We start from the raw sequence: 172,210 nt of genomic DNA, 5'->3' as shown, positions 1-172,210 counted from the left end.
GGCGCGATCGAATAGCGGTCCCGAAGTAGACTCTTGCTTTTCGGGTCCCTATCTCTGGTGCATGTGCGGACGAGTTTTCGTGAAAACCACAATCCCTGACATGGTTCGTCGGTTCGAATTCGCCCATCCTGGCGAGGTCGAACGGCTGGGCAACAGCTTTCCTCTCTGGAACGGCGCGCCAAGCCTGACCTATCCGATCATCATCCGAGAAGAGCTGTCGACCAGCATGGCCGGCTTTGTTTCGGCTCGCTGGGGCTTGGTCCCCGGTTGGGCTCGGGAAGGTGGCGGCCGCCCGCCAGCTGTCAACGCCCGCTGCGAGACGATCGCCAGTAATGGCTTGTTCCGCAAGGCTTACAACGCGCGCCGCTGCCTGGGTGCCCGTCGACGGCTATTTCGAATGGCAGAAGCTCGACGCGTCGGGAAAGAAAAAACAGCCCTACGCCATCGCGATGAAATCTGACGAGCCTTTCGCCATGGCCGGGATCTGGGAAGAGTATACCGACAAGGTAACCGGCGAACTTGTGCGGACCTTCGCCATCGCCACTTGCGAGCCGAACGAGCTGATGGCGACCATCCACGACCGCATGCCGGTGATCCTGGCGCCGGCCGACTACAGGCGCTGGCTGGGGCCGGAGCAGGACCCTCGCGACCTGATGAAGCCCTTTCGGTCCGATCTGATGAAGATGTGGCCGATCGACAGCAAGGTGGGTTCGCCGCGCAACAACACGCCCGATATCATCGAGGAGATTGGTCGCGGGCCTACTGATCTGTTTGACGTCTAGGTTCTGGGCTTTGTAGGCCGCTGCCACGACACATAGGGCATCTGATCGTAGACCCTTTGCACCCGGCTCGGTGCACTCCGCGCGGGCAACAAGTGCCGTTTGAGCTCAGCCACTTTGCGCATTGAAAAACCTTGCCGGCGCCCAGACATTGCCGGCACCCGAACTTCCTAAATGCTGCCAAGCACCACCTGCCCACCTACCTGAGACGGCAAGAACGTCAGGGGCATAAATTAGTTTCACCGAAGCTAATCCACGTCCGAGATTTTGCCATTCGTTAGGTGCGTCTCGATTTTGCTGAGCGCCTTGCGAATGACGTCGACCGCCTGCAAATTGACTGCGAAGTCGAAATTACCTTCCGCCGTCTCGAAAATTAGGACGCCGATCTTCGTTTCGTCGTCCCTCAGCATGCCGATGCCAATTCCTGTGGGCATATACGGTGGTCTATCTACCATGGGTTTCCTCCTTCAGAGATAGCGCTCCCCGTCGCCTCGGTGCTCGAAACAGAACCAATGCGGCTCTTGGCGAGGCCGAGCAAAGCCGAACCCTCCGTGCTTCGCGCAACCCGTGTGCTCGCACATGTGCCCTAGCGGATGTTCGGCCTTCAGGACTTGGGCCAGCGCCGCTTAGGTTCTTGAGCCGCGAGAGAGATAGTATTCTCATCCCGCTCATCGATGTCGATGACGTGACGGGCCGCGAATGGCAGTTCGACGCCGCTCCAGAACACCTCGTTTTGCTCTATCGCGCCTGGATCATTGTCCAGAATGCCGAGATAGCCGCCGGGGATACGCTCGCGAACAAGCACCCACATGCGTTCCACCGCAACGGACACGTCCGGATCACCGATGCGCATACGGAAGATCAGCTTGGCCAAGTCGCCCGGCTGCAGTCCTTCCCGGGCCTCACGAGGAGGACACCAAAAAGTATCGGGTGCCGCCCGATGGTATTCCTCCCCATCATCCAAGCACCAACCATCAACGTCGAAATCAGGTTCTCTCATAGGGAAGAGCTACCGCATCGGTGGAAGGTCTGCAAACCACCCCAGCTCGGTCATCCGCATTTATGAGTTCACGGCCTAGCACTCTGGCGCGCTCGCGTGGCGCTGGCGTTATGCCGTCGGGAAGCCTGATTGGTTCGTCGCTCATCTGCGGAAAGATTCCATAAGACCGCTTGACGGGCAAGGAATTTGTTCCTTTTCTGTTCTCAGGGCGCACGAACCGATCGACACCCTGGGGAAGGCGACCCGGCACAATATGATTGTGAAGGTGGAATGCAGTTGCGGCAATGTCCGCTACTGCAGATCGGCCGATCTCATGATGGTCTATGGCGGCGGCGCTGATCCGTTGAAGCTGAAATTCGACTGCAACCGGTGCAAGCCATCGGTCAAGATCACGCTCCTCGAGGTCCATCCCGAACACCTCCCCAAGAGGCTGATGATCCACAAGCCGATGAAGGTGGACGGCAAGATCACCTGGTACATCGAAAGCTTTCGGGGATGATCGTAGCGAGCGGCCGTGGGCGTCCTTACAGCAATCGCGATATAACGTGGATCAGGTGGGCAACTCGCGTACCAAGGCCAATGGTGAATTCGCCTTCGTTGAAGGCTAAGTCCAAACCGAGGAATCCTGCCCAGCAAAAAAGCAAAGGCGAGAAGCGCACTCACAAACGAAACATTGAATATACCTCAGCGTAGGTTGTGCGGTGATGGCGACCTCGTCGCCAAACCTTGGTGCGGGGCCTTCACAAGATCAGCGGGAACCTAATATGCGCCGGTTGCTATTGAAAAATGACCACACGCGCGCCAATTTCCTCGACAGGTGGATGGCAGAGCATCTGCCGGATGCGGTGACCGACGACCCGGGCGCGATAAACGATCTAGCCGACCACGTCATGGAAGCTGCGGACCGAGAGGGCATCGCGGTAAGCAAGATCTATGAGGAAGTCGACAGCGCCTTCGAAGTGATCGCAAAGGCGATGCAGCACCGCGATGGCAGCTTGGCCATTGCGGACCGCCGCGGACGGGGACAGTCGGTCCCGCGTCCCGTCCTGCGGCCGGCGCTATGCTGACGCTCCTACGGCTGTCCCGTTCACCGCCCGCGGCGGGGGCGAATTTCCTCCGTCCAACGCGCGACAATCGTCCGCTGTTGCGGAAGCGCGCAGGACTGCGGTTTGCACGCCCTTGCTCCCGCTCTCGCTCCACAAGCCGATCTTGAAGGGATAAGGAGCTTTTCGTAGTGACGAACTATGTCGCGGAGGTAGTCTTGACCGAATCCATACTTTCAGCTCCTGTTAGGGCGAAAGCATGAGGGTCACTTCCAAACGTCCGATGCCGGTAAAATGTCACGGACGACGAGACACTGTACGCCATATGGGGACAGATAACGAATGCAGAGCCATCACATGGCGGGCGACAATCATTCTGGCCTGTTAGCGACCGGCGGACCTGCAGGTCTGGCCGGCGCGGTAGCTCTCGAGGCAGTGCGTCGGCCAACTTCATTCCAATCGTCGAGGCGTTGCTTTCGAAGAACGGCCTGCACTTTGCTGCGGCCAGGAGCATGCTGTCCGGGATCGGTTCGGGAGGTTCGGCCTTTTCCATCTATAAACAAAATGTTAATCCGGTTCCGAGCAGGCGTGCCTTCGGGATCACCCGGGGCGCCAGGAAGAAGACTTCTTTCCCGATCTTTTTCCCACCGGGAGTTTGTCATTGTCGGCTAGGTTGCTGAGGAAGCCGACGAGCGTCTTCGCCTGCTCGGACGTGCAGGAATATAACCGCCGTTGGGCTTGGGTTCGGGATTTGACAATTCCGAGTTTGGCCATATCGGTCAAATGCTGTGAGAGGGCGGATTGTGTCCCGCCGATTAAAGAGACCAGCTCCGATACCGATCTCTCACCATCCATCAGATGAACCAGGATCAGCAACCGCTTGCGGAAGCCCAGCGTTGCGAGTAGCCGCGAGGCAGCGGAGAGCTGCCTTAGGGAAGGCCGGCCCTTAGCTCGCGTGCGCCTGCGAAGGTTGGGATCATCTTTGATTTCAGCCATACGCTGTCTCACGTAGGTACTCAAATCCACCTCGCGCGGCTAAACACGTAAAGCCCGCCACTGAGGGAACGGTGGCGGGCTTCGTTTGAAAGCTGTCCGAACAACTCTCGGGCGCCTCTGTCCGGGGGCGCTGGGAAGTCAACTAGAGCCGCTACAATCGGTTCCCGCCGCAAGGAAAAAAGTCAGTAGCGGGGCAAGTGCAGGCGTGCGCTGGAATCAACCAGCATGGGTCAACGGGTGGACGCCTGGGTGGTTGCGCGCAGGCCTGGCAGCCAACTTAGGGTCGGCGCTGTAACGCTGCGCCAGGCTCGATAACGCCACAGCTATATGACTCCAACCGTAAGTTCCGCACACGACGGGCTGGAATGGCCTGCTGCCGGTTTCGTGGACACGGAGATAAGGTGTTTAACGGAACTGGAGAGTTGGAATGCAAAGAAGGAAGTTCAACCGCGAGTTCAAGCTTGAGGCGGTGAGATTGATCAAGGATCGGGGCGTTGCGGTTGCCCAGGGTGCCCGCGACCTCGATCTCCACGAGAATGTGCTGCGCAAATGGGTGCGCGAGCTGTCGACCGATCCGCAGCATGCGTTTCCCGGTCATGGGCAGATGAAGCCGGAGCAGCAGGAGATCGACCGGCTGCGCAAGGAAGTGGCCAAGCTGAAGGCGGAGCGCGACATCCTAAAAAAGGCCGCAGCCTACTTCGCGAGGGAAGTGACATGAGGTTCGCTTTCATCGCGAGGCACCGGAACATATGGCCGGTGGCATGGCTGTGCAGTGCGCTGGATGTATCCCGGTCGGGCTTCCATGCCTGGCTCAACCGCAGTCCCAGCGCCCGCTCCCGGCACGACGAGATCCTCGTCTCCAGGATCGACCGCAGCTTCAAGAGCAGCGATCGCACCTATGGTTCCCGTCGCGTCTGGCACGATGTTCTGGCCGAGGGTCTCTCCTGCGGCCTGCATCGCATCGAGCGGCTCATGCGGGAGAACGGTTTGCGGGCCCGGCCTCGGCGTCGCGGACTGCCGAAGGATACGGGCGAGCGAGCGGCAGTGTCGGACAACCTCCTCGACCGCACCTTCGAGGCATCGGCACCGAACCTGTCGTCGGCTGGGCGATGAAGGCCGACATGACAGCCCAACTCGTCACCGATGCGCTCATCATGGCGATCTGGCGCCGAGGCAAGCCCGACAGCCTGCTTCATCATTCCGACCAAGGATCGCAATACACGAGCGAGCAGTTCCAGCACCTGATGGCCGACCACGGCATTACGTGTTCGATGAGCCGGTCGGGCAATGTCTGGGACAATGCGGCCATGGAGAGCTTCTTCTCGTCGTTGAAAACCGAACGCACAGCCCGCAAGGTCTACAGGACAAGAGATGCCGCCAGGGCGGATGTGTTCGACTACATCGAGCGCTTCTACAACGCTCGGCGGAGGCACTCGACACTGGGCTATCTGAGCCCCGTGGAGTTCGAGGAAAAAGCTATGTTAGCTTAACCGCGTGTCCGAAAAACCGGCAGCAGGCCAATTGGCGATTCTGGTCGTGGGGTGATCCTGGTCGTAGTTCGAGCTTGCCAGCGCGTCTAGGCGCATGAAGCCTTCTATGTTTTGAAAGGGCTAGAGGGTGGCTCAGCAAGGGTGATGCGATTTCCGTCCGGGTCCGCAAACTGGGCAATCCGTCCGTAGTCACCCTCGGACTCGCCGGTGAGTTTCACCCCAGTTTCCTCGAGCGATCTACGGGCATCATCCATTCTTGGGACAACAACGGTCAGTCTACCGGATCCTGCATTGTCCCTGTCCTGGAAGATTTGAATATTCGCCCCTGCGATGCCGCGCCATTGGATCAATCCGTCCATGGGACGATCGTCAGGCTCCCGGGCGAAAAGTTCGGTATAGAACTTCTCGGCACGATCCATGCTTGCTGTGGCGAGGGTGGCGTAGATGCCTTGGATTTCCATTAGATACCTCCGAAATGCCAGCACCTGTAACGAATAAGGCTTGGCTCGGTTCCGAACTCATTTCTAGGCGGCGGCAGAGGCAGAGGTCACTGGGGCGAGCCGCGCACGTGTCTGCTCTTAAGCCTCTCCCAAGCATCACTCAGGGGGGTGAGTCAAACGCCGAGTCGTTTTTGCTTTGCGTCGAATCTCCGAGTGAGATTAGTTTCGCGTTGCAGTGAGGGAAGGGCCATGCCGATCTATCAAAAAGTTACAGAAGCTGGCGTGTTCGATTCATCCGAAGTGGCCTTGATAGGCCGTGTGTTCGAGAAGTTGAAAACCGGGGGTCAGTCACCAGAGCATCGTGAAGCGCTCGCTTCTCGTATTATAGCAAACTATCAGGCTGGGATCAGAGACGAGGAAGAACTGGTAGCCGTATCTAAACTGCCGCTGGGGCGGTGAAGTCGAGACGTGCACGTTTCATGTCCCGGTTCTAGGCCAGACATTTGGAAGTCAGGGGCAAGTGGCAAGGCGCTGTCAGGCTTGCGCAGGATACGCCATCGATCGCTTCTTGCCTTCATCGCAGGTGGCGTTTTGTTTGCCAGTGTGATGTCGACAAGAGGTGGGGGTGGGGTCGACGATGCTCGACAAAAACGGATGTCGACAAAACTGGATAGCTGAAGGAACAAAGTTGGCGCGAGTACGTTCGCAGGGCCGGTGGGTTGCCGGGAGGAATAGGAATGTTGCTTCCCTTGGAGAACGCGATTTCGTCGGCTGTTCTGGCTCGCAGGAGTGGGCGTGCGGAAATTTACGGCGTCGTCGACCTCATCACTTGGAGACAGCAGACCTGCAGTCAGCGGCAGGCGTGCTGGCAACGCTGAAATAGGTGTGAGCTTTCGGGAGATTGTCCGTTCGGACCAGACCCAGGAGACTGTCGAGGAAGGCCAATGTCCGGCTCCTTCAAACGGAAAGCGACGCTTGGCCAGCCATAGTCGGGCGTTCCTTCGGAGCTACGATCCGGTGTGGGCTATTCTGTAGACAGTGACTTTCCCGAGCATATGGATTTCAGACTGCGGGCGAACAATGAAACGTTCCCAAAGTAATTCGGGTATATGTCGACAAGCTGTTCCACCTTATCCACCTCGACCAACGAAACCGTCCAATCAATTCCCCTTAGCGCGATTTTCTTCTCTATTTCTTCCAATTTCCGCGCCCCCATGATGAGAGTTCGGAATGATTGAATCGTAACGTTCTGATCCGCTCTATATTGCACCAAATGATGCCGAAAATGTCGCGCTGGCTGTACGAGGCTCTCTGAGCGGAGGGTAAGATTCGTGATATCTGCCAGTATACTTGTTGCACCTATACGCCTGTTGATATCCCGCAGTTCCCGCACTCGGTCATCGCGATCCGGACCACCGACACGAATTGGACACTGCTCAACCTGGGCGAATTCCGCCGACATAAGCTGGAAAAGACGTAGCCAATCCTGCTCCCCGTTTCCGTGCTTCAAATCCTGGCGCTGGAACAGCCCGACGGCCTCAACTGCAGTTGCCCATGAGTGCTGAAGTGTGGTCCGAACTTGCAATTCGATGCGTCGTCCCTCGAAAGCCTGGGTGTGGGCAGCTCTGGGTCGGTACTGGAAAACAATATGGTGACTTCGATAGCCGTCCGGCTTCGGCTCATCGATATAGTTAAATTCCCGACAGTGCATCTCATGGGGGAACTTGTCTCGCAGCGATTCTAGAAGCAAGCGGACGCTATCGATATCGGGCATGATCGCTCGGCAGCCGCCGATATCGTTCATGGTGTCCAAATTGGTGGTGGACTCTCGAAGCTTCCGACAAATGGATGCCAGACGCTTTGGACGCGATGCCATGTCGCCCTTCAATCGCAGGGCTTTGATGTGGTGACCGACAGAGAATCGAACGCTCCGCATGGGCAGAAAGTGCGAGTCGCGCCAGCTATTGGCGATTGAGAAGATTCGCATCGTGTCCACGTACTGGCCGGCAGTGGTGTCTTGTCCGAGCTGCATAGGTTTTGCCAGCCGATCACCTGCCTTGCGAACGGCTTGCATACTGTATTTGAGGCGCGGGTACTCAGTCATTGGACCACAAAGTCAAGGTAGGCCGCTTCATTCTGAACTGGGCGGGACGACCGCAGGAGAATCGGATCTCATGTATCGTACCGCTTTGTATCCCTCGAGTCCGCTCAGGGCGGCTGGATCGAAGCCACAAGACCAGGACGGTGCCTCCTTGAGTTGCCTCTGCGGTGACTCACCGGCCCCGGTAGCTTGGGCGCACGCAACTTCGCAACCATGCAGTTGCCGTCGCGTACTAAATGCGGCTCTCGAGTGTCCTTCCTGCCGCTTGTGGTGCCGCACATGTTTTGGGTAGCGGGCGAAGGGCGGGAGGGAACCTCATGCAGGCGGATCGGAGCGCTCTTCTTGGGTGTCGCCGCCGTCACCCTGGCCATTGCCGACATGCCGCCGTCTTCGAGCCGGGCATGTCTACGGCCTTGAACTCGTCGGCCCGGCTCCTTCGAACGGTTCAAACCTATTGCAACTGCCCGGATGGGCCATTCTCGGTTGCGGCCTGTCGGTTCACGTTCAGGCCATCTGAGTTCACGTCGTGATGAACATCCCAGCGAAAGCGCCACCTTTGCGCTTGCCCTGAAGGCATCCTATTCTGGAGGAATAGCATCCGCTCGTGGGGACAGAATGTCGGTCCTGCCTTTCTTGAGAATTCACGCACCGCTAAACGCGGTGCTAGCTGCGCCTGGGCTGCTGGCGGTGGCCGCGCTCACCATGCCGGACATGTCCGCACGAAGCAGGCTGGCTCTGACTGCCGTGCTGGCGGTCATTTGGGGCGCTTATCTCCTACAGATGGCCGAGACTCTGATCAAGCACTGGGCGGGAGACCTTCGGGACAGGACGCCTGCAATCGCCATTGATATGCTCGCGGTTTTGGTTCCACTCGCTGCATTTCTGCTCGAAGGCACGCCCGACCGGAGCCTCTACTGTGCTGTCTGGCTGCTCAAACCGCTGCGCGACTCGACCTTCTTCCCGGTACTGGGCAGGGTGCTGGCCAACGAAGCGCGTAACCTGATCGGCGTCACCACGCTTTTCGGCGTCGTTCTGTTCGGTGTCGCGCTCGCGGCCTATGTCATCGAGCGCCACATCCAACCGGAAAAGTTCGGCAGCATCCCTCAGGCAATGTGGTGGGCGGTGGTCACGCTGTCCACCACCGGTTATGGCGACGCCATTCCGCAAAGTTTCGCCGGCCGCGTCCTGGCTGGGGCGGTCATGATGTGTGGCATCGGCGTCTTCGCGCTGTGGGCCGGCATTCTTGCCTCCGGCTTCTATCAAGAAATCCGTCGCGAGGATTTCGTCCGCAATTGGCAGTTGGTCGCCGCCGTGCCGTTGTTTCAGAAGCTCGGCCCGGCCGCGCTGGTCGAGATCGTGCGCGCCTTACGGCCTCGTAGTTTGCCGGCCGGCGCCGTGATCTGCCGAAGGGGCGAGACCGGGGATCGAATGTTCTTTGTTGTGGAGGGGCGGGTGAGCGTCGTGATGTCGAACCCAGTGGAGCTTGGCCCTGGCGCCTTCTTCGGCGAGATGGCGCTGATGAGCGGCGAACCGCGTACGGCGACCGTCAGCGCCGCAACGGCTGTCTCACTCCTGTCGCTGCACGCGGCGGATTTCCAGATGCTATGCAGCAGCAGCCCGGAAATCGCGGAAATCATCCGCAAGACCGCGCGCGAGCGGCACGGCACGGCGCCGACGGCTTGACCGTACCAAAGTCTTCGTCAGGAGGAGGGCGCAATGGCTAGGCTGTCCAACTGCTTGTCGAGAATGGCTGGCTGGAAGGGTCGCCATTGAGACGACGGGCCGCGGGCAGCCGCCTGGGGTAATGTCGCGTTGCGCCAAATTGTCAACTGAACGACCGCCACCAAACGGCGGGGCTAAACATCAGGTGCCTCCTCCAAGGTTAGGCGCGCGGCAGCAACAACATTCGCGAGCTTGCCAGCTAGCAGAGTATCTATCGGCGAGTTCCCGCCAAGCTTGTCCGTCGGCGCCATCAACCATCTCCAGGCAAGCCGATGGTCGCCAAACATGGCGATCAATTCGGCTATCCCATCTGCAGGGCGAGCATCGACAAACTGCTTCAATGGAAAAACAAACCTGCTGCTTCCAGATTTAAGTGCGATCACCTCATCGCGTTTCTGCCACCGAAAGAGCGTCGACCTCGGTATCCCAAAATGCCTTTCTATCACTGTTGGCCCAGCTACCGGCCCCGCCCAATCACTCGCCGCACTGAGAGGCGCTTGGGGGACCGCCGGTGGCGGTACCGCTTTGAAACGCTGCAGTCGTGGATCAAATCGGCCTTGTGCCTCTGCCACTATATGCCCGATAAATATCTGAGCGAGGTTTTCAACATCATCCTCGATAGTTGGGAGGGCTCGCTGAACAGCCTGAGTTTGAACACCGATTGCTGAAGATATATACCCTGCCAATCTCGCGGCAATTCTAAGGGCCGGCTTGCCGATTGTCGGATCGTGCTCAAGAAGAATTTTCGACACGGCGGCAGCCACCGTATTTTCCAGTCTTGGTCGGCTGGCTTGCTTAACAAGGTTTCCACCTCGTGAGAATCGCCGCCTAGTGACCATGCAGATTACCTCTTCAAATGCTACCTAAGTTGCGTGACCCCTGTTTAGCCGAGGAGACGTAGTACCTCAGTGCGTTGCGGAAGTCATAGACGGCAAACACAATGCACAATTGGCACCGTTCTGTCCAGTGGAGATGGTGACGTTGCTTGGAGTAATGCTTGGCCTACATTGTGTTCGAGCACCACCAAACCTAAACTCCGCGAAAAGACGTGGGGTCGCTGGCGCTTTTGCGCGCAGCCCTGACGAGATTTTCGTCATGGCCCGGTTTCGTTCTTGATCTCCAGCGCTGCCGGTAGCCCTTCGAGCACAGTGACGCAGCCATCGAGATCGTTGGTGGCCAGATGCGCGTAGCGCATCGTCATCGACATCGTCTGATGACCCAGCCACATCTGCACGCGCCTGATGTCGATGCCACCCTGGACGAGGCGCGCAGCACAGGTGTGACGCAGGATATGGGGTACGACCTGGTGGTCGGCGCCAAGTCCAACCTCGGCTTTCGCCTCGTTCCATATGGCACTGAACTGTGCCCGGCTCAACTTGGTGAACGGGCCTTTCGGCCGAGGGCGTCCGTCCGGAGGCATCCTGATCACCTCCTTGACCCGCTCGGTCATCGGGATGGTGCGGCTGCGGCCGGATATGATGGTTTGGAAACTGACGCGATGTTCCTTGATGTCGTTCCAGGTCAGCCCGAGCGCCTCGCCGAGACGGCAGCCGCTATCGACCAGGAAGACGGAAAGCCTGTAAGCATCCTCGCTGCGGCTCTTAATGGCGGCGAACAGCCGCGCTTCTTCATCCCTCTCGAGAAAACGAATCCGTCCCGCCCGCTCTTTCTGGCGGCGGAACTCGTGCAGGCTCTCGAGATCTCCCATGTTGTAAGCCTTGCGGAAGTGGTCGGGAGTTTCGGATCAACCAAAAGATTGAGCCTCCCCTAGCAGGGCAGCGCCTTCGACCACTCGGCCGCCTCTGCGTTGCGCCGCTGGATAAAGAAAAGCGCCGGCACAATCAACAAGGCCGTGTCATAATATGGAGAAGGTGAGCGCGCCGAACATTTCAGCCTTCCTCGGGTGCGGCAGTTCCGCGGCAATTCCTGGGCAGATGAGCCCCAGGCCTTGCATGATCCGGTCGGCCGATCGCCGGATTCGGCCGAGACAGGCGGTCGTGAGGGGACCAATGGTTAACGAGAGCTTTCCAAGTGAGGCCAAATCGTGACGTTTCTGCAACACAGGTCGGGGATAGCGGCCGAACTGTCCATGCGCCGGTACGATCGTGGTTGAACGCCGCCGGCTCATGGGTAATGTCAATTTCGAAGGAGCGGCGCGGTGCGCATCTTTTTCGGTAGTGGGGATGGGGCAGGGAACGCTGTCCTTCAGCAAAGAATACCCAGACCCGTTTTTTAACTTTTGACTGGAGGTCAGAAAATGAACATCAAGAGCCTTCTTCTCGGCTCCGCTGCGGCCCTGATCGCAGTTTCCGGTGCGCGCGCCGCCGACGCCGTCGTCGTCGCCGAGCCGGAGCCCGCTGAATACGTCAAGATTTGCGACGTCTACGGCGCTGGTTACTTCTACATCCCCGGCACCGAAACCTGCCTGCGCATCGGCGGCTATATCCGTTACGACATCGGCGTCGGCGACGTGGGTTCGTTCGACGGTGCGACAAGCGCCGATCACGAGACCCCCGGCGACAGCAACGACACCTTCTACAAGCATGCCCGTTTCGCGCTGAAGACCTGGACCGGTCAGGAAACCGAACTCGGCACCTTGAAGACCTATACCGAGACCCGCTTCAACTTCCAGAACAACAACCGTGACTCGGGCAGGTTCGGAACGCTCAATACTGCTGGCAACGGCGATACCGTCTCGCTGAACTTTGCCTGGATCCAGCTCGGTGGTCTCCGCGTCGGTAAGGATGAATCAGCCTTCGACACGTTCATCGGCTACGCCGGCAACGTGATCCAGGATACGCTGGTTCCGTATGGCGGCTTCGACACAAACGTCGTGCAGTACTACTTCGACGCTGGCAACGGCTTCTCGGCTGTGGTCTCTCTCGAAGAAGGCTCGGGCACCGACACGATCGACAGCTATGTTCCGCATGTCGTCGGTGGCGTGAAGTGGACGCAGGGCTGGGGCGCGGTTACTGGCGTCATCGCTTACGACAGCAACTATGAAGAAGTCTCCGGCAAGGTTCGCTTGGACGTGAACGCCACCGACCAGATTTCGCTGTTCATCATGGGCGGCTACGGCTCCGATGATAACCTCACCGACGGCACCTGGGCGTTCCCGGCTGGCGGTCGCGGCTTCTACAAGCCGTGGAGCGGCAATTGGGCAGTCTGGGGCGGCGGCACCTACAAGTTCAACGAAAAGACCTCGTTCAACCTCCAGGCGTCGTATGACGAAGGCAAGAACATTGGCATCGCCGCGAACGTTGCCTATGACATCGTTCCCGGCTTCACGATCACGGCCGAAGTCGACTACTCGCATCTCGGCGACGACTCCGTGTCGAACTGGACGGGTATTACTCCTGGCGATGACGACGCAATCGGCGGCATGCTCCGCTTCCAGCGCTCCTTCTAACAGGCGCTGCCTTATTGAAATCGAAAACCCGGCGGGCAACCGCCGGGTTTTTTCATGCCGTCTGTATGGAACTTCGGACAGCCGATGGCATGGCCGCCCGCCTGCTGCCACGCTTGCAGACGTGGAAGAACAACCCTAGCAGCGAAAAGGAAAGGAGGAAGCCAAACTGCTTGGCGAGCGACGCGCGAAACGGCGGGAGGCTCTGTGGCCAGGATACGCCGGCGGGACAGGTGAAGGAACGCGGCGGTCAGCCTGAGGAGACCCTGTTAGACTGGTCTATCGGCGGAAAGCGTACGCCGGCGGGATTGGATGCAAGCAAACTGCGCGCAGCATCAGGCACTACCGGTCAAATCTCAGCAAGATCGCCCAAGGCTTCAATCAACGGCTGAATCTCGCTTTCGTAATTCTTCCAACGCTTGACGGACGACGTATAGATCGGCTGGCGGACCTGCCAATTGCTGTAGGTGTTTACGGAGCCGCCTTTGTCAAAAAAGCGCAGGCAGGCATCGTCCCACGGCAATCCGAGATAATCCATGAGCCGGCGCGACTGCTCCTCCTGATTTTCGATCAACGTCTCGTAGCGATTTTCGAAAATACGACCCGGGAAAACCTTGTCCCAATGCCGCATCAAGCGATCATACTCCCGGTAGTAAAGCCCCAGCGTCTCAAGATCGGCACTGTAGCTGTGGGCTTTATTGAACTGCAGGACGAAACAGGAGATGCAATTGTCGATAGCGTCGCGACGACAATGAATGATACGCGCTTTGGGGAAAAGAAGGCCAACCAGGCCAATCAGCTCGAAATTGTGAGGCATCTTGTCAACGATTCGCAGCGAGTCGGGAGCCCGCTCGCGCAGATAAGCAAGGTGCTCTTCGGCCAAAGTCCTGGTCAGATCGGGAGTAATCATCGCGATGGATTGGCCGAAGTTCACGCTGGAGCGGTCTGCGACACCGAGTCCATTGGCTGTTCGCCTAAGTTTGCTGAGCTCGCCGGCGCCATGAACATCGGGGTGAGTGGCACAGATCTGCTCTGTCAATGTCGTGCCCGAACGAGGCATGCCCACGACGAATACAGGCGCCTCCGAGGGATTGCCGTACGCGGCTCTTGAAGCCACCAGTTCCGGCGCGAAGGTTGCGATCATGCCGTCGACCCAGCGGCGGTAAGACTGCAGATCGAATGTATGGCCCCCGGCTTCATTCCCCTTCTTAAAGTGATCCATCGCCTCCTTATAGCGACGGAGGTCGTTGAGAACCTTTCCTGCGGCGTGATGGAGCGCTGCCGCTCCCTCCGGCCCATGGCCCGGGTCTTGAAGCTCCGTCAGGATTGCCCCGAGTTCTGGCGGCTCTTCAGCGAATTTGCGCGTGCGTACAAGCGCGTTGTGGGCAGCCGGTACCGCGATGCGCCGTTCTATTGCCTCTTTCAGATGAACCGCGGCTTCGGCCATACGGCCGAGGCTTGCGAGCGCGCGGGGCAACCCCAACCGGGCTACGGGATGATCTCGGTCGATCCTGAGCGCCTTCTCAAAGAGCGGCAGCGCCATCTCCCCCTTGTCAAACGCATTGTAGGCATCGCCCAAGGCGCAAAGCGCTTCCACCAGATCCGGCTTCAAGTCCAGGGCGTACCGAAAGTGCTTGATCGCCGGCGTAAATTCGCTGACCTTCAAATAGGTCTCGCCGAGGCTAAGATGGTAGTAGGGATTCTGCGGATCCTCTGCCACCGCCCGAGCGAAATACCGCAGTGACTTTTCGTTATCGAAATCGAGCCCGAGCGTTCCCAGGATATATAGGGCCAGCGGATGGTTGGGCGTGCGAGCAAGGACCCTGTGGCACAGTTCCTCAGCCTCGGATAGACGTTCGGCCTGCTGCAACTCGAGCGCCTGCCGTAAAAGCAAGTCGTCGGCGTGGCTGCGGTGGGGGCCTGCCTTGAACTGCGCTTTGGATGACGCAGCCTTCGGTGATGCCGCCTTCGGCGAGGGTGGGGTGCGGAGGTGCTTTGCCCATGCGGGCGGCAATCGGTTGCTCATCCTTGGTTCGCTAGCAAAAGGGGCTTGGAGAATCCAGCCTCAACAGCCGTTTTGCGCAGAGCGCTGGTGTCGCCCCATCGATTTGCCCATTCTTCCGGATCGACCCTTATCGGATTTCCGTTCCGCGCTATGAGGTAGTAACCTAGCTCCCTCCGCACTGCCAAGACAATCCGGTGATCACAAGTTTGGCGCGTCTCAAACCATTCATGGGATGCGATATAAGCAACCACCTGCAAACCTCGCCGCGATGTCTCGGCCAGGTCACGGCGCTCCTTCGACCGAACTCGTGGACGCCATGGCGTCGGCGCCGGCGGCGCTGTGGAGACAGGATTGCCGGTTGCCCGAGGCGCGCACGAACCCTGCCGCCTAGTGGCGATCCCCGACGTCGCTCCGGTGACGGCGCTCTTTCCTATTCCGTCGTGCTGGCTTTTTTTCTGCGACGAATGGTGTGCGATTGCGCGACGGCCATTTTCACCGCGGGTGTAATCGCCAAAGATCCGTTCTCTGCCTCATGCGGATTCTGCAGCCCTTGGACGTGGACGGTCGGAAATGGGAGTTCGATGCCCTGCTCCTTGAAGACCTGGCGGAGGCGTACGTAGAATTTGCGTTTCATACCAAAGGCGCCTCCCGGCCTGGTTGTGGCCTTGACCCTCAATACAATGCCGTATTCGCCAAACTCCTGTACGCCCTGCATCTTGATCGGGTCGAGCACCCAGTGCTTGAACTCAGGATCTTCCGCCAATTCGAGGCCGATCCGCTTGATCAGCTTGCGAGCGAATTCGATATCGGTGTCATAGCCGACGGTGATGTTGAATTTGTCGATAACCCAGTCACGGCTCTGGTTCTGGACGGCCCCGAGTTCACCGAAAGGTATGGTGAACAGCGGACCCCGATGGTGGCGCAGCTTCACCGAGCGCAGGGAAAAGCTTTCCACGGTACCCTTGTAATTGCCCGAGGAAATATATTCGCCGACACGAAACGCGTCGTCGAGCAGAAAAAAAACGCCCGAAATGATGTCCTTGACGATAGTTTGTGCGCCAAAGCCCACCGCGACGCCGACAACGCCGGCGCCAGCGATCAGTGGGCCAATCTGGATACCCAGCGAGGCGAGCATCATAAGCGCTGCCATCACGATGATCGATGCGAGCAGGATGTTCTGGAGGATCGGCAACAGCGTGTGCAGCCGCGCCTGCTGCGGATCTAGCATCGGGACCTCTTCGTCGCCGATCACAGGGTGTGCCGTTTCGATGCCCAGCTTTCGTTCGATCAAGGCTTTGATGATCGACCAGCCGAAATCGGCTGCGAGGGCAATGACCACGACATTGATCAGGCCGCGCAATATGAAGGTCGTCGTCGTATCGCTGCCGCGCATGGATTGCATGTCCAGGCCCCAGACACGCGCTAGAAAGTAAGCCGCCGCCAGGATGAAAATCATTCGGATTCCGCGATCGATGACAGCGATCGCCACCGCCGGGATCGTAGGCCGGCCAAGATCTACCGAACCTGGTCGCAGGACGAAGTTAACCCCGCGCTGCGTCGTCACGATTGCCCAAGGCAGGAAGAGTGCGGCGAAGGTAAACCAGAAGTATACATAAAGGCCCGCGATGCGCTGCAGAAACAGGACGAGGAAATAAGCTGTCAACAGCCATGTCGCTTCCGTGTGAACGCTGTGGCGCGCACCGTCTCGCTGCGTTCTTGGCCGACGCCAAATGGCCAGCAGCACGAGCAACAGCAGCACGAAATCGGCGCCAAGCGACAGGACCATCATTCCGTCCTGATCGATGCCGAGACCTGGCAAGAGGATGAACGCGGCGGCGACGAAGTCGAAGACGCCAACGATCCGGGGCAGCCAATAGGACCAATGGTCAGCCGCTTCGTTGGTGATTGGCAAAGCACGAACCTCGACGGCGTTGTCGACGTTCATGAAGGAAGGGACGAGCATGGCCATGACGTACATGCGCACCCCCCATGTAACGACTGCCGCCATCAAGAATGTCAGTACAATCTCGCGGATAAGCATTGGCCAGTCGAACAGCATGAACGCGCCGGCGCTGCCCAGTGCGAACGAGACGATCAGCATGCTGGAATAAAGCGTGCGGCCACCAATCTTCTTGGCCCGCCCAACGGGCGTATCCTTCGGTTGCGCGATAATCCAGAGACGAAATGGACGGCTCAACTTGTACGTTGCCCAAGTAAGCGCCAGGCCGGCAGCGATGAACATCGCAATCAGCAAGAGTACCCCGGCAGATCCCTTGCTGGACATATCCTCCATGGTCTCTGCCCGAACGCGCGCGAACTGACCCGGCAGCAGGGGCAAAGTTCGCACGATTCTTCCGATATGATCCCTGATCATATCGAGCGTCGAGGATGCCATCGTATTCATCTGGCCTGATGCGGCCGCGGCGCCGGACGATGCGTCGGCCGGAGAAGCGCCTGCCCCGGCAGGCGCTCTCGTTGACGCGGCGTCCTGATTTCGCTGTTCGGCCATCCAGGCCTTCACTGACGCATCGTCGAGCAGTTCGAATAGCTGTTTGACCCTTTCAGGCGGGACGGTCGCCGGCGCCTGCGCCTGCGCTGGACCAGCCAACAAGAGGGCGGTTCCAAAGATGAGCTGCCTGGCAACCAGGACGAACATCGCGCCAAGGTGTCGGAGAGGTTGTGTCGGGCGCGCCAGGTTCCTGGTTCCCAATCGTCGAATGATGAGACGCATCGTGCTGTTAACCTTCCGGTCAGATCGGCAAGCAACGACATCTATGCCCGCCATTGCTCCTAGGTTGAAGGAGCCGATGTTGTGGTACAAGAGTCCACCGTTCAAGCTAGACAATTGCGTAGGGTGTGGTCACGCAAATCAGTCATGTGATCCGCAATTCAAAGACGCTGGGCGTTACGGCGGCTTCCGATAGAGCAAAACGCGCGTATGCCGCGTTGCGCATCGCCGGCCGAGGCTATGTGATGGAAATCTGGGACCCTCACACAGGCTATACACATCAGGGCAGCCAAAAGCATCACCGTGTGCGTCTATCCCCGCATAACGCGATAGACAGTTGCATCGCCCTTTACACCTCGAAGAGGCGCATCGAAAGCGACAATGCGTGGCCCGGCAAGGGGTCGCTCACGCCTGGTGCGGAATAGAGCGCTTGGGAGATGCTGACATTGTCTACCGTTCAAACGAGCACGGCCTCGATGGTAGCAACAAAGTCGTCGAGCGAGCGATCCCCGCGAATCTCGATGCGCGGAAGGTCGATGGGGTCGCTATTAAGGTCCGCCGGTCCGTGTCTGCCGCCGAAGCCGATCCGGTAGCCGCACTCCTTGGCCAGCCTGCCGAGCCGTTGGTCGGTGACAGAGAAGGGTGCCGCGAAGGCCGTGGTTGGCCGGCCGGTCCACCGTTCGACGAACATACGAGAGCGCAGGAGCTCGGCGGCCAAATCAGAGCTCGACAGACCATCGATGGCGCGGTGCGTCGCCAGATGGCTTCCGAAGAACGCACCCTCGGCGGCGAGACGTCGCACCGTTCCGGCGTCCATAAGCCGCGTCGGCGGACCGCTGACGGCGTCCCACTTTGCACTTTCCCCCACCAGGTCCGTCACCAGGAACACTTCCGCGGTCAGGTCGTGCGCACGCAAGATCGGCCAGGCATGGTCGGCAAAGTTCTGGAATCCGTCATCGAAGGTGATGAGCACCGGGCGGCCAGTGAAAGGCTGACGGTTGGCGATGGACAATTCCAGTTGCTCGGACATGATCGCGTGAAAGCCATTGGCGCGCAGCCATGCCATCTGGCTCGCGAATGCGGCGGGCGTGAGTCGGAAACGGGCGAGCGCGGCCGGACCTTCATCGGCGACGCTGTGATACATGAGGACAGGGATACGTTGCCGCCGCTCGCTACGAGCGACGGCGCGGCGCAAGACCCGTGCCCCGCCCCAGACAATGTTTCGCGCGACCCCGATGCCGATGGGTGCGCGGACCGGCACATGATCAATCACCGGCTCCGTCGCCACGTAATCCGGCGACAGGCGGCAGAAGCGATCTATTCGATAGAGTTCGGTCTGGATCGATTGCGCAAGGACGAGACCTTCGGTCTCTGCGAAGGTTTGCGAGATCGTTTGTGCGCCGAAAGTGTTCCAGTCGAAGCCCGTCCTTTCAATATTGTCGCGTAGCACGAATGCGTGTGCATTGATGAAACTGCCGCCAGGCGCCAGTGCCTCAACGAATTTTTTGGCGATGCGCCGCAACCCGGCGAGATCTTCTAGGTAGTAGAGCACTTCCGAACAGACGATCAGTTCCATCTCATTGGGCAGCGTGTCCGCAAAAAAATCCAGTACACTGAATTCGACATTCGGCTGGTCCGAGCAGCGCGCGCGCGCCCGTTCGATGGCTACGGCGGAAATGTCTGTGGCGGTCAAATGGCCCACTCGGGGTGCCAGTTGTCGCGTGAAATGGCCTTCCGCACAGGCCAGCTCAAGCGCCCGTCCTATGGGACCGGCCGGCAGAATTTCGAGCTGCCGCTCATATTTTTCCTGCTCGTAGGCCGAGCTGTAGCTCCAGGGATCCTCGGTCGCGAAATACCGGTTCCAGAACGACTTACGATCCTTGTCGTGGCCACTCGAGGCGGGTGCACGGCGCGGCGCTGGAAGCGGCTGCGTAGCGTCAGCGCTTGACCGAACCAGTTCCCGCGCTTCCGACATCAATTGCGCGAGTTTACCGAAGTGGCTGTCCGGATCAGGCCGGCGTTCCGTTGTCGTCGACAGTGCCTCGGCTGCCAGCGTGCTTGATGTGTCGGCGCCGTCGTCCTTTTGTGGTAGGAAATTCAGGATCAGTTCAATCCAATGGCGCCTTGTCACTTTCCCGAGTACGCCGAACTGTACGATAGCCCCGATCTGCCCATCCATCATCAGGTAGGCATAGATTTGATCGATTTCTTCCGAAAGCTCGGTCGACGTTGGATTTCGAGCGTCGACGCGAATTCCGAAAGTGCGCGCCAGCCTGCGAGGAGCGGCAAGATCGTCGGCGTCGAGCAGCATTTGCTCGAGATGATACTGGACGCGACGACCCGCAACCGGGTCGCCCCAGACCTTGCCGAGTTCGATGATCAACTGTGTGATGGCGCCGCCAAACCTGTCCCACCGGGCAGCCATATGGGCTGGCACCGATAGGCTTCCTACCATCAGGCCGTCGAAGGTCACCTTGGCGATCTCGCGCGCCCACTTACGCCTTGCCGGCAGCGCGCGCAGGGATTGCGGGTTGATCGAGCCGCCGCCGCTGCCGCAATCCGACGCAGCGTTCCACAGGGCGAACCACGCCAGTGCTTCGGAAGCGGTGCGGCCGCCCGCCGAGATCGCGCCATTGGCATGCGCCGGCGCTGGGTGCTTGACCCTGGGGTCGGTGGCAAAGCCGCGGGCGATAATGATTTCCGCGTCTGCCAGCGTCTGCCTCGAATTGCGGGTGAGCGCGTTGGGGCTGGCTCGACAAAAGGCGAGCGGCTCGTCGACCATCACCCAATTTGTGCCCTGACGTGCGACGCGCTGCCATAGATCCCAATCCTCGCAGCTGCGCAGCGACACGTCAAAACCGCCCAATTCGACTATTGTTTCCCGGTCGACCAGCAGCGCGTGAGTGGCGATGGCACATCGGCGGGCGAACGTTTCGAAGGGCTGGCCTGCGACCTCGGGCGCGATGCTCGCCGGGGTGAGCGCTCCATCGGGCATCACGCGCCGCGAACCGCAATAGGCGGCGACTGCATCGGGAGCGGTTTTCAGCGCAGCCAGCATTTTTGTAAGAAAGCTGGCATCCAGCCAGTCATCGGCATCCAGGAACATCAGCCAGTGGCCGCGCGCCGTCGAAATCCCGTTGTTACGTGCGCCGGCGGGGCAATTGGCGCAAGAACTCAAGGTGCGAAATCGGGCATCCTGTTCCACATAAGCGGCGATGATCGCGGGGGTGCGGTCCGTGGAGGCGTCGTCGACGATGATCGCCTCCCAATCCGCGGTTTCCTGATCGACAAGGCAATCGAGTGCCCGCGTCAGCGTTACCTCCGCGTTGTGCGCAGGAACAACGATCGAAACCAATGGATTATGCGCCACGTGTCTCACCCGCGCCTTGTTCGTTCAGATAGAACAAATGCGTTGATCTTTGTCGGCGCAAGCCGTCGCGATCAACCCCGGTCCATTCGAGCCCATCGTCGACCATAACTATATCAATATCCGGTAGGTCTGCCGGCGGATGCCGGCATGCATTGTGCCGAATGTTTTGCTCGACATTGAACATCGATACCACACCGCCTTGCGGTAGCATTATTCTGGATCATCGAGCTTTCGTATTCTTCGGAGAGTCACCGAATGTCAAAACCGGATAACGGCATCGGATGGCCGCACTGCCCTGTCAAGATCGGGGCTGATTAGGTAGCAAAAAAAGACCTGAAGACAGGCTTGAATGGCAAGCGCTCATGCCCGTGCCTTAGTTGCTGCGCCGCCCGGCAACAAAAGATGATCGCGTGCGAAGACGCGAGGGCAAGCTGATCCTGATCGAACTAATCGGAACCGCGGCCGAACTGCGAGCGCGCCGCAGTTGTTGATCATGGATCCATGGCGCCGCCAATCTACGCGCATGATGACGCAAAAGGGTCTGTTCGCTGGACAGATTGTGGAGCTCGAGCCGCATGTCAAATTTACGCGTGACCCGCTTAGGCGGAGAAGATTCCGGCTTGCGAGCCGGGTATTTTGCTGACATCTTTACTAGTTGCTAAATTAGCACGCTGTAGCTGTTTAAATGAAGGGTATAGGGATGGCCAAGGAATCTTCGAGTACCGCTTCTCCGGCAAATAAAGCGGACGGAAATCTGACAAGTAATGCAGACGCCAACGGGCTCGCCTTCATGGCGGGCCAGGCTCGCGAGAGCGGGACCCCCGGCGACGCTGTAGGTGTCGACAAGATACGTGATCTGCTGTTCGGCAACCAGATGCAGGACTATGACCGCCGCTTTTCCAAGCTTGAAGAACGGGTCTTGCAGCGGTTCAAGGATGTCGAATCGGAGGCCAAGCGCAATCTTGAAATGTACGAGTCAAATGCGAAAAAGCAGATCGACTCGCTTGCGGCGCAGTTGCGGAACGAAAAAGACGCGCGAGCCGACGCCGACAAGGAGATTGACCGAAATCTTCGCGAACAAAATCAGGCGCTTGAAAAGCAGGTGCGCGCATTGTCGGATCAATTGAATGAGCTTGAGCGCGAAATTGCCGACCGGATAAATCGAAACGACCATTTGCTGCGTGAGGAAATCAAGCAAAAGAATGAAGCCATTCAGATGCTGATGGAAAAAATGTTTTCCGATCTCGGCAACGTCAAGACCGACCGAAATCTTTTGGCCGGCCTGTTTGTCGAGGTTGCAAAATGTCTGAATCAGGATCCCGTCGGCAGCAAGAGCAACTCGGACCGTAGCTGGAAAGTGAGTTGATCGGATTTGACGTCGACCGTCGACCCAATCAGCCTTCCGCATAGAACAGCCTCGAACGATACAGAGATTGATCGCGAGGCTCTGGCCCGTCTTTTGATCGAAATTGCCCGGAACGTTGATCCGGACTACCGTGCGCGACTCGACGGAGTTCCATCCGCCGATCCTCGCATGGAAACGCTGCGCCAGTTGCTGGTCAGCCGCGAAATTTCAGAGCTTTCACGAGTTACGCATCTGCTCGACGAACCGGAGCAGCTTGCCGCAGCAGTGGGCGACGTGCTTCCCAGTGCGGCCGCCCGAGCCCCTCATGCGCAACTCGGCGAGGCCCTTGCGCCGGCTGTCGAAAGGGCTGTGCAACGGTCGATCCAGAAGAGCCCGCGCACGCTGACCGATATATTATACCCCGTGTTTCTTCCGGCAATTCGCAAGTCAATCGGGGAAAAAATCGACCAGACATTTCAGTCGCTTAATGAAACTCTACGACATATATTTACCTGGCACGGGCTCAAATGGAGAATTGAGGCGTGGCGAACCGGAGCCAGCTTCTCGGAAGTTGTTCTTAAGCACTCTCTTCTTTATCGTGTTGAACATGTCTTTCTCATTAACCGAACTTCTGGGCTATTGATAGCGCATGTAGCTGCCGACAATGCGACGAGCGAAGATCCTCAACTGATCTCTTCTATGCTGAGTGCAATCCAAGACTTTGTGAAGGACTCATTCAACGAGAAGGAGCAGAGCGGCCTGGACACTATTCGTTTTGGCGACCTTCGTCTCTGGTCAGAAGTAGGACCGTTCGCGACCCTGGTGTCGGTGATCCGAGGAAACCCCCCAGAAGGATTGCATGACATAGTTCGCGACGTGTTGCTCCGTGTCCATGAGGACTACTCGCAGGCTTTAATGGAGTTTGACGGCGACGGATCGCAGTTGGCCGGCATAGAGGCGCAGCTGCAGACTTGCGTCGAGCTGAAGCAGGAGGAATCAAACCAGGGATTTCCGTGGCTGGTGGTGGGCCTGGGCCTGCTGCTGTTGGTTCTGGCAGGCGGTTGGTTCTTTCTTTCATGGCAATCCGGGCAGCGCTGGCAGGCTTATGTGTCACGACTGGGGACCCAGCCGGGCATCATCGTTGCCGAACAAAAGATACGCGATGGCCAATTCTATATTGCCGGCCTGCGAGACCCGCTTGCCGTCGACCCGCAAGCCCTGCTGTCTGGAACGCAGGTCGATCCCGGCAGGGTCCATTCACAGTGGCAATTTTACCAGAGCCTCGAACCGGAGTTCGTGTTGAAGCGGCTGACGGCATCGCTGGCCCCGCCGGAGTCAGTACGGCTTGCCATCGTCGATGGGCGCATCGTTGCCGAGGGTGAGGCTCCCGACACCTGGATAGATCGGGCGCGCGCAGCGGCCCGACAGCTTTCGGCAGGCGGCCCGGTATTCGATATCTCAAGGGTCCGCGATGTAAGCCCCGAAGCACGCGCGGCAGAGCACTGGCAGGCCTATGTGTCGCGACTGGAGACCCAGCCGGGCATCATCGTTGCCGAACAAAAAATACGCGATGGCGAATTCTATATTGCCGGCCTGCGGGACCCGCTTGCCGTCGACCCGCAAGCCCTGCTGTCGGGAACGCAGCTCGATCCTGTCCGGGTCCATTCGCAGTGGCAATCCTATCAGAGCCTTGGACCGGAGTTCGTGCTGAAGCGGCTGACGGCGTCGCTGGCTCCGCCGGCGTCAGTACGGCTTGCCATCGTCGATGGGCGCATCGTTGCCCAGGGTGAGGCTCCCGACACCTGGATAGATCGGGCGCGCGCCGCCGCCCGACAGCTTTCGGCAGGCGGACCGGTATTCGATATCTCAAGGGTCCGCGATGTAAGCCCCGAAGCACGCGCGGCCGAGCACTGGCAGGCCTATGTGTCGCGCTTGGAGACCCAGCCGGGCATCATCGTTGCCGAACAAGATATACGCGATGGCCAATTCTATATTGCCGGCCTGCGGGACCCGCTTGCCGCCGACCCGCAAGCCCTGCTGTCGGGAACGCAGGTCGATCCCGGCAAGGTCCATTCGCAATGGCAATCCTATCAGAGCCTTGAACCGGAGTTCGTGTTGAAGCGGCTGACGGCGTCGCTTTATCCGCTGAAATCGGTTCGGCTTTCGATCGTCGACAATCGCATTGTTGCCGAGGGTGAGGCTCCCGACACTTGGATAGATCGGGCGCGCGCCGCGGCCCGACAGCTTTCGGTAGGCGGACCGGAATTCGACATCTCCAGGGTTCGTGATGTGAGCCCCGAAGCACGCGAGGCCGAGCACTGGCAGTATTATGTGTCGCGACTTGAGGCCCAACCGGGGATCATCGTCGCCCAGCAGACGGTTAGAGGCGGCCAATTCTACATTTCCGGCCTGAGAGACCCGCTTGCCGCCGACCCGCAAGCTCTGCTGTCCGGAACGCAGGTTGATCCTGCCCGCGTTCATTCACAGTGGCAATTCTTTCAAAGCCTTGATCCAAAGTTCGTGGTGAAGCGGCTGACGGCGTCGCTGTCCCCGCCGAAATCGGTTCAGCTTTCGATCATCCAAGGTCGCATCCTAGTCGTGGGGGAGGCGCCTGCCGCGTGGATCAACCGGGCGCAGGCCGCCGCTGAACAGCTTTCGGCCGACGGAGTGGTTCTGGATGTCTCACAGCTGCGCGAGCTGAACCTTGCAGAACTTAATTATTTGAGAGAGGCCATCCAGACGACCGATATTTTCTTCTCTTCCGGCAAAGTTGTGCCGGGACCAGAGCAGCTGCCGGTTCTCGACAGGCTGGCGGATCAGATAAAGGAATTCGCCCAAAATGCCCGCAAGTCAGGCGTAGCTGCGCGCTTCATGCTGACCGGGCATTCGGACGCCACTGGCCGTGAGACGGCCAACGCGTCGATCAGTGCAGCCCGCGCCGAGACCGTTCGTGCGCTTCTCAACAAACGCGGCGTCGCTCCGGAACTGCTGCTGGTTCGAGGCGCGGGCACTTTTGAGCCGCTGGTGCCTGAAAACAGTCAAGCCGGGAGCTCCACCAATCGCCGGGTTTCGATTACGGTAAACCTGGACTAGGGGAGCCCAAGATGGTGCAAAGAAAGATCTGCATGCTGGGCGGGTTCGCCGTCGGAAAGACGAGCCTGGTTCGCAGGTTTGTGCAAAGCATTTTTTCAGAAACCTACCTGACCACGGTGGGAGTGAAAATCGACAAGAAGAATGTCGCACTCCCGGATAAAACCGTCGATCTGATTTTGTGGGACTTGGCCGGCGAAGACGACATCGGCTCATTCCGCGTCAGCTATGTTCGAGGTGCAACCGGGCTTGTGCTAGTCGTCGATGGAACCCGCGCTGCGACACTTGCCGTGGCGCTCACGCTGCGGGAACGGGCCGAGGCCGAATTCGGCGCAATGCCGTTCGTAGTGCTGATCAACAAATCCGACCTGGCCGATCGGTGGGCAATATCGGATGGTGATATCAACGAACTCAGGCAGCGTGGATGGCAAATCTATCTCACGAGTGCACTCTCGGGTGAGAATGTCGATGATGCGTTTCGTCAACTTGCCTTGATGGTAACCAAGTAGACCATGCACGGATTGCCCAAAGAAGTTAGCAGTTGGATTTTCAACTTCTTCTACAATGGGAACTCCGTCGCGTATCTGAAAATCGACCCTCAGCTTTGCGTGGCTGCGAAGGGCGGTAATGTTGAGCATTACGGGCTCTCCTCGCTTCGCATTGGCGAGCCTGTTGCCGAGCAGCTTGAATTCATGGAAGGTTTGCTGCCTTGCCCGGAGCTTCCGTTTCACATTGCCATGGTCGAACTGCCCAGCGGGCGTGTCGCTGACCTTCATTTTTTTGCTGACAATGCCTGCGTGTGGCTGCTCTTTCTTGACGCGACTGCCGAACGCGACAATAGGCAGCGGCTTCAACAAAAGGCTTATGAAATGACCCTCCTGCAAGAGAGGGAGCGTCAACTCAACAAGGAATTACAATCGACGAACGAGGCGTTGAGGAAGAGCCAGGAGGGGTTGGCGCGTGAATACCATCGCGCCGAAACCCTGCTCCTCAACATTCTTCCTGCGTCCATCGCGGAGCGGCTAAAGGCGCACAAAAAAATTGCTGACAACCATGCAGAAGTGAGTGTGCTTTTTGCCGACATAGTCGGTTTCACAGAACGAGCGCGGAGCGTCGGAGCCGTAACGACACTCGCAATTTTGAATTACTTCTTCAAGGCGGCGGATCGGCTCTCGGAACGATACGGCTGCGAAAAGATCAAGACAATCGGCGATTGTGTGATGGTGGTCGCTGGCCTGCCCACCGCGCGTGCCGATCATGCGAAGGCACTCGCGCGCTATGCACTTGAGCTGCGTAAGGCGGTCAAGCGCGAACGCTTCGCAGGAGAACCGCTGAGACTCAGAATTGGAATTCACTCAGGGCCCATCGTCGCCGGCGTCATAGGCAAGAGGCGGTTCGCCTATGACCTGTGGGGCGAGACGGTTAATCTCGCCTCGCGTATTCAAACCTCCGCGGAGCCCGATGAAATCCGCATTTCGGATGCAACTCGCCAAATGCTTGGACCAAATTTTGCTTGCGACCCACTCGAGGAAACGGAATTGCGTGGTACCGGTCGTGTGCGAATGTGGCGGCTCCCGGCCTGATTGCCGCGCAGCAGTGCCGATCCTAGGCCCATTCATCTCAAGCCCCAAGCTGTAACGCGAAGTTTTGACCGATAGTGGCCTTCTTGTCCGCATTGCAGATGGCTGCAATGCAGTCTTCCGAAAAACTTATTGGGCGACTTGGGACACGGCTGACATCAGCTCTTGCGGGTTGGGCGCCCCAAACATGTATCGCCCACCTTCTGGCACCTCCGTGAAGCTCCAGCGGACAATCCCTTGCCGGTCCAGTAGGAACTGGCCTATCAGTTGTCCGTGTCCCGTCGCCATCATCTGCTCGTCGGCTTCGGTCACTTCATAATTATCGCTCTTGTTGAGGATTTCGGTGGCCGCAAAAGGATCCATTGGACCGGGCAACTCGCTTGGCATGTCGACCAGCATATCCTTTGCGGCTGCGATCGAAACCTTGTACGGCCAGTTCGTCTCGTTTTGGGTGAATTCGAGATTGGGCAGCCCAAAAGCACGATGCGAAGCGCGTTCAGGATCCGAGGCCGCAAGCAGAGTCGGCATCGGGTGGTAGCGGAAATAAAGACGAGCCCGTTCGATCGGTGTGTTGACCACGGTCAGGCTCTCCACGCCCTTTTCGCGCAGCTCCGGATCAAGCCGCGCCTGAGCGGCGATATGGCGCCGGCAAAACGCACAATGCAGACCTCGAAACAGACCAACCAGCACCGGTTTTTGTCCGCGAAAGTCGTCAAGCGCGATCTTGCCATCCTGGGTAATGGCGTCGAGGACCAAGTTCGGCGCACGGTCGCCCAGTTGAAGCGGTACCAAGTCACTACGCGCGGACATTTCCAACCTCCAACCCCGGCTAATCGAGAAAGGGCAGCACCACAAGCGCTTCCGGGTCGAGCCCGTGCTGGGCGCATATACCCTGCGCCAAGGAAAAGTAGCGTTCTGCCTCGGCAAGATTGTCGAGGTCGAGATTAAGCGTTGCCAGACCATCATAGCACGGAAACAGCAGTTGGGGTTCGCCCGTTTCGCGCGCTACCTCCAGTGCCTCGTGGAACAAGCCAAGGGCCAGTTCCGGACGGCCGTTGCACTGGTGGATTTGCCCAAGCACAAGCAACGGCACCGGCAGGTGCTCTCGCTGGTCGAGTGCGCGGTCGATCTCGATAGCTTTCTCGGCAGCAGGCACGCCCTCTGTTGGACAGCGATCCGTGAAAGTACAACAAGCGACCGCCAGATTGGCGAGAAGGCGCGCCTGGAAGCCCAAATCCCCAATATGGCGCGCGACTTCAAGACCGCGCCGACAGACCTCCATCGCATGTGCGGGATCGATGGTCGTGTAAAGCACGCCTAGATTGGTGTAGCCGCGACAGGCCGCGCCCAGCAGACCGGCGGCTTCGGCCAATTCAATGCTATGCTCGACCTGACGCACGGCTTCACGGTTTCGTCCAAGGCGAGCCAGTGCGACAGCCTTGGTATTGAGTGCCTCGGCGGTCACAAGAGTGGCATCACGCCCCACCTCGGAGACATGCTCCGTGGTGCGAGTGCGTACGCAATCCAACGCCGCGTCTGCCCATTTTGCCGCGAGAGCGTGATCTCCGCTACGGAACGCCTGTCGGCCACGTTCTTGCCAGAGATGCGCCTGCTCGACCGGAGCATCCGCTCCTTCGAGGAGCGCTGCCGCTTCAGCGTAGCGGAATTCTGCTTTGTCCCGCTTGCCGACGTCCCAGAGCAGCCGACCGATTTTACGCAAAACGCGCGCAGAGGCTACGCGATCAGCCGACTCACGGTATGCCTGCAAGGCCGCCTCGTAGTGGTGGTGCGCGATCTCGCGGCGGCCCGCCGAGCCGCTCAAATCGGCAATGCGCTCGGCAATTTTCAGTTTGAGCGGTGTTTGCCCGGTCGCCTCCAACGCAGTCAGTGCTCGCTCGTAGAAACGAAGGGCGTCGTCGTTGGCGTAAATCATGCGGGCGCGATCGCCGGCCGCCTGCAGGTAATGCGCGCCCTTCTCCCGCTCGGCGCTTTGTGCGAACTGGTGACCGAGCACGGTCAAGTCCTCGAGCCGTTCCGGATTATCGCCGCACAGTTGCTCCAAGGCAGCACCTATCCGCCCGTGGATTTCGGTCCGGCGTTGCCGGAGCAGATTCTGGTAGATCACGTCCTGCAACAAGCTTTGCGTAAAGCGGTAGCTTTGCGACGAGATGGAGCCTGATCCGGCAACTTCCTCGATGATTTCCGCATCGCAAAGCAGTTCGCAGCCTGCTTCTAGCCGGGCGGGGTCGGCTGTCACGGTCTTCAGAAGGGTGGCATCGAAGCGCGCGCCGATTACCGCGGCTTCCTGGGCCAACCGGCGCACCTCTTGTGGCAGCCGGTCGACGCGAGCAAGCAACATTGCCTGGATAGTGGCGGGAATGTCGGTTGCGACTTCGCCTGCTACGGTCCGCCATCGTTGCCCCTCGCGCACCAGTACACCGCGATCAACAAGGCCGCGAACAATCTCCTCTACAAAAAGAGGGTTGCCACCCGCTCGGTCGAGGATCTGATCGACGAGCCCTGCTGCGGAGCTTACCCAGCTCTCGCCGAAAAGCGCCACCAGCAGGCTGCGCCCTTCATCGCCGTTGAGCGGCGAAAGCCTGAGCGCCGTTTGACTGACCCGACCTGAGTCGAGCTGGCCGCTCTCCGGTGCCGAGCGATGCGTGACCAGCACCATTAACCGCGTGCGTTCCAACCTGTCCATCACGAAACGTAGTGCCTCGAGCGAAACGGCGTCGGCCCAGTGCAGATCTTCGACGACAATCAACAGCGGCGACAACGCAAGCCGCCGTTCGATGATGGTGCGGACCGCGTAGAAGATTTGCCGCCGTAGCTGCTCGGGTTCGACATGCTGCAAGGTGGCATCCGGGTCGCCAAGCCCAACCACATGGTAGAGCAAAGGCATCAGCCGCTTCGCCTCCTCGCCCTGCAGGCCGAGATCGGCAAGCAAGCCTGAGAGCTTCCCCCGCATATCGTTCCCATCGTTGTTTTGCATCATCCCGGCAGCACTGCGCACCACTGCCCCCAGGGCGCCAAATGATTGTTCGCCCAGTGGTGAGCACGTGGTCTGTCGCACGGCGACGTTGCGAAAACGGTCCTCGTCGCCGACACGGGCGACGAACTCCTTCACCAGCCGCGATTTCCCGATACCGGCTTCTCCGACGAGGCGGACAAGTTGGGCCGTGCCGCCGCACGCCTGGTCAAGGCTCGCCAGCGTTCTGTTGAGCTCCGCACCGCGACCTATCATCGGCGCGCTGAGGCCGAGCGCCTCGAGCCCACGCGCTGCACGCGGCTCCGCAAGCGGTGCATCCAATCGATGAACGAGCACACTGCCAGCCTTGCCGCGAAGCACGACATCACCCATCGACTCGTAAGAGAAGGCATGCCGGGTCAGCCTGTGAGTGAGTTCGCCTACCAGCACTTCTCCCGGTGCAGCCAGCGATTGCAGGCGTTGTGCTGTATTCACCGTGTCGCCGGTCACGGAATAGGATTTGGCGGTGCCGATGCCTAATCGTCCAGTAACGACGGGGCCAGTGTTTATGCCGATATGAAGTAATAGAGGCGAGCCGGAGTGGGGGGTGCTTTCGCCGAGCCGCGCCGTCCGGGCGATCATGTCGAGAGCGGCGCGAAGCGCGCGTTCCGGATCGTCCTCATGCGCGACCGGCGCACCGAACAAAGCGAGCAGTGCATCGCCGATGAATTTGTCGACGAACCCACCAAAATTTTGCACCGCCGCCGTCAATTCCTTGAACAGCTCGTTCTGTAGCGTTTGCATGACCTCAGGGTCGAGCTGCTCGCTGAGTGTCGTGAAGCCGCAAAGGTCGGCAAAGAGGACGGTTACCGTCCGGCGATCGGCGTCAGAGATGGGCTGCAGCCCTTCGTCGTTGTCAATGTTCGCAAGCAGCGACGGAGTTCGAGAGGGCGGCACAATGGTTCGGCTTGGTGTCGGAGCAAGCCGTTCGACGGCTTTTGCCGGCGCACCGACGCTTGCCCCACATTTCGGACAGAACCCGAAATCAGATGCGCAGGGATAACCGCAACTGGCGCATGGCACGGGCTGGCGCTTGCCACACCTCGGACAGAAAGCGTAACCGCCCTCAACCTCAAAACCGCAGCCTGCGCAGTCCATCGAGCCAGACCTCACTAGGGGCCGCGACGGCGTGTTCTCCCTACGCATTTCCCGGCCGGTGTATTCACAAGCATGAACCCATAGCGGTGGATGGGCAAGTGGCAGCGCAAATGGGCATCGGGCGATCGGGTGGGCCTGTGACAGCGCGCGCAGCCAATTCGGTTCTGCGTGGCTGTCGGTTGCAAAAGTTCCCTCTTGGTTCGGTCTTCCTGCTATCGTGAAGATAAGGAGACGGACCCTTGAGCGAGAATCGTAAGCTAGCCGCAATTCTAGCTGCGGATGTGGTCGGATATAGCCGGCTCGCGAGCGCGGACGAAGATCGTACATTGGCGAGGTTGCGGGCACTGCGCAGCGACCTGATCGATCCGATCATCGCAGTGCACCACGGCCGGGTGATCAAGCGCACTGGCGATGGGGCCCTGGTTGAGTTCCGCAGTGTGGTGGATGCCGTGCGCTGCGCCATAGAGGTTCAGAATGGTATGGTTGAGCGCAATGCCGGCGTGCCGCAAGACCGCCGTATTGAGTTCAGGATCGGCATCCATCTGGGAGATGTGGTCGAAGAAAGCGACGGCGACCTGATGGGCGACGGCGTCAACATCGCGTCGCGTTTGGAGGGACTCGCGGCGGCCGGCGCCATCTGCCTGTCCGAGGATGCCTATCGCCAGGTCAAGGCCAGGCTCGACCTCTCCGTCAGCGATCTCGGCAGCACACAGCTCAAGAACATCGCCGAGCCGATCCGGGTCTATTCGCTACAAGTTGGCAGCGCTGGGACCGCGATCCCGGAAAGCGCAACTAGCCGGCCGGCTACGGCAGTGCCGCCGAAGCTGTCGATCGCCGTGCTGCCGTTCGCCAACATGAGCGGTGACGCCGAACAGGACTACTTCGCCGACGGCATCTCCGAGGATATCATCACTGCCCTGTCCAAACTGTCGCAGCTCTTCGTCATCGCACGCAATTCGTCGTTCACCTTCAAGGGCCAGAACGTCCATGTGCAGGAGGTGGGCACGAAACTCGGCGTGCGGTATGTTCTTGAGGGTAGCGTACGCAAGTCAGGGAACCGGGTGCGCATCACCGCGCAGCTCATCGACGCAACTTCGGGCGGCCATCTTTGGGCGGAGCGGTTCGATCGCGACCTGACCGACATATTCGCCGTGCAGGACGACGTGACGCAACAGATCGTCGGCGCGCTGTCGCTTAATCTGACCGCGGGCGATCGGCAGCGGCTGGCGCCCGAGTACCCGCGCAATACGGAGGCGTATGACTATTTCCTGCGGGGCAGGGAGCTGTGGCACCGGCTGACGAGGGAGACGAACGTCGCGGCTCGCGACCTCTTGCAACGTGCCATCGAACTGGACCCGAAATTTGCCTCTGCCCACGCATTCCTGGCCCTTACCCACGGCATCGATTACCTGAACCGCTGGGGTGCGTCGCCGCCCGAATCGATGGCGCAAGCGGACGAGGCCGCAACGCGAGCGGTAATGCTGGATGGCAGCGATCCCTGGGCGCACTGGGCGCTTGCTATTGTCAAGCTGTACACACGGCGACACGATGGGGCCGTCGACGAGGCCGAGCGCGCGCTCGTCCTCAATCCGAACTTCGCCGAAGCGCACGTTGCCCTCGGCGAGGCGTTGTACTATTCGGGCAGATCCGAAGACGCCCTCGAGAGTTTTGCCCGGGGGAAATTCTTGAATCCATATTTCCCGGATGTGCTTCTCCACTTTCAAGCTTTGGCCTTGTTTCAACTTGGAAGGTACGAAGAGGCCGCTGACCTCTTGCTGCAACGGCTGGCTCGCAACGCTGTCACCGACGTATCGCGGGCGCTTCTGGCCGCCAGCTACGGCCAGCTGGGCCGTTTCGCCGAGGCCCAAGCGGCATGGCGGGACGTGCTTCGCGTCAATCCCGACTATTCGCTGGAATACCGTCGCAAAATCCTGCCCTACAAGAACCCTGCCGATTTCGAACTCATGGTGGAGGGGCTCCGCAAGGCCGGTATTGAGCAATAACAAGTGAGGCCAGGCGTCCGGATCAGACGCTGTAGGCTTGGCCGATCTTGCGCCATCGCGCGTTTTCGCGGACGAGCTTCAGGTTGTCGGTGGCCTCGGCAAATGTCCGCGAACGGTATTGCCGGAGCAGGTCCGCGAAGAGCGCCCCTTCCGGTAGGCCGGCAAGCTGCTCGCGGACCGAAATCTTTTCATCGATGACCCGGGTGCCCCAAGCATTTTCCCTTACCTGCAGCTCCGCAGCCAGATCACGCTCTTCCGGTGCGGTTTCGTCCAACGCAGCTAGGAGGATCGAGTGGAAAAGCGCTACATAGCCAATCTGTCTCAGGCCGCCGACAACCCGCACCCGCGGCAAGATGGCGAGAACCAGGAACGTCAGGAACAAGTTCGGCAGCAGCACGCCGTCAAGCAGCGCCTGCTTCAGATGCGGCCGCTCGAAGGGGATGGACAGACCATGCGGCTTATCAAGCTCGATCAGGGTCCCGTCCTCAAGAACGAGCTTGCGCACGCGCTCCTCGCGGATGCCCCAGAAATAGTCCGTGGCATTGGGGAGGAACCTGCCGAATGGGCCCGATGCGGCCTCTTGCAAGGCATGTTCGAGACGCCGGCGTCTTGCGGGTTCGATGAGCAGCCTGGAAAGAAGACCGCCGTCATATTGTAGATGCCGCGCCATGGCAGCCGCGGCGAGGCGATCATCGATGAAAACCGGCAGGGCCATGCCGGAGCGATCCCAGTTGGCGACCAGATCCTCGTTCAGCGCTGTCATGGCATCGGCGGCGGTTCCAAAGACCTTATCCTGGCGGGCAAGCAGTGTACCTAGCCAGCGGCTGGCATCCGTCTCATCGCCCACCGCTTCGAGCGCGCGCTTGTTGAGGGAGACGGGACCGGCTGCGCAGGCGCTTTTGCGGCACAGCTTGTGGCGCCCCATGCCAAACAGGTTGACCTTGTCGTCACCGACATCGAGCCACCCGGGCCCCTCCCGGCCAATTGTCTCCATGGTCATCGTCGTTCCCATGAAGCCGACGAAGGCTGACAGCCCGTTTTCGACCGCGCCGAGCCAGGCAAACAGGAGGGCATCGAAGGTGGTCCGGTCCATCAGAAGCAGGCAGTGCAGACCGGACTGAATCACCGGTCTGTACTCAAACTCATCGAGGGCGTTGCCGATCTGCTGAGGCTGCATAATTACACCGAGGCGCTGATGCAAGACTTCGCGCAGGATCGAGCGGGCAGCGATCGCCGGGCTTGATACTGGCCTTGCCACCGGCCGCCACAGATGGCGGGCGTAGTCGGAAACGGGAGCATTCCAGTTCTGCTCGATGTCACGCACGACTTCCGGGCAGAGCAGCGACAGTACAGCCAGAATTTCCGCCGGAGGCGCAGGGGTTGGATCAAAGCCGTCGGTCATCGGTCCCGTCTAGCCGCTTGCGGGGCAAACGCCAAGTGAGAGCGGATCCGGGTAGTGGGTCAGTTTGAAATCAACCGCCAGATCGTCCAATAGTAGACTGCTACATGCGTCGCTTCGACCATTGCCAGTGTAGCTGCAAAGACTCCGACCAAAGTGACGGAAGGATGCCGGTCGAGCCATGACGGTGGCTGGTCGCAGTCGCCTTTGATAGCAGCGAAAATCGGTTTCCAAGTAGCGATGGCGCGAGCCCCGTCCAAATAGCGGCCCACACCAAAACGAATTCAACGGTTAGGCCCGTAAAGCGGCGCATGTGCATCCGCACGGTGAGGTTCTGGCGTTCGGCAAATGACGTGCTGACATACTTGAATTTCAAACTGACCCACTACCCGGATCCGGCACGAATTGTCTACGTCAACGCCATAAACTAGGCTGTCGGGGACGATGCAATGAGCCTCAGATTGCGTGTTGTCGCGGTCCCGGCACTCCGAGGATACCTGCTGTCGACCGCGCTCGTGTCGCCAGCAGCGTTGATAAAAGCGGATCTTAGAACCGCAGCCGGGCCATACTCAGGAGGTCGCGGTACTGGCCGTCGGTAAAACCGGCCTTCACATGCCGGCCTTCGACCTCGAAGCCGTGGCTGGTGTAGAGGTGGATGGCCGGTTCGTTGTCGGCATAGACGCTCAATTCGACCCGCTTCAGGGCGCGCCAGTTGTCGGCCACGTCAAGCAGCGCGCCAAGGATGGCAGAGCCGATACCTTTGCCGACAAAGCCGTCGTCTAGGCCGATATTGATTTCGCCGATATGTGAACGGCGCGGCGAGCTTTGCACGACCAGGCTGCCATGGCCGACGACCTTGCCGTCCAATTCGGCGACGATCCAGGTGTCTTCCTGGCCGGACTTGGCGATGCGCCGCTCAACCTGGTCCACCGTCTCGAAGGGCATCCTGAACGTGCCCCAGCGGAAGCCCGGCATGTTGAAGATCGCGCAAAGCGCCTCCGCATCGCTTCGCCGGACGGCCCGGAGCTGCGGCTGGATCTTCTCGGATGGCGAGGTCGTGCTGGTCATGGCTTCCTGGCGAAATGTATCGGCCCCTCACGATGCACCGGACGTCACCTGAAAATCCAGCCGTCTCTGCCGCCTATGCTGTCGAATGCAAACCAAAATACCGAAAGCCGGTGTAGAGTTTTAAGGCGCCGCTGATGCCGATCCAGCCGAAAAGGGCGAGCCAGCTCAATGTAGCGGCCGCCGTCCAGTCGATCCGGTGCACCGCGCCGTCGGTGATGACGAGGCCAAGGATGGAAAGCAGGCCGACCAGAAATTGCGCCAGGCCTAGCACCAGCAATTCTTCGCGCGGCGCGCTTTTCCAAATAAGGTAGGTGCCGCCAGCGCCGGCGAGGAAGATGGCGCTGTAGACCTGGGCGTGGAAGGGATCGACCGTCCATGGCCAGGTGCTGCTGACCATAGCGGGAAACAGCAACATGCCCAAGCCATAGAGGCAAAGGACCGCCGTTTCCGCCAACATGTAGCTGCGCCATGCCGGGCTTGGGGTCACGCCACTTGCTGGCTGACGGGCCCTGGCCCGCCACAGGAACAGCCCCGATACGGCGACCGAACCAAGATAGACCAGAAACCAGAGCCAGGCCGCTTTTCGCTCGAAGTCGAAATAGCCGAGATTGATCAACGAAACCACCGACACTATGAGGGTGAAGATGAACGCCATGACCAGCACGAGCCTGCCCGGCGACCAGCGATTCCAGAATAAGAGCGCCGCCATCACTGCCATTTCGGCGGTGTAGAAGCCGCCGAGAAAGCGGGCACTGAACGGCGTGACGGGCCAGGGCCAGCGCGGCTTGACCAGCGCAGGCGCGAAAAACAGGCCGGCGCCGACGATGAGGACAATAATGACCCCAGCCGAGAAAAGCCGTAGCGACGCGGGAAGTGGCGGGTTGTTGGATGTCGGCACGGGAGAAAGCCCCACAGATGAATGCCCCATGCACCCATCATAGTGCCGCTTGCGGCCGGTGAAAATCCGCCGCATGCAAATTGAGCTGTCATCAGATCTATCCATTCGAATGGCCGTTCGATCCCTTTCGACGTAAGATGGGGTGCGCGGACCGAAGCCCGGTCCGGCCAATACGCCTCGGGGCGCAATTTTCCGGAGCCTGCACCATGACCGAAGCTCAGGATCTGTTCTCACTTTTGCGGCAATCGACCGATGTCGAACCGCAGGCAATCGATGCGATCCGGCGAACCATCGCCGAGGGCAAGGACCGCGAGCTTTGCCGCATCAATGGGCTGGCCTTCGCCAGCAAGAATGGCCTCGACGAGGAACGCACCATCAGCGCCTTTCTCCATGCGGCGCGGGTGGGCATCTTCGACATTTCCTGGAATGTTCTATGCCCGGGCTGCGGCGGCGTGCTCGACACCAACGCCACGCTGAAAACCATGCAAAAGGACGAATACACCTGCGCGCTTTGCTCCGAGGGCTATTCGCCAACCCTCGACGAGATGGTCGAGGTGACATTCACCGTCAGTCCACGCATACGCAAGATTGCCGCCCACACTCCACACGAACTGCCGTTGGTGGAATATTTCCGCCAGATCTACTTGGCGTCCGGCGCCGACCTGCCGGAAGAAGATTTGGCGGAGAAGATGGAAGCGTTCTCGCTGGAGGATATCGAGCTTGCGCCCGGTGAAAAGGCGGTGTTGCCCATACAGCTTCCGCCTGAATTCGTCATCGTGTTCGAGCCGGTCACGCATTCAGCGCAGTTCATCGACGCTAAGGGCGAACCAACAAAAGAGCGCCGAAGCCTCTCCTTGGTTTTCGACCGCGACCATGTCCAGAACCAGACGTTGGAGATGCAACCAGGCCCTTTGCGCATTTCCCTGGAAAACAGGACCGAAACCCGCGTGCTGCCGACGGTCTTCATCGCCGGCCACGCATTGCACGATTTCCTGGGCAAGCGCCGGCCCTTCCTGACCGCCAAGCGCTTGCTCACCAACCAGACGTTTCGCGATCTCTATCGCACGGACACGCTCGATATCAACCAGCGGCTGAAGATCACCAGCCTGACCTTCCTGTTCACCGACCTGCGCGGATCGACCGAGCTTTACGAGCGGGTCGGCGATCTGTCAGCCTTCGATCTGGTGCGCGAGCATTTCCAGGTGCTGCACGAGATCGTCGCGGCGGAGGCGGGCGCGGTGGTGAAGACGATCGGTGATGCGGTGATGGCGACCTTCGCGACGCCTGATCGTGCGGTGGCCGCGGCCCTCAGGATGCGCGATGCCATGCGTGAGCTCAACGGAAAAAGCGGCCGCGAGGACCTGCTGCTCAAGATCGGAGTCCATGCCGGCCCTTGCATCGCCGTGTCCATGAACGAGCGGCAGGACTATTTCGGCCAGACGGTCAACATTGCTTCACGGGTCCAGAACCTGGCCAACGCACAGGCGATCTTCGCCACCCGCGCGGTGGTTGACGACAATCTCACCGCCGACCTGTTGCACAGGAACGCGCTGACCCCCGTGCCTCACGAAGTCTCGCTGCGCGGCATCGAGCGGGAGATCGCGGTGTATACAATCCCCTGAGGAATTGCAGGATGAGCGTGAAACGTTTCCCGGGGAAAGCGCGTAGCGCTCTCGCTTGGGAACTGCGTTAAAACAAAGAGCTGGAGCAGCGTTATGGTAGAGCGCTCTCGGCCGCTCACAAGCGCTTGCAGAGGAAATAACGATCGGCAGGCTCCGACGTCGGCGCCGGAAGGCGTTGCAGCAGCGGGTGATCGAGCGGCGTGCCGCTGACGGCGAAGCCGCCAACGCGAAGCAGGCTCGCAACCAGATCGGGAAGCCAGGTAGCGGTCACTGCATCGCGATCATCATAGCCGGTCCCGATGTCGGCATGAACAAGGGCGGCCTCGATGCCAATGAACTTGCGGCCGGTTTCGCGTATTTCGCCGAGCACGAGGTTTTCAGCTTCGGGAATTGAGCTGGCGTGTGCGCCGACTTCGCGGTCGAACACCACGATCCGGCGCCCGGGCAGGCGCTCGCGCAGATGGTGGAACGTCCGGCCATTGCCGAGGCCGAGCTCGAGCACCAGCCCTTCCATCTTCGCCACCTCGGGGCAGACGTGATCGAGAATGTCACGCTGTGCTGTCATCCTGCTGATGAAATTCTCGAGACGACTCATATGCTTTTTGTATCCTGAACCAGATCAAGAGATCGGCTATGCCCGCGACACGACCTGTTCACGAGTGCATCCCCAAGGCGACGCGCTAAGCTCGATTGAGTGTCGGCACATATAAGGGCGGACGATGAACACTGCAACAAGTACGGCCGCAGGGATCATAACGGGTGGAACAGGCGGCACAGCGTGCCGCCTGAATAGCGATCTCACTTGTAGGGGTCTGCGGCGTCCCGCAGGCCGTCGCCGAGGAAGTTGAACGCCAAGATGACGAGAACGACCGGGAGCATCGGCAAAAGTAGCCATGGATAGAACGCGATCACGCTGACGCTGCGCGCCTCGGTTAGCAGGATGCCCCAGCTGGTTGTCGGTGGCCTCAAGCCCAGCCCAAGGAAGCTCAGCGCCGTCTCGCCCAGGATCATGCCGGGTATGGAGATCGTGGCGGTCGCGATCAGATGCGACATGAAGCCGGGGATGAGGTGCCGCCGGATAATGCGGCTGCTGCTGGCGCCCATCAATTGTGCCGCCAGAACGTAATCCTCCTCGCGCAAGGCCAGAAGCTTTGAACGCACGGCCCGCGCCAGTCCGGTCCAGTGGAGCAGCCCGAGGATGACGGTGATGCCGAAATAGATCAGGATTGGGCTCCAAGTTATCGGCATGATCGCCGCCAGAGCCAGCCATAGCGGAATGCTGGGGATCGATTGCAGAACTTCGATTATCCGTTGAACGATCAGGTCGAAGATACCGCCGTGATACCCAGCCAGTCCGCCTATGACAATGCCAAGCAGGAAGCTGAAACTGATGCCGACCAGGCCGATTGTTAGTGAAATGCGTGCGCCATAGATGATACGCGAGAGCACGTCGCGCCCCAGCCTGTCCGTGCCGGCCAGAAAGAGCTGGCCATTTTCGGCAGGACAGAAGAAATGCCTGTCACCTTCGAGGAGGCCCCAGAACCGGTACCTGTCGCCTTTGCAGAAGAAGCGAATCCGCTGAACGTCATCCTGTTCGTCGATGTAGTTGCGCTTGAGTGTGTCCATATCCAGCGTCATCTGGCGACCATAGACGAAGGGCCCGACAAGCTGGCCGTTGTGGAACAGGTGTACCCGCTGCGGCGGCGAATAAATGTAGTCCATGTTGCGCGTGTGCAGATTGTAGGGCGCTATGAATTCGCAGATCAGTATCCCGAAATAGAGCGCTGCCAGAAATATGCCGGATACAAGAGCAAGCCGGTGCCGTCGGAATTTCCACCACATCAGCCGCAACTGCGACGCCTGAAAGACCTTCGACTGCTCGGCCGTCATCGCCTCGACCGATTGCAGGTCAAAGGGCGCGATGGAAACATAGTGTTGCAGTGGGGCACCCGGAGCGGGCAGGGGCGATTGCTTGTTCATTTGGTGCTGCCGCCCTGCAAACGGATTCGTGGATCAAGCAGCGCCAGCGCCAGGTCGGAAATCAGGACACCGATCACGGTCAGAAAGGCAAGGAACATCAGGAAAGACCCTGCCAGATACATGTCCTGGCTTTGCAGCGCTCTGATCAGCATCGGCCCCGTCGTTTCCAAAGACAGCACTATCGCGGTGATTTCGGCACCGGAGATGATGGCCGGCAAGATAGAGCCGATGTCGGAAATGAAGAAATTTAGTGCCATGCGCAGCGGATATTTGACGAGCGCCCTGAAGGGATGAAGGCCTTTGGCGCGCGCGGTCACGACATATTGCTTGTGAAGCTCATCGAGCAGATTGGCGCGCAGGCGCCGGATCATGCTTGCCGTGCCGCCGGTGCCGATGATCAAGACCGGGATCCACAGATGGGCGAGGATCGACTTCGCCTTGGCCCAGCTCATTGGCTCACTGAGATATTGCGGGTCCATGAGATGACCGATGGAGGTGCCGAACCAGATATTGGCGAAATACATCAGGATCAGCGCCAGCATGAAATTCGGAATGGCCAGGCCGAGAAGCCCGAACAGAGTAAGGCCGTAGTCGCCCCAACTGTATTGATGAGTGGCGGAGTACATGCCGATCGGAAAGGCGATGAGCCAGGTGAAGATGATCGTGACGAAGGAAACCAGCACGGTCAGCCACATTCGGTCCCCGACGACGTCGCGAACCGGCAGCTCATATTCGAAGGAATAGCCGAAATCGCCGTGCAGCATCCCGCCCACCCAGTAGAAGTAGCGAATGACCGGCGGCTGGTCGAAACCATATTCCTTCCGCATCATTTGGATGCGGTCGGAATCTACCGCTTCGCCCTGGGCCCGAAGCTCGGAAACATAGCTATCGAAATAGTCGCCTGGGGGGAGCTCGATGATCGTGAACACCAGGGCCGATATGATCAGCAGCGTTGGAACCATCACAGCAATGCGCCAGACAATATATCGAAACACGCTCAGGACTCTCCAAGCCAGAATGTATCGGGCATGTAGACACCGAAATAGGCGGTCGGGTCATAGCCGTAGAGGGCCTTGTCAGGCAGATTGCGCAGCCGTGAGGACGCCAGAACCGGCTGATGCGTTCCGTTCACCGTGCCGATCGAAAACACCTGATCGGTATAGATCGACAGCATTGAATTCCAGATCTCGGCGCGCTCCGCGGCCTCGGTCGATGCGTTCCAGCGCTTGAGCAGAGCCATCAACTCGACCACAGGCGGAAGATCGGGCGCCTCACCGAGCGTGCCACGAGACAGGTAGTGAGCGCCCCACAGCGGCCATTGCAGCTGGTCGTCGATGGTGGGGGCCAACTGGTACGGATTCATGTCGGAGGTCGGCACGCCATTGTCGATGCCCGACCACATCGACATCATGATCTGGCCGCCAAGCGCGCGGCTGCGGAAGATGTCGCGCTGCGAAGTGCGGACGAACAGGGCGATGCCGATCTGACGCCAGTGATCGGTGATGAGTTCGAGCGCGTCGGTTTCCAGCGTGCTTTCGCCGGCCGTTTCCACTATGATCTGCGCCGGGCGTCCATCCGGAAGTACACGCAGGCCATCATCGTCGCGTTTTTGAAGCCCGACCTCGTCGAGCAGCGCGTTGGCTTGGTCGGGATCATGGGCGACCCAGGCCTTCGCGAATTCCGGCCGGTAGAGCGGGCTCTCCGGCAGGACCGTATCGGCACTTTCCCGCGCTAATCCGTAGAATACTGCCAAATTGATCTCGCGCCTGTCCACAGCGAGGGAAAGGGCGCGGCGCACGCGCACGTCACGAAAAAGGCTGCGCCATACCTTGTCGGCACAATTCAGATTGGGCAGCAGCGCCAGCCGGGAACCCTGTGTGCGTCTCCACAGATGCATCTTCACCGGGTAACGCTTCTCCGTATCCTTCAGGAAAGAGTAATCGGCGAAGTCGATGCCCATGCATTGCAGGTCGCTCTCACCCGCACCGGTCTTGGCGGAAATGATCGCCGATGAGCTGACATTCAAGACAAACCGGTCAACATAGGGTAACTGCCTGCCATTCTCGTCTATTCTATGAAAGAACGGATTTCGCTCGAAGATGAACTGCTCAGCCGGCGGCTTGGTCCGGTTCTGCCAGGGATCGAGCGTCGGCAACTCCGGGTTCTCCGGGCGATACTGCCGCGACATGCGGATATGCAGGAGCGTCCATTTCTGGACCCGGTTCTCCGTCATTAGGCCGGCGAGCCGGAACGGATCTTGGTATTTCTTGTGGAACTGCTTGAGATAGGCGGCCGGCAGAACAAGCGATAGCGGCGAGGCAGCAGCGAGCTTGGGCAGGAAGTCGGGATTTGGCGCCTCCCAACTGTAGCGGACCGTCAACGGGTCGACGATCTCGAAGCGTGGCGGCTTGCCATCTGCCACCAGGCCCGGAGCAAGCCCGCCTGGCGACAGCTCATCGTTCAGCCAGACATCTTCCCAGCAATAGCGGAAATCTTCCGACGTCAACAGGCTGCCGTCAGACCATTTATGTCCTACCCGCAGCTTGAATGTGAAGACACGATCATGCGCGACGTCGAAACTTTCGAGGATGTCGGGTTGCATGTTAAGCTTTTCGTCATAGCCGACCAGGCGAGCATACCCATAGATCGTCATTATCCGGATATCTTTCTGGCTGCCGATGATCGTGCGCAGCGTGCCGCCATACTGGCCGGGTTGCCGGCCCATCGCAGCCAGATTCAATACGCGCGGGCTCTTGGGCAGGCGTTCGGCGAGTGCCGGCAGCGCCCTGGCCGTGAGCTGCGGCTGAAGAAACTCCGGCTCCAGATCGCCTGCGCGTAACGTGCCCGGCACAAATGCCGAAGCCATGAGCCCAAGGGCAGTGCGCCGGCTGATCAAGATCGTAGCTCGCTGACATTGGCCGAACGTCGGGCCAGCACGAGGTGGCCGCCGCCAAGGTCGAGCGGCGACAGCACATCCTCGTCGCCCTCGTCGCGGAATTGCGGTCCCCATGCGCTCTTGTCGGAAGCACCGCTGAGCTTCAGCGTCTTGAAATCCATTGGCCTGTCGAGATCGGGAAAGGGTACTGCGGCGACCAGTGAGCGCGTGTAGGGATGGACCGGTTTCCTAAGCAGAATTTCGCGCGGCGCAAGCTCGACGATACGCCCCCCGCACATCACCGCGATGCGGTCTGCCATGTAGTCCACCACCGCTAGGTTGTGGGATATGAATAGGTAAGTCAGGCCCAGTTCCTTCTGCAGGTCCTTCAGGAGGTTCAGAATCTGCGCCTGGACAGAGACATCGAGCGCCGAAACCGGCTCGTCGCAAATCAGCAGTTCAGGCCCCAGCGCCAACGCGCGCGCGATGCCGATACGCTGACGCTGCCCACCGGAGAAACTGTGCGGATAGCGCTTGATGAAGCGCGGATCGAGCCCGATTGCCTGCATAAGGCTCTTCACCGTGGCTAGTCGGGACGCGGCATTACCTCGTTGATGGATTTCCAACGGCTCGCTCAAGATGTTCTCCACCGTCATGCGAGGTGAAAGCGATGAAACCGGATCCTGAAATACCATCTGGATCTTCGCGCGCAGCAGGCGCAGGGCGGCTCTGTCGCCTCCCAACACATCGATCGGTCCATCGCGGCCATTGAAAAGCACAGAGCCGCCGCTAGGTGTGACAGCTCGCATGAGCATCTTGCTGACGGTGGTTTTGCCGGAGCCGCTTTCGCCGACCAGACCCAGGCACTCACCCCGGATGATATCGAAGCTCACGCCGTCCACGGCGCGAACTGAGGTTTGATGATCGCCGCCGAACCATCCCGACTTGCGGATGGTGAAGGTTTTTGTCAGGTCCCTGACCGATAGCAGGATGTCGTGCGGCCCCTTCGATGCCGGCGCCGTCTGTTTGCCAAGCAGGTTCTCGACATTCACCGGCACCTCGCGCAGCGCCTTTAGCCGTTCACCAGGCTTCAGGTCGAAATGCGGAACGGCTGCCATCAGGCCCTTCAGGTAAGGGTGACCTGGCCGGCGGAATATCGCCTCGACAGGTCCCGCTTCCATGATCTCGCCATGGTAAATGACGACCACCTCGTCGGCGACATTGGCGACCACGCCCAGATCGTGGGTGATCAGCAGCATCGCCATATTCAGCTTGCTCTGAAGCTCGCGCAGCAGTTGCAGGATTTGCGCCTGGATGGTGACGTCCAACGCCGTCGTCGGCTCGTCGGCGATCAACAGGGCGGGCCGGCAGATAAGCGCCATGGCGATCATGGCGCGCTGACGCAATCCTCCCGAAAGTTCAAATGGATACATGTCATAGGCGCGCTTGGGATTGGGAAAGCCGACAAGGCTGAGCATTTCCTCGGTCCGCGCCTTGCGCTCTGCCCGAGCCATGGGCGTATGGATCTGCAGCGATTCGCTGACCTGGTTGCCGATCGTGTGCAGCGGCGAAAGCGATGTCATCGGCTCCTGAAAGATCTTGCCGATGCGGCTGCCTCTCAACGCCCGGATTTCGGGTCCATCGCGCGGCATCTGCAGGATATCCTGTGTCGTGCCGGGCTTTTCAGGATCGGAAAACAGGATACGGCCACGAACATGGGCTGTGTTCGGCAAAATGCCCATCACTGCCTGGCTGAGAACTGATTTTCCGGAACCGGACTCGCCGACAAGCGCGGTAACCTTGCCGGGAAGGACGCGAAGATTTGCCCGCCTGACTGCATGCAAGGGTCCCCCGATAATGGCAAAAGAGATGCCAACATCTTCGACCCGCAGCAGATCAACGCCCGAATTCATTCTCACCAGCCCACTTTGCCGGCCTGCCGGGCGGCAAACCAGAAAGTGAGACTAGCGTATTGCAGGCTTAGAGCAACTTGGATTCGAAAGGGTTGCCAGCGGCGAACCGGGCGACCGACATAACAAGGTGTTCGGATCAGATTGGGCCGGGCTACTGGAGCTTCCTCGGGTCGCCCGGCGACAGCCGTGCGGCATCGCGATGAAGCAGCATGACCTGCTCTGCCTCCGATCTCCGGTCGGAGATCGCCTCCAGCGCACTCTCTTCATCGAGCGCGAGAGCGCCCGACAGATCTGGTGAAAGCACCGTCAGCTTCTGCTTGAGCCCCGCCAGTTCCTCGCTGCCGAGCGTCAGCCAGCTGTTGGCGCCGCAATAGCTGGCGAAGTCCTTGCTGGCGAGAACGCGGTGCGGGTATTTCTTGGTCAGGGTCTGGAGACGCTGGACCTCGTTTACAGCCGAGCCAAACACGGAGAATGTGAGCCGGTCGGTAAGCCCGACATTGCCGAACATCACGTTGCCGACATGCAGGCCGATGCCAAATTTTATGTCGGACAACCCTTTTTCCTTTCTTCGCAGATTGAGCTCCATCATGCGCGCAGTGGCCTTGTGCGCTGCCGCCAGAGCAGCCTGGCAGGCGATCTCGGACTGCGAGCGATGCCTTTCGCAAGGATAGACGGCAATGAAGCCATCACCTATGAAACTCATGATCTGCCCGCCTTTGCGATTGAAAGGTGCGGCAATGGCGTCGAAAAATTGGTTCAGCGTATCGATGTAGATTTCGCGGCCCGACGTTTCGGCAAGCCGTGTCGACCCGCGCATGTCGGCCATGACCAGTGCGGCCCGGATTGTATCGCCCTCGCCGCGCTTGATCTGGCCGTCCAGCACGCGTCTGCCGGCGTCGCCGCCGAGATAAGTGGTCATCATGTTGTCGGCCAGCTTGGTGAGCACCGCCATTTTGGTTGCGATGGCGAGATGGTTTTGGATACGCAGCAGCGCCGAAATCATGCTGTCGCTGAAACCTGAAGCACTGTCGGTCGACCAGGACCCGATCATGCCCTGACTGGTATTGCCGTTGAAGGGATGGACGAAAGCCATGTAGTCGGTGACGCCCATAAGCCTGAGTTCATCGAAGACAGGAAATTCCGACGGGACCGACGGGTCGAGACGACGCCGCAGATGGTCGAGCTTGTTGCTGAGCAGATGGTAGTATGGGCTGGTCAGGAACGTGTCGGAATGAACGCCGTCCTTTTTGCGGAAGCCTTCCACTTCCATGCCTTGGCCGCGAAGCCAGGTGAAGCCGAGCGCGTCATAGAGCGGATGAAGCATCGAAAAGCTCAAATGCACCCGCTTCAACGGCAGGCCGGCAGCAGCCAGCCGCTCGCAAAACCCCTTTACCAGTGTTTCCAGCTCGTTGCCTGCCAGCGCCGACTGAGTAAGCCAGTCGGCAACCTTATCCATGAGAATTGTGGAAATTTCTGCTCGCGCCATGCTCATACCACCTCGAAACCCGTCGACTGCGATCCGCCATAACACAGTCCGCCAGCGACCCAAAGATACCCCAAGTCAACGGTCGCGTGCGGCGGCAAAGGCGAAGGAATTCCCGAATGACTGTCGTTGCAACCAAGGTACAGGCTTAACTGCATTCATGCCTTGCGGCCTTATGTGGCGAAGCTGCGGCCGGAGTGCAATCACGTTCCTGACATCGGCAAAGTCGCCACCGGGGCGCTTGTCAGGCCTTCACCACCGTCTCTCGGAGCAGCCCAAGACGGCCAAAAACATTGCGTGTGTCGACGATCAGAAGGGCGTGATCAGCGACAGCCTTATAGTCGATCGCGTCATGGTCGGTTGCAACGACGACAGCATCGAAATCCTTCACCACCGCCTCGGTCAACTCGAGCGAGCGGCGCCCCCTGAGGGCCATATGCTCCCGTGTGGTCGGGATCTCGGGAACATGCGGATCGTGGAATTCCGCCTTGCCGCCCCATTCCTCGATAAGTTCGATGAGCCGCAATGAGGGGCTTTCGCGGATGTCGGGCACATTCTTCTTGTAGGCGAGCCCGATGATGAGAATGCGCGAGCGGCTGAGCGCCTTGCCGCAGCGGCGGTCCAGTGCTTTGGCCAGTTCATCGACCACGTGACGCGGCATAGCAGTGTTGATCTCTGCCGCCAGCTCGATGAAGCGGGTCGGCAGTTCGTATTCGCGCGCCTTCCACGTCAGGTAGAAGGGATCGATTGGAACACAGTGCCCGCCCAATCCGGGGCCTGGATAAAAAGGCATGTAGCCGAAGGGCTTGCTCTTGGCCGCCTCGACCACCTCCCAGATGTCGATGCCCATCGCGCCGAGCACGACCTTCAATTCGTTGACGAGGGCTATGTTGACTGACCGGAATATGTTTTCCGTCAGCTTGACTGCCTCTGCGGTTGCCGTGCTGGAAACCGGAACGACGGTTTTGACGACCCCTTGGTAGAAAGCCTGCACGAGCGTCGCCGCTTCAATGCCGTCACCTGCCACGACCTTTGGGATCGTCGCGACTTCAAAGTTGCGGTTGCCGGGATCCTCGCGTTCGGGCGAGAAGCCGAGGAAGAAGTCTAACTTCGACTGCAAGCCGGTTTCTTCCAGTATGGGCTTGATCACATCGTCGGTGGTGCCGGGATAGGTGGTAGATTCCAGCACGACGAGGTGGCCGAGACGCAGATGCTTTGCGATGATGCCAGTCGTGTTCCTGACAAAGGAGAGGTCCGGCTCACGGTTTTTTGTCAGCGGTGTCGGAACGCAGATGATGATGATGTCGCAGGTCGACAGTTCGGCAAAATCCGCTGTGGCGCGGAACCGTCCACTCGCCACGTGGCCGGCGAGGGCTGTCGACGTCACCGCCTCAATGTAGGATTGGCCGTTGTTCAGGCTCTCGACCTTCTGGGCTTCAATGTCGAAGCCGAAAACCGGGAAGCCGGCGCGTGCGACCGCAATCGCGAGCGGCAACCCGACATAGCCCAATCCGATCACGCCGACATGCGCGGTGTGCGCCGAGATACGGTTCAGCAGACGGTCATATGCCGAAGATCGTGAAGCGTCCAAATCTGCTTTCCCGTTAGTTGGGACAGGATGGCCGGTGTCAGGCGCGGCTTACCAGTCCCACAGAACCATGGCCGAGGCATATTGCGGAAAGTGGATTCTCGCAAGCCGTCATCCGACCGGCAACTTTGCATTCAGGTCTGCAGCAGCCATCGCATAGCCGCCAGCCGCACCGTCTATGAAATGAACATGATCGCGGTGCAGCGGCGAGGCGACGAGGCATGTCATCAAGGCCGATTTCTGGCGATGCAGGCCATAATTGCAGATGCCGGCCTCTTCCGCCTGTTTCAGCCGGTTCTCTATCCGTTGCAACACATCAGCATCAACGTCGATGGTCATCTTCAAGCCGTCGTCGAATTTCCGGAAATCCGAATTGCTGGCCACGTCGCGTTTGTAGATCTTCGGATCGAAACCGCCGACGGTCCAGCCATATCTATCCGCGACGGCCGTAAGCGCCATCAGGAACACTATCCACAGCTTCGACAGCCATCGCCGTCCCACCGGCGCCGTGGCTCGCGCCTCGATATCGAGGCCGGCGGGCAGCAAGCTGTAACTCGGCCCATTCACCGGCACCGGGTGGCCATCGCGTTCCTGTCTGCCGGCAATGGCGATGATATCGGACGCCAGAAACTGAAAACCGCGCACATCGCGCGACGACCCCGGAGTGGCTATGATCGAGACGATTTCGCCATGACGGGTTTCGATCGGGTTCCAGCGGCAGGACAGGCCGGTCAGGTCCGGCCGTGCGCCGGCCGGAGCAGGATCGATACGGAAGCGCCCTGCTTTCATCTCGGCTTCCGCCCAACTGCCGCCACCGCCGGCGAACATGGTATAGAAGACGGCATCGGATGCTTGGAACCTTGCCACGCGAACGTCGAGGCCTTGCGCTCGAATATCCTTTATCGGCACGATTGCGGCACGCAGGCTTAGGTCCAGTTCGTCCGCCACCCATCTCTGGACAGCCGCCAGCGCCTTGCGGGTGGGCTCCATCGCCGAGCCGGGAAAGGCGACGAGCGCCCCATCGCCGCCGAAGACAAAGGGAAGGTCTTGCCGACCCAGCGCGTTGAGGAGGGCCGAAATGACACTGGCGCCGGCCATATTGACCGTTTTATAGCGTCCCGTCTCGATCGCCTTGGTCGAGCCGACAATGTCGGCGGTGGCCAGCGCCCAACCATCGGGGAGGGGCCGATAGTTGTCGATGTCGGCAACGCTTTCGAATTTTGCGAAGACCGGCAGAGAAGCGACAAACGGGTCCGAGGCGGCAGCTGTTTCCATGAGTATCAGATAGCACATTCCACTGCTTGGAGGTGCAGTCGATGGTGCTTGAATTTGACTTGCGCATGCTTTCCGATGATAGGGTCGCGCAATGCGAATTGCCTTCTACGCGCCGCTGAAGTCACCCAATCATTCCGTTGCCTCCGGCGACCGCCAGATGGCACGCACGCTGGTCAAGGCGCTGGAGCATGGAGGACACAGCGTCGAACTGGCATCCGAATTGCGCTTCTATCTACGCGAACCGGAGCCGGAACGTTTCGATGCGCTCAAGATAGAGGCCAAAGAGGAAGCCGCGCGGCTGACGCGGCTTTGGGATCGTGATGGCAAGCCCGATCTATGGTTCTGCTATCATCCTTATTACAAGGCGCCCGACCTGATCGGGCCCGGGCTGGCGTCGACCTTTGCTGTCCCATATGTGACAGCCGAAGCTTCCTATTCGAGGCGCCGCAATGCCGGTTTGTGGGCTGATACACAAGCGCTGGTCGTCCAAGCGGTCCAACAGGCGGCGCTGAACATCTGCTTCACGCAAAGAGATCGTCAGGGACTGGCAGATGCGATACCTGAGGTCGCGGTTGATATGCTGTCACCCTTCATCGACACATCGGTCTTCCATAAACTGCCGGCACGAGGTTGCCCGACGCGCCTCGTTGCTGTTGCCATGATGCGCCAGGGCGACAAAGTCGAAAGCTATCGCATGCTGGCGCAAGCGCTGGGTCAGATTGGCCATTTGCCCTGGACGATGTCGGTCGTCGGCGACGGGCCTGCCCGTGACGAGGTCAAGGCGCAATTCGCCGGCTTCGCCGCCGAGCGTATCGAATGGCTCGGCGCGATCGATCCAGCCGCCGTGCCGGATGTCCTCTATGGGGGAGGAATTTACGTCTGGCCGGGTTACGGGGAGGCCTATGGCGTTGCCTATCTTGAAGCACAAGCCGCCGGTCTTCCGGTGGTGGCTCAGGACATCGCCGGCGTGCCGGAAGTCGTGCGAGACGGCCAGACCGGGTTTCTCACCCCGCCGCGAGATGTGGCCGCCTTCGCTTCTGCCATTGAAAGGCTTCTGGCCCGTAAAGACGAGAGAACCATCATGGCTGCAGAAGCCAGACGTTTCATCCTTGAAGAACGTTCCCTCGGCATTGCAGCGGCGCGCCTGGTCGAACTTCTTTCGAAGGTCTCGGTTTCATGACATCCTGCGATCGAGTCTGGCAGCCCTTGGTGGAAGAATTGGCGGGCCGGCAACGGGCCGGTCGCAAGGCAGAGTTCTGGCTGCGCGACGATGATGCCGTGGATCCGACGCCGGCGCTTGATCGGCTGCTCGACCTCACGGGTGAGTTCACCGTTCCGGTCACTCTGGCCGTCATTCCGGCCCTTACGGATGAGAAGCTTGCTGCCCGGCTAGACGAGGCGCCGCATGCCACAGTGGCCATGCATGGCTGGGTGCATCGAAATCATGCTCCCGAGGGTCACAAAAAGCAGGAGCTCGGCGCCCATCGGCCAGGCGAGGCCGTTCTTGAAGAACTGGCTGGCGGGCTGTCGCACCTAACGGGCCTGCACGGCGCGCGAACCGTCCCGATGCTCGTGCCCCCCTGGAACAGGATCGACGCCGGCCTGGTATCCGACCTTGGATCGATAGGATTTGCGGCATTGTCGGTCTTCGGGCCCCCGGACCCGGCTTCACTGGCGGTCATCAACTGCAATGTCGACATCATGGATTGGCATGGCACGCGCGGCTGCCGCGACCACGGTCTATTGATCCAGGCAATCGTCGCGCGCTTGCAGGATGCATTCGACGACGAACCGGTCGGCCTGCTCACTCATCATCTCGTACACGATGAATCGGCCTGGCTTTTCCTTGAACGGCTGTTCACGGTCACTGCACAGATTGACTCCTGCGTATGGCTTCCAATCAGGACATTGATCGGGCGCTGCGCAGGTAAGGGAAGATAGCTCGCTCACCGCTTTTTGGGCAAGGAGACTGGAAATTCGAGGGTCTGCCCATCCCGCGCCGCAAATGCGCCGGTAAACCTGTCTTTGGCCAGTTTCTCGATCTCATCCAGTTCCTCGTCGGTGCGTGTCGCATCGTGATGAAACAGCGCAAGCCCTCGCGCACCGGCGGCGCCACAGAGTTTGATCCCCTGTTGCCATGTCGAGTGCCCGTTACCGCGGCGGCGTTCCATTTCCTCATCGGTGTAGGTGCAATCGTAGATGACGAGGTCGGCATCTTGGATCAGGCCGAGCACTGCGGGATCGAGTTTGTCGGGCTCGTGCTCAGTGTCGGTGATCACCGACACCACACGGCCACCCCATTCGACCCGGTAGCCGATGCAGCCGCCTGGGTGAACAAGACTGCCCGTCCGGACCACCACCCCTTCGCGGGGCCGAAGCGCGTCTCCGGCCACGAAGTCGCGGCAGTCGAGGCTTGCCTTGCAGGCCTCCAGCTTCACCGGAAACCAAGGCGGCCGGATGAATGCATCGACCATCTGCCGGGTCGTCATGCGCCCGGCAAGGTGCCCGGACCAAAGCGTAACCGTGACGCTCCGGTCGTAGATCGGCGCAAAGAATGGCAGCCCGATGATATGATCGTAGTGGCAATGCGTGAAAAGTAGGTCGAAATCGGTCACGCCCAACGTCCGAAGCGCCCCGCCGGCAGGCCGCAGGCCAGAGCCCGCGTCGAACAGAAGCGTATGCTTACCACAGCGCATCTCAATGCAGCTTGTGTTGCCGCCATAGCGAGAGAATTCTGGCCCCGATACCGGGATGCTGCCGCGCACTCCCCAAAACCTGACCAGGAAAACGTCGTCGTCCATGGTAGCCCCTTCGCAGTCCCGTCGCTCATCGTAGCCAAACAACTGCCGCTAGAGCACCAGGAAAAGTGTGAACCGTTTTCCGCCCGAAATTTGCCGATGTCCTCCAGTGACCTTCTCAGCCTGAGGCTTGCGCTATAATGACGGGGAGCGTCGACCGCATCTCATTGGCTATTTGGCACTTCGTGCATCGATCAGATCGGCGGTGGTGTGGCTTAGGCGATCGGCAAGGACCCGCAATATCTCGATGGTCATTTCCGGGGACTCCTTCATGAGTCTCAGGAAATGATCCTTGCGGATTCTCAAGGCTTCCAGCTGACTTGCCGCTCTGACGGTGGCTGTGCGCGAGCTGTTGCACAGTATGGCGATCTCGCCAACAATCGAATTTGGCGCCATTTCGGCTACTTTTAACGGCCCTCTGTCGGAATCGACCAGAATATCTGCCTTGCCTGAAAGGATGACATAGGCGGCATCTCCCTCGTCGCCCTGCCGGAAAAGGATCTGGCCCGCGCCGTAGCTCACGCGATCGGAGGTGAACGCAAGCAGTTTGAGCTTTGTCAACTCAATGCCAGAAAACAAGGGAACGCGTTGCAGCATTCCAACTTCATCCTTGAGCAGCATTGTCGCAAACCTCAAAATTCGCGTTTGCCAGATTAGAGCAACGCGCGCCCAGATGGAATTGGTTCCGTATCCGGGACGTCGCTCTACGACACCAGTTCCTTGAAGACGCCGCCGCCTGCCAAAAGTGTCTCGTGTGTTCCGTCTTCCACCAATTCACCCGAGTCGAACACGATGACGCGATCGAACATCATCGCCATGGACGGATTCGTCACCACCCAGACAATTGCCGGCGAATGGTCGTCGCGTCTGGCTTCCTCGAGAACGTTCCGCAACACCTTATCTTGCATGCGTTGATCGAGCGCCGACAGCGGCCGGTTGAGAATGAGAAAATCGGGACGCTTGAGCAGCGCTCGGGCAACGTCGAGCTTCTGTCGCTGTCCACCGGTCAGCCGCCTGCCGCCGGCGCCGACGTTGAAATCCAGGCCGACATTGAGAAGCTCGCCATAAAGCCCCAGCTCGTCAAGAAGGTCATAGAGGATGGAGCGTATGCGGTCCGGCGCGTCGGGGTGATTGTTGCCCAGACGCCCGAACAGCACATTATCCATGACAGTAGCGGCGGCAATGTATTTGCCCGGATCGTACCGTTCGATCGCGTCATGCAGCTCGGTCGGCAGGTTTTCATAGAACCGGTTGCGGGCAGTGACGATCTTGCTCATCAGCTCATCGCTCAAAAGGCCGAAGCGGTGCCGGGGCTCGATGTAGGCAAAGCTCAAGCTAACGATCATGGCGCGGTCGGTCTCCGAAACCGCCTCGTAGGGACGGTTCTTGAGCCGTTGCAGCAAGGTTTCGTAGGCCGGTATCTCCTCGGCGCTCATGAAGGCGAGCTGCTGGAAAAACTGGTGATCGGCTGGCAGGTCGGCAAACAGCTCGATCGCCTGTTCGGCGATCTCCATGCCCATTTCGTAGAGCGTGCGGTCGAGACCGGCTTCATTGAGCACAGAAGCAAAATAGGGGTTGGCAGCCAGCGCCCTATCCGCCAGTTCAGGGCCGGCCGCAGCGCCGAAGAGCAGGTTCTGGCCGATTGTCGCTTCCTTGTTGTAGGCGCCCGGTTCGAAAGGAACCACCAGTCCGCTCAGCCCTTCCTGTTCAAGCCGGGTTCGCAACGCCGCACGCAGTTCGACGATGCGCTTGGCAAGTTCCGTGTGACGCTTGAGGTCGGCCGAAGAGCGCAAGCCAAGGTCCAGAATGTCGCGCGACAGAACAACCGCGTCGAGCACCCGGCGCACGGCTTCAAAGAGGTCGTGCGGGCCGGTGGCGCCGGCGGAAGCATAGTTGATCCAGTCGCTACGGATATCAAGATCCGGATTGCCAGACCGGCGCGCCTCTTCGATGTTCCAGCGGTGTTGGTCTGCCGCTGCACCGTCGTAAGTCACCGGTGTCAGCGGCGCATGTTTCAACCCGTAGAGCAAGTTATCGCGGAGGCTTGCCTGGAACAGGAAAACATCCGACGAGGCATACGACATGCGCCGTCCGGTCACCGCTTCGGGGAGTTCAAGCAGGTCGTCGGTGCCCGAAACGATCCTTCCGCTGTCGGGCCAGTTCAGCCGCGCAAAGGCTTCTGCAAGCGCTTCGGCTCCGCCTGTTGCAGTGCTGACCAGCGCCACCGTCTCACCCGGCTTGACCTGGAGGGAGACACGGTTGAGAAGGATCGCACCGCCATCGTCTGCTATGGACAGACCGATTGCCGACAGGGGGGCGGTCATCGGATCGGGATCGTCGATCGCCAACGCCCCGATTGTAGGCGCAATGAGACCCTCCACAGTGAACTGTTCAACCACCTGCTGATATTTGACCTGGACATCCTGCCGATCCTGATCCCAGTCGATCAGTTCCTTCATCGGTCCGGGCAGGTCCTTGTAGGCGCCGATCACGGCCACGAGCTGGCCGACGTCCAGCCGACCCTCAATGGCTAGGTAACCGCCGATCATGTAGAACAGAAAGGGCGTGAGCTGCGCGAGAAAATTGTTGAGGAACTTTACCATGAATTTCCATTGGTAAAGATCGAAGCGGATCTTGAATATGAGCCCGAGCCGGGCAGCTATGTCGGCGCGCTCGTAGTTTGATGTATCGTGGACGTGAACCGCGCCGATACCGTCGACAATTTCGCCAACCCGGCCCGAAAGTGCACGCGCCGTCAATTGCCGTTGGCGCCCGAGCACGAGCAGCCGCCGCCGCATTCGCGGGATGAGCACGATCTGGATCGTCACGATCACGACCGCTATCAGTCCGAGCCAGACGTTCTGGACCATGATGAAGAGCATGGCGGTCAGCGCCTGACCGCCGAGCAGTACCGGCTGCAGAAAGGCGTCGCCGATAAAGCCGCCCAGCGGCTCCACCTCGTCCTTCACCATGGTCGCCACTTCGGCCGATTTCACCCGCTTGAAATAAATCGGCGGAAACCGCAGCACACGATCGACCAGATCGAAACGGATACGCCGCAGCATGCGTTCGCCCAGACGGCCCTTGTAGGTGTTGATGTAGAGTTTAAATAGGCCGTTGATGACGACCAGCAGGAGGAACACAAGGCTCAGGGCAAACAGCGTCGCCTTGCGGCCGAGCTGAAAACCGGAGAAGAACAGGACCTCGCCAATGAACGGCAGGCTATAATGCAGCCTCATGAATGGCTGGGTCGCGCCCACTTGGTCGAAGCCTTTACCTTGAATCGGGCCGTTGACGATCAGCTTCGGCAGGTCGAAGGACATGAAATAAGGGACCATCGAAAGCACGACGATCATCAATATCCAAAGCTGCTGCTTTTTCGTGTGGGTCCAGATATAGCGGGCTAGGCTGGGTTCCATATGCGACCGTGGACCCTTTAGTTGGAAGGATGCGGGACGAAGAAGCGGCTACCGGCGCATGGCGTGTCGGCAATTTCTGCGTCGCCAATGACAAGCTCGAAGATGCAGTGCACGAACGACGCCGATGGTCCCGACAGATGCAGCCGGCTCTCTCCGGCACCGGGCAATGGCGAAGCGGCTAACAGCATAATCAAATCCGCGGATCAAAACGGCCTTGCGGGGGGCAAGATTGCGTTGTGTCGCCCGAAATCCCACCATACAAGACGAATATGATGGATGTCACGCAACCACGCAATGCCGGCATGGACTGGCGCGAGCAAGCCTTGGACCTCACGCGCGGAATTGGGGCCTATGTCGACCGACCTCTCGTGGCAGGGCTGGCGCGCGTCATCGCCCAGCATCCGAACGCCGATATGGGCAACGCGTTCAACCACAAACAGGTCGCCTGCAAGATGTGGGCGCTCGATCGGCTGTTCGACAGCTGCGGCGGGCGCTTCGGGCGCATATGGGTTCTGGGTGGTTGGTATGGCGTGTTGTCGGCGATGCTTTTCAACGATGTCCGCTTCGACATTGCGGCGGTCGACAGCATTGACATCGATCCCGAAGTCGCGCCCGTCGCCCTGACGCTAAACCGGGACGCCGGCGACCGGTTCCGGGCCATGACGGCAGATATGTACGCACTCGACTATGCGGCCGGGCGTCCCGACCTGACCGTCAATACGAGCTGCGAACACATAGCCGATCTGCGCGCCTGGCTTGCGCTGCTTCCGCAGGGCACGAATGTTCTGCTGCAATCGAATGATTATTTCAGCGAGCCGACGCACGTCAACTGCGTGGCTTCGCTGGCAGCCTTCGAAGCAATGGCGGCACTGCGGGAGGTGCGCTTCTCCGGCGAGCTGCCGACCAAAAATTATACGCGCTTCATGCTGATTGGAACTGTCTAGCTTTTCGCCCAAAATTGCGTAGCGGTTTGGGGCATTAATACACGTCCTTGAAGCGCCTTGCACGAAGCTCACCAGAAGCGACACGCGTTAGAGCAAATTCCAGGAACATGTGAACGGCTCGCCGTTCGGACTTGCGGCAGAACAAGGAGGTAGAGCGGTTCAGAGGGTTTCCGCGAAACGATGAACCGCGTTAGGATCCATCGTCTGTTGATCATGAGCTTTTCTTGAAATCAGCCCCTCTGTTTAGGGACCATGTTCGATGCCGGTCGCGCAGGATTTGCGCCGAGTGACGGGCGCCGTCCAGATTGAGGCGATGCGCGGATGGTCTAGGTGCCACAAGCGCAGCTTCGATCGCTTTCGCCAAACCTTCAGGCGTTAGGTCCCTTTCCATAACAACCGTCGCAAGACCGAGTTCTTCAAGCAGCAGGGCGCGAACCGTTTGTTCTGTTTCACCGCCTGCTGCAAATGGGACGAGCAGGGAGCGACAACCCGCGCGCAGGACATCGCAGACCGTGTTGTAACCCGCCTGCGAGACGGACAGGCGGGCAGCTGTCAGCAGGCTCGCGAAATCCTCGCGGAACCGGAAGATGGACAGGCCCGGCGTGACGTCGTGTGCGATCGCGTCAAACTGGTCTTTCGGCAGGTTTGGGCCGGTGATCAAACACCATTTCCAACCGTTCTTGGCATTCCGCGCCGCTGCGATGGTGGAGCTTACAAGGCTGCTTCCGGCAGCTCCGCCGCCAACTGACACCAGAACGTCGAAGCGCTCGGAGGCCGGGGGCGAGGGCGGCGCGGCAACGAGCCCCGTGTAGGTGACCTCGGCCTTGATCGCCCCGGCCAGTGGAAATGTCTTGTCGACGGTTGCAAAAGCCGGGTCGCCGTGGACCATAACAAGGTCGAAGTGCGTATTGACGAGATCAACCGTTTCCTCATTTCGGCCCGGCTTCACGCGCTCCTGAAGGATGTCACGGATGGACGTCGCCAGCAGCGGTTTGGGCGACGTCGCGTTGATCGCCTCGATCAGCGGCAAGAGTTCGAATCGCATCTGCCGGCGTCCAAATGGAAACGCCTCGACAATCACGACATCAGGCCTGCAATCCCGGAATGCTTGGAGCAGCATCTCTGAACGGCGATTCTTGAAATCATCGTCGACGGGTATGCCCTGCAGATCGACAAGTCCGGAAAATGTTTCATCACCGGAGGTGACAGGTGGCAGGGTTACAGATTTTACCCCCGGTCCCGGAAACCCTGCGACCGGCGCTCCGCCGGTCACGATCGTTACGTCAAACCCGTCATCGACCAGAGCCGCCGCGACGCGGCTGGTGCGAGCGAGATGTCCGATACCGAGCAGGTGCTGGACATAGAGGAAGGCACGGAGCTGCTTCAATCGATGGCCCGCCACTCGCGCTCGAACAATTCCTTGAGTTGTCCAATGCTCGCCGTATGATCGAAATTGCCGCGCACGTGCCGCTCTGCGGCGTCGCCTAGGCGGGCGCGCAGGACGGGATCCCGGATCAGGCGCTCCAGCGCCTGTGCCAGGGCGATTGGGCTGTTTGTCGGTACCAGCAGCCCGGTTTCATCGGGCGATATAAGCTCCGGCACACCAGAAACATCGGTGGACACGCATGCGAGCCGCTGGCTAGCTGCCTCGACAAGAACATTTGGCAAGCCGTCCCGGTCCCCATTCGCGGTGATCCTGCAGGCCAGGGCGAAGATGTCGGCGCAGCGGTAGTGCTCAAGCACCTGCTCCTGCGCAAGCGCCCCTTTCCAGGCGACGCGATCATCCAGGCCGAGTTTTTGCGCCAGCGCCTTGAGCCGTTCCAGTTCTTCGCCGTCGCCGATATGCTCGAAACGCCAGGCCAAATCGCCAGGCAAGAGGGCAAGGGCCTCCAGCAAGGTATCGTAACCTTTCTTTTCGACGGCCCGTCCGACACTCAGAACGACAACCGCTCCGCCGCGCTCCGAGCCGTCATACTGTTGTCGCGCGTCGCCAAAACTTCCGAAGCGATCAAGGTCGAGCCCATGATAGCTCAGATGCACAGACGAGTTGCCTTTGGCGAGTTTTTTCAGACGATCGAAGCCGGTTTTCGTGCAGGTGACTGTCCAGCGGGCCGAGGAAAGTTTGCCAGCCAAATCCCAGTCCGCCGAAGTCCAGATGTCCTTGGCATGGGCTGAGCAGCTCCAGGGCAGGCTACGAAGCTGGCTGGCGTAGCGCGTCACCGATGCCGGCGTGTGCACGAAATGCGCATGCAACCATCCCGCTTCTTCCGGCCATTCGGCCGCCAGCACGAGCGCTTGCCCGAAGCGGCGTGCGCGATTGCGCGTAAAGTCGCGGGAGATATCGGCTACCAGCGAACCGAGCGCGCGCCAGAAGCTCGGCCGCGGCAAATAGGCACAAAGCGAGCGAAGCACGCGTAGCGGCTCATCATGCAGATATTCCGGCAGGTAGTGGACCGGCGCTTTGATCTCGTCATGGACGGGGTGCCGTTTTGCGTCGGTGGGCCGCCTGAGTGCGACGAGTATCAAATCGAACCCCGCGCGTTCCAGACCGAGCAGTTCCTGTGCGATAAAAGTTTCCGACAGCCGCGGATAGCCCTTCAGGACCACGACGATCTTGCGACGTTGCAAGTCAGTTGGTTCCTTCAACGACCGAAAGGTGATGGCCGGCCCGCCGGTCGAGCAATTCCGCGACAATCTCGGAAATGTGAGGCAGCCCTTCTAGCGTCAGATGCGGATTACTCTGTGAGGGGCGGGGCCGATCCGGCAGCGCCACGAGTGCATCGGCGAATCGCTGGGAGTCCTTGGCTTCGTGCGGCAAAAGCAGCTCGATGAGGCCGAGTTCGGCTGCGCGCCGAGCGCGAATTAGTTGTTCCTGACGTGGCTCGATGCGCGGCACGATTAGCGCCGGCTTGTCGAAAGACAATATCTCGCAATAGGTGTTGTAACCACCCATGGCCACCACCGCCTTGGCGCCGGCAATCAGGTCTTCCATGCGGTTGTCGAACTCGATCATCTTGATGTAGGGGATCTTGGCCCCCTTTTTGAGCAGCTTGTTGCGCTTGCGGGCCGGCATGTAAGGCCCAAGCACGATCAGCGCCCTGTGCTGCAGTTGCGGATCCTGCTGATAGACATCGATGACGTCGTGAATCAATTCGGCACCGTCGCCGCCGCCGCCGGTGGTGACCAGGATATAATCGCCCTCGGGCCGGTGGCCGGGCAACTCGTTCCGCTGCAAGCTTCGTTGCAGGAAACCGACGAAACTCATCTTTGCCCTGACAGCCGGCGGCACATCCAGGCCGGTCAGCGGATCGTAGAAATCCGGCGGCCCGTAGACCCAGACCTTGTCGTAGAACAGGCCAATCTTGCGCATCACATCCCTGCGCGCCCACTCTGCCTCGAGCAGGTGCGGCGCATCCATCACCTCGCGCAGGCCAAGCACCAGCGTGGTGCCACGCGTCTTGAGGTAGGACAGAGTATCCTCAATCTCACCGCGCAGGCCGAGCGGTTCCTTGTCGACAATGAAGATATCCGGCCGGAAGGTCTCGGCGGTGTGGCGGATGATCGACTGGCGCATCCTCAGCGTCTCATGCAGATCAATATCCTTTTCCAGCGAGGTGTATTCGCCGTTGCGCAACTTGATGACGCTGGGGATCTTCACGAAGTCGACACGGGCTCTGTAGTCGAAGGCGCCAGCGATAGTCGCACCCGAAATGATAAGCACCTGAAGTCCGCGGAAATCCTCCACCAGCGAATGCGCGATGGTCCGGCAGCGCTGCAAGTGGCCAAGCCCGAACGTGTCGTGGCTGTACATGAGAATTCGAGCGTTTTCTGTGTGCTGGGTCATTGTTGAACGTCTCTTAGAATTCTCGACTTGAGGGACCGTGAGCGACGCGCCGCTTCGAAACCATCGTGGCTGTGAAAAATGAGGTCGCCATTCTCAAATGTATCGCTTCTGTGGAACGCCTGTCAGACAGGCCTCCCGATTGTCTGACTTCGAAACTTGCCGGGTAGGGAATGTCGCCTTGCGGAGCGGGCCGAGACTCCCTGTTGAAGTTTGAGGAGGGATCGAAGGGGGCGTGGTATCCAAAAGATCGGCAGAAATCATCCCTCTTGATTCCAATAAGTTTCGGTGTCTCCAAACTCGATTGGATCGGAACGGTGAAGGCGAATTCCGCAATCCTGCCCGTATAGCCGATTGATTGGTCGCCAGGCGTCGCACGGCCGAAATCTGTTGTGGAACTCACTTCGTGCGCCATTGCCCTTGGTCTGGGGGGACCAAAGGTGCTGCCCATCAACCTCTTGAGGGGCGGTCTGATTGTGATTCACCGACCAGAACTGAGTCATCTGCCGCCCAAGCTAGCCGGAATTTCAGCAAGAATCGAGTGGATGCCATCGCTGGCAACACACCGCCCGCAGGTGGGGTGTGCAAGACCTGTGCTTGTCGATCGCCAAGGCCCCCATTTATCTCGCAATGTTCCACCAAGACCAACCCAATTGACCATGCCGCCGAGATGGCTCGCGACCATTTGGTGGCCGTTCATTGGCCACAATGTCCGTTTTTCCCAGATGCGCCAATGCCACCGGAGCGCCTCACCAAGCTTGACCCCGAATCTGCTCGCCCCGGCGTCTACAAGTGCAACGAATGGCCTGCCATTCCCTATCAGGGTCGGAACGGTGTTTGAGCGAGATCGGCCCGCACAAATGGATGCTGGGTTGGCACCTCAATGCCTCTCCCAAGAAAGCCGTGTCCGCGCCCCAGCTACTCGGCGTCATCTATACACGGCATTCGCGACCCGATGTCGGAAAAGGTTAAGCCGTGGCCCGCTTGACGGCGAAGGCAAGATCGTAGAACGAAACCCACATCGGGGCGCGGGGACCGCGATTACCTTTCACCACAGCGCAACGGCCAGCCCGCTTGAAGCGCAAGATGACGCCGAAGGGCGCCGTTGTCGGTCTGGTCGAGCGTGATAGCAAAGCCCGCGTGTTCGCGTCCAGCACGCCACCAAGGCCGTTGTGCGCGGTATCCTGCTGCGCATGCCAACCGTAAATCGACGCTCTACACCGACCAATCGCTGCACAGCATGACCGGCCAGAGGGGTTCTAACCCTGTTTTCTTTGGGTTCCAATGCAAACGGCGGTGATTTTCCCCAATCACCGCCGTTGATGCACCCAAGCCACAGGGAAGGACGGGCTAGGCACATGAGAATGCGCAAATTAGACCTGCCGGCGAGTCCGTCAAGACGTCCGTGGCGTTACGCATGAAAATACCCAATGGGTGGAACATTCGAAGTCAAATTTCACTGACCCGATAACGACGACCCAGACCGCCGCGGACGGGCTCCAAACGGTCGCTGCCCCGCCCTCTCCAGCATGCACATCCGGCTCAGACTTCTGCCCTTGGTGTTAGGGGCGCGCTAGGATAGCATATCTGCGGATTGGGGTATGCGATGCCAGAAGTCTCGATACGCCGAGCGGACTTCATGATGGTCCTCGCTTATGCATCGGACCTCGCGACAGGCCATTCCCGCGACTTCGCCCTGAAATCCTGCGTGCTTGCGATGCGGATCGCCGAGCTTGCCGGCCTTTCGGAGCAGATCCGGCGCAATGCGTATCACCAGTCGATGCTGCGCTATGTCGGCTGCAATGCCGACACGGACCTTCTGTCGGCCACCTTCGGCGATGAAATTGCGTTGCGCCAGGATCTCGTCGGTCTCGACATGGGCAACCGCGCGGAACTAGGCAGGGTCTTCGTACAGGCCTTCAAGCGGCTTTACTATGATCTCGACCCCGATGCGCAGGCCAAGGCGATCGAGGCCGCGATGTCGCAGGCTCTCGCCGTGGCCCGCCCGGTACTCACCGCCCATTGCGAGGTTGCGCAGCGGATCGGCGTGCGCCTCGGCCTGTCCGACGAGATCCGGCGCAATCTTGGACAAATCTACGAACGCTGGGATGGCAAGGGCCTACCGCGTGGGCTGAGCGGCGAAGACGTCTTGCCCGCCGTGCGCCTGATTACTTTGGCGCAGGATGCTATTGCGCTCAGCGACGCGGCCGGCATCGACGCGATGGCCGAGACCATCGCCAGTCGTGGCGATGGTGCCTACGAGGCGGAGCTGGCCCGGCTCGTCGCCGCCAACGCCGCCGTGCTGATGGAGGGCATCGGCGCGACGGTCGACCGCGAGACGATCCTGGCGCTGGAGCCCGACCCGCCGGTGACGCTGGACGAGGCGGCTTGCGACGAGGCTTTCCTTGCCGTTGCCGACATGATCGACATGCGCATGCCGTTCACACAAGGTCATTCGCGGATGGTGGCGGAACTGGCCGAGGGTGGAGCACGACGCCTCGGGCTGCCCGAGCCCGATGTCCGCGCACTGCGCTGGTCTGGATGCATCCATGACATCGGCGAACTGGTGGTGCCGGTGGCAACCTGGATGCGGAACGGGCCGCTATCCGTCCGCGAGCGGGACGCCGCACAGTTGCACGCCTATTACGGCGAGCGGGCGCTGGCCTCGTTCGGTCCTCAGGGCGATGCTATTGCTGGGCTCGTGCTTCGCCATCACGAGCGCCTGGACGGCTCGGGCTATCACCGCAAAGTTGGCGGCTCCGACCTCTCTCCGGCGGCGAGGACCCTGGCCGCCGCCGAAGCGTACCAAACTTCGCGGGAGGAGCGCCCACACCGCAAGGCGTTGTCCAGCGAGGCGGCGGCGGCGCAGCTGCGTACCTCTGTTCGAGAGGGCTGTATCTGCCCCGACGCCGCCGAGGCTGTACTGTCCTTCGCCGGACAGCCGTCGCGACGCCCGGCCCCGCGCTCGCTGGCCGGCATGACGCCGCGCGAGATCGAGGTGCTGCGTCTGATCGCCGCCGGCCTGACCGCGAAGGAGGCCGCGCGCAAGCTGCTTATCTCACCCAAGACCGCGGATAACCATATCCAGAGCGTCTATTCCAAGATCGGCGTGGCTACCCGTGCGGCCGCGGCGCTCTACGCGGTCGAGCACGGGCTGGTCAGGCCAGGCGAAACGCAGCCATAGGGAATACACCCCATGTGCGCCCCCTGCGGCGCGCGCATCCTAATCCTGTCGACGGACCAATGGTGGCCGCGACCGACAGGAGGAAATTCAATGCTTCTTGCAACGACGAAGGTGGCGGACGTCGACCGCTTCATCCACATCTTTTCCACCAAGGGCGCCGACAAGCGCCGACTGCACGGCTCGAACGGCGCAACCGTGTTCCGCGACCCAAGCGAGGCCGACCGCATCTGGGCCATCTTCGACTGGGACGCCGAGGGTTGGAAGAATTTCGTGTCGGATCCGGAGGTTCCCGCGATCCTGCAGGAAGCCGGCCATGTCGGCAAGCCGCAGGCGGCACTGCTGCTGGGCCACTACGAGGCCTGACCTTCGCGCTACGCGCCGTCGGCCATGCACGGCGGCGCGCCCGACGAAGACCCGGAGATGAACCCTACAATATCGGAGAGATTAGATGAACCAGAATCCTATTAAGATCGGCCTCATCGCCGAACTCACCGGCCCCTTGTCCATCATGGGCATCGCCAATGCCAATCTCACCACCATGCTTGTCGACGACATCAACGCCAAAGGCGGCCTCCTCGGCCGGCCGGTGAAGCTCATCATAGAGGATGGCGAGACCACCGACAGCGCGGCCAAGGCAAGCGCCGCCAAACTTGTGGATGTCGACAAGGTCGACTTGGTCGTTGGCGGCATCTACAGCTCGACCCGCCTCGCCATCAAGAGCGAGGCGGTCACCCGGGGCAAAACGCTCTACATCTACACCGAGCAGTATGAGGGACAAGAAAACGATCCCTTGATCTTCTGCACGGGCCCGGTGCCGGCGCAGCAGGTGGAACCGCTGATTCCATGGCTGATGAAGAGCACCGGGGCAAAGAGGTTCTATTTGCCGTCGGCCGATTATATCTGGCCCCACATTCTAAATAAGGCGGCAAGCCGGGTCGTGCGCGCCAATGGCGGCGAGATCGTCGGCGAGGAGTATTTCCCGCTCGATACCGTCGATTTCCGACGGACGGTGCAGCAGATCATGGTCAGCGGTGCCGATGTCGTGTTCAACACCATTGTTCCGCCGGGGCTGACGCCGTTCCTAGATGAGTTGCATAAAGCTGGATTCGGCAAGCGCGGCGGCAGGATCGTCTGTACCTATTTTGACGAGAACTTTCTCAACCTCGTCCCGTCCGAGCAGATCGAGGGCCTCTACAGCTGCCTCGACTACTATCAGGAACTCGACGATCCATATGGCCGCGCGCTTTTGAACCGCTACACAGCGCGTTTCCCCGGCAGCGCCATGTTGACTGCAGGCAGCGGCTGCACCGGCCATTACCGGGCGATCAAGATGTGGGAAGCAGCAGTGAAGGAATCCGGCACCCTCGAGCAGGGCGCCGTCATCGCGGCGCTCAATCATGCTCGGATCAGCGAGGGACCAGGTGGACCGGCCGAAATGGTTCCCGGTCAGCACCATGTTCGCATGAACATGTACATTGCGCAGGCGGAGCGCGGTCGATTCCGGGTCGTCAGGAAGCTGGGCCCGATCGATCCGAACGAGCGCGTGCTGACGGAAGAATTGCAACTGAGCTTGAGGTGAACTGCGCAGACGTCGATTACTGTTCTTCCAATCGGCGAGGGTGGCTCGGTAATGCTGCCCTCGTCATCCTTTTGTCGGGCTCCCGGAACAGGCGGCGCACCCAGTGTGGTGAGGGAGATATCGCTTGCTCGCCGAGCGCCTCATTGGCCGTTACTACATGATGGCGCACGGACCCGAAATCGGGCAGGAATGTGCTGATGTCAGTTCCCAGCCGTAACCTTGTCCGATTAACGTCCGCCTCCCTGCTCATAGGGTTTGCTGCGCTCATGGCTATCGTGGTCACAAATTTCTGGCTTGGCCAGAGATCGCAATCCTACTTCGATGATGCGATCGCAGCGCGAAACACCCGGGTCGCGGCGGTTGAATTGAGAAATGCAATGCAGACGGCTGAGGCGTCCGAACGCGGTTTCGTGATCACCGGCAACGAAATCTATTTGGGACCATATCAAACAGCCAAAGCCCAAGCGCAGCGCCACCTCGAAGCGCTGCAGACGTTGCTGACTTCCTATCCCGACTCCCAATCGACGCTGCACCGGCTCACCGCAATCGTTGCCGCCAAGTTTGGAGAGTTCGATCAGACGATAGCACTCAAGCGCGACCAGCGGGATGCAGAGATCTCAGCGTTGTTCCGAACGAACAGAGGTAAGGCTCTGACGGACGAAGCCAATGTGTACTTCTCGGGTGTTATCGGGCGGGCGGATGACCGACTTACATCCGGTGTCGCCGAGCAGCGTGCCAACAGCGGATGGCTGCGGCTTGTTTCTGCAGTCGGCGGGCTTGTCATCGTCGTCGTCGTTGCCGGGGCTGCCTATGCAGCCGCTCGTTACACCAGAGAACTTCGCAAGACACGCGACGAGGTCAATGCACTCAACAGCGACTTGGAACTACGTGTCAGCACCCGAACTGAAGATCTGGCAAGGGCCCGCGACCGGGCCGAGGTGCTTCTATCGGAAGTCAATCACAGGGTCGCGAACAGTCTGGCACTGCTCTCGTCGCTTGTAACTCTCCAGTCAAAAGCAGTCGGGGATAATGCGTCAAAAGATGCACTGGCCGAAACCCAGGACCGCATCTTCGCGATCTCGCTGGTGCACAGGAGGCTCTACAGTTCTTCCGATGTCCGCTCGGTTGCCCTCGACGAATACCTTGCTGGGCTGCTCGATCACCTGCGAACGTCGCTTCGAAGCCAGGGACATGGCGTAAGGCTCTCCTACGAGGTAGATCCGATCAAACTCGAGACAGATGCCTGCATCAACCTTGGGGTGGTGGTCACTGAACTCGTTACAAACGCGTTCAAGTATGCCTACCCCGATGGGGCGGGAGACATTCAGGTACGGCTCACAGCACTGCCGGGCGAACAAGCGGAGCTGCTGGTCGAGGACGCCGGTATCGGGAGGGCCGAGGGCCTGCCCGCCAAAGGTACAGGGGTGGGCAGCAGGATCATCAATGCCATGGGTGTCAGCCTTGGCGGCAAGATAGAGTATCGCAATCTCCAACCGGGGACCGCGGCTCATTTGGTGTTTTCGACAAAACCACGGCGTGCTACCGCGGTTTTGTAGACAGCTGAGCCACTCAGTAGAAAGTTACCGTCAAGCGAATGCGCGTTGACGAGAGGAGAAACGGTGTTTGGTCTAAAGAGGAGGACTGCCCGGCTGCTCGGCCAAGCGATAGCTCTGCTGCTCATTTCCTCTATGGCCGGGCTTGCTTCGGCGCGCGCCCAGGAAGGTGCCCCAGGCATCACTAGGCGGGCGGTGTTTCCCGTCTTCGACCCAAATGCACCCTCATGCAGTGCCCCGGTCGGCCTGAGCAAGGTTTTGGCCTATGTACAGGAAAACGACCGGGACTTTTTGCAGGGGGTTGATCACGGCCTATCCCTGGCGGCAGTAAATCGCGGCTTGGGGTATCGAAGAGTTCTGGCTGAAAATGACGTCGGCAAGGCCATAGACCAGGTTCACTCTCTCGTCGCGGCGAGGGTTGGCGCCATCGTGGGCACGTCTTCGGATCCGGTGGCTTTCGGCCCCTCGCTTCAGCAGGCGATCTGGTCGGGAGCGTTTGTCGGCACGATCGTGCCTCCACCCGCGACGTTGCTGCTCAATGCTCCGCAATATCGTACAGGCAAGGTGCTAGCTGACGCAGCGATCGAGCACATCAAGGCCAAGCTCGGCGGGAAGGCCAAGGTCGTTCTGCTGACCCAGGACACCATGGAGTTCCTGGCCCCTCGGTTCACGGCAATGCGAGATGGCCTGAATGCCATTCTCGGCGTGACAATCGTAGCCGACATCGCACCGAAGCCGGTCAACAAGGAAGGAGGGTTCGCCACGATGCAAACGATCCTTGTCGCCAACCCCGATGTCGACGTGGTGCTTGGCGGCGATGCCGTCGTGCTGGGCGCGCTGGAAGCATTGCGCGCTGCCGGCAAAGACAGGCCGGATCAATTTCTCGGCGGAATTGATGGCGAGCCAGAGGCGGTTTCTGAAATCAGAAAAGCGGACAGCCCCTACAAGGCGAGCATCGCCTTGTCATCACCGGTTTTCGGGTATGCCATGGGGCAGTTTGCGGCCGATTGGCTCGACGGCAAAAGCATCCCGCAGGCTATGGATATCCTTCCCATTGCACTGACACGCGCCAACCTTGAGTGGTACAATGCCGACTTGCTGGATCCAGCCTCGGTTTACGCCGATCCAGCACGCCGTGATCACTACCTGAAGATGTATGGAAATATCTGTTACGACAGCCGCAACGAGTATGTGAATTTTCCTTGGTCGTCAGAGCTGAAGTGATCTCTTGGCTTGAGGGTCGGCGTGTCGCACGATGGAACCCGCAGCAGAGATGGGTAGCTCAAAAGCCAGTTATGGGTACAAGGCACAGCCGCGATCACGGCCGTGAGGCCCGACAGGCAATTCCTGTCCGGGGGGCGGGCTCCCCAACTCGCGTTCAGAGGGTCGAGGGGTAAGTTAGCAACCACACGAGGATCCACGATGGCGGAACTTGTCACGACGGCGCCCGAACACGCTTTCCCGCCAGCCTCGCTTGAAGAAGGACGACGACAAGCAGGAATAGTCCACGGATTACGGATTGCCAGTACGCTGAGAGCGAAATCCAGCCCATACCGTTCTCAAAGTTCAGGATGTTGAAAAGGATGCCCAGCAGGAGGACGCCAGCAAGCGTGGTCATCACCGAGCCCGAGCCGCCGGTGAGCAGCGTCCCGCCCACGACCACCGCCGCGATAGCGAAGAGTTCCCAGCCGACGCCCTCGATCGGTTGGCCGGCGCCAAATTGCGAGGCAAGGATGACGCCGGCCAACCCCGCGAGGCCGCCGCTCGCGGCATAGACGAGAAACTTGACCCGGTCAGTGCGCAGTCCCATCAAGCGTGAGGCGTCCTCGCCACCGCCAATTGCCAGCACCGTGCGTCCTGCGCTGGTATAGTTCAAGCAGACGGAGCCGATCACATAGGCGGTTACCGCAATCACCGCCGGGACAGGAAACACCCAGAAATTTCCTTGACCAATCCTGGTGAACCCTGAGGCGTAAGATACCGAGACGGTTTGATTGCCGGCAAGCAGCAGCGCCGAGCCGCTGGCTGCCAGCATCGTGGCGAGGGTTGCAATAAATGGCATCAGCTTGCCGCGGGTTATGAGGAAGGCATTGATCAGGCCCGCGGCAAGCCCGACGCCCACGCCGGCCGCGAGCCCTGGGAGCATCCCAAAAGGACTTGCCAATGCGGAGGCGACACTGCCCAAGGCGGCTACGGAGCCAACGGACAGGTCGATGCCGCCGGTCATGATGACGAAGCACATCCCAAGGGCGACGAGCGCGAACATCGAGTTATAGCGCATGACGCTCATGACGTTGAAGAAGCCCAGGAAACGATCGTAGCGCAGGAATCCGAACAGAACGAGCCCCGCAAGGGCAACCAGCACACCGTAGGTGCCGATGATGCGGACAAGATGGGCGCGGTTCACGGCCTATGTCCGATGCTGCTGCTGTAGCCAGACAGCAAATGCGATGATGATCGCCTTCACCACAAGCGCCGCAGCGTCGGGCACCCCGTTCGCAAGCAGGGTATATCGAACGAGCTGGATGGTGAGCGCGCCGAGCAGGGTACCGATAATGGTTGCCTTGCCGCCGCTGAGCAACGTTCCGCCGACGGCGACCGCGGCGATGGCATCCAGTTCCATGCCCGACCCGACAAGATTTGCGTCACTTGAGGAGTTGATGGCGATGACGATGAGTCCGGCCAGCCCGGCGCAACTCCCGCTAATGGCATAGACGGACAGCTTGATTTTGGGGACGTCAATGCCTGCGAGTTCAGAAGCCTTTTCGTTGCCGCCGACCGCAAGGATACTACGTCCGAACACGGTGCGTTTCAGGATCCAAGCCGCGCCCGCAACAAGCATCATCATGATGATGACCTGAGCAGGTATATTGAAGGGGCGGGCAAGCCCAATCCATTGGAATTGTGGCACGCGAAATGTCTGCAAGTTGCCATTGGTCATAACTTGCGCGATCCCTCGCCCGGCGATGAACAACACCAGCGTTGCCACTATAGGCTGGATGCGAAAGCGGGCGACCAACCAGCCGTTGAAGAGACCAAACAAGCTGGCGACAAGGATCGACGCGCTCATAGCCAGCGTCACTGCTACGTAGATATTATCAATCGGAAAGATCTTGCCCATGAAGATCATCGGAGCCAGCGCGCCGGAAATGGCCATCAGCGAGCCGACCGAGAGGTCGATGCCGCCGGTTGCGATCACCAGCGTCATTCCGACCGCAACGATGACGATTGTACAGACCTGCGTGAGATTAACGTTGAGCGTCTGCATCGTCGCGAAGTTCTGGGTGTAGGCAAGATTGAAGGCCATTAGCAGCGCCAGCACGATCACCATTCCGTAGCGTGCCAGAAAGCCGAACAGATCGAAGCCGCGCGTCCCGGTGTCGCTAGCCGTTGAGGGTCTCGTCAGCTCGGTCACGCTTACACCTCCGCCGGTGAACCGCCATGCGCCATGGCTGCGATGACGTCCTTTTCGTTGGCGGCATCGCCTTCTAGCTCGGCCACGCTGATACCTTCGCGCAAGACGAAAATGCGGTCCGCGCCCTCGATCACTTCTTCCAGTTCAGAGGAGATCATCAAAACTCCCAATCCCTCATCGGCGAGCCGTCGGATGAGACGCTGGATCTCGCCCTTTGCACCGACGTCGATGCCGCGCGTCGGCTCGTCAAGGATAAGCAGCTTTGGATTCATCGCCAACCAGCGGGCAAGCAGGACCTTCTGCTGATTTCCGCCGGAGAGTTCGCGAACCCTCTGGTTCGGGCCGGAACATTTGATGCCAAGTTCGCGGATGAACCGCTCGACGATTTCACGCTGCCGCGTCTCGTTCAGGACACCGTTGCGGCTGATCTTCGGCAGCAGCGCAAGTGTGACATTCTCCGCCACCGTCATTTCCGGCACGATGCCCTCGGCCTTGCGGTCCTCGGTACAGAAGCCCATGCCCGCGGCGATGGCATCGGCCGGGCCGGCAGGGCGGTAAGGCGAGTTCTCTATCGTCATGTCACCGGCGCTGAGGGGGTCGGCCCCAAACACAAGCCGCGCTGTTTCGGTGCGGCCGGCGCCAAGCAGGCCCGCAAAGCCTGCAATTTCGCCACGACGTACGTCGAAGCTTACACGGCGTACCGACTGTCCGGCGGCAAGGCCGCGCGCGGAAAACAACACATCGCCTAGCTTGGAGCGATCGCGCTCGCCGAAGGCTGTTGCGTGACCCTCGACCACGGAGACATCGCGGCCGAGCATCGCCGCCACCAGCTCGAGCTTGCTGATGTCCTCCATCTCAGCGCTTCGCACCGTCCGGCCATCGCGCATGATCGTAACCCGATCGCAAACCTCGAAGAGCTCGTCGAGCTTGTGGCTGACGAAAATGACGGAGACGCCCTCGGCCTTCAACTGCCGGATCACGTTGAACAGAACCGCAACCTCACGCTCGTCAAGGGAAGAGGTCGGCTCGTCCATAATGACGAGCCGGGCCGAAAAGCCGATTGCTCGGGCGATCGCCACCATCTGCTGGGTGGCGGTGTTGAAATCGCCGAGCGGACGGCGAACGTCAATGAGGATCGAGAACCGGCTAAGCAGGCGTTCCGCATCCGCGTTCATGGCAGACCAGTCCAAGAGGCCGTAGCGGCGTTTCTCACGACCGAGGCAAATATTCTCGGCCACCGAGCGCAGCGGGACGAGATTGACCTCCTGGTAGATGGTGCTGATGCCACTGAGCTGCGCCTCGTGCGGCGAGCCGGCCTCGAATGGACGGCCCTGGAAAAGGGCCACGCCGGCGTCCTTGCGATGGTAGCCCGTAAGCACCTTGATCAGGGTGGATTTCCCCGCCCCGTTCTGGCCGATGAGGGCGTGGACTTCACCCGCACGGACCTGAAGCGTGGCCTCGGTCAGCGCCGGGATGCCGGCAAATTTCTTCTGGATTTCGCGCATATCCAAAAGCAACCGAGCGGATTCAACCGGCTGAGCGGTCATGGGCCAAGCTCCGAATGGCCCGCCCGCGGATGTGGGCAGGCCATGAAAGTGCAATCAAAACGCGATGTCGAAATCCTTCTTGGCGTTGGTGGCGTCAAAGAAGTGATCTTCGTTCTTGATGAAGGGCGGGATTTTCTTGCCGGCGGCGTAGTCGGCCATGGTGGCGAACGCCTTCGGCCCAAACAGTGGGCTGCATGCGCAAATAGCGCCGATTTTACCGTCGATGATCGCCTGCACGCCTTCTTTTTCCCCGTCGATCGACAAGATCAGGACGTCCTTGCCCGGGGCCTTGCCGGCAGCTTCCAAGGCGGCAATGGCCCCCAGGGCCATCTCGTCGTTGTGGGCATAAATAATGTCGGCGTCGGGATGCGCCTGGAGCAGCGTCTCGGCCACCTGGCGGCCCTTGTCGCGGGCGAAGTCGCCCGACTGGGACGCCAAAATCTTGAATTCCGAGTGCTTCGCGATGAAATCGTCGAAGCCCTTCTTTCGGTCGGTCGCTGCCGACGCGCCAGTCGTGCCTTCGAGTTCGATGATCTTCGATTTACCGTTGGCGTTCTTGACCAGCCATTCGCCGATGCGGGTTGCCTCCTCGATGAAATCGGAACCGATGAAGCAGACATAGTCCTCGCCGGGCTTTGCCATCGTATGGTCGACGTCCCGATCGATCAGGAAGACCGGGATGCCGGCATCGCGGGCGGCTAGGACGACCGGCACCAGCGGTTTGTCCTCGCGCGGAGGCAAGAAGATAGCGTCGACGCCTTGTGCGATCATCGAGTTTACGTCGGCGGCCTGCTTTGCAGACGACCCGGCTGCGTCGGTGTAGACCAACTGATGGCCGAGCTTCGCGGCCTCGTCGTGCATGCTCTTGGTCTCGGCCAGCCGCCAGGGATTGTTGCTTTCCGTCTGCGCGAAGCCGACCTTGTACTTGTCCTTTTTGGCAAGTGGCGGAAGCGCCGCGAAGGCCCGCGATCCTAGTGTGAGTGCCGCGGCGCCAACGGCGGAGCCTATTAACAATTTCCGACGGGTAATGATCATGCTCTTTCCTCCTTGATTTGTCGTTTTTGACGACTGTGAATGTTCCTCACCATCCTTGCATTGGCGGCTGCCCGCTTTGCCTTTGGATTTCCTTGGCCGCTATACCGCCTCCAGGATGAAGTCGGCGCAGCGGTCGCCCAGCATCATCGCCGGCGCGGCCGTGTTGCCGGCATTGATGTTAGGACAGGCCGACATGTCCGCGACCCGCAGATTGTCAATCCCGCGCACGCGCATCGCAGCGTCCAGCACCGCCATCCGATCGCTGTCGGGGCCCATCCGACAGGTCCCGGCCGGATGGTAGTTCGTCTTGACGAACCGCTTGCAGTGCTTCGCTAAAGCCTCGTCACTGTCTTCATTGCCTGCCGGCACGGCTATGGCCTTCACGCGATCAGCCAGCGGTTTCGTGCGGAATGCCTTGAGGAAATAGCGCTGGCCCGAGATCATCTCCTTCATGTCCTCTGGGTGTGCGAGCAAATGAGGAGAAACGACCGGCATGTCCTTTGGATTGGCCGAACGAAGCTTCACAAAGCCGCGCGACTTTGGCTTCACAACCACCGTCGTTACGGTCAGCCCATAGGTATTGGCGACCAAAGTGAGGATGTCGCGGTCCAGGTACACGTGCGGCACGCAAAATACTTGGATCGTCGGCTCGCCTTCGGGATCGGCAGGATTGACGAAAGCTCCCGCCTCGACCCCAGCAGACAGGATCGTGCCGGTGCCGAAAAGCTTGAACTGCAGACCGTTTCTGACCATTCGCCAGCCTTGGCCCTGCTTGAAGTAGCCATAGGATCCGTTGGTGGTGGCGATGATCGGCACCTCAGGATGGTCGATCAGGTTCTCGCCGACCCCTGGCAAGTCGGCTGTACAGGCGATGCCATGCTGCGCAAGCGCATCGGCGGGGCCGACGCCCGACAGCATGAGAAGTTTCGGCGAAATCAGCGCGCCTGATGAGATGATGACGTCGCCGTCGGCATAGGCGGTGTGTTCTGTGCCAGAGGAATCCACATAGGCGACTCCTCTGGCGCGCTCGTTTTCGATCATCACGCGGCTGACCGCACAATTCAGTCTCAGGGTGAGCCTGGGATCACGCAATAGAGGCTCGATGAACGCATAGGCGGCACTGCTGCGTTTTCCACCGCGGTTCGTGAACTGGTAGAAGCCTACGCCGCGCTGCGAAGCTCCGTTGAAATCATGGTTGTAGGGCAGTCCCAGCCCTTGCAGCGCCTGCACGAACCAGCGCGAAACATCGTCAATATAACCGGGATCGGAGACAAGCAGGGGGCCGGTGGTTCCGTGCAACTCGCCGCCAAGGCGGTTGTTACCTTCCATGCCGGTGAAATGCGGCAGCACGGCCTGCCAGTTCCAGCGGATACCGGCATTGTTGCCACGCAGCAATTCATCCCATTCGTCATAATCTGCGGGCCGGCCGCGCATGTAGACCTGGGCGTTGACCGAAGTACCGCCACCCAGCACGTTGCCTTGCGAGATTTCGTGGACGCGGCCGTCGAGGTGCGCCTGAGGTTCGGTGCGATGATAGCTCATGAATTTTGAGCCGTTGATCATCTTAAAAATGCCGGGCGGCATGTCGAGCAGCGGATGGCGGTGCGAATGCCCAGCCTCCAGCAAGAGAACCCGCCGGCCCGCTCTCACCAGTCTGGCCGCTACAACGCAGCCCGACGCTCCGCCGCCCACGACAATATGATCGTAGGACCTCGTCATCCTTCCTGTCCGTCAGGTGTTTCAAAGGTTCCGCGGACATATTCCCATGCCGAGGCAAGATGGTTGAGCAGGGCCCGCTCGGCACCATCGGGGTCACGCTCGATGATCGCGGCACAGATGTCACGATGGCTGAGGAAATTCACCCGATTGCGCTCAGGCGATCTCGGCATGCGCAGCCAATGCGGGGAGAGCCAGGCAGTAAACGCCTTATGCACGGCGGGCAACACCGGGTTGCGCGCGATGTCGTAAAGCACCGCGTGAAACGCCACATCGGTGGCATAGAAGTTCTCGGAGTCCGGTATCGCGGCCTCGTTCACCGCAAGTGCCGCCCTGAGCGCTGCGACATCGTCCTTGCGGGCGCTGATCGCGGCACTGCGAGCCAAGGCCGCTTCCAGGAAGACGCGCATGTCGTACAGAGTTTTCACGCCGGCCTTATCGACCAACAAGTGGCCGACCATGCCTTCCAGCGCGCCAAGGGCTGTATCGAGCCCCGGACGACGGGCCACCGGGCGAAAGCGGGGGCGCGCTTCGACTAGCCCCCGGCTTGCCAGCCGGGCGATTGCTTCGCGCACCACGCCACGTCCCACGCCGTATAGCGCCATGAGTTCCCGCTCAGCCGGCAGATAGCTGCCATCATCAAGCTTTCCGGAAATGATGTCGCGCTCGATGCCCGCTACCATGATGTCGGCCGCGCGAGCAGATCCGACCATCGCCGGCGCTCCCCGATGCTGTTCCGTCTGCAGCAAGCCTGATCTCCATGTCGCACCTCCATTAAGGCGCAAATCGGACCAAAGCACAAGCAGCTACGATATTTCGTCGGACCAAAATGGCGGCTGCCCGGCTTTAACGTTGCAGTTAGGCCATTTCTGATGCAATTATGGTCGTACCAAATTCACACGCACAAGAGGACTCCGATGTGAGCAGCACGGCAATCCAGGGCGTCGAGACACGGCTGTTCCGTGTGCCACTGCGCGAAGAGATGAGCGATGCCAAGCATGGCGCCCACACCCATTTCGAACTGGTGACCGTGACTGTCAGGCTTACCGATGGCAGCGAGGGTACCGGCTATACTTACACGGGCGGCAAGGGCGGCCATGCCATCCGCGCCCTCATCGAGCGTGATCTGACGCCCTTTTTGCTTGGGCGCGACGCCGCTGACATAGATGCCGTCTACGACGGCATGTTGTGGCATATTCACTATGTCGGGCGCGGCGGCATCGCTTCCTTTGCAATTTCGGCGGTCGATATAGCTTTATGGGATCTCAAGGGCCTGCGGACGGGCCTTCCGCTCTGGAAGATGGCAGGCGGAGCAGGCCGAACTGCGAAGGTGTATCGCGGCGGCATCGACCTGAATCTCACCCTTGATCAGCTCCTTTCCAACATCGAATCTTATCTCCAGGCAGGCTTCACGGCAGTGAAGATCAAGGTAGGTAAGGACAACCTTGCCGAAGATGTGGCCCGCGTGAGAGCCGTCCGGGAGCGTATCGGACCTGATACGCCGTTGATGGTGGATGCGAACTACGCGTTGGATGTTCCGCGCGCGATCGAAGCGGCAAAGGCTTTCGCGCCCTATGACATATTATGGTTCGAGGAGCCTATCATTCCCGACGACTATGAAGGTTACGCGACCATCGCGCAGGCAACTGGCATGCCGCTCGCGATGGGAGAGAATCTGCACGTGATTGAGGAGTTCGAGCACGCCTTTGCGTGGTCGAGGCTGTCCTATATCCAACCGGATGCCTCGAATTGCGGTGGCGTCACCGGCTGGCTGCGGGTCGCTCACCGTTCACGCAAGGCCGGGGTGCCGGTGTGCAGCCACGGCATGCAGGAACTTCACGTCAGCCTCGTCGCTGGCCAGGAGAATGCCGGGTGGGTCGAAGCGCACAGTTTCGACATCGACTCCTATACAACCAGGCCCTTGGTGCTTCATGGCGGGCTAGCAGTGGCACCCGACGAGGCGGGCGTCGGTGTGCTATTCGACTGGCAAAAATTGTCGGCAGCCAGCGCCGCTTAGCTGGCATGCAGGTGAACGCTCCACTCTAGCATCCCAGTTGGCGATAGCGTGGCCTTGCGCGTTCACGTAATAGCCGGGGGCCTCGATATGGGCGATATTGCTTTGGCGGCGGACCTGATTCCGCTCGGCCGGCGCCAACCACGCCACCCAGCTCCCACCCGGCGCCGGCCACCTTCGGCTTACCGATTCATCAGGTACGTCTGGCCAACTGCTCGCCTTCGCCAAATCACATCACGCAAGGGCGCTTTTCAAAGAGGGGGCGGAAAGCAGGTATTCTCCAGTTTCACCGACGAGAAGGACCGTCTCCGGGTTCGCCCAGAGATCCTGTTCCGAAAGGTGGCTCGGAGACGGACAACGGGCGCCTCGTGGCGAGGAGCGCGACGGCAAAGCAGGCCACCAGCGAAGTCGGCGATCGCAAAACCAGCTTGTCAATGTCACGCCTCGAAACTTAGGCGGCAAAATCTCGACGTCGCGATCCGGTCAAAACTCCGATATGCTCAAGCAAAGCATTGGGGGTGACATGGACCCGATCAAGAGCCTAGTCGTGGTGCGGGATGACATAATCGCCGCGATCCTTCGCCTGGAAGCAATCCCGGAAGACGACAAGTATTATGGTTTCGCTCTTCAAGAGCGCGGCTACTTGAAGAGCGTGGTTATCAAGATCGAGGCCGACATTCGCATATTGCAAGAAACGCTATAGATGCCGACCGAATCGCTTCGGGTGGCTAGGTTCGCACCTCGCCATCGAGCAAGCTTTCAAGACCAATCCTGGCGACCAGATCGAAGTCGGAAATGGCTATTCGTTCGACAGGGAGCCGGGCGACGGTGGCACACACTGCGCGCAAGCCTGTGATCGCGGCGGTTCGGTGCACGACCGACATGCATGAAATGGGCAACGTTCGATTGGAACAGCTGTGCGCAGGAAGAAGACGAGGAGCAGTGATCGACCCCCTCTCATTAATCCGTTCGCGCCTTTGCCGGGGTGGTTTGACTTGTCCACGACCTGAAAGACCGCACACCTTGGCCTCGAAGCGGTCGTTAATTTCAATCCGGCCCATCCTTACCAATCGTGTATGCGTCGGATTGGGCAGCCGACCGAACTATGCGAAAGACGGGTTGATCTTTCGCGTTCCTGCGCAGCCGGGAGAGCTTCGCTAGGAAGATCTCTACATTTCGCCTCTGCGGCTGTCGCCGTTGTCCACCGCGGGATTGACCTCAGACGCAGCATTCATTCGCATGGTGCAGATCAGTCCCGATTTGTGGAACTTCAGAGTGACGCGTCCGGACGTGCCGGACGCAAACACGCGCTCGAGGAGCTGCGTGCCGAAGCCCTTTCGCTCGATCGGTTCGACGGGCGGACCTCCCCGTTCGCGCCATTCTAAATTGAGCCAGCGATGCTGTTTTTGACCGACGAGCTTCCAATGAATCGACACCGTGCCGGTTTCGTTCGACAGTGCTCCATACTTGAGCGCATTCGTCGTAAGCTCATGAAAAGCCAGAGCGGCCGAAAGAGCGACGTTCGGTGATAGCCAGACCGACTCGCCGCTAATCCCGAAGCGGTCGATCGGTGCGTGTGAGCTGACCGATGTGGCAATCAGATCCCTGACGTCGGCGCCACTCCAGTTCTGCTGAATAAGCAGATCGTTGGCCTTGGCCAGCGAGACGAGACGGCTGGAGAGCGTGCGTCCTGCTTCAGCCAGGCTTGTGGCGTTGCGAAGTGTCTGGGAGGCAATGGACTGAACCACGGCAAGGATATTCTTCACGCGATGGTTCAGCTCATTGGTCAGCAATTTGAGCTGCTCCTCGCCGCGTTTGCGTTCCGTTATGTCGAGGCTGATTTGAACGGCGCCAATAATGCTGCCACTGGGGTTGCGAATTGGACGTGCGCTGGAAAGTAGAAGGCGCTCGATACCTGACGGCAACGTGTAGACGAACTCTTCGTGATCCGTCAGCTGCCCGCGCATGGCGCGGCTAAGAGGGCGGTCTTCGCGGCTCACTATGTGCCCGTCCTTGACGGCCACCGTGTCGATGACAAGGTCGGGGCTGCCGAAGGTTTTGTGCGCGTCTGTCGGCAGGCCCATGAGTTCTGCCGCGAAGCGGTTGCGGATGACCTGAAGAGCCTTCGGATCATAGGTAAACCAGACTGCCGCCGGCGCTGTCTCCAACACCGCCTCCAGCTCGTAGCGCCGTTCGGCGATCGCCCGCTCTGCATCCACCATCGCCTGGGCGATGGCAGCGAACTCCGTAACCGAGGTCGACAAGGCTTCGACGCTGCGGCCGTGACCCAGCGCTTCGGCCCGTGTCGCCAGTTCAGCGGTGGCCCGGGTGAATCCTTTGCCGACGAAATATGCCAGAGCAACCGAGACAAGAAGCGACAGGAGACCTATCCCGCAGATCGCCGCAAGCGAGCGCCAGAGCGGCGCCTGCGCTGCTGCAAGCGGCACGTTTGCTGTGTAAAACCAATCAGAGTCCGGAGACCTGTAGTAGCCCGCCAGCAGCGTCTCCCCTTCGAAATTGCGTGACGTGAATGAGCCCGAGCGCCCGACTATCTTTTCCACGTATTCGGGCAATCCGCGCTTCCCGGTCCATTCGTCGTGGAACCTGGAACGTGCAACGTAATTTCCGTCGCGATCTCCCACGCCCACAGTCCATCCTTGCGGGACCGCCGGCATCAGAACATCGCGGATCCGGGCAGTCGGCACAGAAAGCGTAAGAAGCAGGTCCTCCCCCTTCGGGGCGGGCACCCGAACGGCAACAGCTACGCGGTATTCGCCCGAGCCTTTGCCGCTGAAGACATCGCTAACGAAAACACCGGAACGGCTGAGTTTCTCGCGCTCGACAGAAGCTATAGGTGCGACTGACGGCAAGGCGGCACCGTAGCCTATTTCGGTGTTCATCAGCTGATTGCCGCCAAGATCGCGCAGGACGATCGTCCGGTCCGTCCCGTGGACAAGATCGAGCGCCTCGCGGTGAAAGGCTTGCAGATCGCCACTGGCGAGCGCGGCGGATTTGGACAGGCCGTCGAGGATGGTTTTGAGATTCGCCAGCTCGCCCTCTACAACGAGCGACACCTGGCGAGCCGTTTGCACGGCATCCTGCTCAAAACGATATCGTTCATGCAGGGCATATTGGCCTAGCAGATAGCCGGCAAACAGCCACACCGGGACAACTGCGGCGGCGGTCAAAGCAAGCAGATGCGATCGAACTGATCGACGAGGCAAGTCCATATCCCGTGCCGGCTCAGGAACCTCACCATAATCGGCGGGCCACGAACGGCAAGCGTTAGTTTAAGCGAATATAATGCTTCCGGTGCGCCGTGGCGCACGCGATAAGGTGCCATGGCCGCCGGTCACTGCCGTGGGCTACTCTTTGACCGCGCCGGTCATTGACGACACGTAGTGCTCGACGAAGAAGGAATAAAGGATCACCACCGGCAGCGAGCCTATCAGGGCGCCTGCCATAAGCGAACCCCATTCGTAAACGTCGGAGCGGACCAGCTCGGTCAGCACGCCCACCGGCACGGTCTTATTCTCGGACGACTGGATGAAGGTGAGGGCGTAAATGAACTCATTCCACGACAGCGTGAAGGCGAAGATACCCGCCGAGATCAGCCCTGGTACCGACAGCGGCAGCACGATCTTGGTTAGCACTTGCCAGCGGCTGGCGCCGTCGATGAGGGCGCACTCCTCCAGTTCGAAGGGAATGGAACGGAAATAGCCCATCAGCAACCAGGTGCAGAAAGGCACCAGGAAAGTCGGATAAGTCAGGATCAAGGCAAAGGGCGTGTCATAAAGCCCGAGATTAAACACCATCACCGACAGCGGAATGAACAGGATGGACGGTGGGACCAGATAGGCGAGGAACACGGCCAGCCCGACCTGGCGCGAGCCGGAAAAACGCAGTCGCTCGATCGCATACGCAGCCAACACCGCGGCGACAAGCGACAGCACGGTAGCGGCGGCCGCAATAATCGTCGTGTTGAGCAGCCAGCCGGGATAGGAGGTCTCGAAAAGCAGATAGCGGATGTTCTGCAAGGTCGGGTGGACGACCCAGAACGGGCTCGATGTATCGTAACTCGTCATTTCTGCGTTGGGTTTGATGGCGGTGATCGTCATCCAGTAAAAGGGAAAGAGCAGCACGATGACAAATATGGCCAGTGGGACATAGATCGTGACCACGCGACGCGGCATGCTTTGCAGATAGCTCATGCCACCTTCGTCGCCGCCGGCTGCGTTGGCCTTGGGGTCGGTCAGAGCCATCTCAATCTCCGCCGCCTTGCTGCCATCTGCGTCGCTGCAGGCCGAAATAGCTGAACAGGATCGCGCCTAGTAGGAACGGGATCATCGCCACGGCGATGGCTGCGCCTTCGCCGAGCTGCCCGCCCGAAATGCCACGTTGGAAAGAAAGCGTCGCCATGAGATGTGTGGCGTTCACCGGGCCGCCGCGCGTCAGCACATAGATGAGCTGGAAATCGGTGAAGGTGAACAGTACCGAAAAGGTCATCGTGATGGCGATGATCGGCGTCAGCAGCGGCAAGGTGACATAACGAAACAGCTGCCATCGACCGGCGCCGTCCAGCGTGGCGGCTTCGTAGAGTGATTGCGGGATCGTCTGCAGGCCGGCAAGCAGCGTTATGGCGACGAAGGGAATGCCGCGCCAGACATTAGCGGCGATCACCGAAGCGCGCGCGTTTTGCGGATCGCCAAGGAAGTTGATGTTGTGGTCGATGAGGCCCATCTGCTTGAGGGCCCAGGAGATGATCGAGAATTGCGAATCGTAGATCCACCAGAAGGCGATCGCCGATAGCACCGTCGGCACCACCCAGGGAAGAAGCACCACGGCGCGGAAAAACGATTTGAACTGCAGGTTCTCGTTGAGCAGCAACGCCAGCCAAAGGCCGAGGGCGAACTTCAGGATAGACGCGCTCACCGTGTAGAGAAGCGTGTTGAACACGGACAGCCAGAACACGCTGTCGTCCCAGAGGTATTCATAATTCTCAAGGCCGATGAAGACGCCCGGCCTGCCGATGCGGGCGTCGGTAAAGCCGAGCCAGACGCCCAGCCCGAGCGGATAGGTCAGAAAGACCAGCAGCAGCACCACTGTCGGCAGCATAAAGCCAAAGCTGAGCAGGCCACGGCTTTCGGCAATGCGCGACAAGAAGGAAGGGCGGGGCGGGGCGGCGGTTGTCACGGCCATGAAAGGCTCCTGTGGCGGGTATCGAGTTGCAGCAGTCCTTCGACCTTCGTGGACTACAGGCGCGCGGGCCCATTGGTCCGCGCTCTCTCCTTGCGGGCGCGTGCCTTTCGGCGGCACGTCGCGGCGCCTGCTGGGGTCGACTGGAAAACAACAAGCGTCTTCCCCCGCGAATGGAAGAACACGTCCAGACTACACCCGGTAATACCTGTTGGCGCGCTTTTCGGCCTCTTCCATTGCCTCCTGCGGTGTCGCCCGACCAGTCACCGCCTTGGCGAACATGTCGACCAGCACATAGTCGGCCATGGTCGCGGCGGACGCGTAGCCGAGCGGCCCTGCGTAGCCGTTGTTGCGCAGCGTCGCTGACGCCTTGGCATAGGGCGCATAGTTTGGATCGGCCTTCCAGATCGGATTGTCGTCGTAGGCCTTCAAGGTCTGGCAGCAATAGCCGGAAGAGCCCTTGATCCATTCCGACATCTGCGGTTCCTCGAACATGAACTGCAGATAGGCCTTGGCCGCGTTGGGATAGGGCGTGTAGTTGAAGATCACCGCCGAAGTGACCTGGTAAAGCTCCACCGCCTTGCCGACCGGACCGATCGGCAAGCTGGCCGTGCGGATGTCCTTGGCCATTTCAGCCAGCTTGGGATCCTTGTCCTTGTTGATCCTGGCTGTTTCATAGGCCGAGATACCGTTGGCGATGACCGACAGCTCGCCGGCCAGGAAGGCACGATTGTTGTTGACGTCGAGCCAGCTTTCGGTGCCAGGGATGAAGGTCTTGTAGAGGGCCTGGGCATATTCGATCGCCTTCAGCGTCTCGGGACTGTTGATCACCACCTTGCTGTTCTCGTCGACCATCTTGCCGCCATGGCTCCATAAGAGCCAGTGGGCGTAGTTGTTGCCGTCGCCGACGCCGTGGCCGTGGGTGAAGCCGGCTGGGTGGCCCTTGGCTTGCAGAGCCTTGCACAATTCGAGGAAGCTGTCGGTGTCCTTCGGGAACTCGGAAAAGCCGGCCTCCTTGACCCAACTCTCGCGGTAGACGATCGCGTTGCCTATGGTAGCCAGCGGCAGCCCGATGAACTTGCCGTCCTTGGTGGCGTAGCTCTTTGGGCCCTCGTGCCAGCCGCCATATTTCTTGCCCAGATAATCTCCGAGATCGGTCACATCGAGGAGCTTGTCGGGATATTGGAACGGATCGTCGAACCAGACGAACATCAGGTCAGGACCCGAGCCGACATTGGCGGCGACCGCCGCTTTGGGACGAATGTCCTCCCAGCTCTCCTTGTCGACGCGCACCTCGACACCGGTGGCATCGGTGAATTTCTTCGTCTGCGCCAGCCAGGCGTTCTCATCACCCTGGACGAATGGTGACCAGCGAAGGAGCCTGAGCTTGGCGCCCTTTTCGGGCGTGTATTTCGGCCCATCCTGGGCAAAGGCTGACGTGCCAAGCAGCCGGCTACCGATTGCTCCGGCCGCCGCAGCAACGGCGCTGGTGCGGATCACGTCTCTTCTGGTGTATCTCATGGCCATTTCCTCCTGTTTGATTGGCTAACCTCGGCATATTAAAAGCCGGCGGCCCGTATCTGCGTCAAAGAGATGGACCAGGCTTGGTTCGGCGGCGAGCCTGACGGTTTGGCCCGGCTGGAACGGGTGGCGCTCCCGAAAATTCGCGACGATCTCTTCGCCGCCAGGGGCGCGGCCGATGATCTGCAACTCCGACCCGGTCGGTTCGATGACGGAGATGGTGACGGGAAAGCCCTGGTCGCAGAGGCGCAGATGCTCTGGCCGGATGCCAAGTACCACTCGACCTCCATTCAGGCCTTTCGGCGTCTGCGGCAAGTGTACGGCGACGCCGGAGCTGCCTTCAAAGCCGCTGGCGCCAATGCGTCCTGTCAGCATGTTCATGGCTGGAGAGCCGATGAACATCGCCACGAAAAGATTGTCGGGGCGGTCATAAAGATCGAGCGGGCGCCCGATCTGCTCCACATTGCCGTCATGCATGACGACGATCTTGTCGGCCATCGTCATCGCCTCGATCTGGTCGTGAGTGACATAGACGGTCGTGGTCTTCAGGCGCTGGTGCAGTTCCTTGATCTCTGCGCGCATCTGCACGCGCAGCTTGGCATCCAGATTGGAGAGGGGCTCGTCGAACAAGAACACCTGCGGGTCGCGAACGATCGCCCGGCCCATCGCCACGCGCTGCCGCTGCCCGCCGGAAAGCTGCCGGGGATAGCGCGACAGAAGCGGCGTGAGGTTGAGAATTTCCGCGGCACGCGCAACCTTGGCATCGCTCTCCTGCTTCGAGACACGCTTCAACATCAGGGAGAACGCCATATTCTCTCGCACCGTCATATGTGGATAGAGCGCGTAGTTCTGGAACACCATGGCAATGTCGCGCTCCTTGGGGGCGACCGCGTTGACAACGCGCCCACCAATGGCGATCTCGCCGCGCGTGATGCCCTCCAGGCCCGCGATCATGCGCAACAGCGTCGACTTCCCACAGCCCGAGGGGCCGACGAGCGTGACGAACTCGCCGTCTTCTATGTCGATGCCGACGCCATGGAGAATCTCGGCGACGCCGAAGGACTTATAGACATCGCGGATCGCAACGGACGCCATCGATTTCCTCCCGAGCGATTAGACGCCTGCAAGAAGACGTCCACTTCACATACGCAGCTTCCGGTCTTGCCGCGTCCTCCATCTGAAGTGGTAGCGCTACCAGCAGTGCGTGTAAAGCACGGCCTGATCTCCCTGGGCCACAGTGATCTAGATCGAATTTTCAATGTTTCGAGAGGCGCTCGGCCGCTCGGGACAAACGCAGCATTCCTCGGCCATCGCCGTCCCATCCTTGTGCACCTCCGATTCTCCAAATATTGCGGAACAAGGCGGCGGCCAGTGGCGGCGACCTCAACGGCAATCGAATGGACTGACGGCCGGCGAGCTGGTTGGCCGACGAGGCTCGGCTCCTGGTAGGCCGACCGCTGGAGACCGCTCGTCCGCATTCATGCCGCCCATCGCGCCTCTCGTGATCTCCTTCGTGGCATTGGTCCGCATCGCTGCCGCTGTCCGGAGATGCTCCTGCCGGAGCGCTGAGGGATGCAATCTGGGCTGCCCAGCTTGATGCGAGCCTTTCTCCAGCCGTGACAATGTGATTGTCTTCGAGCCCCCGGGCCCAGGATTGTTCCCTGCCCACGCGCGCGCCGTCCACGCCGGTGCGGGTGATCCATGCGAGACCTGGCTTCGCAGTGCCGCAGCAATACCGCGTGCACGTCTAGAGCCGCGCCAACCGGCCGCCATCCACGTTGAGCGCCGCGCCGTTCACAAAGGCGGCGTCGTCTGAAGCCAGGAAAGCGGCGGCCGCGGCAATCTGCTCGGGCTTGCCGACATCTTCCGGGCTAATGGTTTCGACGCCGGACTTGATGTTCGGATTTTCCCAAAGCATCGGTGTGTCGATGGCCCCTGGCAGGATAGCATTGGCGCGTATGCCACGCGCCCGGCCTTCGATCGCGGTCGACCGGGTGAGCGACAGCAGCGCGGCTTTCGCCGCTGCGTAAGGGGCAACATGCGGCGTCGTTTCAAGCGCGTGCACGCTTGAGATGTTCACGATCGACCCGCCATTGGTCATGTGCGCGAATGCCTCACGCGTGAAATGGACTGCCCCCAGCAGGTCCACACTCAGCACCTTCAGCCAGTCCGCGCTGGTGAACGCCTCGAGAGGCTTGAACATTATCAGGCCGGCGTTGTTGACGATAATGTCCAACCTGCCGAATCGCGCCAGCGCCAGTCGACAGCACTGTGCGACTGCAACCTCGTCTGAAACGTCGCCAGCCGACACGGCGGTGTCCGGTGCGCCGGCTTTTCGGACTGCCTGTGCGGCCGCCTGCGCATTGGCTCCAACTAGGTCGGCTATGACAACGCGGGCGCCTTCGGTGCCCAAGCGGGTCGCGATGGCCAGCCCGATGCCGCTTGCAGCGCCGGTCACAATTGCACTCTTGTCAGCCAGGCGCATCGGGTTTCACCTTGTCCTTGGAGGGTTCGAGCGGTTCGGCCCCCGCTTCAGCGATCCGGTCCACATGCAAAAGGCCCCGCGCATAGTCCTGCTGTGCGCGAACGCTTGGGTCGTCCTGCTCGGACGGCAAAAAGACGGGCAAAGCCAGGCACACACTTTGGGTGGCGAGCAGCTTGTTCCAGTTGGCGATGAGCGCTTTATATGCGGTTCCCACCGCCCTGGGATTACGGTCCAAGTCATAGAGGCCGACCGCATTGACCGTTCCGTTGTTCTCGCGCAGGGCGCTGTCCCAGTCCACCTGATCCGTCAGCGAGTACCAGGTGAATCCGACGATCGGTATGCCGTCGTTGCGGATCCTAAGCACGTTGGCCCACTCCTTCCACAACCAGTAAACGGCCTCGTCCCCGTTCGGGCCTTCGCGAATGTTTGTCTCTGTATGCATGACAGGCAGGCGGTAACGGTTGAAATACTGGCGCGTAATTTCGTCATAGCCAAACACCTCGCCGGAAGCCGACGTGGTTCCGTCCGCCCAAACCCGGTGCTCGTTGGTCTGGTAATAGTCAGTGCCCATCACGCAATGCCTGCGCAAATGGTTTTCCAGAAAGAAGCTGTACTCCTGCGCGGTCATCCCGTTTTCGAGCAGGTAGCGATACGTACGGGCGTCGACGTCATGCCCGTAATTGAGGTCGAGCGATAGGAAACGCTGGCTATTGAAGCGCTCCGCCTTGCCGATGGCCTCGGGGGAGTCGGCGTGGAAGTATTCCGAGGATTCACTTTGAATGAAAATAGCGTCGGGCCTCACTTGCAGGATCGCCCGCATCGCCACCACGTTGCCCTTCACGATATGCTTGAGAGCGGTGACGAACGCGGCATCGGTGCTCAGTTGCTCGTTCCACCAACCCCAGCGCGCTGAAAAGGTGGCGCAGATGAACATCTCATTGACGGGTGTGTAGAGCTGGATCCAAGGAAAGCGGGTTGCGAAGTCGCGCGCGTAACATTCAAATAGCCGCGGAAAATCCGGATTCTGGAAATTGCCCACCCAGTCCGGAACGCCGAAATGGCAGAGGTCGACGATCGGAAGAATATCCTTAGCCTTCAGGTCAGAGAAGGTCTCATCGGCGAAGGTCCAGTCGTAGTGTCCGTCGCCCAGCCAAGTCTTGTGAATTGGAGGCCCGTAGCGGAGGAAGCGAAGACCCAGATCCTGGAGCAGTTCGAAGTCGGTGCGCCATTGCTGGTAGAAGCGACATTTCTCCATTTCGTCGACACGCTCCCGACCTCCACTAATCGTGGGAGCGCTGTTTTCAATGCCGGTGGCAAAGACGAAATTGAACATGAAAGGGTCCTGAGCCAGCCAAGCTGCAGCCATTTCCCAACGTCCAGGTTGCAGCGCAGTTCCGGTCAGGCGGCAGGTCATCGCGCTTCTTGGCGATACGCGACCAATACCGGGATGGCGTGGCGGGTCTCGCCGGGTATGCCGCGTTCTGCGTGTTCAGTTTCTTGACGTGGCCGAGTGAGGGGATTTTCGCCGAAGGTGATTTCGTCCTGGAACCCCCAAGCGAAGAGATGGCCACACGATGCGGATAACTGTTGCCGCCTGCGTGCTCTGATGGCCACTGGCGGAACGCGTTCGTCACGACGACGGTGTCCTGGTGGCGGCTATGGCGGTGGCGCGAAACACCCTTGCCGTAGCCCGCCGGTTCGGCACAAGGGCAGCCTCCCTCCTTTTTGCACGACAGTGGAGCAGCCAAAGGAATGGGCTGGAGCCAAGGCGGGAAGCCAAGCAAGGCACGCACTTAAAGAACGAATCTCCCGTTCGTTCGAATGATGGCAGCTAAGGAACCAGCAGTTAGGTTCGAACTGATGCTTTGGCGCGCGCTGATGTTTCGCTGGCTTCGCGCTTTTGCTCGGCTGCGCGGATGTTCAACAGGTGGAAATACAATGCGGTGAGGGCCGCGGTCTTGAGGTTCAGCGATGCGTCATGGGCAGAGCACGAGAGCGATTTCCCCCCTCGGTGCGTTCAGCTTGATTGGGCGATGGACTTCGCTTTTGCCGCACGCAACGCGCGGAAGTCCAGGCCGGGCCATTTTCACCCTCTCTGCGCTATGCCTGGTTTTGCTGTTCGCATCTGCGGCACACAGTCAGCGGGCGCCTGACGCGTCAGCGGCTCCCCCAGCCAGCGACAGCTCGTCGGAGGCATTTGCAGAACACGTTGATGTCGCCAAAGAGCCCGACGAGACACCGGCGCGAGCGTTCGGATCCCACGCACCTGGAGAGCTGGTGGCCGGCCAAGCACAGGCACCCGACACAGAGGCGCAAACGCTGCCCGGCGAAAATCAGGAGATGTTACGACGCGAATTGGATGCCGCACGAGCCGAGCTAGCCAAGCAAGCACAAGCTCTAAAAGAGCAGCAGCAAAAGGACGAAGCCCTTTCGCTCGATCTGCAGACGGCGCAGCGCGCCATCGAAAGCTTCAGGGCCGAAGCCACTCTCTGGGGCGGTGAGAAGCCCGCCGCCGCCGCTGCAACCCAACGCTCCAACCACCTCCCCGAGACTGCTGTGACGCAAGCTCTTGACGACCAACGGCACAAGGTTGAGCTCTTGGGACAAGAGCTCACAACGGCTCACCGAACCATCGAGGCCCTCAAGACAGCCGCAAATGCCGCCGCCGTCGAGCTGGCCAACGCCAATAAGAACCGTGAGGCGGCCGAAGCAGGCCTACGGCAAGCTGGAGAAGCGCTCGAACTGGAACGCAAACGAGCCGATTCAGCTGCCCGTGATCTCGACGTCGTTCGCAAGGAACGTGACGCTTCAAACCGGACCTCGGTAGGGTTAAGCGCGGCGCTGGACGAAGAACGTGAACGGGCGACCGGTCTGGCCCTGAGCCTGAGTGCCGCGCGCGAGGCAATCGACGACCTCGCAACCAGGAACCGGCCTGCGGCTGCAGCGCGCTCGCGAATGATCCATAAGCCGGCAGGTGTGGTTGCACGTGCACCACCCAGATCAGGTGTCGAATGGAGGCGCAAACCGGGCTCGCGAGAAAAACAGAAACAGGCTGCTGTCTTGGGCCCGCTCTCTCTTCCCCTCGCATTGCTGCCGACCCGACCACCGAAAGGGCTCGACCCGCGCCAGTGAACCGTGGAGCCGAATGTATGCCGAGGTCAACATAGCAATGAAACAGTACGTCGCCGCCGCCCTGATGATCGGGATTGGAATCGGACCTGCCTGCGCTCTCGACAAAGGGGTAGGCGCCAGCGTCGGCGGAATCGGAGTCGGCGCCGGAGTAAACGCCGGTTCGCAAGGCGCATCGGTCGGGGTGGGAGCGAGCGTCGGCGATGCAGGGGGATCACATGTCGGAGCTTCGGTTGGCGCGGGCAAGGGATCAGTTGGCGTTGGCGTTGGTGCCAGCGGCAATGTCGGCGACCCAGGCGCAGGCGTTTCGACCAGTATTGGTACGGGCGATGATCCGGCGGCCTACGACGGGTCGCCTACCGGCAGTGGCAGTCCAGCCACCACACCCAAAGGAACGGCTGGGCCCACCGCCGCTGCGTCCGCCGGGAGTGGTAAGCAATCGATTGCCTTGCCACCAATTCTTAAGCCTTCCGTATCTACTGACGGCGGCTTCACCGACGGCTATCCAATCAGGCCTCAGAGACCCCTCAGAGCGAAGCCCGGTATACCGGCTGCTGTTGTGCAGGCCTGCCGCTCCGCAATCACATCCGCGGCCACGCTGCTTGGCGCTGTCCGCGTGCGGGCGTTAAGCGCAGGGTTGTTGCGTCGAGGTGGAGGTGCATTCACGGCACCAATCAAGGTGCAAATAGAGTATGCAAGGCAAGGGGGCGTCGAAGTTCGGCAGGCCGAGGTCGACTGTCGACTGGACAGGGCCGGCAGGGTCACAGCGATAAAATGAGAACTCGTTTGACCCCGTTCGAACGTCGCACCGTTTGGCTGGCCGGGCAATATGCCGTCATCTCGTGATGCTTGTTGCACAGCCAGTGGACATCGTGATTTCTATGCGACGCATCGGGGGGCGGCCCATGGCGCATGTCAGGTACTTCATTTCAAGGACCGGTGATCAATGGCTGGTCCGGTTTTGACGGCAAGGACTATCGCTATTCAGCGCATTCGGAGGCCGTCCGTGCGGCTGTCAAGGCAGCCAGCAGTGCCTCGGCCACTGGCTACGATGCAGAGGTATTGGTTCAAGGCGTCGATGGAAAGTGGCGTACGGAATGGCCCATTGATTAAAGTCGGGACGCCCTGATGAGCGTCCTGCTCTGACGGCTGTAATGCGCTTTGGCGCTCATCTGTTCGCAGTTTGCGGCTCCGCCTTTGTGGCGACCTTTTCATCGGTTCGCCATCGATCGAGGCTATCGGTCAAGCTGTCGAACAACATAGGTATCCTCCTGATACACGCCGGCGATGTTTGGTCTGCCCGGTAGGTTGCACATTTCAGCTGCGGCACCCCGGTTGCTCGCCTCAAGTAATTCGAAGAACGGATTACGCGGCTTTACTCCTTCTACCAGTCCGGTTCGAAACATCACATTGGAAACCTTGTAGGAAGTCGGACGTTATCGCTGACCTCTATCGAGTGAGCAAAGAGTGCCTGACAACGCTAAATCACCGTCAGCCCTCCATGGCGACGCGCCGGCCGCAGCAGCCACCACTGCATGGGCGGATCGCAAGGAGTTGGCGTCGGCGGCGTTCGAACGCACGCGCATGCCCATAGTCATCACCGATGCTCGGCAGCCTGACAATCCTATCGTGCTCGCCAACAGAGCTTTCCTGGATCTGACCGGTTATACATCCGATGAAGTCTTGGGTCGAAATTGCCGCTTCCTGCAAGGGGAGGGAACATCACCCGCGGCCGTTGCTGAAATTCGAGCGGCGATAGAGCGTGAACGCGAGACCAATGTAGAGATACTGAACTTCCGCAAGGACGGATCGCCATTCTGGAACCAGCTCCATCTGAGCCCTATCAAGGACGATGAAGGCGCGCTCCTTTACTACTTCGCGTCGCAGATCGACGTTACGAAACATCGCATGATCCAGAGCCTGGAAGCGGCGGAGCACCGCCTCCTTATGGAGGTCGACCATCGCGCAAAGAACGTTCTAGCGGTTGTCGATGGTATCGTTCGGCTGAGCAAGGCGGACAATGCATCGCTCTATGCCGCGGCCGTTCAACGACGGATCCAGGCTCTGGCAGTCGCACACGCTTTATTGGCCGAGCGCGGCTGGCGCGATGTGCCGCTGGACGAAATCGTCTCCAGGCAGGTCGCCCAGTTTGCGTCTGGCAGGACGGCAATGAGCGGTCCTGAAGTACTGATCCCGGCGGTGGTCGTTCAACCACTGGCTCTCGTCGCCCATGAATTGATCGTCAACGCCGCCACCCATGGGACCCTCGCCCAGGGTACGGGGCGGTTGCAGGTCAGCTGGCATGGGACGGGCCATCATGGCGGCTTTAACCTGCGGTGGGAAGAAAGCGGGAGACGTAAAGCTGAATCTCGGCCAGGGGCGCCCGGCTTCGGAACGACCATGGTCAATGCAATTGTCCAGAAGCAGCTTCAGGGTGAGATCCTACGGGAGTGGGCAGCGGACGGTTTGAAAATCAGCATAAGCATCCCGGGAGCAGCTGCCGTTTCGACAGCCAAGGGTATCTGAGACGCTCGTTCATCTGGCACTCCCATTTTTCCATAGCGGCGTCGCAGGCCGACCCCCGCTAGACGAAGGTTCATCAAAAAATCTAGCCATGAACTATTTCATCAAGCCGGCAGCGCGAAGGGCGCTTTCGATAAGCGGACCGGGCCCAGCCGCCAGACCGCTGCGCGGTTCGAAGGGTGGATGTGCGACCACCAAAGGGGAGTGCCCAACAGATTTTGCCGGTAAACGCACATCAGGCGATGGGACCTGAGAGCCCGCTTCTTCAAATCCCCAGAACCGGGAGATAAGCGAAGTGGACGATATGCCGGTATCGATCATAAAGGATCCGCCGTGACTCAATCCGTCCGCGGAGTCCACGGCGGTCCCGTGCGCCATGCCTGCGATCAGGTACGATTCGATGACTTCCTCATTGGCAGCGTTCTTCCAGACATCGCGGCGATAGCTCTGATGCACCTGCGTCTCGGGTTGCACTCTACTTTGGCCGCGCAATGCAAGCCACTGCCCGACGAGCTGCTCGGAGTTGACCGGACTGACTGTTGTGTCGGCGCTTCCGTGCCAGACGGAGAGTTTCGGCCATGGTCCGTCATGACCGGAATCTTGCTGGACGGTCGTCGCCAACTGCTTCGCAGTGGGGCCGCCGTGCCCTCGCATGCGGTCGAAAGCCTGCGGCAGGCTAGTGGCGCTGCCGTAGGGTAGACCGGCTATGATGGCCCCGCCGGCGAAGACTTCCGGGTAAGTCGCCAACATGGCGGCGGCCATTGCCCCGCCGGCGGAAAGTCCGGTGATAAAGATCCTGGTGCGGTCGATGTCGTGAGCGGTGACCACGGCCTCTATCATTTGGCGGATCGAAAGCGCCTCGCCGGAGCCCCGTCGGGTGTCGTCGGGGACAAACCAGTTGAAACAAAGATTGGGATTGTTGCTGCGCTGCTGTTCTGGAAAGAGGACGGCAAAACCATTGCGATCCGCCGTCCTCGACCAGCCGGCGCCGCGGTCATAGGATGCAGCGGACTGCGTACAGCCATGGAGGACAACCACCAGAGAGGCCTTCGCCGCAAGATCCTTGGGGCGGTATGTCCAGCCTCGCAGGTTTCCGGGATTTGACCCGAACGCCTGAAGTTCGGAAAACCGGTCTTTTTCGGAACCGTTCAAGACGCCGTCGATCTGTTTTCGCCGAGCAGCCAAGCGTGCAACGGTATCGGCGAGACTTCTCATGTCGGTATCCTTTCGTCGATCCAGAGCGGATCGAACAACGGAACGCCGCGTCTCCAGATTGGTTGCTGCAGTGCAGCATAAATTGCCTGCAAGCAATCGATTCCGCATGGGATTGGCTTTGCATCGCCGGTGCAGAGAGCCCTCCGATCGAGCAGCATGGGTGGAAAACGGACTGGCCGCTCTCGACTTTCACACACTGACATCCTCTTTGTGTGGCTGACAGAGCACAAGCCCGCCAAGTGGCGGCTTGCTGCTCATCAGGTGCACAACTGGATCCCCACGACGCTTCGCCACGATAGAGTTCCGCGTCGTCAATATCGTCCTGCCTCAGCACGTGAGAAGCTGCCTGTGGAGGGCTTCTGCCTTGGCGAGATAAACGCCTAGCGCCTTTCGCAAGCCGTGCAGCGTCATCCCCTTTCCACAAGTCCGGCGAACTTGCCTTAGCGGGACCATCATCGCGCCTGGACACTGCGCCGAGAAAGGCTCGCCGTCCGACGGTGACCAACACGATTTCGCCGCGCCGGCGATGGTTCCGGCTTCGGTCGGAGCAAGGCCAAAACGGTTGACACGGGGCATGCCGTCCCGGCGTCAAGGACGTCCAGAAGTGCCACACGGGAGCGGAACATCAGAGCTTGCTGACGGTTCTACCTCGGTGGAGTTTTCCAATTGAGAGGACGCCGTGTCAGCGTTTGAATTCGTCTATTTTTCTGGTCTGACGGGGAATGATCTCCTCGGCGGTGTCGTCTCCTTGTTGGCGTGCTGTGTTCTCTACAACGTTATCGCGGAGGATCGCCCGCACCGGTGAGAGCGGGACCGCAACAGGTGGGCCCTTGACCGGCCGCTCTCCACTTCGGACGCGTGTGGCCGGTATCAGGTTGGTATCTCTCACTATTACTCGCCGCGGTCCTCCATGTGACCTGCCGTTGGCTCGGGCGGGCTTTCCCGACGACGTCGCATGCGGATCATTTCTGTTTCTACGGTGGACCTGCTCCGCCAGTCATCGTTGGCCCCGTCGGCCGACTGCAGAGTTGCCTGGCGGGTCCCGCCCGGCCTGGCGGGCTGGAACATTGCTTGAGACCAAGGTTCGGGTGCCGGCCTGCCTGCTCCCGGGCAGTCCTTCCCATGTGAACTGCCCGTCTGGCTTACAGCCAGCGGGCTTTTTTGCGGCTCTGGCTAACCCGCCCATCCGCCGCAGTTCTCTCCGCGTTGAGGACACCCCCCGCGGGAGCCCGTGGAGGCGCGTTCTGAGCAAATCTGCACGCCTGTCAGTCGTGTGGGCACGACCTCTCGGGCCATGATCGTGACAGGCCAGCTGGGGAACTTTCCGGCGCAGGGCGAATTGAGCCACGGCGGCCGATTCCCACTCCGAATCCGCCGCTGACCAAAGACCCAATCTTGGTCGGCCCGCGACTCCTCAGGAAGGCGCGGGCCAATATTGTGGCAGGATTCGGGTGCGCGCCTGGGGCTGATTTGAGTACCCATGTGAGATAGCGGCCCCCTGAACCAAAGCTGATCTTGCCGTCCGAAGAGACCCGCGCGCGAAGGGTAGGACGATCGACTGGGCTGACTTGGCCGCGCACCCGCTTTCAAGTAGGTCGAACAGATGAAGGCTGGGGAGGGTGAATTGGCGCGCGCCTCGCTCATGGCGTGACTTTGCGCATTTGACGCTGCCCCCTGTAATGGGTCATCAGGGAAAGCGAGGAACAAACGGCGAGCCTTTCGGCGATGGCGCTCTATTATTTCGACTTCGACGACAACGGAACGATATTCCCTGACGATGAGGGAAGAGAAGGCCAAGACCTTGCCGCAGTCAAATATGAAGCGATCAAAGCTTTGGCGGAGATGACCAAAGACGCGCTTACAGACGGTGATCACCACAAATTCTCGTAAGAGATGAGGGCGGCGATCTGGCCGTTCGAGCAAGCATCGTTTTCAAGGTTGAGGAGGAGCGGGACTCGTTTTCGTCGCGATCCTCCCCCACGCCTAATCCATGAACCTGCATTTGATCGTTCGACCGTCATCCTGTCTTGTGGCCCCGACGCCGAAAGATGGTGTCGTGCAAAATTGCCTGCAGGCGTCTCGTCTGTCTGCGGGCTTGCGACGCTGTGCGTCGGTAGAACTTCTCCGGCCAATCAGCTGGACCCGTGGTTGGTTCGGTGGTGGCCGACCTTGCGGATGCTTCGACTGCCGATCGAACATTCAAGCTAAAATGTCCCGAGGGCGATCGATCCCAATTGGCTGCGGCCTTGGCAAGCAGAGTTTTGTCGGCTCGGCGCCCTGAAGGAGAGTTGCCTGAAAGACGCCGAGCCCAGCCAGAGAGATTAGCGGGGGGCCGCGTCCTCTCGCCGGCCAAGAGGTTATGCGCTCCCTTAGGCACTCGTGAAGCATTCGAACGCACTAGGAGGCCGGAACATTTTCCCTGAAATCCGACTTGCTGGACCAATTCATCCCGCGAGCAACGTATTGTTTCGTCCAATCGTCTGGTCGCTAAGGACCTGACTTTCCTGTCCGCACTGCAACGCTAACCCGGCTCGGAAGGGGCTTCTGGGTGGAGGCCGTCACGAGGTTCACCTGAATTCGCTGTGCAGGCCAAGATCGTTCACGGGACGCGGCAGATCACCTTCATCGGCCGCGAGTGCCTGACCTCTTGAAGCGGGCCTGTTCGTTAACCTGCTCGGCCAGAAACGCCGCAAACGGCTTCACATTCATGCTGCCGCTTATTCATGAGGAACCGCGCCATACGGCCGTTGCCGTCCAGGTAAGGGTGCACATAACCTACATGCCAGTGCCCCAGTACGGCAAAGTTCCGGAACTATTTTAGCTCAAACTTAGTTAATGGCGGTTGTGTAACAGTCGCGAGGGCGCGAAGTGGCGGAGTATCGAGTTGAGATAATGGCCGGCGAGTCGGTTGTGTCTTCGCAGGTGCTCATGGCCCAGGCGCCGTTCAAAGCGGCAGAAGCACACGTCGGCCAGCCGGTCACATTGAGACACCAAGAAGAAAACTGGGTGCGTGTCTGCGAAACAAGGGGCGGGAGGCGAACCTTCGCTTACGTTCGTCGCATGAGGGCGGCGGAGACCACTCGCGGCCGTAAACTTTTTGGACAAGCGGCTGAGCAGGTCTGTCAGGTCTGGCCAGGTTAGACGGGATCTCGGTGGCAGAGGCTATTCAGAAGCTTTTCCCGATGCGAAGGCGATCGGGATCGGTAGCACCGAAATCGAGCAAGAGACCGGCAGCATTTTATGAAACCGTGCTCGATGCCATCGTGCATAATGCAGCTGGTCTTCCAGAGTAAAGCTCAATGGCGGGTAGGCGGAATTGCGGCGTGTTCGTCGTCTGCTGAACTGCCCATCCCTTTGTCGCCGGCCATGCGCTCGCTGGGATTTCTTATTTCCGCTTTGGAAATTCGATCACCTTCGCCTCAGGCTCGGGCTCCAGCGGCTCATGACCAGGCCGCTCGTGCCAGTAGATTTGGCGCAAATCGCGTTGGTCGACCCGCTGACCGCAGTACGGGCAGTTGTAGAAGTGAAGATGCTCTTCAATATGCTGCCCTCCACGCAGTTTGCGGGGAATCGGAGGGCCAAGGTCGGATAGCTTTGTCATGCGGGCTGCAACATCCGGTCAGGCTAAATGTTCCGGAGCTGTTTTAGCTAAAGCTTATTGGAACGGACAGTTCGTCAGTGAGTTGATGCGTTTGAAGTTCACCAGGCCGATCGCGCCCGAACTGGTCGGCACCCCCGCCGCAAGGCGATGAGTGGATCCATGAGATAAAATTCGATGGGTGGGTCATTGGATGACAACGCGCTTCGGTTAGTCACCAAAATGGTTACGATTGGAGGGGGCTGATACATCCAGCTTGCCGGCGAAGCAGCGGCGATCGAGGCGAAAGACTTCATCATCGACGGCGAGGCGATCACTATCCATGAAGCTGGCCTGCCTGACCTGCACTGCAATCAGCCGTTACCAGTCTCACATCGGCGCGACCTCTATCTGGTGGTGTTCGACCTCCTGCACCTCGACGGGACGACTTGCGCGACGTGCTGGTGAAAGACCGCCGCGACATTCTCCAGGCATTGATCCCGACCGGTGGCCGCATTCAGTTCAGCGAAGCAATGCCTGGAACTGGTGATGCGTTCATCACCTTATCGACCGAGCTGGCCTGGAAGCATGGCGCTGCCAGCGGGCTTTTCGCCTGATGCTTCGCCGCGGCACATTCGACTGCACTTCGGCCGCCGAGCTGGTTGCCGGAAGATGTGTCCGGCCAGAGGTTCCGGAGCCGGACCGCTTATCCTGTTGCGGTGCCTCCTTGTGATCTGCGCGCTGGCTCAGGCCGGCGCTTTTTATGCAACGTAGGGGAACCTGATATTCGTCGGCTGGTTCGACAGGCGGCAGCACCCGTGCTGCTGGTCAGGTCCCCAATACCTGGCCGGGCCCGCTTCCCTTGCCAGTGAGGCGGGCCCACTGCGATCGCGTCTGGCGCCTTCGTTTGAAACCTAAACGACCATGGCTGGGTGGGCGGCTGGTGGGCGCGGCGTCGTCTATTGAAGGGGCCGATAGTCGTCGCAAGGTCGACAGGCTAAGGCAGGAACAGACCGACCGGGAAACTCGCGTCGTCACCGATGCCGAGCGCAAAGCTCGCGAAGCGAAGATGGCCTCGTCTGAGGGCCGATCGGCTGGGATAGCATTCCGTCCTGCATGCAAATGTCGAGCCGACGAAGAAACGCTAGGTGGATGCCAAGGCACCGAACTCACTGCCTTTACCGCGCCGGCCATCGCAGCCCGCCGGTCCGCCGCGCGCCGATAGGAGACATGGCCATGGTCACACGATCAGGTACGGGCAAACCGATCGGGCGAGGCTGTGTGGGGACGATCGCGGCAGATGAGCGCAGGCGGTGTGGACATTGAACCGATGCCCAGAAGACCAAATCGGGCCGGGTGCCGCGGCTCCGTGTGACTGCCCGCTGGCTCGGGCCGGCGGGCTTTCTGCGTCTGGAGGGAACCTATCGAGGGCACGCAAAATCGGGTGAGCGCCTGCGAGTTGTCGGCCAGAGGGCGCCGGTAAGAGCAGGGCTTCTGAACATTCGCCGTCCATACCGGCTGAGTGGCCACAGGGTTTCGGACATTGTGTACCTGCCAACGTCCAGCCGCGCTGTGCGCGGTCTCTCGGCTGCGCGAATATCGCCGCGTGAGGTGCATGACCTACCGCCATCGGCGCCGAGTTCAGCCACGACCAAAAGCCGTCGGCGGGCGCCAATTCCTTGCAGAAAGCGATTCGAGGCCATCGGAACCAATGCCGACGCCAGAGATTTGCTTCGGAGTCATTACAATGCTGGAGGAACCAACATGCGGATCGGAGACTTTGATACCGGACGGGTCAAACACAGCCCGTTGTACCGCGACGCCAAGCTCGCAATGCTCACCCACCAGGTCCTTTATCACATGCAGCTAACGGAAACGGCGGTGAGCGGAGTGGAGCACGCATTGGTGCAGTTCGCCCAAGCCACTAAACACCCTGCCCACGACGCTGCTCGTCGCTCGCTCGCAGCTTTCCTTCATCTGGAGCCCGATCAAACCTTGGGGATGTGAACAGTGCCGACATGTCGGTTGATTCGGCAGACTGCGAATTGGTATTTGGGAGAGCTCGGCGATTCGCCGAACGACTAGCCCTAAGGGCCATCGTCGCTTACAACCTGCGACTTCACGGGCCACGAACACCAGCCGCAGGTGCGGACGGTGGCAAGCAAACCGACCGTCGCGGCCGCTGAAGGGAGTGCGCTCGACAGGACTGCATCACTGCTGCAGAAGCGATCAGTCGAAGTTCCCACTGCAGATAAATCTGCGCTCGCGGGCAGCCGTTCATCACACGGAACTAATTGTTTCCGCGCGTTGTGCCATCCGGGGCGAATCATGGCAAATGGGTCGGTTCTGATCGTTTTGAAACGAGCCAATGATACTGCTCGACCTACAGGACGCTCTCGAAGAAGCTGGCTTCCAGGTTTTGTGAGTAGCGCTGCGAAGCCCTGTCGACCTTTGATGCGGACCCGGGTTCGTACAGCGCTCTGATCTCGTACATACGGCTGGGTGATGGACGATCGGGTTGGGAAGTTGCCCGGCATGTGCGGCAATCCAATGCGACGATGGTATATCTAAGCGGGGACAGTGCCTCGCACTGGGGCGCGGAGGGCGTCCCAGAAAGCATCATGCACGAAGCCGTTTGCTTTGCCTCAGGTCATCACAGCCCTTTCCACGCTGCTCAACCAGCAACATCCGCAACCATCAAACGAACCAAGGGCGTAACAGGTTTTTGCCCGCGTGCAACCGATCTCTGGCAGCCAAACCGCTTGCGGCGGTGCCTCTCTCCTAATCCGGGTCGATACTTTGTCCGTTTTAGAGGGAGTAGCCCGGTGGCTCACCGACCAATACTGCCGACAGCCCACCCGAGCGAGATGGCCACGACGAACCCCAGCAGTATGGCCGTAAAGAACCACATGAGGCGTCCCTTCGCTCGTTGTGCGAGCATCAACGCGGCAAGCGATTTATAGTTGCAAATCCGCAGGAGCAGCGATCCGCTCGGGCGCTCGCCGACGCCGGGGACCCTCATATCCGGTCGTCGGTGTAGGAGTGGGTCTTGTTGGACTTAGTTTCCACCCGTGGCTGGACCGGTTCAGGTCGGATATGGATTGAGCGGTAATAGGCGCTGCCCACGAAAGCGAGGCATGGCTGGCCGAGAAGGAGATCAGCAAGGCGAAGGCGGTCACGAGCAAGAGATGGTCCCCTGTTGAGCCAGGCATAACCACCGCCGATCCTGTCCGTTCATTCACGGTCTGCTTGCTCCCGTGTTATCGTTACCGCGACGTTAAGAACGGCCGCGCACCTTGACAAGTTAGGCAGCCTACGGCTGGGCCAAACTCCTCTGCCGGCGGTTGGAACCTTTTCCAGCCGCGCGGATTGCTGTGCATGACAAAAACCCCTGAAGTTGCTCCACCCATTCTTCCCGAGACCAGCCCGGACCGACCTGTCAATTGCGAGGTCGCTCTGGAAACCGCATTCGCCGCCCTTGTCGCCACCTCCATCGCCCAAGGATGGACCCAGGAAGAGACGGCCGAAACGCTGCACAAGCTGGCCATGGAGCATCTCGAACAGCTCAAGATCATAGCAGCCTAATCGGTCCGGCGCGGCTCCGGAATTTCGACACGTCACATGTCGGATTATTTGCATTCAAATGAATTTCACGACGCTATAGATGCTGCCTCAACGTCTGGGAGGAGAGCATGGCTCCGCATGAGCAGCATGCCGTTGAAATCATCCGCGAGAAGAAATGGACCGTGCGTGTGACCGCCTATGGGAGCGTCATCACGTTTACTTTCGAATCTGAAGAGTACGCGCCCTCATACGCGGACGGGCAGGCGTTCCGCCTCGCCGTCGAGGTTGTCGAATTAAAGAAATGCGCCTAGCTACAGATCAGCGAACTTTTTCCCGCACTTCTTTTGGAAGGGGGATTTCGGAGGCAACGGCTTCACCGGGTCACCAGACTGCTGCGTCCTAGCCTGCGCATGCAATCGGCCGGCGCAGGATGCGGCATGCGGTCGTAATGGTCGCCAGCTGTCGTTGGGGCTGACAGGTCGCGATCGCCAGCGTGGGCACGATTTGCCGTGCGTTATCGGAATACTTCCTCTCAAATTAGGCTACGGTCATGGGACTTCATGGCCCTGGGGAGGGCTGTTTCCTTTTTTACCGGCTCACCAAAGTTCTGCCGTTCGAAGTCGCCGTCGACGCCACCGACAACCCGAGCCTTTCTAGGGGGAAAGTATGCCATTGCGGCCAAGGGGCTCACGGCGAGCATTGACGGCTAGTAGGCCAGCCCCCTCAGCATCTCAGCCCCGCGCCGGACTCGCCCGCCGAGACGAAGCGGCCATGCCTGTGCAACAAAGCCAGGCGAACCACGTTGCCCCTCAGGAGTGGAGGAATGAAGATGGCAGACGACAAGCGAAAGAGAGACTCTCGGGATCGGAACCGCGTCTCGGTCGAAGAAGACTACGAGGTGCGATATCTCTCTGGAAGTCCGGGGATTACGGCCCAGCAAGTCCGCGACCTGATTGAGCAACACGGTAATGACGCCGAAACGCTGGAACGCGAAGCGAAGAACTAAAGGCTCGCTGAGGCCAAGATGGCAAAGTACCAGGTGGAAGAGATCTACGTTGACACCGTCGTGTCGTCTCGCGTCGTCGTGGAGGACGATCCGATGAAAGCAGCCGAACAGGCTGCCGGGCAAAGAGTGTCCCCAAGGGCACTGCAGGAACATTGGTTCCGTGTGGTTGATGAAGAGCAAGCCGCCGTCTATGAATACAGCTTGGCCGCACGTGACGAGCATCCAGTTCGGTTGGAAGGCAAGGGCCGCTCCGGCCTTGGTCGGCCGATCCCCGGCAAGATTCGCGGGTCTGAACTCGCCGACGAGCACCAACCATTTCCAGATCAGTAGGGCCTGCGTCAAGCCTTCTGGGATGAGGTGCCTGGGCATGACCTGTTGGAGAAAGAGCCCGCACAGATCCTCAAGTTACCACCCCGAATCCAGTAAACCCACCGACCGGGCGTCGATGAAGTTTCTTCGCGACTTGGACGAGCCGGACGCAATAATTCTATATCGCAGAAAATCAGACCGTGACACAGGCACTCAATCGCGCGATCAACACGAAGCCTCCTTGAATGGTGCATGGTCATGAACGTCATCGCAGTGAGTCTCGTATCGCTCGTTCTGGCGATAGCGTGTGTTCTGGTCCACTACGAGGCGTTCAAAATGGTCGCGAGCTCTGCCCGTTCAGCCGAGGTCGGCGGGTTCCCCAGCCGAGGACGACTGCTGATCGTAATCTTCGGAGCGCTTGCGGCACATACCGTCGAGATTACGTTCTACGGGTTCGTCTTCTGGGGCCTCCATAGCTATCGGGTGTTCGGCGAAATCGTCGGAGAAATCTCCAATGGATGGGTCGACTTCCTGTATTTCTCCGTCACCAATTACACGACGCTGGGAGTTGGCGATATCAGGGCCGAGGGTCCGATCCGACTGATTGCCTCATCGGAGGCGCTCACTGGCCTGGTGCTGTTGAGCTGGACGGCCTCGTTCACCTACCTTTCCATGGAGAATTTTTGGAAGAGGAGGTAGCGCCGCGAGATCCCAGGCCCGTCTCGATATGAGGTCTTCTGAAATGACTAAGGAAGCTACGGCAGCGATCGCGGGCATGTTGCTTCGTGCCATTGGCGAGGAGCGGTTTAATGCCGTTTCTCATACTTACGTTCAGCGATGTTCTTTCCTTGCGCCTTCGCCGCCTTTGCGTGTCTGCCCGGTTGAGCGGGCGCGGGCCACTGCGGCCTCACAGGTCGACCTGATCTCTTCAACCTCGGTCGCGGTTAGAAGATCTATCCCGATGAAGCTGTTCTTGCCTGTACTCACCCGCACCAGCTCGTCAAGCTTAGCCTGTACCGCCGCCCCATCTCGGTTCTGCGTATTCTGGATGAGGAAAACCATCAGGAAGGTAATGATCGTCGTAGAGGTGTTGATGATTAGCTGCCAAGTTTCTGAAAAGGCGAGCACAGGTCCGTAGAAACCCCAGACCGCTATCAACGCAATGCAAAGGATGAATGTGATAGGCCGACCCACTCCTCGAGCAACGGCGTTGGCAATATTTCCGAACGACCTTTCCATTCAGCGTCACGGCCGAATCACAATGAAAGCCGCCGAGGCGGAAGACTTTGCGTCATTGCGCAGTCGCTTTTTTACTCGCCGCCGATTTGGGCTGACCAGATTGGCTTTTTGAAGCGGAATTCTTTGAGTGGGCTGCCATTGCGGGGGCGGCTCCGGTCTTCTTGACCGCGCTCGCCTTCGCACTTGATCGCTTCTTTGCAGTTGCGTTCTTAGGGTCGGCCTTCTTAGCAGGAGCCTTCTTAGCTGCCTTCTCGCTGGAGGAGAAAATGCCGGTGATGCTGTCGATGATGGACACTGCGCTACCCTCCATTTAACTTGACCATCAATGCGCAGCGGCAGGAAACGGTTCCATTCAGGGATCGGCAATCGCTGATCGGACGAGGCCGGCGGTGAGCGTGAAATCCGCTCGCCCGCGCGACGTTATACCGAGTTTCCCTCAAGATCGACCAGCGGCGGCGGGATGCGTTTGAAAGTTGTTCGAACAGCTCTCCGGCACAAAAAAAGCCCGACACCTTCGGCGGCGGGCGAGGTCTGCCAGTACGCTCGACCTTAACCACATCGGGCCAGGGATGTGCCGCCGCCGAGTACCTAGCTCGGTCGTGTACTAAGTACACTCGTCTGGCAGGCATTGGCTATGCGATAGGCATCTCTAATCGACCATTCGGCTCTGTTGGGGTCGCAACGCGCTGCTTGGTCGGGCACGCTTGCTCGATCAGCGGACAAGAGGTCCTCAAGGACCTCTTCCCAGATGCTCTTCGACAAGCGATGACACGCCTGCTGAAGGGCACGCGCATCTCATTTCTAGATGGTCAATCCAGTTCCCGTGTTGGACGCATGGAGCCGGACCGGAGAGCGATCAGTCGTCCTGCTGGATAACGACGGGCCGATTGTGGTGGTGACGGTGCACCGAGCGGGTGATGACGACGGTGTCACGGCGATGATGCCGATGGCGCCACGAGCGATGGCCGTTGTCATAGAACGCGTCCTGGCCGCGATGCCGGTGGTGAAGACGGTCACCTTCGTCGTTGTATATGATGGTGGTGCCATGGTGATGCCGGTGATGTGTTGAAACCACCACGTCAGCCTCGGCAGCAGAAGCGACCACCGGAGCCGCAAGCGAAAGAGCCAAAGCGCTTAAGATCAAAACCTTCATTTTGCTATTCCTGTATGCCTGAAATCCCTTCACGAAGGCAACGAGGCAGAGGTGTCTTTGTTCCTGCCTGACGCCCGGGTGCCGCATTGTTCCAATATTGGTGAGGGCCATTCCTCCCTAGCTGACAGGCGTTCATTCATACGCACCGTTTGGTCGGTCAGGTCACCCGCGCTGAGGCGCGAGAAAGATCACGCCACCGAAGCGGATGCTGGGACTGGAAGAGGTATGGAGGTAATCGCGGTTTGCAGCTTCAGCTTGCCGGGTCTGGCGGCGAGACGAGCGCTTCTTATCAGCCTGCGGCAGGCGAAGTGGGCGCGGGTGCGTTGCCGCCTTGGTTTTGCTCGGGGGCAACCTTAAGGGGTGTCGCTTGCCGCGAAGCGTTTGACAAGGGCGCAAATATAAAAAAGGCGAGAAGGCCTAGAAAAACGAGGGCGATCACGAAGACCGCCCAGCTCACGATCCGAGCTGTACCTCGCCGTTCCTGATTGCGTGAGAGATCGTTGGTCATTGGATATCCTTCCAGGATCCAATAGTCGGATCCGAATCGGCTCCCGAACTTCAATTAGGCGCTGATGTTCCTTTCGTTTGGGAACACCAAAACTATTTTCAGGGCTGATGCCAAAGCATCACTTGCCAAGGGAGAGAGCAGCGCGCCGCGCCGGCACGAGGTCGACGCGGGCTCCCTGCGGCAGCGGCTGCATGGAACAATTCATCAGGTTCAGATTTCTCGGAGCCCGTTGGCCATAGCCTGGAGAATGCTCCAAGGCGCATTGGACGGCCAATGGTGACAGCGCTGCTGCCGCCGCGAGCCTCCGCCAGCCAACTCCGCCTCACCTTGGATCGTCAACACGCCTGAATTGCGCCAGGTTGCCCGGTGTTCTTTCGGCGATTTGGATCGGCGCGCCAGTCCACTGCCAAACGGTCGTAGCTGGTGTGCGAAAGAACTGGATATGGCCACGGGTGCCCGCAACCTCTATGTGCGGCCATGACTCTGCGATGCTGTTCCGGTCAGTGCCGCAGGTCCGTATTGCCTGAGCAAGGACGAGGATCGTGTCATACCCTTCCAGAGCAACGAAGGAGGGCGCCTCGCCCAACGTCTCCCGCAGCGCCCTTTCGACGCGTGATCCTAGCGGGTTGAGGTGTCCGGGTCGGTAGCGCAGGAAGGGGATCGCAGCGCTATCTTTACCTAGCAATGTGGCCCATTCAGCGAATTCCGGTTGCCCAGCTGGAGCGCCGATCTTGATCGTGGACAGGCGGCCGTCATTGCGAACTGACTTCACGATTGAGATAGCTGGATCTGGCTGGCCTACCAGAAGAAGAAGGACTGTTGCGCCATGATCCATAAGTTGGTCGCACAACATTGAGGGGTCCAGCGAGCTCATACTGATGTCCGATAAGGTCGCGCCATTTGCTTGCAGGCGATCACGAAGAATGTGAACGCCAGATGCCCAATAGACACTCTGCTGCGATGCAACTGAGATCCGATCGTGGCCGGCGCGCGAGAGAAAGTCGGCATATATTTGCCAGCCGCGGGACTGCGGCGGGGCAAGACGTGCGACCCATTTCGTTGGTTTTTCCGTTAGCCTGTCGAGTACCGCCGACGAGCAGAGAAAGGGTAGGCCGAGCTCGTCGGCCCTGATAGCCGCCGCGCGAGCAACGACACTGTGATACTCTCCCGCTATCGCCACCACGCCCAAACGAGCCAGTTCATCCACTGCCGCGAAGGCCTTCTGTGGGTCGGCTGCGGTGTCTCGGACGAGCAGCTCAAGCGCCTTGCCGCCGACGCCACCAGCGCCATTGATTTCGCTAACAGCAAGCTGAAGGCCCGCAAGCAAATGTCTGCCTGCCTCAACCCAGCCGGGGCGAGTCAAAGGGACGAGTGCCCCGATTGTGGTCGTTTCTTCGCAGCCCGGACCAGTCGATCCCATTCAAAATCTCCTGGTTCCGCCGCTCGCCGGGTACCCAGCTACAGCGGATATGCGTCGACCGATAGAGACAGTCGGACCTACCTCCAACAATCTGTACCATCGCGACCACCGACACAGTCCCATTCGATGTCCGATGCGGCAGGTCTTGAGCGGACTGGCTGCCGGCCCGGCCTTTCCATTCTGCGCTACTTCCGATGTGCCAAGCGGTAGCGGGCCGCCTTGGCGCGGTTACCGCAACTGTCCATCGAGCACCAGCGCCTCGGTTTGGAGCGGCTGTCGTCGATGAAAAACCCGCCGCAATTGTCAGCCTCACATCGCCGGATGTCCTTTCCTGCGGGGAACAGCACCAGCATAGCAGCGGCCGCTGCTGAGCGGCGCAGCGGCAGGTATAGCCTTTCGTTTGCCGACGAGGATTGGAGGTTCAAGATGCCGCCAAGGCCAGCCGAGCCGCCCGCTTGCGCTATCGCTTTATGAAAGCTGCGCAGGGCAACGCGTTTTGAGGCGGCGTCATGGCCGAGGTTTTTCGCACAGACATTGAGCCACGATTTGAGGGCGGCGCGTAGCGTTAGCACCTCGAGATGCACATCGCGGGCGACGCGTGGGTAAGTCACGGCACGACGCTCGAGGACCCGCCCTTCATTTTCCGACAACAACAGGGCCGGAATGCAAAAGACCAACAGATCCTGATAGCTCGGTATGCAGTCGATCTCTGCTCCGTCGCGCCAGTGCAATGTGTTGGCAAGGTCAAGGGCGGGCGCACCACCCAACATTCGCATAGGGCCGCGCGGCGAGAGGTAGGTCCGGACAAATTCTGTTGATTCCATCATCGTCAATATGTAACCTGATAAGCAGTTACTCAAGAGGGCAGGGCGGGTCAAATGAAGAAGCCACTGTTGACGTTCTTGTCCTGGTTTGCGTTTGCAGTCACTGCCCACGCAAATGACGATGTCCTTTATCGCTCAAGCGTGATCGTCACCGGAGATCGCGAGGAAACGCGCGTCCCTGCCATCCCTGAGGGTTTCGCACTGGCAGCGCAAAAGCTGACCGGAAATCCCGACATCGTGCACAATCCGGCCTTCGCTTCGCTGGCGACCGGGGCGCCTGCCATGGTTTGGTCCTACACCTATCATGACCGCATGTTCGGCAGGCCAATTCACGACGAGCAGGGCACACGCGATCGGCCTTTCGATCTCACGTTCCAGTTCGACCGCAAGCGAATGGACCATGCGATGGCGCTGCTGGGTGAGAGACCATGGTTGGGGCCGCGCCCAAAGCTGGCGCTGGTCATCGAGGTTACCGATATGGCGCGTAGCTATGTACTCGCCGCCGATGGCGTCCACGGGTCGGACCTGCGCGAAAGCTTTGAAGATGCTTCGGTGCGATTCGCGATACCGATCATATTTCCGAAGGAGGCCGATCTATCGGCGCTCGCGCTGGATAACGTCGATGCAATACCTGATGGGAGCCTGGCCAGACTGAAATCCAGATTGGGAGCTGACGCGATCTTGGTCGGGCACCTCGATTGGGAAACCAACGAGCCGGGCTGGCATGCGGTTTGGCGCCTCCCACTCGTTACAGAAGGTAAAAAGTGGGAGGTTTCCGGCGTAAATTTCGATGCTGCCTTCCGCAACGCAATTGGAGGTGCCGCCAAGCGCATGCCACCGCCCAATTAGGGCGGGGTGCCATGACATTGCGGGAGGTCGCATGGCCCACTCGCCCAACTCGCACCGCCAGCTGCTGCTGTGAAGCGTCCTCGCCTGCGAATCCCGGCTGAGTGGCTATGCCATTTGTCAGGTTCACTCCCAATCCTGAGGAGCTTGCGCAAAGCGGCTCCTGTAGTCGCTTGGGGCAACCCCGAGCGATCTCATGAAAGCCCGCCGCAAAGTCTCAGGATCGCCGAATCCAACCTCATGTGCGATCTGCTGGACAGATTGGCGGCTGGTCTCCAGAAGGTCTCGTGCGGCCTCAACGCGTAGAGCCTCGACGGCTCGTCCTGGGGGCTGTCCATTTTCCTTAGAGTAGACGCGGGCAAAGTTCCGCGGGCTCATGGCCATGAAGGATGACAGTGCCGGGACGGACAGATCGGCGCCAGGATTTTGCCTGATCCAAGCATGCAGACGGTCGAAGCGGCCGACGCGGTCTCTGATTTGTTGACGAAGCGCAGTGCTGAATTGCGATTGTCCGCCGGGCCGTTTGAGGTACAGGACCAACTCCCGTGCGATTGCCAAGGCTGTCGTGTGGCCGAGATCTTCCTCAACCATCGCCAGCGCCATGTCGATGCCGGCGCTTACCCCTGCCGATGTCCAGACGGCCCCGCATCGTACGAAAATTGGATCTGGCCTGACGTCGATCGCGGGAAATCGCTCTGCAAGTTCGGTGCAACGCTCCCAATGGGTCGTGGCGCGTCGGCCATCCAACAGGCCGCACTCGGCCAGAATGAACGCTCCCAGACAAATGGAGCCAAGCCGACGCACGTCTTTTGCTTGTCTGATCAACCAACCCCGAAGAGGACGGGATTTTGCGGCTTCTAAGGCCGTCGCCCCACCTGAAATCAGGAGTGTGTCGATCGAGAGCTCACGGCAGTGATCGAAACTGACGGTGTGGAGAGCAATGCCCGCATCCGTCTCGATCGGCCCGCCTCGTTGCGAAACAAGGATGGTACGAAACGCGGGTTCTCCGCTTGCTCGCTTGGCGTCATTGAAAACTTGCAGCGGGCCGGTGACATCGAGAAGCTTCGTGCGATCGAATACCAGAAAGGCGATCAGTCGTTCGCGGTGCGCGTTGGCAGAATGCGAGGTCATAATGGCATTTATGCCACGAGAACCTTGTGCGATCCAGACGGCGAGGAAAGAGATATGGTCCATGCTCGAGATCAGGCCCAATTGCGAATGGTGCGACCGCGATCTGCCCCCGGGCAGTTCGGAGGCTCGAATCTGCAGCTACGAGTGCACCTATTGTGCAGAGTGCGTTTCGACGGTCCTGCACGACGTTTGCCCGACTTGCGGCGGAAATTTTTCAGCAAGGCCGATCCGGCCCAGGCGTGAATGGCGCGCGGGCTCTTGTCTCGGGCTTGAGCACGATCCAGCGAGCAGCCGACGAACACACTCGAAGTGGACAGCAGAGCAGGTTGCAGATCTCGCGAGGCGCCTGCACGACGTGGCGCCGGAGGGCCGATAAGAGAAAATCCAAACACAGAAGAGATATAGCAATGGCTAAATTCCACGACTACACCTGCCGCATAGGATGGACCGGCAATCGCGGCGCCGGCACCAGAACGTATCGGGGCTACGACCGGACATGGGATATAACTACGATTGGAAAGCCTGTGATAAAGTGCTCCAATGACCCGCTGCTTGGGGGCAATCCGGCGCTACCCAATCCCGAAGATCTCCTTCTCGCATCCGTTTCGGCCTGCCACATGCTTTGGTACCTGCATCTGGCGAGTGACGCGGGAATTGTCGTCCACTCTTATACTGATCAACCCGTGGGCCATGGCGAGAGCGAGCCAAACGGAGCCGGGCGTTTCGTGGGCGCCACATTGCGGCCCAGGATCGAGGTCGAAAGCGGCATCGATCTCGACGAGGCTGCAGCCATCCATCATCGAATTCATGAGATTTGCTACATCGCGCGTTCCGTCAATTTCCCAATTCGTGTTGAGGCCGATTACCGAAAATTGTGAACGAGAGAACGGCACCCGCAGCGTGCGGTCTCATCCTCCGACTGCAAATGCATTGATGTTCAGGCGGCTCGGCCGCCCAACGCCGCCCAGCGCCATGGTGCCGGTCCGACGGTGGCAAGGACCAAACGCCGCTAGCGAAGCGGGAGATCGGGTGCCACCGGAAGCGAACGCTTGTGAGTGGTGCTTAAATACGCATCAAGGATACGCTTCCGCGCCGCTTCGTCGATTTCCTTACCTTCGAGGAAATCGTCAATCTGATCATATGTTACTCCATACGCATCTTCGTCAGGACGAAGCGGCACGAGGTTCTCCAAATCTGCGGTCGGCACCTTGTTGACGAGTTGCGGCGGAGCGCCCAGATGCGCCGCCAGCGCGCGCACCCGGCGTTTGTTTAGCCCGGCAAGGGGAAGGATGTCGGCGGCGCCGTCGCCAAACTTGGTGAAGAAGCCCATCATTGCCTCGGCCGCATGATCGGTACCAATGACCAGCCCTCGTCTGGCAGCGGCGAGTGTGAATTGGGCGATCATGCGCTGACGGGCCTTTATGTTGCCCAGCAAGAAATCTTCCCGACGAGCATTGCCGAGCTCCACGCCAGCCGACCTGATCGAGTCGAGCATCGCGTCGGCCGCCGGTTTGATGTCGAGCCTGTGCGCTTCGTCAGCTCCGATGGTCTCGAGTGCTCGCTGAGCGTCCTTCTCATCGGCCTGCGTCCCATACGGCAGCCTAACAGCAAGGAATTTGGCGTCGTATCCTGCCCTCCGCAGTTCGCTTACGGCCTGTTGAGCCAGAAGTGCCGCCGCGAGCGAATCCACACCGCCGCTTATGCCTAGCACGTACGTGCAGAGGCCGGCTGCACGCAGGTACCCGCTTAGAAAGTCGATGCGTCGGCGTGCCTCCGCGGCGGCATCGAAACTCGCAGCGACGCGCAAGGCGCTGATGATCGCTTCTTGTTGTGTCATATCCCTTTCTGCTCCCGCTGTTCAAAGAATGAAACGTCGTTGGTGCCGATTCCGGCGACCCGGTCTGCGCCTGCGTGGGAAAACCGGAAAGCGTTTTGGCCATGCCGTCAGACCAGGGCGCGCTTGATCTTCCCAAGCGTTCCGCCGCGGATACCGACCCATATGGTGCGGTATCCGCGAGTCTCTCTCGGCGAATGACAGACACCGTAGTCGCAGTTCCTAAGCTGCCTCGGCAGCGACGTTCACGGCTGACTCGGCGAGCTGCGTAAGGGCTTCGTCGGTGTCCTTTTCCTCGCCAAGGGTAAGCTCGAGAAGCTTAACCGCTTCGGCCATGCCGAGCTCGCTAGCCCAGGTCCGCAACGTACCATAGCGGGAGATTTCATAGTGCTCTACTGCCTGAGCCGCCGCAAGGAGACCAGCATCGAGAGCCTGAGAGCCCTTGTAGTCGTCCATGATTTCGGCGCCCTCCTCGGTGATGCCCATATGGCGGCACAGGTCTTGCCCTGGGGCTTCTTGCCTAGGGCTTCGAATATTTTCTCCAAGCGCGCGACGTGCTCCTGGGTCTGGCCGCGGTGCTTTTCGAAAGCTGCCTTGAGGTCAGGGCTTTGCGCTGCCTTTGCCATCTTGGGAAGGGTTGCCAGGATCTTCTTCTCGGCGAAATAGATGTCCAAATGCAGCGATGAGTTCTCGGACTGGATCCTATAAGAAGCCGGCCTTTCTGAAGCCGGAGAGGAAGAGTTCAAATGATGACGGGTCTGCGAAGGGAAGGTGGGCAAGGTAGCCAAGCGAGAGGTCCGGTTGCCGGCTCAGTGTGGCCTCGACTGCGACATGGGCGTTTTCAATCTCGCCCAGATGTGCGTAGGCCGCCGCAAGAAAGGCATGGATGAAGAACTGGTCGCCGGCCTTCCGATAAGCGTCGATGGCCTCGGCATATCGGCCGAGCAGGAAGAGCGCGCTGCCCTTCACCTCCCAGAACCAGACCGGGGGCAACGGGTCGAGCAGTATGGCCCTTTCGAGGACCGCCAAGGACTGCTGAGGCTGGCCGCCGTAGTTGAGCCAGCTCGCATAGTCTCCGGCAATGTTGACGTCGTGCGGATTGAGCGTACGGGCCTGCTGGAAATGCAGTCCGGCATCCCCATGCTGGCGCATATGTACAAGCACAAGACCCATGCTCTGGTTACAGATGCCGTCATTCCGGTCGAGCAGGAGCGCCGTGCGCGCAGACTGCAAGGCTCTTTGCAGCGTACGATGATCGTGGTCATACCAGAAGCGCGCAACCAGGCACTGCGCCAGATAGGCATGACCTTGAGCAAAAGCCGGATCGAGTTCGGCGCTCCGGGCGAACATGGATTCGCCCTTGTCCATTTCATACTGATGGTAGTGCGCGCGACCCTGCAAGTAGTAGTCGTAGGCGGCCCAATCGACCGGCGGCGTTCGCCGCGAGCGGTTAGTCGCATCTGCCTCGGCAGCGCCTTGGACGGTTGCAGCCACAAGGGCCGCCACCTCCTCCTGAACCGAAAAGATGTCCTCAAGCGCCCTGTCGTAGCGTTGAGCCCACAAATGGAAGCCGCTGGGCCCGTCGATCAGTTGCGCCGTGATCCGGATGCGGTCCCCCAGCCGTCGTACGCTGCCCTCGACGACGTAGCGCGCGCCGAGTTGCCGGTGGACTTCCGCAGGGTCCGGCGCTGGTCCACGAAACTGAAAAGATGAATTGCGCGCGATCACCACGAGCGACCGGTATCGCGCCAGTTCGGTGATGATATCCTCGGTAATGCCGTCGCTCAGATAGTGTTGGCCCTGATCGCCGCTCAAATTGGCGAAGGGCAGCACGGCAATGGTGGGTTTGCCGGACGGCGCGATCCGTCGCTGCACTGAACCTTCCACGCGCTCGACAGGCGCGGTGAAACGGTAGCCGACGCGAGGCACGGTGGCGATCCAGTCGCCACCTTGGTCGGTAGGGCCGAGCGCCTTCCTCAGCGTCGCAATCTGGACGGTGAGATTGCTTTCCTCGACCGCCAGACCCGGCCAGGCAGCTTCCATCAGCTCGGCCTTGGTCAGGATGTCGCCGGACCGCGCTGCAAGCGTGGCGAGCAGCGTGATGCCGCGATGCCCGATGGAGATCGGTAGCTCTTGCCGCAGGAGCGTCCCCTTCTCAGGGTCGAGCACGAACGGACCAAAGGCGAGGTGAACCCGTTGCATCACGCCATATTAGACGTTTCGGAATTTTTCGGAACAGTTTCGGCCGCGCTTTAGTACGCAGGTCCGCTGATCCGCCAAAGTAGCGTCATCGATTCTAGCAGCACCAAGAAAGGACGAGCCAAATGAGCACGCAGCTTTCTCTTACCTCAAGATTCTACCAGTCTCTCTGGAGCGAACAGCCGACGTGGACGACTGGACCGGCATCGGTCTGGGCGAGACTCATCGCCCTGCGCGGGCTGGTCGCGGTCTGGCGCGAGCGCATGTTCTATCGCGAGGAGCTGAAGCGACTGGCGGAAGATGGGCCTCAGCGGATCGACGACGTCGGTCTCACCCTGGCAGCCGTCGAGGCGGAACTCCAAAAGCCGTTCTGGCAGGCGTGATTTGCATCCATAATTTCACTGCCATTTCGAGCATCGGATTATGGCACGCATTCTCTGCTATGATCGACAAGGCGACGGCCAACCTGCGCGCCATTCAGATCGTGCTCGGGCATACCAAGATCGAGAATACAGTGCGGTATTTGGGCGTCGATATCGAAGACGCTTTGCTCTTAGCAGAACGAACTGAAATCTGACGCCGTAGGGGTCATTCGTGTACGGCGGATGACCTCTTCGCGGGACGGTATTGTTGTGCTGCTAGTTCGGGCTGGGGGTGGGAAACGGGCTCCCAGGTTTCGGGCTGCGAGGCCGCGAAAGCCTCCTTTCACCGAGTCATCGACCTTCGACCGCAATGCGACCAATTCCGGTCATGAATACCAGCCGGTATATTGCGCCATAACCGGACATTGGTCCAACGGGCTCGCGGTCGGCTCCTTAGCTGAGACCTGCAACGCGGAGCCCTGTGATGTATAGTGCTCGGTCTTCGGCCCGTACCATGGGGTAATATTTCTCGACCCATTCCACGCACAGCGACGGCTGCAGCCGTCTCGCTTCGGTGAGAGCTCGAGCGGCGGAAGCGTGATCGCCTGACATACCGGCCGCCGCGGCCAATGTTCGCCAAGCCGTTCCGAAGTGAGGACGAAGCTTTACCGCTCGGCTTTCAAGCAGCGCGGATTCGGCGAAGTTGCGAGCCACGAACTGGCACATGCCCTTGATCGAAAGGTTCGCTGCTTGGGTGAAGTCGCGCGGGCTCAGCCGCTCCGCCAGCGCTAGATGGTGCAGGCCGTCATCGGGCATGCCTCCGTAGCCGTAGGTCGATCCTAACATCATGTGGGCGATCGCGAGGCTTGGGTTGAGGGCGATCGCCTCCGTCAGCGCTTCCACTGCCTGGGTGAAGTGCCGCGCCACCATGCACGCAAAACCGGCAGCGAAGTGTGTCCACGGGTCTTCGGGCTCGCGCCGGATCGCCCGCTCCGCCATCTCGAGGGCGGCTGGCAGGTGCGTGGCCTGCGCGTCCAGACCGAGCAGCACCCGGGTGGTTAGCATCAGTGCCAGCAGACAGTTGGCGCGCGGATAGTCGGGGTCGAGATCCGTGGCCTGCTTCAGCAGTCCCTCGGCGGCATCGATCTCGGCCGCCGATCCCCACGTCCAGACATAGGGCATCGCCTTCATGACGAACCCCCAGGCATCCAGATTGCCCGGCGAGCGGCCCTGGAAGCGCTGGTGCTCAGCCGCATAAAGTCTCGGCTCGATGGCACCGATAACGCTGTCGACGATCTGGTCCTGGAGCTCGAAGAAATCGGCCAGTTGAACGTCGTAGCGCTCGGCCCAGACTTGGCGGCCGCTGGGGGTATCGCTGAGCTCGGCGCCTATCCTGAGCCTTTGGCCCGAGCGGCGCACGCTTCCATCGAGGACGTAGCGCACACCGAGCTCGCGCCCGACCTGCGTCACGTCAACGACCTTCCCCCGGTAGCTGAACGAAGAATTTCGCGCGGATACGAAGAGCCAGCGCAGCCGTGAGATGCGGGTGATTATGTCTTCCGCCAGCCCATCGGCGAAATATTGCTGCTCGATGTCGTCGCTAAGGTTGGCGAATGGTAGCACGGCTATCGAAGGACCGGGTTCCGACGGGCTGCGTGCTGCTGTCGCGTCGTCCAATTTTTCTATCTCGCCGGCAAAGCGGTAGCCGATCCGTGGAATCGTCGCGATCCACTCAATTCCGTCGGATCCCGGGCCTAGGAGTTTCCTGGGACACGCGATCTGGACGGATAAGTTGCTCTCCTCAACCGATATTCCAGGCCAGGCAATGTCCATCAGATCGGTCTTGGCCAGAACCTCACCGGCATGTCTAACCAGCTATATCAGAGTCATGCGGCCTTCAAACACTTGGTCTTGCTAAACTATTTTAGCTAATTGCTAAAGGAGGTGCGCCGTGGATGGCGTTGGCCGTTCTAATCCGCAACATCTTGCTCTGGTCGGCGATCTCTCTTCGTTGATACCAAGCCCGTTTGAATATCGGCCGCGCCGCGCAATCTTGTTAATCGAAGCGTTATTACTCGGGTGGCGGCTCTGAGGCCGTCTGAATCCAAGCTCTCGACACAAATAGTGGGTACCGGGAACGATTTAAGTTCTTCCTCGACAAGATTAATGTGGTGGATTTGATCAAGACTGCTCTGCAGATCAAGATCGAGGAACTTCTGAATGATCCCGAGAGTACGCCGGCGTTCCCTCAACCGCACCTCTAGAATTCGCCTTGGCGCCCGCAATCGGACAAGAAGGTCCGGTTTGGGCAGAAGCTCGAGAGCACGCGACACTCTTTCACGATCCGTGATGTCGCTGAACAAAGCCAGTGAGGATACGAATTGAACCATACCTTGGTCAAAAATTGAGATCTTTTGATTAGACGCCATTGCGGCGCGCCAAGCTTGCAAAAGAGCCTCAAGATGCCAGTTCAGACGAGCTGCCCACATCTCGTTCTTGGGTGGGAGAATCTCAAACAGTTCTCCGAGAGAATGCTGTCCAATCCACTTTGAATGAACGCCAGAAACCAGTTTAAAGGCGGCTCTTCTAACCGGGTGTGCACGGTCAGCGATATGCAAAAGAACGGGCTGGCCCTGACCTCGCAGATCGCGTGCCAACTCGGACGCCAAGGTGGTCTTACCAGCGCCGGAGGGCCCAAATAGCTCCAAGATCATCTTTTAATCCAGACTGAGGGGAGCCGTCCGATAGTAATCTTAGCCGACGAACCAGGAAATGCGTCATCCGTACGAATGACCGTGTCGTGAGTAAGATCGGCGCGCCGCCGCCGAAAGGTCTCACGAAGGAAAAGGCCGAATGGCTAAGGCCGGGCCTCGTCGGCCGCGTGAAGTTCCTGAAGGGCGAGGAGAAGCTACGTTACGCCAAGCTGCTCGATTTCCGGGATAAGCAATAGCCAACGCGTGCCAGCCGGGAACTTAGGGCACCCATCGCACTTATCGCCGAATGAGCACACGCGGCGTGGATTTCCTCTATCGCTGGATGAGCGAAAATATACCCGAACATGCTTCCGTCGATCCGGGCCTGATCGCTCATCTTGCCGATCAGGCCATGGCCGACGCGATCAAGGCTGGTATCCGGCCGCGTGAGATAGATGAGGAGGTCGACAGCGTCTTCGCCGTAATAGCGGAGGCTGTCAGCAATCATGAGGGTGGCGCGATCGAATAGCGGTCCCGAAGTAGACTATTGCTTTTCGGGTCCCTATCTCTGGTGCATGTGCGGACGAGTTTTCGTAAAGACCACAATCCCCGACATGGTTCGCCGGTTCGAATCGCCCATCCTGGCGAGGTCGAACGGCTTGGCAACAGCTTTCCTCTCTGGAACGGTGCTCCGAGCCTGACCTACCCGATCATCATCCGTGAAGAGCTGTCGACCAGCATGGCCGGCTTTATGTCGGCGCGCTGGGGCCTGGCCCCGGGATGGGCTCGGGAAGGTGACGGCCGCCCGCCGCCGGTCAACGCCCGCTGCGAGACCATTGCCAGTAATGGCTTGTTCCGCAAGGCTTACAATACGCGCCGCTGCTTGGTGCCCGTCGACGGCTATTTCGAATGGCAGAAGCTCGACGCGTCGGGGAAGAAGAAGCAGCCCTATGCTATCGCTATGAAGTCTGATGACCCCTTCGCCATGGCCGGCATATGGGAAGAGTATGCCGACAAGCTTACGGGCGAACTTGTGCGGACCTTTGCCATCGCCACCTGCGAGCCCAACGATCTGATGGCGACCATCCACGACCGCATGCCGGTGATCCTGGCGCCGGCCGAGTACATGCGCTGGCTTGGGCCGGAGCAGGACCCTCGCGAGCTGATGAAGCCCGTTCCGTCCGATCTAATGAAGATGTGGCCGATCGACAGCAAGGTCGGATCTCCGCGCAACAACACGCCCGACATCATTGATGAGATCGGTCGCGGGCCTACTGATCTGTTTGACGTCTAGGTTCCGGGCTTTGGAGGCCGCTGCCACGACACATAGGGCATCTGATCGTAGACCCTTTGCAGCCGGTTCGGTGCACTCCCGTCGGGCAACACGTGCCGTTTGAGCTCAGCCACTTTGCGCATTGAAAAACCTTGCCGGCGCCGAGACATTGCCGACACCCGAACTTCCTAAATCCTGCCAAGTACCACCTGCCCACCTACCTGAGACGGCGAGAACGTCAGGGGCATAAAATAGTTTCACCGGCTAATCCACGTCCGAGATTTTGCCGTTCGTGAGGTGCGTCTCGATTTTGCTGAGCGCCTTCCGAATGACGTCGACAGCCTGCAAGTTGACTGCGAAGTCGAAATTGCCTTCCGCCGTCTCGAAAATCAGGACGCCGATCTTCGTTTCGTCGTCCCTCAGCATGCCGATGCCAATTCCTGTGGGCATATACGGTGGTCTATCTGCCATGGTTTCCTCCTTCAGAGATAGCGCTCCCCATCATCTCGGTGCTCGAAACAGAACCAATGCGGATCCTGGCGAGGCCGAGCAAAGCCGAACCCTCCGCGCTTCGCGCAACCTGTGCGCTCGCACATGTGCCTTAGCACTCTGGCGCGCTCGCGCGGCACGGGCGTTATGCCGTCGGGAAGCCTGGTCGGTTCGTCGCTCATCTGCGGAAAGATTCCATAAGACTGCTTGACGGGCAAGGAATTTGTTCCTTTTCTGTTCTCATGGCGCATGATCCGATCGACACGCTGGGGAAGGCGACCCGGCACAATATGCTTGTGAAGGTGGAATGCAGTTGCGGCAATGTCCGTTACTGCAGATCGGCCGATCTCATGATGGTCTATGGCGGCGGCGTTGATCCTTTGAAGCTGAAATTCGACTGCAACCGGTGCAAGCCATCGATCAAGATCACGCTCCTTGAAGTCCATCCGGAGCACCTTCCGAAGCGTCTGATGATCCACAAGCCGATGAAGGTGGACGGCAAGATCACCTGGTACACCGAAAGGTTCAGGGGATGAGCGGTTCTTTCTCGGAGCGTTGCAAAGATGCCCGCCGGGTACCTCTGCAACCTACCTGGCGGGCCTAGGCCGTTACCTGTGGCAAGCCTTCACAACCCGTCGCGGCCCGCTAAGGTGGCCGCCGCCGACTCCGCCAAGAAGTAAGCCTGCGCAATACGCCCCGGGCCCTGTTAGCGTCCGGGTGTTTGCGAGAAGAGGGCAGCTCTTGAGATGTACCCAGCTACCATCCGGAATTTGAAGTCGCGAAGCCGGACGAAGGCCCGGTTGCAAAAGAACGATCGAACCGACATTGTGACCGTGAGTAGGCAGGGAAGACCCTGCTTGAAACAGTCAACGGGCAAGGCACGACCTTTTGTGCCGACAGAAATTCACGTCAGCACATTCGCAGACGGAGATGACACGCTCGGAATCCTGTCTGTCCAAACCACCGCAGGTCTGCTGGAGAACGCGTTAGACAAACAAGCCGCTGAAAGCATTGGAGCCGCCGTCAACGAGATAAGGTCGAAGCTGGGCCCTTACCTTTGTTCGTCACCGCTTGCGACACGCTCGGCGATAGCGAACGCTCCTCCAGAACGGTCGCTATGACGATGCGCGTGGCCGTGGAGAAAGTGCTTACCCAGGGCCGATACGAGGTCCGTGGCAACCACATCGATTATTGGGATGACACCGGCTTCACAGCCGATGGTGAGTTCAGAGATGGAGTCCTCTACCATGCTGGCATCGTGCTCTATCGACGTCGTAAAATTCCGCGTTAGCGGCGTTCACCCGGGCGCGGAGCGTCGGGCCGAGCGCCCTATCCCGAAGGAAGAGTAGAATGCAGCTCGTTATTCTGGCAGATTGGTGCCATAGCAACGATGGAACGCCTCAGGTACGTAGGGCCGCCATTCCGACAGCACTATGCGTCAGTAGGAATTGACCAGGCAGTCAAGCGATCTCCTCAAACTCGAATCCGCCAATGGTCATTCCCCCGTCGACAATCAGCATCTGGCCGAAAACATAGCTTGAGGCGCCTGAGCACAGCCAAACGGCCGCTTCGGCAATTTCGCTCGGCCTACCGCCTCGTTTGGCAGGAATGGCGTTCGTCGTCTGTGCCGCAAAGGATGAATTTTGGGCGCTTGCCGTTACGACCATTGGGGTCTCGGTCCACCCCGGCGCCAAGGCGTTCACTCGAATCCCGTGTGCGGCGTTCTCCATCGCCGCGACCCGCGTCAGCCCATGAACACCATGTTTCGACGCCGCATAGGCACACATCCCGCCTGGGCCAGTCAGTGCCGCAACGGAGGCAGTGTTGCAGATCACACCGCCGCCACCGCGCTTTAGAAGCGGAAGCTCATGCTTCATGCAGAGAAAGACGCTGCGCAGGTTGGTGCGCAAGACTCTGTCGAAATCATCCGTGGGATAGTCTTCGATCCGATGCGCGCCGCCTGTGATCCGGCGAGCTTGATGACGGCAAGCGATTATTACGATGAGATTAGCGCTGCCCGGAAAGGGGTGTGCTGGGTCCTTTACGACAGCGACAATGTTGTCCTTCAGGTAGCGCTGGGTGCTATCGCATTGCGTAGCAAGCGGGCAAATGAGTTTCTCGCCTGGCTGTTGTCCCCCAGCTTTGCAACGCGAACTCGCGTGTCGCTTTTTCATCCCGATGTCATTGCAAAGACGAAGTCTGACGGTCGCTTCATGGCAACCAGAGATGATTTTTTTTCGCCCTCGCCAGTGCGGTATGACGTCGTGCGCGTGATGAACGCCCTTGGGACGAGGAACTTTCCTCGTCTTCAAATCGAACGCGCGGTAACCGCCGTGGCAAAGACGGTTGTCGATGGCGGTTTGCTGGTTTTCGGTCGAAGTGCCGATGAACTCGATGGCAGGTCACAGGCCACGATATTCCAGCGACTCCAAAATGAGTTCATAGCTGTTGCGGATATGGCGGGCGGTTACGAATTGAGGGATTTCGTGTTGAAACTGCAAGCTGACGCTTAATGGGGAAGGCCGTTTCTTGCTTTATCACTCGCGCATGCTGGCCGCCGCCGTGCCTGACACCCCAGCCCAACCTAAGCGAGCCTCAGCCTTGAGAAAACGATTGGAACAAAAAGAGATCAAACGCATTCCCTAGGCTACGACAGGAGATTGCAATGGAAGACTTGCGCGCAAAAACCGATGCAAACGTCGAGAAAGATCCTGACCAATGGGTGAGTGGTGGCGACCCGATGACGCCGTCCCAGGCGTCCTATCTGAAAACCCTGTGTGAGCAGGCTGAGGATCAGGAAAGCTTTGCAGACAACCTCAGCAAGGCAGAGGCGTCTAAGCGCATAGATGCACTGAGGGCAAAGCTGAAACTTTAAGCACCGGCTCGGGCGCTCTATCGTTACTAAACTTGACCTTCCGTCTCGCGCGATGGAGCGGTCGCGATTGCCAAGCCGTTCCTGATATTGCTGGCAATCGCGGGAACTTTTGGCAGGGCGAGACCTTCTCCATGTTCGAAACCACAGGAGGAACGAGTGGCCAATCTAGGAAGACTTGCGATCGCTATGCTGGGGGTTTTGGCTTATCAAAACCGCGACAAGATCGCGGAGGCGATCCGCGGAGCGGGAGAGCGCGATCCCAATAATCCGCAAGGCGGGATACTGGACCAGGTGTCGAAGGGCCTATCCGGCACCGCGCTGGGCGATATTCTTGACCGCTTTAGAAATGCAGGTGCCGGGTCGAAGGTGGACTCCTGGGTTGGCACTGGGCCGAACCAGCCGATCGAGGCGCACGAGGTGGAAACGGCGATTGACGCTCAGACACTGGAAGCACTTTCCCGCCAGACCGGCCTCTCGCGCGAGGAGCTGATTGCAAGGATTACCAGGGATTTGCCCGATGCGGTTAACCAGATGACCCCCGACGGCACCCTCCCAGCAGACCACCGAACAAAAGTCCCAGACCAGCCCAACCTGCTCGACGACGTGCCTTCCCGGCCGATACAAAGCTAATTCCACATGACGGAAGCGGACTGGAGAGGTGCGAAACCGAGGAGATTGGATCGAGCGAGCAATGGCAGCCGGAAAGTAGGGACAAGCGAAACGCCTATTGTGGATCGCCAGACTGCGAGGGCAATCGCCGAGCTCGACCTCTTGGCAGTGCTGCTTGATTCGCGCTGGCGAATCCCGGGAACGCCAATTCGGTTCGGACTGGATGCTCTGGTAGGCCTGGTGCCTGTGCTGGGCGATACAGCAACCGGGTTGATCTCGGCTTACATTGTGCTGCGAGCCCGCAAATGCGGCGCTGGGAAGCTGTTGGTTGCTCGGATGGTGGCCAATGTGCTGTTTGATACCGTCTTGGGAAGCGTGCCCGTCCTCGGATCGATCTTCGATGTTTACTACAAGTCGAACAACCGCAACATCCGCCTGCTTCGTGGCCATCTAAGCCGTCAGGTTGCTGAACGGTAGTTCGCAGGGCATCACCCATGCGGCGTTCGCGACCGGGAAGCGGCCGGTGTTGGCCGGAGACGATGCCGTTGCCGCCAACTTGGAATGTTTCATCCAGCCGCACTCTCGGAACTGGCTGCGGAATCTGCGCCACCTTTGTCGATGTGGGTTCAATGAGTTCGGCAAAATCGGTGAAGACCGATCTTCGTTGCGCCGCTGGCAAATCTGCGCAGCGATCAGGTGATCGGTAAGGTCGATTCCGACAAAGACAGCCAGCGCTTTGCTGAGGTGATCGGAGCTATGCCGCTTTTGCGCCCGATGCCTAGGAACCATGAACCGACCTGCTGGTTTGGACAGCACGCCGGGTGGTCGGCGTGGCAGTTAATGGAGAAACCCAATGACACGAGCATTCACGACTACAGTATTGGCGGCCGCGTTCGCTATGCTCGCCCCGTCCGCCTTTGCGCAATCGGCGGATGTTCCCAAGCCCGCATCACCAGCCCAGGATCGGACGGCGGACGAAGCCGGACAGAACCAGCAAGCAATGCGTCAAATGATGCGCGAGATGATGGATGAGATGCTGCAGGAAAAAACAGCAAGGGATCGAGACCCCGAGGCAGATTGGCGACACAGGGGCCCAAGGCTTCAGGACGACGAGATGAGCGATCGTGATACGGGACGTATGAAGCACGGCCGCAGGGCGGGAGCCGATATGATGCAGGGTGCCAAAATGAGGATCATGTTCGCCATCATGGACACCGACGGTGATGGTACACTGTCGCGGACGGAGGTTCAGGATTTCATTGGGCGAATTTTCAACGCTGTCGACGAGGACGGCGATGAAAGCGTCGACATGCAGGAACTCCAATCCTTTTTCCGTCCCGGAGGAGACCAGGACCGACGTTAGCACCGACAGGTTGTACCTCGGCCTGCTCGACGTCTGAAGCTAGGGCCCACAGGAGATGGCTCGGAGCACGGTATTTGGCTCCCCACCGTCTCATGCTCCGCCGATACTCGGTAGGATCAACGGGGTAAAGACCTGCGCAGAGCTCGCACGAGGCTGGACGGCTGTGCCCGTCGACGACCATAGGCCAAGCATTCCAAAGAAGTGGCTCTAGGCAAGCATTGCGAGGTTTAGGGGCAAACATGCATCTGGTCCAGATTCTGCTACCTCGCGCCGACAACGCAGGAAAGCCCTTCGCCAAGCAAGAGTTTGATCGTGTGAAGGAGGAGCTCGCGCTCCGCTTCGACGGTGTCACCGCGTATTTGCGCGCGCCTGCGGAAGGTGTGTGGAGGCAGGGAGCAGACGAGATCGTCATCTTCGAGGTTATGACTCACGAAGTCGATCTGCCCGATTGGCAAAGGCGGCGTTCGGAATTGGAGCGGCGGTTCCGCCAGGAGCAGGTTGTGATTCGATATCTGCCGATGGCTTTGGTCTAGCGCCTGCGGCAATGGTGTGGCCCAGACGATGACCGAGTGCATGCCGCTTCACGTCTGAGGTATACTGCAAGGCAGCTTCGGACTCAGTGCGCCAAACCGCTGATTCAAACTCAGTCAACGGTGGCTCGGCTGTCCTCAAAGGACGATGGCTAGCTGACGGTCTGCACTTCCTGACGGCCACTTTGACAAGATAAACGCCTAGCTCATGCGAGCGGTGCGCATATCGTCAACGACGTCTGGGGTCTGCAGCGCGAGCCCGACATTGCGCGAGTGGCGGCCGATACCGGCGCCGGGCTCGTCATCATGCATACCGGACGGGATCGCGACAAGCTGCCCGATGTGATCGCCGACCAGCTGGCGTTCTTGGGAAAATCGCTTGAGATCGGGCGCGGCAAGGTGTTGCCGACGGCCATATCGTGCTCGACCCCGGCTTCGGCTTCGCCAAGGAGACGGCGGAGGAAAACCTCGATCTGATGGCACGGTTTGCCGAGCTTGGCGCGCTCGGCTTCCCGCTGATGGCCGGTACGTCGCGAAAGCGTTTCATCGGCACCGTCACCGGCCGCGACGCCGCCGACCGGGCGGCCGGCACGGCGGCGACCAGCGTCATTCTCCGGCTCAAGGGCGCGCATCTGTTTCGCGTCCATGATGTCGCAATCAACGTGGACGCGCTGGCGGTGGCGGATGCTATGCTGGCGCGGGAAACCGGATCGGAACGCTGAGCCATGTATGTCATCCGCATGAAGAATTGCGCCTTCTTTGCCCGGCACGGCGTGCTGGACGAGGAAGAAGCGCTGGGGCAGCGCTTCTATGTCGATGCCTCGCTCACCGTCGAGCCGGGACGCGCGCTCGTCGATGACGCCATCGGGGAAACGGTGAATTACGGCGTCGCCTTCACCGTCATCGAGGAGATCATCACCGGACACCGGCGCTTCCTGATCGAGGCGCTGGCCCTGGAAGTCGCGAAGGCTCTCACCGGGCGCTTTCCCCAGATCCGGAAAGCCGAGGTCACCGTTCGCAAGCCCAATGCGCCGGTGCCTGGCGTGCTCGATTACGTCGAGGTGACCGTTGTCTGGCCCGAATAACACCGTCTATCTGAGCCTCGGCGGCAATCTGGGCGATCCGGCGGCGTCGCCCTCAAGCTCATTTCCTGTAAATTTGCATGTTGGAAGATCCCTCTGGACAGGGTTCGAACTGCCTCAACCCTGGCTTCGTCAACGCACCGCACCTTCTGCCGCCCAGCGTCACCGGTCAGCCGCCGGCGAGACGGACGACGTGTCAGGGCTCGTTGTTGCCCAGACGCACTGCTACTTGGTGGGGTATCACAAAGATCCGCTTGCCTTAACACACGTTAGTTTCTTCCGCTTGCTTCCAACTTATAAAGTCGAGCGATGAGTGATCCCCGGCAAGCACGCAAGATCTATTTGGAAGCAGCTCACCTCGGTAGCCGTCGGGCGCGGGCGAGCGCTGAAGACTTGCTTCGTACCATTGAGGAGACACGGCGCCTTATCCAAGCGTCCCGCGACTTGCTGTCGCGCTCAAAGCGGCTGAGCTTCGAACCTGATCACCACCCTCAGAAGCCGCTCTGATCTGCTGACAGATTGTGTGGGAACATCCCCATGCGGCAGGGCGTCCCTGGCCGTCTCGGCCAGTGCTGTGATTGGCTCTCGCTGGGCGGCTTCCAACCGGGGAAGCACTGTGCCCTCGGTACCCAAAGACTTTGCCGGTATCGCCGAGGTCGAACAAGCGGGCCTTTCGGGCGTGCGAATGAAGCCGATAGTCGGAGGTTGGTTGCGTGGAAAAGGTCACGCTCATCGGTTCGCTGGCAGCGCTGTGCTCAATGACCAGTTTTGCCCCGCAAGCCTGGAAGATCATCAAGACCCGGGACACGGCTGGCATATCCGCGTGGATGTATGCCATCACTGTGCTGGGCTTCGTGCTGTGGCTGACTTTTGGCATCATTAAAGGCGAATGGCCCATCATAGTCACCAACGCTGTCTGCCTCGTGCTCGCCACTTTTATCCTGCTGATGAGGGTCCTTCCCAGTTCCAAGAGGGAGATGGTGGCGGACGCAATCGATCCTTCGCCTGGCTCCGAGAGGCCTCGCCCGCCCGCGTCCTGAGGCCTGTCTCGTTAGCTTGGCCCGGCCCTACAGAGTTCGCCCGCGTCGGTGGCGTCTCGCGGCATGGCGGGGATGTCACGTGCCACAGAAGGTCTGCAGAACGCGCTCGTGCGGCTTGGGTGGTTTCGCATAATAGGACAGTGTGGGCTGTTCCTCGAACGGCCGTGACACGACTGCCAACAATTGCTCGAAGATTCGGAAGTCATCGTCCTCCACCGCAGCCTTGATCATTGTCTCTACGCGATGGTTGCGAGGAATGAACTTGGGATTGCTGCCGTGCATCGCGGCTTTGCGCGTCGAGGTGGCGCCGCCGTCCCGCGCCAAGCGATTTCGCCAGCGCACCGACCAGGCATCGAAGGGGCCGGGATCCTCAAACAGCCTCCTGGCGGTAGCTTGGGTGCCAGGGATGTCGAGGTCATCTCCCAGCAAGCGGAACGTGAGTGTGAAATCCGCTCGCCCACGCGCCATCACATCCAACAGATCGTTGGCAAGGTCCAAGTCACCGTCAGCTTCATTCAGCAGCCCAAGCTTTGCCCTGAACCCGCGATGTAAAATAGCTTCGTAGCGAGCGTGAAATTCCCCTAGTGCCTGCTCGGCCTGCGAGATTGACTCACCCTCGCGCTCGCTCAGGAGCGGCAGCAGGGTCTCGGCGAAGCGTGCCAGATTCCAGACCGCCACCCGAGGTTGGTTGCCGTAGGCGTAGCGGCCATGTTGATCGATGGAGCTGAACACCGCTTGTGGATCGTATGAATCCATGAACGCGCACGGTCCATAGTCAATCGTCTCTCCGGATATCAACATGTTGTCGGTGTTCATGACGCCGTGGATGAAGCCGAGCAACATCCACCGCGCCACCAGTTCCGCTTGCGCCGCGATCACAGCCTCAAGCAGAGCCAGGTAAGGTCTCGGTTTCCTGGCCGCCTCGGGAAAATGACGCAGGATGGCATAATCGGCAAGGAGCTTCAGCGCTTCTATGTCGTTTCGGGCGGCAAAGTATTGGAAAGTGCCGATACGGATATGACTCGCCGCCACCTGGTCAGCACAGCCCCTGGCAGCCAACGCTCCCGGTAGACTGGGTCCCCGGTAAGCACCGCCGCAAGGCTTCGAGTGGTCGGTATGCCGAGCGCAGCCATTGCTTCGCTGACCACGTATTCACGAAGCACCGGACCAAGCGCAGCACGGCCATCGCCGTTGCGCGAAAATCGGGTCGGTCCTGAACCCTTCAGCTGGACATCCCGACGCACCCCGTGCACATCGACGACCTCGCCCAGCAGTGCTGCGCGTCCGTCGCCCAGTTGCGGGACGAAGTTGCCGAATTGGTGGCCAGCGTAGGCTAAGGTTATAGGGTGCAGTCCATCTGGAAAATTGTTCCCGGCAAGCACGGCGATCCCAGCAGGGCTCCCGAGCTGATCGGGATCAAGTCCTAACTCCAGAGCTAGCGGCTCGTTCAGCCGGATTAGCCTTGGGTTTGAAACCGGGTGGAGAGGGGCACGCGCGAAGAAATGATCCGGTAACTGGGCATAGCTCTGCTGAAAGGGCCAGATCGGGCTCTGCACGGCTGATCCGGTTGTGGATGAAGGCATGAGGTTCTCCTTCGCTGTGGCAGAGGTCGGAACCATGTCGATCACTGCGTCCATGCCGATGTCAACCCGCGGCCGCCGGCTCGCTCCCGGTTCATCCCGCGGCTTTGTTAGCTTTCCCGAACTTCTGCTCCGGTGCTGCCGCCGCACCCCCGCTCCAAACGCCTGCAGCGCGCATGGCTGGCTAAGGCGTCGTTCCTGCCCTGTGCTACCGCACGCGCGGCTACAGCATTTGGCCTGCTTGGGTTTCAAAGGGGCGGCCTGCATTTCCCTAACCGCCTTCTCGGGTCGCAGGGCACTGCTCCAGTGCTCCTGCTTCACCTTGTGCTTTGATCGGGCCATCTGTGGAGAACCGAATGCCGCCCGCTTCAAATGCATTTCGAATCGCTGAAAGTTTACGCGGGCCAGGCACTCGCCGACCGCTTTCGAAATCTCGTATCGCACCTTCGCTGAGGCCTGACTTCACGGCGAGCCGCACCTGCGGCCAATTCAGCAGACCTCGCGCTATCCGCGATTGCTCCGGCGTCAGATCAGTCACCGAACTCTCTTCTCGCCATCGAGCCCGAGCCCATTTGATGCATCGGACGGCCCAGGCTGCTCCCCAGGATGCGTCTCAGCGCGGCCAACCGCGACGACGCCGACATCACGGCCGCCCATATATCTGCGCGAGCCAGGTCTGCCGGTTCCTAACCAGTTCTAAGCCTCCCCGAGGAGGAGGTGTCTGCCGCTGCGAGACGTCGAGCGAGAGGGCTGGGGTTCTACGTCTCGTGCGCATCGGGGCCCGGAGATGAAAATTGGACGCATTGGCGAATTGAAGGTGGAGGTCATGAGATCCCTCGATCAGGTTCTCCGAATCGAAATCAACCCAATTTGTTCCGGCTCGATGCCCGTGACGGCCGCAGTATAAAGAAAAGCGTGAGCGGAAACTGCTCAGCATTCCTCGCTACGCACTTCGACGCCGTCGGCTTCCCGAGGGGAGAGAAACGAACCTGGAATGTACGTCAAATGTCTACAGTCAGGACGCCCCCAGGATTCCCTCCTATGACGCTCGAGCCTGTGCGCGGCATTGTCCAAAAGCTCGTGAAAGGGACCGGAGTGACGGCGGCACAAGCACTGGAGTTCATTTCGCTGCTCGGGACGAATTGCGCATTCCTCGTCCGAGAGGCGAAAGCTCTGGCCAAGGGTCCAGGCGCCCCGGAACTGCAGCCGTTGAGTTGGCAAACGCCTCGGGCCCTTTAACAGGTCCTTCCCAGACCGGGTGCAAGGAACATTAGCGCCCAGCCCAAGTTCGGCACGTAACGCAATCCGGTCACGAAAATTGACACAGGCCACTTCCCCGAACGTTTTGATCCGTAAGCTTCAGACAATCTGTGATCTGACGCAGTCAGATATCGGCATTTTAGAGGGGATCGAATTCCAGAAGCGGGACTTTCAGGCCGATCAGGACATTGTGCGCGAAGGAGATCGCCCCACCCATTCATTTGTGATCCTGGAGGGTCTGGTGGGGTCCACAAAATTGACTGGGGAGGGTAAACGGCAGATCACATCGTTCTTTGTTCCGGGCGACATTCCTGATCTCCACGGAATGCACCTGTCTGTTTTGGATTGTACCTTCTCACCACTCACGCGCGTCAGCGTTGGCTTCATGCGGCATGATGCGTTGCGGGCCATTTGCGACCAACATCCTTCGATTGCGACGGTGTTTTGGCGCTCGACGCTGATCGACGCGGCTATATATCGAGAGTGGGTCACCAACGTTGGAAGGCGCGACGCGTATGCCCGCATGGCGCATATTCTGTGCGAACTCATCGTCCGCCTTCGCGCTATGGGGCTCATCAAGGACCATGTGGCGGAGCTTCCGATTACGCAGGCGGAACTTGCCGACGCCTTGGGCTTGTCGACCGTGCACGTGAACCGAACGCTGCAGGATCTTCGAGGCGACGGACTGATTGTTACCGAGGGCTCCCGATTTCACGCTGTTGACTGGCCTGGCCTCGTTCGAGCCGGAGACTTTGAGACCGCCTACCTGCACCAAAGGAACGCGACGAGCTTGTGAGGTGGAGGTGGGTTCTATGGCGAGATATTTCTTTGACACCTACGAAAGCGATGCGGTCATCAAAGATGAGACAGGCATCGAATGTGGGGGGATCGAAGCCGCACGAAACGAGGCGCTAGCAGGTCTGATCGACTTGACTCGAGACTCCCTGAAGGACGTCGACGGGCATCAATTGGCGATTGAAATCCGGGACGAGAATGACAAGAAGCTGGTCAGGCTGAGCCTCTCTCTTCAAATGCTGCTATCGAGCCGTCCTAGTGCTCCGACGGCCGAGCCGTGATTTGCTGAACGTCAGGACAAGGCTTAGCCCATTGTTTCATTGCTGCTGGAAATTGCGGAGAGATGACCCAGCCGGTACGCGACACAGCGGGGGTCGAGACGTCGCTACAGAGACCAGGTTTCGAGGAAGGCGACCGGTGCTGGCGCCAGTCGCGGCCCATTCAAAAGATGCCAAAACATCTGCTGCAAGCGCACAAGGCTCAAAAGCAGCGAGAAAGTCCAAGTGAAGACGCTTCAAAGCAAGCCGGCAGCATTTCGATTGTCGGATTGGTACCAACTCCCCTTCACTTATCATTTGAGCTTGCTCGGCCCGATACCCGGCTTAGTCTGTAAACGGCTCTATCAGTCCGGCCTGCGGACGCTTCAAAGTTGACTCTGGTGTTTTACGCGTTTGCGCCATCCGTCGATGGTCAGCGCGACTCCGGTGACGAACCGCCCCCCAGAACAGGGATGGATGTCTTGCTTCAAGACCAAACCGATAGCCGAAAAATTCTCCAGGTTGCGGCAGATGAACTTTCCGACGCAACAGATCCACGCCTGATTGCCGCGCTCAGATTGGTCGCCCGCTCCTATCGAGCGCAATCCGTCGAGGCTGCAGATGATCTGGTGGAGCTCACGCTCCGCACCGCCATTCAGGAGGCGGAGGGGCGACCTGAGGAAATCAGTCTGTTCAACTGGCTCAGCGCTATTATGGCGCGATATCGAAAGTGAGAGCGCCGGGGCCGCCGACCCGCTCCCAACCTGCAGGCACGTCAAATTGCCCTTCCGATGCACCCAGCCAGGCGCGGCGTGTTGCTCGTCCGGGCAGGTCGGGATGCTCGTCGGGAGCGCTGCTTCCAAGAGTGCCGCTGTCTGAGATCCCACGCCGGACGTGACCTCCTTGCTATCGCCACCCAATGCTGAAATTGCCCGGCATCATGGAAAACCAAATTTAAGTACTTTCTACTAGGGTCGGCCGAGGGTTAGTCCCGGGAAAGGTATTTGGGTCAATTGGCCAGCACCGCATCCAGTCTCAGCCGGTTGAGACACTCGTTTTTTTCTTCGGCAAACGTGCCGGCGGCGATCGCTTTTGTGGTGCTTGTAATCTGCGCTGTTTTGGCGGACCGGGAAAACAGGATCGTTTCAGACCAATTGGCGCGCGCCGACGTCTTGGCCAAAGTGAACATCATAAGGGACCAAGCTGGAAGGCAACATCAACGGCAATCTCCAGCTTACGCGCGGCCTCGTTTCGGCAATCGTGACCGAGCCCTATATGGGGCAACAGAGGTTTGCGGCGCTGGCAAGCAACCTGCTTGAGCAGGAATCTCAACTGCGCAACATCGCTGGCGCGCCGGACCTCATTATCTCGCTCATGTATCCAATGGTTGGCAACGAAAAGGCCATCGGCCTGGATTACCGCAAGAACGATGCCCAACGCACCGCCGCCCTCAGGGCGCGCGACCTGCGGGCGCCCGTGCTGGCCGGTCCGGTCGACCTGGCGCAGGGCGGCCATGGCTTCATTGGCCGCTTTCCGGTCTTCGTGAAGACGGCGGGCGGTGGTGAGCGCTTCTGGGGCATCGTCTCGGCCGTCGTTGATGTCGAGCGCCTCTATAAAGCAAGCGGCCTTTTGGACGCCGATCTCGATATCGAGATCGCCCTGACCGGCAAGGACGGTCTTGGCGGGACTGGTGATCGCTTTTTCGGTGGCGAGAGTATAACGCGCGCCAACCCAGTGACCGAGACGGTGCACCTGCCCTCCGGTTCCTGGCAGATCGCCGCAATCCCAAAAGGTGGCTGGGCCTCATCGGCGAAGAATGCCTGGATCTTGCGGGCCATCATGCTATTGGCCGGTGCGCTTGTCGTGCTGCCCATTCTCGTTGCGGGGCGGCTGTTCGGCGAAAGGCAGAAAAACTTCGCCGAGCTCAGGCGATTGTCCGGTCGCCTGGAACTCGCGCTGGATGCGTCGGGGATCGGTGTCTGGGAGCACAACATCGCCACCAACGAGCTGGTGTGGGACGACCGAGTCAACGAAATCTACGGCAAGCCGGCTGACCGGAAGCCGCGCGGCTATGATGACTGGGCGTCAGTGATTCATCCGCAGGACATCGAACGGGCGCAGCAGGATTTCGATGCCGCGGCGGCGGTGAAGGGCCCCTATTCCTCGCAATACCGGATTGTCCATCCGAATGGCGAGATCCGGCATGTGCGCACGCGCGCGACCTATTTCCAGGAGCGCAACGAGACGCCCAGGATGATCGGCGCCGAATGGGACGTGACAAGCGACGTCGAGCTCAATGAAAACCTAGTGCGAGAAAGGCATCTGTCGGAACTCAGGAACGCCGAGCTTGAAGTGGCCAAGGGGCGCATCGAACATGTGGCGCTCCACGATTCGCTCACCGGGCTGCCGAACCGCCGCTATCTCGACGACATGCTGGCGACGAGCACGCGTCGGGGAGAACGAACTGCGCTCCTGCATCTGGATCTCGACCGATTCAAGCAGATCAACGACACGCTCGGACACGCGGCCGGTGACGCCATGTTGATGCATGCCTCGAAGGTCATCACGGCTAATGCGGGACCAGCCGACTTCGTGGCACGCATTGGCGGCGACGAGTTCGTGGTGATTTGCGCCGGGCGCGACGACGCCGAGCTCGCCGCGCTGGCCGACCGCATCATCGATGAGATGCGGCAACCCGTCGATTTTCGTGGCCACCAATGCCGGTTCGGCGTCAGCATCGGTATTGCGGCGAATACGGGCGAGGGGTTCGACGCACGGCAGCTCCTGGTCAATGCCGATCTCGCCCTCTACCGGGCGAAGAGCCGGGGCCGAAACCGCTACGAGTTCTTCAACGACGAGCTGCAAAGTGAAATCGTGCAGACCAAGCGGACCGCCGACGAGATCCTGGGTGGCCTCGAGCGCAACGAATTCATCGTTTTCTACCAGCCGCAGTTTGACGCCGACACGTTGGACATTGTCGGCGTGGAAGCCTTAGCACGCTGGCAGCACCCGACGCGCGGGATCCTGGGTCCCGACGTCTTTCTGAGGGTAGCGGAGGAACTGAACGTCGTCGCGCTGATCGACCGAACGGTCCTCAAAAGGGCGTTGGCCGACTTTGAGCGCTGGCAGCTTCAACACCTCGACATTCCACACGTTTCGGTCAACGTTTCGGCACGCCGGCTTGAGGACAAGGACCTGATCGATGGCCTACGCAAGCTCAACATCCGCGAAGGTACGGTCTCCTTCGAACTTGTCGAGTCCATCTTCCTCGATGAGAATGACGACCTCGTGGCCTGGAACATCGAGCACATTAAGGACCTCGGTATCGACATTGAGATCGACGATTTCGGCACCGGCTACGCCTCGATCGTCAGTCTGCTCAAGCTTCAGCCGCGGCGACTGAAGATCGATCGCCAGCTGATCACACCCATCACCAGCTCGCTGCCGCAACGCCGTTTGGTGTCATCCATCATCGAGATCGGGAAATCGCTCGGAATCGAAGTGGTGGCCGAGGGCGTCGAGACGATGGAGCATGCGCGCATCTTGAAAGAGCTCGGCTGCGACCTGCTGCAGGGCTACGCGCTCGGCCGACCGATGGACGCCAAGGCTTTAGAATGCTTCGCGCAATCTCGCAGATGGCCGGCCACGGGATAGACGTCTGGCTCTCACTGAGTTAACGGGCGTTGGCATTTTTTCGTGACTACAGGGTAGGTGAGGGGATCAGAACGCGCGCCGCTGTTCGATAAAATGGGCCACCGACCAGCAAAGGATTGCCCAAGCTGATCCCTCGCACCATCCTGCAAGTACATCCGTGGGGTAGTGGACGCCGAGATAGATCCGGCTCAATCCGACCATGATGGTCAGGAACACCGCCAGGCCAACGAAATACCCTTTCACCCGGCGATCAGGACTTGCCCTGGCCAGCAAAGCTCCAAGCGTAAGGAAAGTGACAGCGGACAACATCGCGTGGCCGCTCGGAAAGCTGGCGGTAAATACTCTGGTGGTGTGGAAAATGTCGGGCCTCTGGCGATCAAACGCGACCTTGAGAACTGTGCTCAGGGCCTCACCACCAGCCACGGCGGCGGCGACCAGCCAGACGTATCTGCGCTTTTGCGTTATCAGCAGGTAACCTATGGCCGCCAGCGAGACAAAACCCAGGAACGCAACGCTGCCGAGGGCCGTGACGTCGCGGCCCATTTCTTCCAGCCACGGCGGGCCAATCAGATTCGTTGGATCATCGGCGCTCCGAAACGCCATAAGAACGGCGCGGTCGAATGTGCTCGTGTCATCCTCGATAACCTCCTCGGCCAGGAGGCTGAATCCGAGGACAAGGCCGCCAGCCACAAGCAATGAGGCGATCAGCCAAATAGCGTCGCTGCGAAAGCCTCGCAGAAAGCCGTTTGACGAAGAGGGCGGGTTGATTTCCATCCGTTCAAGCTAGCGAACCGATAAGTCTCGTCAATCCTTGTACCCCGCTCGCTGCCGAGGCGCCATCAAGTCAAGTCCGAACAGGTTGGGCCGCTGCTGGGTCACGCTTCGTCCAGCGCCCATCCATCTTGACCCAGACCGAACGAATACTTCGCCGAAGTGGAGAACTGTCCCGCCTGCGGCTGCCAAGCACGACATTCAAGGCGTATCCGTGGACGTTCGACGCGGATTACGTTGAACGAGTTGGCTGCGTCGCGACGGCGCGTTGAGACGGCGGTCCCTGCCTGTATGAGCAACGCTGCATATCGCGCTTTCGCATAACGAACGGTACTGAGATTGGCTTGTTGGAGGTGATGATGGCCCGACAAGATTATGTCGACGCGGCTTTTCGAGAACGCCTCCATGGCCATTTTGGCTCGTCCGACGACTCCGGTTCCGTGGCCGATTGTTCGCCCTTCGAACGGGTGATGGGTGACGACTACCCTGGTGGTCTCGTCAGCCAGGCCTCCAAACCGGGCAGTCATGGCAGCAAGCTGGCCGGCATTGATCCTGCCGTCCTTGATTGTAAAGGACCGTGCAGTGTTGATACCGACCACTGCGAGTTCGTCATCAATATAAAAAGGATCCGTATCTGCCTCGATATAGTGCTTGTATCGAGCAAGAGGCGTGAGCGTTCGCGCGAAGACGTTGAAGAGCGGTACGTCGTGATTGCCAGGCACCACAATTTGTGGGGTGGGAAGCGCATTGAGGAATTCTCGTGCTTGACGGAATTCCGCCCGGCGAGCTCGTTGGGTCAGATCACCGGATATAACCACCAAATCTGGTTCGCATGCCCAGACCTCGGCGCCAATCGCATCTACTATGCGGGTGTCCGTGGTGCCAAAATGTAGGTCGGACAGGTGCACAAGTGTTTGCAAACACAATCTCCCACCTGGGGTTACTTCGTATCCGGGTCGCGGAATGAGAGGACCTTTAGTGCCGCTGCTCGAGTTTGAAAGTGAAGCGGCATCTTCATCCTTGTTGCCTCGCCGTCCACCGAAACGAGGGTCTCTCTTCTGTTCGAGGTGATCTCGATTCGGGACGGCCGAAGCAGTTCCAAGTCGCGATGCGTATCGATCAGGCCGAGAGCGATCTTGAACGGGAGCAATGCCAGTCCCAGCCACGTTCGCTGCCTGACGACATAAACGCACAGTTCTCGCGAAGACAGGCTTTTGCGGCGCCCAAAATCGCCGGCATCGTAGAAATTGTTGCCGACGAAAACGCACGGTGTCAGCACCTGGTCCGCACCGCTGTCGGCGCTGATACGCACAAGCTGCCAAGATACCGCCCTGAACGTCCTGACAAGAGCGGGACCGATTGCCGCTAGTTTCCCCGCTCCACGTCGCTTCTGTTCTGCAGAGCGTTCCGCGACAAAGAATGGATAGAGGCCGATCGACGAGTTGTTCAGGAAAACGCGACCGTTCACCTCCGCGACGTCGACGAGCACCGGGCGTCTCGCCGCGATTACATCCATCGCCGCTTCAAGTTCCAGTGGCACGCCGAGGTCCTTTGCAAAGTGATTGAGGGTGCCAAGCGGGAGAACACCCAAGGCCACCTCAGTCTCGGCGAGGACGGCCGCGGCAGAGCTGAGTGTGCCATCCCCGCCGCCGGCGACCAGAATGTTTTCACCTGACCTCGTCTGTTGGCTTACGAATTGCGAGGCGGCTTCGCTGATCTGGCCGCCCGCGACCAGTCTTACCTCTGCTTCGATTCCGCGCTTCAGCAAGCCGACATGTACGGTCGTGGCAATGTCGTCGAGTGCGGCGACCGCTCCAGCTCCATCGTTGATAAGCACTAGAACTGCCACCTCTGGCATCTCCAAAACGCCGCTCCAGTGGTCCGCCTACCACCAGCATGATTGACCCGGCTCCTTCCTTGAGGCATGGAGCCGGGGGTCGGCAGGCAGTTAGTCGTTGTCGCCGCCGTCCTGCTGAATGACCACGGGACGGTTTTGGTTATGACGGTGGACGGAATTCGTCACGGTGACGGTGTCGCGGCGGTCGTGGCGGTGGCGCCATTCATGATCACCGCTGTCATAGAACGCAATTTGGCGGAGAGGTCGGTAATGAAGACGAACTCCCTCATCATTGTATCTGATGCCGTTATGGTGATGCCGGTGATGGGCGGAGATCACCACGTCAGCCTCGGCGGCCGAAGAGATGGTTGGAGCCGCAAGGCAAAGCGCCAAGGTTCCCAGGATCAAAGTTTTCGTGTCCATATCCCTGCCTGCTGAAACCTCATCCCTTCCAGCAAGGAATGATGAACGCTCGCCTTTGTTCCGAAGCGGCGGAACCAGTCAGTTCCGGTCCAAGGGTGGCCAGAGGGCAGGTCTCCACGCCCGGACATCGTCGAGACGATTTCCTTCAGTGCTGCATAGGGCGATCGCGAAGGGCTAGCTTCAAGAGCGGTGCCGCTTGCGGGTTAACGGGAGGCGCACGGGTTGCGTACTGCCAGTCTCGCCATCCTTGTGCGACAACAGCCTCTCGGAACTGAGATGGGCGGACATGGCCGCCTGATGTGCGCTCCGACTGCACTGGGCCAAGTCACGTCTGGTTGGGGATTTGCCCGCCACGTGAATTGCTTGGTGCGGCTTTGCTCGTCACCTCTTTTGCACCAACGACTTCCATGCGGGGTCGCTACGCCACAAGCGAACGTCCGGTGAGGCCTCTAGGGCTCTTAGCCATCGGTGTCGTCGTCTCCTTGGTTCCATTCGAGGTGAAGATATGGCGCTGTGTCAACTGTGGTGGGCTCACGGATGTGGTGGACCCACCGAGCCTCGCGCGATAATCGCGGTCCGCAGGACCAGCCTTTCCGGCGGTTGGATATCGCCTTTCAGGCGGCGAATGAGCAGTTCCGCGACGCTATGGCCAAGTGCATAGACCGGCTGGTCAACGACGGTGATCGGCGGAGTTGTGACACCGGTCCAGTCCGCATCGTGAAAGGTGATCAGCGAAATGTCGTCGGGGATCTTCATGCCGCGTTGGCGGATAGTCCGCAGGATTTCCAGCGCAATGACACTGTCTGAGGCAAGGATCGCGGTGGGCCGGTCCGGCTGGGAGAGCAGTTCGCCAGTGATCCTGAGTGTCGCTTCGGAGCTCGTCGCGCCGAGCCGGACGTGGCGCTCAGGTCGATCGACGCCGGCCCCTCTGCACGTAGTGAGGAAGCCATCAATGCGCTCGCGGACCGACGACGTGTAGATTTGCCGAAGGTCAATATATTCGTTGCCCTTGGCATCGACCGCAGTGACATAGGCGATATTGCGATGACCGGCGTCTATGAGCACTCGCGTCGCCTGCATGGCGGCGTTGCGGTCGTCAACCGTGACCGTGTCGACATCCAGGTCGGGCAGGGCTCGGTCAAGCAGGGCAAGCGGCCGACCGGAACGATGGATGTCGCGCAGATGGGTGATGTCGCGTGACTCCGAGGGTGTCACGATCAGCCCGTCGACGCGCTTGCCGATCAATAGCCGTACAGCCGCCTTTTCCGCTTCGATCTTCTCGCCGGAGTTCGCCAAAATGACGTTGAAACCGGCGCCTTTGGCCGCATCGCTGATGCCTCGCACGGCCAGACTGAAGAACGGATTTTCGATGTCGCCGACGACCACCCCGATAATGCCCGATCTTCCGGTCGTCATGCTGCGGGCGAGTTCGTTCGGCCGATAATCCAGGGCCTTGGCGGCCGCCGTGACGCTCTCACGGACCGTGTCGCTGACCACCCCATACCCGCCCAGCACGCGCGCGGCCGTCGCTTTTGAGACATTTGCCGCTCGCGCTACATCGGCGACCGTTTTGGGTCTGGCTCTAAATGGGACTTTCGTCATCGTACGAACGACTACAAGAAATGTTGACGGGAGGTCAATCGGGCGATAGCTTTACGATTGAGACCGGTCTCATAACATGGAAACCGGTCTCTTTTGCGGCACGTCCGCAGGGACCTCGCAGCCGCGGATGACGAGTCGGCCGAGAGGCGGCCCAAGTCAATACCAAGAACAACTGACCTTCAGAGTGGAGAGAAGACGTGAGCAGGTTTGGAATTATGAAATGGCTAATAGCGCCGGTCCGGGCTGGCGGAGTGGCTCTTGCAATTGCGTGCCTCGCTGCCGCTTTCGTTTCGCAGGCCAGTGCGGCGCAAGACAATCCCTACGGGCTTATCGACGCCAAGGTCATCAGCGTCGGCACAATGGGTGATGCGAAGCCTTACGCCTTTACCCAGGCCGATGGCACTTTCACAGGTTTCGACATTGAACTGTTCCGGAATGTCGCGAGCCGGCTAGGTTTCAAGTCCGATCAGGTGATCTTCACCGGTCAGGAATTCTCGGCCCTGATGCCGTCGGTCGCCAATGGGCGCTTCGACGTCGCGGTGGCCGCAATCGGCACCACGGAAGCGCGTAAGAAGACGGTCGATTTTTCGGACGGCTATCTCGCCGGGTACCTGTCGGTGCTGACTGCGGACAAGACGATCACATCGGCTGACGGGCTCAAGGGCAAGCGTCTTGGCGTCGTGCAGGGCACGCTGCAGGAAATCTACGCAGCAAAAAATTTTGCTGGAACTGATCTGGTCAAATTTCCGGACAACAACTCGGCCGTCTCAGCGCTCAACAACGGCACCGTCGACGCTCATTTTCTCGATTATGAGGCGGCCAAGGACTATGGCAAGCGCTACCCGGAGCTGAAGATTGCGGTCAATGTTCCGTCGTTCGATGCGCCTGCGGGCTTCGTCATTCGCAAGGGCAACGACAAGCTGCGTACTGCACTGAACACTGTCCTGCATGCAGCCATGCAGGACGGCACCTGGAAGACTCTCTATGAAAAGTGGTTCCCCGGTTCGCCGATGCCCGATCAATATCTCCCCAAGATGTGAACACCCCAGCCGGCGGCCAAGGGCCGGCGGCTGGAAACCTCGCTGGCCGCACTTCGATGAGCTCGCACCCGCGCAATGAGAAGGGGACCGAATGAACTGGCTTGAAAATCTGCGTCGCAGTTTTCTCGACTGGCAAGCCATGGCCGACGTGCTGCCCAGCATGATCACCATCGGACTGAAAAACACATTGGTGCTTGCGGCCGCTTCGACGGTGCTCGGCGTCGCAATAGGCATGGTCCTGGCGATCATGGGCATTTCCCAATCGCGTTGGCTGCGCATTCCCGCCCGGATCTATACGGATGTCTTCCGCGGGCTTCCGGCGATAGTCACAATCCTGCTGATCGGCCAGGGCTTCGCCCGCATAGGCCGTGAAATCTTCGGGCCTTCGCCTTATCCGCTTGGAATTCTTGCACTCAGCCTGATCGCCGGCGCCTATATCGGCGAGATCTTCCGGTCGGGCATACAGAGCGTCGAACGCGGCCAGATGGAAGCCTGCAGGGCGCTCAGCATGAGCTACGGCCAAGGCATGCGCCTGATCGTGGTCCCGCAAGGCATCCGCCGCGTCCTGCCGGCCCTGGTCAACCAGTTCATAGGCAATGTCAAAGATTCGAGCCTGGTTTATTTCCTCGGCCTGCTCACATCGGAGCGCGAAATTTTCCGTGTCGGCCAGGATCAGGCGGTAGTGACCGGAAATCTGTCGCCTTTGCTGCTGGCGGGCGTTTTTTATCTCGTCATCACCGTGCCCTTGACCCACGTGGTCAATCACATCGACAACCGGCTAAGAACTGGAAAGCAAAAAGCTGGCGTGGTCACAAGCGGCCTGGCCGAGGTGAGCGAACTGGAAAGCGCCACCTGCAGCCCATCGTCGGAGGTAGGTTCCGACTCTCATTCGGCGCATCCTCGGTTCAAGGGCGGCAGTCTCGCCGTCAGCAAGCTGGATATGGCCTATGGCGAGCTCGACGTCCTCAGGAGCGTTAGCCTGATGGTCAAGGCGGGTACGGTCACCTGCATCATCGGACCCTCGGGTTCGGGCAAGTCGACCCTGTTGCGTTGCCTCAATCGTCTGGTCGAACCCAAGGGCGGCGACGTGTTGCTCGACGGAGCGAGCATTTTGGCGATGAAACCCGAGAAGCTGCGGCGGCGCGTCGGCATGGTGTTTCAGCAGTTCAATCTCTTTCCGGATCATACCGCCCTTGAAAACGTCATGCTGTCTTTGACCAAGGTCAAGGGCATCCCGGTGCAGGAAGCCTCGCGGATCGCCGAGGCGCGTCTTGCCGATGTCGGCCTTGCCGCACGCAAACACCATCGCCCTGGCAGTCTTTCGGGTGGTCAGCAGCAGCGTGTGGCAATCGCCCGCGCCCTTGCGATGGATCCGGAGGTTATTCTGTTTGACGAAGTGACCAGCGCCCTCGATCCAGAGCTGGTCAAAGGCGTCCTCGATCTGATGGCGGACCTCGGCCAGCGCGGCATGACGATGGTCGTAGTCACTCATGAAATGGGCTTTGCCCGCAAAGTTGCGGACCAGGTCGTTTTCATGGACGAAGGCCGCGTCATTGAGTCCGGCACACCCGCAGCGATTTTCGACACCCCCGAGAGCACGCGTCTAAAGCGCTTCCTGGCCGAAGTGCTTTGATCCGAAGCCGAAGAGACCAGGACGACCCGGTTCCGCTCACACGATTCATTATCTACAGCGAAAGAACATTCCATGGCTACACACGCGGTCTCAAAAGTCGTTGTTGTCGGGGGCGGTATTTTTGGTGTCTCGTCCGCCGTTCATCTGTCGCGGCTCGGCCTCGAAACTATCCTCATCAACGACGGACCGCTGGCCAGTGGGGCGTCCGGACGCTCGCTTTCCTGGCTCAACTCCGCACGCAAGCGCTCGGCTGAATATCATCAGCTGCGCATGATCGGCATCGACCGGTACAGAACCTTGTCGGCAAAGTACCCGGATGCTGCCTGGCTGCGCTTCGACGGTGGTTTGACCTGGGATGCGGACGACGCCTCGAACGAGATCATGGAAGCTTTGGCACATGAAAAGAGCCTTGGATATGACGCACGCCATTTGCTCGCAGGCGACATTCCTTCGGCTACACCGGGCATCGCGGCAAGCGCGGTCACGCGCCAGGGTGCGATCTTCAATCCGGGCGAAGGCTGGGTCGATCTTCCGTCGTTGATCAAATTGCTGGTTGGGGAATTCGTGGAGCGGGACGGTCAGCTCGTTACCGACGCGGGGCGCGCAACCGTGACGCTCGCCGCCGGGCGCGCCAATGGCGTCGCGACGGAGATGGGCGCCACTTTTGCTGCCGATGCGGTTCTCTTGGCAACGGGGAGTGACGTGCCGCGCTCGGTGGCACAAACCGGGCAGCATATCGCGGACGCAACGCCGATCGCTTTACTGGTCAGGACCAAGCCTGTCGCCCTTCCACTTCGGGCGGTGCTCAACACGCCGCGGGTCGCTGTTCGCCCGACGCCGGACGGAGCTCTCGTTCTTGATTCCGCATGGTCCGAAGAAGAGGTACTCGTCAATTCCGACGGCACGTATGGCGTCAAGGCTTCGACCCTCCAGGGGCTTCTCGACGAAGCCTCGAAGGTGCTCGAGGGCAATCCGAAGCTGGAGTTGGAGAGCTACGGGGTCGGTCCCAAGCCGATCCCGGGCGATGGGGAGCCGGTATTTGGTCGGCTGAAGGACTCTGAGGGATATTACGTTGCCTTCAGTCACAGCGGCGCGACGCTCGGGCTGATCGCGGGCGAACTGCTTGCAGGCGAGATTGCCACGGGAAACGAACATCCCTTGTTGGCCAAATTCCGCCCAACCCGGTTCGGGTGAGGAAGCGTCGAATATGCTATCGACTGTCAACTCTTGGGCTGACGGCGCACAAATGTTACTTCGCAACGATCTGCGAAAGCATAATCAGACCTGATGAGGCTAATGCCCGAGCCTGCAGCTCCATCATGGTAAGACCCGGATGCCCGCCGGGGGCTCTAAGGTCGTAACCCGGGAACAAGCTGGACCCTCCTGCGTTGGACAGCCAATGGAACAGCTTGGATCAGATTTGGCGGCGCTGGCGCAACCTGGCTACTGGGTGGCTATGGTGTTTTTGTTCGTCCCTTACGCAATCGGCGTGTTGTTGCTGATCAGGTCGTGCCACTGCCTTTGACTTGATCCGCCGGCGTTGCGCTGCAGAGCGCCACGGCAATAGGCAACTGCGCGACTGACCGAGTTTGCGAACGGCCACGTAGTGTGACGAGCAGTCCGGGGTCGTCGTGAAGAGCTATCCGTGCCGGGCCCCAGTTACAGCCTGTTGAGTCCCTGCCGTGGTGGTCGAGCTACCTGCGTCTATCGGCACTATGCCGCCTGTGCAGGCTCATTGAGGTCGAACTCGACAACCTGTCCTCGGTCGATCGCAGCTCTGGCGATAAGCGTTGCCAATTCACGATCAGAAACGAGGTTTTCGCGGAAAACTGTCCGTATCGCCACCACGGCCGCCGATACTGACAGCGGCCAAGGTTTGCCTCTCCTGCAGTCAATATAGTGCTGAACAAGGTAGTCCAGATCGCGGCGCTTTTGGCTCATCTCGGCCTCCATCCTTGGTGAATGTACAGGAATGAGGCTCGCCCGCACTTAGATTTGTTAAAGGCCGCCAATTTGTTTTGGTCAAGGACAATTCAGCCCAGGTGCTGGCCAAGAAAAAGGCCGATCGTCTGACGGAAGCCTCACGCCCCGGCTGCTTCCGTTGTCCCCTTCGGTAGGTGGTTGTCGGGGAACGGCCGCCCTGGTCTCTCAAGTGGTCATCAAACGCGACGGCACTCACGGCAAGTTTCGGACCGCGTAGCTGGAACACAGCGTGGCTCTCTTGGTTTGGTCGCCAACGATTGCCAGTGACGCGTGAGAGAACCTCAATGCCCTTTGCGATGGCCGCAACTGTTTGGAGCGCCTCATCCAGCACCGGCACCTGTCCATGAGCGATGGTCTCGCATCACTGGCAAAAGCTATCGGCCGCGGTAGTGCGATCCTATTCGTCGGGGCGGGTGTCTCGATCAGCGTTGGGCTTCCGTCTTGGGAGAAACTGATCGAGCAGATGGCAAAAGAACTTGGGATCGACGACGAGTTTTCGATGCGACGCGAACGTTTTCAAACTCTAGCCGAGTACTATCGGATACGGCATGGCAGCATCGGACCGCTGCGCAGTTGGATGGACAGAAACTGGTCGGTCGCCAAGGACCGGATCGAAAAATCGGAGTTGCATCGCCTCATCGTGATGCTCAATTTTCCCATCATCTATACCACGAATTACGACCGGAATCTGGAACTGGCGTTCGAAATATACGGTCGGCGATACGTCAAGGTGGCCAATGCACGCGATGTAGCGCAAGCCCGCCAGGGGGTTACCCACATCGTCAAGTTCCATGGCGACTTCGATGAGGATTCTTCTCTTGTCCTGACCGAAACGGATTATCTCGACCGGCTTTCCTTCAATTCCCCACTCGATGTGCGGTTTCGTTCCGATGCACTTGGCAGCACGATCCTCTTCATAGGCTATAGCCTCTCCGACCCGAACATCCGGTTGCTGTTGCATCGCCTGTGGCAAACCTGGCATCGATCCGGGTATGAAAAAGATCGCCCTCCTTCTTTCATCTTCATGACCAGCCGAAACCCTGTGGAGGAGGCGGTGCTTGGGCGTTGGGGTATTTCAGTGGTCGTCGGCGAACTCGATGATCCGCAAGCTGCTCTGGTGAATTTCCTCAGTCAATTGGCCGAAGCGGTTGGGCATGAGCCGGAGTTTGGACTGGAGAATTCTGGTGGAACAATGCCGACCGGGCGCACGGATGGAACGTCGGGCTCGGAAGGAAGTTAGGCGGGCCTTCTCGAAGGAGCCGCTAGATGGCAGAGAATTCCGTCCGAAATTTCAACATCAATTTCGGTCCCCAGCATCCTGCGGCGCACGGCGTGCTACGGCTGGTTCTCGAGCTCGACGGCGAGGTCGTCGATCGTGTCGACCCTCATATCGGCCTGCTTCATCGCGGCACCGAGAAACTGATCGAAACCAAGACTTATCTCCAGGCGCTGCCATATTTCGATCGTCTGGATTACGTGGCACCGATGAGCCAGGAACATGCCTGGTGCCTTGCAATCGAGAAACTAATGGGTCTAGCCGTGCCGCGGCGTGGCCAGCTGATCAGGGTTCTGTTCAGCGAGATCTCGCGGATCCTTTCTCATCTGCTCAACGTCACCACCCAAGCCATGGACGTGGGAGCACTGACCCCGCCCTTGTGGGGGTTTGTCGAACGCGAGAAACTGATGGTCTTCTACGAGCGGGCCAGCGGCTCTCGGATGCATGCCGCGTATTTTCGTCCCGGCGGCGTGCATCAGGATCTGCCGCCAGACTTGATCACGGACATCGGCAATTGGATCGGCCCGTTCCGCAAAACCGTGGACGACCTGGACAGGCTGCTAACGGACAACCGCATCTTCAAACTTCGTAACGTGGACATCGGTCAGATCTCGCAAAGTGACGCCTGGGCGTGGGGTTTTTCAGGCGTGATGGTGCGGGGATCAGGTGCCGCCTGGGACTTGCGAAAGTCCCAGCCATACGAGTGCTATGCCGAGATGGACTTCGATATACCCGTCGGCAGGAACGGCGATTGTTTCGACCGGTATCTGGTGCGTATGGAGGAGATGCGCCAGTCGGCCAAGATCATGCGGCAGTGTGTCGACCTGCTGGTAAGCGAGGGACCTGGGCCGGTTTCGAATACCGACGGCAAGGTCGTCCCGCCCAGACGTGCGGCCATGAAGCGTTCGATGGAGGCTTTGATTCATCATTTCAAGCTCTATACTGAGGGCTTTCGTGTGCCTGCCGGCGAGGTCTACGCGGCGGTGGAAGCGCCGAAGGGGGAGTTTGGCGTCTACCTCGTGGCCGACGGCACGAACAAGCCGTACCGATGCAAGCTGCGTCCTCCGAGCTTCGCTCATCTGCAGGCAATGGACCTGCTCTGCCGTGGCCATATGTTAGCCGACGTCACCGCCATACTAGGTTCATTGGACATTGTTTTGGGCGACGTGGATCGATAGCCCTGCGAAGCCGCCCAGCCCAGCCGATAGCTAGCCGCGGTTGTCTTTATTGGCTCTTCCGCCGGCCGGCAACAGTTCATCTCCATGCTCGGTCCTAGAGCCTAACGTCTGCGGAGGCCGACGCTTTAGTTTTTACGTAATTGAGGCCCTTGTCGACGGCGAAGGTGACGTTTGGATTCAAGAGCTCGGTGTGATTTGCGATGTTGACTTCGAAGTAGCGTTGCAGCGCGCTCCGCGGTCTGCCTCACTGTCCGAAGGTGCGAGGACGCCAATATTGCTCCGTCCAAGGAGTTCTGCAGGTTGACCTTTGCCCGCATCAGGGAGGTGACATCGACCGCGAACCCGACAGCCGCCAGAATAGCCGGTATGGCCAGCCCCAACAGAATGCTGAAATTGCCGCCCTTCGAGCGCCAAAATTTGAATGCAAGCATGCCAACCCCCTTCGCCTTAACCATACTGGCGCATGGGCTGCTTGACGAAGTGTTGATGGGACCGTGAATGTCGGGGAAGGCGAACGGGATGGTTAAACCGGCGTTGATAGTGGGTCCGAGCCGAGTCGAGTCCTACTACTGCCCAAGTCACGCTCTCCAAAGCCGGTCACTGTTTTCGACCGGCTCGGTCGAGCATCAGTTTGTCCAAAATGTCAAATCACGACGCGCACTGCACGGCTTTGATGAATATAGATCGCCTCGCTGAGGCAGCGAGTTTTGCCACACCGATTGCACGACCATGGCCCATCCCGAGATGTCAGGGTTAGGCTGGCCCACAATGGAGGCGTCGACGCCCGGAGGACGACGGGAGTAGCCGCGGCTGGGGTCTAGCTCTGCAACAGTCGGCCTTCATCGAGGCGGGTTGAACCGGTGAGATGAGTTCGCGGGGGTTCCTCATCAATCGTGGACTCTTCTGCGTGCTCTAGACGTTCAAGCAACTCCTTGAAGAAACCCGGTAAGTTATGATCAACCCGGAAGAATGGCAGGCTCTCTGCGTAGCGGTTCGTAGCCTTTGAGACTACCTGGCGCTTGACAGCGGCAGCGACTGTCCCACTCGAATTCTCACGGAAATTCATTGCCAGTTCGTCCCCTTCGTCCAGTTCGGACCCCAGGCTCGTGAATGGTTCCGCAATTTGAACATAATTACGGCTCCATTCGAATTTCGCCTATCCTTGTTGGTGTCATTGATAACCGTGTGAGGAGCCCCTCCGTCTGCCGTCATCGCCAGAAAGGGCTGATGGATCGCGTCTCAATCCGTCGGCCGTTTCTTTGGTAAAACCGGGAGCCCGAGGGGCCGCCGACGCTTCGCGGGCTGGCACTCTACTATCCTGTCTCGAGATCGACAGCGTGTGCTCATAAATGGTTAGCGCGTGCTCATAGTACCCGACGGTATGAATGTCGTGCGCTCCTAATCGCCCGTGACGGTTTCCGGCAATTGCGTACTGGAAGTGGCTCTGACGGTGCTCATGCGCCGTTCTGGCGATTGAGCGAAAGCATGATGAGACAGTGTACGACTTCCGGAGGCGGATAGCGTATCTTGGGTGGTGTCCGCCTTTTGCCCTGCTTAGCTGCCAGCTTTCCGAAAGGGGAGGTTTCGATGAGCACTGACGGCTGCTGTACAGCCCTGATCCGGAAACTGCAGCATTTCGAAAAACCATCCGACGAAGACAAGGAACTGCTTGCAAACAGCGTTGCGAGGACCGTGGAGCTCATAGCGGGCAGCGACATCATCGAGCAGGGAGACAAGCCGGACCATGTTCATCTTTTGGTCGAGGGCTGGGCAGGGCGCTACAAAATTCTGCCGAACGGCAGGCGCAACATCATGGCCTATCTCATTCCCGGCGACCTATGCGACGTGAATGTCGCATTGCTGGAGGAGATGGACCATTCCATTGGCGCACTGTCGGGGTGCAAGGTCGCGTTGATACCTATCGCGACGATCCGCAATCTTATGGACCAAAACAGGACGCTGGCTCGAGCGCTTTGGTGGGGCACTCTGGTCGACGAAGCTGTGTTGCGCGAATGGCTTGTCACGGTGGGATCGCGACCGGCGCTGCAACGGGTCGGCCATTTGATCTGCGAGATGTTGATACGCACCGAAGCTGTCGGTCTAGCGCGCGGTAACAGCTTCGACTTGCCGCTCACCCAGCAGGAACTTGCCGACACAATGGGCATGTCGCTGGTCCACATGAACCGAACGCTTCAGGGACTACGGAGCCGAGAGCTCATTACCACAAACGGCCACACGGTCACGGTGGAGAACCCCAGGGCTCTTATGAAATTCGCCGCGTTCGATCCTTTGTATCTCCACCAGCAGGCTCACAAATTCAGAAGCTTGATGCAGGCAGTCGCGTAGCGACTACTCTGAAAGACCGGGATCGAAATGCACTGTAGCGTCGAGGATGCTTCTCTGGCAGGGCCACGAAGGGAAGCGGCAAGCCCAGTGTAAAGCACTTGCGAGGCGAAGACGATTGAGGCACGCGTCGCTTCAAGATTCGGGGAAGTGACCTGATGCCAGGTTTGGGCAGAGATAGGTGTTTAACGGAACTGGAGAGTGAGAATGCAAAGAAGGAACTTCAGCCGGAGTTCAAGTTTGAGGCGGTGAGACTGGTGTTGCGATGGCCCAGGCCGCCCACGACCTCGTCCACGAGAATGTGCTGCGCAATCGGTGCGCGAGCTATCAGGGATCCGCGGCATTCCCGGTAATGCGCAGACGACTCCGGAGCAACACGAGTAACCGAGGCGGAGCGCGACCAGGCACATGTACAAACAGCTTTGATTCATGCCGCTCTGGACGAGGAACTCAGGCATGATGCAGCAAATTGCAAACCGCCTGCTTGCAGCCAGCTAGGACCCGTTCGGAACCTTAGCCGAAGTTAAAGATCGAGTGTAACAGGGCCTTTCGCGCGGCTGCAGCAGGCCAGAACCAAGCCCGCTGAGATTTCTTCGGAGGTGAGTCCGCCGAGATCCTGCATGGTGACTTCGCCAGAGAGCTTGGCTATTCGGCACGTGCCGCAAATTCCCTGTTGGCAGCCGCTGGGAACATAGACGCCACAGTTGCGCGCCGCCTGCAGCAGGGTCTCCCCGGGCGCGCAACGATGGTCCAATCTCGAACGTGCGAAGTGGACCGAGGACGAGACAGCAGATGCTACGTCCGCAGTAACACCGCCCAGGCTGCGCCCGAAGCTCTCCTCATGATACCCCCGTGGATCAACACCCGCCTGGCCAAGACCGTCTCGCAACGCATTCATATACTGTTCGGGGCCGCACGCGTAGACCGTGCGCTCGCCAAGATCGGGGACCAGGCGCCGGAGCATGGGGCCGTCTATGCGGCCCGTCGGTCCTGCCCATGAGGGGTCTGCCCGGGAACAGACGCATGTCACCCGTAGGTTCCGAAACCGGGCAGCGAGTGCATCGAGTTCCAACCTGAAGATGAGATCTCGCGGCGAGCGCGCGCTGTAGATGAGGCGCAGGTCCAGATCGGACGCTCTGTCCGTCAAGGTGCGCAGCATCGACATAAGAGGCGTGATCCCGCTGCCTCCCGCAAGAAAGAGAGGCTTGTCGCTGTTCAAGCCGTCGAGTTTGAACGACCCCAGTGGGCCTTCGACGTTGACTTCGTCGCCCGCTCGCAGGTTCTCGTGGAGCCAATTGGAAACGAGCCCGCCTGGTGTCCGCTTGACCGTGATGTGCAAATCGAGCGGTCGAGTAGGTGGCGACGAAACGGAATAGGAACGGGTCACCGCAACGCCCCCGATTGTGAGGTGAAGGACAACGTATTGCCCCGCGTTAAAGCAGAACATGTGGTCTGATGCAGACGTGAAGACAAATGTCTTCACGTCGTGCGTCTCGTCGATGACCCTGCGGCAGAGGATCGCCTGTGACGAAGCGTCGGCCCATTGCCGCTGCCGCATCGTTGCGAAGTCGGAAGCCGAAAAGGAAGTGTGTGCGTTCATGGTCGGGCTCTTCAGTGAGCCCCCAACATGGCAGCGGGACCGTTTCGGGAACAGTGGGTTGAACCCCTGTCTTCAATCGGGAATTTCGATTTAGCTCTCGAGCGACATCACCGCGAGCTGGAGCGCACGAAGCCCCTTTCGAATAATCGGTTCGTGTTTGCGCCGCGCGAGCATAGCCGTGTGGACAGGCTGATAAAGCGTCGGTGCGTCCTCGACCAGGAAGGAAGGGCACTCGGCCGTAAACCTGCGGGCATCGTCGTTGCGCATGTAACAACTCCCCCCAGTTCGCCGCAGCATCGCTTCTGCCAGGCTTTCGGATCCCATGGAGAGACGCGAGATTGCGAGGGAGGGGATAAGCTCGGAATGCGTTTTCTCGAGTACGACGGTGTAGCCCGGCCGAATGTAGCTGTCGGGATTGACCTGCGACATTGTCCTGGCGAAGGTCGACACCATCACATATTCCTCGACCATCAGATGCTCGTAAGCAATCTCGGGAAGATAGCGGGGTGCGTAGAGCACGGCTATATCCAGATTCCCCATGCTCAGATCTGTCACCATCTGGTTGGAATAGTCGGATTCCACATGGATCGAGGCTGTGGGAAGGGCCCGACAGAGCGCCTCCACCCACCCAGGCAGCACTGAGCGTGTCATGCCAACCTGCGCTGCCACGCGCAGGGTTCCTTCGAACCGGTTGAAGGCCCGCACGTCATGGCGCGCTTGCGACCAAGTCGACAGCATCGCCCGCGCGTAGGCTTCGAAACGTCGCCCCGCCGCTGTCGGTTCAGCACCGGCGCGACCACGATGGAAAAGCTCCGACCCTACAGCGCTTTCGAGACTCTTGATCCGGCTGCTGACGGTCGACTGCGTAATGTTCAGCCGGTCGGCAGTCCGGTTGAAGTTCCGCGATTCGATGATGTCGAGGAACGTCTCAATGTGGTCCAGCTGCACGCACTAACCCTCAATCGAAAAACCCGATCATTACCCAGAGATCATTGGCTTGATCCGGCATTTGTCAAGGCGGAAGCTAAAGAGACTAACGGCCAGCAGAACGCGGTCTGCAAAGAGGGAGCGAAGCTAAAGTGTTCATCGTTGACTGCGATTGCCACAACTACTGGTCCAGCGCCACGGTGCTCGAGCCCTACCTCTCGGGCGTCTGGAAGGACATGTTCATAGAGGGCGAAAAGACCGGCCCCAGAGGATCCTTCCCGCATGGCCATCGGCCCTGGTTCCATCCGCAAGATTTCTCGCGAAAGGACGTGCGGCCCGAGACCGAAGCCGACAACTACCGGATCATGAAAGAAAAGCATCTCGACAAATACAATGTCGGCGTGGCGATTCTCACCGGTGACGAGCCGATTGAAGCCTCGACGCTGGCCAACCCCTATTATGCCAGTGCGCTGGTCAGTGCTTACAATGACTATCAGGTCGCGGAGTGGTTGCCGAAGGACAACCGCTTCATGGGTTCGATTATCATCGCGCCTCAGGATCCGAAGCAGGCGGCGGCCGAGATCCGTCGGCTCGGCAGCCACCCGCGCATGGTCCAGGTTCTGGCCTCCCAAGGCTCTGTGCGGCCGTACGGCGATCCCTTCTACCACCCGATCTACGAAGCCTGCGCGGAAATGGGATTGCCCTTCGCCATCCACCTCGGCGGCCATGGGGGAATCAACTGGAACGCCATCGCGCCTGCCCCCACGACATTCTTCTGGGAGACACACGCCATCCTGCACATGTCGGCGATCAGCCATGTCGCCAGCATGATTGCGCATGGAGTCTTCGAAAAATGGCCGGAACTCTATTTCGTTGTGGTCGAATGCGGCGTGGCCTGGGTGTCGACGGTGCTGTGGCGCCTCGACGCCGATTACAAGGCGCTTCGCAAGGAGACGCCTTGGCTGAAGATGCTGCCGTCCGAGTACTGCCGCCGAAATATTCGGTTTTCCACACAGCCCCTGGAGCAGCCGGCGAATGTGCAGCATCTCTGGTCCATTCTGGAAGCAATGGACGGTGAAAACACGCTTATGTTTGCGTCAGACTATCCGCATTGGGACTACGACGACGCCAACACGCTGCACATTCCTCCCGCTTGGAGGACGAAGGTGATGGGTCAAAATGCACTCGACGTTTACAAGCGCATTTCCCCCATCCTGACCGCGAATGCTGCCTGACGGAGCAGAACATGGCCGAGAAAATCTTCATCTGTCGCGTCGACGAGATCGAAACGGGCACACCCGTAATCGCAAAGGTCCGCAGCCTTTCGGTGGGCGTGTTTCGCATCGGAGAGACTTTCCACGCGCTACTCAATATCTGTCCGCATCGCGGGGCGCCGCTGTGTGAGGGCCCGCAATGCGGAACCACTGCGCCGGTCGACGAAGCGCGCTTCGTCTATCACCGGGAAAACGAGATCGTACGCTGCGCCTGGCATGGCTGGGAGTTTGACATCAAAACGGGTTCGGCGCTGGTCGATTCCACCGTGCGTGCACGAACGTTCCCCGTCATGGTCGAGGACGGCAACATCTATGTGACTGCCTGATCGGGCAAGAGCGGAAGGCACAGGAAGGAACACAAAAGACGAAGACAGGGCACTTACGCATTGCGTGCTCGACGACGGTTGGAAAAAGAACGCGGAAAATCCGCAAATGGGAGAACGGCAATGTCGGAATCAGAGTACAAACTGCGCATCGCGAAAGGTCTTGTCGGGAGCGGCAAGGTTTCGCGGCGTGAGTTCATCCATCTAGGATTGGCGGCAGGTCTGGCCATCGCAGCCGCAGATCAGCTCTTTGTCACTGCGGCACGAGCAGAACCGCAAAAAGGAGGCTTCGCAAAGCTCGGCATGGCCCACGGGGCGACTACTGATTCCGTAGATCCGGCCGGCTATCCCGATACCTTCTCCCAAACTGCTTTTTCGGGTGCGATGTCCAACGGCCTCACGGAGGTCGACGCTAAGGGTGGCGTACAGCCGGATCTTGCAGAAAGCTTCGAAGCATCCAACGGCGCCAAGACCTGGGTCTTTAAGCTGCGCAAGGGCACGACCTTCCACAATGGCAAAAGCGTGACGGCAGACGATGTCGTGGCCTCCATGCGGTATCACATGGGTGCCGACACCAAATCGGCCGCGAAGTCTCTGCTTGCCTCCGTCAAGGACGTCAGGGCCGACGGCCCACAAACGGTTGTCTTCACGCTCGACAGCGGCAACGCCGATTTCCCCTACATCATGAGCGATTATCATCTCGTGATCATGCCGAGCGTTGACGGGAAAGCGGATTGGGCTTCGGGCGCACGCACGGGCGCATTCGTGCTCGAGAACTTCCAACCGGGCGTTTCGGCCAAGCTCAAGCGCAATCCAAACTACTTCAAGAACGGAAGGCCCTACCTGGACGAGGTGGAGTTCATCGCAATCACCGACTTGGCCGCACGCATGGCTGCGCTCTCGACCGGGGAGGTGGACTATATCGGCCGCGCCGATCTGAAGACACTCGGCATGTTGAAGCGAAATCCCAAAATCGACATCATCGAGATCACCGGCTACGGGCATTATACGCTGCCGATGAACGTCACCATGGCGCCTTTCGATAATCCGGATGTGCGCACGGCGTTGAAATGGGCGATCAACCGTCAAGAGATCGCCGACAAGATTTTCCTTGGGCATGCCACCGTTGCCAATGACAGTCCCATCGCGCCGGCGATCAAGTTCTACAAGAACCCGGAGCCGCAACACAGTTTCGATCCCGAGAAATCGCGCCATTATCTGAAGAAGGCGGGGATGGAGAAGCTGAAAATCGATCTTTCGGTCGCAGATGCCGCTTTCGCAGGTGCGGTAGACGCGGCCGCACTCATTCGCGAGACGGCCGCACAGTGCGGCATCGACGTCAACGTGGTGCGCGAGGCCGAAGACGCCTATTGGGACAACATCTGGCTGAAGAAGCCTTGGTGCGCATCCTACTGGAGTGGTCGCGCGACGGCCGACTGGATGTTCACGCAGGCCTTCGCAGCGGAATCCAGTTGGAACGAGTCGTTCTGGAAAAACCCGCGCTTCAATGAGTTGCTCGTAAAGGCACGAGCTGAAACCGACGAAGCCAAGCGTGCCGCCATGTACGCCGAAATGCAGCAGCTGACCCATGACGATGGTGGCAGCATAGTGCTGGTGTTCAACAACTTCGTCAGCGCCAAATCGAAGAAACTAGCCCATGGCGACGTGGCGCCGAATTGGGAGAATGACGGACTGAAGATGGCCGAGCGCTGGTGGATGGCACAGGCATAAGATGTTCGCCAAGCACGCCGTCCGCAATGGACGGCGGGCTTTTGGGAAAGCGCGCAGCATGCGTATGAATCCGGTTTTAAAAACGGTCCTGCAACGGTTGGGTCTCGGCCTGATTACGCTGTTCATCGTCTCGATTATTATCTTTTCGGCGATCACGATGCTGCCCGGCGACTTTGCGAAGGCGATGCTTGGTCAATCAGCTACACCCGAAACCGTAGCGGCTTTTCAGCACGAGGTGGGCCTCGATCGCCCCCCGGTCGAACGCTACTTCAGCTGGATGGGCAAGATGGCACGAGGGGATCTCGGGTCATCCTTCGCCAGTCGAACCGGCTACCGACGCACGGTCGTGGAGATTATCGCACCGCGTTTATACAACACCATGTTTCTGGCCGTCATGACGGCGCTCATCGCGGTGCCGCTGGCATTGGGATTGGGTATTCTTGCGGCCCTCTACCGCAACAGCTGGTTCGATCGGCTTGTAAACACGGTGACACTCACGACAATTTCGTTCCCTGAGTTCTTCGTCGCCTACATGCTCGCTTTCCTGATCATCTCCCGCGATACGTTCGCGGGCACGCAGTTCGCGCAGTCGCTGCCCTTATGGCTTGCGGCTTCGATCAACTGGACCTTGAACGTCGTACCGAAGTTCCCGACCTTGGCGAATATAAACGATCAGACGCCGTTTTGGGAGCACGTCTGGCGCGCAGCCCTGCCGTCGATCACGCTTACACTCGTCATCGTCGCTCACATGATGCGCATGACGCGCGCGGCGATCATCAACATGCTTTCAAGCCCCTATATCGACATGGCTCGGTTGAAGGGAATGACGCCAATGGTGGTCGTGCTTCGGCACGCTTTGCCAAACGCCTGGGCTCCGATCGTGACCGTTGTCGCCTTCAATCTTGCCTATCTCATCGTCGGCGTCGTGGTTGTCGAGGTTGTATTCGTCTACCCTGGCGTCGGCCAACTGATGGTCGATGCCGTGAAATCAAGAGACGTACCCGTCGTGCAGGCCTGCGCCCTCGTCTTCGCCGCAACCTACATCTTGCTCAACCTGATCGCCGACATCATTTCGATCGCTACCAACCCGAGGCTGTTGCACCCGCGATGACAAGCGCGGAGCCCGTCATCCAGCCCCCCAGGGCGCCCAGGATAAGGCGCACACGCCGATCTCGCATGACGACATCGCTGAAGAAGGCCCCGCTCAGTGCCTGGTTCGGTATGGGGGTAACCCTCTGCTACGTTCTCGTCGCCCTTTTTGCGCCACTGATCGCACCGTACCGGGAAACGCAGGTCTTTAGCGAGGCGTTCGCGCCCTGGAGTCACGAGTTCATGTTCGGCACCGACCAACTCGGTCGCGACATGCTCACTCGACTGATCTACGGAGCCCGCAACACGATCGGCATCGCCTTCGCGACAACCGTCATATCCTTTGCAGCCGGTGTGACACTCGGGCTTCTGGCGGCAATGTACCGAGGGTGGCTAGATCAGATCTTGTCGCGCGCTGTGGATGTGTTGATGTCGATCCCCAGCCTGATTTTCGCGCTGATGCTCCTCTCCATATTCGGTTCGTCGATACCCAGCCTTATATTGATCATAGCGCTGCTCGATTCCACCCGCGTGTTCCGTTTGGCGCGAGCCGTCGGGCTCAACGTGGCGGTGATGGAGTATGTTGAGGTCGCGCGATTGCGCGGCGAAGGTGCAGCATGGCTCCTGCGCAAGGAAATCCTGCCCAACATTCTGCCGCCGCTCATCGCGGAATTTGGTCTGCGATTCTGCTTTGTGTTTCTGACGATTGCAGCCTTGTCGTTCCTGGGGGTGGGCATACAGCCGCCGTCGGCTGATTGGGGGTCGATGGTGCGGGAAAACGCCACGCTGATCACTTATGGTGATGTCACTCCGCTACTGCCGGCCGGCGCCATTGCGCTCCTCACAGTAGCGGTGAACTTTGTCGTGGACTGGTTTTTGCATTCGACGAGCGGACTGCGTGATGAAAACTAGCCGTGCCGCCCTGCGCGAAAAGGGAACAGATCTGCTCGAGGTCCGGGATCTTCACGTTGAAGGCTTCTCCGACGAGCGCTGGCACCCGATCGTGCGCGGCGTGGATCTCTCGCTTAAACGCGGAGAAGTGCTCGGGCTGATTGGCGAATCCGGCGCCGGAAAATCGACCATAGGCCTTGCCGCAATGGGGTATGCAAAGCCGGGCTGCCGTATTAGCCGAGGCGCGGTGCTTTTCGACGGTGCCGATCTTTTGTCAATGAGCGAAGCCCGTCGTCGGCGGCTTCGGGGCTCCCGCATTGCTTATGTTGCGCAAAGCGCCGCCGCCTGGTTCAACCCTGCTCACCGGCTCCTCGACCAGACGGTTGAAACAGCAGTTGCGCACGGGATCGCCAGCCGAGAGAAAGCTAATCGCGATGCCGTGGAGCTTTATCGGCGCCTCCAACTCCCACAGCCTGAGACCATTGGTTTTCGGTATCCGCATCAGGTATCAGGCGGCCAGCTACAGCGAGCCATGACGGCAATGGCCATGGCCTGCCGCCCCGACCTGATCGTGTTCGATGAACCGACAACTGCGCTGGATGTGACCACCCAAGTCGAGGTCCTTGCGTCGATCCGCAGGATTGTTGAGGAATTTAACACAGCAGCGATATATGTGACTCACGATCTGGCCGTGGTGGCGCAGATGGCGGACCGGATTATGGTCTTGCGGCACGGACAAACGGTTGAGGAAGCCGATACGCGGCAGATACTTACGGCTCCCACCCAGGAATACACTCGGACGCTTTGGGCAGTGCGCAAGCTTGCGAAGCCCGAGATTCGGACCGAGGACCATTTACTGACCATCGACAATGTTACCGCCGCTTATGCCGGAAGGGTCAAGGTGCTGGTGGATGTGTCGATCAAGGTTCCGCGCGGCCGAACGGTCGCAGTGGTCGGCGAATCAGGGTCGGGGAAATCGACCCTCGCCCGCGTCGTCACGGGTCTCTTGCCTGCCTTGTCTGGATCGATGTCCTTTGATGGCAAGCCGCTCACCCTCTCGTTGAAACGCCGCTCGAAAGACCTGCTGCGCCGTATCCAGATGATCTATCAGTCGCCGGATAGCGCGCTTAACCCCCGCCAGACGGTCGAGGAGATAATCGCACGCCCGCTTGAGTTCTATTTGGGCGTTAAGGGGCAGCAGCGCGACCGGCGGGTCGGCGAGCTCATGCACATGATCGAGATGGACGAAAGCTTCCTCGACCGGCTGCCCGGTGAATTGTCGGGTGGCCAGAAGCAGCGGATCTGCATCGCCCGCGCGCTCGCCGCGAACCCAGAACTTATTATTTGTGACGAGGTGACCTCGGCACTCGATCAGATTGTGCAGGAAGAGATCTTGAAGCTCCTGATGCGCTTGCAGCACGAACTCGGCATTAGCTACATCTTCATTACGCACGATATCGCAACGGTAAGAGCAATTGCCGACGAGGTCGTGGTTATGCACCAGGGGCAGGTGGTGGAGCAGGGTTGGAAAACCGAGGTACTCGCGCCACCCCACGCAGCCTACACCGAACTGCTTCTCTCCTCGGTGCCGCAGATGGATCCAGACTGGCTCACGGGCCTGCTTGCTCGACGGAAACCAATTTGCAGCTAATCCCGCCGCCACCGGCACCCCGATGTTTCGGCAAAGATGCTCGTAGGCCGCTGGCTCACGCCTGCGAACTTTTTTCTTGCCGCGCTGGATCGGCGCGGACAGCTCAGCTTCGCACACCTGTCGCGACGGCCCATGCCGTTTCCGTGTTCGGTTTTCGAAGCTCCGTCTCGTTGAACCCCACTCCTTGCAAAGCAGCGATGATCTCGTCAGGCTCACGTGGGGTGAAGATATCTGCTGGCATGTTCATCCGATCCATACGTGCCTTGGGAAGGAAGCCCAACACGATTCGCCCGCCAGGCGTGAGTACTCGTGCCAATTCCGAAGATCCGGCCTTGAGGCTTTCCCAGAAGTATACGGTGTGAACGCTGAGGGCTTTGTCGAATGTCGCATCCCGCAACGGCAGTTTTTCAACCGCCCCGACGTGAAACTCGGCTCGTCCGGCGCGCACCGCATCGGCAAATTTGCGAGCGGCTGCGCTCGTCACATCCTGAGAGCGGTCAACACCGCAGACGAATGATGCGCCAAGAACGAGTCGCGGCAGTGCTGCGCCGCCGCCGAATCCGACTTCCAGCACTCGGTCTTCAGGAACCAACTGCAATTGGTCGAGAGCGTAGCTGTTCAGGCGGGCGTTGCCCCGGTTCATACCGGCTCGGACGAGCCATCCGCCGAACCCAGCCGGCCAAGAAAGCTGTTTTGCTATGAACCTCGGCGCCATCACATTCCCAACCCCGTGCCGATGATAGGGCGCTTCACGGGTTGCCGGCAACCGATTAGTAGTTGATCCGCCGGCTACACGCCGCAGTCGGGCTTTGCCGTCGGCGGCAATTTTGCGGCAAAACTCGAAGTGCCATTGTGATCCAGAGTTGACGGAGCCGTCGCATCCGAATTGCTTCCAATTGCGCCTTTGGGGGCAGATGGCGCACATCTGAGGCTCAGCTGGGAAAGATGATAAGCGATGCGGTTGCCGGTTAAGCTCGGTCTTCCTGCCGATGCGCGATCAATCCACCGAACCGCTTATCCTGACGAACTAGCCTCCGTGCCCGCGTGGGCAAACCTCAGGTGAATCGCCGACCTTGATCCTCGCCAGGTGCTCTCTTGCTTCATTGACGCGGCGCTGGGCGCCTCCTATCGTGTCGCAGAGGGCGAGATCGATACCCACGCCTAGCGCTTGTCCGCTCGACACGTTTCAGTTCCGACTCTGCTTGGCTCACACTCAGTCTGGCCTTGGCTAGTTCCAGTTCGAAATGTCCATCTATTGTGTCGGGTCCGTTGTAGCCCTTCCCTTGGGAAAGACTTATTTTCCGGTTTGGTTCCAGTCCAGCCTGCGAGTTCAAAGAATGCCCCAGAGACACACGCCAGTAGGCTCAGCCGGAACAATAGTGTAGGCGGCCCTCCAAAGGTGACGTGTCGGACGAAGTAGTGAAATCTATCGGGAGACGATCCCAGGAGCTTCGCGCACGCGCGCCTGGTTGCGCCGAGACCGGTGCGGCCGCTACCAACTGGGATGGCCAGGCAGTGATTCGACTGCCGAGAGTGCCCAGCCTCACATTGACTCCTGGCAAGACTCCCGATCCGCCGCCAATTGTGTCGTTCTAATACGCACATTTTTGGCACCAGTCTTGCACGGCCACTTCATCTTGGGAGAAGATGAGATGGCTCTATCCAATCAGCTGCTTGACAAAAACCTGACCTTCCAGTGTCCGAGCTGCAAAAACCCACTGGTCAGGAAAGGCTCCTGGGTCAAGTCCGTAACGACGTTCACCTGCAAGCGATGCGGCGAAAGGGTAAGGCTCTCTTACAGCGAGAAGCTTGAAGTTTTCAGGGTGGGTGCCGCTACGCGCGACACTGGAACCTAACGCCGCGTTGTCTTCTTTGCTCGTGTGTTTGAACGACGCCGGCCAATGGCCACGATGCTAATTTCACATAAGCTGGCAACCGTTGCCAGTTAGGCTCGGCGGTTTGCCCTGCGAGATCAAGCCACCGAGCCGCCCTGGTCAAATGGGCCTTTCCACGCGGGCTGCAACATCTGGCTCCGCCGAAGTTCCGGAACCATTTTAGCTCGAACTAATTATATCGCGGTGGGGTAACAATCGCGGGGGCGTGAGTGGCCGAGTATCGAGTTGAGATCATGGCCGGCGGGTCGGTTGTGTCTTCGCAGGTCATGGCCCAGGTGCCATTCAAAGCGGCAGAAGCACACCTCGGCCGGCCGGTCACATTGAGGCACAAGGTAAAAAACTGGCTGCGTGTCACCGAAATAACGAAGCTTCGCTTACGTTCGTCGCCTGAGGGCTGCATGAGCACTCCCGGCGTCAATTTTGTGGACAAGTGAGTGAGCAGCAATTTGTCAGGCTTGGCCAGTCCAGACGTGATCTCGGTGGCCGCCGCAATCCACAATCTTTTCTCCGCGGCCAAGGCGATCGGGGTCAGCAGTACCGAGATCGAAGCGACCGGCAGCTATGTGAAAGGGTGCTCGGAACGCCCATCCCGGCCGACCAAACTGTATTTGCTGACCGCAGCCTGCTCTTCACCGACCACCCCGAACCAATGATCCTGTAGTTCCTTCGGGTGAGTCCCTTTGATCCGCCGTCACCTTGGCGGCCTTCATGATCGTTCTCCACGACAATTAACTGCAAGTTTTCGCTTTGGGGACGCTCTGCAGACTTGCTATCGCGGTTCGACGCTTCCATTTTTCTGGAAGCAAGGAAATCGGATGCCCGTTCATTTGCCTGCCAAGAGGAATGGATTTTTGCGTTTCGGTCAGGGTGACATTGGTCCAGCCGCTGTGCCTCTCTATTTGGTGCCGCCTCCGCCCGATGAAGAAATCGGCGCTAAGGGCAGTGAAGACGCACGCGCTTGGCTTGCTTCCATCGTCGAGAGCTCTACCGACGCGATCCTGAGTAAGACGATTGAAGGCATCATCACCAGTTGGAATACCGGCGCCGAACGTATCTTCGGTTTTTCGGCCGAAGAAGCCGTCGGGCAATCGATACTCATCCTGATTCCCGAAGATCGACGGCAAGAGGAAGATGCCATTCTGGAGAGGATACGTCGGGGCGAGCGCGTCGAACATTTTGACACCATTCGGAAGCGCAAAGACGGCAGCCTGGTCGAGGTTTCGGTGACTGTCTCGCCTGTTCTGGGGAATGGTGGCACAATTCTGGGCGCATCCAAGATCGCAAGGGATATTTCCGAGAGGAGGCGAAACGAGAAACGGCGAAAGCTGCTGCTGAGGGAAATGAATCACCGAGTGAAGAATCTTTTTTCTGTCGCGTCGGCTTTGGTGTCGGTGAGTGAGCGGTCAGCGAGCAGTGCGGCCGAGTTGGCAGGCGACATGCGAGACCGGCTGGCCTCACTGGCCCGTGCCCATGATCTTATCTTGGCAGACCTCCGGGACGACGCCGAAATTCAACGCGAGACGACCCTCTTGGCACTGCTCAACGCGGTTCTTGCGCCGTACAAAAATGCGCCCCAGATCGGGACAAGCATCAAGGGGGTAGATGTCCCCCTCGGAAGCAGTGCCATGACATCGCTGGCGCTGATTATCAGCGAGTTCGCGACCAATGCGGCCAAACACGGTTGTTTCGCAAGCGCTGGAGGGAAATTGGATGTTCTGAGTATGATTGATGCCAAAAGCCTTCTTCTGATCTGGAGCGAAACCGGAGGTCCGGAGATTTATGGACCTGCTCACAGCTCGGGCTTCGGTACCCAGCTTGAGCAAGCAACCATTGCTGGGCTCGACGGCACAATTTCGCGCGACTGGGCGGCCGGTGGGTTGGTAATCTCCATGCGTGTGCCTCTGTCAGGGCTCAAAAAATAAACCACTGTGCGCCAGTTTTCGGCCAGCATTGCATACGAGGAACATCGAACTTCGGCGCTGCATGAGGTCGCAAGGAGCAGAGACGCCCCCTGCGAGACTTCAACGTCGCAGCTCACATTAATCCGATCAGCCCGCCAGCAATGCTGGCGCAAGCCACCTAGCAAGTGCTGTCGACGAGAACCCGCACTCTGAGCGTCAATCCCGAAAGGTCCAAGCGGGCCTGAACACCGCCGCAAGAATGGCAGCTGGAGCGCCCCCCTAGCCAGCAACTCGTCGCGGTCGGGTCCCATGACGGCGATCTGTACGTGGGCGATTCCGCTGCCACAAGTTCGCCTGCGACTTTGTCGCTGCTTCGGCACGGGAGTCAAAGTCGGCTGAATGTCGGCGTGGTCGGCTACGTTCTCCGGCGAAAGATCGTCGACGAAGGAGGCCGCGATAAGATCGTCGCCATCGATACGGCCTAGTCCGTTTTCCATGATCGCGACGACTTTCTGGAAGGCCATTAATTCGTCTTCAGTGATCTCGGCCGCCTGCATTCGGGCTCGAAGGTTGGCGACGCGCATCCCCAAGGCACGGGGGATGTGACAGCTCCACTTAGCATCGTTCCATATCCTTTGGCTGGCGGCGGGGGGAGGGCGGAGTTGTAATCTCGAATGCCGTGACTTGAACAGGCATCACTACGATGCAATCTGGCGGTTAGCGGTGTGAGCCTCAAGCACTGCCTCCTGCTCATGCTTGGTGCCTCGCCCTCGCGCCTGAGCAGGATGAACAGCCGCCGGTAGCCGAAGCGTCGGCGCTCGTTGGCGAGGTCACGCAGCCGACCACGCAGCTCCGTCTCGGGCGGACGCCGGGACTGGTAGCGGATCATCTTGCGATCAGGCGCCCACAAAGGAACAGGCCCGACGCTCCGACAGGCCCATGACGGCCTGCAGATGCGCAACGGCTTCGCGCTTGGCGGCGGGCCCTACCATTTTTTTGACAGAAGCTCACGCAGCGCCGAGGCTTCGAGCATCTGGTCTGCGAGCAGCTTCTTCAGCTTGGCATTCTCATCTTCCAAGGCCTTCAGGCGCTTGGCGTCGGACACGTCCATCCCGCCATACTTCGCCTTCCAATTATACAGCGTCGCCTCCGAGACCCCGTGCTTGCGAGCCAAATCGCCCGCCTTCGCTCCCGCCTCCGCTCGCGCAGAACCGCAATGATCTGCTCTTCCGTGAACCGCTTTCTCTTCATCAGTCCGTCCTTCGATCAAGGGCCGGACTCTAATCTCAGATGGAGGAAATTCTCAGTGGCAGGTCAAGGTCTGCCGCGTTCTCGGAAACCATGGCCATCGGCGATTGAACTGCCCAAAGAGCAGGGCGACCGACGCCGGTTGGGGGGCGGGGGAAACGTCGGTCGCCATCAAGGACAGGGACCATGGATTCAGCAAACTGCGTTGCGACTGGTCCTTGGAAGAGGAGAGCAGATTCGGATAGGAATAGCAACTTGCCCGTAGTGTTTCGGGGACCCTCGTCTCAGCCGGGCGGCTGGCCAGCCAAGATGATCATTCCCATCCTCCGCTCATGTCACTTGCGCTCATTGTGCCGTGGCGGCCACCGTTTTACGCAATTGCCGCCTGTCGATGGACTTCGCACGTCGAACACGTCGCTTGGCGGTGATCGGCGCGACCAAAGTAACGAGGGGCCAGTTAACCGAGAGAAATCAGTGAAGCCGAGGCGGGCCGTCAGTAAGGGCAAATTTGCACGCGTTCCAACACCCAGTTGGTAATGGTCCCGGTGCAACAGCTTGACCCGGCAATGGCGGTGGTGATGCCTAGAGTAGCGGTGCGGATACCGAGCCATATAACCAGGATAGTCACTGTGGCAGCGCGGGCCGCAATAGCGGCCGCCATAGTCGAACGGAGCCCCGTAGAACGCACCGCCCGAAAATGGCCAAAGCGCAAAAATAGTTGCCCGGACGTTGTCGGGACCGGTGGGCGGCCGGGCCCGGCTCTGCTGGAGTGGATCATCACCATAGACGTGCGTCGATGCTGGCGGCTGAGTGCCTGAGCTGAAGGCTGAACCATTCCATGTCGACTCATGAGTGCTCTCCCTGGTCGGCTCCGATGCCTCGGAGGACCGCGGGGCTGTGTGTTTCCCCGCACTGGAGGTGGACTTGTCTTTCACCTCGTCAACCAAGGCATGGTCGCCAAGCGTCGCACCAGCCCCTATCGCACTGGGCCAAAGATGAACTGCCGGATAATCAAAACGCGACCGATGGAGTGCAGCGCGAGTCCGGCAGGCCTGCCATGGTGCTCATGGCGACGGACTGCTGCGCCCGGCGCGCCTTCGGCGCTTTCAAGGCCGGCAAACAAAAGCGCTTGCGAAAACCATGCAAGGAAAGCTCGGCGGACCAGTCCGAATGACAACGCTAACGGCTAAACCTTGTCAGGCGTGGAAAGGTCCGAGCGCGAGAAAAGCTGCGTCATGCAACGTTTGGACGACCTACAGGTGACACCAGGGTTCGGCCAAAAAGCCTGGGCGGCCTACGCTGGCGCAAGCAGCGTCCTTGTGATTAGCGTTAAGCTCGCCTCATAGACACAGCACCCGGACTTGTCGCGGACCCATACCGCAAAATCGTTGAGTCTGCCGGGAGCGGGTGGTCTGCCACGATTGCAGGCAGTAGCCGCTTCGCTTCCTCGCGCATGTCGCACGGACTCATCTCGACACCCAGATCATCGCGGGTGATCTGTCCATTCTCAATCGTGTCGAAGAAGTATAGCGGCATAACGTTGGTGAACCTGCCGGATTGGGCTTGGTTCCATGATGGTATGGTTAGGCACTTACCGCTTCGTATCATCGGTTGCTAAGATTGTCGGGTTTCTGGCGGCCCGGTATTCCGATTCCCAAGGCAGCCCCTCGAATTCGGGCTGGTATCCAGACGCTCTGTAAACGTCCTGCGATAGGTAACTGCACCTGGTTCCCTCTCTCACGCAGACAAATGCTGGGATGCCTGGGCACCGGTAAACGCCAACTATGTGCGAAACGAGACTGTTCATAGTTGTAGGCTTTTCACAGCCTACGATTGTCGTCTCCATCTATTTTGATGAAACCGTGGTTCGCATCCGTTGAACCGCATCGAAGAACCGAACGACCTCAGTGCGCGCCTGGTCTGTGTCATCTCCGCGTTCAATCGCGACTGACAACAGATGCGTAGCCGTTTCCAACCAAAGCTCGGCCGCTTCGTCATTCGGAAGCCGAGCTATTGCGTCGGCGACGATCATAACCGATGCACGCTCTCGGCTGACAGGAAAGGCAGAAACTGACATGGGCTAAACCGTTCGAGCATGGCCGCCTTGGGTATTAATCCGGCGAGGCAGACTAAAACAACAGTCCGTGCCGGAACACCTCTGCTCGGCAACTATCCACTGCTTTCATAACCCCTAACAGACTCCGTGGCCCCGTTGTGGTCAGGAACCCGCCGGGCCGGCGCCGAAGGCATGCAGCGGCCGCCAACCCAATCCGTCAAGACGTGATCGTCGGCACGGCGAAGCCCTTGCGGCGAAGAGAATGTAACGGTCGCTTCGCTGCCACATTCAGAGAAGATCACTTGAATGACCTCACCACGGCTCTGCTGTGGGACTGCGACCGTGGCCTATCTGGCGCAAAGCGCCTAACGCGGCAATGGCAGCCTGGCTGCTAGGATCGAAACCGCGTTTGTTCGCAGGAAGTGGCATGTAGCTGCCGCGAAAAGACGAGTTGGAAAGAAAACGCGGTGCTCGGGGTGACATGTACGACGTCCACGGCGCCCGGGCGATTACCGCGCGCGCTTGTGAGTTCCTGGATCGCGGGCGGTCAATCAGGAGCGTTGGAGTTCCCTAACCGCGCGCATTGTGCCCCTCCGGGGAGAGGGTGCTCGGCCTCACCGGGGCGATGAGAGAGACTTACGATTTCACGCAACCAAGTCAGTTTGCCGGCATTGATATCTTGGACGTGCCCAAGTAAACATTCCGTCTTATGGTCAACCCTATTCGGTCGACCCGCCACCCAAAACCCGCGCTGGAGATGAGGTCGTTCTCGTCGGGGATATCATCCGTATCGATCGCAAAGCCGACAAGCTGACAGTGCGGATTGACTGTGGGGGTGTAATTACTGTCGGACGCTCTGCAATTACCAGGTTGAGGAGGCACCGTTGGCCCTCGTCGCGCTGACACTCGTGCAAAGCCCGCCCAATGCCCGCCCGATCAGTTGCCGGGCAATCTCGCGGAGCGCCATGCCGCTAAGGTTTCTCGTCCAGCATGAGGCCCGACGTCGCGTGGTCCCTCAGAAGCGCTGCGCGGTTCGCAGGTGGGCGCAGTCTGCAAGCGGCTAACCTTGTTCGTTGCGCTCACCAGTCTGCGCGGCACCCGCCTCCGAAAAGGAGCGGCGTCGCGGTTGGCCCGTTGGTGAAAGACGGCCCTGCTCACGGCCAATTTGTTTGCCGAAATTGTACGCCAGACAGAGAGCGCCGAATTGAACGAGTAAGCGTATCATGGAGGTCTCCTTTCTTGCCATCAAACCAGCCCTGTGCGTTTAGGTTCCAGTTCGGCTTTTCCGGAGGCTGAGCGTTGAGGCGTAGGGCAACATGTTCGATGGGGTCATAGGAGAGTAAGTGACGAAGGCCCGCTGTGCCATGCGTCGTCTCGAACCCGTGTCAGTATCGCGGGGGGACCGCTGGCGACGGGTCCGAAAACGACGGGTGGTTCCTGGGTCGCCCATGGCGAAGTCGATGGTTCGTAGCCCTGGCGATCCGACTTCGCTCCAGGAACAACAATCCCGCACTTTTGCCAATCGCGTCTTCGCCCCGTATCCGGCCGCTCTGCGGCCGTGGCTCAACCCGATGAAGCCTCACCCAAGGGTCGCCGGCTTCCATGTTCAAAAGAGTAGGCGTGAGTGAATTCGGCACCAAGAAGAAAAATTAGCGAGGAGTAGTAGATCCAGAGCAGCACAATGATCAACGCGCTGGCGGCTCCGAATGACGATCCCATCGCGCTGCTACCCAAGTACAAGCCGATCAGGCTCTTGCCAGCCGTGAACAGCGCGGCCGTCACAAACGCTCCGAACCACACGTCGCGCCACTCCAGATGGCGGTCCGGCAGGACCTTGTAGATGGCGGCGAAGAGCACTGCTATCAGCAGGTAGGAAATCAAGACATTCAGCCCTTCGATCAAGATTGATCCGAACGGCAAAAGCCGATTTATCGTGTCGCCTAGCGCGGTAATGGCGGCGCTCACAGCAAGAGAAACGATCAGCAAGAAGCCAAGGGCGATCACCAGTCCCAAGCTGGCCGTCCGTGCACGGATTAAGCGAGAGACGGAGCCCCCCTGGGGCTTTGCTTTCCAGATCTCATTCAAGGCGGTCTGCATCTCACCGAACACGCCCGACGCTGTCAGCAACAATGTCACCAGGCCTACAATCGTGGCGATGGCACCAGACGACCGGTTGGAGGCACTTTGCAGTACGCTTTGTATGACATCCGCGCTTTGACCGCCCATCAGGCCCGTCAATTGTCCCGCGACGGCATCGCGCGCGGCGCTTTGGCCAAATACCAGGCCTGCTACGGCCACGACCAACAACAGAATGGGTCCCAGAGAGGTCACGGCGAAGAACGCCATTGCGGCGCCATGACTGAAAGCGCTGTCGCCGATGAAGCCGGCCACACTCGATTTCGTAATTCGCCAGGTCTTGTCCAGCATCTCTTTTTCCCGCTACCGATTACGAAACCTGAACGATCAGAAGTTTCGCCCCGCGCGGTGACCGTCTCCAGGCTCGGCCACCTGTGGATTTTGTTCCGCGGCAGCGCAAAGGGCAGATGGTCAACCGCGATCGCCGTCAAACAAGAAGATCGGTTGATTGTTCCTGTCGAGTTAGCCCAGTGCGGTGCAATGGCGCCGGAGAACCCCATGGAGGGCGATCACGCCGGCGCGTCCGCCGGAGTGATACGGCGAGGCGTAGCTGCCGGGTTTCGACATTTTGCCAGTTTCGGTGCTGACAAGATCAGGTCTGCGAGCCACCAGTTTGGGAACGCAACTCGACGAGCGAGCGAACGCTGCCCAGGGCCATGAGGTCTGAGAACTCACAAAATGTCGGTGGTGATGACCAAGACGATTCCGATTGCTGCTAGGGCCATGATCAAGATCATTGCGGCCTCGAAACTTCCTCCGACCCGGCGTATGCGGTCCATCATTTTGAGGCTCCGCTACGGCGGCCTATTTTCCGTTTGCGAACAAACACGGAAAGCTGCTCCAGCGGAATCACCAATGTTAGCGCCTCCGAAAAATCGGGCCGCACACGACCTGGCACTCGCCCGCCGCGTTTCCACCGATCTCTTCGGACAGGGATCGCCCTTAAGGCGGCTGTTTCCGCGACACTGGGCAGGTCATCTGGAGCCGCTGCACTCCTGGTGGACGCCGTTTTGATGCAACTCGAACACCTTGCTGGCGTCAAGACACTGCCGGCATTAGGACTTCTGAACCCCGCTCCACGTCTCTAACACCGCCGGTTAGAGCGTTGAAAGCGGATCTGTATAGGCGGTGGCCATTCGCATGCTGCAAGGGAAACCCGACTGGGGACTTGGTCAGTCGATGCGCCATGTACAGGCGCGGAGAGGCCGGCTTACGCTTGGCTCGAGCTGACTTAAATGAGGTTGCACGGTGGGCACATCACCGGCAGCGCCGGTCGCGGCCGCGCATGCGCGAACGCGGTCGTCTACCGGTCCACAGCATTCCCCGGGATGTCCGCGCTGTCGTAATTACCAGCCCGATGGCGGCGACCGAGTAGCGGAGCCGGGGTGCGCCGACGGAACAGGTGGCGACTTCGTGTGTTCTTACTGACGGCAGACAAGGAGCGATGTCATGGCGGCACCCCGCGCGGTTTGGAAAGGCTTCCTGAAGATCGGGTCGGTTTCGTGCGGCGTGAAGATGGTCGGTGCAACCAGCGAGGCCTCGAAGATCCATTTCAAGATACTGAACCGGAAAGATGGGCTGCCCGTCAAAAGCGCTTATGTCGACGAAGAGACTGGCGATGTCGTCGAGGGCGAGGACCAGGTCAAGGGTTACGAGGTAGACAAGGACCATTTCATCAAGATCGAGCCCGATGAGATCAAGAAGCTCAAGCTGACATCGGCCCACACACTTGAGGTGGATTCATTTGTCGCAATTGAGGATGTCGACACTCGATATCTGGAAAAGCCCTATTATCTGATCCCGGCGGACGGCGCCTCGCTCGAAGCCTTTTCGGTTCTTCGTGACGCGATGGCGAACAAGCGCGTGGCCGCGCGCTCTTGCGTGGTGCTCTATCAGCGCGGGCGCGAGGTGCTGATCCAGCCCTTCCAGAAGGGGATGCTGCTGACCGAGCTGCGCACTCACGACGAGATGACGTCGGAAAAGACCGTGTTCAATGGCTTGGAAAGCCCCAAATACGATGAAGACCTTCTTGAAATAGCCGGGCTGTTGATCGACAAGAAAGTCACCAAGTTCGATCCGTCGAAGTTCGAAGACACGTACGAGGATGCGTTGATTGCCATGATCGACGCCAAGCGCAAGGGCAAAGCACCGCCCAAGCCGGCGCCGGCGCCAAAAGAAAACGTCATCGACCTGGCCTCGGTGCTTCGCAAGAGCCTTGCCAAGGAAGGCATCAAGGGCGGCACCAAATCCAAGGGCCGAAAATCGGGTAGGGATGCTGCGTAGCGCGCGAAGCCGATCTGCTCTGTTGCCGTAGAACCTCGCAGGCCACCTACGGAACCGGGTCTGCCGCGGCACGATATTCGTCCGGCTCCAGTCATACGCGCCCCCAGCGATATTTTGATGGGACCGGTTCCTGCCGTGCCAACTCCGCCCGGGAGGCGCGGCGCAAAAGTGACTGGGCTTATTCCATGTCTGGCATCGGCGATGACGAAGAGGGTTGTGGGCCGTAGTCGCCCAATGCAGCGTCCGCATCTCGGCTTCAGGCAATCACGCCGACATGCTTCGAGGCGAGCGCCTTGGCGATCCTAATCACCCGCTCCTCGCTTTGCTGATCAGTCGGGCCGTAACCCGTGAACAGTTCTCTATCTAGGCCGCGGTCGAATGCCACGACGACGATGAGTTCGGCTCTTTCTGAGAAGGCGGATCGCAGTCCCACATCAATCCAACAACTCGATCGCGGCCTTGTTGGCACCCATCCATATCCTCGTCCTGCACGGGAGCTTGATCGTCGTGACAGCCTGCATCGCCCCAAGTTTCAACCGCGGACATCCCATCTGCTGCCTGCTCGGACGAGATGCGCGCCGCCGCAAACACAGCCTTAGCAGCCTCGATGGCGCGCTGCTCCTCTGTTGAGGAACCTCCTTCGATCTCCAGCTGAAGTCTCATCGTTCGCCTTCCTGTCATGGGCCAGCAGTGAACAAAATAAGAACAAAAGGTCAAGGATTGGCCTTGACGAGACAGGAATATTCCTTATTCCTGAAAGCAGATGAGCAGGAGAGGCTTGTGCCGGGCGCCAAAAACGGCGGCGGCGAGGCTAGTTCGAAGGACGTGGTCGTTCGGACCGGAACTCCACCCTCCGGAACCCAAGAGGATGTTCAACATGCACGACCTGATCGCCTTCTTCCAAACGAATGCCGCATTGGTCATCGGCAACCCCATAGCGTTTGCCACCTTTTCAGTTCTGTTCGGGAGCGGAGGATTCGTCGCCGGCCGCTACTTTCTAACCGAGCGCATCGCGAACTTGGAAAGCCGCATCACGAGGCGCGATGAAGAAATCGCAGCGCTGAAAACTGGAGGTAGGAAAAAGGCTGAAGAGCCGTCGCTCATCCCAATATTCGGCACGTCGGTGATTGAGAGCAATGCAACGCCGCTGCTGGGAAAATGGCCGGACCGGCGCCAATCAGGGAAACTGTCAGCACCGGCACGGGAACGTCGTGCCTAACAATCTGGCTGATTAGGGCCCGTTTTAGATCAACGTTCAACCAGCGAGAAACCATGTCTCACTTCGTGAGACAGCCCGCCGCCGTTCCGCCGCAATGCCGCAGCACTTGGCGCGATCGGCCCTCGCGGCCTCAAGGAGGTTCCTCAGATGAGACTCAACAAAGCGGTTTTGGCTGTCCTGATGACGGCAGCTCTGGCAGGCTGCGAAACGCAGACGGAAGGCCAGCAGCGGGCAACTACGGGCGCTCTGCTGGGCGGCGCCGGCGGCGCCCTGGTCGGCCAGGCTATTGGCGGCAACACGAAGAGCACCGTGATCGGCGCGGCCGGCGGCGCGTTGCTAGGAGCAGTGGTCGGCTCCGCCACCACCCCGCAGCGTCGTGAGGATCAGCTCTGCCGGTACCAGGACCGCTACGGCCGAATTTACACCGCGCCGTGCGATGACCGGTACTACAACGGCAATTATTGAGAAGGCGCGGTAGGCTCGCTCGATGGTATGTTAATGCGCCACGCATCTGTGGCGGATGAACAGAGACACCGCTATGCCTGCACAGGGGGGCACATGCGAGGCGGTTGACTGGGTATCTGGTCGGGATTTGCTTGGCCATTGTGAGCCAATCAGGTCCTGGGCCAATGCGATGTTACGATTTGCGCAAGGGCCAGATCGAACTGAATCGGGACAACTCCGACGTCGGACGCCGACCCGAGACCGTTCAGCGCCCGTCCCCGCCAGGTGAGGTCAGCAGCCAGGTGTTCGGCAAGCCATGGCGAAGGATTTCGAGGTGATGCCGGCTCCCGCTTCCTGGCAGGCCGACGGGTTTATGACAAAGTCCGTACCTGCTCGATGGCCTGGCGCAGACGTCGGATTCCCGCTTCGCTGTCGGCCTTGTTGCAGGCGGCATAGCCAAGCACGAGGCCATTCCCGGAGGATGACCAGTAATATTTCGAAAGCGGCGATGCGTTGACACCGAGTTTGTCGGCGCATTGCACGACCGCCCGATCGTCGCAACTTCCGTGAAGCGAAGCAACGACCTGGATTCCGGCTTCCGCCGCCGAAAGGGTCATGTGATCGGCCAGTTCGGTCTGGCACAATTCGTAGAAAAGCTTGCGGCGCTCGGCGTAGATGCGCCGCATGCGCTTCAGATGGCGGGTCATGTGGCCTTCATCGATGAAATCGGCCAGTGCTGCCTGCAGCAGGAGGGGCGCGAACTGCCCAGTGGTGCTCAGCGCATGCGGAATGCCCTCGCACAAGGCGGCGGGCAGGACCATGAACCCCAGCCTGAGCGCCGGAAACAGCAACTTGGCAAAGGTGCCGACATAGATGACCCGGTCCGCGCAATCCATGCTCTGTATGGCGGGCACCGGCCTTCCTTGAAATCTGTACTCACCGTCGAAATCATCTTCAATGATCCAGGAATTGTTGCGCTCGGCGATTTCGAACAGCCGCAGCCGCTGGTCCATGCGCATCGTGATTCCCAAGGGGTGCTGGCAGGCGGGCGTCACATAGATCAGGCGCGGTGAAATCTCGGGCTGGCTCATTTGCCATCCATCGCGGTCGACAACAAGCGGCACAATGTTGGCGCCAGCGACGGTGAAGGTTGCCTTGGCCGCGTAGTAGCCCGGTTCCTCCAGCCAGACTGTGTCGCCCGGATCGAGCAGCAGACGCGCCAGCAGATCGAACGCCGCCTGCGCCCCCGTCGTTACGACGATCTGTTCGGGAGAACATCGCACCCCTCTGGCCGAGGTCAGGTAGCCGGCAATCGCCTCCTTGAGCGCCGGCAGGCCGGTCACATGATAGGTGCCGAACAACATGTCGGCGCCAAACGTTGCCCGGCGTGCGAGCAGCCTGCCCCAGACGCCAAACGGGAAGTTTTGTGGGTCCGGCATGCCCGGATGAAAGGCGAAGCGCCCTGGCGCTCCATGATGGAAGGGTTGCTGCATCAGGCTCTCGCCGCGCCTCGAAAGCGGGCGGCGGATCGCCACGGCCGTGGGTTTGCCACCTTGATCGGTCGAGTTCACGGGCAGGTCGATGACCACCGGTCGCGCGCCCTGCCGGTTCGTAAGATAACCTTCCGTCGCCAGTTGGTCATACGCAGCCACGATAGTGTTGCGGGCGAGGCCCAGATCCTCAGCCAGCGCGCGCGTCGACGGCAATTCCGATCCCGGTGCCAGACGACGCTCACGGATCATCGCGGCAATCTGCCGGTAGAGCTGGCGATGAATCGGTTCATCCACAGTCCGATTGATCATCAGCGCGTCCATCGGAAAGCCTTGGCGCTTACGCCTCGATAGCTGCATTGGAAAAGCCTCGCGGGATGAGTGCGGATCGAGCTTAGACGAGCGCCGCGCGAAGTGAAACTGGCACCTTCACTTCTCACCGAACTGGCTCTCGCGATGGAGACAGATCGGCGCTTAAATGAAAGGAAGAGGGAACAACGGGCCCAGACACCACGAGCCGACGCCTTCATCGACCTGATTGGTTTTGATGAGGCACCGCCAGCAAATGGCCCGGCCTGTCCGATGAGGAACGATGATGGCTGTCTGCATAGGCATAAATCCGATTACCTGGAGCAATGACGACGTGCCCGAGCTGGGCGGGGATACCCCACTCGAGGTCTGCCTTTCCGAAACGGCCGAAGCCGGCTACGCGGGAACGGAACTCGGCGGCAAGTTCCCGCGTGCCAGCAAGGACCTCGCCGTGGCTCTCGCGACCCATGGTCTTAGACTGGTCTCCGGCTGGTACGATGGCCGGATCTGCGAAAAGGAGGTCGAGGAGGAATTCGACGCCATCCTGCCGCATCTGACGCTGCTGCGCGACCTCGGCGCCAAGCACGTCGTCTACGCCGATACGTCGCGTGGCCGCCATGGCGCCATTCACGATCCGATCTCGCAGCGTCCCAAGCTCGCCGACGACGAGTGGAGATCCTACGGCAAGAAGATAACGGGACTGGCTGAACGGTTCGCCGATTTTGGCGTTGGCATGGCCTTTCACCACCACATGGGGACAATCGTCGAGACGGATCACGAGATCGGCAGGCTGATGGCCGGTTCAGGGCAAGCCGTTGGCCTCCTCTATGACACCGGCCATTGCCTGTTTTCCGGCGGCGATGCCGAGACGTTGCTGCGGCATCACATCGGTCGCGTCGTTCACGTGCATTGCAAGGATGTGCGGCCCGATGTGCTGAAGCGCGCTCGCGCCCTGGATATGAGTTTCATGGGCGCGGTGATGGAAGGCATCTTCACCGTGCCCGGCGATGGGTCCATCGACTATCCGACGCTTTTAGGGGTGCTGGCTGACAATGGCTATGCCGGCTGGCTGGTGGTCGAGGCCGAACAGGATCCGAGTAAGGCCCATCCCCTTACCTATGCGACGATGGGCTATCGCAACCTGCACGACCTGGCCCTCAGAGCCGGTTTCGAGGTCGAGGAACGGGAGAACTGATACGCTTGGGGCGCGCTGGGTAGCGGCAATGAGTTCTGTCCTGTACCAAAGTGTAGTCAAGAACTACGGCGCGCTGAACGTCTTGCGCTCGCTTGACCTCGCAGTCCCCGACCACATGTTCCTGGCCCTGCTCGGTCCTTCGGGTTGCGGCAAGACGACGGCGTTGCGCATCCTTGCCGGTCTCGACATGCCGAGCGCCGGCAAGCTCTTCATCGGTGAGCGTGACGTAACCCGGCTGCAGCCGCGCGACCGCGACATCGCCATGGTCTTCCAGAGCTATGCGCTCTATCCGCAGATGACCGTCGCTGAGAACATCGGCTATCCTCTATGGATTCGCGGCATGCCGGATGCCTCGCGCCGCGCCAAGATTGACGAGGTCGCCGCGGTCCTTGAGATCGGCCACCTGCTCGATCGCCGGCCGCGCCAGCTTTCGGGCGGGCAGAGGCAGCGCGTGGCGCTTGCGCGGGCCATCGTTCGCGATCCGGCCGCTTTCCTGATGGACGAGCCGCTGTCGAACCTTGACGCACGCCTGCGCCTGACCATGCGCG

General features: G+C 59.7%; 142 protein-coding genes and 10 pseudogenes (1 of these 152 running past the window's edge). 75 read left to right on the top strand and 77 right to left on the bottom strand.

Features of this window, described 5'->3' with window-relative positions; all coding sequences use genetic code 11:
- Positions 1–61 precede the first annotated feature (61 nt).
- Positions 62–782: pseudogene (locus tag LB516_RS21590) on the top strand (SOS response-associated peptidase).
- A gap of 245 nt (positions 783–1,027) precedes the next feature.
- Here LB516_RS21590 and LB516_RS21585 read toward each other — a convergent pair.
- Together LB516_RS21585 and LB516_RS21580 are read right to left on the bottom strand one after the other, a co-directional pair.
- Positions 1,028–1,234 carry a hypothetical protein gene (locus LB516_RS21585; RefSeq protein ID WP_140661368.1) on the bottom strand — a complete coding sequence of 69 codons (207 nt, stop codon included), beginning with the start codon at positions 1,232–1,234 and terminating at the stop codon, positions 1,028–1,030.
- 149 nt (positions 1,235–1,383) lie between these two features.
- A complete protein-coding gene (locus tag LB516_RS21580; protein ID WP_210241316.1) occupies positions 1,384–1,653 on the bottom strand; it encodes a hypothetical protein in 270 nt (89 codons plus the stop codon).
- Positions 1,654–2,032: 379 nt separating this feature from the next.
- On the opposite strand from LB516_RS21580, the gene LB516_RS21575 reads away from it, so the two are divergent.
- Positions 2,033–2,278 (top strand): hypothetical protein, encoded by a 246-nt coding sequence (locus tag LB516_RS21575; RefSeq protein ID WP_140661366.1) that lies wholly within the window; start codon positions 2,033–2,035, stop codon positions 2,276–2,278.
- Positions 2,279–2,543: 265 nt separating this feature from the next.
- Positions 2,544–2,846: a DUF768 domain-containing protein gene (locus tag LB516_RS21570; protein WP_140661365.1), complete on the top strand. Its 303-nt coding sequence runs from the start codon at positions 2,544–2,546 to the stop codon at positions 2,844–2,846.
- A 576-nt stretch (positions 2,847–3,422) separates the two neighbouring features.
- On the opposite strand, the gene LB516_RS21565 is transcribed toward LB516_RS21570, so the two are convergent.
- On the bottom strand, positions 3,423–3,818 hold the full coding sequence (locus tag LB516_RS21565) for an ArsR/SmtB family transcription factor (RefSeq protein WP_140716931.1): 396 nt from the start codon (positions 3,816–3,818) through the stop codon (positions 3,423–3,425).
- Between the two features lie 427 nt (positions 3,819–4,245).
- Here LB516_RS21565 and LB516_RS21560 point away from each other — a divergent pair.
- Positions 4,246–5,308, top strand: a pseudogene (locus LB516_RS21560) (IS3 family transposase).
- 104 nt (positions 5,309–5,412) lie between these two features.
- On the opposite strand, the gene LB516_RS21555 reads toward LB516_RS21560, so the two are convergent.
- The gene (locus tag LB516_RS21555) at positions 5,413–5,769 is read right to left on the bottom strand and encodes a VOC family protein (RefSeq protein WP_140661363.1); all 357 of its coding nucleotides are present in this window, start codon (positions 5,767–5,769) and stop codon (positions 5,413–5,415) included.
- 228 nt (positions 5,770–5,997) lie between these two features.
- On the opposite strand from LB516_RS21555, the gene LB516_RS21550 reads away from it, so the two are divergent.
- Positions 5,998–6,207 carry a hypothetical protein gene (locus LB516_RS21550; protein WP_140661362.1) on the top strand — a complete coding sequence of 70 codons (210 nt, stop codon included), beginning with the start codon at positions 5,998–6,000 and terminating at the stop codon, positions 6,205–6,207.
- A gap of 565 nt (positions 6,208–6,772) precedes the next feature.
- Here the strand turns inward: LB516_RS21550 and LB516_RS21545 are convergent.
- A complete protein-coding gene (locus LB516_RS21545) occupies positions 6,773–7,852 on the bottom strand; it encodes a RelA/SpoT domain-containing protein (RefSeq protein ID WP_140661361.1) in 1,080 nt (359 codons plus the stop codon).
- Positions 7,853–8,464: 612 nt separating this feature from the next.
- Here LB516_RS21545 and LB516_RS21540 point away from each other — a divergent pair.
- A complete protein-coding gene (locus LB516_RS21540; RefSeq protein ID WP_140661360.1) occupies positions 8,465–9,532 on the top strand; it encodes a cyclic nucleotide-gated potassium channel in 1,068 nt (355 codons plus the stop codon).
- 173 nt (positions 9,533–9,705) lie between these two features.
- Here the strand turns inward: LB516_RS21540 and LB516_RS29055 are convergent, their stop codons facing one another.
- Both LB516_RS29055 and LB516_RS21530 read right to left on the bottom strand, forming a co-directional pair.
- Positions 9,706–10,335 carry an antitoxin Xre/MbcA/ParS toxin-binding domain-containing protein gene (locus LB516_RS29055; RefSeq protein ID WP_181174552.1) on the bottom strand — a complete coding sequence of 210 codons (630 nt, stop codon included), beginning with the start codon at positions 10,333–10,335 and terminating at the stop codon, positions 9,706–9,708.
- A 329-nt stretch (positions 10,336–10,664) separates the two neighbouring features.
- A pseudogene (locus LB516_RS21530) lies at positions 10,665–11,294 on the bottom strand (site-specific integrase); the annotation flags it as partial.
- Between the two features lie 534 nt (positions 11,295–11,828).
- On the opposite strand from LB516_RS21530, the gene LB516_RS21525 reads away from it, so the two are divergent.
- Positions 11,829–12,980, top strand: a complete 1,152-nt coding sequence (locus tag LB516_RS21525) for a porin (protein ID WP_140616480.1) — start codon at positions 11,829–11,831, stop codon at positions 12,978–12,980.
- A gap of 346 nt (positions 12,981–13,326) precedes the next feature.
- On the opposite strand, the gene LB516_RS21520 is transcribed toward LB516_RS21525, so the two are convergent.
- The 3 genes from LB516_RS21520 to LB516_RS21510 form a co-directional block, all read right to left on the bottom strand.
- Positions 13,327–15,003, bottom strand: a complete 1,677-nt coding sequence (locus LB516_RS21520) for a tetratricopeptide repeat-containing sulfotransferase family protein (RefSeq protein ID WP_140722157.1) — start codon at positions 15,001–15,003, stop codon at positions 13,327–13,329.
- A 409-nt stretch (positions 15,004–15,412) separates the two neighbouring features.
- A complete protein-coding gene (locus LB516_RS21515) occupies positions 15,413–17,713 on the bottom strand; it encodes a mechanosensitive ion channel family protein (protein ID WP_224720324.1) in 2,301 nt (766 codons plus the stop codon).
- 454 nt (positions 17,714–18,167) lie between these two features.
- Complete coding sequence (locus LB516_RS21510) at positions 18,168–21,080, bottom strand: trifunctional glycosyltransferase/class I SAM-dependent methyltransferase/polysaccharide deacetylase (protein ID WP_140722160.1); 2,913 nt, start codon at positions 21,078–21,080, stop codon at positions 18,168–18,170.
- 700 nt (positions 21,081–21,780) lie between these two features.
- Here LB516_RS21510 and LB516_RS21505 point away from each other — a divergent pair.
- The 4 genes from LB516_RS21505 (at position 21,781) to LB516_RS21490 (ending at position 27,098) form a co-directional block, all read left to right on the top strand.
- Entirely contained in the window at positions 21,781–22,446 is a 666-nt protein-coding gene (locus LB516_RS21505; RefSeq protein ID WP_140616482.1) for a hypothetical protein, read from the top strand.
- Positions 22,447–22,614: 168 nt separating this feature from the next.
- The gene (locus tag LB516_RS21500; protein ID WP_224720323.1) at positions 22,615–25,518 is read left to right on the top strand and encodes an OmpA family protein; all 2,904 of its coding nucleotides are present in this window, start codon (positions 22,615–22,617) and stop codon (positions 25,516–25,518) included.
- 11 nt (positions 25,519–25,529) lie between these two features.
- The gene (locus LB516_RS21495; RefSeq protein ID WP_140661355.1) at positions 25,530–26,024 is read left to right on the top strand and encodes a Rab family GTPase; all 495 of its coding nucleotides are present in this window, start codon (positions 25,530–25,532) and stop codon (positions 26,022–26,024) included.
- A 3-nt stretch (positions 26,025–26,027) separates the two neighbouring features.
- Positions 26,028–27,098 (top strand): adenylate/guanylate cyclase domain-containing protein, encoded by a 1,071-nt coding sequence (locus tag LB516_RS21490; protein ID WP_140722166.1) that lies wholly within the window; start codon positions 26,028–26,030, stop codon positions 27,096–27,098.
- Between the two features lie 126 nt (positions 27,099–27,224).
- Here LB516_RS21490 and LB516_RS21485 read toward each other — a convergent pair whose 3' ends face one another.
- Together LB516_RS21485 and LB516_RS21480 are read right to left on the bottom strand one after the other, a co-directional pair.
- Positions 27,225–27,905 (bottom strand): redoxin domain-containing protein, encoded by a 681-nt coding sequence (locus LB516_RS21485; RefSeq protein WP_140619026.1) that lies wholly within the window; start codon positions 27,903–27,905, stop codon positions 27,225–27,227.
- Positions 27,906–27,924: 19 nt separating this feature from the next.
- On the bottom strand, positions 27,925–31,224 hold the full coding sequence (locus LB516_RS21480; protein WP_181174553.1) for an ATP-binding protein: 3,300 nt from the start codon (positions 31,222–31,224) through the stop codon (positions 27,925–27,927).
- 239 nt (positions 31,225–31,463) lie between these two features.
- Between LB516_RS21480 and LB516_RS21475 the strand changes: the two genes are divergently transcribed.
- Positions 31,464–33,227, top strand: coding sequence for an adenylate/guanylate cyclase domain-containing protein (locus LB516_RS21475; protein ID WP_140619028.1), 1,764 nt, complete (start codon positions 31,464–31,466; stop codon positions 33,225–33,227).
- A 22-nt stretch (positions 33,228–33,249) separates the two neighbouring features.
- On the opposite strand, the gene LB516_RS21470 is transcribed toward LB516_RS21475, so the two are convergent.
- The 3 genes from LB516_RS21470 to LB516_RS21460 all read right to left on the bottom strand — a co-directional run bounded on the left by LB516_RS21470 (position 33,250) and on the right by LB516_RS21460 (position 36,667).
- Positions 33,250–34,629 carry a hypothetical protein gene (locus LB516_RS21470; protein WP_140661352.1) on the bottom strand — a complete coding sequence of 460 codons (1,380 nt, stop codon included), beginning with the start codon at positions 34,627–34,629 and terminating at the stop codon, positions 33,250–33,252.
- Between the two features lie 543 nt (positions 34,630–35,172).
- Complete coding sequence (locus LB516_RS21465) at positions 35,173–35,694, bottom strand: GNAT family N-acetyltransferase (RefSeq protein ID WP_140661350.1); 522 nt, start codon at positions 35,692–35,694, stop codon at positions 35,173–35,175.
- Positions 35,695–35,767: 73 nt separating this feature from the next.
- A complete protein-coding gene (locus LB516_RS21460; RefSeq protein ID WP_224720322.1) occupies positions 35,768–36,667 on the bottom strand; it encodes a hypothetical protein in 900 nt (299 codons plus the stop codon).
- Between the two features lie 131 nt (positions 36,668–36,798).
- On the opposite strand from LB516_RS21460, the gene LB516_RS21455 reads away from it, so the two are divergent.
- Complete coding sequence (locus LB516_RS21455; protein ID WP_140722169.1) at positions 36,799–38,214, top strand: adenylate/guanylate cyclase domain-containing protein; 1,416 nt, start codon at positions 36,799–36,801, stop codon at positions 38,212–38,214.
- 115 nt (positions 38,215–38,329) lie between these two features.
- On the opposite strand, the gene LB516_RS21450 is transcribed toward LB516_RS21455, so the two are convergent.
- The 8 genes from LB516_RS21450 to LB516_RS21415 all read right to left on the bottom strand — a co-directional run bounded on the left by LB516_RS21450 (position 38,330) and on the right by LB516_RS21415 (position 49,328).
- Positions 38,330–38,809: a class I SAM-dependent methyltransferase gene (locus LB516_RS21450; protein WP_140722172.1), complete on the bottom strand. Its 480-nt coding sequence runs from the start codon at positions 38,807–38,809 to the stop codon at positions 38,330–38,332.
- 203 nt (positions 38,810–39,012) lie between these two features.
- Positions 39,013–40,194, bottom strand: a complete 1,182-nt coding sequence (locus tag LB516_RS21445) for an ABC transporter permease (RefSeq protein WP_140661348.1) — start codon at positions 40,192–40,194, stop codon at positions 39,013–39,015.
- Complete coding sequence (locus LB516_RS21440; protein WP_023767396.1) at positions 40,191–41,189, bottom strand: ABC transporter permease; 999 nt, start codon at positions 41,187–41,189, stop codon at positions 40,191–40,193. The genes LB516_RS21445 and LB516_RS21440 overlap by 4 nt, the downstream gene beginning before the upstream one ends.
- 2 nt (positions 41,190–41,191) lie before the next feature.
- Entirely contained in the window at positions 41,192–43,060 is a 1,869-nt protein-coding gene (locus LB516_RS21435) for an ABC transporter substrate-binding protein (protein WP_411969416.1), read from the bottom strand.
- A gap of 26 nt (positions 43,061–43,086) precedes the next feature.
- Entirely contained in the window at positions 43,087–44,982 is a 1,896-nt protein-coding gene (locus LB516_RS21430) for an ABC transporter ATP-binding protein (protein ID WP_140619042.1), read from the bottom strand.
- A gap of 151 nt (positions 44,983–45,133) precedes the next feature.
- Complete coding sequence (locus LB516_RS21425) at positions 45,134–46,474, bottom strand: adenylate/guanylate cyclase domain-containing protein (protein WP_140722175.1); 1,341 nt, start codon at positions 46,472–46,474, stop codon at positions 45,134–45,136.
- Positions 46,475–46,709: 235 nt separating this feature from the next.
- Positions 46,710–48,056 (bottom strand): nucleotide sugar dehydrogenase, encoded by a 1,347-nt coding sequence (locus LB516_RS21420; protein WP_140722178.1) that lies wholly within the window; start codon positions 48,054–48,056, stop codon positions 46,710–46,712.
- Between the two features lie 108 nt (positions 48,057–48,164).
- The gene (locus LB516_RS21415; protein WP_140722181.1) at positions 48,165–49,328 is read right to left on the bottom strand and encodes a DUF3095 domain-containing protein; all 1,164 of its coding nucleotides are present in this window, start codon (positions 49,326–49,328) and stop codon (positions 48,165–48,167) included.
- A gap of 91 nt (positions 49,329–49,419) precedes the next feature.
- Between LB516_RS21415 and LB516_RS21410 the strand changes: the two genes are divergently transcribed.
- Both LB516_RS21410 and LB516_RS21405 read left to right on the top strand, forming a co-directional pair.
- On the top strand, positions 49,420–50,508 hold the full coding sequence (locus LB516_RS21410; protein ID WP_140722184.1) for a glycosyltransferase family 4 protein: 1,089 nt from the start codon (positions 49,420–49,422) through the stop codon (positions 50,506–50,508).
- On the top strand, positions 50,505–51,269 hold the full coding sequence (locus LB516_RS21405) for a polysaccharide deacetylase family protein (protein ID WP_140619051.1): 765 nt from the start codon (positions 50,505–50,507) through the stop codon (positions 51,267–51,269). Before LB516_RS21410 ends, LB516_RS21405 begins: the two co-directional genes overlap by 4 nt.
- 5 nt (positions 51,270–51,274) lie before the next feature.
- Here the strand turns inward: LB516_RS21405 and LB516_RS21400 are convergent, their stop codons facing one another.
- The 3 genes from LB516_RS21400 to LB516_RS21390 all read right to left on the bottom strand — a co-directional run bounded on the left by LB516_RS21400 (position 51,275) and on the right by LB516_RS21390 (position 55,545).
- Positions 51,275–52,129 carry an MBL fold metallo-hydrolase gene (locus LB516_RS21400; RefSeq protein WP_140722187.1) on the bottom strand — a complete coding sequence of 285 codons (855 nt, stop codon included), beginning with the start codon at positions 52,127–52,129 and terminating at the stop codon, positions 51,275–51,277.
- A 168-nt stretch (positions 52,130–52,297) separates the two neighbouring features.
- Positions 52,298–52,747, bottom strand: a complete 450-nt coding sequence (locus LB516_RS21395; protein ID WP_140661343.1) for a cyclic nucleotide-binding domain-containing protein — start codon at positions 52,745–52,747, stop codon at positions 52,298–52,300.
- A gap of 83 nt (positions 52,748–52,830) precedes the next feature.
- Positions 52,831–55,545: an ABC transporter transmembrane domain-containing protein gene (locus LB516_RS21390; protein WP_140722190.1), complete on the bottom strand. Its 2,715-nt coding sequence runs from the start codon at positions 55,543–55,545 to the stop codon at positions 52,831–52,833.
- A gap of 269 nt (positions 55,546–55,814) precedes the next feature.
- Between LB516_RS21390 and LB516_RS21385 the strand changes: the two genes are divergently transcribed.
- Positions 55,815–56,489 carry a class I SAM-dependent methyltransferase gene (locus tag LB516_RS21385; protein ID WP_411969415.1) on the top strand — a complete coding sequence of 225 codons (675 nt, stop codon included), beginning with the start codon at positions 55,815–55,817 and terminating at the stop codon, positions 56,487–56,489.
- A gap of 211 nt (positions 56,490–56,700) precedes the next feature.
- Here the strand turns inward: LB516_RS21385 and LB516_RS21380 are convergent, their stop codons facing one another.
- The 3 genes from LB516_RS21380 to LB516_RS21370 are packed head-to-tail and all read right to left on the bottom strand — an operon-like array spanning position 56,701 to position 60,333.
- On the bottom strand, positions 56,701–57,876 hold the full coding sequence (locus tag LB516_RS21380) for a glycosyltransferase family protein (protein WP_140722193.1): 1,176 nt from the start codon (positions 57,874–57,876) through the stop codon (positions 56,701–56,703).
- Positions 57,873–59,117, bottom strand: a complete 1,245-nt coding sequence (locus LB516_RS21375) for a glycosyltransferase family 4 protein (protein WP_140619062.1) — start codon at positions 59,115–59,117, stop codon at positions 57,873–57,875. Before LB516_RS21375 ends, LB516_RS21380 begins: the two co-directional genes overlap by 4 nt.
- A 1-nt stretch (position 59,118) precedes the next feature.
- Positions 59,119–60,333, bottom strand: a complete 1,215-nt coding sequence (locus tag LB516_RS21370; RefSeq protein WP_140619064.1) for a glycosyltransferase family protein — start codon at positions 60,331–60,333, stop codon at positions 59,119–59,121.
- 1,714 nt (positions 60,334–62,047) lie between these two features.
- On the opposite strand from LB516_RS21370, the gene LB516_RS21365 reads away from it, so the two are divergent.
- From LB516_RS21365 to LB516_RS21345, 5 genes are all read left to right on the top strand, one after another.
- Positions 62,048–63,514: an HD domain-containing phosphohydrolase gene (locus LB516_RS21365; protein WP_224720321.1), complete on the top strand. Its 1,467-nt coding sequence runs from the start codon at positions 62,048–62,050 to the stop codon at positions 63,512–63,514.
- A gap of 90 nt (positions 63,515–63,604) precedes the next feature.
- Positions 63,605–63,877 carry a hypothetical protein gene (locus tag LB516_RS21360; RefSeq protein WP_140619068.1) on the top strand — a complete coding sequence of 91 codons (273 nt, stop codon included), beginning with the start codon at positions 63,605–63,607 and terminating at the stop codon, positions 63,875–63,877.
- Between the two features lie 85 nt (positions 63,878–63,962).
- Complete coding sequence (locus LB516_RS21355) at positions 63,963–65,093, top strand: substrate-binding protein (protein ID WP_140722230.1); 1,131 nt, start codon at positions 63,963–63,965, stop codon at positions 65,091–65,093.
- Positions 65,094–65,290: 197 nt separating this feature from the next.
- A complete protein-coding gene (locus tag LB516_RS21350) occupies positions 65,291–66,649 on the top strand; it encodes a sensor histidine kinase (protein ID WP_140722233.1) in 1,359 nt (452 codons plus the stop codon).
- 63 nt (positions 66,650–66,712) lie between these two features.
- Entirely contained in the window at positions 66,713–67,870 is a 1,158-nt protein-coding gene (locus tag LB516_RS21345; protein ID WP_224720320.1) for a sugar ABC transporter substrate-binding protein, read from the top strand.
- 211 nt (positions 67,871–68,081) lie between these two features.
- Here the strand turns inward: LB516_RS21345 and LB516_RS21340 are convergent, their stop codons facing one another.
- The 6 genes from LB516_RS21340 to LB516_RS21315 form a co-directional block, all read right to left on the bottom strand.
- Positions 68,082–69,053: an ABC transporter permease gene (locus tag LB516_RS21340; protein ID WP_140722236.1), complete on the bottom strand. Its 972-nt coding sequence runs from the start codon at positions 69,051–69,053 to the stop codon at positions 68,082–68,084.
- A 3-nt stretch (positions 69,054–69,056) separates the two neighbouring features.
- Positions 69,057–70,052, bottom strand: a complete 996-nt coding sequence (locus LB516_RS21335; protein ID WP_411969418.1) for an ABC transporter permease — start codon at positions 70,050–70,052, stop codon at positions 69,057–69,059.
- An 11-nt stretch (positions 70,053–70,063) separates the two neighbouring features.
- The gene (locus LB516_RS21330; protein ID WP_140619079.1) at positions 70,064–71,608 is read right to left on the bottom strand and encodes a sugar ABC transporter ATP-binding protein; all 1,545 of its coding nucleotides are present in this window, start codon (positions 71,606–71,608) and stop codon (positions 70,064–70,066) included.
- 54 nt (positions 71,609–71,662) lie between these two features.
- Complete coding sequence (locus tag LB516_RS21325; RefSeq protein ID WP_140619081.1) at positions 71,663–72,643, bottom strand: ABC transporter substrate-binding protein; 981 nt, start codon at positions 72,641–72,643, stop codon at positions 71,663–71,665.
- A gap of 99 nt (positions 72,644–72,742) precedes the next feature.
- Positions 72,743–74,362: a GMC family oxidoreductase gene (locus tag LB516_RS21320; protein ID WP_140722243.1), complete on the bottom strand. Its 1,620-nt coding sequence runs from the start codon at positions 74,360–74,362 to the stop codon at positions 72,743–72,745.
- Complete coding sequence (locus LB516_RS21315) at positions 74,359–75,108, bottom strand: FCD domain-containing protein (RefSeq protein ID WP_224641807.1); 750 nt, start codon at positions 75,106–75,108, stop codon at positions 74,359–74,361. The genes LB516_RS21320 and LB516_RS21315 overlap by 4 nt, the downstream gene beginning before the upstream one ends.
- Positions 75,109–75,278: 170 nt before the next feature.
- Between LB516_RS21315 and LB516_RS21310 the strand changes: the two genes are divergently transcribed.
- Positions 75,279–76,376 carry a mandelate racemase/muconate lactonizing enzyme family protein gene (locus LB516_RS21310; protein ID WP_140619085.1) on the top strand — a complete coding sequence of 366 codons (1,098 nt, stop codon included), beginning with the start codon at positions 75,279–75,281 and terminating at the stop codon, positions 76,374–76,376.
- Positions 76,377–76,896: 520 nt separating this feature from the next.
- Positions 76,897–77,076 carry a hypothetical protein gene (locus LB516_RS21305; protein ID WP_140722246.1) on the top strand — a complete coding sequence of 60 codons (180 nt, stop codon included), beginning with the start codon at positions 76,897–76,899 and terminating at the stop codon, positions 77,074–77,076.
- Positions 77,077–77,542: 466 nt separating this feature from the next.
- On the opposite strand, the gene LB516_RS21300 is transcribed toward LB516_RS21305, so the two are convergent.
- From LB516_RS21300 to LB516_RS21270, 7 genes are all read right to left on the bottom strand, one after another.
- Complete coding sequence (locus LB516_RS21300) at positions 77,543–79,603, bottom strand: sensor histidine kinase (RefSeq protein WP_140619088.1); 2,061 nt, start codon at positions 79,601–79,603, stop codon at positions 77,543–77,545.
- A gap of 135 nt (positions 79,604–79,738) precedes the next feature.
- On the bottom strand, positions 79,739–80,635 hold the full coding sequence (locus tag LB516_RS21295; protein WP_140722249.1) for a carbohydrate ABC transporter permease: 897 nt from the start codon (positions 80,633–80,635) through the stop codon (positions 79,739–79,741).
- 1 nt (position 80,636) lies between these two features.
- Positions 80,637–81,488 carry a carbohydrate ABC transporter permease gene (locus LB516_RS21290; RefSeq protein ID WP_411969417.1) on the bottom strand — a complete coding sequence of 284 codons (852 nt, stop codon included), beginning with the start codon at positions 81,486–81,488 and terminating at the stop codon, positions 80,637–80,639.
- 273 nt (positions 81,489–81,761) lie between these two features.
- Complete coding sequence (locus LB516_RS21285; protein ID WP_140619094.1) at positions 81,762–83,090, bottom strand: ABC transporter substrate-binding protein; 1,329 nt, start codon at positions 83,088–83,090, stop codon at positions 81,762–81,764.
- Positions 83,091–83,114: 24 nt separating this feature from the next.
- Entirely contained in the window at positions 83,115–84,185 is a 1,071-nt protein-coding gene (locus tag LB516_RS21280) for an ABC transporter ATP-binding protein (RefSeq protein ID WP_140722252.1), read from the bottom strand.
- A 652-nt stretch (positions 84,186–84,837) separates the two neighbouring features.
- Entirely contained in the window at positions 84,838–85,575 is a 738-nt protein-coding gene (locus LB516_RS21275) for an SDR family NAD(P)-dependent oxidoreductase (protein ID WP_140661336.1), read from the bottom strand.
- Complete coding sequence (locus LB516_RS21270; protein ID WP_140661335.1) at positions 85,562–86,908, bottom strand: family 1 glycosylhydrolase; 1,347 nt, start codon at positions 86,906–86,908, stop codon at positions 85,562–85,564. The genes LB516_RS21275 and LB516_RS21270 overlap by 14 nt, the downstream gene beginning before the upstream one ends.
- Before the next feature lie 944 nt (positions 86,909–87,852).
- Between LB516_RS21270 and LB516_RS21265 the strand changes: the two genes are divergently transcribed.
- The 3 genes from LB516_RS21265 (at position 87,853) to LB516_RS21250 (ending at position 91,230) form a co-directional block, all read left to right on the top strand.
- A complete protein-coding gene (locus tag LB516_RS21265; protein WP_140619102.1) occupies positions 87,853–88,707 on the top strand; it encodes a hypothetical protein in 855 nt (284 codons plus the stop codon).
- Positions 88,708–89,616: 909 nt separating this feature from the next.
- Complete coding sequence (locus tag LB516_RS21255; RefSeq protein WP_140722255.1) at positions 89,617–89,817, top strand: hypothetical protein; 201 nt, start codon at positions 89,617–89,619, stop codon at positions 89,815–89,817.
- Between the two features lie 354 nt (positions 89,818–90,171).
- Positions 90,172–91,230, top strand: a complete 1,059-nt coding sequence (locus tag LB516_RS21250) for a PAS domain-containing protein (protein WP_140661333.1) — start codon at positions 90,172–90,174, stop codon at positions 91,228–91,230.
- Positions 91,231–91,323: 93 nt separating this feature from the next.
- Here the strand turns inward: LB516_RS21250 and LB516_RS21245 are convergent, their stop codons facing one another.
- Positions 91,324–92,442: an alpha/beta hydrolase family esterase gene (locus LB516_RS21245; protein ID WP_140722258.1), complete on the bottom strand. Its 1,119-nt coding sequence runs from the start codon at positions 92,440–92,442 to the stop codon at positions 91,324–91,326.
- A gap of 1,725 nt (positions 92,443–94,167) precedes the next feature.
- Here LB516_RS21245 and LB516_RS21240 point away from each other — a divergent pair.
- Positions 94,168–94,332, top strand: coding sequence for a DUF6894 family protein (locus tag LB516_RS21240; protein ID WP_181174555.1), 165 nt, complete (start codon positions 94,168–94,170; stop codon positions 94,330–94,332).
- Positions 94,333–95,107: 775 nt separating this feature from the next.
- Here LB516_RS21240 and LB516_RS21235 read toward each other — a convergent pair.
- Positions 95,108–95,236, bottom strand: coding sequence for a Fic family protein (locus LB516_RS21235; RefSeq protein WP_224720334.1), 129 nt, complete (start codon positions 95,234–95,236; stop codon positions 95,108–95,110).
- Between the two features lie 1,232 nt (positions 95,237–96,468).
- Between LB516_RS21235 and LB516_RS21230 the strand changes: the two genes are divergently transcribed.
- The 7 genes from LB516_RS21230 to LB516_RS21200 all read left to right on the top strand — a co-directional run bounded on the left by LB516_RS21230 (position 96,469) and on the right by LB516_RS21200 (position 101,597).
- Positions 96,469–96,636, top strand: a complete 168-nt coding sequence (locus LB516_RS21230) for a hypothetical protein (protein ID WP_181166426.1) — start codon at positions 96,469–96,471, stop codon at positions 96,634–96,636.
- Positions 96,637–97,783: 1,147 nt separating this feature from the next.
- On the top strand, positions 97,784–98,026 hold the full coding sequence (locus LB516_RS21225) for a hypothetical protein (protein WP_140619114.1): 243 nt from the start codon (positions 97,784–97,786) through the stop codon (positions 98,024–98,026).
- Between the two features lie 1,371 nt (positions 98,027–99,397).
- Positions 99,398–99,604, top strand: a complete 207-nt coding sequence (locus tag LB516_RS21220; protein ID WP_140722261.1) for a hypothetical protein — start codon at positions 99,398–99,400, stop codon at positions 99,602–99,604.
- Positions 99,605–99,711: 107 nt separating this feature from the next.
- Entirely contained in the window at positions 99,712–99,894 is a 183-nt protein-coding gene (locus LB516_RS21215) for a hypothetical protein (protein WP_140722264.1), read from the top strand.
- A 512-nt stretch (positions 99,895–100,406) separates the two neighbouring features.
- Positions 100,407–100,589 carry a DUF3606 domain-containing protein gene (locus tag LB516_RS21210; RefSeq protein ID WP_318011836.1) on the top strand — a complete coding sequence of 61 codons (183 nt, stop codon included), beginning with the start codon at positions 100,407–100,409 and terminating at the stop codon, positions 100,587–100,589.
- Between the two features lie 18 nt (positions 100,590–100,607).
- The gene (locus tag LB516_RS21205) at positions 100,608–100,919 is read left to right on the top strand and encodes a hypothetical protein (RefSeq protein WP_140661330.1); all 312 of its coding nucleotides are present in this window, start codon (positions 100,608–100,610) and stop codon (positions 100,917–100,919) included.
- Positions 100,920–101,156: 237 nt separating this feature from the next.
- Positions 101,157–101,597, top strand: coding sequence for a two pore domain potassium channel family protein (locus LB516_RS21200; protein WP_181171415.1), 441 nt, complete (start codon positions 101,157–101,159; stop codon positions 101,595–101,597).
- 132 nt (positions 101,598–101,729) lie between these two features.
- On the opposite strand, the gene LB516_RS21195 is transcribed toward LB516_RS21200, so the two are convergent.
- From LB516_RS21195 to LB516_RS21175, 5 genes are all read right to left on the bottom strand, one after another.
- Positions 101,730–102,137 (bottom strand): low affinity iron permease family protein, encoded by a 408-nt coding sequence (locus LB516_RS21195; RefSeq protein WP_140619124.1) that lies wholly within the window; start codon positions 102,135–102,137, stop codon positions 101,730–101,732.
- Between the two features lie 52 nt (positions 102,138–102,189).
- Complete coding sequence (locus LB516_RS21190) at positions 102,190–102,432, bottom strand: hypothetical protein (protein ID WP_210241311.1); 243 nt, start codon at positions 102,430–102,432, stop codon at positions 102,190–102,192.
- A 561-nt stretch (positions 102,433–102,993) separates the two neighbouring features.
- Entirely contained in the window at positions 102,994–103,290 is a 297-nt protein-coding gene (locus LB516_RS21185) for a hypothetical protein (protein ID WP_140619126.1), read from the bottom strand.
- Between the two features lie 830 nt (positions 103,291–104,120).
- Entirely contained in the window at positions 104,121–105,218 is a 1,098-nt protein-coding gene (locus LB516_RS21180; protein ID WP_140722267.1) for an ABC transporter substrate-binding protein, read from the bottom strand.
- Between the two features lie 185 nt (positions 105,219–105,403).
- Positions 105,404–106,045, bottom strand: coding sequence for a CGNR zinc finger domain-containing protein (locus LB516_RS21175; RefSeq protein WP_210242367.1), 642 nt, complete (start codon positions 106,043–106,045; stop codon positions 105,404–105,406).
- 51 nt (positions 106,046–106,096) lie between these two features.
- Between LB516_RS21175 and LB516_RS21170 the strand changes: the two genes are divergently transcribed.
- Complete coding sequence (locus LB516_RS21170; RefSeq protein ID WP_224720319.1) at positions 106,097–106,891, top strand: DUF2066 domain-containing protein; 795 nt, start codon at positions 106,097–106,099, stop codon at positions 106,889–106,891.
- Positions 106,892–107,014: 123 nt separating this feature from the next.
- Here LB516_RS21170 and LB516_RS21165 read toward each other — a convergent pair whose 3' ends face one another.
- A complete protein-coding gene (locus LB516_RS21165; RefSeq protein WP_140722646.1) occupies positions 107,015–108,019 on the bottom strand; it encodes a GlxA family transcriptional regulator in 1,005 nt (334 codons plus the stop codon).
- Between the two features lie 61 nt (positions 108,020–108,080).
- Between LB516_RS21165 and LB516_RS21160 the strand changes: the two genes are divergently transcribed.
- Positions 108,081–108,395, top strand: a complete 315-nt coding sequence (locus LB516_RS21160; RefSeq protein ID WP_140619134.1) for a DUF1272 domain-containing protein — start codon at positions 108,081–108,083, stop codon at positions 108,393–108,395.
- A gap of 31 nt (positions 108,396–108,426) precedes the next feature.
- Positions 108,427–108,897, top strand: coding sequence for an OsmC family protein (locus LB516_RS21155; RefSeq protein ID WP_140619136.1), 471 nt, complete (start codon positions 108,427–108,429; stop codon positions 108,895–108,897).
- Positions 108,898–109,028: 131 nt separating this feature from the next.
- On the opposite strand, the gene nadE is transcribed toward LB516_RS21155, so the two are convergent.
- The 3 genes and pseudogenes from nadE to LB516_RS21140 all read right to left on the bottom strand — a co-directional run bounded on the left by nadE (position 109,029) and on the right by LB516_RS21140 (position 112,055).
- A complete protein-coding gene (gene nadE / locus LB516_RS21150; RefSeq protein ID WP_140661328.1) occupies positions 109,029–109,856 on the bottom strand; it encodes an ammonia-dependent NAD(+) synthetase in 828 nt (275 codons plus the stop codon).
- A 219-nt stretch (positions 109,857–110,075) separates the two neighbouring features.
- Positions 110,076–110,554, bottom strand: a pseudogene (locus LB516_RS21145) (ferritin-like domain-containing protein).
- A gap of 1 nt (position 110,555) precedes the next feature.
- Positions 110,556–112,055, bottom strand: a complete 1,500-nt coding sequence (locus LB516_RS21140; protein WP_140722270.1) for a winged helix-turn-helix domain-containing tetratricopeptide repeat protein — start codon at positions 112,053–112,055, stop codon at positions 110,556–110,558.
- 122 nt (positions 112,056–112,177) lie between these two features.
- Here LB516_RS21140 and LB516_RS21135 point away from each other — a divergent pair, with 122 nt between their 5' ends.
- Complete coding sequence (locus tag LB516_RS21135) at positions 112,178–112,435, top strand: hypothetical protein (RefSeq protein WP_140716133.1); 258 nt, start codon at positions 112,178–112,180, stop codon at positions 112,433–112,435.
- Between the two features lie 59 nt (positions 112,436–112,494).
- The gene (locus LB516_RS28935) at positions 112,495–112,629 is read left to right on the top strand and encodes a hypothetical protein (RefSeq protein ID WP_263492600.1); all 135 of its coding nucleotides are present in this window, start codon (positions 112,495–112,497) and stop codon (positions 112,627–112,629) included.
- Between the two features lie 238 nt (positions 112,630–112,867).
- Here LB516_RS28935 and LB516_RS21130 read toward each other — a convergent pair whose 3' ends face one another.
- Positions 112,868–114,289, bottom strand: coding sequence for a winged helix-turn-helix domain-containing tetratricopeptide repeat protein (locus LB516_RS21130; RefSeq protein ID WP_224720333.1), 1,422 nt, complete (start codon positions 114,287–114,289; stop codon positions 112,868–112,870).
- 95 nt (positions 114,290–114,384) lie between these two features.
- The gene (locus tag LB516_RS21125) at positions 114,385–115,071 is read right to left on the bottom strand and encodes a hypothetical protein (RefSeq protein ID WP_246671872.1); all 687 of its coding nucleotides are present in this window, start codon (positions 115,069–115,071) and stop codon (positions 114,385–114,387) included.
- Between the two features lie 143 nt (positions 115,072–115,214).
- On the opposite strand from LB516_RS21125, the gene LB516_RS21120 reads away from it, so the two are divergent.
- The 3 genes and pseudogenes from LB516_RS21120 to LB516_RS21110 all read left to right on the top strand — a co-directional run bounded on the left by LB516_RS21120 (position 115,215) and on the right by LB516_RS21110 (position 116,401).
- Positions 115,215–115,364: a hypothetical protein gene (locus LB516_RS21120; protein ID WP_181166477.1), complete on the top strand. Its 150-nt coding sequence runs from the start codon at positions 115,215–115,217 to the stop codon at positions 115,362–115,364.
- A gap of 50 nt (positions 115,365–115,414) precedes the next feature.
- Positions 115,415–115,636 carry a DUF768 domain-containing protein gene (locus tag LB516_RS21115; RefSeq protein WP_140620249.1) on the top strand — a complete coding sequence of 74 codons (222 nt, stop codon included), beginning with the start codon at positions 115,415–115,417 and terminating at the stop codon, positions 115,634–115,636.
- 46 nt (positions 115,637–115,682) lie between these two features.
- Positions 115,683–116,401: pseudogene (locus LB516_RS21110) on the top strand (SOS response-associated peptidase).
- A 243-nt stretch (positions 116,402–116,644) separates the two neighbouring features.
- Here the strand turns inward: LB516_RS21110 and LB516_RS21105 are convergent.
- Both LB516_RS21105 and LB516_RS21100 read right to left on the bottom strand, forming a co-directional pair.
- Positions 116,645–116,851 (bottom strand): hypothetical protein, encoded by a 207-nt coding sequence (locus LB516_RS21105; RefSeq protein ID WP_140620253.1) that lies wholly within the window; start codon positions 116,849–116,851, stop codon positions 116,645–116,647.
- An 11-nt stretch (positions 116,852–116,862) separates the two neighbouring features.
- Positions 116,863–117,315 carry a hypothetical protein gene (locus LB516_RS21100; RefSeq protein WP_181174565.1) on the bottom strand — a complete coding sequence of 151 codons (453 nt, stop codon included), beginning with the start codon at positions 117,313–117,315 and terminating at the stop codon, positions 116,863–116,865.
- A 652-nt stretch (positions 117,316–117,967) separates the two neighbouring features.
- On the opposite strand from LB516_RS21100, the pseudogene LB516_RS21095 reads away from it, so the two are divergent.
- A pseudogene (locus LB516_RS21095) lies at positions 117,968–118,160 on the top strand (Atu4866 domain-containing protein); the annotation flags it as partial.
- Between the two features lie 169 nt (positions 118,161–118,329).
- On the opposite strand, the gene LB516_RS21090 reads toward LB516_RS21095, so the two are convergent.
- Positions 118,330–118,779: an SDR family NAD(P)-dependent oxidoreductase gene (locus LB516_RS21090; protein ID WP_246671873.1), complete on the bottom strand. Its 450-nt coding sequence runs from the start codon at positions 118,777–118,779 to the stop codon at positions 118,330–118,332.
- Here LB516_RS21090 and LB516_RS21085 point away from each other — a divergent pair.
- The 9 genes and pseudogenes from LB516_RS21085 (at position 118,738) to LB516_RS21045 (ending at position 124,368) form a co-directional block, all read left to right on the top strand.
- Complete coding sequence (locus tag LB516_RS21085) at positions 118,738–119,382, top strand: hypothetical protein (protein WP_181174566.1); 645 nt, start codon at positions 118,738–118,740, stop codon at positions 119,380–119,382. The genes LB516_RS21090 and LB516_RS21085 overlap by 42 nt on opposite strands.
- Before the next feature lie 152 nt (positions 119,383–119,534).
- Positions 119,535–119,744: a DUF3072 domain-containing protein gene (locus tag LB516_RS21080; protein ID WP_140716119.1), complete on the top strand. Its 210-nt coding sequence runs from the start codon at positions 119,535–119,537 to the stop codon at positions 119,742–119,744.
- Between the two features lie 156 nt (positions 119,745–119,900).
- Positions 119,901–120,374, top strand: a complete 474-nt coding sequence (locus tag LB516_RS21075) for a YidB family protein (protein WP_140716117.1) — start codon at positions 119,901–119,903, stop codon at positions 120,372–120,374.
- 6 nt (positions 120,375–120,380) lie between these two features.
- Positions 120,381–120,830: a DUF4112 domain-containing protein gene (locus tag LB516_RS21070; protein ID WP_140722285.1), complete on the top strand. Its 450-nt coding sequence runs from the start codon at positions 120,381–120,383 to the stop codon at positions 120,828–120,830.
- 376 nt (positions 120,831–121,206) lie between these two features.
- Positions 121,207–121,716 (top strand): EF-hand domain-containing protein, encoded by a 510-nt coding sequence (locus tag LB516_RS21065; RefSeq protein WP_140722288.1) that lies wholly within the window; start codon positions 121,207–121,209, stop codon positions 121,714–121,716.
- Between the two features lie 239 nt (positions 121,717–121,955).
- The gene (locus LB516_RS21060; protein WP_015316681.1) at positions 121,956–122,249 is read left to right on the top strand and encodes a hypothetical protein; all 294 of its coding nucleotides are present in this window, start codon (positions 121,956–121,958) and stop codon (positions 122,247–122,249) included.
- Between the two features lie 195 nt (positions 122,250–122,444).
- A pseudogene (gene folP / locus LB516_RS21055) lies at positions 122,445–122,968 on the top strand (dihydropteroate synthase); the annotation flags it as partial.
- A 3-nt stretch (positions 122,969–122,971) separates the two neighbouring features.
- The gene (folB, locus tag LB516_RS21050) at positions 122,972–123,331 is read left to right on the top strand and encodes a dihydroneopterin aldolase (protein ID WP_023773903.1); all 360 of its coding nucleotides are present in this window, start codon (positions 122,972–122,974) and stop codon (positions 123,329–123,331) included.
- Positions 123,332–124,041: 710 nt separating this feature from the next.
- Positions 124,042–124,368: a SemiSWEET family sugar transporter gene (locus LB516_RS21045; protein WP_140620524.1), complete on the top strand. Its 327-nt coding sequence runs from the start codon at positions 124,042–124,044 to the stop codon at positions 124,366–124,368.
- Positions 124,369–124,443: 75 nt separating this feature from the next.
- Here the strand turns inward: LB516_RS21045 and LB516_RS21040 are convergent.
- A pseudogene (locus LB516_RS21040) lies at positions 124,444–125,951 on the bottom strand (protein adenylyltransferase SelO).
- Positions 125,952–126,219: 268 nt separating this feature from the next.
- Complete coding sequence (locus LB516_RS21035) at positions 126,220–126,486, bottom strand: helix-turn-helix transcriptional regulator (RefSeq protein WP_318011835.1); 267 nt, start codon at positions 126,484–126,486, stop codon at positions 126,220–126,222.
- Positions 126,487–127,266: 780 nt separating this feature from the next.
- On the opposite strand from LB516_RS21035, the gene LB516_RS21030 reads away from it, so the two are divergent.
- The 3 genes from LB516_RS21030 to LB516_RS21020 all read left to right on the top strand — a co-directional run bounded on the left by LB516_RS21030 (position 127,267) and on the right by LB516_RS21020 (position 128,994).
- Positions 127,267–128,004, top strand: coding sequence for a Crp/Fnr family transcriptional regulator (locus LB516_RS21030; protein WP_140620522.1), 738 nt, complete (start codon positions 127,267–127,269; stop codon positions 128,002–128,004).
- Positions 128,005–128,020: 16 nt separating this feature from the next.
- Positions 128,021–128,284: a DUF6894 family protein gene (locus tag LB516_RS21025; protein ID WP_140620521.1), complete on the top strand. Its 264-nt coding sequence runs from the start codon at positions 128,021–128,023 to the stop codon at positions 128,282–128,284.
- A gap of 368 nt (positions 128,285–128,652) precedes the next feature.
- Entirely contained in the window at positions 128,653–128,994 is a 342-nt protein-coding gene (locus tag LB516_RS21020) for a hypothetical protein (protein WP_224720317.1), read from the top strand.
- Positions 128,995–129,269: 275 nt separating this feature from the next.
- On the opposite strand, the gene LB516_RS21015 is transcribed toward LB516_RS21020, so the two are convergent.
- The gene (locus LB516_RS21015; RefSeq protein ID WP_224720335.1) at positions 129,270–129,440 is read right to left on the bottom strand and encodes a hypothetical protein; all 171 of its coding nucleotides are present in this window, start codon (positions 129,438–129,440) and stop codon (positions 129,270–129,272) included.
- Between LB516_RS21015 and LB516_RS21010 the strand changes: the two are divergent.
- Positions 129,358–131,914 (top strand): annotated as a pseudogene (locus LB516_RS21010) (EAL domain-containing protein). The gene LB516_RS21015 and the pseudogene LB516_RS21010 overlap by 83 nt on opposite strands.
- A gap of 66 nt (positions 131,915–131,980) precedes the next feature.
- Here LB516_RS21010 and LB516_RS21005 read toward each other — a convergent pair.
- The 5 genes from LB516_RS21005 to LB516_RS20985 all read right to left on the bottom strand — a co-directional run bounded on the left by LB516_RS21005 (position 131,981) and on the right by LB516_RS20985 (position 136,547).
- A complete protein-coding gene (locus LB516_RS21005; protein ID WP_224720316.1) occupies positions 131,981–132,688 on the bottom strand; it encodes a phosphatase PAP2 family protein in 708 nt (235 codons plus the stop codon).
- 101 nt (positions 132,689–132,789) lie between these two features.
- Entirely contained in the window at positions 132,790–133,605 is an 816-nt protein-coding gene (locus LB516_RS21000; RefSeq protein WP_140620513.1) for a metallophosphoesterase family protein, read from the bottom strand.
- A gap of 20 nt (positions 133,606–133,625) precedes the next feature.
- Positions 133,626–134,534, bottom strand: a complete 909-nt coding sequence (locus tag LB516_RS20995) for a diacylglycerol/lipid kinase family protein (protein WP_224720315.1) — start codon at positions 134,532–134,534, stop codon at positions 133,626–133,628.
- Between the two features lie 99 nt (positions 134,535–134,633).
- Positions 134,634–134,945: a hypothetical protein gene (locus LB516_RS20990; RefSeq protein WP_140620510.1), complete on the bottom strand. Its 312-nt coding sequence runs from the start codon at positions 134,943–134,945 to the stop codon at positions 134,634–134,636.
- A 531-nt stretch (positions 134,946–135,476) separates the two neighbouring features.
- Entirely contained in the window at positions 135,477–136,547 is a 1,071-nt protein-coding gene (locus LB516_RS20985) for a LacI family DNA-binding transcriptional regulator (RefSeq protein ID WP_140620508.1), read from the bottom strand.
- 215 nt (positions 136,548–136,762) lie between these two features.
- Here LB516_RS20985 and LB516_RS20980 point away from each other — a divergent pair, with 215 nt between their 5' ends.
- The 3 genes from LB516_RS20980 (at position 136,763) to LB516_RS20965 (ending at position 140,414) form a co-directional block, all read left to right on the top strand.
- A complete protein-coding gene (locus LB516_RS20980; RefSeq protein WP_224720331.1) occupies positions 136,763–137,587 on the top strand; it encodes an ABC transporter substrate-binding protein in 825 nt (274 codons plus the stop codon).
- A gap of 91 nt (positions 137,588–137,678) precedes the next feature.
- Positions 137,679–139,220, top strand: a complete 1,542-nt coding sequence (locus LB516_RS29050) for an amino acid ABC transporter permease/ATP-binding protein (protein ID WP_318011834.1) — start codon at positions 137,679–137,681, stop codon at positions 139,218–139,220.
- Positions 139,221–139,292: 72 nt separating this feature from the next.
- On the top strand, positions 139,293–140,414 hold the full coding sequence (locus LB516_RS20965) for an NAD(P)/FAD-dependent oxidoreductase (RefSeq protein ID WP_224720314.1): 1,122 nt from the start codon (positions 139,293–139,295) through the stop codon (positions 140,412–140,414).
- Positions 140,415–140,933: 519 nt separating this feature from the next.
- Here LB516_RS20965 and LB516_RS20960 read toward each other — a convergent pair.
- Entirely contained in the window at positions 140,934–141,161 is a 228-nt protein-coding gene (locus LB516_RS20960; protein ID WP_140620502.1) for a hypothetical protein, read from the bottom strand.
- Positions 141,162–141,546: 385 nt separating this feature from the next.
- Here LB516_RS20960 and LB516_RS20955 point away from each other — a divergent pair, with 385 nt between their 5' ends.
- Both LB516_RS20955 and LB516_RS20950 read left to right on the top strand, forming a co-directional pair.
- Complete coding sequence (locus tag LB516_RS20955; RefSeq protein WP_224720313.1) at positions 141,547–142,443, top strand: SIR2 family NAD-dependent protein deacylase; 897 nt, start codon at positions 141,547–141,549, stop codon at positions 142,441–142,443.
- A gap of 26 nt (positions 142,444–142,469) precedes the next feature.
- Positions 142,470–143,657, top strand: coding sequence for an NADH-quinone oxidoreductase subunit D (locus LB516_RS20950; protein WP_224720312.1), 1,188 nt, complete (start codon positions 142,470–142,472; stop codon positions 143,655–143,657).
- A 125-nt stretch (positions 143,658–143,782) separates the two neighbouring features.
- Here the strand turns inward: LB516_RS20950 and LB516_RS20945 are convergent, their stop codons facing one another.
- A complete protein-coding gene (locus LB516_RS20945; RefSeq protein ID WP_224720311.1) occupies positions 143,783–144,088 on the bottom strand; it encodes a TadE/TadG family type IV pilus assembly protein in 306 nt (101 codons plus the stop codon).
- Between the two features lie 1,156 nt (positions 144,089–145,244).
- Between LB516_RS20945 and LB516_RS20940 the strand changes: the two genes are divergently transcribed.
- On the top strand, positions 145,245–146,003 hold the full coding sequence (locus LB516_RS20940; RefSeq protein ID WP_224720310.1) for a Crp/Fnr family transcriptional regulator: 759 nt from the start codon (positions 145,245–145,247) through the stop codon (positions 146,001–146,003).
- 520 nt (positions 146,004–146,523) lie between these two features.
- Here the strand turns inward: LB516_RS20940 and LB516_RS20935 are convergent.
- On the bottom strand, positions 146,524–147,600 hold the full coding sequence (locus LB516_RS20935) for a hybrid-cluster NAD(P)-dependent oxidoreductase (protein WP_224720309.1): 1,077 nt from the start codon (positions 147,598–147,600) through the stop codon (positions 146,524–146,526).
- A gap of 90 nt (positions 147,601–147,690) precedes the next feature.
- Positions 147,691–148,548, bottom strand: a complete 858-nt coding sequence (locus LB516_RS20930) for a LysR family transcriptional regulator (protein ID WP_140620494.1) — start codon at positions 148,546–148,548, stop codon at positions 147,691–147,693.
- A 131-nt stretch (positions 148,549–148,679) separates the two neighbouring features.
- On the opposite strand from LB516_RS20930, the gene LB516_RS20925 reads away from it, so the two are divergent.
- The 6 genes from LB516_RS20925 to LB516_RS20900 all read left to right on the top strand — a co-directional run bounded on the left by LB516_RS20925 (position 148,680) and on the right by LB516_RS20900 (position 155,486).
- Positions 148,680–149,762 (top strand): amidohydrolase family protein, encoded by a 1,083-nt coding sequence (locus LB516_RS20925; protein ID WP_224720308.1) that lies wholly within the window; start codon positions 148,680–148,682, stop codon positions 149,760–149,762.
- 11 nt (positions 149,763–149,773) lie between these two features.
- A complete protein-coding gene (locus LB516_RS20920) occupies positions 149,774–150,127 on the top strand; it encodes a Rieske (2Fe-2S) protein (RefSeq protein ID WP_140620490.1) in 354 nt (117 codons plus the stop codon).
- Positions 150,128–150,247: 120 nt separating this feature from the next.
- A complete protein-coding gene (locus LB516_RS20915; RefSeq protein WP_140620488.1) occupies positions 150,248–151,855 on the top strand; it encodes an ABC transporter substrate-binding protein in 1,608 nt (535 codons plus the stop codon).
- 64 nt (positions 151,856–151,919) lie between these two features.
- The gene (locus LB516_RS20910; protein WP_140661386.1) at positions 151,920–152,966 is read left to right on the top strand and encodes an ABC transporter permease; all 1,047 of its coding nucleotides are present in this window, start codon (positions 151,920–151,922) and stop codon (positions 152,964–152,966) included.
- Positions 152,967–153,031: 65 nt separating this feature from the next.
- A complete protein-coding gene (locus LB516_RS20905; RefSeq protein ID WP_181166434.1) occupies positions 153,032–153,856 on the top strand; it encodes an ABC transporter permease in 825 nt (274 codons plus the stop codon).
- Complete coding sequence (locus LB516_RS20900) at positions 153,846–155,486, top strand: ABC transporter ATP-binding protein (protein ID WP_140620485.1); 1,641 nt, start codon at positions 153,846–153,848, stop codon at positions 155,484–155,486. The genes LB516_RS20905 and LB516_RS20900 overlap by 11 nt, the downstream gene beginning before the upstream one ends.
- Before the next feature lie 103 nt (positions 155,487–155,589).
- On the opposite strand, the gene LB516_RS20895 is transcribed toward LB516_RS20900, so the two are convergent.
- A complete protein-coding gene (locus LB516_RS20895) occupies positions 155,590–156,129 on the bottom strand; it encodes a class I SAM-dependent methyltransferase (protein ID WP_181172994.1) in 540 nt (179 codons plus the stop codon).
- Between the two features lie 1,686 nt (positions 156,130–157,815).
- Here LB516_RS20895 and LB516_RS20890 point away from each other — a divergent pair.
- Together LB516_RS20890 and LB516_RS20885 are read left to right on the top strand one after the other, a co-directional pair.
- Positions 157,816–158,034: a DUF768 domain-containing protein gene (locus LB516_RS20890; protein ID WP_140661282.1), complete on the top strand. Its 219-nt coding sequence runs from the start codon at positions 157,816–157,818 to the stop codon at positions 158,032–158,034.
- Positions 158,035–158,196: 162 nt separating this feature from the next.
- Complete coding sequence (locus LB516_RS20885) at positions 158,197–159,303, top strand: sensor histidine kinase (RefSeq protein WP_140661281.1); 1,107 nt, start codon at positions 158,197–158,199, stop codon at positions 159,301–159,303.
- Between the two features lie 724 nt (positions 159,304–160,027).
- Here LB516_RS20885 and LB516_RS20880 read toward each other — a convergent pair.
- From LB516_RS20880 to LB516_RS20870, 4 genes and pseudogenes are all read right to left on the bottom strand, one after another.
- Positions 160,028–160,533, bottom strand: a pseudogene (locus LB516_RS20880) (transposase); the annotation flags it as partial.
- Positions 160,534–161,859: 1,326 nt separating this feature from the next.
- Positions 161,860–162,066, bottom strand: coding sequence for a DUF6894 family protein (locus LB516_RS29170; protein WP_411969414.1), 207 nt, complete (start codon positions 162,064–162,066; stop codon positions 161,860–161,862).
- A 310-nt stretch (positions 162,067–162,376) separates the two neighbouring features.
- Positions 162,377–162,607 carry a DUF6074 family protein gene (locus tag LB516_RS20875; protein WP_140661279.1) on the bottom strand — a complete coding sequence of 77 codons (231 nt, stop codon included), beginning with the start codon at positions 162,605–162,607 and terminating at the stop codon, positions 162,377–162,379.
- Positions 162,608–164,149: 1,542 nt separating this feature from the next.
- Positions 164,150–165,013 carry a YihY/virulence factor BrkB family protein gene (locus LB516_RS20870; RefSeq protein ID WP_140661278.1) on the bottom strand — a complete coding sequence of 288 codons (864 nt, stop codon included), beginning with the start codon at positions 165,011–165,013 and terminating at the stop codon, positions 164,150–164,152.
- Positions 165,014–166,171: 1,158 nt separating this feature from the next.
- On the opposite strand from LB516_RS20870, the gene LB516_RS20865 reads away from it, so the two are divergent.
- A complete protein-coding gene (locus LB516_RS20865; protein ID WP_140620467.1) occupies positions 166,172–167,005 on the top strand; it encodes a Ku protein in 834 nt (277 codons plus the stop codon).
- Between the two features lie 363 nt (positions 167,006–167,368).
- Here LB516_RS20865 and LB516_RS20860 read toward each other — a convergent pair whose 3' ends face one another.
- Positions 167,369–167,668 (bottom strand): hypothetical protein, encoded by a 300-nt coding sequence (locus LB516_RS20860; RefSeq protein ID WP_181172993.1) that lies wholly within the window; start codon positions 167,666–167,668, stop codon positions 167,369–167,371.
- Between the two features lie 214 nt (positions 167,669–167,882).
- Between LB516_RS20860 and LB516_RS20855 the strand changes: the two genes are divergently transcribed.
- Together LB516_RS20855 and LB516_RS20850 are read left to right on the top strand one after the other, a co-directional pair.
- Positions 167,883–168,224, top strand: coding sequence for a hypothetical protein (locus tag LB516_RS20855; RefSeq protein ID WP_140716099.1), 342 nt, complete (start codon positions 167,883–167,885; stop codon positions 168,222–168,224).
- Positions 168,225–168,371: 147 nt separating this feature from the next.
- On the top strand, positions 168,372–168,689 hold the full coding sequence (locus tag LB516_RS20850; RefSeq protein ID WP_015316698.1) for a YMGG-like glycine zipper-containing protein: 318 nt from the start codon (positions 168,372–168,374) through the stop codon (positions 168,687–168,689).
- Positions 168,690–169,039: 350 nt separating this feature from the next.
- Here the strand turns inward: LB516_RS20850 and LB516_RS20845 are convergent, their stop codons facing one another.
- A complete protein-coding gene (locus LB516_RS20845) occupies positions 169,040–170,470 on the bottom strand; it encodes a PLP-dependent aminotransferase family protein (RefSeq protein WP_224643183.1) in 1,431 nt (476 codons plus the stop codon).
- Positions 170,471–170,753: 283 nt separating this feature from the next.
- Between LB516_RS20845 and iolE the strand changes: the two genes are divergently transcribed.
- Both iolE and LB516_RS20835 read left to right on the top strand, forming a co-directional pair.
- Positions 170,754–171,662: a myo-inosose-2 dehydratase gene (iolE, locus tag LB516_RS20840; RefSeq protein ID WP_140661277.1), complete on the top strand. Its 909-nt coding sequence runs from the start codon at positions 170,754–170,756 to the stop codon at positions 171,660–171,662.
- Positions 171,663–171,690: 28 nt separating this feature from the next.
- Positions 171,691–172,210, top strand: the beginning of a protein-coding gene (locus LB516_RS20835; protein WP_140661276.1) for an ABC transporter ATP-binding protein. 572 nt of this gene lie beyond the right edge of the window; 520 of the gene's 1,092 nt are visible here — the first part of the coding sequence; it begins with the start codon at positions 171,691–171,693; its stop codon lies beyond the right edge, outside the window.

This window comes from Mesorhizobium sp. CO1-1-7 (assembly GCF_020164885.1).
Taxonomy (GTDB): Bacteria; Pseudomonadota; Alphaproteobacteria; order Rhizobiales; family Rhizobiaceae; genus Mesorhizobium; species Mesorhizobium australicum.
Note: the sequence above shows the minus strand (reverse complement) of the source record. Positions and strands in the feature narration are given on the sequence as shown.

Bases quoted from the DNA above. Each gene is read 5' to 3' on its own strand.
- LB516_RS21585 (WP_140661368.1), bottom strand. From the start codon at position 1,234: ATGGTAGATAGACCACCGTATATGCCCACAGGAATTGGCATCGGCATG.
- LB516_RS21575 (WP_140661366.1), top strand. From the start codon at position 2,033: ATGATTGTGAAGGTGGAATGCAGTTGCGGCAATGTCCGCTACTGCAGA.
- LB516_RS21570 (WP_140661365.1), top strand. From the start codon at position 2,544: ATGCGCCGGTTGCTATTGAAAAATGACCACACGCGCGCCAATTTCCTC.
- LB516_RS21565 (WP_140716931.1), bottom strand. From the start codon at position 3,818: ATGGCTGAAATCAAAGATGATCCCAACCTTCGCAGGCGCACGCGAGCT.
- LB516_RS21555 (WP_140661363.1), bottom strand. From the start codon at position 5,769: ATGGAAATCCAAGGCATCTACGCCACCCTCGCCACAGCAAGCATGGAT.
- LB516_RS21550 (WP_140661362.1), top strand. From the start codon at position 5,998: ATGCCGATCTATCAAAAAGTTACAGAAGCTGGCGTGTTCGATTCATCC.
- LB516_RS21545 (WP_140661361.1), bottom strand. From the start codon at position 7,852: ATGACTGAGTACCCGCGCCTCAAATACAGTATGCAAGCCGTTCGCAAG.
- LB516_RS21540 (WP_140661360.1), top strand. From the start codon at position 8,465: ATGTCGGTCCTGCCTTTCTTGAGAATTCACGCACCGCTAAACGCGGTG.
- LB516_RS21525 (WP_140616480.1), top strand. From the start codon at position 11,829: ATGAACATCAAGAGCCTTCTTCTCGGCTCCGCTGCGGCCCTGATCGCA.
- LB516_RS21520 (WP_140722157.1), bottom strand. From the start codon at position 15,003: ATGAGCAACCGATTGCCGCCCGCATGGGCAAAGCACCTCCGCACCCCA.
- LB516_RS21515 (WP_224720324.1), bottom strand. From the start codon at position 17,713: ATGCGTCTCATCATTCGACGATTGGGAACCAGGAACCTGGCGCGCCCG.
- LB516_RS21505 (WP_140616482.1), top strand. From the start codon at position 21,781: ATGGCCAAGGAATCTTCGAGTACCGCTTCTCCGGCAAATAAAGCGGAC.
- LB516_RS21500 (WP_224720323.1), top strand. From the start codon at position 22,615: ATGGAAACGCTGCGCCAGTTGCTGGTCAGCCGCGAAATTTCAGAGCTT.
- LB516_RS21495 (WP_140661355.1), top strand. From the start codon at position 25,530: ATGGTGCAAAGAAAGATCTGCATGCTGGGCGGGTTCGCCGTCGGAAAG.
- LB516_RS21490 (WP_140722166.1), top strand. From the start codon at position 26,028: ATGCACGGATTGCCCAAAGAAGTTAGCAGTTGGATTTTCAACTTCTTC.
- LB516_RS21485 (WP_140619026.1), bottom strand. From the start codon at position 27,905: ATGTCCGCGCGTAGTGACTTGGTACCGCTTCAACTGGGCGACCGTGCG.
- LB516_RS21480 (WP_181174553.1), bottom strand. From the start codon at position 31,224: ATGGACTGCGCAGGCTGCGGTTTTGAGGTTGAGGGCGGTTACGCTTTC.
- LB516_RS21470 (WP_140661352.1), bottom strand. From the start codon at position 34,629: ATGACCGACGGCTTTGATCCAACCCCTGCGCCTCCGGCGGAAATTCTG.
- LB516_RS21465 (WP_140661350.1), bottom strand. From the start codon at position 35,694: ATGACCAGCACGACCTCGCCATCCGAGAAGATCCAGCCGCAGCTCCGG.
- LB516_RS21460 (WP_224720322.1), bottom strand. From the start codon at position 36,667: ATGCGGCGGATTTTCACCGGCCGCAAGCGGCACTATGATGGGTGCATG.
- LB516_RS21455 (WP_140722169.1), top strand. From the start codon at position 36,799: ATGACCGAAGCTCAGGATCTGTTCTCACTTTTGCGGCAATCGACCGAT.
- LB516_RS21450 (WP_140722172.1), bottom strand. From the start codon at position 38,809: ATGAGTCGTCTCGAGAATTTCATCAGCAGGATGACAGCACAGCGTGAC.
- LB516_RS21445 (WP_140661348.1), bottom strand. From the start codon at position 40,194: ATGAACAAGCAATCGCCCCTGCCCGCTCCGGGTGCCCCACTGCAACAC.
- LB516_RS21435 (WP_411969416.1), bottom strand. From the start codon at position 43,060: ATGGCTTCGGCATTTGTGCCGGGCACGTTACGCGCAGGCGATCTGGAG.
- LB516_RS21430 (WP_140619042.1), bottom strand. From the start codon at position 44,982: ATGAATTCGGGCGTTGATCTGCTGCGGGTCGAAGATGTTGGCATCTCT.
- LB516_RS21425 (WP_140722175.1), bottom strand. From the start codon at position 46,474: ATGAGCATGGCGCGAGCAGAAATTTCCACAATTCTCATGGATAAGGTT.
- LB516_RS21415 (WP_140722181.1), bottom strand. From the start codon at position 49,328: ATGGAAACAGCTGCCGCCTCGGACCCGTTTGTCGCTTCTCTGCCGGTC.
- LB516_RS21410 (WP_140722184.1), top strand. From the start codon at position 49,420: ATGCGAATTGCCTTCTACGCGCCGCTGAAGTCACCCAATCATTCCGTT.
- LB516_RS21405 (WP_140619051.1), top strand. From the start codon at position 50,505: ATGACATCCTGCGATCGAGTCTGGCAGCCCTTGGTGGAAGAATTGGCG.
- LB516_RS21400 (WP_140722187.1), bottom strand. From the start codon at position 52,129: ATGGACGACGACGTTTTCCTGGTCAGGTTTTGGGGAGTGCGCGGCAGC.
- LB516_RS21395 (WP_140661343.1), bottom strand. From the start codon at position 52,747: ATGCTGCTCAAGGATGAAGTTGGAATGCTGCAACGCGTTCCCTTGTTT.
- LB516_RS21390 (WP_140722190.1), bottom strand. From the start codon at position 55,545: ATGGAACCCAGCCTAGCCCGCTATATCTGGACCCACACGAAAAAGCAG.
- LB516_RS21385 (WP_411969415.1), top strand. From the start codon at position 55,815: ATGATGGATGTCACGCAACCACGCAATGCCGGCATGGACTGGCGCGAG.
- LB516_RS21370 (WP_140619064.1), bottom strand. From the start codon at position 60,333: ATGACCCAGCACACAGAAAACGCTCGAATTCTCATGTACAGCCACGAC.
- LB516_RS21365 (WP_224720321.1), top strand. From the start codon at position 62,048: ATGCGGATCGCCGAGCTTGCCGGCCTTTCGGAGCAGATCCGGCGCAAT.
- LB516_RS21360 (WP_140619068.1), top strand. From the start codon at position 63,605: ATGCTTCTTGCAACGACGAAGGTGGCGGACGTCGACCGCTTCATCCAC.
- LB516_RS21355 (WP_140722230.1), top strand. From the start codon at position 63,963: ATGAACCAGAATCCTATTAAGATCGGCCTCATCGCCGAACTCACCGGC.
- LB516_RS21350 (WP_140722233.1), top strand. From the start codon at position 65,291: ATGTCAGTTCCCAGCCGTAACCTTGTCCGATTAACGTCCGCCTCCCTG.
- LB516_RS21330 (WP_140619079.1), bottom strand. From the start codon at position 71,608: ATGACCGCTCAGCCGGTTGAATCCGCTCGGTTGCTTTTGGATATGCGC.
- LB516_RS21325 (WP_140619081.1), bottom strand. From the start codon at position 72,643: ATGATCATTACCCGTCGGAAATTGTTAATAGGCTCCGCCGTTGGCGCC.
- LB516_RS21320 (WP_140722243.1), bottom strand. From the start codon at position 74,362: ATGACGAGGTCCTACGATCATATTGTCGTGGGCGGCGGAGCGTCGGGC.
- LB516_RS21305 (WP_140722246.1), top strand. From the start codon at position 76,897: ATGGACCCGATCAAGAGCCTAGTCGTGGTGCGGGATGACATAATCGCC.
- LB516_RS21300 (WP_140619088.1), bottom strand. From the start codon at position 79,603: ATGGACTTGCCTCGTCGATCAGTTCGATCGCATCTGCTTGCTTTGACC.
- LB516_RS21295 (WP_140722249.1), bottom strand. From the start codon at position 80,635: ATGGCTCTGACCGACCCCAAGGCCAACGCAGCCGGCGGCGACGAAGGT.
- LB516_RS21290 (WP_411969417.1), bottom strand. From the start codon at position 81,488: ATGCTGCCGACAGTGGTGCTGCTGCTGGTCTTTCTGACCTATCCGCTC.
- LB516_RS21285 (WP_140619094.1), bottom strand. From the start codon at position 83,090: ATGAGATACACCAGAAGAGACGTGATCCGCACCAGCGCCGTTGCTGCG.
- LB516_RS21280 (WP_140722252.1), bottom strand. From the start codon at position 84,185: ATGGCGTCCGTTGCGATCCGCGATGTCTATAAGTCCTTCGGCGTCGCC.
- LB516_RS21275 (WP_140661336.1), bottom strand. From the start codon at position 85,575: ATGCGCCTGGCTGACAAGAGTGCAATTGTGACCGGCGCTGCAAGCGGC.
- LB516_RS21270 (WP_140661335.1), bottom strand. From the start codon at position 86,908: ATGTTCAATTTCGTCTTTGCCACCGGCATTGAAAACAGCGCTCCCACG.
- LB516_RS21255 (WP_140722255.1), top strand. From the start codon at position 89,617: ATGTCAGGTACTTCATTTCAAGGACCGGTGATCAATGGCTGGTCCGGT.
- LB516_RS21245 (WP_140722258.1), bottom strand. From the start codon at position 92,442: ATGAGAAGTCTCGCCGATACCGTTGCACGCTTGGCTGCTCGGCGAAAA.
- LB516_RS21240 (WP_181174555.1), top strand. From the start codon at position 94,168: ATGGCGCTCTATTATTTCGACTTCGACGACAACGGAACGATATTCCCT.
- LB516_RS21225 (WP_140619114.1), top strand. From the start codon at position 97,784: ATGCGGATCGGAGACTTTGATACCGGACGGGTCAAACACAGCCCGTTG.
- LB516_RS21220 (WP_140722261.1), top strand. From the start codon at position 99,398: ATGACAAAAACCCCTGAAGTTGCTCCACCCATTCTTCCCGAGACCAGC.
- LB516_RS21215 (WP_140722264.1), top strand. From the start codon at position 99,712: ATGGCTCCGCATGAGCAGCATGCCGTTGAAATCATCCGCGAGAAGAAA.
- LB516_RS21210 (WP_318011836.1), top strand. From the start codon at position 100,407: ATGAAGATGGCAGACGACAAGCGAAAGAGAGACTCTCGGGATCGGAAC.
- LB516_RS21205 (WP_140661330.1), top strand. From the start codon at position 100,608: ATGGCAAAGTACCAGGTGGAAGAGATCTACGTTGACACCGTCGTGTCG.
- LB516_RS21200 (WP_181171415.1), top strand. From the start codon at position 101,157: ATGAACGTCATCGCAGTGAGTCTCGTATCGCTCGTTCTGGCGATAGCG.
- LB516_RS21195 (WP_140619124.1), bottom strand. From the start codon at position 102,137: ATGGAAAGGTCGTTCGGAAATATTGCCAACGCCGTTGCTCGAGGAGTG.
- LB516_RS21185 (WP_140619126.1), bottom strand. From the start codon at position 103,290: ATGAAGGTTTTGATCTTAAGCGCTTTGGCTCTTTCGCTTGCGGCTCCG.
- LB516_RS21180 (WP_140722267.1), bottom strand. From the start codon at position 105,218: ATGGGATCGACTGGTCCGGGCTGCGAAGAAACGACCACAATCGGGGCA.
- LB516_RS21175 (WP_210242367.1), bottom strand. From the start codon at position 106,045: ATGATGGAATCAACAGAATTTGTCCGGACCTACCTCTCGCCGCGCGGC.
- LB516_RS21170 (WP_224720319.1), top strand. From the start codon at position 106,097: ATGAAGAAGCCACTGTTGACGTTCTTGTCCTGGTTTGCGTTTGCAGTC.
- LB516_RS21165 (WP_140722646.1), bottom strand. From the start codon at position 108,019: ATGACCTCGCATTCTGCCAACGCGCACCGCGAACGACTGATCGCCTTT.
- LB516_RS21160 (WP_140619134.1), top strand. From the start codon at position 108,081: ATGCTCGAGATCAGGCCCAATTGCGAATGGTGCGACCGCGATCTGCCC.
- LB516_RS21155 (WP_140619136.1), top strand. From the start codon at position 108,427: ATGGCTAAATTCCACGACTACACCTGCCGCATAGGATGGACCGGCAAT.
- nadE (WP_140661328.1), bottom strand. From the start codon at position 109,856: ATGACACAACAAGAAGCGATCATCAGCGCCTTGCGCGTCGCTGCGAGT.
- LB516_RS21140 (WP_140722270.1), bottom strand. From the start codon at position 112,055: ATGCAACGGGTTCACCTCGCCTTTGGTCCGTTCGTGCTCGACCCTGAG.
- LB516_RS21135 (WP_140716133.1), top strand. From the start codon at position 112,178: ATGAGCACGCAGCTTTCTCTTACCTCAAGATTCTACCAGTCTCTCTGG.
- LB516_RS28935 (WP_263492600.1), top strand. From the start codon at position 112,495: ATGATCGACAAGGCGACGGCCAACCTGCGCGCCATTCAGATCGTGCTC.
- LB516_RS21115 (WP_140620249.1), top strand. From the start codon at position 115,415: ATGAGCACACGCGGCGTGGATTTCCTCTATCGCTGGATGAGCGAAAAT.
- LB516_RS21105 (WP_140620253.1), bottom strand. From the start codon at position 116,851: ATGGCAGATAGACCACCGTATATGCCCACAGGAATTGGCATCGGCATG.
- LB516_RS21100 (WP_181174565.1), bottom strand. From the start codon at position 117,315: ATGGACTTCAAGGAGCGTGATCTTGATCGATGGCTTGCACCGGTTGCA.
- LB516_RS21085 (WP_181174566.1), top strand. From the start codon at position 118,738: ATGCTTCATGCAGAGAAAGACGCTGCGCAGGTTGGTGCGCAAGACTCT.
- LB516_RS21080 (WP_140716119.1), top strand. From the start codon at position 119,535: ATGGAAGACTTGCGCGCAAAAACCGATGCAAACGTCGAGAAAGATCCT.
- LB516_RS21070 (WP_140722285.1), top strand. From the start codon at position 120,381: ATGACGGAAGCGGACTGGAGAGGTGCGAAACCGAGGAGATTGGATCGA.
- LB516_RS21065 (WP_140722288.1), top strand. From the start codon at position 121,207: ATGACACGAGCATTCACGACTACAGTATTGGCGGCCGCGTTCGCTATG.
- LB516_RS21060 (WP_015316681.1), top strand. From the start codon at position 121,956: ATGCATCTGGTCCAGATTCTGCTACCTCGCGCCGACAACGCAGGAAAG.
- folB (WP_023773903.1), top strand. From the start codon at position 122,972: ATGTATGTCATCCGCATGAAGAATTGCGCCTTCTTTGCCCGGCACGGC.
- LB516_RS21025 (WP_140620521.1), top strand. From the start codon at position 128,021: ATGGCGAGATATTTCTTTGACACCTACGAAAGCGATGCGGTCATCAAA.
- LB516_RS21005 (WP_224720316.1), bottom strand. From the start codon at position 132,688: ATGGAAATCAACCCGCCCTCTTCGTCAAACGGCTTTCTGCGAGGCTTT.
- LB516_RS20990 (WP_140620510.1), bottom strand. From the start codon at position 134,945: ATGGACACGAAAACTTTGATCCTGGGAACCTTGGCGCTTTGCCTTGCG.
- LB516_RS20985 (WP_140620508.1), bottom strand. From the start codon at position 136,547: ATGACGAAAGTCCCATTTAGAGCCAGACCCAAAACGGTCGCCGATGTA.
- LB516_RS20980 (WP_224720331.1), top strand. From the start codon at position 136,763: ATGAAATGGCTAATAGCGCCGGTCCGGGCTGGCGGAGTGGCTCTTGCA.
- LB516_RS29050 (WP_318011834.1), top strand. From the start codon at position 137,679: ATGAACTGGCTTGAAAATCTGCGTCGCAGTTTTCTCGACTGGCAAGCC.
- LB516_RS20965 (WP_224720314.1), top strand. From the start codon at position 139,293: ATGGCTACACACGCGGTCTCAAAAGTCGTTGTTGTCGGGGGCGGTATT.
- LB516_RS20960 (WP_140620502.1), bottom strand. From the start codon at position 141,161: ATGAGCCAAAAGCGCCGCGATCTGGACTACCTTGTTCAGCACTATATT.
- LB516_RS20955 (WP_224720313.1), top strand. From the start codon at position 141,547: ATGAGCGATGGTCTCGCATCACTGGCAAAAGCTATCGGCCGCGGTAGT.
- LB516_RS20950 (WP_224720312.1), top strand. From the start codon at position 142,470: ATGGCAGAGAATTCCGTCCGAAATTTCAACATCAATTTCGGTCCCCAG.
- LB516_RS20945 (WP_224720311.1), bottom strand. From the start codon at position 144,088: ATGCTTGCATTCAAATTTTGGCGCTCGAAGGGCGGCAATTTCAGCATT.
- LB516_RS20940 (WP_224720310.1), top strand. From the start codon at position 145,245: ATGAGCACTGACGGCTGCTGTACAGCCCTGATCCGGAAACTGCAGCAT.
- LB516_RS20935 (WP_224720309.1), bottom strand. From the start codon at position 147,600: ATGAACGCACACACTTCCTTTTCGGCTTCCGACTTCGCAACGATGCGG.
- LB516_RS20920 (WP_140620490.1), top strand. From the start codon at position 149,774: ATGGCCGAGAAAATCTTCATCTGTCGCGTCGACGAGATCGAAACGGGC.
- LB516_RS20915 (WP_140620488.1), top strand. From the start codon at position 150,248: ATGTCGGAATCAGAGTACAAACTGCGCATCGCGAAAGGTCTTGTCGGG.
- LB516_RS20910 (WP_140661386.1), top strand. From the start codon at position 151,920: ATGAATCCGGTTTTAAAAACGGTCCTGCAACGGTTGGGTCTCGGCCTG.
- LB516_RS20905 (WP_181166434.1), top strand. From the start codon at position 153,032: ATGACGACATCGCTGAAGAAGGCCCCGCTCAGTGCCTGGTTCGGTATG.
- LB516_RS20900 (WP_140620485.1), top strand. From the start codon at position 153,846: ATGAAAACTAGCCGTGCCGCCCTGCGCGAAAAGGGAACAGATCTGCTC.
- LB516_RS20895 (WP_181172994.1), bottom strand. From the start codon at position 156,129: ATGAACCGGGGCAACGCCCGCCTGAACAGCTACGCTCTCGACCAATTG.
- LB516_RS20885 (WP_140661281.1), top strand. From the start codon at position 158,197: ATGCCCGTTCATTTGCCTGCCAAGAGGAATGGATTTTTGCGTTTCGGT.
- LB516_RS29170 (WP_411969414.1), bottom strand. From the start codon at position 162,066: ATGCCGCTATACTTCTTCGACACGATTGAGAATGGACAGATCACCCGC.
- LB516_RS20875 (WP_140661279.1), bottom strand. From the start codon at position 162,607: ATGTCAGTTTCTGCCTTTCCTGTCAGCCGAGAGCGTGCATCGGTTATG.
- LB516_RS20870 (WP_140661278.1), bottom strand. From the start codon at position 165,013: ATGCTGGACAAGACCTGGCGAATTACGAAATCGAGTGTGGCCGGCTTC.
- LB516_RS20865 (WP_140620467.1), top strand. From the start codon at position 166,172: ATGGCGGCACCCCGCGCGGTTTGGAAAGGCTTCCTGAAGATCGGGTCG.
- LB516_RS20860 (WP_181172993.1), bottom strand. From the start codon at position 167,668: ATGAGACTTCAGCTGGAGATCGAAGGAGGTTCCTCAACAGAGGAGCAG.
- LB516_RS20855 (WP_140716099.1), top strand. From the start codon at position 167,883: ATGCACGACCTGATCGCCTTCTTCCAAACGAATGCCGCATTGGTCATC.
- LB516_RS20850 (WP_015316698.1), top strand. From the start codon at position 168,372: ATGAGACTCAACAAAGCGGTTTTGGCTGTCCTGATGACGGCAGCTCTG.
- LB516_RS20845 (WP_224643183.1), bottom strand. From the start codon at position 170,470: ATGATCAATCGGACTGTGGATGAACCGATTCATCGCCAGCTCTACCGG.
- iolE (WP_140661277.1), top strand. From the start codon at position 170,754: ATGGCTGTCTGCATAGGCATAAATCCGATTACCTGGAGCAATGACGAC.